The 229,919-nt window shown below is 67.9% G+C and carries 207 protein-coding genes and 1 tRNA gene (2 of these 208 only partly in view); 73 read left to right on the top strand and 135 right to left on the bottom strand.

The window, feature by feature from the left end; genetic code table 11:
- The 4 genes from K254_RS0114255 to K254_RS23350 all read right to left on the bottom strand — a co-directional run.
- Positions 1–5: the start of an MBL fold metallo-hydrolase gene (locus K254_RS0114255; protein ID WP_026555937.1), read on the bottom strand. It extends 814 nt beyond the left edge of the window; the window shows 5 of its 819 coding nt (coding positions 1–5); the start codon lies at positions 3–5; the stop codon falls past the left edge of the window.
- A gap of 90 nt (positions 6–95) precedes the next feature.
- Positions 96–1,745, bottom strand: a complete 1,650-nt coding sequence (locus K254_RS0114260) for a dihydrolipoamide acetyltransferase family protein (RefSeq protein WP_331271237.1) — start codon at positions 1,743–1,745, stop codon at positions 96–98.
- 5 nt (positions 1,746–1,750) lie between these two features.
- Complete coding sequence (locus K254_RS0114265; RefSeq protein ID WP_051389237.1) at positions 1,751–2,923, bottom strand: alpha-ketoacid dehydrogenase subunit beta; 1,173 nt, start codon at positions 2,921–2,923, stop codon at positions 1,751–1,753.
- Positions 2,920–4,068: a thiamine pyrophosphate-dependent dehydrogenase E1 component subunit alpha gene (locus tag K254_RS23350; RefSeq protein WP_051389238.1), complete on the bottom strand. Its 1,149-nt coding sequence runs from the start codon at positions 4,066–4,068 to the stop codon at positions 2,920–2,922. Before K254_RS23350 ends, K254_RS0114265 begins: the two co-directional genes overlap by 4 nt.
- Positions 4,069–4,244: 176 nt before the next feature.
- Here K254_RS23350 and K254_RS0114275 point away from each other — a divergent pair, with 176 nt between their 5' ends.
- Positions 4,245–4,697, top strand: coding sequence for an Lrp/AsnC family transcriptional regulator (locus K254_RS0114275; protein ID WP_026555940.1), 453 nt, complete (start codon positions 4,245–4,247; stop codon positions 4,695–4,697).
- Between the two features lie 24 nt (positions 4,698–4,721).
- Here the strand turns inward: K254_RS0114275 and K254_RS0114280 are convergent, their stop codons facing one another.
- From K254_RS0114280 to K254_RS0114320, 9 genes are all read right to left on the bottom strand, one after another.
- Positions 4,722–5,504 carry an enoyl-CoA hydratase/isomerase family protein gene (locus K254_RS0114280; protein ID WP_026555941.1) on the bottom strand — a complete coding sequence of 261 codons (783 nt, stop codon included), beginning with the start codon at positions 5,502–5,504 and terminating at the stop codon, positions 4,722–4,724.
- 41 nt (positions 5,505–5,545) lie between these two features.
- Entirely contained in the window at positions 5,546–6,751 is a 1,206-nt protein-coding gene (gene paaE / locus K254_RS0114285) for a 1,2-phenylacetyl-CoA epoxidase subunit PaaE (protein ID WP_026555942.1), read from the bottom strand.
- Positions 6,751–7,290, bottom strand: a complete 540-nt coding sequence (paaD, locus tag K254_RS0114290; protein WP_051389477.1) for a 1,2-phenylacetyl-CoA epoxidase subunit PaaD — start codon at positions 7,288–7,290, stop codon at positions 6,751–6,753. Before paaD ends, paaE begins: the two co-directional genes overlap by 1 nt.
- 5 nt (positions 7,291–7,295) lie before the next feature.
- Positions 7,296–8,159 carry a 1,2-phenylacetyl-CoA epoxidase subunit PaaC gene (paaC, locus tag K254_RS0114295; RefSeq protein ID WP_026555944.1) on the bottom strand — a complete coding sequence of 288 codons (864 nt, stop codon included), beginning with the start codon at positions 8,157–8,159 and terminating at the stop codon, positions 7,296–7,298.
- 206 nt (positions 8,160–8,365) lie between these two features.
- A complete protein-coding gene (gene paaB, locus K254_RS0114300; RefSeq protein WP_231391874.1) occupies positions 8,366–8,779 on the bottom strand; it encodes a 1,2-phenylacetyl-CoA epoxidase subunit PaaB in 414 nt (137 codons plus the stop codon).
- A gap of 2 nt (positions 8,780–8,781) precedes the next feature.
- Positions 8,782–9,780, bottom strand: coding sequence for a 1,2-phenylacetyl-CoA epoxidase subunit PaaA (gene paaA, locus K254_RS0114305; RefSeq protein ID WP_035750225.1), 999 nt, complete (start codon positions 9,778–9,780; stop codon positions 8,782–8,784).
- Positions 9,781–9,933: 153 nt separating this feature from the next.
- Positions 9,934–10,572, bottom strand: a complete 639-nt coding sequence (locus tag K254_RS0114310; protein ID WP_081710148.1) for a response regulator transcription factor — start codon at positions 10,570–10,572, stop codon at positions 9,934–9,936.
- A complete protein-coding gene (locus K254_RS0114315; RefSeq protein WP_026555948.1) occupies positions 10,565–11,740 on the bottom strand; it encodes a hypothetical protein in 1,176 nt (391 codons plus the stop codon). Before K254_RS0114315 ends, K254_RS0114310 begins: the two co-directional genes overlap by 8 nt.
- Positions 11,728–12,873: a sensor histidine kinase gene (locus K254_RS0114320; RefSeq protein ID WP_026555949.1), complete on the bottom strand. Its 1,146-nt coding sequence runs from the start codon at positions 12,871–12,873 to the stop codon at positions 11,728–11,730. The genes K254_RS0114315 and K254_RS0114320 overlap by 13 nt, the downstream gene beginning before the upstream one ends.
- Positions 12,874–13,049: 176 nt before the next feature.
- Between K254_RS0114320 and K254_RS0114325 the strand changes: the two genes are divergently transcribed.
- From K254_RS0114325 to K254_RS0114350, 6 genes are all read left to right on the top strand, one after another.
- Positions 13,050–13,760 carry a response regulator gene (locus K254_RS0114325; protein ID WP_026555950.1) on the top strand — a complete coding sequence of 237 codons (711 nt, stop codon included), beginning with the start codon at positions 13,050–13,052 and terminating at the stop codon, positions 13,758–13,760.
- A 47-nt stretch (positions 13,761–13,807) separates the two neighbouring features.
- Entirely contained in the window at positions 13,808–16,009 is a 2,202-nt protein-coding gene (locus K254_RS0114330) for a S9 family peptidase (protein ID WP_026555951.1), read from the top strand.
- Positions 16,010–16,189: 180 nt separating this feature from the next.
- Complete coding sequence (locus K254_RS0114335) at positions 16,190–16,684, top strand: hotdog fold thioesterase (RefSeq protein ID WP_026555952.1); 495 nt, start codon at positions 16,190–16,192, stop codon at positions 16,682–16,684.
- 28 nt (positions 16,685–16,712) lie between these two features.
- Positions 16,713–18,041 carry a phenylacetate--CoA ligase PaaK gene (gene paaK / locus K254_RS0114340; protein WP_026555953.1) on the top strand — a complete coding sequence of 443 codons (1,329 nt, stop codon included), beginning with the start codon at positions 16,713–16,715 and terminating at the stop codon, positions 18,039–18,041.
- 74 nt (positions 18,042–18,115) lie between these two features.
- A complete protein-coding gene (locus tag K254_RS0114345; protein WP_026555954.1) occupies positions 18,116–18,724 on the top strand; it encodes a TetR/AcrR family transcriptional regulator in 609 nt (202 codons plus the stop codon).
- A 105-nt stretch (positions 18,725–18,829) separates the two neighbouring features.
- Entirely contained in the window at positions 18,830–19,513 is a 684-nt protein-coding gene (locus K254_RS0114350) for a hypothetical protein (RefSeq protein WP_155848586.1), read from the top strand.
- Positions 19,514–19,606: 93 nt separating this feature from the next.
- Here the strand turns inward: K254_RS0114350 and paaZ are convergent, their stop codons facing one another.
- Positions 19,607–21,754: a phenylacetic acid degradation bifunctional protein PaaZ gene (paaZ, locus tag K254_RS0114355; RefSeq protein WP_026555956.1), complete on the bottom strand. Its 2,148-nt coding sequence runs from the start codon at positions 21,752–21,754 to the stop codon at positions 19,607–19,609.
- A gap of 273 nt (positions 21,755–22,027) precedes the next feature.
- On the opposite strand from paaZ, the gene K254_RS23355 reads away from it, so the two are divergent.
- Positions 22,028–22,432, top strand: a complete 405-nt coding sequence (locus K254_RS23355; protein WP_081710316.1) for a PaaI family thioesterase — start codon at positions 22,028–22,030, stop codon at positions 22,430–22,432.
- 15 nt (positions 22,433–22,447) lie between these two features.
- Here the strand turns inward: K254_RS23355 and K254_RS0114365 are convergent, their stop codons facing one another.
- The 8 genes from K254_RS0114365 to K254_RS0114400 all read right to left on the bottom strand — a co-directional run bounded on the left by K254_RS0114365 (position 22,448) and on the right by K254_RS0114400 (position 32,701).
- Positions 22,448–23,227: a tyrosine-protein phosphatase gene (locus tag K254_RS0114365; protein WP_081710150.1), complete on the bottom strand. Its 780-nt coding sequence runs from the start codon at positions 23,225–23,227 to the stop codon at positions 22,448–22,450.
- The gene (locus tag K254_RS0114370) at positions 23,224–23,850 is read right to left on the bottom strand and encodes a GNAT family N-acetyltransferase (RefSeq protein ID WP_026555958.1); all 627 of its coding nucleotides are present in this window, start codon (positions 23,848–23,850) and stop codon (positions 23,224–23,226) included. Before K254_RS0114370 ends, K254_RS0114365 begins: the two co-directional genes overlap by 4 nt.
- A gap of 362 nt (positions 23,851–24,212) precedes the next feature.
- Positions 24,213–25,964 carry an HNH endonuclease signature motif containing protein gene (locus K254_RS25965; RefSeq protein ID WP_081710151.1) on the bottom strand — a complete coding sequence of 584 codons (1,752 nt, stop codon included), beginning with the start codon at positions 25,962–25,964 and terminating at the stop codon, positions 24,213–24,215.
- A 328-nt stretch (positions 25,965–26,292) separates the two neighbouring features.
- The gene (locus tag K254_RS0114380) at positions 26,293–27,159 is read right to left on the bottom strand and encodes a 3-hydroxyacyl-CoA dehydrogenase family protein (protein ID WP_026555960.1); all 867 of its coding nucleotides are present in this window, start codon (positions 27,157–27,159) and stop codon (positions 26,293–26,295) included.
- Positions 27,156–27,953, bottom strand: a complete 798-nt coding sequence (locus K254_RS0114385) for an enoyl-CoA hydratase/isomerase family protein (RefSeq protein ID WP_035750230.1) — start codon at positions 27,951–27,953, stop codon at positions 27,156–27,158. The genes K254_RS0114380 and K254_RS0114385 overlap by 4 nt, the downstream gene beginning before the upstream one ends.
- Positions 27,953–29,209, bottom strand: a complete 1,257-nt coding sequence (locus K254_RS0114390; RefSeq protein WP_026555962.1) for a thiolase family protein — start codon at positions 29,207–29,209, stop codon at positions 27,953–27,955. Before K254_RS0114390 ends, K254_RS0114385 begins: the two co-directional genes overlap by 1 nt.
- 212 nt (positions 29,210–29,421) lie before the next feature.
- Positions 29,422–30,894 carry an amino acid permease gene (locus K254_RS0114395; RefSeq protein ID WP_081710152.1) on the bottom strand — a complete coding sequence of 491 codons (1,473 nt, stop codon included), beginning with the start codon at positions 30,892–30,894 and terminating at the stop codon, positions 29,422–29,424.
- Between the two features lie 115 nt (positions 30,895–31,009).
- Positions 31,010–32,701, bottom strand: a complete 1,692-nt coding sequence (locus K254_RS0114400) for an ABC-F family ATP-binding cassette domain-containing protein (RefSeq protein ID WP_026555964.1) — start codon at positions 32,699–32,701, stop codon at positions 31,010–31,012.
- A 172-nt stretch (positions 32,702–32,873) separates the two neighbouring features.
- Here K254_RS0114400 and K254_RS0114405 point away from each other — a divergent pair, with 172 nt between their 5' ends.
- From K254_RS0114405 to K254_RS0114420, 4 genes are all read left to right on the top strand, one after another.
- The gene (locus tag K254_RS0114405) at positions 32,874–33,311 is read left to right on the top strand and encodes a VOC family protein (protein ID WP_026555965.1); all 438 of its coding nucleotides are present in this window, start codon (positions 32,874–32,876) and stop codon (positions 33,309–33,311) included.
- Positions 33,312–33,601: 290 nt separating this feature from the next.
- Positions 33,602–34,570, top strand: coding sequence for a 1,4-dihydroxy-2-naphthoyl-CoA synthase (locus K254_RS0114410; RefSeq protein WP_026555966.1), 969 nt, complete (start codon positions 33,602–33,604; stop codon positions 34,568–34,570).
- A gap of 38 nt (positions 34,571–34,608) precedes the next feature.
- The gene (menE, locus tag K254_RS23360) at positions 34,609–35,847 is read left to right on the top strand and encodes an o-succinylbenzoate--CoA ligase (protein ID WP_051389240.1); all 1,239 of its coding nucleotides are present in this window, start codon (positions 34,609–34,611) and stop codon (positions 35,845–35,847) included.
- Positions 35,848–35,849: 2 nt separating this feature from the next.
- Positions 35,850–36,734 carry a 1,4-dihydroxy-2-naphthoate polyprenyltransferase gene (locus K254_RS0114420; RefSeq protein ID WP_026555967.1) on the top strand — a complete coding sequence of 295 codons (885 nt, stop codon included), beginning with the start codon at positions 35,850–35,852 and terminating at the stop codon, positions 36,732–36,734.
- 8 nt (positions 36,735–36,742) lie between these two features.
- Here K254_RS0114420 and K254_RS23365 read toward each other — a convergent pair whose 3' ends face one another.
- Both K254_RS23365 and K254_RS26485 read right to left on the bottom strand, forming a co-directional pair.
- Positions 36,743–37,396 carry a TIGR03085 family metal-binding protein gene (locus tag K254_RS23365; RefSeq protein ID WP_081710153.1) on the bottom strand — a complete coding sequence of 218 codons (654 nt, stop codon included), beginning with the start codon at positions 37,394–37,396 and terminating at the stop codon, positions 36,743–36,745.
- Positions 37,397–37,492: 96 nt separating this feature from the next.
- Positions 37,493–37,900, bottom strand: coding sequence for a DUF4229 domain-containing protein (locus tag K254_RS26485; protein WP_081710154.1), 408 nt, complete (start codon positions 37,898–37,900; stop codon positions 37,493–37,495).
- A gap of 73 nt (positions 37,901–37,973) precedes the next feature.
- On the opposite strand from K254_RS26485, the gene K254_RS0114435 reads away from it, so the two are divergent.
- Positions 37,974–38,381: a PLD nuclease N-terminal domain-containing protein gene (locus K254_RS0114435; protein WP_026555968.1), complete on the top strand. Its 408-nt coding sequence runs from the start codon at positions 37,974–37,976 to the stop codon at positions 38,379–38,381.
- Between the two features lie 76 nt (positions 38,382–38,457).
- Here the strand turns inward: K254_RS0114435 and ccsB are convergent, their stop codons facing one another.
- The 5 genes from ccsB to K254_RS0114460 all read right to left on the bottom strand — a co-directional run bounded on the left by ccsB (position 38,458) and on the right by K254_RS0114460 (position 43,400).
- Positions 38,458–39,570, bottom strand: coding sequence for a c-type cytochrome biogenesis protein CcsB (gene ccsB / locus K254_RS0114440; protein WP_026555969.1), 1,113 nt, complete (start codon positions 39,568–39,570; stop codon positions 38,458–38,460).
- Complete coding sequence (gene resB / locus K254_RS23375; protein WP_081710155.1) at positions 39,570–41,285, bottom strand: cytochrome c biogenesis protein ResB; 1,716 nt, start codon at positions 41,283–41,285, stop codon at positions 39,570–39,572. Before resB ends, ccsB begins: the two co-directional genes overlap by 1 nt.
- Positions 41,285–42,040: a cytochrome c biogenesis CcdA family protein gene (locus K254_RS0114450; protein WP_026555970.1), complete on the bottom strand. Its 756-nt coding sequence runs from the start codon at positions 42,038–42,040 to the stop codon at positions 41,285–41,287. Before K254_RS0114450 ends, resB begins: the two co-directional genes overlap by 1 nt.
- A 16-nt stretch (positions 42,041–42,056) precedes the next feature.
- Positions 42,057–42,656 (bottom strand): TlpA family protein disulfide reductase, encoded by a 600-nt coding sequence (locus K254_RS0114455; RefSeq protein WP_231391875.1) that lies wholly within the window; start codon positions 42,654–42,656, stop codon positions 42,057–42,059.
- Between the two features lie 81 nt (positions 42,657–42,737).
- Complete coding sequence (locus K254_RS0114460) at positions 42,738–43,400, bottom strand: histidine phosphatase family protein (RefSeq protein WP_026555972.1); 663 nt, start codon at positions 43,398–43,400, stop codon at positions 42,738–42,740.
- A 184-nt stretch (positions 43,401–43,584) separates the two neighbouring features.
- On the opposite strand from K254_RS0114460, the gene K254_RS0114465 reads away from it, so the two are divergent.
- The 3 genes from K254_RS0114465 to K254_RS0114475 all read left to right on the top strand — a co-directional run bounded on the left by K254_RS0114465 (position 43,585) and on the right by K254_RS0114475 (position 45,853).
- Positions 43,585–44,142 carry a YceI family protein gene (locus K254_RS0114465; RefSeq protein WP_035750232.1) on the top strand — a complete coding sequence of 186 codons (558 nt, stop codon included), beginning with the start codon at positions 43,585–43,587 and terminating at the stop codon, positions 44,140–44,142.
- Between the two features lie 222 nt (positions 44,143–44,364).
- Positions 44,365–45,021, top strand: coding sequence for a hypothetical protein (locus tag K254_RS24875; RefSeq protein ID WP_051389242.1), 657 nt, complete (start codon positions 44,365–44,367; stop codon positions 45,019–45,021).
- A gap of 133 nt (positions 45,022–45,154) precedes the next feature.
- Entirely contained in the window at positions 45,155–45,853 is a 699-nt protein-coding gene (locus K254_RS0114475) for a DUF6264 family protein (protein WP_026555975.1), read from the top strand.
- A gap of 2 nt (positions 45,854–45,855) precedes the next feature.
- Here K254_RS0114475 and K254_RS0114480 read toward each other — a convergent pair whose 3' ends face one another.
- Positions 45,856–46,563: a redox-sensing transcriptional repressor Rex gene (locus K254_RS0114480; RefSeq protein WP_026555976.1), complete on the bottom strand. Its 708-nt coding sequence runs from the start codon at positions 46,561–46,563 to the stop codon at positions 45,856–45,858.
- A gap of 232 nt (positions 46,564–46,795) precedes the next feature.
- Entirely contained in the window at positions 46,796–47,089 is a 294-nt protein-coding gene (locus tag K254_RS0114485; RefSeq protein WP_051389243.1) for a glutaredoxin family protein, read from the bottom strand.
- A gap of 108 nt (positions 47,090–47,197) precedes the next feature.
- On the opposite strand from K254_RS0114485, the gene K254_RS0114490 reads away from it, so the two are divergent.
- Entirely contained in the window at positions 47,198–48,019 is an 822-nt protein-coding gene (locus K254_RS0114490; RefSeq protein ID WP_026555978.1) for an HAD family hydrolase, read from the top strand.
- Positions 48,020–48,153: 134 nt separating this feature from the next.
- Here K254_RS0114490 and K254_RS25420 read toward each other — a convergent pair whose 3' ends face one another.
- Together K254_RS25420 and K254_RS23380 are read right to left on the bottom strand one after the other, a co-directional pair.
- Positions 48,154–48,252, bottom strand: coding sequence for a 30S ribosomal protein bS22 (locus tag K254_RS25420; RefSeq protein WP_003792170.1), 99 nt, complete (start codon positions 48,250–48,252; stop codon positions 48,154–48,156).
- Between the two features lie 116 nt (positions 48,253–48,368).
- Positions 48,369–48,653 (bottom strand): helix-turn-helix domain-containing protein, encoded by a 285-nt coding sequence (locus K254_RS23380; protein ID WP_081710157.1) that lies wholly within the window; start codon positions 48,651–48,653, stop codon positions 48,369–48,371.
- A gap of 206 nt (positions 48,654–48,859) precedes the next feature.
- Here K254_RS23380 and K254_RS0114505 point away from each other — a divergent pair, with 206 nt between their 5' ends.
- A complete protein-coding gene (locus tag K254_RS0114505) occupies positions 48,860–50,599 on the top strand; it encodes a hypothetical protein (protein WP_155848588.1) in 1,740 nt (579 codons plus the stop codon).
- Positions 50,600–50,693: 94 nt separating this feature from the next.
- On the opposite strand, the gene K254_RS23385 is transcribed toward K254_RS0114505, so the two are convergent.
- From K254_RS23385 to K254_RS0114540, 7 genes are all read right to left on the bottom strand, one after another.
- A complete protein-coding gene (locus tag K254_RS23385) occupies positions 50,694–51,821 on the bottom strand; it encodes a 3-deoxy-7-phosphoheptulonate synthase (RefSeq protein ID WP_269209034.1) in 1,128 nt (375 codons plus the stop codon).
- Positions 51,822–52,041: 220 nt separating this feature from the next.
- A complete protein-coding gene (locus tag K254_RS0114515; protein ID WP_026555980.1) occupies positions 52,042–53,691 on the bottom strand; it encodes an amidohydrolase in 1,650 nt (549 codons plus the stop codon).
- Between the two features lie 87 nt (positions 53,692–53,778).
- Complete coding sequence (locus K254_RS0114520; protein ID WP_026555981.1) at positions 53,779–54,501, bottom strand: FadR/GntR family transcriptional regulator; 723 nt, start codon at positions 54,499–54,501, stop codon at positions 53,779–53,781.
- Between the two features lie 104 nt (positions 54,502–54,605).
- Positions 54,606–55,946: an NADP-specific glutamate dehydrogenase gene (gdhA, locus tag K254_RS0114525; RefSeq protein ID WP_026555982.1), complete on the bottom strand. Its 1,341-nt coding sequence runs from the start codon at positions 55,944–55,946 to the stop codon at positions 54,606–54,608.
- A gap of 169 nt (positions 55,947–56,115) precedes the next feature.
- Positions 56,116–56,739, bottom strand: a complete 624-nt coding sequence (locus K254_RS0114530) for a hypothetical protein (RefSeq protein WP_155848589.1) — start codon at positions 56,737–56,739, stop codon at positions 56,116–56,118.
- A 173-nt stretch (positions 56,740–56,912) separates the two neighbouring features.
- Positions 56,913–57,647 (bottom strand): ArsR/SmtB family transcription factor, encoded by a 735-nt coding sequence (locus K254_RS0114535; protein ID WP_026555984.1) that lies wholly within the window; start codon positions 57,645–57,647, stop codon positions 56,913–56,915.
- Between the two features lie 112 nt (positions 57,648–57,759).
- Positions 57,760–58,971 carry an acetoin utilization protein AcuC gene (locus K254_RS0114540; protein ID WP_026555985.1) on the bottom strand — a complete coding sequence of 404 codons (1,212 nt, stop codon included), beginning with the start codon at positions 58,969–58,971 and terminating at the stop codon, positions 57,760–57,762.
- Positions 58,972–59,113: 142 nt separating this feature from the next.
- On the opposite strand from K254_RS0114540, the gene K254_RS0114545 reads away from it, so the two are divergent.
- The 5 genes from K254_RS0114545 (at position 59,114) to K254_RS0114565 (ending at position 62,941) form a co-directional block, all read left to right on the top strand.
- Complete coding sequence (locus K254_RS0114545) at positions 59,114–60,526, top strand: TrkH family potassium uptake protein (protein WP_051389245.1); 1,413 nt, start codon at positions 59,114–59,116, stop codon at positions 60,524–60,526.
- Between the two features lie 40 nt (positions 60,527–60,566).
- On the top strand, positions 60,567–61,205 hold the full coding sequence (locus K254_RS0114550) for an NAD-binding protein (RefSeq protein ID WP_026555987.1): 639 nt from the start codon (positions 60,567–60,569) through the stop codon (positions 61,203–61,205).
- A 94-nt stretch (positions 61,206–61,299) separates the two neighbouring features.
- On the top strand, positions 61,300–61,809 hold the full coding sequence (locus K254_RS0114555; protein ID WP_026555988.1) for a methylated-DNA--[protein]-cysteine S-methyltransferase: 510 nt from the start codon (positions 61,300–61,302) through the stop codon (positions 61,807–61,809).
- Positions 61,809–62,306 (top strand): RNA polymerase sigma factor, encoded by a 498-nt coding sequence (locus K254_RS0114560; protein ID WP_035750235.1) that lies wholly within the window; start codon positions 61,809–61,811, stop codon positions 62,304–62,306. Before K254_RS0114555 ends, K254_RS0114560 begins: the two co-directional genes overlap by 1 nt.
- Positions 62,303–62,941: a methylated-DNA--[protein]-cysteine S-methyltransferase gene (locus tag K254_RS0114565; protein ID WP_081710158.1), complete on the top strand. Its 639-nt coding sequence runs from the start codon at positions 62,303–62,305 to the stop codon at positions 62,939–62,941. The genes K254_RS0114560 and K254_RS0114565 overlap by 4 nt, the downstream gene beginning before the upstream one ends.
- Positions 62,942–63,043: 102 nt before the next feature.
- Here K254_RS0114565 and proC read toward each other — a convergent pair whose 3' ends face one another.
- The 16 genes from proC to K254_RS0114645 form a co-directional block, all read right to left on the bottom strand.
- Positions 63,044–63,880, bottom strand: coding sequence for a pyrroline-5-carboxylate reductase (gene proC, locus K254_RS0114570; protein ID WP_026555991.1), 837 nt, complete (start codon positions 63,878–63,880; stop codon positions 63,044–63,046).
- 574 nt (positions 63,881–64,454) lie between these two features.
- Positions 64,455–65,273, bottom strand: a complete 819-nt coding sequence (locus tag K254_RS0114575) for a sugar phosphate isomerase/epimerase family protein (RefSeq protein ID WP_026555992.1) — start codon at positions 65,271–65,273, stop codon at positions 64,455–64,457.
- 5 nt (positions 65,274–65,278) lie between these two features.
- Positions 65,279–66,268, bottom strand: coding sequence for a Ppx/GppA phosphatase family protein (locus tag K254_RS0114580; protein WP_026555993.1), 990 nt, complete (start codon positions 66,266–66,268; stop codon positions 65,279–65,281).
- Between the two features lie 130 nt (positions 66,269–66,398).
- A complete protein-coding gene (locus K254_RS24880) occupies positions 66,399–69,812 on the bottom strand; it encodes a family 20 glycosylhydrolase (protein WP_196810971.1) in 3,414 nt (1,137 codons plus the stop codon).
- Positions 69,813–70,110: 298 nt separating this feature from the next.
- Complete coding sequence (topA, locus tag K254_RS0114590) at positions 70,111–72,873, bottom strand: type I DNA topoisomerase (protein WP_026555994.1); 2,763 nt, start codon at positions 72,871–72,873, stop codon at positions 70,111–70,113.
- A gap of 123 nt (positions 72,874–72,996) precedes the next feature.
- Positions 72,997–73,590: an ArsR/SmtB family transcription factor gene (locus K254_RS23395; RefSeq protein ID WP_051389247.1), complete on the bottom strand. Its 594-nt coding sequence runs from the start codon at positions 73,588–73,590 to the stop codon at positions 72,997–72,999.
- Between the two features lie 55 nt (positions 73,591–73,645).
- Positions 73,646–75,316 carry a DUF7059 domain-containing protein gene (locus K254_RS0114600; RefSeq protein WP_026555995.1) on the bottom strand — a complete coding sequence of 557 codons (1,671 nt, stop codon included), beginning with the start codon at positions 75,314–75,316 and terminating at the stop codon, positions 73,646–73,648.
- 99 nt (positions 75,317–75,415) lie between these two features.
- On the bottom strand, positions 75,416–75,997 hold the full coding sequence (locus K254_RS0114605; protein WP_026555996.1) for a cysteine hydrolase family protein: 582 nt from the start codon (positions 75,995–75,997) through the stop codon (positions 75,416–75,418).
- On the bottom strand, positions 75,994–77,460 hold the full coding sequence (locus tag K254_RS0114610; protein WP_026555997.1) for a purine-cytosine permease family protein: 1,467 nt from the start codon (positions 77,458–77,460) through the stop codon (positions 75,994–75,996). The genes K254_RS0114605 and K254_RS0114610 overlap by 4 nt, the downstream gene beginning before the upstream one ends.
- A gap of 202 nt (positions 77,461–77,662) precedes the next feature.
- The gene (locus tag K254_RS0114615; RefSeq protein ID WP_026555998.1) at positions 77,663–78,337 is read right to left on the bottom strand and encodes a GntR family transcriptional regulator; all 675 of its coding nucleotides are present in this window, start codon (positions 78,335–78,337) and stop codon (positions 77,663–77,665) included.
- A 161-nt stretch (positions 78,338–78,498) separates the two neighbouring features.
- Positions 78,499–78,699 carry a tautomerase family protein gene (locus tag K254_RS0114620; RefSeq protein ID WP_026555999.1) on the bottom strand — a complete coding sequence of 67 codons (201 nt, stop codon included), beginning with the start codon at positions 78,697–78,699 and terminating at the stop codon, positions 78,499–78,501.
- Between the two features lie 2 nt (positions 78,700–78,701).
- Positions 78,702–80,189, bottom strand: a complete 1,488-nt coding sequence (locus K254_RS0114625) for an aldehyde dehydrogenase (protein WP_026556000.1) — start codon at positions 80,187–80,189, stop codon at positions 78,702–78,704.
- Positions 80,179–80,931, bottom strand: a complete 753-nt coding sequence (locus K254_RS0114630; protein WP_026556001.1) for an alpha/beta fold hydrolase — start codon at positions 80,929–80,931, stop codon at positions 80,179–80,181. Before K254_RS0114630 ends, K254_RS0114625 begins: the two co-directional genes overlap by 11 nt.
- Before the next feature lie 8 nt (positions 80,932–80,939).
- A complete protein-coding gene (locus K254_RS0114635; protein WP_026556002.1) occupies positions 80,940–81,491 on the bottom strand; it encodes an amino acid synthesis family protein in 552 nt (183 codons plus the stop codon).
- Positions 81,488–82,105, bottom strand: a complete 618-nt coding sequence (locus tag K254_RS0114640; protein WP_026556003.1) for an amino acid synthesis family protein — start codon at positions 82,103–82,105, stop codon at positions 81,488–81,490. The genes K254_RS0114635 and K254_RS0114640 overlap by 4 nt, the downstream gene beginning before the upstream one ends.
- Positions 82,089–83,216 carry an LLM class flavin-dependent oxidoreductase gene (locus tag K254_RS0114645; RefSeq protein ID WP_026556004.1) on the bottom strand — a complete coding sequence of 376 codons (1,128 nt, stop codon included), beginning with the start codon at positions 83,214–83,216 and terminating at the stop codon, positions 82,089–82,091. The genes K254_RS0114640 and K254_RS0114645 overlap by 17 nt, the downstream gene beginning before the upstream one ends.
- A gap of 401 nt (positions 83,217–83,617) precedes the next feature.
- On the opposite strand from K254_RS0114645, the gene K254_RS26205 reads away from it, so the two are divergent.
- Both K254_RS26205 and K254_RS26210 read left to right on the top strand, forming a co-directional pair.
- A complete protein-coding gene (locus K254_RS26205) occupies positions 83,618–84,046 on the top strand; it encodes an ester cyclase (RefSeq protein ID WP_026556005.1) in 429 nt (142 codons plus the stop codon).
- The gene (locus tag K254_RS26210; RefSeq protein WP_026556006.1) at positions 84,046–84,576 is read left to right on the top strand and encodes a flavin reductase family protein; all 531 of its coding nucleotides are present in this window, start codon (positions 84,046–84,048) and stop codon (positions 84,574–84,576) included. The genes K254_RS26205 and K254_RS26210 overlap by 1 nt, the downstream gene beginning before the upstream one ends.
- A 97-nt stretch (positions 84,577–84,673) precedes the next feature.
- Here K254_RS26210 and K254_RS0114660 read toward each other — a convergent pair whose 3' ends face one another.
- Genes K254_RS0114660 through K254_RS0114675 form a run of 4 tightly spaced genes read right to left on the bottom strand, consistent with a single transcriptional unit; the run spans position 84,674 to position 88,627 of the window.
- Positions 84,674–85,795, bottom strand: coding sequence for an ABC transporter ATP-binding protein (locus K254_RS0114660; RefSeq protein WP_026556007.1), 1,122 nt, complete (start codon positions 85,793–85,795; stop codon positions 84,674–84,676).
- 22 nt (positions 85,796–85,817) lie between these two features.
- On the bottom strand, positions 85,818–86,660 hold the full coding sequence (locus K254_RS0114665; RefSeq protein ID WP_051389248.1) for an ABC transporter permease: 843 nt from the start codon (positions 86,658–86,660) through the stop codon (positions 85,818–85,820).
- Positions 86,647–87,531, bottom strand: a complete 885-nt coding sequence (locus K254_RS0114670; protein ID WP_026556009.1) for an ABC transporter permease — start codon at positions 87,529–87,531, stop codon at positions 86,647–86,649. Before K254_RS0114670 ends, K254_RS0114665 begins: the two co-directional genes overlap by 14 nt.
- Before the next feature lies 1 nt (position 87,532).
- Entirely contained in the window at positions 87,533–88,627 is a 1,095-nt protein-coding gene (locus K254_RS0114675) for an extracellular solute-binding protein (protein ID WP_081710162.1), read from the bottom strand.
- 502 nt (positions 88,628–89,129) lie between these two features.
- Between K254_RS0114675 and K254_RS0114680 the strand changes: the two genes are divergently transcribed.
- Entirely contained in the window at positions 89,130–90,059 is a 930-nt protein-coding gene (locus tag K254_RS0114680) for a cyclase family protein (RefSeq protein ID WP_026556011.1), read from the top strand.
- A gap of 161 nt (positions 90,060–90,220) precedes the next feature.
- Here K254_RS0114680 and K254_RS0114685 read toward each other — a convergent pair whose 3' ends face one another.
- Both K254_RS0114685 and trhO read right to left on the bottom strand, forming a co-directional pair.
- Entirely contained in the window at positions 90,221–92,854 is a 2,634-nt protein-coding gene (locus K254_RS0114685) for a trehalase-like domain-containing protein (RefSeq protein ID WP_026556012.1), read from the bottom strand.
- Between the two features lie 152 nt (positions 92,855–93,006).
- The gene (trhO, locus tag K254_RS0114690; RefSeq protein ID WP_026556013.1) at positions 93,007–93,900 is read right to left on the bottom strand and encodes an oxygen-dependent tRNA uridine(34) hydroxylase TrhO; all 894 of its coding nucleotides are present in this window, start codon (positions 93,898–93,900) and stop codon (positions 93,007–93,009) included.
- A 125-nt stretch (positions 93,901–94,025) separates the two neighbouring features.
- Between trhO and K254_RS0114695 the strand changes: the two genes are divergently transcribed.
- The 4 genes from K254_RS0114695 to K254_RS0114710 all read left to right on the top strand — a co-directional run bounded on the left by K254_RS0114695 (position 94,026) and on the right by K254_RS0114710 (position 99,756).
- Positions 94,026–95,252 carry an amidohydrolase gene (locus K254_RS0114695; protein ID WP_026556014.1) on the top strand — a complete coding sequence of 409 codons (1,227 nt, stop codon included), beginning with the start codon at positions 94,026–94,028 and terminating at the stop codon, positions 95,250–95,252.
- Positions 95,249–96,637: a DUF3100 domain-containing protein gene (locus K254_RS0114700; protein WP_026556015.1), complete on the top strand. Its 1,389-nt coding sequence runs from the start codon at positions 95,249–95,251 to the stop codon at positions 96,635–96,637. The genes K254_RS0114695 and K254_RS0114700 overlap by 4 nt, the downstream gene beginning before the upstream one ends.
- A gap of 75 nt (positions 96,638–96,712) precedes the next feature.
- Positions 96,713–97,411, top strand: coding sequence for a GNAT family N-acetyltransferase (locus K254_RS0114705; RefSeq protein ID WP_026556016.1), 699 nt, complete (start codon positions 96,713–96,715; stop codon positions 97,409–97,411).
- Between the two features lie 11 nt (positions 97,412–97,422).
- Positions 97,423–99,756: a DEAD/DEAH box helicase gene (locus tag K254_RS0114710; protein WP_026556017.1), complete on the top strand. Its 2,334-nt coding sequence runs from the start codon at positions 97,423–97,425 to the stop codon at positions 99,754–99,756.
- Positions 99,757–99,798: 42 nt separating this feature from the next.
- Here the strand turns inward: K254_RS0114710 and K254_RS26490 are convergent, their stop codons facing one another.
- The 7 genes from K254_RS26490 to ssd all read right to left on the bottom strand — a co-directional run bounded on the left by K254_RS26490 (position 99,799) and on the right by ssd (position 105,136).
- Positions 99,799–100,380, bottom strand: a complete 582-nt coding sequence (locus K254_RS26490) for an Rv3654c family TadE-like protein (RefSeq protein ID WP_081710163.1) — start codon at positions 100,378–100,380, stop codon at positions 99,799–99,801.
- Positions 100,377–100,805, bottom strand: coding sequence for a TadE family type IV pilus minor pilin (locus tag K254_RS0114720; RefSeq protein ID WP_035750237.1), 429 nt, complete (start codon positions 100,803–100,805; stop codon positions 100,377–100,379). The genes K254_RS26490 and K254_RS0114720 overlap by 4 nt, the downstream gene beginning before the upstream one ends.
- A complete protein-coding gene (locus tag K254_RS0114725; RefSeq protein WP_051389480.1) occupies positions 100,802–101,161 on the bottom strand; it encodes a DUF4244 domain-containing protein in 360 nt (119 codons plus the stop codon). The genes K254_RS0114720 and K254_RS0114725 overlap by 4 nt, the downstream gene beginning before the upstream one ends.
- Before the next feature lie 264 nt (positions 101,162–101,425).
- The gene (locus K254_RS0114730; RefSeq protein WP_026556021.1) at positions 101,426–102,007 is read right to left on the bottom strand and encodes a type II secretion system F family protein; all 582 of its coding nucleotides are present in this window, start codon (positions 102,005–102,007) and stop codon (positions 101,426–101,428) included.
- On the bottom strand, positions 102,004–102,642 hold the full coding sequence (locus tag K254_RS23400) for a type II secretion system F family protein (RefSeq protein ID WP_051389250.1): 639 nt from the start codon (positions 102,640–102,642) through the stop codon (positions 102,004–102,006). Before K254_RS23400 ends, K254_RS0114730 begins: the two co-directional genes overlap by 4 nt.
- A 155-nt stretch (positions 102,643–102,797) precedes the next feature.
- A complete protein-coding gene (locus K254_RS25975) occupies positions 102,798–104,024 on the bottom strand; it encodes a TadA family conjugal transfer-associated ATPase (protein ID WP_051389251.1) in 1,227 nt (408 codons plus the stop codon).
- Entirely contained in the window at positions 104,021–105,136 is a 1,116-nt protein-coding gene (ssd, locus tag K254_RS25980) for a septum site-determining protein Ssd (RefSeq protein ID WP_196810973.1), read from the bottom strand. Before ssd ends, K254_RS25975 begins: the two co-directional genes overlap by 4 nt.
- A 142-nt stretch (positions 105,137–105,278) precedes the next feature.
- On the opposite strand from ssd, the gene K254_RS0114750 reads away from it, so the two are divergent.
- Positions 105,279–107,018 carry a bifunctional 3'-5' exonuclease/DNA polymerase gene (locus K254_RS0114750; protein ID WP_026556022.1) on the top strand — a complete coding sequence of 580 codons (1,740 nt, stop codon included), beginning with the start codon at positions 105,279–105,281 and terminating at the stop codon, positions 107,016–107,018.
- A 39-nt stretch (positions 107,019–107,057) separates the two neighbouring features.
- Here the strand turns inward: K254_RS0114750 and K254_RS0114755 are convergent, their stop codons facing one another.
- Genes K254_RS0114755 through K254_RS23420 form a run of 3 tightly spaced genes read right to left on the bottom strand, consistent with a single transcriptional unit; the run spans position 107,058 to position 110,041 of the window.
- The gene (locus tag K254_RS0114755) at positions 107,058–107,738 is read right to left on the bottom strand and encodes an NUDIX hydrolase (RefSeq protein ID WP_026556023.1); all 681 of its coding nucleotides are present in this window, start codon (positions 107,736–107,738) and stop codon (positions 107,058–107,060) included.
- Complete coding sequence (nth, locus tag K254_RS23415) at positions 107,735–108,571, bottom strand: endonuclease III (protein WP_051389482.1); 837 nt, start codon at positions 108,569–108,571, stop codon at positions 107,735–107,737. Before nth ends, K254_RS0114755 begins: the two co-directional genes overlap by 4 nt.
- Positions 108,572–108,595: 24 nt before the next feature.
- Positions 108,596–110,041 carry a hypothetical protein gene (locus K254_RS23420; protein ID WP_051389253.1) on the bottom strand — a complete coding sequence of 482 codons (1,446 nt, stop codon included), beginning with the start codon at positions 110,039–110,041 and terminating at the stop codon, positions 108,596–108,598.
- A gap of 446 nt (positions 110,042–110,487) precedes the next feature.
- Between K254_RS23420 and acs the strand changes: the two genes are divergently transcribed.
- The 5 genes from acs (at position 110,488) to K254_RS0114790 (ending at position 117,082) form a co-directional block, all read left to right on the top strand.
- Complete coding sequence (acs, locus tag K254_RS0114770) at positions 110,488–112,500, top strand: acetate--CoA ligase (protein WP_026556024.1); 2,013 nt, start codon at positions 110,488–110,490, stop codon at positions 112,498–112,500.
- Positions 112,501–112,869: 369 nt separating this feature from the next.
- The gene (locus K254_RS0114775; RefSeq protein WP_026556025.1) at positions 112,870–114,177 is read left to right on the top strand and encodes an ABC transporter substrate-binding protein; all 1,308 of its coding nucleotides are present in this window, start codon (positions 112,870–112,872) and stop codon (positions 114,175–114,177) included.
- A gap of 127 nt (positions 114,178–114,304) precedes the next feature.
- Positions 114,305–115,282, top strand: coding sequence for a carbohydrate ABC transporter permease (locus K254_RS0114780; RefSeq protein WP_026556026.1), 978 nt, complete (start codon positions 114,305–114,307; stop codon positions 115,280–115,282).
- Entirely contained in the window at positions 115,279–116,187 is a 909-nt protein-coding gene (locus tag K254_RS0114785; RefSeq protein ID WP_026556027.1) for a carbohydrate ABC transporter permease, read from the top strand. Before K254_RS0114780 ends, K254_RS0114785 begins: the two co-directional genes overlap by 4 nt.
- 118 nt (positions 116,188–116,305) lie before the next feature.
- A complete protein-coding gene (locus K254_RS0114790; RefSeq protein WP_026556028.1) occupies positions 116,306–117,082 on the top strand; it encodes a DeoR/GlpR family DNA-binding transcription regulator in 777 nt (258 codons plus the stop codon).
- Here the strand turns inward: K254_RS0114790 and K254_RS0114795 are convergent.
- Positions 117,079–118,095 (bottom strand): LacI family DNA-binding transcriptional regulator, encoded by a 1,017-nt coding sequence (locus tag K254_RS0114795; RefSeq protein ID WP_442853058.1) that lies wholly within the window; start codon positions 118,093–118,095, stop codon positions 117,079–117,081. The two genes, K254_RS0114790 and K254_RS0114795, sit on opposite strands and share 4 nt — an antisense overlap.
- A gap of 63 nt (positions 118,096–118,158) precedes the next feature.
- Positions 118,159–119,361 (bottom strand): Gfo/Idh/MocA family protein, encoded by a 1,203-nt coding sequence (locus K254_RS0114800; RefSeq protein ID WP_026556030.1) that lies wholly within the window; start codon positions 119,359–119,361, stop codon positions 118,159–118,161.
- A gap of 91 nt (positions 119,362–119,452) precedes the next feature.
- Between K254_RS0114800 and aroQ the strand changes: the two genes are divergently transcribed.
- Positions 119,453–119,908: a type II 3-dehydroquinate dehydratase gene (gene aroQ, locus K254_RS0114805; RefSeq protein WP_026556031.1), complete on the top strand. Its 456-nt coding sequence runs from the start codon at positions 119,453–119,455 to the stop codon at positions 119,906–119,908.
- Positions 119,909–119,979: 71 nt separating this feature from the next.
- Here the strand turns inward: aroQ and K254_RS0114810 are convergent, their stop codons facing one another.
- On the bottom strand, positions 119,980–121,164 hold the full coding sequence (locus K254_RS0114810) for a MarP family serine protease (RefSeq protein ID WP_026556032.1): 1,185 nt from the start codon (positions 121,162–121,164) through the stop codon (positions 119,980–119,982).
- 274 nt (positions 121,165–121,438) lie between these two features.
- Between K254_RS0114810 and K254_RS0114815 the strand changes: the two genes are divergently transcribed.
- Entirely contained in the window at positions 121,439–122,116 is a 678-nt protein-coding gene (locus K254_RS0114815; protein ID WP_026556033.1) for a Crp/Fnr family transcriptional regulator, read from the top strand.
- An 87-nt stretch (positions 122,117–122,203) separates the two neighbouring features.
- Here K254_RS0114815 and K254_RS0114820 read toward each other — a convergent pair whose 3' ends face one another.
- The 6 genes from K254_RS0114820 to K254_RS0114845 are packed head-to-tail and all read right to left on the bottom strand — an operon-like array spanning position 122,204 to position 127,451.
- On the bottom strand, positions 122,204–123,088 hold the full coding sequence (locus K254_RS0114820) for a prenyltransferase (protein WP_026556034.1): 885 nt from the start codon (positions 123,086–123,088) through the stop codon (positions 122,204–122,206).
- Positions 123,085–123,423, bottom strand: a complete 339-nt coding sequence (locus tag K254_RS0114825; protein ID WP_026556035.1) for a lycopene cyclase domain-containing protein — start codon at positions 123,421–123,423, stop codon at positions 123,085–123,087. Before K254_RS0114825 ends, K254_RS0114820 begins: the two co-directional genes overlap by 4 nt.
- Positions 123,420–123,827: a lycopene cyclase domain-containing protein gene (locus tag K254_RS25435; RefSeq protein ID WP_081710166.1), complete on the bottom strand. Its 408-nt coding sequence runs from the start codon at positions 123,825–123,827 to the stop codon at positions 123,420–123,422. Before K254_RS25435 ends, K254_RS0114825 begins: the two co-directional genes overlap by 4 nt.
- Complete coding sequence (gene crtI, locus K254_RS0114835) at positions 123,824–125,452, bottom strand: phytoene desaturase family protein (RefSeq protein WP_051389254.1); 1,629 nt, start codon at positions 125,450–125,452, stop codon at positions 123,824–123,826. Before crtI ends, K254_RS25435 begins: the two co-directional genes overlap by 4 nt.
- On the bottom strand, positions 125,449–126,357 hold the full coding sequence (locus K254_RS23430) for a phytoene/squalene synthase family protein (RefSeq protein ID WP_051389255.1): 909 nt from the start codon (positions 126,355–126,357) through the stop codon (positions 125,449–125,451). The genes crtI and K254_RS23430 overlap by 4 nt, the downstream gene beginning before the upstream one ends.
- Complete coding sequence (locus K254_RS0114845; RefSeq protein ID WP_051389256.1) at positions 126,357–127,451, bottom strand: polyprenyl synthetase family protein; 1,095 nt, start codon at positions 127,449–127,451, stop codon at positions 126,357–126,359. The genes K254_RS23430 and K254_RS0114845 overlap by 1 nt, the downstream gene beginning before the upstream one ends.
- A 56-nt stretch (positions 127,452–127,507) precedes the next feature.
- On the opposite strand from K254_RS0114845, the gene idi reads away from it, so the two are divergent.
- Complete coding sequence (gene idi, locus K254_RS0114850; RefSeq protein WP_231391876.1) at positions 127,508–128,059, top strand: isopentenyl-diphosphate Delta-isomerase; 552 nt, start codon at positions 127,508–127,510, stop codon at positions 128,057–128,059.
- Here idi and K254_RS24885 read toward each other — a convergent pair.
- Entirely contained in the window at positions 128,032–128,655 is a 624-nt protein-coding gene (locus K254_RS24885) for a MarR family winged helix-turn-helix transcriptional regulator (protein WP_081710167.1), read from the bottom strand. The two genes, idi and K254_RS24885, sit on opposite strands and share 28 nt — an antisense overlap.
- 89 nt (positions 128,656–128,744) lie before the next feature.
- Between K254_RS24885 and K254_RS23440 the strand changes: the two genes are divergently transcribed.
- On the top strand, positions 128,745–130,283 hold the full coding sequence (locus tag K254_RS23440; protein ID WP_051389258.1) for an SDR family oxidoreductase: 1,539 nt from the start codon (positions 128,745–128,747) through the stop codon (positions 130,281–130,283).
- Here K254_RS23440 and K254_RS0114865 read toward each other — a convergent pair.
- Genes K254_RS0114865 through K254_RS25775 form a run of 3 tightly spaced genes read right to left on the bottom strand, consistent with a single transcriptional unit; the run spans position 130,280 to position 131,851 of the window.
- Positions 130,280–131,221: an NUDIX hydrolase gene (locus K254_RS0114865; RefSeq protein WP_026556039.1), complete on the bottom strand. Its 942-nt coding sequence runs from the start codon at positions 131,219–131,221 to the stop codon at positions 130,280–130,282. The genes K254_RS23440 and K254_RS0114865 overlap by 4 nt on opposite strands.
- On the bottom strand, positions 131,205–131,693 hold the full coding sequence (locus K254_RS0114870; RefSeq protein WP_026556040.1) for a RidA family protein: 489 nt from the start codon (positions 131,691–131,693) through the stop codon (positions 131,205–131,207). Before K254_RS0114870 ends, K254_RS0114865 begins: the two co-directional genes overlap by 17 nt.
- A 2-nt stretch (positions 131,694–131,695) precedes the next feature.
- Positions 131,696–131,851, bottom strand: a complete 156-nt coding sequence (locus tag K254_RS25775) for a DUF4177 domain-containing protein (protein ID WP_155848590.1) — start codon at positions 131,849–131,851, stop codon at positions 131,696–131,698.
- Positions 131,852–131,887: 36 nt separating this feature from the next.
- Between K254_RS25775 and K254_RS0114880 the strand changes: the two genes are divergently transcribed.
- The 4 genes from K254_RS0114880 to iolB all read left to right on the top strand — a co-directional run bounded on the left by K254_RS0114880 (position 131,888) and on the right by iolB (position 136,895).
- Complete coding sequence (locus K254_RS0114880) at positions 131,888–134,137, top strand: transglycosylase domain-containing protein (protein WP_026556041.1); 2,250 nt, start codon at positions 131,888–131,890, stop codon at positions 134,135–134,137.
- 5 nt (positions 134,138–134,142) lie between these two features.
- A complete protein-coding gene (locus K254_RS0114885; protein WP_026556042.1) occupies positions 134,143–135,081 on the top strand; it encodes a metallophosphoesterase in 939 nt (312 codons plus the stop codon).
- 161 nt (positions 135,082–135,242) lie between these two features.
- The gene (locus tag K254_RS0114890; protein WP_026556043.1) at positions 135,243–135,983 is read left to right on the top strand and encodes a GntR family transcriptional regulator; all 741 of its coding nucleotides are present in this window, start codon (positions 135,243–135,245) and stop codon (positions 135,981–135,983) included.
- Between the two features lie 18 nt (positions 135,984–136,001).
- Entirely contained in the window at positions 136,002–136,895 is an 894-nt protein-coding gene (gene iolB / locus K254_RS0114895) for a 5-deoxy-glucuronate isomerase (protein WP_026556044.1), read from the top strand.
- A gap of 79 nt (positions 136,896–136,974) precedes the next feature.
- On the opposite strand, the gene K254_RS0114900 is transcribed toward iolB, so the two are convergent.
- Positions 136,975–137,997: a Gfo/Idh/MocA family oxidoreductase gene (locus K254_RS0114900; protein ID WP_026556045.1), complete on the bottom strand. Its 1,023-nt coding sequence runs from the start codon at positions 137,995–137,997 to the stop codon at positions 136,975–136,977.
- 159 nt (positions 137,998–138,156) lie between these two features.
- Here K254_RS0114900 and K254_RS23445 point away from each other — a divergent pair, with 159 nt between their 5' ends.
- Complete coding sequence (locus K254_RS23445; RefSeq protein WP_035750238.1) at positions 138,157–139,197, top strand: LacI family DNA-binding transcriptional regulator; 1,041 nt, start codon at positions 138,157–138,159, stop codon at positions 139,195–139,197.
- Here the strand turns inward: K254_RS23445 and K254_RS0114910 are convergent.
- The gene (locus tag K254_RS0114910) at positions 139,178–139,954 is read right to left on the bottom strand and encodes a TIM barrel protein (RefSeq protein ID WP_026556046.1); all 777 of its coding nucleotides are present in this window, start codon (positions 139,952–139,954) and stop codon (positions 139,178–139,180) included. The two genes, K254_RS23445 and K254_RS0114910, sit on opposite strands and share 20 nt — an antisense overlap.
- Positions 139,954–141,045 carry a Gfo/Idh/MocA family oxidoreductase gene (locus K254_RS0114915; protein WP_026556047.1) on the bottom strand — a complete coding sequence of 364 codons (1,092 nt, stop codon included), beginning with the start codon at positions 141,043–141,045 and terminating at the stop codon, positions 139,954–139,956. Before K254_RS0114915 ends, K254_RS0114910 begins: the two co-directional genes overlap by 1 nt.
- A gap of 163 nt (positions 141,046–141,208) precedes the next feature.
- Between K254_RS0114915 and K254_RS0114920 the strand changes: the two genes are divergently transcribed.
- On the top strand, positions 141,209–142,243 hold the full coding sequence (locus K254_RS0114920; RefSeq protein ID WP_026556048.1) for a LacI family DNA-binding transcriptional regulator: 1,035 nt from the start codon (positions 141,209–141,211) through the stop codon (positions 142,241–142,243).
- A gap of 62 nt (positions 142,244–142,305) precedes the next feature.
- Here the strand turns inward: K254_RS0114920 and K254_RS0114925 are convergent, their stop codons facing one another.
- The 4 genes from K254_RS0114925 to K254_RS0114940 form a co-directional block, all read right to left on the bottom strand.
- The gene (locus K254_RS0114925; protein ID WP_026556049.1) at positions 142,306–143,232 is read right to left on the bottom strand and encodes an ATP-binding cassette domain-containing protein; all 927 of its coding nucleotides are present in this window, start codon (positions 143,230–143,232) and stop codon (positions 142,306–142,308) included.
- A 12-nt stretch (positions 143,233–143,244) separates the two neighbouring features.
- Positions 143,245–144,312, bottom strand: coding sequence for an ABC transporter permease (locus K254_RS0114930; RefSeq protein WP_026556050.1), 1,068 nt, complete (start codon positions 144,310–144,312; stop codon positions 143,245–143,247).
- A gap of 66 nt (positions 144,313–144,378) precedes the next feature.
- Entirely contained in the window at positions 144,379–145,374 is a 996-nt protein-coding gene (locus tag K254_RS0114935) for a substrate-binding domain-containing protein (RefSeq protein WP_026556051.1), read from the bottom strand.
- Between the two features lie 224 nt (positions 145,375–145,598).
- Positions 145,599–146,624: a LacI family DNA-binding transcriptional regulator gene (locus K254_RS0114940; RefSeq protein ID WP_026556052.1), complete on the bottom strand. Its 1,026-nt coding sequence runs from the start codon at positions 146,622–146,624 to the stop codon at positions 145,599–145,601.
- A 156-nt stretch (positions 146,625–146,780) separates the two neighbouring features.
- On the opposite strand from K254_RS0114940, the gene K254_RS0114945 reads away from it, so the two are divergent.
- The 3 genes from K254_RS0114945 (at position 146,781) to K254_RS0114955 (ending at position 150,100) form a co-directional block, all read left to right on the top strand.
- Positions 146,781–147,959, top strand: coding sequence for a Gfo/Idh/MocA family protein (locus tag K254_RS0114945; protein ID WP_026556053.1), 1,179 nt, complete (start codon positions 146,781–146,783; stop codon positions 147,957–147,959).
- The gene (locus K254_RS0114950; RefSeq protein WP_026556054.1) at positions 147,956–148,975 is read left to right on the top strand and encodes a sugar phosphate isomerase/epimerase family protein; all 1,020 of its coding nucleotides are present in this window, start codon (positions 147,956–147,958) and stop codon (positions 148,973–148,975) included. Before K254_RS0114945 ends, K254_RS0114950 begins: the two co-directional genes overlap by 4 nt.
- 102 nt (positions 148,976–149,077) lie before the next feature.
- Complete coding sequence (locus tag K254_RS0114955; RefSeq protein WP_026556055.1) at positions 149,078–150,100, top strand: Gfo/Idh/MocA family protein; 1,023 nt, start codon at positions 149,078–149,080, stop codon at positions 150,098–150,100.
- Positions 150,101–150,180: 80 nt separating this feature from the next.
- Here the strand turns inward: K254_RS0114955 and K254_RS23450 are convergent, their stop codons facing one another.
- From K254_RS23450 to K254_RS0115000, 9 genes are all read right to left on the bottom strand, one after another.
- Complete coding sequence (locus K254_RS23450; protein WP_035750636.1) at positions 150,181–151,611, bottom strand: sugar porter family MFS transporter; 1,431 nt, start codon at positions 151,609–151,611, stop codon at positions 150,181–150,183.
- Between the two features lie 23 nt (positions 151,612–151,634).
- A complete protein-coding gene (locus tag K254_RS0114965) occupies positions 151,635–152,507 on the bottom strand; it encodes a sugar phosphate isomerase/epimerase family protein (protein ID WP_026556056.1) in 873 nt (290 codons plus the stop codon).
- 105 nt (positions 152,508–152,612) lie between these two features.
- Positions 152,613–153,626 (bottom strand): Gfo/Idh/MocA family protein, encoded by a 1,014-nt coding sequence (locus tag K254_RS0114970; protein WP_026556057.1) that lies wholly within the window; start codon positions 153,624–153,626, stop codon positions 152,613–152,615.
- A 39-nt stretch (positions 153,627–153,665) separates the two neighbouring features.
- Entirely contained in the window at positions 153,666–154,577 is a 912-nt protein-coding gene (locus K254_RS0114975; protein WP_026556058.1) for a sugar phosphate isomerase/epimerase family protein, read from the bottom strand.
- A gap of 98 nt (positions 154,578–154,675) precedes the next feature.
- The gene (locus K254_RS0114980; RefSeq protein WP_026556059.1) at positions 154,676–156,193 is read right to left on the bottom strand and encodes a CoA-acylating methylmalonate-semialdehyde dehydrogenase; all 1,518 of its coding nucleotides are present in this window, start codon (positions 156,191–156,193) and stop codon (positions 154,676–154,678) included.
- Between the two features lie 19 nt (positions 156,194–156,212).
- Positions 156,213–158,141 (bottom strand): 3D-(3,5/4)-trihydroxycyclohexane-1,2-dione acylhydrolase (decyclizing), encoded by a 1,929-nt coding sequence (gene iolD, locus K254_RS0114985; RefSeq protein ID WP_026556060.1) that lies wholly within the window; start codon positions 158,139–158,141, stop codon positions 156,213–156,215.
- A gap of 18 nt (positions 158,142–158,159) precedes the next feature.
- Positions 158,160–159,098: a Cgl0159 family (beta/alpha)8-fold protein gene (locus K254_RS0114990; RefSeq protein WP_051389260.1), complete on the bottom strand. Its 939-nt coding sequence runs from the start codon at positions 159,096–159,098 to the stop codon at positions 158,160–158,162.
- Positions 159,095–160,081, bottom strand: coding sequence for a 5-dehydro-2-deoxygluconokinase (gene iolC, locus K254_RS0114995; protein ID WP_026556062.1), 987 nt, complete (start codon positions 160,079–160,081; stop codon positions 159,095–159,097). Before iolC ends, K254_RS0114990 begins: the two co-directional genes overlap by 4 nt.
- Before the next feature lie 225 nt (positions 160,082–160,306).
- Complete coding sequence (locus tag K254_RS0115000; RefSeq protein WP_026556063.1) at positions 160,307–160,720, bottom strand: tautomerase family protein; 414 nt, start codon at positions 160,718–160,720, stop codon at positions 160,307–160,309.
- A gap of 213 nt (positions 160,721–160,933) precedes the next feature.
- On the opposite strand from K254_RS0115000, the gene K254_RS0115005 reads away from it, so the two are divergent.
- From K254_RS0115005 to K254_RS0115015, 3 genes are all read left to right on the top strand, one after another.
- Complete coding sequence (locus tag K254_RS0115005) at positions 160,934–162,784, top strand: ABC transporter ATP-binding protein (protein WP_026556064.1); 1,851 nt, start codon at positions 160,934–160,936, stop codon at positions 162,782–162,784.
- Positions 162,781–164,649, top strand: coding sequence for an ABC transporter ATP-binding protein (locus K254_RS0115010; RefSeq protein ID WP_051389261.1), 1,869 nt, complete (start codon positions 162,781–162,783; stop codon positions 164,647–164,649). The genes K254_RS0115005 and K254_RS0115010 overlap by 4 nt, the downstream gene beginning before the upstream one ends.
- A gap of 114 nt (positions 164,650–164,763) precedes the next feature.
- Positions 164,764–164,840: transfer RNA gene (locus tag K254_RS0115015), tRNA-Pro, on the top strand.
- Positions 164,841–165,023: 183 nt separating this feature from the next.
- On the opposite strand, the gene K254_RS23455 is transcribed toward K254_RS0115015, so the two are convergent.
- Positions 165,024–166,199 carry an ROK family transcriptional regulator gene (locus K254_RS23455; protein WP_051389262.1) on the bottom strand — a complete coding sequence of 392 codons (1,176 nt, stop codon included), beginning with the start codon at positions 166,197–166,199 and terminating at the stop codon, positions 165,024–165,026.
- Positions 166,200–166,759: 560 nt separating this feature from the next.
- Between K254_RS23455 and K254_RS0115025 the strand changes: the two genes are divergently transcribed.
- Positions 166,760–168,004: a helix-turn-helix domain-containing protein gene (locus tag K254_RS0115025; protein ID WP_026556066.1), complete on the top strand. Its 1,245-nt coding sequence runs from the start codon at positions 166,760–166,762 to the stop codon at positions 168,002–168,004.
- A gap of 89 nt (positions 168,005–168,093) precedes the next feature.
- On the opposite strand, the gene K254_RS0115030 is transcribed toward K254_RS0115025, so the two are convergent.
- Both K254_RS0115030 and purD read right to left on the bottom strand, forming a co-directional pair.
- Positions 168,094–168,999 carry a phosphoribosylaminoimidazolesuccinocarboxamide synthase gene (locus K254_RS0115030; RefSeq protein WP_026556067.1) on the bottom strand — a complete coding sequence of 302 codons (906 nt, stop codon included), beginning with the start codon at positions 168,997–168,999 and terminating at the stop codon, positions 168,094–168,096.
- Positions 168,996–170,294, bottom strand: coding sequence for a phosphoribosylamine--glycine ligase (purD, locus tag K254_RS0115035; RefSeq protein ID WP_026556068.1), 1,299 nt, complete (start codon positions 170,292–170,294; stop codon positions 168,996–168,998). The genes K254_RS0115030 and purD overlap by 4 nt, the downstream gene beginning before the upstream one ends.
- A 117-nt stretch (positions 170,295–170,411) precedes the next feature.
- Between purD and K254_RS0115040 the strand changes: the two genes are divergently transcribed.
- The 5 genes from K254_RS0115040 (at position 170,412) to purM (ending at position 174,986) form a co-directional block, all read left to right on the top strand.
- Entirely contained in the window at positions 170,412–171,416 is a 1,005-nt protein-coding gene (locus K254_RS0115040; protein ID WP_026556069.1) for an asparaginase, read from the top strand.
- 7 nt (positions 171,417–171,423) lie between these two features.
- Positions 171,424–171,783, top strand: a complete 360-nt coding sequence (locus tag K254_RS0115045; RefSeq protein WP_026556070.1) for a sterol carrier family protein — start codon at positions 171,424–171,426, stop codon at positions 171,781–171,783.
- Positions 171,784–171,848: 65 nt separating this feature from the next.
- Positions 171,849–172,205, top strand: coding sequence for a hypothetical protein (locus K254_RS23460; RefSeq protein WP_331271238.1), 357 nt, complete (start codon positions 171,849–171,851; stop codon positions 172,203–172,205).
- Positions 172,206–172,257: 52 nt separating this feature from the next.
- Positions 172,258–173,841: an amidophosphoribosyltransferase gene (purF, locus tag K254_RS0115055; RefSeq protein ID WP_026556071.1), complete on the top strand. Its 1,584-nt coding sequence runs from the start codon at positions 172,258–172,260 to the stop codon at positions 173,839–173,841.
- A complete protein-coding gene (gene purM, locus K254_RS0115060) occupies positions 173,838–174,986 on the top strand; it encodes a phosphoribosylformylglycinamidine cyclo-ligase (RefSeq protein WP_026556072.1) in 1,149 nt (382 codons plus the stop codon). Before purF ends, purM begins: the two co-directional genes overlap by 4 nt.
- Before the next feature lie 94 nt (positions 174,987–175,080).
- Here purM and K254_RS0115065 read toward each other — a convergent pair whose 3' ends face one another.
- The 19 genes from K254_RS0115065 to K254_RS0115155 form a co-directional block, all read right to left on the bottom strand.
- Positions 175,081–176,547 carry an aldehyde dehydrogenase family protein gene (locus tag K254_RS0115065; RefSeq protein ID WP_026556073.1) on the bottom strand — a complete coding sequence of 489 codons (1,467 nt, stop codon included), beginning with the start codon at positions 176,545–176,547 and terminating at the stop codon, positions 175,081–175,083.
- On the bottom strand, positions 176,544–178,079 hold the full coding sequence (locus K254_RS23465) for an FAD-dependent oxidoreductase (RefSeq protein ID WP_035750239.1): 1,536 nt from the start codon (positions 178,077–178,079) through the stop codon (positions 176,544–176,546). Before K254_RS23465 ends, K254_RS0115065 begins: the two co-directional genes overlap by 4 nt.
- Positions 178,072–178,338 (bottom strand): (2Fe-2S)-binding protein, encoded by a 267-nt coding sequence (locus K254_RS0115075; RefSeq protein ID WP_026556074.1) that lies wholly within the window; start codon positions 178,336–178,338, stop codon positions 178,072–178,074. Before K254_RS0115075 ends, K254_RS23465 begins: the two co-directional genes overlap by 8 nt.
- Positions 178,331–179,506 (bottom strand): NAD(P)/FAD-dependent oxidoreductase, encoded by a 1,176-nt coding sequence (locus K254_RS23470; RefSeq protein WP_035750241.1) that lies wholly within the window; start codon positions 179,504–179,506, stop codon positions 178,331–178,333. The genes K254_RS0115075 and K254_RS23470 overlap by 8 nt, the downstream gene beginning before the upstream one ends.
- 63 nt (positions 179,507–179,569) lie before the next feature.
- Positions 179,570–180,241: a GntR family transcriptional regulator gene (locus tag K254_RS0115085; protein WP_231391877.1), complete on the bottom strand. Its 672-nt coding sequence runs from the start codon at positions 180,239–180,241 to the stop codon at positions 179,570–179,572.
- Between the two features lie 63 nt (positions 180,242–180,304).
- Positions 180,305–181,258 (bottom strand): ornithine cyclodeaminase family protein, encoded by a 954-nt coding sequence (locus K254_RS0115090; RefSeq protein ID WP_026556076.1) that lies wholly within the window; start codon positions 181,256–181,258, stop codon positions 180,305–180,307.
- Positions 181,255–182,256, bottom strand: coding sequence for a proline racemase family protein (locus K254_RS0115095; protein WP_026556077.1), 1,002 nt, complete (start codon positions 182,254–182,256; stop codon positions 181,255–181,257). Before K254_RS0115095 ends, K254_RS0115090 begins: the two co-directional genes overlap by 4 nt.
- Positions 182,257–182,282: 26 nt before the next feature.
- Positions 182,283–183,188, bottom strand: a complete 906-nt coding sequence (locus K254_RS0115100; protein WP_026556078.1) for a dihydrodipicolinate synthase family protein — start codon at positions 183,186–183,188, stop codon at positions 182,283–182,285.
- A gap of 139 nt (positions 183,189–183,327) precedes the next feature.
- Positions 183,328–184,791: an aminopeptidase P family protein gene (locus tag K254_RS0115105; protein WP_231391878.1), complete on the bottom strand. Its 1,464-nt coding sequence runs from the start codon at positions 184,789–184,791 to the stop codon at positions 183,328–183,330.
- 120 nt (positions 184,792–184,911) lie between these two features.
- Positions 184,912–185,922 (bottom strand): proline racemase family protein, encoded by a 1,011-nt coding sequence (locus tag K254_RS0115110; protein ID WP_026556080.1) that lies wholly within the window; start codon positions 185,920–185,922, stop codon positions 184,912–184,914.
- Positions 185,923–186,124: 202 nt separating this feature from the next.
- Positions 186,125–187,111, bottom strand: coding sequence for an ornithine cyclodeaminase family protein (locus K254_RS0115115; RefSeq protein WP_026556081.1), 987 nt, complete (start codon positions 187,109–187,111; stop codon positions 186,125–186,127).
- Positions 187,112–187,207: 96 nt separating this feature from the next.
- Complete coding sequence (locus tag K254_RS0115120) at positions 187,208–188,200, bottom strand: ABC transporter ATP-binding protein (RefSeq protein ID WP_026556082.1); 993 nt, start codon at positions 188,198–188,200, stop codon at positions 187,208–187,210.
- Entirely contained in the window at positions 188,197–189,222 is a 1,026-nt protein-coding gene (locus tag K254_RS23475) for an ABC transporter ATP-binding protein (RefSeq protein ID WP_035750243.1), read from the bottom strand. Before K254_RS23475 ends, K254_RS0115120 begins: the two co-directional genes overlap by 4 nt.
- The gene (locus K254_RS23480) at positions 189,215–190,114 is read right to left on the bottom strand and encodes an ABC transporter permease (protein ID WP_081710168.1); all 900 of its coding nucleotides are present in this window, start codon (positions 190,112–190,114) and stop codon (positions 189,215–189,217) included. The genes K254_RS23475 and K254_RS23480 overlap by 8 nt, the downstream gene beginning before the upstream one ends.
- Entirely contained in the window at positions 190,111–191,031 is a 921-nt protein-coding gene (locus K254_RS0115135; protein ID WP_026556083.1) for an ABC transporter permease, read from the bottom strand. The genes K254_RS23480 and K254_RS0115135 overlap by 4 nt, the downstream gene beginning before the upstream one ends.
- Before the next feature lie 74 nt (positions 191,032–191,105).
- A complete protein-coding gene (locus K254_RS0115140) occupies positions 191,106–192,614 on the bottom strand; it encodes an ABC transporter substrate-binding protein (protein ID WP_196810974.1) in 1,509 nt (502 codons plus the stop codon).
- A 253-nt stretch (positions 192,615–192,867) separates the two neighbouring features.
- Positions 192,868–193,911: a YncE family protein gene (locus K254_RS23485; protein ID WP_155848591.1), complete on the bottom strand. Its 1,044-nt coding sequence runs from the start codon at positions 193,909–193,911 to the stop codon at positions 192,868–192,870.
- Positions 193,912–194,110: 199 nt separating this feature from the next.
- The gene (locus K254_RS0115150) at positions 194,111–194,884 is read right to left on the bottom strand and encodes a VOC family protein (protein ID WP_026556085.1); all 774 of its coding nucleotides are present in this window, start codon (positions 194,882–194,884) and stop codon (positions 194,111–194,113) included.
- Between the two features lie 202 nt (positions 194,885–195,086).
- Positions 195,087–195,317, bottom strand: coding sequence for a DUF3073 domain-containing protein (locus K254_RS0115155; RefSeq protein ID WP_026556086.1), 231 nt, complete (start codon positions 195,315–195,317; stop codon positions 195,087–195,089).
- 324 nt (positions 195,318–195,641) lie between these two features.
- On the opposite strand from K254_RS0115155, the gene K254_RS25780 reads away from it, so the two are divergent.
- A complete protein-coding gene (locus K254_RS25780) occupies positions 195,642–196,781 on the top strand; it encodes a septum formation family protein (RefSeq protein WP_051389265.1) in 1,140 nt (379 codons plus the stop codon).
- Positions 196,782–196,899: 118 nt separating this feature from the next.
- On the opposite strand, the gene clpB is transcribed toward K254_RS25780, so the two are convergent.
- Complete coding sequence (clpB, locus tag K254_RS0115165) at positions 196,900–199,524, bottom strand: ATP-dependent chaperone ClpB (protein ID WP_026556087.1); 2,625 nt, start codon at positions 199,522–199,524, stop codon at positions 196,900–196,902.
- 170 nt (positions 199,525–199,694) lie between these two features.
- Positions 199,695–200,351, bottom strand: coding sequence for a hypothetical protein (locus K254_RS24895; protein ID WP_155848592.1), 657 nt, complete (start codon positions 200,349–200,351; stop codon positions 199,695–199,697).
- A 143-nt stretch (positions 200,352–200,494) separates the two neighbouring features.
- On the opposite strand from K254_RS24895, the gene K254_RS24900 reads away from it, so the two are divergent.
- From K254_RS24900 to K254_RS23510, 5 genes are all read left to right on the top strand, one after another.
- Entirely contained in the window at positions 200,495–201,790 is a 1,296-nt protein-coding gene (locus K254_RS24900) for a HupE/UreJ family protein (RefSeq protein WP_051389267.1), read from the top strand.
- A gap of 156 nt (positions 201,791–201,946) precedes the next feature.
- Positions 201,947–205,630, top strand: coding sequence for an outer membrane protein assembly factor BamB family protein (locus K254_RS23500; RefSeq protein WP_196810975.1), 3,684 nt, complete (start codon positions 201,947–201,949; stop codon positions 205,628–205,630).
- Between the two features lie 156 nt (positions 205,631–205,786).
- Positions 205,787–206,725: a DUF4031 domain-containing protein gene (locus tag K254_RS23505; protein ID WP_051389269.1), complete on the top strand. Its 939-nt coding sequence runs from the start codon at positions 205,787–205,789 to the stop codon at positions 206,723–206,725.
- Positions 206,706–207,362 carry a pentapeptide repeat-containing protein gene (locus K254_RS0115195; RefSeq protein WP_026556089.1) on the top strand — a complete coding sequence of 219 codons (657 nt, stop codon included), beginning with the start codon at positions 206,706–206,708 and terminating at the stop codon, positions 207,360–207,362. The genes K254_RS23505 and K254_RS0115195 overlap by 20 nt, the downstream gene beginning before the upstream one ends.
- Positions 207,363–207,409: 47 nt before the next feature.
- Positions 207,410–209,038: a sialidase family protein gene (locus K254_RS23510; RefSeq protein WP_051389270.1), complete on the top strand. Its 1,629-nt coding sequence runs from the start codon at positions 207,410–207,412 to the stop codon at positions 209,036–209,038.
- A gap of 34 nt (positions 209,039–209,072) precedes the next feature.
- Here K254_RS23510 and K254_RS23515 read toward each other — a convergent pair whose 3' ends face one another.
- A complete protein-coding gene (locus K254_RS23515; RefSeq protein ID WP_081710173.1) occupies positions 209,073–209,783 on the bottom strand; it encodes a PspA/IM30 family protein in 711 nt (236 codons plus the stop codon).
- Between the two features lie 44 nt (positions 209,784–209,827).
- Positions 209,828–210,403 (bottom strand): hypothetical protein, encoded by a 576-nt coding sequence (locus K254_RS0115210; RefSeq protein WP_026556090.1) that lies wholly within the window; start codon positions 210,401–210,403, stop codon positions 209,828–209,830.
- A 203-nt stretch (positions 210,404–210,606) separates the two neighbouring features.
- On the opposite strand from K254_RS0115210, the gene K254_RS0115215 reads away from it, so the two are divergent.
- The 4 genes from K254_RS0115215 to K254_RS0115230 are packed head-to-tail and all read left to right on the top strand — an operon-like array spanning position 210,607 to position 213,393.
- Positions 210,607–211,008 (top strand): YccF domain-containing protein, encoded by a 402-nt coding sequence (locus tag K254_RS0115215; RefSeq protein WP_026556091.1) that lies wholly within the window; start codon positions 210,607–210,609, stop codon positions 211,006–211,008.
- A gap of 59 nt (positions 211,009–211,067) precedes the next feature.
- A complete protein-coding gene (locus K254_RS0115220; RefSeq protein WP_026556092.1) occupies positions 211,068–212,531 on the top strand; it encodes an amino acid permease in 1,464 nt (487 codons plus the stop codon).
- Between the two features lie 34 nt (positions 212,532–212,565).
- On the top strand, positions 212,566–212,796 hold the full coding sequence (locus tag K254_RS0115225) for a hypothetical protein (protein WP_026556093.1): 231 nt from the start codon (positions 212,566–212,568) through the stop codon (positions 212,794–212,796).
- A gap of 3 nt (positions 212,797–212,799) precedes the next feature.
- A complete protein-coding gene (locus tag K254_RS0115230) occupies positions 212,800–213,393 on the top strand; it encodes a HutD/Ves family protein (protein ID WP_026556094.1) in 594 nt (197 codons plus the stop codon).
- A 218-nt stretch (positions 213,394–213,611) separates the two neighbouring features.
- On the opposite strand, the gene K254_RS0115235 is transcribed toward K254_RS0115230, so the two are convergent.
- A complete protein-coding gene (locus K254_RS0115235) occupies positions 213,612–215,384 on the bottom strand; it encodes a DEAD/DEAH box helicase (protein WP_026556095.1) in 1,773 nt (590 codons plus the stop codon).
- A gap of 299 nt (positions 215,385–215,683) precedes the next feature.
- Between K254_RS0115235 and trmB the strand changes: the two genes are divergently transcribed.
- A complete protein-coding gene (gene trmB / locus K254_RS0115240; protein ID WP_026556096.1) occupies positions 215,684–216,580 on the top strand; it encodes a tRNA (guanosine(46)-N7)-methyltransferase TrmB in 897 nt (298 codons plus the stop codon).
- A gap of 26 nt (positions 216,581–216,606) precedes the next feature.
- Here the strand turns inward: trmB and K254_RS0115245 are convergent, their stop codons facing one another.
- Complete coding sequence (locus K254_RS0115245) at positions 216,607–218,094, bottom strand: SulP family inorganic anion transporter (protein ID WP_026556097.1); 1,488 nt, start codon at positions 218,092–218,094, stop codon at positions 216,607–216,609.
- A gap of 174 nt (positions 218,095–218,268) precedes the next feature.
- Between K254_RS0115245 and K254_RS23520 the strand changes: the two genes are divergently transcribed.
- Both K254_RS23520 and K254_RS0115255 read left to right on the top strand, forming a co-directional pair.
- Positions 218,269–218,658, top strand: coding sequence for a UPF0758 domain-containing protein (locus K254_RS23520; protein WP_051389272.1), 390 nt, complete (start codon positions 218,269–218,271; stop codon positions 218,656–218,658).
- 72 nt (positions 218,659–218,730) lie between these two features.
- A complete protein-coding gene (locus K254_RS0115255) occupies positions 218,731–222,126 on the top strand; it encodes a DEAD/DEAH box helicase (protein ID WP_051389273.1) in 3,396 nt (1,131 codons plus the stop codon).
- A gap of 66 nt (positions 222,127–222,192) precedes the next feature.
- On the opposite strand, the gene K254_RS0115260 is transcribed toward K254_RS0115255, so the two are convergent.
- The 6 genes from K254_RS0115260 to K254_RS24905 form a co-directional block, all read right to left on the bottom strand.
- Complete coding sequence (locus tag K254_RS0115260; protein ID WP_026556099.1) at positions 222,193–223,044, bottom strand: DMP19 family protein; 852 nt, start codon at positions 223,042–223,044, stop codon at positions 222,193–222,195.
- Between the two features lie 189 nt (positions 223,045–223,233).
- Positions 223,234–223,665, bottom strand: coding sequence for a heat shock protein transcriptional repressor HspR (locus tag K254_RS0115265; protein ID WP_026556100.1), 432 nt, complete (start codon positions 223,663–223,665; stop codon positions 223,234–223,236).
- Positions 223,666–223,695: 30 nt separating this feature from the next.
- The gene (locus tag K254_RS0115270; RefSeq protein WP_026556101.1) at positions 223,696–224,679 is read right to left on the bottom strand and encodes a DnaJ C-terminal domain-containing protein; all 984 of its coding nucleotides are present in this window, start codon (positions 224,677–224,679) and stop codon (positions 223,696–223,698) included.
- A gap of 118 nt (positions 224,680–224,797) precedes the next feature.
- Positions 224,798–225,358, bottom strand: coding sequence for a nucleotide exchange factor GrpE (locus tag K254_RS0115275; protein WP_026556102.1), 561 nt, complete (start codon positions 225,356–225,358; stop codon positions 224,798–224,800).
- 2 nt (positions 225,359–225,360) lie between these two features.
- The gene (dnaK, locus tag K254_RS0115280; protein ID WP_026556103.1) at positions 225,361–227,232 is read right to left on the bottom strand and encodes a molecular chaperone DnaK; all 1,872 of its coding nucleotides are present in this window, start codon (positions 227,230–227,232) and stop codon (positions 225,361–225,363) included.
- A gap of 228 nt (positions 227,233–227,460) precedes the next feature.
- The gene (locus tag K254_RS24905) at positions 227,461–228,429 is read right to left on the bottom strand and encodes a nuclease-related domain-containing protein (protein ID WP_196810976.1); all 969 of its coding nucleotides are present in this window, start codon (positions 228,427–228,429) and stop codon (positions 227,461–227,463) included.
- A gap of 164 nt (positions 228,430–228,593) precedes the next feature.
- Here K254_RS24905 and K254_RS0115290 point away from each other — a divergent pair, with 164 nt between their 5' ends.
- Both K254_RS0115290 and K254_RS0115295 read left to right on the top strand, forming a co-directional pair.
- Positions 228,594–229,415, top strand: coding sequence for a MerR family transcriptional regulator (locus K254_RS0115290; RefSeq protein ID WP_026556104.1), 822 nt, complete (start codon positions 228,594–228,596; stop codon positions 229,413–229,415).
- Positions 229,416–229,437: 22 nt separating this feature from the next.
- Positions 229,438–229,919, top strand: the 5' portion of a protein-coding gene (locus K254_RS0115295) for a methyltransferase domain-containing protein (protein ID WP_026556105.1). The gene runs 328 nt beyond the window's last position; 482 of the gene's 810 nt are visible here — the first part of the coding sequence; the start codon lies at positions 229,438–229,440; its stop codon lies off the right edge, out of view.

The following is a 229,919-nucleotide window of genomic DNA, read 5'->3' on the forward strand; positions in this document are numbered from 1 at the left end:
AGCATGGTCTTCTCCGCTTTCGTCGCCACTGACAGGTCCTGCCCCCATTGTGCCCACTTCGAGGGTGGGCCGTGCGGCGCAACACCCATGTTGCGCTACAGATCGGCCAGGACGCGGCCCGGATCCTCGACGGCGTCGGCCACGAAACGCAGGAATCCCGCCGCCGTGGCGCCGTCGCAGACGCGGTGGTCGAAGGCCAGGGTCAGTTCCACCACCGTGCGCACGGCCAGGGCGCCGTCGAGCACCCACGGCCGCTCAAGGAAACGCCCGATCCCCAGCATGGCCACCTCGGGGTGGTTGATGATCGCGGCCGAGCCGTCCACGCCGAACACCCCGTAGTTGTTGACGGTGAACGTGCCGCCGCCCAGCTCCCGGGGGCCCGCCTTCCCGCTGCGCGCCGTATCGGCCAGCGTGCGGATGGCGCCGTCCAGCCCGCGGGCGCTGAGCTTGTCCGCGCCACGCACCACGGGCACCACCAGCCCCCGGTCCGTCTGCGCGGCGAAGCCCAGATTGACGCCGTCAAAGGCGACCAGCGTGTCCACGCCATCCACGGTGTCCAGCCGCGTGTTCAGCGCCGGGAAGCGGGCCAGCCCGGCCACGGCGAAGCGGGAGATGAAGGCCATCAGCGACGGCGCCTCTCCGTTTTGCGCCTTCAACCGCTGCCGCAGCTCCACCAGGGCCGTGGCGTCCACATCCACCCACACCGTGGCTTCGGGGATCTCGCGCCGGCTCCGGGAAAGGTTTGCTGCCGCGCTGCGGCGAAGCCCGGTCAGGGGTGCGCTGGAGCGCACGCCGAGCCCGGTGCGGGCATCGACGACGGCGGCGGCGGTTGCGGCTGCTGCGCCAGTTGCGGCGGGCGCAGGGGCGCCCGTTGCGGCGGCTGGCAGGCCGGCTCCCGTTGCGGTGCTGGCCACTCCGGCTCCGCCGGAGAGAGCGGCCGCAGCTGCAGGGATGGTTGCAGCCGGGCCGGTCTGCGCGCCGGCCATGGCCTCCGATGGCGCAAGGACGGCGCCCGGCGCGGCATTGGCGCCACCAGGCCCACCTGCAAGGGCCGCTATCGCTGATTCGACGTCGCGGCGCAGGATCAAGCCCTGTCCGCCCGACCCGGCAATCGAGGACAGGGCAATCCCATGGCTTGCGGCCAGCCGGCGCACCAGCGGCGAAACCACCAGGGGCGCCTGCCGCGGCGGGGCCGAGGCTCCGACCCCCTCCGGGGTGGCGGCCAGTGCTTCGGAGCCGGCGGTGGCCGGGGCGGCCCGGGCTGCCGTAGTTTGTGGAGCTGCTGCCGGTGCAGCGGCGGGCTGCCCGGGTCCACGCTTGGCGGGGCGCGTACGCCCCGGTCCGCCGTGGCCCGAGGTGCCGTAACCGATCAGGACATTGCCGGACCCCGCTGCGGCGGGTTCAACTGCGGCGGATTCAGCCGCGGCGGATTCGACCGGACTCGCCTCGACGTCACCGGATTCCACCGCGCTGGGCCCCCCACCGGCACCGGACCCGGCAGAATCCGCAGCCCCCGCCGCGATCGAGATCAGTGGCTTCCCCACCTCCAGCACCTGCCCGGCGCTGCCATGGAGTTCGGACACCACGCCGGCGTACGGCGACGGCACTTCCACTACTGACTTTGCCGTCTCCAGCTCGGCGATCGGCTGGTCCACGCGGATGGAATCGCCCACCTTGACCAACCACACCACCAGCTCGGCCTCGGTCAGCCCCTCGCCAAGATCCGGAAGCATAAACACCTGCATGCCCATCAGTCCTCCCACTGCAGATCGTCCACGGCATCCAGAATCCTGTCCACGCTGGGCAGGAAAAACTGCTCCAGCTTGGGTGCGGGGTACGGCACGTCGAAGCCGGTGACCCGCAGCACGGGGGCGGCCAGGGAATGGAAGCAGCGTTCCGACACCCTCGCGGCGATCTCTGCCGCCATCGAGGCGAAGCCGGGCGCCTCGGCGATGACCACGGCCCGGCCGGTGGAGCGGACGGCGGCGCACACCGTTTCGTCGTCGAACGGCACCAGCGAGCGCACATCCACCACCTGCAGGGATCGTCCCTCGGCGGCGGCGGTCTCGGCGGCGGCGATCGCCGTGGCCACCGAGGGGCCGTAGGCGATCAGTGTGGCGTCGGTGCCCTCACGCGCCACCACGGCCGTGCCAATGGTCGACGACGGCGCTGCCTGCCCGCCGTCGTCGTGGCCGCCCGAGGATTCGCCAGCCGGAGCGCCCTCCGCGGTGTACCTGGCGCGCAGGGCATCCAGATCCACCTCGGCCTTGGAAAAGTAGACCTTCTTGGGCTCCAGGAACACCACCGGGTCCGGGGAGGCGATGGCGTCGCGGAGCATCACGTAGGCATCGGCCACGGTGGAGGGGGTCAGCACGGTCAGGCCCGGGGTGTGGACGTAGTAGGCCTCGGAGGAATCGCAGTGGTGCTCCACACCGCCGATGCCGCCCGCGTACGGAATCCGGACCACCAGCGGCAGGCGGACCTGGCCCCTGGTGCGGTTGCCCATCTTGGCCACGTGGCTGACCATCTGCTCAAAGGCGGGGTAGGCGAAGGCGTCGAACTGCATCTCCACCACCGGACGCATGCCGCCCATCGCCATCCCCGTGGCCATGCCCAGGATGCCCGATTCGGCCAGCGGCGTGTCGAAGCAGCGGGACGTGCCAAAGCGCGCCGTGAGCCCATCCGTTACGCGGAACACCCCGCCCAGTGTGCCCACATCCTCACCGAAGACCAGCACGCGGCTGTCCGCCTCCATGGCATCGGCCATGGCCAGGTTGAGCGCCTTGGCGAAGGTCAGCGTCTGGACGCCGGTGAGGCGTTCGACGGCGGCCGCCGCCGGCGCTGCCGCCGCCCGCGCCTCGGATGGAACCCCTGCGGGCGCGGCAGGATCGGTCCGGAATTCCGGTTCGGACACGGTGGTCATCGCAGTCCTCCTTCGGCGTTTTCAATAGTTGCTCCGGCACTGCGGGCCAGCTCGTCTGCCAGAAATGCACTCTGCTCGCGCAGCTGCGGCGTGGGTTCGGTGTAGACAAACGCAAACAGGTCCTGTGGATCCACTTCCACCTCGGCATTCAGGCCATCGCGCAGCCGGGCGGCCACGGACTCCGCTGCCGCCGCGATCCGCGCCTCGACGTCCTCGTCCAGCAGTCCCGCGGCGGCCAGATGCCTCCCCAGCCGGGTGAGCGGGTCCCTCGGAACCCACTGGGCCACCTCGGCGTCGGAGCGGTACCGGGTGGCGTCGTCGGCGTTGGTGTGCGACTGCATCCGGTACGTGTGGGCCTCCACCATGGACGGCCCGCCTCCGCCCCGGGCGCGGTCGACGGCGCTGCCGAGCACCGCGAGCAGGGCGGCAAGATCGTTGCCGTCCACCCGTTCCCCGGGCATCCCGTAGCCAATCCCCTTGTGTGCCAGCGAAGGCGCAGCCGTCTGCTGCGACAGCGGAACGGAGATGGCGAACTCGTTGTTCTGGATGAGGAACACCACCGGCAGCCGGTAGACGGCGGCAAAATTCAGCGCCTCGTGGAAGTCCCCCTCGCTGGTGGCGCCGTCGCCGCACAGGGCCAGCACCACTGAGTCCTCGCCCTTGAGCTTGGCGGCGTGGGCCATCCCGACGGCGTGCAGCAGTTGCGTGGCCAGCGGCGTGGCCTGGGTGGCCACCTTGTGCTCCATGGGGTTGTAGCCGGCATGCCAGCTCCCCCGCAGCATCTGGAAGGCCGCCACCGGATCCACCCCGCGGGCCAACACTGCAACGGTGTCCCGGTAGGTGGGGAAGAGCCAATCCTCGCTGCCGAGCACCATGGCCGCCGCCACCTGGCAGGCCTCCTGGCCGTGCGAAGAAGGATAGACGGCCAGCCGGCCCTGCCGCACGAGCGCGCCGGCCTGGTCGTTGATGCGCCGGCCCAGCACCAGGTGCTCGTAGCCGGACAGCAGCCGGGCATCGTCCGGGCGGACGTAGGGTTCCTTCCACCCGCCCTGCTCCACGGCACCGCCGTCGGCGTCGATCATCTGGATGGGTTCGCCGGAGGGCAGCAGCAAAGCCTCCCCATCCGGGATGGTGTTCTGGGGCATGGATCCTCCGCCTCCCGTAAAGATGGACCGTGGCTCCAGTATGGGATTGGGGGCCGATTCGTATCCAGTACTTGGCCAAACTCTGGAAAAATGCGCCCGAATGGACTTGGATGGAAGACAAATGGACTCTGTGAGCTGGATTACACTGCAAAGTGGAACCAGCGGAAAGGCCTGCCATGGAGGACCCCACCCCCGTCCCGCTCGACGACGTCGACAGGCGGATCATTGCCGAGCTCACCCGTGACGGGAGGATGTCGGTGACAGCTGTCGCGGAGAATGTCCACATCTCCCGGGCGCACGCCTATTCGCGCATCACCCGGCTCACGCAGGAGGGCGTGCTGACCAAGTTCACGGCACTCGTGGACCCGGTGAAGGCGGGGCTGCGCTCCTCCGCCTACGTCACGCTCAAGGTCAGCCAGCACTCCTGGCGCGAGCTCAAGGAACGCCTGAAGGCCATCCCCGAGGTGGCGCACATTGCCCTGGTGGGCGGCGATTTCGATGTGATCCTGCTGGTGCGGGCCGAGGACAACCAAGGCCTGCGCAAGGTGGTGTTCGACCAATTGCAGTCAATGCCGGGCGTGCTGGACACCCAGACGTTCCTGATCTTTGAGGATCTGGACAACCGGTAGCGCTTCAGCACCGGCGGCAGCCGGCTACCGGCCGGTGAACGTGGGCTTCCGCTTCGCCTGGAACGCGGCAAAGCCCTCGGCATAGTCGGCGGTGCCGCAGAGAGCCGCCTGCGCCCGGTTTTCGGCCGCGACGGCGGACCACAGCCCCAGCCGCTCATCGCGGATGGCCGCCACCAGGGACTTGCTCGCAGTGAACGCGCCCGTGGCCCCCTGCGCCACCCTGGCCACCGTCGCCCGGGTGTCGTGCAGCAGAGAATTCGCGGGCAGGGCCCGGCTGAACAGACCTGACTCCACCGCCTCCGTGCCGCTCATCAGCTCGGCTGTGTAGATCAAATCCAGCGTCCTGTGCATGCCCAGCCGCTCGGTGAAGTACCAATGCCCACCCGAATCCAGCGTGGCCCCGAGGTTGGCGAACGGCGAGCCGATCTTGGCGGTGTCGGCCACATAGACCACGTCGGTGGCAATGAGCAGGCCAAGCCCCACCCCCAGGCAGGCACCCTGTGCGGCAGCGAAGGTGGGGGCTGGGAAGGCGCTCATTTTCGCCAGCAGCGGGGTGAGGAGACCGTCCAGATAGCCCAGGACGTCGTCGGTTGAAGGGTCGACGGCGGATATGTCCCGTCCGGCGCAGAAGGCCCTGCCCTCACCGCGGAGCAGCAGCGCGCGCACCTCGCCGCGCTCGACGGCGGCAGCGGCGTCGTCGTATGCCCGGCCCAGCTCCGCGAGCGCTTCCTCATTGAGGGCGTTCAGCTTGTCGGGCGCGTTGAGGACCACCTCGGCCACCTCGTTGGCGATGGACAGCTCAATCATGGAGTCTCCTGGGGTCTCGACAGGCTCGACCACCGACGCGGCTAGACATCGTAGTCAACGCTCACGGCGTCGCTGGTGGGGTGCGATTGGCAGGTGAGGACATAGCCCTTCTCCACCTCGTCCGGCTCCAGCGCATAGTTTTCCTCCATCTCCACGGATCCTGCCACCACCTTGGCCCGGCAGGTGCCGCACACGCCGCCGGCGCAGGCGAAAGGCACATCGGGGCGCACCCGCAGGGCCGCGTTCAGGATGGATTCGCGGGCGTGCGTGGGGCTGGCGACCTCGGTCTTGAGCCCATCGAGGGTGAAGGTGATCGTGTAGTTCTCCTCCGATTCGTCCGCCAGCACCCTCCGGCCAGCTTGGCCCTCGGGACGGGTGGGTGCGCCGGTGCTGAACAGTTCAAAGCGCACCTTGTCCTTGGGCACACCGCGCGCCGCCAGCACATCTCGGCACAGCTGCACCAGCTCGAAGGGGCCGCAGAGGAACCATTCGTCAACGTCGTCGCTGTGGATCGCCGTGCCCAGCAGCGCCTCGAGCTTGTCTGCGTCCAGACGCCCGCTCATCAGCGGTGCAATGCGCTGTTCGCGGGACAGCACATGGTGCAGGGCCAGCCTGGCGGGGTACTTGTCCTTCAGGTCCGCCAATTCCTCCAGGAACATCACGTCCATGGAGGCCTTGTTCGCATAGACCAGGTCGAAGCGCGTGTCCGCGTTGGCGGCGAGCAGCGTGCGGGCAATGGCAATGACGGGCGTGATGCCGGATCCGGCAGCGATGGCTACAAAGGTGCCCGGCGCCCCGGCCAGCTCCTCGGGCCGGTTCAGCCCGGTGAGGACATTGTGGACCTCACCGGCCGCGGCCGTTCCATGCTTGGAGATGAACGCGCCCATGGGGCTCATGACATCCATCCGCGCACCGGCGGCCAGTTCGGCATTGGCCCAGGTGGAGAACGCCCCGCCCAGATCCCGCTTGATGGCCACCCGGATCTCCGAGCTGCCATCGAAAAACGCCACGGGGGCGGCGCAGATGGAGTAGCTGCGCCGCACCTCATGAAGTTCACCGCGCTCATCCGGCAGCTGCGTCCGCAGGGCCACGTACTGCCCAGGCAGGTAGTCGTACCAACCGGCCAGGTCCGCGGGGACGGCGAAGGCGACCTCCACGGCGTCGGCCGTCAGCCGCCGGACCTCGCTGACGGTGAGCTTGTGGAACGAGGCGCGACGGCGGGCGGCGGCATCAACGGGAACGCTCATCACAGCACCTTGAAGTAGTCGAAGGGCTCCCGGCAGTCCTGGCAGACGTAGAGGGCCTTGCATGAGGTGGAGCCGAAGCGGGTGATCTCACGGGTGTTCAGCGAGGAGCATTGCGGGCATTTGACCGACAGTGCCAGCCGCACCGCGCCGCTGTGCCCGCCCGCCTGCGAGCGCCCCGACGGCGGGGCAATGCCGTAGGCCGCCAGCTTGGCCCGCCCCTCCTCGGTCATCCAGTCGGTGGTCCACGCCGGGGCCAGCGCCAGCTCCACGTGGACGCTGGGGTAGCCCGCGCGGGCGAAGGCCGAGTACAGATCGTCCCGGATGGTGTCCACCGCGGGGCAGCCCGAATAGGTGGGTGTCATGACCACCCGCACCGCCGGCCAGGCGCCGCCGTCGTCGAACAGCTCCACGGAGCGCAGGATGCCCAGATCGGCGATGCTGAGCACCGGGATCTCCGGATCGCAGACGGTTGCCGCGATGGCCCAGGCCTTCTCCTGCGCGGAGGGTCCGGGTGCAGCGCGCTCGGTGAGCAGAAGCATGCCCATCACCAGCCCGCCCCCGGATGCTCGCGGGCCAGCACCTGCATCTCGGCCAGCAGGTAGCCCAGATGCTCCGAATGGCGCCCGGCCCGCCCGCCGCCGGGTGCCCTGGGCACGTCCGGCACGGCAAGCTCCGCCTCGGCGAGCACGGCTCCGGTGAGGTCGTCGAAGTCCGCACGCAGGCTGGAGGGCGCGACGGCGGTGCCGTCCAGGCGGGCGGTGAGCGCGTCGTCGTCGAACAACTCCCCCACATACGGCCAGACGAGGTCCAGTGCCGCCGACATCCGGCGGCGGGACTCCTCCGTTCCCCCGGCCAGGCGCAGCACCCACTGGCTGGAATGATCGCGGTGGTAGTCCACCTCCTTCACGGCCTTGGCAGCGATGGCAGCCAGGGTGGCATCGGCGGATTGGGCCAGACGGCGGTAGAGCTCATATTGGTAGTGGCTGGCAATGAACTGCCGCGCGATGGTGGCGGCGAAGTCCCCATTGGGCTGCTCGAAGAGGTGCGCGGAGCGGAACTCCGGTTCACGGCGGAAGTAGGCCAGATCGTCCTCGGTTTTGCCCCAGGCGCTGCCAGCGTAGGTCAGGAAGGAGCGCGCGTGGCCCAGCTGGTCCAGCGCGATGTTGCCCAGCGCCACGTCCTCCTCCAGCTCCGGCCCGCGGGAGATCCAATGGCCCAGCCGCTGGGCCAGAACCAGCGCGTCATCCCCCAGCCGCAGCGCGTATTCGGCGACGTCGTTGCCGGGTTTGGCCGCACCCGTCCGGGCCGCGAGGGCGATGTCCTCCGGGCGCAGTGCATTGCCGGGGGTGATGCGCGTAGCGCTGGCCGAGCCGTCGCCGGTCGCGCCAAACGGGAGGGCCGCGCTGATCGAGCTTGTCGAGACCTTGGAGTCGCTGCTTGGGCCCACGGCGGCTGGGCCCACAGCAGCGCGGGCCCCGGGCCGAGCCTGCGAGGCCAGGGAGCTGCTGGGGAGGGCCGCGCTGGTCGAGCTTGTCGAGACCTTGGAGTCGCTGGCTGGGGCCCCGGCGACGAGGGCCCCAGGCCGAGCTTGCGAGGTCTGGGAGTCGCTGGGGATCACAGGTGTTTCACGCCCTCGCTCTTGGTGTAGTACGTGGCATGGCGGTAGTCCTTGCCCTGCGGGGACTCGAAGAACGAGCCCTTTGAATCCGGGTCCGAGGCGGCGATCGCCTCGGCGGGCACCACCCAGATCGACACGCCCTCGTTGCGGCGGGTGTAGAGGTCGCGGGCGTTGCGCAGGGCCATCTCCGCGTCCGGGGCATGCAGCGATCCGGCATGCACATGGCTCAGGCCCCGGCTGGAGCGGACAAACACCTCCCACAGCGGCCAGCCATGCCGCTGGGGAGGAAGTCCGGAGGTGTGCTCCGGCGCGGACTCCGGCACAGGTGCGGCAGGCGCCGTCGTGCCACCGGCCGCCGCGGTGTCCCGGCCCGGCGTCATGCTCTTCTCCACCATGCCCTTCTCCACCATGGTCAGGCCACCTTCCGTACGTCCAGATCGTCCGCGGCAGTCGAAGCACGCTTGGCGGCCTGCTTCGCGGCATAGGCGGCGGCGGCCTCGCGCACCCAGGCACCGTTCTCGTGGGCCTCGCGGCGGCGTTCCAGGCGCTGCGCGTTGCAGGGTCCCCGGCCGGCCAGCACCTCCTTGAACTCCTCCCAATCCAACGGTCCGTGCTCCCACTTGCCGGTGTCCTCGTTGAAGCGGACCTCGGGATCCGGCAGCGACAGGCCCAGCACCTTGACCTGCTCGGCCATCATGCCGACAAACCGGCTGCGCAGCTCGTCATTGGAAAAGCGCTTGATGTTCCAGGCCATGGACTGCTTGGAATTGGGCGAATCATCATCCGGCGGCCCGAACATCATCAGCGCCGGGGCGTACCAGCGGTTGACGGCGTCCTGCGCCATCTCCTTCTGCGCCTCGGTGCCATGGGCCAGTTCCAGCAGAATCTCAAAGCCCTGGCGCTGGTGGAAGGATTCCTCCTTGCAGACCCGCACCATGGCCCGGCCGTAGGGCCCATAGGAGGCGCGGCAGAGCGGCACCTGGTTGCAGATGGCCGCGCCGTCCACCAGCCAGCCGATGGCGCCCATGTCCGCCCACGTCACGGCGGGGTAGTTGAAGATGGACGAGTAGCGGGCCTTCCCGGCGATGAGGGCGTCCATCATCTCGTCCCGGCTGGTGCCCAGCGTCTCGGCCGCCGAGTAGAGGTAGAGCCCGTGGCCGGCCTCGTCCTGGACCTTGGCCATCAGGATCGCCTTGCGCTTCAGGCTCGGGGCGCGCGTGATCCAGTTCGCCTCCGGCTGCATGCCAATGATCTCCGAATGCGCGTGCTGGGAAATCTGGCGCACCAGCGTGCGCCGATAGGCCTCCGGCATCCAGTCCCGCGGCTCGATCCGTGAATCCTCCGCCATGATCCTGTCAAAGTAGGCCTGCCCTGCCTCATCGGGCCCGGCCGACTGCAGATCCTGCGCCATGGTTAGCTCCTCAATAATTACCGACCGTTCGTTCAGAATATCGGGAGGCTGCTCGGAGCGTCAAGCAATCGGGCACGGCGGCGCTGCACGTCCACGGCGCCGGCATCCACAGGCACCGCGGCAGCGGTCGAAGGAGGGGGAGGACGGAAGGCTCTAGTGAATCCAGCCGTCGGCGCGCAGCTGCTCGCGCAGTGCTATGACATTGCGCGCGGGACGGCCCGCCTCGGTGTAGCCGCGCCGGATCTGGTACAGGTGCGATTTCACCGTCTGCTCGCCAATGCCCATGGCCGCGGCAACCTGCTTGGAGGTCATGCCCACGCCGCCCATGTACAACTGGGCAACCTCCTGCTGGCGGGTGCTGAGCAGGACCTTGGCCGAGGCATCGTCCCTGAGCAGCGCCGCGATCTCCGGCAGCAGCAGCCGCTCCCCGCGGTGCGCCGCCTTGACGGTCCGCACGACGGTTTCGGTGTCAACGGATTTGGGCAGGTAGCCGGCAGCTCCCGCGGCCAGCACAGACCGCACGGCAGCGGCGCCCATGTGGTTGCTGATCACCACCACCTGGCAGCCCATGGCGAGCAGCGTGCCGACCCGGGACTCGGCGGCGATGCCGTCCTCCATCATGAGGTCCAGCAGCACCACGTCGGCCTCAGAACCGTCCAGAAGGAACCGTGCCCATGTGGTGTGCGTGGACGCCAGCTCAATGCCGTCCGCATGCTTGCGCAGCCAATGCGCCAGGCCGTCAAGCATCATCTGGTGGTCGTCAAGGATCGCCAGCCGCGTCATCTCAGTCATCGATGCCTCCCGGACTACTGTGCTGGCAACGAAGGTGGACGGTCAAACCCGCCGGGTCCGCGTCGACGGCGAAGCGCCCAACCTTCCCCAGCTCAGTCCATACTAGGGACGGAAGCTCGGACTTCCGCATTGTTGCAACCCGCCACGTTAATCGCACTTCCGCGGCCTTGCCGACAAGATCCCGGCGTTCGATCCACAGCCTCAGCCGCTGCTGTGGATCGTGGATGTTGTGGCTGGACAGCAGCAGCGACACCGCGGCGATGGCGGCACGATGCCCCAGGTCGATCCTGTCCGCCACACGGTCCGGATCGATGATGCTGACACGGTCAAACCCCGGCTGCTCCGCCAGCACACGGCCCACCCAGGTTGATGACGAGCGCAGCAGCAGCGCCCGCCGCAGCTCGGCGGCACAGGCGGCGGCTTCGGCGGCCATCTCCTCGGACAGCGGCAGGCTGTCCACCTGGGCAGTGCGCCGAAGCAGACACTCCAGCTGCTGGTACCGGTTTTCGATGGCCAACCGTTCGGCGATGGTCTGGCGTTCCAACCGGGCCGCAACGGCCGAAATCCGCTTGTCGATTTCCACAGCATGCATGGTCATGGCGCTGGAGAGTGTCTGCAGGGCCGCCATGGTTCCGGCAACCGCCGGGACCGCTCCCGCGAAGACCAGCACAATCGTGCCCTGGACCGTGGCGTCGGGGACCCGGGCGTAGGCCAGGATGCTTGCTGCCAGATTGGCCAGGGACAGGATGACGTAGTGCGCGAGCAGACCGCGCTGGACCACCAGGTACGCCCCCGTCTGTGTCATGACGACGTCGATCACCATGCCTGCCAGCAGGAGTCCACCGCTCAGATGGGCGGCCAGCAGCAGCGCAGACAGCAGGCTCAGAGCCAGCCACAGGGCCTGCAGCGCAATGGTGGCGGCCGCCGTCGCCGTTCCCTTGCCCGCCCGGTTGGCCACCAGGAAGGCAGCAATGGTGGTTCCCAGATAGGCGATGCCCATCTGCAGCCCGGGCTCGCCGGCTTCCCCCGTGCTCCAGGAACAGACGCCGACGACGGCGGCCAGCCAGAGCGCCAGGTAGGTGGTCTGAAGGGACAGTGCGTCGATGAATAGCTGCCCATGGCGCGCGCGGACCACGGACAGCCTCAACAATTCCTTCAGTCCGCGCACGGCACCTCCAGGGCAATGGTGGTGCCCACGCCCGGCAGGGAGAAGATCCGTGCCCGGCCGCCGACGCTTTCCAACCGGCCCACCACGCTCGTGCGCAGGCCAAGCCTGTCGGCGGGAACCGTGGCCGGCTCGAAGCCTGCGCCGGAATCCGTGACCACCACGGACAGGAATCCGCGGCCCGCTGACAACAGCACATCCACGGCTCCGGTGCCGGCGTACTTGTAGGCGTTGACCACGCATTCACCCAGCGCCCCGCACAGCGCATCGCTGCTCGCCCCACCCGCTCCGGCCTGCCCGAGGCTGCCCTGCACTGTCACCGTAAATCCAGGGTTGCTGAAGGCGCCGGCCACCGACAAGATGCGGTCTTCAACCGTGGAACGCACGGCGGCCGCCGAAGCGCCATGGCCAGGGACGGCCGCCGCGGCACCGGCCCTGGCGGCGGCGGCCCTTTCATAGTCGTGGACAGGCGCCGGTCCGAACTGCCGGCTGGCCAGGAGGACCAGGTCCTGTTCCGCCATGGCGCGCAGCACGGCTGCGTCCACTGCGGCACCGCGGCGGGCAATGACCGTCAGGGTGCGCAGCACCGTATCGTGCATGATCCGCACATCGGCGTCGGCCTCGATCTGGCGCCGCTGGGCCTCAAGGAGTGCAATGTCAGCACCCACACTCGCTGTGACATCGCGTTCCAGCTGTGCCAGGGACTCCGGGCTCCGGCGCCGGAACAACAGCGCGGACAGCCAGCCAACGGCCACCATGGCCCACAGCGGCGTCGGGTGCCCCACCACGACGGCCGGCAGGGCGCACAGGACGGCAAAGACCAGGGCCGCCAGCGACAGGGTTGCGCCGGTCCTTCCCCCGGGCGTGGACAGGAGGACAAAACTTGCGGCTGCAGCCAGTGCCAGAACGGCCTCCTGCGATCCGTGGCCCAGCAGGCCCACCAAGGCCAACGCCGTCGTGCCCAGCAGAACGAGGACCCTGGCATAGGCGGCAACCGTACCGGAGCGGATGAGCATCCACTGCCCTACGATGGTGGCCGCGAACAGGGCGTGGAAGAGAAACGTGCGCCAATCGGTGGGCCGCGGGTCCACGGCAATCAGCAGCCAGGCGCAGAGCATGAGGAGGAGCCCGTACACTGGGCCGGTCAACTGGCCTGAACCGCCCGCTCCGCCCAGAGGTGAGGCACGCGAGGGTGCGCCACCCTTCGTCGATGCGCCCAACGTGCCCCCTGTCGATGGAGGGCATACCAAGCGTCCCCCCACGCATAGTTTATGCTCAAAGGGATGGCCAGAATCTCCAGAATCACCCTGCAATGACGCTTCGACAAAGCCTCAAACGCTACCCCGTCCGCCGCGCGCGCATCGACGTTTCGATCATTGAGGACCACCGGTTCCTCTTGGAAGGACTTGCCGCCTGGCTCGGTGACGCCACCCGATCGATCAATGTGGTCGGCGGCCACGATTCCTGGGCATCTGCCATGGGGTCGATCGGCAATCTGGGCGACGTCGTCCTCCTGGATGTGGTGCTCGGTGATTCCCTCCCGCTGGGGGCCAAGATCCGCATCCTGCGCACCGCCGGCGCCCAGGTTGTCGTCTTCAGTTCCCTGGCGGACCCGCAGGTGGCCAGGCAGGCCATGTCGGCCGGCGCCCTCGCCTACGTCTCCAAGGCCGCCGACGCCGCCACGGTGGCCGGCGCATTGGAGCACGCGGCCCGCGGCGAGGTCTTTCTGACGGATGAGGTGTCCATGGTCCAGGAGCTGGCCCAGACCGCCGTCCAGCTGTCCTCACGCGAGCACCAGGTGGCCTCGCTGTACCTCAGCGACGAGGGGCAGAGCATGGCGGGCGTGGCGCGTTCGCTGGGGATCACCGTCGACGGTGTGAAAAAACATCTCAACAGCGTTCGGCGCAAGTACGCCTCCACTGGGTCGGAGATTGCCGGACGGCTGGCCCTGCGGCAGCTGCTGATCCGCGACGGCTGGCTGATCGAGGCGCGGGCGCCGGAGAAGGGCCCGGACAAGCACTGAACCGGGCGTGGATTCGGTGCCGCTGGGGTTCTTTGTAGAGTGGCACTATGACTGCCACCGTTCCCACTCCTCCCGCCGCCGCCAAGATCCCCACCCTGCGGACCCACCACGGCGACACCTTCACGGACAACTACGAATGGCTCCGCAACAAGGAGAGCCAAGAGGTGAAGGACCACCTCGAGGCGGAGCAGGCCTACACGGACGCCGTCACGGCGGACCAGGAGCAGCTGCGCACGGACATCTTCAACGAGATCAAGAACCGCACCCAGGAGACGGACCTCTCCGTGCCCAGCCGCAAGGACGGCTGGTGGTACTACTCGCGGATGGTTGAGGGGCAGGCCTACGCCATCCAATGCCGCGTCAAGGCCGACGGCGACGGGGCCGCCGTCGAGCATTGGACTCCCCCGGTGGTCGAGCCCGGCGTCGACGTCCCCGGGGAACAGATCATCCTGGACGGCAACGCCGAGGCCGAGGGCCAGCCGTTCTTCTCCATCGGCGGCGCCGCCGTGACCCGGGACGGCCATCTCTACGCCTACGCCGTGGACAACGCGGGAGATGAGCTGTTCACCGTCCGCATCAAGGACCTGCGCACCGGCGAACTGCTGGCCGACGTCATCGAGAACGTGTTCTACGGCCTCACGTTCTCCCCCGACGGATCCACGCTGTACTACATGCTGGCGGATGAGTCCTGGCGCCCGTACCAGGTCAAGACCCACGTGCTGGGCACCCCGGTGGAGTCGGACGAGGTGCTCTACCAGGAGGACGACGTCGCCATGTGGACGGGCTTCGAGCTCTCCGCCGACCGCCGCCACCTGGTGGTTGGCATCGGCTGCTCCGAGTACTCCGAGACGCGTCTGCTGGACTTCGCCAACCCCGGCACCGGGCTGCGCACGGTGATCGACCGCAGCGAACACATCCTCTACGAGGCCGAGCCCTTCCTGCTGGATGGTGCCGAGCGGATCCTGCTCACGCACAACCTGGACGCCGTGAACTCCATGGTGTCGCTGCTGGACCCGGCGCTGCTGGTTCACGGGACGGCGAGCCGACCGGTGGCCGAGCAGGAATGGGCCACCATCATTGCCCACGACGACGGCGTCCGCATCAACGGCGCGACAGTCACGGCCACGCATCTGGTGGTCTCCCTGCGCGAGAACACCATCGAGCGCATCCAGGTCCTCCCGCTGGCCGGTCTGGGCACGGCCAACCAGAGCGCCGCCGTCGAGCCCGCCTTCGACGAGGAGCTGTACACTGCCGGCATGGGCGGCACCGACTACGCCTCCCCGGTGATCCGGCTCAGCTACACCTCCTTCCTCACCCCGCCGCGCGTCTACGACTACGTTCTGCCCACCGGTTCTGGCGCGGACGCCGGCACGCTGCTGCTGCGCAAGGAAACGCCCGTGCTGGGCGGCTATGCGCCGTCGGACTATGTGGCCGAGCGCGCCTGGGCCACCGCCCCCGATGGCGTGAAGGTGCCGCTGTCCGTGGTCCGCCGGGCGGATCTGCCGCACGACGGCGCCAACGCCGGGGTGGTCTACGGCTACGGCTCCTACGAGGTCAGCATGGATCCCGCCTTCAGCGTCGCGCGGCTGTCCCTGTTGGACCGCGGGATCGTGTTTGTCATTGCCCATGTGCGCGGCGGCGGCGAAATGGGCCGCAACTGGTACGAGCACGGCAAGAAGCTGGCCAAGAAAAACACTTTCACCGACTTCATTGCAGCAACCGACTGGCTGGCAGGCTCCGGCTGGGTGGACCCCGCCCGCATCGGCGCCAGCGGCGGCTCCGCCGGCGGGCTACTGATGGGTGCCGTGGCCAACCTGGCGCCGGAGAAGTACGCCGCCGTGCATGCCCAGGTGCCGTTCGTTGACGCCCTGACCACCATCCTCGACCCTGACCTGCCGCTCTCCGCACTGGAATGGGAGGAATGGGGCAACCCCATCGAGGACGCCGAGGTCTACCGGTATATGAAGGAGTACACGCCGTACGAAAACGTGCGCCCCGTGGCCTACCCCCGCATCGCCGCCGTCACCAGCTTCAACGACACCCGGGTGCTCTACGTGGAGCCCGCCAAATGGGTGCAGATGCTGCGCGAGCTCAGCACCGGCAGCGAGCCGATCGTGCTGAAGATCGAGATGGACGGCGGCCACGGCGGCGCCTCGGGACGGTACGAGGGCTGGAAGACCCGCGCCTGGGACTACGCCTTCCTGGCCCACTCGCTCGGAGCCACCACACCGATGGCCAAGCACAGCTAGGAGTTCTTCCGGCTGCACGTCGACGGCATCACGTGCCGTGCGGGGCGTATGGACAATTGCCGGGGGCTAAGGCCCCTGCAGATGTCCGTGCGCCCCGCACGGCGTTGGACGATGATTGACACGGACCCCGCATTGGGTATTACCTAATGAACATTCGGTCGGAAAAGTGAGGAGCGCCACATGGCCTTGAGCGGCGCGGACACCAGCCACCCCCTGCTCGCGAACGACCGCGCCTCGGCCTGGCTGGGCATTTCAGTCCTCTCCCTCGGGGACGGCGCGGCCACCATCGCCATGACCCTCCGCCCCGAGATGACCAACGGCTTCGGCATCGCCCACGGCGGCATGCTCTTCGCCTTTGCCGATTCCGCCTTCGCGCTTGCCTGCAACCCCGCCGGCGCGGATGCGGGCACCGTGACTGTGGCATCCGGCGTCGACGTCAATTTCCTGGCCCCCGTCCGGGCCGGCCAGCAGCTCACCGCCGTCGCCACCCGCCGCAGCCAAAACGGGCGCAGCGGACTCTACGACGTCCAGATCTTCGCCGACGACGGTCCCGCTCCTGAGGCCGGCCGGACGGTTGTCGCGGAATTCCGCGGACGGAGCCGCACCGTCCCCATGGCAACCGCAGATTCCGCCTTGTCTTCCCAGTCCGTCCCGTCCACCCCGGCCGCCGGCTGAACCCCACCACCAGAGAGGTCCGTCAACGATGGCAGACACGGCAGCGCACGACCCCTCGCAGCTGGACCCCGCGGAAACGATGGGCCGGGACGAGCTGGAGGCCATTCAGCTCACTCGTCTGAAGCAGACGCTGGCCTATGCCTACGAGCGGGTGCCGCTGTACCAGCGCAAGTTCGACGACGCCGGCGTCCACCCCACGGATCTGGTGGAACTGGATGATCTGGCGAAGTTTCCCTTCACCACCAAGGAGGACCTCCGCCAGGAGTACCCCTTCGGCATGTTCGCCGTCCCGCAGAGCGAGGTGGTGCGCATCCACGCCAGCTCCGGCACCACCGGCCGGCCCACGGTGGTCGGCTATACGCAGAACGACATCAACGTCTGGGCCGCCCTGGTGGCGCGCTGCATGCGGGCGTCCGGCATCCGTCCGGGCATGAAGGTCCACAACGCCTACGGCTACGGCCTGTTCACCGGCGGGCTGGGCGCGCACTACGGCGCCGAGGCCCTGGGCACCACCGTCATCCCGATGTCGGGCGGCCAGACGGAGAAGCAGATCCAGCTGATCCAGGACTTCGAGCCCGATGCCATCATGTGCACCCCCACCTATCTGCTGACCATCATGGACGCGATGGAACACCGTGGCATCGATCCGCGCTCCACCTCGCTCAAGTTCGCCGTCTGCGGGGCCGAGCCCTGGACCGAGGAAATGCGCCACGAACTGGAGACCGGGCTGGATCTGCAGGCCTGCGACATCTATGGACTGTCCGAGGTCATGGGACCCGGCGTCGCGGGTGAATCCGTGGAGACGAAGGACGGCAACCACATCTGGGAGGACCACTTCCGCCCGGAGATCATCGATCCCTTCAACCCCGCCGCCGGGCCGGATTCCGTGCTGGCGGACGGAACGCCAGGCGAGCTCGTGTTCACGTCCTTGACCAAGGAAGCGCTGCCCATCATCCGGTACCGCACCAAGGACCTGACCACCCTGCTGCCCGGCACCGCCCGCCCCGGCATGCGCCGGATGGCCCGCATCACTGGCCGCAGCGATGACATGATCATCCTCCGCGGCGTCAACCTCTTCCCCTCGCAGGTCGAAGAGATCGCCTTGCGCATCCCCGCGCTCAGCCCGCACTTCCAGCTGGAGCTCACCCGCACCGGCCGCCTGGACGCCATGACCATCCGCATCGAACCCCGTGAAAATACGACGCCGGCCGACCGCACCGCCGCCGCGGCGGAACTGAAATCCCAGATCAAGATCCACATCGGTTCCTCCTGCGCCGTGGACGTGGTGGAACCGGGGTCCCTGGAGCGCTCCAATGGCAAGCTCCGCCGCATCTACGACCTCCGGCCCAAGCCATGAATCCGCGCGGAATGTTACCCCCCGCCACGGACCCGACGGTGGATGTAGGACCACCGCGTGGAAGACTAGTCACCATGTCCACCACCACCGAATCCAAGCCCACCACCAAACGCGGCCGCCCCGGCTACGACCAGCAGTCGGTGCTCCTTGTGGCGGTGGACGTCTTCAACAGGCACGGCTACGAAGCCACCTCGATGGGCATCCTGGCGGAGAACCTGGGCATCTCCAAGTCGGCGATCTACCACCACGTCCCGTCCAAGGAGGATCTGCTCCGGCTGGCGTTGGAAGAGGCGCTCGGATCACTGGAAAACGTGCTCCTGCGCCCGGGCGCCACCTCCGGCGCCCCGGATGCGCGGCTCGAGTTTGTCCTGCGCGGCACCATCGCCGTGCTGGCCGACAAGCTGCCCTTTGTCACCTTGCTGCTGCGCCTTCGCGGCAACACGGACATGGAACGCGAGGCGCTGGCCCGGCGCCGCGATTTCGACAGCACCATTGCGGAGCTCGTGGCCGCCGCCCAGCAGGACGGCTCGCTGCGCACCGACATCGCCCCGAAGACCATCACGCGGCTGCTGTTCGGCACCATCAACTCGATTGTGGAGTGGTACAAACCCGGCGGACCCATCACCGCCGGCCGACTGGCCGACGATGTCATCGCCATGTCCTTCCAGGGCCTTCACAAATAGGCCTTCACAAATAGGCTGTTAGTCCGCCCGCCGATAGGATCGGTTCGGCCGTCCCGGAAGGGGCCGGCGCAACCGAAAATTGGGGGAACAATGGACGAAATGTGGGTGCCGGTCAAGGGCAATCCCCAAGCACCGCAGCGACGGAAACGGCGCATTCCCGTGGCCGTGCGAATGCTTGCCGGAGGCCTTGTCGCCGCAGGCGCGTGGTGGGGCACCAATGCCCTGTTTCATGCGAACGACCACCGGAACGGGTCCTCCGCACAGGTGGCCGCACCGTTCGATCCCGCCGTCGAGCCCTTCGCTTCGCAGAATCCCGACTTCACCATCAAATTTCCGACAGCTGTGACCACGACATCTGGAGCGGATTTGCCGGAGGTCGACGACGCTGAAGTCATGGTCTTCGAATCCGGAAGTGTAAAAGCCGGTTACATGGTGACGACTTATCCCCTCTATTGCTCCTCGACAGCCCCGGACATCGACAACTGGCTGATGAGCAGTGCCGATGATCTGGTGGCCGCGTCGCACGTTGTCGGCACATCCACTTCCACCATGACGGAACGGGCCTGGGTGTCCATTGGCGGCCAGCGCGGCCTCCAGACGGCGTACATTGTTGCCGGGAAGGGCTTTGAGTTCCGCGTCGATGTCGCGTTCGTCTTTGCCGGGCCCCACTCCTACACCATCAGGGCCGTGAATGCACCAGCGGGCAGCTGGGACCCTTTCCTGGGTTCATTCAAATCAACAGCGGAGCCGGTGGAACTGCCGCCCTGCGAGTCCCCCACCAACGCCTAGGTCCACGGCCGGCCCCCGCCCCGGGATTCATCGCCCGGCCCGAGGCCACAGCACTTCCCGGCACCGCCGTCGTCCGTTCTTCGAGGGCCCTGCCTACGACGAGTAGGTGGTGTTCTCCTTTTCCACCAAGGTCAGCACATCGTAGGTGGCCACGACCTCGCCGTCATGGTTGTGGATCACCGCGTCCCAGCACACCTCGCCGTATTCATCGGTGGTGCGCGGGGTAATCTTCTTGGCCGTCAGCGTGACCCGGATGGAATCCCCCGCCGCCACAGGGGTGATGAACCGCAGGTTCTCCAACCCGTAGTTCGCCAGCACCGGTCCCGGCGCCGGCTCCACGAACAGCCCCGCAGCCCAGGACACCAGCAGGTAGCCGTGCGCCACAATGCCGGGGAAGAACGGGTTCCGCTCCGCCGCTGCCTCATTGGTGTGGGCGTAGAACGTGTCCCCCGTGCTGTTGGCAAAGGCGGTGATGTCCGCCAGCGCGACCTGCCGCAGCCCCGAGGCAAACCCATCGCCAATCGCCAGCTCGGCCAGGGACTTGCGGAAGGGATGGACGACGCCGGCCATCCCGCCAAACTCCGGATCCCCCGCCAGCCGCTGGTCCGCGCCGGAGTGCCACACCCCCGTCACCGCCGTGAGCATGTTGGGCGATCCCTGCACCGCTGTGCGCTGCATGTGGTGGAACACCGAGCGGATGCCGCCCAGCTCCTCGCCGCCGCCGGCCCGTCCTGGCCCGCCGTGGACCAGATGAGGCACCGGAGAGCCGTGTCCCGTGGAACTGCGGGCATCCTCGCGGTTGAGGACCAGCACGCGGCCGTGGTGGGCCGCGATGCCCGTGACCAGCTGGCGGGCAATCTCCGGGTCATTCGTGCACACCGAAGCCACCAGAGATCCGGCCCCCAGCGCGGCCAGCCTGACCGCCTCGCTGACATCGCCGTCGTGCGTCTCGTAGCCGATCACGCTGGACACCGGGCCAAACGCCTCCAAGGAGTGGACCTCCGCCGCCTGTGCATCCGCCCAGTCCAGCAGCACCGGCGCCATGAAGGCGCCCTCGGCAGCCTGGCCCACCGAACCGTCCGCCCGGGTGACCCGCGGCGCATCGAGCGATCCAAAGACCAGCTCCCCACCGGCGTCGAGCATGCTCTGCACCGCGGCGCGGACATCCGCCAACTGCTCCAACGACGCCAGCGCACCCATGGTCACGCCCTCGGCGCGGGGATCCCCCAGCACTACCCGCTCGTCGATCCGGGCGCCAATGGCGTCAATGACAGCCCGGCGCAGCTCATTCGGGACGATCGTGCGGCGGATGGAGGTGCACTTCTGGCCAGCCTTGACCGTCATCTCGGTGACGACGGACTTGATGAACGCATCAAATTCCGGCGTCCCGGGGACGGCGTCCGGGCCCAGGATCGCCGCATTCAGCGAGTCCGTCTCGGAGCTGAACCGCACACCACCCGTGGCGACGTTCGGGTGCTTCTTGAGCTTGTTCGCCGTTGCCGCCGAGCCGGTGAAGGAAACCATGTCGCGGTAGTCCAGCTCGTCCAGCAGCGTGCGGGCCGGGCCGGAAACCAATTGCAGGGAACCCGTGGGCAGGATGTTGGATTCGACGATCTCCTTCACCATCGCCGCCGCCAGATACCCGCTCGGCGTGGCCGGCTTGACGATGGTGGGCACCCCCGCGATGAACGCCGGCGCCAGCTTTTCCAGCATGCCCCAGATGGGGAAGTTGAACGCATTGATCTGCACGGCCACGCCGGGAATCCGCGTGTAGATATGCCGGCCGAGGAAGGAGCCGTCCTTGGACAGCACCTCCGGAGCACCATCCACCACCACATTCGAATTGGGCAGTTCCCGGCGCCCCTTGGAACTGAAGGTGAAGAGCACCCCGATGCCGCCGTCGATGTCCACCATGGAATCGATCCGCGTGGCACCCGTCCGGGCGGACAAATCGTAGAGCTCCTGCCGGCGGCCGTTGAGGTACTGCGCCAGCTCCTTGAGCTTCAGGGCGCGCTCGTGGAGCGTCAGCCGCCCCAGCTCGCGCTGGCCCACCGTCCGCGCATAGTCAACGGCAATGGCCAGATCGAGCCCCGAGGTGCTGACCGTGGCGAGCACCTCACCCGTGCTCGCATCGCGCACCGGAACGCCGTCGTCGGCGGACTCCGGAGTCCACCAGGAATCCTGGATGAAACTCGGCACCGTTTCCACATCGGCCTCAATTTTTGGAGCAGTCGACGTCATTGTCGGTTCATCCTTTCAGCCACACAGTACTCCCCGCCCATCAGGGCGGAGCGGACCCGCTCGATATACTGACCGTGCGTTCAGTAATATGACCAGAGTACAGTACCTTCCACGCCAACACAGTGGGATTTTCCACCCACACCAACCCGCCAGTGCGCCACCCTTATTCAACCCCTATTGACCTTACTTGACCCATACTTGACACCGGAGGAACCCTTGAGCGACCACCTGCACCAGCCATGGAAGATTGTCCTCGGCGAATTGGACATCAAGATGGGTGTGCACATCGTTGAAGAGTCCGCCGAACGAGTCGTGGCCACCATGCCTGTGGAGGGGAACCGCCAATCCTTCGGCCTGCTGCACGGCGGCGCATCACTGGCCGTGGGCGAGGCCGTGGGTTCCTGGGCCGCCGTCATCCACGCCAGCACCATGGGAAAAACCGCCGTTGGCGTCGACGTCTCGGCCACGCACCACAAATCCGCCCGCGCCGGGCTCATCACCATCACCGCCACCGCCATACAGCTGGGCCGAACCATGGCCTCGCACGAAGTCCTACTGACCAATGACGCCGGCGAACGGGTGTGCACCATGCGCATCACCAACCTGATTCTGGACAAGCCCAACCCCAAGGCCCACCTCGCCCCCGTGGTTGATCCCGTCGAAGCCCTCGATGATTGAGCGGCCTCCGTCCGCCTACGGCGCCATCCCGACAGCCGGAGACCCCGCCGCGAGTCGTTCCCTCAACCGGGCCAACTCGAGGGGAGTCACCCCATTCGCCGCCAGGAACTCTTCCACGTCCAAGCCATCGGCGAATCGCCCAAGTGCCTCCAGCCGGCTCTCCAGCGCCGGCGCCAGCTCGGATTCCTCTAAATAGCGCTCATGCGGGTGTTTCACCGGGCTGATCAAATGCCAGTCATTGATGCCTCGGGCCGACAGTTCATAGTGCCGGGCGATCTGCTCGTCGTCCGCCCCAGCAAGGCGCAGCAGCATCGTCGCGATCAGCCCCGTCCTGTCGCGACCGGCGGAGCAGTGGATGACCACCCTGCCCTCGGCTGCCGCCAGTTGCTTGAAAACACCCGCCACCAGATCCGGGAAGATCCGGACATTGTCGGCGTAGGAGCGCGGGTGGTTGAGGTACGGTTTGCAGATCTCTTTGAAGTCCGCATTCTCCGGATCCTCGGTGGGGCAGTGCACGACGGCGAAACGGGCCATGGTTTCCGGCGCCACCTCCGGATCCGTGGGCCGGCGGACCCGCTCGCCCTCGTTGCGGAGGTCGATCACGGTCCGGACACCGTCGTCGTACGCCCGTTGCCAGCCCTTTTCGGTCAGCCACTCGCTGCGGCCCATCCGGTAGATGTCGCCCAGCAGCAATCGGGCGTTGACGGCACCCTCCCACTCCGGCTCGGCCCCGAGGACCGGGGCGGCCAGCTGGTTGACGCCCCGACCCACGAGCGGGTCCGTGAACTGGTTCATGGCCGGACCTTCGCCAGCCTGAGGTCCAGCCCATTGCGGACCATCGGCCATTCCGACGCGATGATGGAGAAGACCACCGTGTCCCGCAGCGAGCCGTCCGGCATGCGCAGATGCGAGCGGATGACACCGTCCTGCTTGGCACCCAGACGGGCAATCGCGGCCCGGGACTGTTGGTTCATCCAGTGCGTGCGGAACTCCACCGCCTCGCAGCCGATCGTTTCAAACGCATGGGTGAGGAGCAGACGCTTGCTGTCCGGATTGGTGCCGGTCCCCTGGACGCTCGCAGCGTTCCAGGTGTAGCCGATTTCAAGTCGAGGAAGGACGGGGTCGATATTGGCGTAGGCGGTCATGCCGATGACCCGGCCCGGAGCACCCGTTTCGGAATCGTTCAGCCTGGTGGCAAAGGGGACGAACCTGCCCGACTCCTGCTCAGCCAGCCGGTTCTGGATTTCCGTCATCATCTCTTCCGGGCGCGGAACGCGGGTGTACCAAAGGTTCCACAAATCGCCGTCACTGGCTGCTTCAATCAGTTCATCGCAGTGGTCCTCGGAGAGCGGTTCCAGCGTGACGTATTTGCCGTGGAGAGTGACGGGTCCAATCGGCGACTTGTTGGTGCGTTCCATGAATCCACCCTAGTAGTGCGCAGGCCCACTCGACCACGGCCCGGTGGTTGAGCGAAGCCGAAACCCCATAACCTCCCAACCCCGCCCGCTGTCCGGGCCCGCTGTCCGGGCCCGCTGAGACCCCACCTGCCCTCCCGCGCGGCTGACCGGGCCCGTCGAGGCCCCGCTGCCCGATCGCGCCGGTGGTTGGGCCCATCGAAACCCCACGACCTCCCTACCCGGCCCGCGGGTCGGCCTATCGAGACCCCGCTCGCCCCGCTGGCCGAGACCGTCGAGGCCTCCTGCCGCCCGTGTTCCGCCGCCGGGACCCGCGGCGGTCGGGACCCGCGGCGGCCGCGGAGCGGCAGCGCCGGCTCACCGGCTCACCCGGCCCCTGCGTGGTGGAAGGTGTTGCGCAGCCGCCGCCGGAGCGGATCGATCGACAACGGTGGCAGAAACCACGGTATGCCATGGATGCTCTCGACCTCCCAGCCGGTGTGGTGGATGAGGTGGTGGTGGTAGTTGCACAGGAGCACACAGTTTTGAACCGATGTCTCCCCGCCCTCGGACCAGGCGATGATGTGGTGCGCGTCCGTCCACTGCACGGGCCTGTCGCAGCCCGGAAACGCGCACCCTTTGTCCCTGATGACCAGGGCCCGCCGGATCGCGGGGGTGACCAGGCGCTGGGACCGGCCCACGTCCAGGACCTCCCCGTCGGCGCCCAGGACGGCGGGGATGACCCCGGCGTCGCAGGCCGCCCGCCGGACCGCAGTGATGGGGATCGGCCCGGTGTGGGCCACGGCGGCGGACCCGGACCCGGCCGTCAGGTCGGCCAGGGTCATGGTGACGAACAGCTGCGGGCGCAGGCCCCCGTTGTCCGGGAGCGTGTCCGTGCGCGAGGCCAGGCGCACGCAGTCCAGCAGGGCGTGCAGGAGCAGCTGCGGGCGGGGGCGTTGGGCGGCCAGCAGCCGCCTCGCCACGTCCGGGTCCAGCCCGGAGTGGTCCATGGCATCGGTGCACCCGGGGCAGTCCCCGGCCGCGGTCCCTGCGCCCCGGCCGCCCGGTCCGGATTCGTCCGGACAACCCTCCGCCGTGGAGTCCGGGCCTGGCCCACCCATGCCGGGCGCACCGCCTCCAGCAACTCCAGCACCGCCACCCCCGGTGGCGTTCGGGGCGCCGGCATCCGCACCTCCGCCGTCTGGGGTTCCGACGGCCCAGGCCGGGGGTGCGCCCTGCCCCGGCACCGCCACCACGCCACCGGCACCACCGGCCTCGGCCACGATGCCGGCCAGGGTGCGCGGGTTCGTGCCCGTGCCGATCGCGGCCATCAACTCCTCATACGAGAGCTGGGTCAAATGCCCCTCGAACCGGACCAGGCCCCGGCGGGGATGTCCGAAGTGGATGCCCTCCTTGGCCAGCAGCTCCGCCTCGGTGGGCTCGGACCCGTCCGGGTCCAGATGGGCCAGGATCCGCCGGGCACACCGGGCCAAAAAGTCCGGGGACTCCACCACTGCCACCGCGGCCAGGCGGGCCTCGACCTCCTCCAGCTCCGAAGCCGTGATCCGCCCGCCGGCGGCCAGATGCGAGGCGTCGGTGACGGCCCGCGAGGCGGCCAGGGCGGCCTCGGCCGAACAGGCCCCGGACAGGAACGCGGCGCCCAGCACGGGCTGGCGGGCCGGGGCCTGGGCCAGCGTGATCGGATCCGTGGCGGGCAGGAACGCCGTGGCGAGGACGAGGCGTTTGGCCGCCTCGGCCGCGGAGAGCTGCAGGACCTGGCGGAGCATCGCCACCGGGGTCGCGGCCCCGGCCTCCCGGTACCGTCCGGCCAGGGTCCGGGCGGAGATCTCCCCGGCGCACTGGACCTTGAACGCGTCCAGGCGGCGGGAGAGGGTTTCGAGCTGGGCGGCGAGCACCACCAGGCCGTGGTCGCCCAGCAACCCCAGGCCAAGGACGTCCGGGCCGCAGGAGGAATCCCCCACGCCGTTGTTACCATCGCCATCATCGTCCGCGACCCCGGAGGCAGGACCCCCGGCCGCGGACTGAGTCGCTGCGAGGTAGGCCAGAGCGATGATCCGGAGGGCATGCCCACCGGCCCTGCGCCCCGAAGCGTCGGGGGAATACGCCGTCGTACTCATACATATATTCTAATGACTCGAATGTGTATAGAAAAGCGATTTGGAAAAGAATTCAAATCTGTGGATAAAGACGCGATTGGATATGCCTGTGGAGGACTCGATAAACCCGGGAAGGGCCACGCAGAATGGAACGTGGGTGGATTTGTGTTCGAATCATGTAAGCATCTGGCTGGTAAGACTCGGCCACTGATATCGGGCGGGCGGGTCACCGGGTCTCGACAAGCTCGACCACCCAACGGGTCGCGGGGTCCCGCAAGCTCGCCTCGGGCCCCTCGCGGCCGCGGGCCCGGCCCGACCACCAGAAATGCCGGCCACCCGCAGGCGTCCCCTAATCCCAGTCGAAGAACCCTTTTCCACTCTTCCGGCCCAATTCGCCGCGGGCTACTTTGTCGCGCAGGATTTGCGGTGCGGCAAACCGTTCACCGAGCGTGGACTCCAAATACTCCGCGATGCCCAACCGAACATCCAAACCAACAATGTCCGTGGTCCGCAGGGGTCCGGTCGGGTGTTTATAGCCAAGCACCATTGCGTTGTCGATATCCTCCGCGGAAGCCACGCCCTCCTCCACCATGCGCATGGCCTCCAACGCGATGGCCACCCCCAACCGTGAGGAGGCAAAGCCGGGTGCGTCGTTGACGACGACGGCGGTCTTGCCTAGCGCTGCCACCCATCCACGGGCTGCATCCACCAACCACGGGAGGGTCTGCTTCGCAATAACAACTTCAATCAGCGTCGAGGCGGGGACGGGGTTGAAGAAGTGCAGGCCCAGGAAGTTCTCCGGGCGCTGCAGCTCCGCGGCCAGCCCCGAGATCGTCAGCGAGGAGGTGTTGGACGCCAGAATGGCCGAAGCCTCCAACCTTTCCTCCACAGCACGCAGTGAGGAGACTTTTAGGTCCCAGATTTCCGGAACGGCTTCCACCACCAGTCCGCGGTCGGCAAAATCGGCATAGTCCGTGGACACCCGCAGCCGGGCCAGAAGAGGTTCCGCACCGGCCGCGAGCCCCCGTTCCACGGACTTGGCCACGGCGGAGGCCACGCGGTCCAGCGCCCCGGCAGCGGCGTCGTCGTCACGCTCCACCACCACCACATCGGAACCCGACATCAGGAAGGCATGCGCAATGCCAGCACCCATCCGGCCACCACCCAAGACCCCCACACGGTGAGGCAGGGAAGGATCGACACCATCCATGGTCATTTCCTCTTCCTGTCCAAAAAGTCCTGCATGCGGTCAAACTTGGCCGGGGATTCAAAAAGGATCGACTGCGCCACCGTGTCCAGCAGCGGATGCGCGTCCCGCGGGGCATGGAACACTGACTTGGTCAGGCGGACTGCAAGAGGATCCTGGGCGGAAATCCTGTCCGCCAGGGCATTTGCGGCGGCCAGCAGGTCCGACGGCGGCACCAACCCAGTGATGAGGCCGGTGCGCAGGCAGGCTTCGCCGTCAAGGATCCGGCCGGCCAACAGAATCTCCTTCGCCACTGCCTCGCCCACCAGCTCCTTGAGCCGCCATGTGGCACCGGCTGCGGCCATGATGCCGAGCCCGGTTTCCGGGTTGCCCATCCGCAGATCCGGGGTGCCCAGCCGGAAATCGGCGGCATAGGCCAGCTCGGCGCCGCCACCCAGTGCGTATCCATCCAGCGCCGCAATGACGGGCATGGGCAGCCTGGCGATGCGGTCGAAGAGGCCGGAGTTGATCCCGGCCAGGGCGTCATCGCGGCGGCGTTCGCGCAGTTGGGCGATGTCGGCGCCGGAAGCGAAGACCCCCTTGGCGCCGGTGGCGTCGTCGCCGGGCGTGCCGGACAGAACGAGGATCTTCGGCGAGGATTCAAGATAGGCACAGACAAGATGCAGTTCGTCCACCATGGACTGGTCGATGGCGTTGCGCACGGCAGGCCGGTTGAGCTGCACGTGCAGCCGGTCCGGCTTCTCGGTGGCCAGCAGCGTTGTGAAACCGTCCACGGACAGCCCGGGGCCGTCGTCGGCCTCCATCAGAGGCCTTCCAGCAGCAGGGCGGCACCCTGGCCCACGCCGACGCACATCGTGGCCAGGCCAAGCCGGCGCCCGGACGTGGAGAAGGAACTAGAGGAGGAGAGCGCATCCAGCCGGGACATCAGGGTGATCGCGATCCGTGCGCCGGAGGAGCCCAGCGGGTGTCCCAGCGCGATGGCGCCGCCCCAGGCGTTCACGATTTCCGGGTCGAGGCCGAGTTCACGCAGGCAGGCCAGCGATTGGGAGGCGAAGGCCTCGTTAAGTTCGACGGCGGCGAGCTCGCCCACGCCGACACCGGCGCGTTCGAGCACCTTGCGGCTGGCGGGCACCGGCCCCATACCCATGATTTCCGGCGCCAGGCCGACGGCGGCGCCGTCCAGCACGCGGGCCCGAGGGGTGAGTCCGTAGCGCGCGATGGCCCGTTCCGAGGCGACGACGACGGCGGAGGCGCCGTCGTTGAGCGAGGAGGCGTTGCCGGCCGTCACCACGGAGCCGCCCTTGACCACGGGCCGCAGGCTGGCCAGCACGTCAAGAGTGGTGCCGGCCCGCGGCCCCTCATCGGCGGCCACGAGCGTCGGCCCGCCACGGCCTGACACCTCAACCCCAACGATTTCCCCGTCAAAGCGTCCTGCCGCCATGGCTGCCAGGGCCAGCTCGTGCGAGCGGACCGCGAAGGCGTCACAGTCCTCCCGCGTAGTGCCATAGACGCGGGCGACCTCCTCCGCCGTTTCGGGCATGGAGTACGTCATTTTGCCGCCGCGGGAGTATTCACCGGAGAGGAAGGCGGGGTTGGGGAAGCGCCAGCCGATGGAGGTGTCGTAGGAATCCCCCGGCTTGGCAAACGCCTTTTCCGGTTTGGCCATCACCCACGGCGCCCGGGACATGGACTCCACCCCGCCGGCCACCACCAGATCGGCGGCGCCGGCCTTGACCATGTGGCTGGCCATGGTGATGGCACTCATCCCCGAAGCGCAGAGTCGGTTGACGGTGATGCCCGGAACTGTGTCGGGGAAGCCCGCCAACAGCCATGCCATGCGGGCCACGTTGCGGTTCTCCTCGCCGGCGCCGTTGGCGTTGCCCAGGATGACCTCGTCGACGTCGGCCGGGTCGATTCCGGCGCGGACGACGGCGTCGCGGACCACCAGGGCGGCCAGATCATCCGGCCTAACGCTGGACAGCGCACCGCCGTAGCGGCCCACCGGTGTGCGGACTCCGCCCACCAGGTAGGCCTGCGGGAGGGAGGAACCTTCGGCCATGCGAACACCCTTCAAACGATCAAGGGGCGGATGCCGTGCATCCGCCGCGCCCCGGCCACCAATTTACCGACCGCTCGTTCTGTAAATATTCCATGGCGTCCCGTCCCGGTCAACCACCAGCCCCGCCACCGGCCCAACTGAGTGACAGTTATCGCACGCTCCGAGCCTCGGAACGTGCGATAACTGTCACTCAGTTGGGCTAGACGGGGGTGTTAGCTGAAGAGCTCGTTCTTGGGCTCGTTGTGCTTGACCTTCTGCCAGCCCAGCCAAAGCACGACGGCGAAGAACGGGATGGTGGCCAGCGTCCAGAGGCCGAGCATGAAGACCTCTCCGGTGGCCTTGTCCGTCATGGTGTCGAAGCCGATCAGCACGGTAATGGCCAGCAGGGCAATCAGGCCCACCCAGCTGGTCCACGGGGAGCCGGGCATGGGCAGCGAGGACACATTTCCCTTCTTCTTGCGCAGCATGATCTGGCTGGCGAAGATGGAGCCCCAGGTGAAGATCACGCCGATGGAGGCCGTGTTCAGCGCCAGGTCGAAGGCGTGCGAGCCACCAAGCCAGATGTTCAGCAGGATGCCCACCAGGTAGACGGCGCCGATGGCCAGGATCGCCGCGTAGGGGACGTAGCGGGTGGACATCTTGGTCAGCCACTGCGGGGCGTGGCCGTTGTTGGCCATGGTGCGGAAGATGCGGCCAATGGAGTACAGGCCGGAGTTGCAGGAGGACAGCGCGGCGGTGATGACCACGAAGTTCATTACCGAACCCACCCAGCCCAGGCCCATCTGGCCAAAGACGGTGACGAACGGGCTTTCGCCGCCCTTGTAGTTCTCCGACGGCATCAGCATGGCCAGCAGCGTCACGGAGCCGACGTAGAAGACCACGATGCGGATGACGACGGCGCGGATGGCCTTGGGCACCTCGCGGGCCGGGTTCTGCATTTCGCCGGCCGTGATGCCCACCAGTTCGATGGCGTTGTAGGCGAAGATCACGGCGTTGAGCACCAGGATCATCACCAGGGCGCCGTGCGGGAACATGCCACCCTCGCCGGCAAAGAGGTTGTTGACGGAGGCGTGCTGGTCGCCCACCTTGGCATTGGTGACCACCATGTAGGTGCCGACAATGAGGAAGGCAACGATGGCGCCAACCTTCAGGCAGGAGGCCCAGAATTCGAATTCACCGAAGGCCTTGACGCTGAGCAGGTTCACGGCCACCAGCAGCACCAGGGCGCAGATGGCGCTGGCTTCCACCGGAACGCCGGGGAAAAAGAACTGGAAGTACAGGCCGATGGCAATGAGCTCGGCGATGCCCGTCATGGCCCAGTTGATGAAGTACATCCAGCCGGAGAGGAAGGCGCCCTTTTTGCCGAACAATTCGCCGGCGTAGGACACGAAGGAGCCGGAGGTCTGGCGGTACATGATCAGCTCGCCGAGTGCGCGCATCAGCAGGTAGGCGATGACGCCGGCAATGGCGTAGGAGAACACCAGGGCCGGGCCGGTGGAGGCCAGACGGCCGCCCGCACCCATGAACAGGCCGACGCCGATGGCGCCACCCATGGCGATCATGGTGACGTGGCGGCGCGAGAGCGTGCGCTTGTAGCCCTCCGCTGTGATGGAGCCCGAATCAAGATCGGCGGCGTTGCCGAGATCGGCGCCCTTGGACAGTTGGTCAGTCGACGGTTGGCTCATGCAAAATCCTTAGATCGTGGGGCGGCCCGCCGCGTCCATCCGCCTTCGTAGGGCAGACAGACCGTTCGGTGGGCCGCGTCCACTTTACCCCGTTAATTCGGCGTCGTGCTCCACATCACACCATACTGGTCGGTACGGTGTCCGGGATCAGGGACCCTGATTCGAGTTCCACCAGCCGCGCGCCGTCCTGTCCGTCGAACCAGCGGCGGAGCGCCCTATCGTGGCTGACCAGCACCAATGCACCTTCAAAGCCCGCGAGCGCCTCCTCCAGCTCCCCCACCAAAAGGGGTGCGAGGTGGTTGGTGGGCTCGTCCATCAAAATAGTGTCATGTTCGACGGCGAGCAGCCTGGCCAGCGCAAGACGACGACGCTGTCCGGCGGACATTGAGCCGACAGGCAGGTGGAAATCGCTCGTCTTGAACAGGCCCAGGCGGAGCAGCCTGTCGGCAAGTTCATCGATCTCCCCGACCATGCCGGACAGGAAGGCCGGCAGCAGGCGTTGGTGCGGATGCGCGGGGGTGTGCAGCTCCTGCGGGAGGTAGCCGACCGCACCGATCCGCTGCACGGACCCCGCATCCGGCCTCGCGGCTCCGGCCAGCACATCGAGCAGCGTCGATTTGCCGGCGCCGTTGGGTCCCGCCACCATCACCTTTTCCCCGGGGCGGACCTCGAAGAACGGTACATGCAGACGCTGCCCCACGGAGATGTCGCGGGCCTGGATGGAGAATCTGCGGGCAGCATGCTGCCGGGCCGCGGCCAGATCTGCCTCCGTTGCATCGCCAGCGGCGGTAATGGGTTCCGACGACGGGATGGACAGATGCAGGGGCTCCGGCGGGCGCGGTACAGGGTTCTCTTCGAGCCGCTTCACGCGCTCGTGGGCGTTGCGGACGCGGGACGCTGCAGCCTTCTCCCAGGTCTCCGCCTTGACGCCGTACGACATTTTGTCCCCGTCGCGGCGGCGGCCGTAGCCCAGCTTGGACTTGATGGTCGAGGCCTGAAGACGGTTGGCAGCCAGCTCGTCCTGCCACTGCTGGTACTCCTGTTCCCATCGGGCCCGCGCCGCGGCCTTCTCCCCCAGATAGCCCAGGTAGCCGTTGCCGAAGCGCTCCACGGAACAGGTGTCGCCGTCGACCTCCACCACGGCCGTGGCCACGCGGAGCAGGAAGGTGCGGTCGTGGCTGACGGCGACCACCGTGCCGCGGTGCGCGGCCAGCCGGGCCTCCAGCCAGTCGGCGGAGTCGGCGTCCAGATGGTTGGTGGGCTCGTCCAGCAGCATGATGGGCGGCGGGTCCGCAAGCAGGGCGGCCAGGGCCAGGCGCTGGCGTTCGCCACCCGAGAGGGAATCCAGCTGCCGCGCCCTGTCCAGACCCTCCAGGCCCAGATGGCCCAGGGCTGAATCAAGGCGGGAGTCCACGGAGTAGCCCTCGCGCAGGGCAAACTCGTCCTGCAGGGAGCCGTAGAGTTCGCCGACGTCGTCGCCGGCGGCAAGCGCATCCGCGGCCTCGCGCAGGCGGGCCTCCAGATCGCGGAAGCTGGCCAGGGCGTTGTCGATGAAGTCGGCGATGGTCGATCCGGGCGGGGCCTCGGGGACCTGGGCCAGGTATGCGACGGCGCCCTCAACGGTGACGGAGCCGCCGTCGGGCTCCTCGATGCCGGCCATCAGGCGCAGCAGGGTGGACTTGCCGGCCCCGTTTTCGCCGATGATGGCGATGTGCTCGCCCGGGACGATTTCCAGATCGACGCGGTCCAGCAGCAGGCGGTCGGCATAGCCGTGGCTCAGGGAAGAAAGGGAGAGTTGTGCAGTCATGGCAATTCCTTGCGGCCGCGGCAGATGAGGGCGGCTAGATGGGGCAATGGGCGGAATGCGCGTTAGGACTTCACCTCTCCAGACTGCGGCACGGCCGTCGGGGGCGTCAAGTCGGCCCAACGGAGCAGCGGCCTCCCTTCCCCGCCCGCGCACTCTTCGGCAGACTGGGGTCATGGCCTACAGAATCCAGATAGTCGTCGATTCCGCCGATCCCCACCAGCAGGCTGATTGGTGGGCCGAATCGCTGGGCTGGGCCGTGGAGCCCTCCGACGAGCCGTTCATCCGCTCGATGGTGGCCCAGGGCTTCGCCACCGAGGCACAGACACGGGTCTACAACGGCACGCTGGTGTGGCGCGATGGGCAGGCCATCTGCCCGCCGGAGCAGCTGGGCGACAAGGACCGCCAGAGGATCCTCTTCCAGACGGCACCGGAGTCCAAGACCGTCAAGAACCGCGTCCACTGGGACATGCGCATGGACGACGGCGACAAGGACGCCGTGCGCGCGGCCCTGGAGGCCCGCGGGGCCACGTTCCTGTGGACCGCCAGCCAGGGCCCGCACAGCTGGCACACCATGGCCGACCCCGAAGGCAACGAGTTCTGCGTCTCCTAGGCCTGTCCGCTGGTTGAGCTTGGCGAAACCCCGAGAGACAGGCGCATCCCCGGCCACCGCCGTCGAGGACGCGGAAGCCCTCTGGGGACGCCGTTGCAGACGCGTCCTGAAAGGGATTCGGCGTCCTGGATGCATGGGCACACCCCCGTGGGAGGGTCTGGGTGGGGCCCCAGCCGCGAGGGCCCCGCGGGGAGCCTGCGACCCGTGGGAGGGTCTGGGTGGGGCCCCAGCCGCGAGGGCCCCGCGGGGAGCCTGCGACCCGTGGGAGCGGCTGGGGATAAACTCGACGGGTGAGCACAACAGATCCCGCAGCGGGCACCCCGGCCAAGGTTTCAGACATTTTCGACCCGCAGCGGTGGCGCCTCGTGCGCGGCTTCGAGGGCCTCGAAGACATCACCTACCACCGCGCCGTAGAGCGCGGCGGCGACGGCGCGGTCGTCCGCGACCTGCCGACCGTGCGCATCGCCTTCAACCGGCCCGAGGTCCGCAACGCCTTCCGCCCCGGCACCGTGGATGAGTTGTACCGCACCATGGACCACGCCCGGATGACCCCCGACGTTGCCACGGTGCTGCTCACCGGCAACGGCCCCTCCCCCAAAGACGGCGGCCACTCCTTCTGCTCCGGCGGCGACCAGCGCATCCGCGGCCGCGACGGTTACAAATATGCCGAGGGTGAGACCACCGAGACGATCGATCCGGCCCGCGCCGGACGGCTGCACATCCTGGAGGTCCAGCGGCTGATGCGGACCATGCCCAAGGTGGTTGTCGCTGTCGTCAATGGCTGGGCGGCCGGCGGTGGACACTCCCTGCATGTCGTGGCGGATCTGACCATCGCCTCGCGCGAGCACGGCAAGTTCAAGCAGACCGATGCCACGGTGGGCAGCTTCGACGCCGGGTACGGCTCGGCGCTGCTGGCCCGGCAGATCGGCCAGAAGGCCGCCCGGGAGATTTTCTTTCTCGCGCGCGAATATTCCGCTGACGACATGTATCGGATGGGCGCCGTCAACGAGGTGGTGGACCACTCGGAGCTGGAGAACACCGCGCTGGAATATGCAGCGGACATCGCACGCCAATCGCCGCAGGCGATCCGCATGCTCAAGTTCGCCTTCAACCTGGCCGACGACGGCCTGGCCGGGCAGCAGGTGTTTGCCGGCGAGGCCACGCGCCTGGCCTATATGACCGATGAGGCGGTGGAGGGCAAGGAAGCCTTCCTGCAGAAGCGCGATCCAGACTGGTCAGCCTTCCCGTACTACTTCTAGCCCCAGCTGCGCCCAGCCTCTACGAATTCCAGGTAGCCATGAATCTTGAACCCGTCCTCAAGGCCCTCGCCGATGCCCTCCACGGCGACGGCCCTGCCGTGCAGCTGCAGCCCGGCGCCACCCCCGGCGCCGATCCGGTGCTGACCCTGATCCCGCAGGAGGAGCTCGCCCTGGGCTTCGGCGGTGCGCTGGACGGCGAGATCGCCGCCGTCGTCGCCACCTCCGGTTCCACGGGCACGCCCAAGCGCACCATGCTCAGCGTTGATGCGCTGGCCGCATCATCCGTCGGCACGGCCATGGCGCTGGGCGGCGAGGGCCAGTGGCTGCTGGCCCTGCCCGTGCACTACGTCGCCGGCCTGCAGGTGCTGGTCCGCTCGCTCTTCGCCGGTACCCGCCCCTGGGCCATGGATTTGTCCAACGGCTTCACTCCGGAGGCCTTCACCGAGGCCGCCGGGGAACTCACCGACAAGCTGCGCTACACCTCCCTGGTGCCCACACAGCTGGCCCGCCTGCTCGAGGATCCCTCTGTGGAGACCCTGTCCGCGCTGCGCCGCTTCAACGCGGTGCTGCTGGGCGGTGCCCCGGCCAGCCGTGCGCTGCTGGATGCCGCCCGCGACGCCGGGGTGCGCGTGGTCACCACCTATGGCATGAGCGAGACCAGCGGCGGCTGTGTGTACGACGGCGTCCCGCTGGAGGGCGTGCAGGTTTCCGTCCGCGATGGCCGGGTCTGGCTGGGCGGGGATGTGGTGGCCGCCGGCTACCTCAGCGCCCCGACGCTGACGGCCGCGTCGTTCACCGATGAAGACTCCCAGGACGGTCCGGTGCGCTGGTACCAGACGGGTGATCTCGGCCAGTTCGACGCCGATGGCCGTCTGGACGTGCTGGGCCGCGCGGACGATGTGATCATCACCGGTGGGTTGAAGGTGGCGGCGCATGCCGTGGCCGAGGCCCTCACCGCCCTGCCCGGCGTACGCGAGGCCTTCGTCGCCGGCGTCGAGGACACACAGTGGGGCCAGCGCGTTGCCGCGGCAGTGGTTCCGGACGGATCCACCGGCCCGCTCTCCGCAGCCGAAGTGAAGGCCGCTTTCAAGGAAGCCGTCAAGGCCGCCGCAACGGCCGCGATGGAGCCGCACACCGTCCCCAAGACCCTGCTGGTGCTGGACGAGCTGCCGCTGCTGGCCAGCGGCAAGCCGGACCGCAAGGCGCTGGCCGCCCTGCTGGCCGCAGGCGCCGCCGACAACGCAGAAACCACCTCCAACCCCTCCGAAGGAGCATAGGCGTGGCCACTGCCGGTCAATGGATCCAGGGGGCGCGCCTGCGCACCCTGCCGATCGCCATGGCACCCGTGGTCATCGGCTCCGCCGCCGCCTACGAGCTCGGTGGCTTCCACTGGGTGAACGCCCTGCTGGCCGCCGTCGTCGCCTTCTTCATGCAGGTGGGCGTGAACTACGCCAATGACTATTCGGACGGCATCCGCGGCACCGATGAGGTGCGCGTGGGCCCGCTGCGGCTGGTGGGTTCGGGCGTCGCCACGCCGCGCTCGGTGAAGCTGGCCGCCTTCGGCTCCTTTGGCGTCGCGATGCTGGCTGGGCTGGCCCTGGTGGTGCTGACGCAGACCTGGTGGCTGCTGCTGGTGGGCGCCGGCTGCGTGCTGGCCGCCTGGGGCTACACCGGCGGCAAGAACCCCTACGGCTACATGGGGCTGGGGGACGTCTTCGTGTTCGTCTTCTTCGGCCCCGTGGCCACCCTGGGGACCACGTACACCCAGGCCGGGCAGATCAGCGCCGCCGCCGTCGTCGGCTCCATCGGCACCGGGCTGATCGCCTGCGCGCTGCTGATGGCCAACAATGTCCGCGACATCCCCACCGACACCGAGGTGGGCAAGCGCACCCTGGCCGTGCGGCTGGGCGACACCTGGGCGAGGCGCAGCTACGTGCTGATGCTGGCCCTGGCCATCGCCCTGGTGCTGGTGCTGGCACCCAGCATTCCCTGGATGCTGCTGGTGCTGCTGCTGATCCCGGCGTGCCTGATGCCCAGCTGGCTGGTCCTGAAGGGCAAGAAGCGCAAGAGCCTGATCCCGGTGCTCAAGCAGACGGGTCTGATCAATCTGGGCTATGCGGCATTGTTCGCCGCCGGCCTGGTGCTGAGCGTGGCCACGCGCTGACCCGGCGTCTACAGCCGGCCCGGCGAGCCGCCCAGCCAGCCTTCAAAACGGGCGACGGCGGCTTCCGTGCCGTCGACGTCCACCAGGGCGGCCCTGCGCCGACCCGATGAGGCGAGCACCAGCTCCACCACGGGGCCGGTGACCACCACTGTGTCTTCGCCCCGGTGGGCCGCGAGGCGTCCGCCGCCGGGAACCACCAGCACGACGCCCACGGGGCTCTTGCGGAAGGCTCTGCGGGCCAGGAACGGCACAGCGGACCACAATGCCTTCAGCTGCCCCTCGGGAAGGTCGCGTGGCTCGGCGGCGCCGGTTCCGCCGCGGCGCAGGTCCTCGTGGTGGATGGTGTATTCCACCACCTGGGCGGCATCGCCCAGCCAGGTGAAGGGATTGGCCCAGGACGTTCCGCCGGCAAAGCGCTGAAGGAGCGCCTCATAGCCCGCGGGGCTTTCGGCCCGCCCGCAGATCACACTCAGGTGGCGTTCGGTGCCCGGCTGGGGCCTGCGCAGGGCATCCGCCGCCCGCAGCAAGGGCGTATGCTCCCGCTGGACCAGGTGGGCCAGCAGCCGCCGGGTGTTCCAGCCGGTGCACAGCGTTGGCCCCTCGGGATCCGCCCGGCGGAAGGACTCCACCAATGCCGCGCGTTCCATTCCGCCCCATGCCATGACGTGCCCCTGCCTCGTGCCACGATGCCGACAGGGTTCAATCTACCCGTGTGGGAGGGCTCCGAGGCGCAGGGCGCGGGCGGGAGGGGTGCTGCCCTATTTGTCCAGGAACTCGCGCGGGACCTGCGCGGCCTCGGGCGCCGCCGTCGTCGAGCCTGCGGCAGTGGCGGCTGGAGCGGCCGGGGCGGCAGCATCGTCAGTGCGGGCGGCGTTGGAGGCCGCGATGGTGCCGGGGGCCTCGTCATCGGCGGTCAGGGCGTCCTCGGCCTCGGCGTCGGACAGCTCGGTGGCGGAGCGGATCGGCTTGGCATTGCCGGAGAACCGGTGGCGCAGCTGGTCCGAGGCGGCGTCGCGCTGCTTGCGGAAGAACAGGTAGCTGACGCAGAACGCGATGAGGGCCGCGAAGACCACGGACATGATGGAGCCGGCACCCAGGAGCAGAAAAAGGACGAACAGCGGCACGAAGATTGCCGCGCGGATCAGGAAGTACTTGAAAAAGGCCACGGCCCCAGTTTACCGGGCCAAGCTGGGCGCCAGCCGATGGGGGCGCTGGAGGGCTCCGGCGATAGAATTAGGCATGGTCCGCTACCTTCCGGTCATTGTGATTTTGGCCCTGTACATCTATTCGATCATCGACTGTCTCCGCAGTGAGCCGGCCGATGTCCGCAGCATCTCCAAACCGCTGTGGATGGTGGTGATAGTCCTGCTGCCTGTGATCGGCTGGGTGCTCTGGTACTTCCTGGGCCGCCCCCAGTACGAAGAGGCCGCTTCGGCCCCGTCGTCGCGGATGGGACCGCTGAACGGCGGCCGTGGTCCGGGGCCCGTGGCGCCCGACGACGATCCCGAGTTCCTGCGCAATCTGGCCATCCGCCGGCACCAGCAGGAGGAGGCCGAGAAGCTGCGCAAGCTCAAGGAGGAGCTGGACGCCCGCGAGGCCCGCTTGAAGGACCAGCACCCGGACAACGGCGCCGCCCCCAAGAACTAAAAACTGTGCAACAGAAAACGCTTCAAACCCACCGGGTTTGAAGCGTTTTCTGTTGCACAGTTGCGTGGGGCGGTGTTTAGCCGCCGACGCCGGCGTAGGAGTGCAGGCCGGAGAAGTACATGTTCACGATGGTGAAGTTGAAGATCACGCAGAGGTAGCCAACGATCGACAGCCAGGCGGCGCGGGTGCCGGTCCAGCCGCGGGTGGCGCGGGCGTGCAGGTATCCGGCGTAGACCACCCAGATGACAAACGTCCACACTTCCTTGGTGTCCCAGCCCCAGAACCGGCCCCAGGCCTTTTCGGCCCAGATGGCGCCGAACATCAGGGTCAGCGTCCAGCCCACGAAGGCGATGGCGTTGATGCGGTAGGACATGTTTTCCAGGCTCAGCGCGGTGGGGACCAGACGCATGAACGGCAGCTTGTCAGCCTTGCCGCTCGCCAGGGATTCCTCGCGGCGCGACTGGAACAGCTGCAGCGCGGACATCGCAAAGGTCAGCGTGAACAGTGCGGAGGACATCACGGCGATGGAGACGTGGATGACCAGCCAGTAGCTCTGCAGGGCCGGGACCAGGTGTCCGGCCGGGGTCCAGAAGGCCACGGAGGCGGCCACCAGCATCACCAGCACCAGCCCGATGACAAACGTGCCCAGGAAGCGCAGGTCGCGGCGGGTGAGGACGATCAGGAACACGACCGCCACGGCCAGGCCGCCGGTGGTGCAGAACTCGTACATATTGCCCCAAGGCACACGGCTCACTGCCACACCGCGGGCGACGACGCCGGCGGCCAGGACCAGCGTGGCCAGCACCGTCAGCGCAACCGCCACGCGGGCTGCCACACGGCGTTCGGTGCCGTAGCGCATGGAATCGCCAGCCGTCTGGGCCTCGACGGCGTCGACCCCCGAACCGCCCACACCGGAGTGCAGCTTGCTGCTGGGGCGCTGTCCACGGCCCTCGGGGCCCTCCTGCGCGGACTCATCCAGTCCGGCGTCGTCCACCCCGGCACCGGCGCCCACGCGGGCCGGAACGCGGGCCGCGGAGGCCTGGGTGCTGGCCGCATAGACGGCCTTGGTGGTCTTGGAGTAGCTCACCAGATCCCAGGCAAAGGCAATGAAGGCCACTGCATAGGCCAGGGCGGCGAGGAACACGAATCTCTCGCTGTACTGGGCCATGAGCTCATTGATTTCAGGCATTACTGGTCCTTACTTGCAGTGGTGCTGCTCTGCGCAGCCGTGGAGGTAGTTGAGATGGTCCCCGTGCCATTGTCCGCTCCGGGCGTGCCCGGCACCAGCCACTTGGTCCGCAGTGCCTTGTCCAGCGCCTTGGACTCGGCGGCCAGGCGGTGGTCCTCGCCGCGGGCCAGCAGCCCGTATTCGACCATGGTCCGCCCGTCGGGGTGGTTGCCGGTGCGCACCCAGACGCGGCGCCGGTTGAAGAACAGCGAGGCCATCAGGCCCAGCAGCGCCAGAACGCTGAAGACCAGCACCATGCCCTGGCCCGGGTCGTGGCGGATGTCCAGGGCAACGTAGCGCTTGAGGCCGTCGAAGCTGATGCTGCCCTTGCCCTCGGGAAGGTCGTAGCTGCCGCCGGGCGCCAGGACGATGCCCTTGGTGGGCAAATCGCGGCCGTTGAGCTGGGAGAGCCCCTTGGTGTCGAGGGTGAAGACGTTCCGGGGCACGCCGTTGTCCAGGCCGAGGTCACCGTAGAACGAGTTCAGGTTCAGCTGGGGGTTGAACGGGTCCGGGTCGGAGCCAAAGGCAACGCCCTTGTCGTCGATCAATGCGGTGGGCAGGAAGAAACCGACGAAGCCGAGCTGGCTGGGCTGTGCGTCGGGTGCCTTGATGACGATCAGGGAGGTGTAGGCGCCGTCGGTGGGAACGGAGACCACCGGACCCTGGAAGGCGATGTTGCCGGCGCCGTCCTTGACCGTCACCACCGGGGCGTAGCCATTGCCCACCAGGTAGAGGTTGGTGCCGCCCAAGGAGACGGGATCGTTCACCTTCAGCGTCTGGGTCTGGGCCGGGGCCGACGGCGAATCCTTGGTGGTCAGCGTCGCGTTGAAGTCCAGCGGCTGGCCGTAGTGGGCCGTGGATTCGCGGTCGAAGGTGACGGCGAACTTGTCCAGCTGCACCGAGAATGGGGACAGCTGGGTGGAATCGAAGTTGGCCCCGGGGGTGAAGGTGTCATAGCCCACCAGGGTGTTGACGAACGTCTCGCCCTCCACCAGCACCCGCTGGCCGCTGTAGCCGAACAGGCCGCTCACGGCCACTGCCACCAGCACGCCGATCAGGGAGGTGTGGAACACCAGGTTGCCGACCTCCTTGAGGAAGCCGCGCTCGGCACCCACCGAGGGGCGGGCGCCGTCGGCGTCGCGGACCTCCACGCGGTAGCCGCGGGATTTCAGCACGGCAGCGGCGTCGCGCACGGCGGTTTGGGCGTCGATTCCGGAGTCGGACGGGATCTCCACGGTGCCGTACTCCGGCAGCCGCGAGAGCCGCTTGGGCGTGCGCGGCGGCGCGGACTTGATGGCCTTGAAGTGGATCTTGGCGCGCGGAACCACGCAGCCGATCAGCGAGGTAAACAGCAGCAGGTAGATGGCCGCGAACCACGGGGACGAGTAGACGTCAAAGAGCTTGAACCAGTCCAGAATGGGACCGGTGGTGGGGTTGTCCGCCAGGTAGGTGGTGACATTGGAGGGGTTGGACGAGCGCTGCGGGAACAGCGAGCCGGGCACCGCTGCCACGGCGAGCAGGAGCAGCAGGAACAGCGCCGAGCGCATGCTCGTCAGCTGCCGCCAGGCCCAGCGCAGGCTGCCGAGAAAGCCCAGCTTGGGCAGCACGACGTCGTCGGTGTCTGCGGCGGGGGTGTCGCTGTTTTTCTCCACTGGGGAGGACCCGTTCTTTCTCATCAGATTGGAAGTCTCACTTCATTGGCGAACCAGTTCTGCAGTTCATTGATCCAGGTGCCCCACAGCCCGCTGACCATCAGCAGGCCCAGCACGATCAGCATGCCGCCGCCAAACCACTGCAGCGCCCGGCGGTGGCTGCGGAAGAAGGCCAGGGCGCCCAGACCGCGCCGCACGCCCAGGGCGATCAGCAGGAAGGGCAGGCCCAGGCCGAGGCAGTAGACAAAGGTCAGCACGGCGCCCTTGGCCGCGCTGGAGCCGTCGGAGAACGCAAGCGCCTGCACGGCACCGAGCGTCGGGCCGGTGCACGGCGCCCAGCCCAGGCCGAAGGTGATGCCCAGCACCGGGGCGCCCCAGAGCCCGGCCGGCGGCTTCGCATGGACCTTGGCCTCGCTTTGGAACCAGCTCATGCCGCCGAGGAAGATGATGCCCAGGATGATGACGACGACGCCGAGCAGCTGGGTGACCCAGGCGGCGTCGGGCCCCTTGAGCCAGGCACCCAGCTGGCCGAACACGGCACCGATCAGCATGAACACCAGGGAGAAGCCCAGGACAAACAGCCCAATGCCCGCCAGCATCCGCCCGCGGCGCTGCTTCTGCAGGTCCACGCCTGTCAGCCCGCTGACGTAGCCCAGATAGCCCGGAACCAAAGGCAGCACGCACGGCGACAGGAAGGACACCAGCCCGGCCAGCAGGGCCACGGGCATGGCCAGCAGCATGGAGCCGCTGAGCACTGTTTCGGCGAAGGGATTGTTCACTGGGTGGGTGCGTCCGCTAGTTTTCGGCCAGGGCGCTGGTGATGAGCGCCTTGAGGGTGCCCTTGTCCGCCAGGCCCAGGATGCGGGCGCTGACGCGGCCCTTCTTGTCCAGCACCAGCGTGGTGGGCACGGCGGCCGGCGGAACGTACTTGGTCAGGGCCAGCAGCACGCCGCCGTCCTTGTCGGCCATCGACGGGTACGTCAGGCCAAAGTTGCGCTCGAAGGCCTCCGCGGTGGCGGCCTCGTCGCGGATGTTGACGCCGTAGAACTTCGCGCCCTGCGGGGTGAATTCCTCGTGGAGGGCCTGCAGGTCCGGCGCCTCGACCCGGCACGGGGCGCAGGCCGCGTACCAAAAGTTCAGCACTGTGACCCCGCCCGGCAGGTCCGCGGACGCCACGGTGGTGCCGTCAAAGAGCGTGCCGGAGAACTGCACCGGCTCCTTGCGGTCGGCCGCGCCGTATTCCGTGACGGAGCCGTCACCGGCGATGTAGTTCTTGTTGTCGCCCGCATTGGCCTGCTGCGCCAGCGGATCCTTCGCGGTGCATGCGGAAAGGGCCAGTGCCGCCAGGGCGCCGGAGGCGGCCAGCAGGGACCGACGGGTGATTTGGTTTCTCACTTAAAGCATCCACATCTGAAACGGGGGCATTCTTCTACAAGGTGTCGAAAACTAAAGTGTCTCGCATCCGGGTGCACTTTCTCAAGCCCCGGGCGTGGTGGCGGCGCCGGGCAGCAGCACGGCGGCCGGCTCGCTGTAGCTGACCTCGACGACGTCGTCGCCCTCAAAGACCAGCGTGGTCAGCGAGGCGAGGGTGCATTCACGGTGGCGGGGATCATGCCAGAGCCGCTTGCCTTCCGCGCGACGGCGGGTGGCCCAGATGGGCAGCTGGTGGCTGACCAGCACGGCCTCGGCGCCGTCACCGCCCAGTTCAAGGGCCCGGCGGCCGGCGTCGCGCGCGGCCTCCATCATGCGGTCCGCCTGGCGGGCGTAGGGCTCGCCCCACGAGGGGCGAAGCGGGTTGAGGAAGTACTTCCAGTGCCGCGGCTTGCGCAGCTCGGCCTTGGAGACCTTCAGCCCCTCGAAGTGGTTCTCCGCCTCGATGATCCGCGGATCGGTGCTGATCTCCAGGCCCAGGGCCGCCGCGGTGGGCTGCGCCGTTTCCTGCGCACGGGTCAGCGGCGAGGCCACCAGGTGGACCAGCTTGGCGCCACCGGCGGCACGCTCGGCCAGGTGGTCCGCCACCAGATCAGCCATGGCGCGGCCACGGTCTGAGAGGTGGAATTCAGGGAGCCGGCCGTACAGGACGCCGTCGGGGTTGAATACCTCACCATGGCGCAGCAAATGAACTAGGACTCGGGGCATGGAACCAAGTTTCTCAAAGTTACGCAGCAAGCGGTTAATCAGGGAACTCCCAGCCTGGGTGGATACTTTCAAAAAAGTTTTCCGGGAGCGGGAATATTAGATGCAAACGCATGCTTATACCCCGTGAAGGTCGACGAACAGCCGTCCTGAAACCATTGATGAACCCTATTCAACAGGAGCAAACATGAGCACCTCGATCGCCACCGAAACCACCGGACTGACCACCGGCACCTGGAACCTGGATGCCAGCCACTCCGAAATCGGCTTCTCCGTCCGCCACGCCGGCATCTCCAAGGTCCGTGGACGCTTCAACGCCGCCACCGCCGTACTGACCATTGGCGAGACCCTTGAGGCCTCCTCCGTCACCGCCACCATCGAGGCCAACAGCTTCGATTCCGGCGACGCCAACCGCGACGGCCACGTCCGCGGCACCGACTTCTTCGACGCCGAGCAGTTCCCCACCCTGGACTTCGCCTCCACCTCCATCAGCGGCGACGCCGAGGAGTTCAAGCTGGCCGGCGAGCTGACCATCCGCGGCATCTCCAAGCCGGTTGTCTTCGACTCCGAGTTCAACGGCGTTGCCGTTGACCCGTACAACCTGACCCGCGCAGGCTTCACCGCCACCACCGTGATCAGCCGCAAGGAGTTCGGCCTGACCTACAACGCACCGCTCGCAGCCGGTGGCGTGCTCATCGGCGACAAGGTGACCCTGACGCTGGACGTCGCCTTCGTCAAGGCCTAGCCTTCCCGCCGCCGGCCTCCGCCGGCAGCGCCCAACGGCCGCTCCCATCCACCAACCCTTCGGGGCGTGGACCGGGGCGGCCGTTGCGCATGTAGCAGGCATTGTCCCGCCCGCTGGAGGAAAAGCAGGCCCGGCGGACGTCCCAAATGTTGCCCGAATCGTTGCCTGCTGGGCACCTGTCTGAGCCTATGCAAAGGCATGGGCCGCGACTATCGTGTGAGCATGAGCACCCCATATGAGAACCCAGGTCCCGAGCAGCCCGGCTCGCAGCCACCTCCCGGTGGCTACGGTTCCCAGCCCGGCACAAACGCTCCTCCCCCCGGATACCAGACGCCACCGGGCTACCAGCAACCGCCCGGCTACCAGACGCCGCCGGCCTACCAGCCGCCGCCCGCCTACCAGCCTCCCCCCGGCGCTCCGCAGCCCGGTTCAAACGACTTCAAGTTCGAGATGCCCACGGACATGCCGCACAACATGAACGATGTGATGCCCAAGGGCGGATTCGCCGGCATTTTCAACACCAGGGGCCTTCCCACGCTGCTGAAGGTTTCCTACATCGTCTGGCTCGTGACCGCCGGACTGTGGCTGCTGGGCACCATCGTCGGCTTCCTGTTCTCGCTGGTGACCCTCAGCGGGAGCGGCATCGTCCTGTCGATCATCTCCCTGGCCGTCATTGCCGCCATCGTGGTGTGCGCGATGAAGCTCAAGGAAGGGCTGGAATGGCCGCGGATGGCGTTGAGCGCGCTGGCCGTCCTGTCGTTCATTCTGATGTTCTTCGGTGCCGGCGGCGTCGGCCTGATTGGCATTGCCGCGGCGGTGCTGATGTGGCTGCCGGAGTCCACGGCGTGGATCAACGCCCACAAGGGCGCCGCCCACTAGGACGGCCCGCGTCCCGCGCCAAGGGCGGGGCAGCAGGGCAGACAACATTCGGAGCAGGGGCCGCGGTAGGGTTGAAAGACCCCGCCGCGGCCCCTCTGCGTGAGGTTGAGAAGAAGACGAGGAACAGCTGGCCATGAGCACACCGCAGGAGCAGCCGCAGAACAATCCGCAGAACAATCCGCAGGACAATCCACGGCCCCAGGAGCCGGCCAAGCCGGCGGGCTCTGCGCCGGAACGCGGCCACTACGGTGAGGTTTCCCCGGGCGTTCCGCGCTACGGCCAGTACGCGCCCGAGGGCTGGCAGCCGCCGTCGGCCGCTCCCCCGGCGGCCCATCCCGCACCCTCTGCACCTGCCGGCTGGACCGCGCCGGATGTCCATCCTCCGGCTGCGGCTGGCGCCGGAGCGGTTCCGGGCGCCGTGGCTGCGCCGCCGCGGCAGGTCATGATGTCCTTCCGGCTGATCATTGCCGCCGGCGCCATCCAAACGGCCATCCTGGTGCTCAGCATGTTTACGATCTTCACCCCTGCGGGGCAGTCCGCTGCACGCCAGGTGATGGTGGACATGGGCCTCACCGACACCTCGATGCTGCAGTCGGTGCTGGTCGCGTCGCTGGTGCTCAACGGCATCGGTGCCGTGCTGTATTTCCTGCTGGCCTTCGCCATCCGCAAGGGCCGCAATTGGGCCAGGATCACGGGCACTGTGCTGGCGTGCCTCTCCCTGTTGTCCCTGTTGGTGCCCAATCCGATCACTCTGACACAGGTCCTGCTGGGCATCGTGGCCGTGTTCGTGCTGTGGCGGGCTCCCGCCAAGGACTACTTCACGCGCAAGTAGCGTCAGGCGCCGGGGAGGCCCTCGGCAATGTCCCGTTCCTGGTCGCGCTGGGCGTGGTAGGCCAGAATCTGCAGTTCGGTCGCCATGTCCACCTTGCGCAGGGTGACGTTGTCCGGAACCTGCAGCACCACCGGGGCGAAGCTGAGGATGCTGCGCACACCGGCTGCCACCACTCGGTCGCACATGGCCTGCACTACGGCCGACGGCAGCGCCAGGACCACCATATTGGCCCGGGTCCGCGCGAGCACGGCCTCAAGATCGGCCACATCGGAGATCCGCAGCCAGCCAACCTCGCTGCCAATGAGCATCTGGTCAGCATCCAGCAGGGCCACCACGTCAAAACCACGGGATTCGAAGCCCGCATAGCCGGCCAGCGCGCGGCCCAGGTTTCCGGCGCCGACAATCGCCACGCGCCATTCGTGGGTGAGCCCCAGGGCCTGGGCAATGTTCCGGCTCAGGTGGGCCACCTCGTAGCCAACGCCGCGGGTTCCGTAGGACCCCAGGTAGGACAGGTCCTTGCGGACATTGGAGGAGCCTACTCCCGCGGCCTCGGCCAGAGCCTCGGAGGAGACGCGCTCGACGCCGTCGGCCAGCATCCCTGTCAGGGCGCGCAGATAGATGGTCAGCCGGGACACCGTGGCAGCTGGAAGCTGCCGTCCCGCCGATCCTGCCGGCCCGGGCTCACCCGGGGCGGTCTGCGCTGCACCCACTTGCTGCCTCCCAGGTATTTCTCGCATCTTAGGATTGCAACCCACTGTAGAACCACCCCTTGGTGCGGCCAGTGGCGGGGGTTCCGCCACGGCGCGGGGGTAACCTCCACTGTAGGTTGCCGGTGCCCGGCCCACCAACTGGCGTCCGCCAACAGCGTCACGACCCCAAGGGAGGGGGAAGACAGGAGCGGGAGGCAGGCGCGGGCCCGCCCAGCACCGCGGAACCCGTGGGCTACGCGGCGCCCATGGCCTGCTGCAGGACGGCGCGCAGGCGCACCGGGTCGATCCGCCAGAAGTCGCGCTGGACGCCGTCCACCAGGACCACCGGAATCTCCTCGGCAAAACGCTCGGCCAGCCCGGCGTCGTCGTCGATCGATGCCTCGGTGAAGGGGATGCCCAGCTCCCCCGCGACGGCGGAGACCACCTCGCGCGCATCGTGGCAGAGGTGGCAGGAGGACTTGGTGACAAGGGTCAGCTCCGGCACCCGCGGGGAGGCCGCGGCGTCTTCTGGGGAAATCTTTTCCATCCCTCCACCGTAACGGCTGGGACGGAGTGCCCTCTCCGGCTCCGTCATGGGCCGGCCCCACCCGCTCAATGTGTCCCACAGCCTGCATGGATTGACTAGACTCGAGGCATGCCCGACGTGAACATGGAAAGTGCCGAGGACCGCTCGGTTACTCCGGAGCACCTCGGCGAAGCCGCCTTTTTTGATGTGGACAACACCCTGATGAAGGGTGCCAGCCTGTTCCATGTGGCGCGCAAGATGTACCAAAAGAAGGCCTTCACCCTTCACGATGCCGCCGGGTTTGCCTGGAAGCAGGCCAAGTTCATCTTCCGCGGCGAGAACATGAAGGACGTACATTCCGTCCGCGACGCCGCCCAGGCCTTCGCGACCGGGATCAGCTCGGACTTCATCAAGCAGCTGGGCGAAGAAGTCTATGACGAGATGATCGTCTCCAAGATCTGGCCCGGCACCCGCGCCCTGACCGAGCAGCACATCCGTTCCGGGCGCCAGGTCTGGCTGGTGACGGCCACGCCCGTCGAGGTTGCCAGTGTGATTGCCTCCCGGCTGCACCTGACCGGCGCCCTGGGAACGGTGGGCGAGGTGGAGGACGGTCTCTACACCGGCCGCCTGGTGGGCGAGATCCTGCATGGCCCGGCCAAGGCCGTGGCTGTGCACGAGGTGGCCGAGCGCGAGGGCCTGGACCTGTCCCGCTGCTGGGGCTACAGCGATTCCTACAACGACATCCCGCTGCTGACCGCCGTCGGGCATCCCGTGGCCATCAATCCGGACGCCAAGCTGCGCCGCCATGCCCGCGACAACAACTGGCCCGTCTACGACTTCCGCTCCGGCCGGCGCGCGGCGACCCTGGGCCTGCGCGCTGCCACCGGCGCGGGCGTCATCTACGGCCTGTGGAAGGGCCTGAGCCGGATGCGCGGCAAGCAGCCCAACTAGGTGACAGTTATCGCACATTCTGGTGCGAAAAACGTGTCACAGCTGTCACCTACTTGGGCGGGCGGAGGGGCCGGGATGCAGAAATGCCCGCCACCTTTCGGCAACGGGCACTCCTTGTGCAATAAGAAGTATCTCTACTTCTTGTTGCGGCGCTGGTGGCGGGTCTTGCGAAGCAGCTTGCGGTGCTTCTTCTTCGCCATACGCTTGCGGCGCTTCTTGATAACTGAGCCCATGTAGACCTCAAACTTTCATGACAACGTCACTACCGCGAGGTAGCCGTCTTCGAATTGGCTGACCGATCACAGGTATCGGTCAAAACCGAAAATGGATCTTTACTAGCGTACCGTCTCTAGGCAGTATGCGCCGAACCGGCCGAATGGGCCCCTCCTGGGGCATGGCCCCCAGTACTGCCCAGGGCATGGCCGGGGTGGCTCCCGGGAACGTCGACGACGGCCTGCTCCAGATACGCTGCGACGGCGGATTCGGGCACCCGGTAGGACTTGCCGAAACGGACCGCGGGCAGGTCGCCGGCATGGACCAGGCGGTAGACGGTCATCTTGGACACGCGCATCACCTCGGCGACCTCCGCCACCGTCAAGAACTTGACCTCGGAGAAATTCTGCTCCTGTGCCATGGCCCTGCCACCCTTCGCTCTGGGTCCGGATCCGTTTGGCCGAGGCGTCCTCCAGAGCACCTGCCCAATCTGCTGTTTGACTGCAACTGTAGAGGCTGATGGGGCTCTTGTGAACAATGCACCGGCAAAGAGTGCTGCGGACCTGCAAGACTGGGGTGGACAGGCGGCGTGGCAAGGATCCGCGCCACGGAACCAGGGGGACAGTCGTGTCAGGAATGCAGGGAGCCGATCCGGAGGATCTGCGGGGATTGGCCACCATGATGGATGAGGGCGCCGCGTCATTGGAGCGCGCGTGTTCGGCGCTGCGGGGCGGCTTTTCCCGCATCCGCTGGCAGGGCCAGGATGCCACCGCCATTGTCGGCCGGTTCTCCAGCCAGCAGGCACCCAAACTGCTCAGTGCGGCGGCCATGCTCCGCGAGAACGCGGAGATGCTGCGCAAGAATGCCGACGACCAGGTGCAGACCAGCTCCGGCAACGGCGGCACATCGGGCGGATCCGGCTTCAACGGTTCGGGCTCCAGTTCGGATTTCGGCTCGGCATCAACCGCCGGCGCCGCTCTGCCGCCGTCGTTCCTTCCCCGCCCGCCGGTGCTTCCGGGCGGCACCAACGAGCTGGGGGTCTCCGTCACACGCGGGCCGGATTCGGACAGTGCCACGGTGACCGGTTCCAGCGGCCTGTCCACGGACAAGATTCCGCTGAACAACCTGCCCGGGCTGGGCGGGATCGATTCCGACAAGTTCGGCATGGACGGCGGCATCAAGCAGATCAGCACCGTCGCTGCCGAGGTGGGCCACGACGACAGCAGCGACACCTACAAGATCACCTCCACCATCAGCACCGAAGGCAGCGTGTCGATGGACCTGGGCCGGTTTGGTATCGAAGGCACCCTGGCAGACGGTCAGAAGATCGAATACAAGATCACGGTTCCCAAGGGCGTGGACCCCTTGAGCATCAACCCCAACGACCCCTCCTCATGGCCGCCGGGCACCAGCATCCAGGTGGACAGCTCGGCCACTGCAGCGCAGGGTCTTGGTCTGAAATACGGCGCACTGGGCCTGGACGGCAGCGTTGACACCCAGAAGGGCACCACCCAGACCATCAGCAAGGGGGGAGACTCCTCCGTCACGGTGATGTCCGGCCCGCAGGATGCCGTCACCAACAAGGCCTCACTGTCGGTGAGCTTCGACGAGGCCAAAGCGGCGGTGGGTGCCAGCCACTCCCTGGCCGGCTCCACCGTGGCCTCGGCCACCTTCGACACCTCCACCGCGGAGGGCCGTGCAGCGCTGGCCAACACCCTCGCGAACGGCACCATTCCCGGCCAGAACGGCGCCGGTGTCTCCGATGCCGCCACCGTCCAACGTTTGGACTACTCCAACTCCCAGGAGGCCAGCCTGAAGGTCTTCGATTTCGAGGCCAGCTTCGAATCCGCGGCCTACGAATCCTCGCTGGTGGAGACGAAGTACGGCAACGGGACCTCGGAGCAGACCTTGACCATCCAGGATCCGGGCCGTGCGGACATGAGCGCCAGCGTGCAGTTCAACGCTGCCGGAAACCCCATCCCCGATTCCAAGGTCTACACCTACACGGTCGCCAACATCAGCGACATCGAGGCACAGATGCTGAATACGTCCAAGTATTCGGGCTTCTCCGGGAGCGGCTACGAGGCCGGGCAGAGCGTGGCCATCTCCCTGACAGCCGATCAGCTCAACGAATTCCAGGCCAATGCCGCGGCGGCGCACAAGGAAATCCTCAACACCACTGGGGACATGTCGCTGCTCAGCAATTCGGCCAACGAGGATGCCGCCTACTACGCGCTGCTGATCCAAAAGGCCGGCGGGGATCCCAACGGGCTGATCGGGGGCATTTCCACCGTCAACCAGCAGGCCAACGGAGGCGGCGGCACCAACGCCCGGCCCTTCCCCGGGACCGTGACCCGCCTGGGGTAGCGGTTGGACACGACGACGGCGGCGGCAGGCCGGGCACCAGCCCTGCCAACCGCCGCCGTTGTTCCCGCCGGAGTTGCCGCAGCAGTGGAGCAGGTCAGTCCTGCCCGAGCTCCCGGCGGACCCGGACGCTGCGGGAGAGGTGGTCCAGCACCGAAGAGGTGACGTCCCATTCCATGCAGGCGTCCGTCACGCTCTGCCCGTAGGTGAGCTCAGCGGTGCCGGCGGCAACCTCTTCGACGTCGAGGTTCTGGGCCCCGCCCACCAGGAAGCTCTCCAGCATGACACCCGCGACGGCGTGGGCAGCGGCGCCGCCGGCCTCCAGCTGGGCGCCGATTTCCAGGGCCACCTCGGCCTGGCGGTGGTGGCTCTTGCCGGAGTTGGCGTGGCTGGCGTCCACGATCAGGCGCGGGTTCAGCCCGGCAGCGGCCAGCTGCGCGGAGGCCGCGGCGACGTCGTCGGCTCCGTAGTTGGGGCCCTTGCGTCCGCCGCGCAGGATCAGGTGCGTGTCCGGGTTGCCCGCGGTGGAGACCAGCGACGCGCGGCCGTCGCCGTCGATGCCCAGGAAAGACTGCGCGGCGCTGGAGGCGGAGCAGGCGTCAAGGGCCACCTGGAGGCCGCCGTCGGTGCCGTTCTTGAAGCCAATCGGCATGGACAGGCCGGAGGAGAGCTGGCGGTGGATCTGGCTTTCGGTGGTGCGGGCACCGATGGCACCCCACGTCACCAGATCGGCTGTGTACTGCGGGCTGATGGGTTCGAGGAACTCGGTGCCGGCGGGCATGCCCAGGGCTGCCACCTCGAGCAGGAATTCGCGGGCCATGCGCAGGCCGGTGGCGACGTCGTGGCTGCCGTCCAGGTGCGGATCGTTGATCAGGCCCTTCCAGCCGACGGTGGTGCGCGGCTTCTCGAAGTAGGCGCGCATCACGATGAGCAGGTCTTCCTTGTGGCGCTCGGCGGCGCTGACCAGCCGGCGGGCGTATTCCAGCCCGGCCTTGGGATCGTGGATGGAGCACGGGCCCACCACCACCAGCAGGCGGTCGTCCACGCCGTCCATGATGGCGCGGACCTGGTCGCGGCCGCGCTCGACGACGGAGCTGGCCGCCGCGTCAAGCGGGAGTTCGGTGGCGAGCTCGGACGGCGTCGGCAGAGCGGTGAACTCACTGACCCGCAGATTCGAGGTGGACTGGATCTGGTGTGCGGGGCCGGTGGCTACGGTGCTGTTCACGGGGTGCTTCCTCATTTTGGGCTGGGAGCGGGCCCTGGACAGAACCCGCCGGATACGGCGAAGGACAGAGAATAATCTCTGTCCTGTTGGCTCTGAAGGTGGGTTGGATGCGTGTCAGTTAGACGCGGGCCCCTCCAGAGCCAACGAAAAATACGCATACCAACGGTTTGTCATGGCAACACCATATGCCCGTGCCGAGCGCAGCGGCAAATCGTGTCCGTCACACGGCGGCGACGCAGTGCCGTCCGCCCACCATGGTCCCGGCCACGGCGATGGAGCCCACCTCGGCAGCCGGCCGCTGGAATGGATCCTCCGCGAGCACCGCCAAATCGGCAAATTTGCCCGGTTCCAGCGACCCCACCTCGTGGTCCATCTTCAGCAGATAGGCCGCGCCCAGCGTCACGGCATGCAGCCCCTGCGCCACGGAGATCCGCTCGCCGCCGCCCATCACCCGCCCCGACGCCGTCAGCCGGGTGGCAGCATGCTGGACGCTCTTCAGCGGGGCCATCTCCGTGACGGGGGTGTCGCTGTGCAGGGCGATGGGCACCCCGGCGCGCAGCGCCGTGGCCGTGGCATTCATCCGGGCCGCGCGGTCCGGGCCCACGGTGATGTCCATATGCTGGTCGCCCCAGGCGCGGATGTGGTTGGCAAAAAGGTTGGCACCCACCCCCAGCGCGGCCATCCGTCGGTACTGTGCGGGCGTGCTCAGCTGCGAGTGGGTCACGGTGTGCCGGTGGTCGGGGCGGGGATGCCGGGCGAGGATGTCCTCAACCACGTCCAGGAACACCTCCGTGGCTTCATCGCCGTTGCAGTGCACATGCACCAGCAGCCCGGCCCGGTGGAAGTCCTCAAAGGCTGCGGCAAACGCCTGAAGCGGCATGCTCCACAGGCCGTTGGGCTGCCCATTGAGGTAGCCGGGCTCCTGCAGCCGGGCGGTGAAGCCCTGGATGGACCCGTCTAGGAAGAGCTTCACATGGCCCATCCGCAGCCGGTCCGTTCCGCTCCCCCGCAGCCGCTGCAGCCGGTCCGCCGCCTGCGCAGGCAGCACGGTCCCGCCGCCGTAGTGGAAGACGGACAGACGCGCCGGGTAGTCCTCCCCGACGGCGGCACGGTACGCCGCCACGCCGCCGTCGTCCATCAACAGTTCCGTGCCCAGATCCGTGGCCGTGGTGACGCCATTGTTCACGGCGTCCCGGCCAAAGCGGGCCAGTGCCCGGGCAAAGGCGGCCGGATCCGGGGCCGGGGCCAGCGGGGCGGCCAATGCCATGGCCGCGAACTCGCGCAGCTCGCCGGTGGGGGCGCCGTGCGCATCAACCTCCACGCCCTCGATGCCGAAGGAGACGGCGATCCCGCAGCGCTGCAGGGCAGCGGAGTTCAGCACCACGATGTGGCCGCTGGCATGGTCAACCTTGATGGGCCGGGTGGTCGAGACGGTGTCCAGCTCGCGGGCCAGCACCTGTTCGCCGGGATAGTAGATGGGATCCAGCCCCCAGGCAGTGAGCACCACCGAGGGGTCCGGCGGCAGCAGACGCTCCGCCTCACGTAGCCGTTCCAGCACCTGGGCCGTTGTGGCACAACCGGGCCACAACCGGCCGTCCGGGTCTCGTCGGTCGAATCTGCCCACATAGACGTTGTCCCAGAGTCCGCCGGAATGCGTGTGGCTGTGCGCCTCGACGAAGCCGGGCAGCAGCACCGTGTCCGCATACCGATCGTCGACGGCGGTGCCCGGGTAGCGGCGCAGCTCGGCCAGCGAGCCCACGGCCAGAATCCTGTCCCCACGGACGGCTACGGCCTGCGCCACCGGCCGGGCCGGGTCCAGAGTGCGGATGATCCGCGCCGGGTAGATGATGCTGCGCTGCGTGCCGGTCACCCGGGTCCCCCTCCATGGCGCCCACATGGCTTGTCCGGGTGTGGGCTCCCCTTCCTCGATCCTGCCCCAAGGGCGGCGCAGGGAGGCCTAGGCGCCCGGAGTGTCCCCGGAACCCGACGCGGGGGAAGGCATGCCGGCCTCGCGGTAGTACCCCTCGATGTGCGCGCCCACCAGGGTGCCGGCGCGGGCGCCGTCGCCGGCCCGGATGGCTTCCAGGATGCCCCGGTGCTCCCCCTGCAGCCTGGCGGAGGTGGCGTCCCAGTCGGGAAGGTTGGCGGTCAGCGAGCTGGCGTAGCCCTGGATGGCGGCGCGCAGGGAGCCCATCATCGCGCCGACGACGGCGTTGCCGGCCGCCTTGGCCAGCTCCACATGGAAGGCCGCGTCCAGCGCGAGGAATTCATCGGCGTCGGCGCAGGCATCCATCCGCTCCAGCAGGGCGGCTGCAGCATCCAATTCCGGTGCCTGGCCGCGCGCGGCGGCATGCGCCACGGACCAGGATTCAAGCAGCACACGGGTCTGGACGATGTCAGCCACCGGAAAGTGCGAGGTGGCCACGTGCAGGCGCAGTGCCGAACCGAGCGCGGCCGTGGGGTCGGCCGTGATCACAGTCCCGGCGTCGGGCCCTGAACCCACGCCCGAACGGACCACGCCCATGGCCTCCAGAATCCTGATGGCCTCGCGGACGGAGGCGCGGGAGACGGCGAGCTGGGTGGCCAGCGCCCGCTCCGGTGGGAGCCGGCCGCCCACCGTGAGGGCGCCGCCGGCCAGCTGTTCTTCAATCCAGGCCAGGACGAGTTGGTGGGTGCGCATTCCACCATCCTAGGGTTCCCTGGAGGCGCTGGGTGTACGAAAGACGCCGGTGTTCGCGATGAACACCGGCGTCTTCCATACACCCAGCGGGTTGAAGCGTGGGGCTAGATCAGGCCCTGGGCCAGCATGGCGTCGGCAACCTTGACGAAACCGGCGATGTTGGCGCCCATGACGTAGTTGCCCGGTGCACCGTACTCCTCCGCCGTGGTGGCGCAGTTGTTGTGGATGTTGACCATGATCTCGGTCAGGCGGGCCTCGGTGTGCTCGAACGTCCAGGAGTCGCGGCTGGCGTTCTGCTGCATTTCCAGGGCGGAGGTTGCCACGCCGCCGGCGTTGGCTGCCTTGCCCGGGGCGAACAGAATGCCTGCCTCCTGGAAGACGGAGACGGCGTCGGAGGTCGAGGGCATGTTGGCACCCTCGGCGACGGCGACGACGCCGTTCTTGACCAGGCGCACGGCGGCGTCGGCGTCGAGCTCGTTCTGGGTGGCACAGGGCAGGGCCACAGTCGCGTTGACGTCCCAGACGGAACCGCCCTCGACATAGCTGACGGCGGAGCCGCGGCGGGCCGCGTACTCGCTCAGGCGGCCGCGCTCCACCTCCTTGATCTGCTTCAGCAGGGCCAGGTCGATGCCGGCCTCGTCCACGATGTAGCCTGCCGAATCCGAGGCCGTCACCACGTGGGCGCCCAGCTGCTGGGCCTTGGCGATGGCGTAGGTTGCCACGTTGCCGGAACCGGAGACGGACACGCGCTGGCCATCGAAGGAGCTGCCGCGGGTCTTGAGCATTTCGTTGGCGAAGAGCACCGTGCCGTAGCCGGTGGCCTCGGGACGGACCAGCGATCCACCCCAGGAGACACCCTTGCCGGTCAGAACGCCGGACTCGTAGCGGTTGGTGATGCGCTTGTACTGGCCAAAGAGGTAGCCGATTTCGCGCCCACCCACGCCGATGTCGCCGGCGGGAACGTCGGTGTACTCGCCGATGTGGCGGTACAGCTCCGTCATGAAGGACTGGCAGAAGCGCATGACCTCGGCGTCGGACTTGCCGCGCGGGTCGAAGTCCGAGCCACCCTTGCCGCCGCCGATGGGCATGCCAGTGAGGGCGTTCTTGAAGATCTGCTCGAAGCCAAGGAACTTCACAATGCCCAGGTAGACGGACGGGTGGAAGCGCAGGCCACCCTTGTACGGGCCCAGGGCGGAGTTGAACTCCACGCGGAAGCCGCGGTTGATCTGGACGCGGCCGGCGTCGTCCATCCACGGCACGCGGAAGATGATCTGGCGCTCGGGCTCGCAGAGGCGCTGCAGCACTGCAGCATCAACGAATTCGGGGTGCTTGTCCAGCACGGGGCCGAGGCTCTCAAAGACCTCGGCGACGGCCTGGTGGAACTCGCGCTCCCCGGGGTTGCGGGCCAGGACCTGGTCCCGGACGGCTTCCAGCCTTGTATCCATGGTTCTCCTCAGGGTTGTGCGCCGGGCATAGGCGCCAAAGATTCTCCCAAGAAGTGTGACAGTCGTCCTACGTTCACCGCCAATGGCAACCACACTATGAGACAACATGTCCACCAGGTGGCCCCTGCTGCGGGCTCTTGTGCCGCGGAAGAACGCGGCTGCAGAGGGATCAGTCCGGCTGGGGAATCTCCACGTAACAAATGCGCCCTCCCGTGGCGGGCAGCAGCCGGTGCCGCCAGTGGATGCCGCCCGCCGCAACGGGGCGGTACAGATGCCCGAAGGGATCCCGGACCAGCGTTCCGCCACGAAGACGGCGGGCCGCCAGCAGGGCGCCGACGTCGTTGATCGTCGCGGGCTGTTCCGTCCGGCCGTCGGCCTCCACGGTCCACGGGGCCGGCAGCGGTTTCGTGGCATCTTCGAGCCACAGGGTCTCGAAGATTGCCTCCAGCAGGGCCCCGCTGGTGGAAGGGAGGAGGCGCTTGAGGGGGTGCACACGCACGCTGCGGTGCTGGGCAGCAGACCACGCCCGGCGCAGCCACTGGCCGTCCAGCGGCGCCACCGCCGGCCCCAGCACCAATCGACGATCCGCGTCGAGCCGCAGCGCGAAGGTGCGGCCGGCCCGGTCGAGAATGCAGGCAGCCTCGGCGGGGTATTCAAACTCCACCAGCAGGACTTGGGCGCTGGGGTGGAGGGAAAAGCCTCCGGCGTCGTCCACCGCCACCAATCCCCCAGTGGCCGCTGCGCGGTCCACAGGGTCCTGCGCGGTGCCGGCGCTGCGAATCGTGCCGTCCATGGTGCCGTGCGCTCCTGCCCGGATTCGGCCGCAGTCCGGATGGCTGCGGCGTCCCCTGCTTCCATGGGACCACCGCAGGCGGCCCGTGGCGCCGGTCTTGACGGGAATCATGCGCGCCGGGGTGGATCCTTGACGGAATCCGTACGCGCCGGCCCCATCCCCGCCGGGGGGTGCTACTCCTTGCGGCGGCCGAACTTGGGCTTGGGCAGATTGGCGAGCAGATCTGCGGCCTTGTTCGCGGCCCGGCCCACGCTGCGCCCGATCTGCGCCGGCATGGAAGCCTCCCCCTCGGTGCTGCGGGCGGCGGCAGGCGCCATGCTGCGCTCGACGGGACGGCCCACGGCGGTTCCGGTTCCTGTGCCAGCACCAGCACCTGGCCGCGTGCCGTTGGGACCGCCGGCCGCTGCCGGGTGGACGCCGGCCTCAAGCATGGCCGCTGCGGCGGAGACACCGGCGCGTGCCGGCTCCTGCGGCTGTGCCGGTGCAGGTGCCTGCGCCGAGGCAGCCGCGGTGGCTGCCTGGGGGCGCTCGACGGCGGGGCGCTGGGCGGTGCGGGCGTCGCGGCGCTCGGGCACCACGGTGGTCTGGATGTGGGCTGCGTCGAGCCCCTGCGGATCGGACTGCTGCGCCGGTGCGGCATCCATGCCCGGCGCGCCAATCTCGGCCAGCCAGCCGACGACGGCGGCCAGCGGCGCCGGGTTCAGGCTGTAGAAACGCTTCTGGCCCTCGGCCCGCATGGTGACCAGCGTGGCCTCGCGGAGTACGCGCAGATGCTTGGAGACGGTGGGTTGGCTGGCCTCCAGCTCCTCCACCAGCTGTCCTACGGACTTGTCTCCGCCGCGAAGGGCTGCAAGGATCTCTCGCCGGGTTGATTCCGCCACCACGGAGAATACATCGTCAGTCACCATGCCCTAACCCTAGCGACATATGCGCTTGGCGGCATCCATTGCCGCCGGTGCGTCCGCCAACTTCCGCCGGGCTGTGCCCAGGCGGGGTGTGGAACGGAAAGTGCCGGCCCAGTCAGTCGAACCAGGGGTCCAGCCCGTGCAGCGGGAAGATCTCCCTGCGCGTGGCCATCACTGTCCTGTCCACCGGGTCGTTCGGGTTGTAGCCCACCTCCCAGGAGCGCCACCACGTGTCGGCGTCCTCGCCCATCAGCAGCGGGGCCACCGCGCCGTAGTGCTCAAGGACGTAGCTGCGCCACGACGGCGGCACCTCGGTGCGCAGCGGCACGGGTGTTCCGGTGGCAATGGCCATCAGATGGCTCCAGACCCGCGGCACCACGGAGGTGGTGTTGTAGCCGCCGCCTCCGGTGGCAATCCAGCGGCCCCCGCAGTGCCGGGCGGCCAGCGAGGCGATGGTCAGTGCTGCCTCGCGCTGGGCGTCCACGCTGGTGTTCAGGTGGGCCAGCTCATCGTCGCGGTGGGAGTCGCAGCCGTGCTGGCTGAGAATCACCTCCGGTTCGAAGGCGGCCACCAATTGGGGCACGACGGCGTGGAAGGCCCGCAGCCAGCCCGCGTCTCCCGTGCGGGCCGGCAGGGCGACGTTCACGGCACTGCCGACGGCGTCGGGCCCGCCCGTCTCGTTGGCAAAGCCGGTCCCGGGAAACAGGCTCAGCCCGCTCTCATGCAGCGAGATGGTCAGCACGCGTGGATCGTTCCAGAAGATGGACTGGGTGCCGTCGCCGTGGTGGGCGTCGATGTCGATGTAGGCCACGCGCCGCACGCCACCCTCCAGCAACCGCGCAACGGCCAGGGCGGCGTCGTTGTAGATGCAAAAGCCGCTGGCCTTCTCCCGGTGGGCATGGTGCATGCCGCCGGAAAAGTTCACCGACCGCACCGCCGAGCCGTCCAGCACGGCCTCCACCGCCATCAGGGAGCCGCCGGCGATCCTGGCGCTGGCCTCGTGCATGCCGGCAAAGGCTGGGTCGTCCTCGGTGCCCAGCCCGTGGGCCGGGTCCGTGAGCGTGGGGTTCTGGCCAACGCGGCGCACGGCAGCGATGTATTCCAGGCTGTGCACCCGTGCCAGCTGCTCATCGGCGGCGACCTCCGGGGCAAGCATCCGCACCTGGGGGCGGTCGAAGATGCCCAGATCGTTGGCCAGCCGGGCCGTCAGCTCCAGCCGGGCCGGGGTCATCGGGTGCCCCGGGCCAAAGTTGTAGGCGGTCAGCGCCGGATCCCACACCAGGGCGGTGGGAACGGCGGCCGGGCCGGAACTGGCGAAGGATGACATCCACCACAGGCTATCTAATCCAAGCTCTCCATGCCGCACCGCAGCGCATCGGCGAGGAAAAGTGGTTAACTACTCAGCAGGGCCAAAATCGGCCCAACATAGTCCCCGCCGTTCCCGGTGGGCGAGGAGGTGCCGGCGCGCAATGGCGACCAAACAGGAGCAGCTCCTGCACATCTCCGACAAATCCCCCGTTCTGCGCTTCGTCACCACCGTCCGCGACTTCGTGGACCGGGTGGCCAACAGCTCCCCCGCACGGCTGGCCTTGATTGTTTTTGCCCTGGTCATCCTGCTGTTCACTTCCCTGCTGTCGCTGCCCATCGCGGCCGCCAACGGGCAGGTGACGCCGTTCCACGACGCCCTTTTTACGGCCGTCTCGGCGGTGTGTGTCACGGGTCTGACCACCGTGTCCACGGCCCTGCACTGGACGTTCTTTGGCCAGCTGGTGATCCTCATTGGCATCTTTGTCGGCGGTTTGGGCATCCTGACGCTGGCCTCGCTGATGTCCCTGATGGTCAGCAAGCGCCTGGGTGTGCGCGGAAAGCTGATTGCCCAGGAGGCCATGAACGCCGGTCGGCTGGGCGAGGTGGGTACGCTGCTGCGGATCGTGATCAGCACCTCCGTGGCCGCCGAAGTGGTGCTGGCGCTGGTTCTGGCTCCGCGCTTCATCATCCTGGGCGAGCCGGTTCCACTGGCCATCTGGCATGCGGTCTTCTACTCAATCTCTTCCTTCAACAACGCCGGTTTCACCCCGCATTCGGATGGCGTAGTGCCGTACGAGACCGATCTGTGGATCCTCGTGCCGCTGATGGTGGGCGGCTTCGTCGGCAGCCTGGGCTTCCCGGTGATGATGGTGCTGCTGGCCACCGGCTTCAATGTGAAACGGTGGACGTTGCACGCCAAACTGACGGTGCAGGTCTCCCTGATGCTGCTGGGCGCCGGGGCCGTGCTGTGGGCGGCGATGGAGTGGACCAACCCCCAAACCATTGGCTATATGAGCGTGGGCGACAAGATCACCCACTCCATTTTTGCCTCGGTCATGACCCGGTCCCTGGGCTTCAATCTGGTGGACATGAACGCCATGAACTCCCCCACCATGCTGCTCACCGATGCCCTGATGTTTGCCGGCGGCGGCTCGGCCTCCACGGCCGGCGGCATCAAGGTGACAACGCTGGCAGTGATGTTCCTGGCCATTGTGGCCGAGGCCCGCGGCGACAGCGATGTGAAGATCTACGGCCGCACCATCCCGCAGGGCACCATGCGCGTGGCCATCTCGGTGATCATGATGGGCGCCACCTTCGTTCTGGTGGCGACGGGGCTGTTGCTGGGCATCAGCGGGGCCAGCCTGGACCGCGTGCTCTTTGAAACCATCTCCGCCTTCGCCACGGTGGGCCTGAGCACCGGCCTCAGCGCCGAGCTGCCGCCGTCGGGCGTCTACGTCTTGTCAGTCCTCATGTTCGCCGGCCGCGTCGGCAGCATCACCCTGGCCGCGGCCCTTGCCCTGCGCCAACGCCGCCAGCTGTACCACTACCCCGAAGAGAGGCCGATCATTGGCTGAGAAGTCCAGCTCCAACAACCGCCCGCCGCACAATGCCCCCGTGCTGGTCATCGGTCTGGGCCGTTTCGGCTCGGCCACCGCGGACCAGCTGGTCAAGCAGGGCCGCGAGGTCCTGGCCATCGAGCGCGACCCCGCCCTGGTGCAGAAGTGGGCCGGAACCCTGACCCATGTGGTGGAGGCAGACGCCACGAACATCGATGCACTGCGCCAGCTGGGCGCACAGGACTTCAGTTCCGCCGTCGTCGGCGTGGGCACCTCCATCGAATCCAGCGTGCTCATCACCGTGAACCTGGTGGATCTGGGCATCGAGCACCTCTGGGTCAAGGCCATCACCCAGTCGCACGGCAAGATCCTCACCCGCATCGGCGCCAACCACGTGATCTATCCGGAGGCCGACGCCGGTGTCCGTGCGGCCCACCTGGTGGGCGGGCGGATGCTGGACTTCATCGAGTTCGACGACGATTTTGCGATCGTGAAGATGCACCCGCCCAAGGAAACCCAGGGCTTCACGCTGGCCGAGTCCAAGGTCCGCAGCAAGTACGGCATCACCGTGGTGGGCGTGAAGTCTCCGGGCGAGGACTTCACCTACGCCCAGCCGGACACCAAGGTTTCCAGCCGCGACATGCTGATCGTCTCCGGACATGTGGATCTGCTGGAGCGCTTCGCCGCCCGGCCGTAGCTGGACGCAGGATCTCACGAAACACCGCTGCGGATCGTCTACCCAGTGTTGAAGCCTTCGGAAACCCCCAAGGCCGGCATGGAAGGAGCGGACCATGAGGACGCACGCCCTGATTGACTCGCCGTTGGGTGTCTTGACCGCCGTGGCCGACGACGGCGCCCTGTGCGGGGTGTACATGGAGAGCCACAAGCGGCTCCCGGGCCCGGAAACCATGGGTGCGCTGGTCCAGGCAGCCACCGACCCGCTGTTCGCCGCTACGGCCCAGCAGCTGGGCGAGTACTTTGCCCACGACCGGCGCGCCTTTGACCTGCCGCTGGCCCCGGTGGGCAACGCCTTCCAGCACAAGGTCTGGGAGCAGCTGCGGCTGATCCCCTACGGCGAATTGCGCAGCTACGGGGACATCGCCCGGATTTTGGGCGACAGGTCCCTGGCCCAGGCGGTGGGCTCGGCCAACGGCCGCAACCCGATCAGCATCATCGTCCCCTGCCACCGGGTGGTGGGTGCCGATGGCTCGCTGGTGGGCTACGCCGGCGGGCTGGCGCGCAAGGAGTTTCTGCTGGAGCTGGAAAACCCCGCGCGCGGGCACGCCGAGGCCCTGTTCTGATGGTGCCCTCGCCGGGTCGGGTTCCGTTCGAGGTGCTGGTGGAGCACCACGGCGCGGCCATGCTGCGGCTCTGCCGAGCCCTGGTGGGCTTCCAGGAGGCCGAGGACGTGTGGCAGGAGACCTTTCTGGCCGCCCTGCGCGCCTATCCGGAGCTTGACGACGGCGCCAACACCGAGGCGTGGCTGGCCACGATTGCGAAGCACAAGGCCACCGACCACCACCGCCGCGGCGCCCGGCTGCCGGCCCCCATGCCCGAGCTGCCGGAGGCCGCGGACCCGGGTTCCGCCGTCGGGCTTCCCCTTGAGGCGGCGGAGCTGTGGACGCTGGTGGCCACGCTGCCGCCCAAACAGCGCGCAGCCATTGGCTACCACTACCTCGCCGGGCTGCCCTTCGCCAGGATCGGCGAGCTGTTGGGCAATACAGAGGCCGCCGCGCGCCGGGCCGCCGCCGACGGCATGAAGACACTGCGCGCCCGCACGAATGGAGACTTGCCATGACCACCACCCACACACCGGAATTTCCGACGCTGGCGGCCCTCGGCTCGCCGGAGGCGCTGGCCTTCGACGACGACGCGGTGGGGCGCCTGTCGCGGTCCCTGTCCGCCGCCGCCGAGGCCGAGGGGTTGGTGGATGTTGCCTACCGCAGCGTGGACACCCCCGTGGGGCCGCTGCTGCTGGCCGCCACGGCGGCCGGGCTGGTCCGGGTGGCGTACGCCGTGGAGGACCACGGCGCCGTGCTGGAGCTGCTGGCGAAGACCATCAGCCCGCGGGTGCTCAAGGCGCCGAAGCGGCTGGACACGGTGGCCCGCGAGCTGGAGGAGTACTTTGCCGGCACGCGCCGGGTCTTCGACGTGCCCTTGGACTTCCGGCTCGCCACCGGGTTCCGGCTCAATGTGCTGGCCGCGCTGCCACGCATTGGCTACGGCCACACGGCCAGCTATGCGGCAGTGGCGGAGCTGGCCGGCAACCCCCGGGCCATGCGGGCCGTGGGGACTGCCTGCGCCAAAAACCCGCTGCCTGTGGTGGTGCCGTGCCACCGCGTGGTGCGCAGCGACGGCAGCCAGGGCGGCTACCTGGGCGGCGCGGTGGCAAAGAGCCTGCTGCTGGCCCTGGAGGCCGGCACACGGGGCTGACCGGACCGTTCTGCGGAAAGTTGCGGAGCAACCTCTGCGCAGGACCGCTTATGCGCAGAGGTTGGGTCCGAACTTTGCGCAGAACGTCGCGGTCTTGCCGTGCTACTGAGCGGACAGCTCCGCGGTGATGGCGGCGGCCCGGGCGGCGGCGGCCTGCGCGCCGGCGCTGACGATGCCGGGCAGACCCTGCGCGTCAAAGGTGGCGATGGCCTGCTCGGTGGTGCCGTTGGGGCTGGTGACGCCCCGGCGCAGGGCCGTTGGATCGGCGCCCGGCTCGGCCAGCATCAGGCCGGCACCGGCGACGGTTTCCCTCGCCAGCACGGCGGCAATGGCGTCGGAAAGTCCAAAGTCGCGGGCCGCAGCGGCCATGGCCTCCGCAAGGTAGAACGCGTAGGCCGGGCCCGAACCGCTGATGGCCGAGACGGCGTCCTGCTGCTCCTCGGGGATGTCCAGCACCACGCCGGAGCCGTCGAACACCTGGTGTGCGGCGGCCAGGTGCTCAACTGTGGCGGACGTGCCGGCGGAGAGGGCCACCACGCCGCGGCCCACCTTCAACGGCGTGTTCGGCATGGAGCGGACCACCGGCTGGCCTGCGGGCAGCACTGCCTCCATCTGGGCGATCGACACCGCGGCGGCCACGGAGACCACCACCGTGCCCGGACGCAGCGAGGGGGCGATCTCCCGGCACAATGCTGCAATGCCCACTGGCTTCACTCCCAGCACGACAACGTCGGCAGCAACCACCGCCTCGGCGTTGGCCGTGGGCTCCTCATTGGAGGAGATCACCGTAATGCCGTGCCGTGCTGCCAGCTCTTCGGCCCGTTCAATGCGGCGCACGGTGGCGACGACGGTGGAGGGGTGCGTGCCGGCGGCCAAGAGGCCGGAGAGGATGGCCTCGCCCATGGAGCCGCAGCCAAGGAATGCAATTCTGTTCGTCATGCCTCCATCCTTCCACCAACGCGGTGGTTGTGACGGTGCACGACGAATGAAGAAGTGCGGTGATTGCCAGAGTTTTCCCAGCCTTGGCCAAGCCTTTGCCCAGAGAGGGGTCCTAGAGTCATAGGTACCTCATAAAGGTGCGAGTGATGAAGTCCAAGAGCCGGTCCGCCGGGTTTTGGACTCCGCGTCGAAGGCGGCCTCCAGCAATTCCCCCCAGTTGCTGGAGGCGGCCTTCGACGCATTCTCTTTTTAACGTGACAATCACACCGTTTCGGGGCTGGTTTCGGACCATTTTCGATTAACGGTAAACATCCAGCCAACGCCCGGCTTGTTCCCAAGGTGGCTCTCTAGAGTCTTAACTACCTCATAAGGGTGCGAGTGATGATCGGGTTGGGCCCGTCCTGGGGACCAACCAAATCGCCGGACAGCTGCCAGGGTTTCCCCCCATCCCCTGGCTGGCTATCCGGCGATTTCGCATTTAATGCCGATTTTCCCCTGCCTGCCCAACTGAGTGACAGTTATCGCACGATTTCCGGCGAGAATCGTGCGATAACTGTCACTCAGTTGGGTGGGCTCAGTCGACGGGGTGCTCGTCCTGGCCAAGATGCTTGCGGGCAAAGGCCAGGGTCTCCGCGAGCCACTCCTCGCGCTCTCCGGCGCCCTTGGCCTTACGCGTGGAAATCTCGGCCACCACGACGCCGTCGAACGCGTTCTCGCGCAGCAGGGCCAGAACCTCGGCGCATTCCTGGTCGCCATGGCCGGGAATCAGATGGTCGTCGCGGCCGGAGCCGGTGCCGTCGGTCAGGTGCACGTGCCGCAGCCGGCTGCCCAGGGCCTTGGCGGCCTCCAGCGAGCTGACGTCGGCCGTCGCGGCGTGGGAGAAGTCCCACGTGACGTGTTCGTAGTCCTGGCGCACGGGGTCCCAGTGCGGCAGGTAGGCCAGCGCCTCACGTCCCCGGACCCGCCAGGGGTACATGTTCTCCACGGCAATCTGGATGCCGAAGGCGTCGGCGATGTCGCGCACCCCGTGGGCAAAGGTCTCCGCGTAGCCGTTCTGCCAGCGGAACGGCGGGTGGACGACGACGACCTCGGCCCCGACGTCGACGGCCATCTGGGCCGAGCGTTGGATCTTGTTCCAGGCACTGCCCCAGACCTGCTGGGTCAGCAGCAGCGTGGGGGCATGGATGGCCATGATGGGCTTGTGGTAGCGCTCGCTCAACTGCATCAGCGCCTTGGAATCCTGGCTGGTGGCGTTGTGGGTGACCAGGATTTCCATCCCGTCATAGCCCAGATCGCTGGCCACGGCGAAGCCGTCGTGCACCGTCAGCGGATAGACGGAGGCGGTGGACAGCGCAACAGGGATGTGATTCCCCTGCCCCTGGGAGCCAGCCATGTCCGCTACGCCATCCGTGCAGCGGCGGGGCCGGCCGTCACGTGGGCCGGCGGATCCAGCGGGCCATCGAAGACCAGCTGGTCCAGCCGGCGCAGGATCAGACCCTCGCGGAGGGCCCAGGGGCTGATCTGCAGGCTGGGCACCTTGAAAATCTGCAGGGCGGCCTCGGCCACCAGGGCCGCGGCCAGCATTTGGCGCGCGCGGGCCTCGGAGACGCCCGGCAGGTACAACCTGTCCGCTGCCGACATGGCCGTGAGCCGCTGGCTCCACAGGCCCAGATCCGAAAGGTGCAGCTCGCGCTTGACGTAGGAGCCCATGGAGCTCGGGGCGGCACCGGTGATGCGGGCCAGGGCGCGGAAGGATTTGGAGGAACCCGTGACCAGATTCGGCGCGCCCAGCTTGGCAATCTCCGCGGCGGGGCCCTTCATGGTGGCCTTGATGTGCTTGCGCAGTTCCTTGACGCTCTTCGCGGTGGGCGGGTCCTCCGGCAGCCACTCGCGCGTCAACCGGCCGGCGCCCAGTGGCACGGAGTGGGCGACCTGCGGAAGTTCGTCATGGCCCTGGGCCATTTCGAAGGAACCGCCGCCGATGTCCAGGTTGAGGATGGAGCCGGCGCCCCAGCCGTGCCAGCGGCGCACGGCGAAGAAGGTCATGGCCGCTTCCTCCTCGCCGGTGAGCTCGGTCAAGGTGATGGTGGTTTCGCGCTGCACCCGCTCCAGAACCGCTGCACCGTTGGTGGATTCACGGATGGCCGAGGTGCAGAAGGCCAGCAGGTCCTTGGCCTTGTGTTTGGCGGCGAACTCCCACGCCTGCAGGATGAAATCAATGAGCTCCTGCTGGCCGGCGTCATCGATGTTGCCCTCGGCGTCCAGATGCTGCACCAGGCTCAGCGGCCGTTTGAAACTGGCGTAGGCCACGGGCTGGGCGCCGGGGTGGGCATCCACCAGCAGCAGGTGGACGGTGTTGGAGCCGATGTCGAGCACGCCAAGTCGCATGTGCCCATTATTGCGCGTCCCGGCACCCGGACACACCGAAGGCCACCCAATCCGGGGCAACATTTGAAATGTTGCGCCGGGCGGGTGGCCTCCAGTGCATCGCATCCGGCGGTTGGGACCGCCGGTGCCGCTAGTGGCGCTGGCCCATGCGCCGGCGGCTGGCGGCAACCACCAGGGAGCCGGCCATCACCAGCAGCAGGGCGCCGCCCCAGAGCCAGGTATTGGCGGATCCGGTGGAGGCCAGATCGTTCCCTTCGGCGGCGGGGGCCGCGGCCACGGTGAACGAGGCCTCCAGCACGCGCCCGGAGGTTTCGCCGGCGAGCCGGACCACGTGGGCGCCCAGCTCAAAGCCGGCCGGGACGGTCCAGGTGAAGGACACATTGCCGTTGGCATCGGCCACAACCGTGCCCAGCTCCACCACCGTGCTGTGGACGCTTCCGCTGACGTTCTCGCCCGGCAGGAAGCCGGTGCCGGTGAACGTGATGGTTTGTCCCTGGGCAGCATCGGCCGCGACCACTGTGCCGGCACCGGCCGTGGTGGTGTTGGACGTGCCGGTGTTGGACGTCTCCGTGGGGAGCGGATCCACAAACACCGGAGCCGACGTCGTTGCGGCGGACGTCTCGGCGGGCGCCGAGGTGGTGGCCGGGGCACTCGTTGTAGCCGGAGCGCTTGTGGTGGCCGGTGCCGACGTCGTGGCGGGCGCCGAGGTGGTGGCCGGAGCCGACGTCGTCGCGGTCTGGACATCTGTGGAATCCACCGAAAGTTCGGCGATGGTGGTCCACGGGTTGCCGCCTTGCTCGGAGAGCGCCTTGATCGTCACATAGCGGCCCTTGGCCGGGGTGGCCAGGGCAATCGACTGCAGCGTGGCGACGTTGGCGAAGGTGCCCTCGGCCGCCTTGGTGCCAACCACCGTGGGGCTGTTGCCGACGTAGATCTCATACCCCTTGATGCGGCCATTGGCAGCGCCGGAACCGGTGCCGGTGCGGGGCAGCTGGTTGACGGCGCAGATGCTCTGCTCCTTGCCGAGGTCCACGGTGATGCTGTGGGGCATGGGCGCATTGGACGGGGACCAGGCGGTCCCCCAGAACGTTGCCGGGTTGCCGTCAATGGCGTTGATGGCAGGCGTGCGCTCGTCGGCGTTGTTCTGTTCACTGTCGAAGGCCGTCACAGCCGTGGGGCGCAGCGCCGCCAGGGAGCAGCTCAGCTGCGCGGTGGAGGCCAGGCTGGTGCTGACCAGGCTGGTGCCACCTGCCGTGTACGCCGCCGAGGCGGTCAGTGCCACCGGCCCCGCCGTCGCATTGGCCGGCGGTGTCAGCGTGAAGCTGGCGCTCTTGGTGGAACCGGCGGGCACGGTGCCCAGCGGCGCCGAGGCCGGAGCCAGCGTCCAGCCGGCCGGGACCTGCGGTGTCACGACGACGTTGGTGATGTCCGCTGCCGTGCGGTTGTCCACGGCGACGCTGACGGCGGTGGCCGCCCCGGCCAGGACCTTGGCCGGAGCCGTGACGGCCGTGGAAACCTCGCCCGTCAGGGAGAAGACGCCCGCGGCGCGGACATCCGCTGTCTCCTGGGTGAGGGCACCGGTGCCATTGACGCTCAAGGGCAGCTGGGTGATGGCGTTGCGCAGCACATAGCCGCCGTCGACCTTGAGGACCTCCCACTTCTGCAGGTTGCTGGCACTGCCGTTGCCGGCCACGCAGTCCACCAGTGTTGGCGCCAGATCCTGCTGCATCGGGGCCTGCAGCCACAGCTTGCCGCCGGTCATGACGAGGCACTTGTTGCCGGTGCCGGTGATCTTGTAGTAGTTGTCGCCCGTCGCCGCCAGCGTCCAGATGTCCTTGGCGCCGGAGGCCAGTACGACGGCGGTGCCGCTGGCGTTCAGGGATTTGCCGTTGATGCCGATCGACCAGCCGCCATCGCCCACGGGGGTGCGGTCATAGCTGCTGTAGCCGGGCGCACGGCCCAGTTTCGTGGCCAGGGCGGCGAAGGCCGGGTAGTCGGCCGTGGGCCGCTGGCCGCCCCAGGTGGTCTGGGCCAGGAAGCGCATGGTGGTGAAGATCTGCTCCTCCACCATGGCCTCGGTGGCGGCAGGCGTGTTGTCCGGCCAGGCCGAGAGTTTGGCGCCGAGGATCCTGCCCTTGCCGGGGACATCGTTCACCGGCACACTGCTGCCGTCAAAGAGGCTCGGCGTCCAGTTGTTGTTCCACAGGCTTTGGAGGTTCACGTTGTAGTTGCCGGGGCGGTTGAAGTACAGCTGCTGGGCGGAATTCTGCACATCGTGGCCGGCATTGAGCAGAGCCTGGGGCGTGGGGCCGGAGTTCACCCAGTGCTCCACCACGATGTCCTTGTCCAGCGGGATGGTGCTGGCGGTGGGTACGCCGTCGTTCCAGATGCGCAGCGTCTTGCCCTGCGCCTTCACGTGCGCGTTGACCCTGTTCATGAACCAGATGAAGACGTCGCCCGGGCCGGAGCCGGCGGGGAAGATCTCCGGGTGGGCTGCCACAAAGGCGGCAAACTGCGGGTAGTTCGCGTAGCTGTCGCCCATCATGTATTCGTCGCCGCCCATGTGCCAGTACGGGGTGTCGAAGACTGAGGCGTACTCGTCGGCCAGGCCTGTGACCATGTCAAAGGCGGCGGGCTGGGTGATGTCCAGCTGCTCCACCTTCTTCACGCCGTTCTTGTTGACCAGCTGGAGCTCAGGGTAGTCCTCCAGCCACGGGCGCATGTGCCCGGGAGAGTTGACCTCCACGATGAGCTCGATGTGGTACTTCTTGGCCCAGCCGGAGATCTGCCGGGCCTCGTCCTTGGTGTAGTAGGCCCAGAAGTTGGCGCGGGTGTACTCGTCGCTGACGACCTTGGTCTCCAGCCAGAGCTGGTTGAGCTTGTTGTACGCCATATCCTTCATGGTGCGTTCCAGCGACTCCATGGAGATGGTCACCTGGCAGGCGCACAGGCCCACGCCGCGCTCGACGTAGCGCGGGACGTCGATGGAGGTCCCCGCCTTGATGGCGTTGCCCTGGCCCAGCAGCTGGACGAGGGTCTGCGTGCCGTAGAACGCGCCGGTGTCCGTGGCGCCGGTGACCTTGAGGGTGGACCCGACGGAGAGCTCGTAGCCCTCGGCGCCCAGTGCCGTCGAACGTGTGGGGTCGACTGCCACTTCAATGTCGCCCGCCGTGGCTCCGGCGGTGCCCGTGGCGACGGTGCGGCCCAGCACCTCCCCGAGCTGCGCGGCGAGGTCGGTGGCCAGGGTGGTCTTGGCGCTGGAGATCTTCGCGGAGGCGCCCAGCGTGAACTCACCGGCCGCCGGGGTCCAGTTGGACAGGCCGGGGATGGTCTGCGGTGCACCGGCAGGGGTGGACGGCACGACGCCGGCCGGGGCCGTGACGGCGAGCGTCGCCGGGGCGGCCAGCACCGGGGAGGGGGCCGCACTGGCCCCGGGAAGCGATATTGCTGTGGAGGCCAGGGCGATGGCTGATGCGGACAGGGCCGCAACAATCATGCGGTGGCCGCGGCGGTGGTGTTGAGAGGAATTGCCAGGACTCTTCATATCTCCCCGATGGACAGGTGCGGGCGGATGCGGACGGCATGGCGGCAGCAGGGCCGCCAGACGGTGCACCTGTGATCTGGACCACGAAATTGTGCACTGTCCGGCCCAGCATAGGGGTTCCATTGAGCGAATGACAATATGTTACCGATAGCAAAGAACAAACTCTCACATAATCAACCAAATAATAGAGATGGGTGTTCGAAATTGCCGAGAGGGCCGACCGGGGGCGGCACCACGGTAGGCCTTAAACGCCACGAGCCCCGCCACCCGTGTGGGCGGCGGGGCTCGTGGATCGCAGCTACTTCTTGGCGGGAACCTTGCGCTTGGCAGGGGCCTTCGCGGGTGCCTTGGCGGTCCGCTTGACCGGTCCGCGCTCGCGCTTGTCGGCCAGCAGTTCCACGGCCTTCTCGCGCGTCAGTTCCTCCAGGGAGGTGTCGCGCGGCACGGTGATGTTGGTGACGCCGTCGGTGATGTACGGGCCGAAGCGGCCCTCCTTCACCACGATGTTCTTCCCCGACACCGGGTCCTCGCCGAACTCGGCCAGCGGGGCCACAGCGGCGCGGGCGCCGCGCTGCTTGGGCTGGGAGTAGATCGCCAGGGCATCCTCGAGGGTGATCGTGAAGATCTCCTCCTCCGAGCCGATGGAGCGGGAGTCGGTGCCCTTCTTCAGGTACGGCCCAAAGCGGCCGTTCTGCACGGTGATCTCGTTGCCCTCTGCATCGGCGCCCAGAACTCGCGGCAGGCTCATCAGAGCCAGCGCCTCATCCAAGGAAACCGTTTCCACGGTCATGGACTTGAACAGCGATCCGGTGCGCGGCTTGGCCTTGACGGGCTTCTTCGGCGGCTTCGGCTTGCCGTTCTTGTAGTACTCCACGGGCGCGTTGGCGAGGTCCTCCGCCGTCGGCTCCGGAATGACCTCTGTGACGTAGGCACCGTAGCGGCCGTTCTTGGCCACCACGGAATGGCCGGTGGCCGGGTCGACGCCCAGCACGCGCTCTTCGGGCGCGGCCGTCTCCATGAGCTCACGCGCCTTGGCGGGGGTCAGTTCATCCGGTGCCAGGTCCTCGGGGACGTTGGCGCGGGCGGACTCGATGATCTCCCCGGTCTTGGGGTCAAGGGTGGGGACTGTGCTTTCCAGGTACGGGCCGAACTTGCCCACCCGCAGCACCAGGGTGTCGGTGATCGGCACGGAGTTGATCTCCCGCGCGTCGATCTCGCCGAGGTTGTTCACAATGCTCAGCAGGCCGGCGTCGTGGTCGGAACCGAAGTAGAACTTCTTGAGCCAGTTGGCGCCCACCTCCTCGCCCTTGGCAATGCGGTCCAGGCCCGTCTCCATGCCGGCGGTGAACTTGTAGTCCACGTAGTCGGTGAAGTGCTGCTCCAGCAACCGGATGACGGAGAACGCCACCCAGCTGGGCACCAGGGCCGAGCCCTGCTTGCGGACGTAGCCGCGGTCCATGATGGTGGACAGCGTGGAGGCGTAGGTGGACGGGCGGCCGATCTCCCGCTCCTCCATCTCCTTGGTCAGCGAGGCTTCGGTGAAGCGCGGCGGCGGGGAGGTCTCGTGCCCGTTGGCCGTGACATCGGCGGCGCGCAGCGCGTCCTTTTCCTTGACGTTGGGCAGGCGGCGGTCGCCGTCGGAATCGCCATTGTCGCGGGCCTCGTCCTTGCCCTCCTCATAGGCGGCGAGGAAGCCGCGGAAGGTGATGACGGTGCCGGAGGCCGAGAACTCGGCATCTGTGCCGCCGTCGGCCCCGCCGACAGTCTGCGCGCCGAGGCGGATGGTCGCCGTCGAGCCCTTGGCATCGGACATCTGGGAGGCGACGGTGCGCTTCCAGATCAGCTCGTAGAGCTTGAACTCGTCGCCCTTGAGCGCGGAGGCCACCTGGGCCGGCGTGCGGAAGGAGTCACCGGCGGGGCGGATGGCCTCGTGGGCCTCCTGCGCATTGGAGCTCTTGTTGGCGTAGACGCGCTTGGCGGCCGGGATGTACTCGGCGCCGTACAGCTCCGAGGCCTGGCGGCGGGCGGCGTTGACTGCCTCATCGCTCAGCGCCGAGGAGTCGGTACGCATATAGGTGATGTAACCGTTTTCGTACAGCCGCTGGGCCACCTGCATGGTGGACTTGGAGGAGAAGCGCAGCTTGCGCCCGGCCTCCTGCTGGAGGGTCGACGTCGTAAACGGCGCGGCGGGGCGGCGGGTGTACGGCTTGTGCTCCATGGAGCGGACGGCGAAATCGGCGTTTTGCAGGCCGGCGGCCAGTGACGTGGCGGTGGCCTCGTCCAGGTGGGCCACGTTCTTGCCCACCAGCTCGCCGGCGTCGTTGAAGTCGCGGCCGGAGGCCACGCGGCGGCCGTCGACGGCGGCCAGCTTGGCGGTGAAGGCCTCGGTGGAATCCACCGGGGTGAAGGAGCCCAGCAGGTCCCAGTAGGAAGCGGACTTGAACGCCATGCGCTCACGCTCGCGCTCAACCACCATGCGGGTCACCACGGACTGCACACGGCCGGCGGACAAGCCGCGGGAGACCTTGCGCCACAGCACCGGGGAGATCTCGTAGCCGTAGAGGCGGTCCAGCACGCGGCGGGTTTCCTGCGCGTCAACCAGATCCGTGTCCAGTTCGCGCAGATTGCCCAGGGCGCGCTGGAGGGATTCCTTGGTGATTTCGGCAAAGGTCATGCGGTGCACGGGCACCTTGGGCTTGAGCACTTCCAGCAGGTGCCACGCGATGGCCTCGCCCTCGCGGTCCCCATCGGTTGCGAGGTAGAGTTCGTCGGCGTCCTTGAGCTGCGCCTTGAGCTCGGCCACCTTCTTCTTCTTGTCCGGAGACACCACGTAGTACGGCTTGAAGTCGTTTTCCAGGTCCACGGCAAACTTGCCGATGGGGCTCTTCTTCAGTTCCGCCGGCAGGTCCGAGGGCTGGGGCAGGTCACGGATGTGGCCGATGGAGGCCTCCACAACAAAGCCTTCCCCCAGATACTTGCCAATGGTCTTGCTCTTGGCGGGGGACTCGACGATGACAAGCTTTTTGCCTGTTTTTGGCTTGTTGGCTGCCTTGCTGGGCACAGTACTCCTACAGGGAAATGAAGATGGGCGAACGGCGCCCCCAAGTGCCTAGTTCACCATATTTTTACCCCGAACGCGCATTGAATAGGTAAATGGGGTGGCTGGCCGAAGTGTTTGACGCCGCTAAGGCGCCCCGGCCGCCGGGTCCGCATCGGGGGTCAATACGGTGGTCAGGTGCATCCGCTGCAGTCCCTGCGGTGGTGCCGCGCGGTGCAGGGCACCGTAGCGCTTCACGAGGGCTTCTAGCTCGGCGGCCAGCTCCTTGCCCTCCGCTTCGGTGAGCAGCAGCTGGGAGGTGGACACCACCAGGGTGGGCTTGCCGCCGTCGGCTGAGGCATCCACCTGGCGCAGGGCGGCCACCACCTTCTCCCGGGCGGCGTTGAGCGTGACGTCGATCAGCGCCGAGCTGACCAGATCGGACGCCGCGGCCAGTCCGCCCACGTTCAGGGTGTCCCCCGCCGCCTTCCAATGGCGCTCCCGGCCGTCCGGCCCGGTCTCGGCACGGACCACGTAGCCCCATTTTTCCAGGGCCCGCAGGTGGTAGCTCATGGCGCTGGGGGTCAGGCCGAAGCGGTGCGCAAGGGCCGTGGCCGTATGGCTGGCATCGGCAGCGAAAAGCTCCTCGATCACATCCAGACGCACCTTGTGGGCCAGTGCCCGGATGGCCAGCGGATCGGTGATGGTCACCGCCGTGTGTTGGTGCTCCCGGGCATTCATGGTCCCAGCATAGCCAGATCTGAAACAAGTGCTGAAGATTACCGGACAGGATCCCTCAGGCAGGCAGCAGGAAACCCTCCAGGACCAGGTTGCGCACATCCTCCAGCAGGTCATGGGCGAATCCGGCGTCATCGCGCTCCAGCAGCATGGCCAGGGCTCCGACAATCTGCCCGGCCGTGAGCTCGCCGTCGCTGGCGGACACAAAGCCGGCCAGCTCCGTGCTCAGCAGATTGGTCCGGCGCAGGCCCGCGCCCTGGCGCAGCAGGATGACGCCCGGGTGTTCGGCGCCGGGCTTCTGGTGCCGCTCCTCCGTGACGTCCTCGGCCACCACCAGGTACTCGCCGGCCAGCCCCTCGGAATCCGGGTCCAGGGCGCCAACCCAATCGGCGCGCTCCACGGCCGCGGCCAGATGCGGGCCCACGGGCTGCTCGATCGGGTAGAGGATCTCCTCGAAGCGGCGGATCGCCGCGCCGGCCTTCAGCGCCGACTCGGGGCGGCGCAGCCAGATGTAGCCGAAGCCGATCCCCGCCACATTGCGGGAGGCGAAATCGTCGAGGTAGTCGGCATAGGACTCCTCATAGTGGGCCGCATCCCGGGCCTCGGAGGCATCCTGCAGCCAGGTCTCGGCGTACTGGCCCGGCCCCACCATCTCGCGCTGGAGGAACCAGGCCTCGGTGCCATCGGCGAGCCACGACGCCGGGCGGGAGTGCCAAGCACTCGGTGCACCGTCCTGCGCAGCCGTTCCTTCGGCGGCAGCTGTCCCTTCGCCTGCGGCGTAGATTTCCCAGTTGCCGAGCATCTGGGCGGTGCCGCCGGGCGCCAGCACCGTGGGCAGCGTGCGCACCAGCGTGGCCACGATGTCATCGCCGGGCAGGCCGCCGTCGCGGTAGGTGAACTGGTCCGCGGCACCTTCGCCGCGGCGGCGCGGGGTGATGACGAACGGCGGGTTGGAGACGACGAGGTCGAATTCCTCCCCCGCCACGGGCTCCAGCAGGCTGCCCAGGCGCAGCGAAATCCGCGCATCGGGATTGGCCGGATCGAAATCCTCGGCCTTCAGGCCCAGCTCGGCGGCGTTGAGCAGCAGGTTGAAGCGGGTGAAGGCCAGGGCGCGCTCGGAAATGTCGGTGGCCACCACGATGCGGGCATGGTGGAGCAGGTGGAAGGTCTGGATGCCGCAGCCGGTGCCAAGATCCAGGGCCCGGTCCACGTGGCGGCGGATGGTGCCCTGGGCCAGCGTCAGCGAGGCCTGGCCGATGCCCAGCACGTGGTCCTTGCGCAGCACGCCGGGGCGCTGGTGCGCGGCGAGGTCGCTCGCCACCCAGAGGTCCGCACCGGCGGCGCCGTCGGCATCCGCCGGCCAGCCGTAGGGGCGCAGATCCACCGAGGCGCTCAGGGTGGCGCCCTGGTGGGCGTATTCCGCCAACCCCAGCTCCAGCAATCCGTCCACGCCGAGCGTGGGCAGGGCCGCCTCGATGGCGGCGTGGTCCACCGGCTGGGCCAGCAGCCACAGCTTGACGACGGTGGCCAGCGGTCCGCCGTCGTGCTTGAGCTTCAGCGACGCCGGCACCGTCTGGTCCCGGCCGAACGCGGCATAGGCCTCGGCCCCCAGGAGCGTCTCAACGCCGTCCACGGTGTAGTCCAGAGCGGACAGGTCGGCGGCGAGCGCACGCAGCAGCTCGGGATGGTCGCTGCGCGGGGCGTCGGGGATATGCGAGAAATCAGTCACCCATCAAGTCTAGGGCGGCCCCTCCCCCTCAACTGTGCGACAGCAGACGCTGTTCTGGGGCTCCAGAGCAGCGTCTACTGTCGCACAGTTGGTGAGGGGTCAGGCGGTGGCGGGCGCCTTGGCGGGGAGGGCTGCGAGCAGCTCCGCGCTGGTGGCGATCCGGACCATCGGGGAGAGCAGGTCCAGCAGGGCCAGGGTCTGCGCCTGGGCCTCGTCGCCCACTGCGGCGCAGCCATCGCTGACGACGGTGACGAAGCGCCCGGCGTCGACGGCGCCCAGCGCCGTGGAGAGGATGCAGCAGTCCGTGGCCACCCCGGTGAGCACCATCTCCCCACCGAGCGGGACCAGAGCCTCAAGCTCCGGGCCCCACTTGGAGAACGTGGGCTTGGTGACGATGGGGCTGCCGGCCGGCACGGCCATGGTGATCCCCCAGGCCGGGGCGTCGGCCGCCTGGCACATCTGGTGCCAGCGCCGGTAGTAGGCCTGCCACGCGCCGGGCTCCTCGGGGTCCGGGACGAAGCGGGTGAAGACGGCGGATCCCCCGATGCGCTCCTGCAGGGCCTCGATGGCCGGCACAATCTCGTCGTAGCGCGGCACGCACCACTGGCTGGCCGGATCGCGGAATCCGCGCTGCATGTCGATGACCACCAGGGTCTGCGGCCGGGCCGCCGGCGTGCTCACTGGGCGTCCCGGGCGGAGACGCTCAGGGCCTCAGCGGCGGCCTCGGTTGAACCCGTGCCGGTGGCGCCGGTTTCAAGGTGCACCAGCTTGGAGAGCGGGCGAAGCTTGTAGGTGGCCAGGTAGACGACGACGGCGATGGCGGCTGCCACGAACATGCTCAGGTCGCCCCACTCGGGGAACGCCGCGGCCACGGGTCCGGTGTACAGGGAGGAGACCCAGAACGGCACCGAGCCGACGACGCCGGCGGCCCAGGCCACGAAGCCCCACTCGAACTTGCGCGTCTTGTCAAAGAGCTGGGCCATGCCCTGGGCGCTCTGGCGCCCGCCGAGGTAGTAGTCGCAGATCAGGACCATCGCGAACGGTGCGATGAAGTAGGCCGTCAGGTTCAGGAAGACGGAGAAGCCCTCGTAGATGCCGTTCTGGCCCCACAGCGCCACCAGGTAGGAGGCCACGCAGATGAAGACGACGCCGGTGGTGCGCTTGACCGGCACGCCCATGGTCTGGATTGAAATGGCGCCGCCATAGACGTTCAGGAAGTTCTGCGAGAAAGAAGAGACGGCGATGGCCAGCAGTCCGGGGACGGCCCAGGGACCCATCAGCTCGTTCAGGGCCGCGATCGGGTCGGACGTGGTGGCGGTGCCGGCCAGCACGACGCCGACAATGCCCATCCAGGAGACGGTGGTGAAGTTGCCCAGCATGGTGAAGATGCCGGTGCGGCGGCGGATGGTGGGGGTGTCCGGGAGGTAGCGGGAGTAGTCGGAGGCGAACGGCAGCCAGGCGACCAGGAAGGCCAGGAAGTAGCCGAAGAAGGTGATCCAGCTGCCGGCGCCCATGAAGCCCTCGGCCTCGGGGTTGGCGGGCAGGCCAGTGCCGCCGCGGGTGACGGTGACGATGGTGATCATCACAAAGGCGAAGAAGAGCACGATGGCCAGGATGCGCTGCAGGAAGTGGATGAGGTTGTACCCGATGACGGCGACCAGCAGTTGCAGGAGCATCAGCACCAGGGCCGTGATCCAGAACGGAACGCCTGTGAGCTCGGCCAGGGCCTTGCCGCCAAGGATCACCGTCACGGCCGCCCAGCCGATGCCGGCGAAGACGTTGACATAGGCCACTGGGAAGAGGTTGCCGATGAAGCCCAGCGGTCCGCGGGCCTGCATCTGCTGCGGCACACCGAGGCGGACCCCCATCCGGGACATGATGCCCATGACGACGGAGCCGATGAGCGCGCCGGCCAGGATGGCAATCACGGCCTGGCCCATGGACAGTCCAAAGTAGGCGGCGCTGAAACCCAGCACGATGATGGGGAAGTTCATGCCTGCGGCAAACCAGATGAAGAACTGGGAGCTGGGCTTGCCGTGGCGCTCCACCTCGGGGATGTGCTCGACGCCGTACGGCTCCACCTTGGTGAGGCTGTCCCGGTAGCCCCGGTCCTCTGCGGTGCTTGACTCGTTGACACGGGCCATGGTCTTTGTCCTTTTCTGAAGAATTCCGGCAGCAGGGTGCCGCCCAGCGCCACGGCCACCGTCATTGGTGCCGCGTGGTGCCTATGGAATTGTGTCTGGGGGTGGTGCACCTGCGGCCGCGGGGCGGGGGCCCGTGGGATTGGCGGGGCCGCGGTGTGGAAGAAAAGCAGTGCGGTGGGGAGAAGGCCCCTAAAGGCGGGGCCTACGGGGCGGCGGGGACTGAGTCCGTCATGACCTCGCGGGCCGAAGAGACCACATGGTCCTTCATGGCCAGCTCGGCTCCGACGCCGTCCTTTTGGATGATCAGTTCCAGCACCCGCCGGTGTTCGGCGGTGGAGGTGGCAAGCCGGCCTGGGTGCCGGACGGAGCGGAGTACAAAGCGGTGGTAGGCCAGCTGGTTCATCAGCATCCGGTAGTGCTCGGCCAGCTTGCGGTTGTCGGAGCCTGCGACGATCGTCTCGTGGAAATCGTGCACCAGGCGGGCGTATGCATCGCTGTCATTGCGCTGCACCGCCAGTTCGGAGGCCTCTACATTTGCCCTCAGTGCCGCCAGCTCGGGGATGTCCCCGCGCCGCGCCATCAACCGGGCGGCCATGCCCTCCAGTGTTTCCTTGACCTCGAACATCTCGAGGATCTCCCGCCGTGTGATTTCGCGGACGAAGGTGCCTACCTTCGGACGGATCTCGACCAGGCCCTCGATCTGCAACTGCTTCAGGGCCTCACGGACGGGGGTGCGGCTGACATCGAAGTGTTCTGCCAGCCGGACTTCGGAGAGCGCCGCGCCAGGAGTGTATTCGCCGCCGAGGACCAGTTCGCGGATCCGGTCCAGCAGGGCAATCTCATTCAATGTGGTCTGCATCACGATGCTCTCTTGCATGGTAGTTATCGTATGGAGGGTTCTGCGGTGAAGTCAAGGAAAAATGCCATTTCGACCCCACCTTCTGCATTGCTACGCCAAGTTGCCGCAAATCCGGGGATCCAACGGTGCGGCCGGAGCCCAGGAACGCCACTCGAGGCCGCCCGACGTACCATGCAAGATCACTGGACCCGGGCATCCATCTCGGCCAGCGTGGCGTCCCCCTTGGCCCAGTGGGCCCGTGGGATCTCGCGCACGATCACCGTGATGTGCTCGGGTTTGGCATTGATGGTCCGCTCCACGGCGGCGTGGAGTTCAGAGACCAGGGCGCGGATCTGCTCCGGCGTCCGGCCTGCGGACACGGAGGCTTCAATCAGCGGCATGGTCAGCTTCTCATGATGAAGGGGTCCGCCACGGGCTCTTCATTGGTGTTGATCCACACACTCTTGAGCCGCGTGTATTCGCGCATGGTTTCTGTCCCATGCTCCACACCCACACCGCTGTTCTTGAAGCCCTGCCGCGGGGACATCGGCGACATCGCACGGTAGGTGTTGACCCAAATGGTGCCGGCCTCAAGCTTCGAGGCCATCCGGTGCGCCCGGGACAGGTTCTGCGTCCACAGGCCCGCCGCCAGGCCGTAGTCGGTGTCGTTGGCCAGCCGCAGCACCTCCTCCTCCGTCTCGAACGGCATGATCGCCGCCACCGGGCCAAAGATCTCCTCGCGGACCACGCGCATGCTGTTGTCCACATCGGTCAGCACGGTGGGCTCGTAGAAGAAGCCGCCCAGGCCGCCGTCGGACCTCCGTCCACCGGTGAGGACCCTGGCACCCTCGCTGACGCCGAGGTCCACATAGCCGGCCACCTTGTCGCGCTGGTCGGCAAAGGCCAGCGGCCCCAGCTCGGTGAGGTCATCGAGCGGATCGCCGATGACGATGCTCCGGGCCCGCTCGGTGACGCGTTCCAGCAGTTCGTCGTAGATGGATTTGTGCGCGAACACGCGGCTGCCGGCGATGCAGGTCTGGCCCGCGGCGGCAAAGATGCCCGCCACCACGCCCATGGAGGCGTTGGCGACGTCGGCGTCCCCGAACACAATGTTCGGCGACTTGCCGCCCAGCTCCAGCGTGGTGCCGATGAACCGCGAGGCGGCGCTGGCGGCGATCCGGGAGCCGGTGAGCGTGCTGCCGGTGAAGGAGATCTTGGCCAGCTTCGGGTGCTCCACCAGGGCCGCCCCGGCCTCGGCGCCAAAGCCCGTGACCACATTGACCACGCCCGGCGGGAAACCGGCCTCGGTGGCCAGCTCGGCCAGCCGCAGCACCGTGGCGGAGGTGTATTCGGAAGGCTTGATAACCATCGTGTTGCCGGCGGCCAGCGCGGGGGCCAGCTTGCTGGTGGTCAGCGTCAGCGGCGAATTCCACGGCGTAATCGCGCCCACCACGCCCAGCGGCTCGCGCATCGTGTAGTTGAGCACGCGCTTGTCCGAGGCCGGAATCACGTCGCCCTGGATCTTGTCCGCCAGGCCGGCGTAGTAATAGTAGTACTCCGGCAGCGTGGACAGCTGGGCCCGCATTTCGCGCAGCAGCTTGCCGTTGTCCAGCGTTTCCATCCGGGCCAGTTCCTCGGCATGTTCACCGATGAGGTCACCGAGGCGGCGCAGCAGGTGGCCGCGCTTGGTCTGGCTCAGATCCCGCCAGCGCGGATCCTCGAACGCCGCCTGGGAGGACTCCACGGCCTTGGCCACATCCTCGGCATTGCCGCGCGCCGCCGAGTACAGCACGGCCAAGGTGGCGGGGTTGGTGCTCTGGAAGTACTCCCCGGAGGACGGGGCAACCCACTGGGCACCGATGTAGTGCTGGTATGTCTGGTTATTCGCCATTGAATTCCTTGTCGATGAAGGTGGCCAGGGCCGCTGCGAATTCGCGCGGCCTCTCCACCGGAAGCATGTGCCGGGCGCCGGGGACGACGACGGCGGTGCAGCGCGGCAATGCGCGCGCCAGCCGGTGGGTCATCTCCGGGGTGGAACCTGGATCAAGTTCGCCCGTGATGGCCAGGGACGGCACTGTGACGGCACCCAGTTCCGGCTCGATCTGGGCATCCGCCGTGGCGAATACCCGGTAGCAGGCCAGATAGGAGCCCACATCGTTGGCCAGCAGGGTGGCCCCGGTGGCCGCGACCAGCGCCGGATCCACTGCCGGCACACCCGTGAGGGGATCCGCCGGGAACCAGCGCTGCAGCGACGCGGCAACGCTGGCGGGGAAATCGGCCTCCGCCGCCGCCAGCCGCCCCAGCACGGCGGTGCGTTCGGCCTCGGTGCGCTGGCAGACGGAGCTTACCGAGACCAGGCTGGCCACCAGTTCCGGCCGGTGCCGGGCCAGGTGCTGGGCCACGAGCGCGCCCAGGGAGAACCCGACAAGGTGCGATCCCGGCGCAATGGCGGCAGCGACGTCGTCGGCCATCTCAGCCAGCGTGATCCCATCCCGGGCCGCGGCGTTCGCCCCATGCCCGGGCAGGTCCAGCGCACGCACCTCGAAGGTGCCCGCCAGCAGCGCGGCCACGGGCCCCCACATGGTGCGGTCCAGACCCACACCGTGGAGCAGGACCAGCTTGGGTGCGCTCATGGCTGCCGCTACAGTTCCGTGGACAGATCGGCCAGCCGCTGCTGCGGACGGCCCTGTGCCGCGGCGGCGAGGGCGATGATCAGCTCGTCCGGGTGCGGGGCGTCGGAGATGCGCACCTCGATGCTCTGGTGGTGCGAGCGGATGGTGGCATCGGTGATGTGCTTGAGTGGGATGTCGAAGACGACGCCGGCCGGCCCGCGCTTCTCGACGGCCGGGAGCAGGGTGGTGGCGTTGGCGGCCACCCGGAAGTGGTCGCCGAACTTGAGCGTGTGGATCAGCGCCGAGCCGTGCTCAATCTCGCCGTTGAGGCCCACGATCGCGGCCTTGCCATAGGCCTCGGCCGTGGCGCCGAGGGCCGCCAGCACGGCCGGGGCCAGCAGGGCGCCAACATCGGAGGCGGTGGCCTCGATGCCCTCGCTCAGGTCTTCGACAAAGCCCTGGCCCTTCCACGGGTTTTCGATCACGGCCGCGACAATGGCGACGCGGGCGGGCGGGTTGACCTCGCGGCCGCCCTCGCTGGTGATTTCTTCAATAATGGTGACGATCTTGCGTACCTTCATGCCAATGCACTCTCCAGGTCTTTTGCTCTGATGATGGGGTCGGTCTTGCGGTCGCCGATGCGGGCGTGCGGGCGGGGGCCGGTGGAGGCCGCGGCGATGATGACAATCTCATCGGCCCGGGGGCCATCGGAAATGCGCGCCGCAATGGTCTGGTAGTGGCTGCGGGTGGCGGCGGCGCTCTTGTGCCACATGGGCACCACCAGCGTCTCCCCCGCCTCCGCCCGGGCGTCTGCAAAGCAGATGATGGATTCACCCTGCAGGAAGTCCCGCATGAGATTCCCGAAGTACGGCGTGTGGATCAATGCCCCACCGTGCTCGATCTCTCCCGCGGTGCCCACGATGGCTGCCTTGCCGAAGGCCTCGATGGCCTCGGCGCCGCCCAGATCGGCAATCAGCCGGTCCGTCAGCATCTTGGCCAGCTGCGGAGCAATCGCCTCGGCGGCGGCCGAGAGGTCCGCCGCCGGGCCGGTGCCCAGCCACGGATTGTGGATCACGGCGGCCACTGTGGCGCGCAGAGCCGGGCGTTCCGGGCGGCTGCCGTTCTCGTTGAGGACTTCCTCGCGGTAGAGAACCAGCTTGCGGACGCCGGCGTCGGAGCTAGAAGGCCGTGTCAAAACGGGGCTTCACTTTCTCGGAGAACAGCTCCAGGGAGCGCATGGCCTTCTTGTGGTCCAGGCCCGGGTGCGTGGTCCACAGCATCATGTGTTCCAGGCCCACCTCGCGCTGGAGTTCCTCGATCTTCTCGGCCACGAAGTCCGGCGTACCCACCAGCATGTTGCGGTCCATCAGGAAATCGAAGTCCAGCTTGTGCGCGTCGGTGAGTTCCTCGCCCTCCTCCATCATGTTGCCCAGGCCGCGCCAGTGCGTGATCCACTTGTAGGAGTTCATCACGGCCTCCTCGAATTCCTCGCGGGCCTGTTCCATGGTGTCTGCGACGTAGACGTCGCGGACCAGGGCGATGCCCTCGCCGAGGGTGACGTCGCGGCCCTGTGCCGCCGCGGCGGCGTCGCGGTAGAGCTCGAAGCGGGGCTTGAGTGCGGAGACCGGCGGCAGCCAGAAGATGCCCTGGATGCCATCGCGCCCGGCGTTCTGGATGGAGCGTGGGGTGTCGATGACCTGCCACAGCGGCAGTTCCTTCTGGAACGGCTTGGGGATGACCGACATCTTGGTGATGACGCCGTCCTCGGTGAAGTCGCTGGTGGCCGGGGACATCGGGTGGCTCCACTTCACGCCCGGCTTGGGGAACTCGAAGAAGCGCCCCTTGTGGCTGAAGAAGTCCTCCGTCCAGGCCTTGCGCATGACCTCCACCGTTTCCTCGAAGAGGGCCCGGTTCTGCTCCTGGTCTCGGGGATCGGCCAATTCATTCAGGTTCAACGCCTCGCGGCCGTAGAGCCCGCGGCCCACGCCCACCTCGACACGGCCGTCGGAGAGCTGGTCCAGCAGGGCCAGATCCTCGGCCAGGCGCAGCGGGTGCCAGAAGGTGGCGATGGCGGCGGCCTGGCCGATCCGGATGGTGGAGGTCCGGGCGGCGATGTCCGTACCCATCAGCACCGGGTTGGGCGTCAGCTCCTGGCCCTCATGGCCAAAGTGGTGCTCCGTGTACCAGGTGGACCAGAAGCCGTAGCGCTCAGCGGACTGGGCGTACTCGCGGGCATCCTTCATGTGCTGGTTGTAGTTCTTGAGGTCTCCGGGGGCCCCGAGGGCGTGGAAGATGGAAAAGCGCATCGCTGAAAACCTTTCGGTCCGTACCGCCGTGGAGCAGCGGGTACAGGTATGTGGCTCGGTGGTATCGAGGCCGGCCGCAGCCGGCGGTCCCTGCACGTCCCCGCGGATCCTGGTGGTGGATCCGCAAGGCCGGCCGGGGTGCCCGCTTCGCCGACCTCACTGTCGGCGCCGCTTGCATGGTAGAGACTATAGGCTCCAAAAATCCCCCGCGTCAACGGCAAGCTCTGCACCATGGATTCAACTTGAGAGGATTCCCAGTAAACAAGGGAAACTTTCGGAACGCCGTCGAATACGTCCTACATCCGAAGTCCTCGTGTTACGCTCCTGCCTTGACGATCAAATGTGAGCTGGATTACCGTAGCTACCATGCAACAGCACTCAATGAGGAGGTCAGAGCATTCATGGCACAGGAATCAGAGCTGAAAACACGGGTCCGCGAGATCTGGCACGCGGTCTGGGACGACGGCGATGTCGATGCCCTGGATGCGCTGCTGGCCGACGGGTACACCCGCACCAGCAATGCATCCCCCGCGGCATTGGGCGCCGGCGAGTTCAAGGACATGGTCCGCACCACCCGCGAGGCCTTCCCGGATTTTTCCACAACCATCACGGCGCTGGCCCAGGATGGGGACCAGCTGGCCATCTTCTGGAGCAGCACGGGAACCCACAGCAGCGAGCTGTTCGGCGTCCCGGCCACGCATCGTCGGATCACCACGTATGGCTCAAATTTCTGCACCTTTGACAACGGCCGCCTGGTGAATGAGCACGTCACCTGGGACCCGCGCCAACTCCTTACCGCCCTGGGCATCATTTCGCTGGGAGAAGACTAATGACTGAGACAGCACCCACATCCACAGGTCTGGCCGACGAGCCCGATCCGGACCTGGTGCGGGGATTCAACCGCCAGTTCGTCACCGGCGTCACGGTGGTCACCACGAAGGACGGCGGCAAGGCCCGCGGTCTGGCGGTGAATGCCTATGCGTCCATCTCGTTCGACCCGCCGCTGATCATGGTCTGCATCCAGCGGACCTCCTCCACCTACCCGGCGCTGCATGCCGCCACGCACCTGGGGGTGAACATCATCGCCAACGACCAGAGCGGCGTCCTGGGCGTGTTCGCCTCCAAGGCGGAGGACAAGTTCGCCACCATCGACTGGCATGAGGGCCCGCACGGCTCGCCGCTGATCGATGGCTCCGCGGCAATGCTCGAGGCGGAGATCCGCGAGCGCTTCCAGGCCAAGACCCACACGGTGTTCATCTGCCGCGTCCGCCATGCGGAAGTCAACGACAAGTACCCCATTGTCTACAAGGCCGGCAAGTTCTTCGACGGCGCCGCGCTCGCTCCCCTGCCCACGGACTAGCTCCGCTCCGGGGGTCGAGCTTGGGCCCCGGACAGGTACGCGAATGGCCCCGGAGCCGAGGCTCCGGGGCCATTCTGGACGGGACCGTCGCGCCTGCCTACCCCTCGAGGACGAGCAGTTGGGCGTTGGCTGCATCCCAGCCCACGTGCACCTCCCCTGCCGCACCGCTGCGGCCAGTGCTTTCGGAACTCAGTTCACGCAGCTGCAGCTCATGGCCGCCAGCGGTGATCCGGTGCCGGATCGTGGCGCCGAGGTTGGTCGAGGACACCATCGTGCCGGTGCCGCCGTTTTCCTCCGGTGCCCCCGGGCGGAACTTGAGGTGCTCGGGACGGATGGATACGGCGTACCTCTCCCCCACCACGCCGCGATCCTGGACCCTGCCGATGCCCAGCCCACCCAAATCCACCACGGCCTCGGAGCCATGGCGCTCCAACACCGTGCACGGAACCAGGTTGGTGTCGCCCAGGAAGCTGGCCACCCAGTCCGTCAACGGGTGGGCGTACACCTCCTCCGGCGGTCCGGACTGCACGATGCGCCCGTCCTTCATCACCACGATCCGATCCGACATCGCCATGGCCTCGTCCTGGTCGTGGGTGACAAAGAGAACCGAAATCCCCAGGCTCTTCTGCAAGGTCTTGATCTCCTCCTGCATGTGCTCGCGCAGCCGCTTGTCCAGTGCGGCCATGGGCTCGTCCAGCAGCAGTGCTGCGGGATTGAACACCAGGGACCGGGCCAGCGCCACTCGCTGCTGCTGCCCTCCCGAGAGCTGGCGCGGACGGCGCCCGCCCAGACCACCCAGGCCCACCCGTTCCAGTGCAGCCTCGGCGCGCTCGCGCCGCTCGGCCCGCGGAATCTTGCGCATCCGCAGGGCGAATTCCACGTTTTCACGGGCATTCATGTGCGGAAACAGCGCGTAGTTCTGGAACACCACGCCGAGATTGCGTTCGCGCGGCGGCAGCGCATCCACCGGCTTTCCATCGATCAGCACCGAACCGGAGGTGTGTTCCTCAAATCCGGCAACCATCATCATGGTGGTGGTCTTGCCCGAACCGCTGGGTCCGAGCAGCGTCACGAACTCCCCGGGTTGGACCACCAGGTCAAGCTCGTCCACGGCCACGACGTCGCCGTAGGTTTTGCGCACCTGGCGCAGTTCGATGGAGCCCCGGGCCGCCGTCGCCGCACCGGGTGTTGTGTCTGCGGAAATCACTGAAGTCGTCATTGAAATACCTTCGCTAAGTGGGCTAAACGGCCAGCGGCAGCATCCGCGCGGTGGACCGCCGGCGGAGCACGTAGATGACCTGGAGAAGCAGGCCAACGGTGGCCACGGTGACCAGCACGGCGGAGGACACCGCGATCTTGGGGGTCAGGTTGAACTGGATGTCGGTGAACATTTTCACCGGCAGCGTTGTGGCGCTGGGCGATTGCATGAACAGGCTCATGACGGTTTCGTCGATCGAGACCGAGAAGGCGAACAGCGCCCCGGAGACCAGCCCGGGCAAGATCACCGGCAGGTAGACGTGGCGCAGGATGGACAGTGCGCCGGCCCCCAGGCTCTGCGCCGACCGCACCAGCGCCGGATTGAGCCCGGCAAGGCTGGCCCGGGTGGTCAGATACACATACGGAGTGGCAATCACCGCGTGCGCCAGGCCGATGGGGATGATGCTGCCGACCATGCCGACCGAGATGAAGAACTGGTAGAACGCCAGGGCCAGCACCACTGTGGGGACGATCATTGGGGCCAGGATCAGCCCCACCACGGCCGGCTGGCCGGGAAACTTCCGTCCATGCAGGCCGATGGCTGCCGTTGCCCCCAGCAGCACACCGAGGACGACGGCGATGGCCGCGGCCTGCAGGCTGGCGGACAGCGCTGTGGTCCAGGCATGGTCCTCGAAGAAGCCCTGCACGGCGGCCAGGGAAACCCCTTCCGGCGGGAACGTGATGTAGCGGCTGTCATTGAGCGCCACGGGCACCACGATCGCCGTCGGAATCACCAGGAAGGCGAACACCGGCAGGGAGAGCAGCGCCAGTGCGCGGCCCTGCGCCCGGCCCTGGGGGCGCGGACTTGTGGTCTTAGAGCGCTTCATGCTGGCCTCCTGCCTTGAGCACACGTTGGTAGACGGCCACCAGGATGCTCACCAGCACCGTCAGGACCACGGCCAGGGCCGCGGCTCCGGAGAAGTCGGTGAGCTGGCGGGCGTAGTAGTCGATCTGGTTGGCGATCATCATGTCCCCGGGCCCGCCCATCACCACCGGGGTGATGAAGAATCCCGTGCTGATGATGAACACCAGCAGCCCTGCCGCGGACACTCCCGGCGCACTCAGCGGCAGGATGATCCGGCGGAAGATCGAGATTTCGCGGGCACCCAGCGAGCGGGCGGCCAGGGCCAGCCTGTCGTCGATGGAGGCCAGCGAGGAGAAGATGGGAAACACCGCATAGGGCAGCAGACAGTGCACCATGCCGACGATCACCGCAAAGCGGTTGTGCAGCAGCTCGATCGGATGGTCGGTCAGGCCGATGGCCTGGAGGATCGAGTTGACCACGCCGTTGTCCTGCAGCAGGACCGCCCAGGCGAAGTTCTTCACCAGGATGCCGGTCCAGAAGGGCAGCAGCACGACGGCGAACAGCACCACGCGCATCACCGTCCCGCTGCGCCAGAGCACCAGGGCAATCACATAGCCCAGCAGCACCGTCACCACCGTCGAGGCCAGGCTGATGGTCAGCGTATTGGCCAGCGAGCGGAGCACCAGCGGATCCGAGAGCACACGCTGGTAGGCGTTGTCCGAAAAGCTGGAGCCCACCAATTTGCCCAGGGGTGTCAGGAAAAGCAGGGCGTCGAAGGCCAGGATCGGCGCCAGCAGCAGCCACCAGCCGCTGCGCCGCCGCGGCCTGCCACCACTTGTCCCCGGCGTTGGCCGGCCCGCGGGCCGCACTCGTTCAAGGGTTGTCTGGCTCATCTCAGCCGGCCTGCCAGAGCTTGAACTGCTGTTCGGTCTGCTTCAGATTCGTCGCCCACCACTTGTCATCGCGGACCAGGATCTTGTCGGCCAGCTTGGGGCTGGTGGGCAGCGTATCGGCGATCTCCTGCGGCAACTTCGTCAGCGCAGGAGTGTTGGCGAGGGTCAGGTTGGTGACCTTGTCGAATGCGGCACCGGCCTCGGCGTCGTTCGACATGAAGTTCATCAGCTTGAAGGCGGCCTCCTTGTTCTTCGCCCCCTTGGGAACCACAAAGTAGTCGCCGGCAAGGACGGCATTCTGCGGCGAGAAGTTCAGCTTCGCGCCGTCGGCCCGGGCGGCATTGATCCGGTTGTTGAAACTCGTGGAGAGCGACACCTCGCCGGAGGTCAGCTGCTGGATCGGCTCCTGGTTGGCCGAGTGGTAGAGCAGCCGGTCCCGGCCCGGATGCTGTCCCAGCACCCGCAGCGCGCGGTCCACATCGAGGGGGTAGATCTTGTCGAACGGAACGCCGTCGGCCAGCAGGGCTGCCTCGAGAATGGAGCTGTCGGAGAGCTGGTTGTAGACGGACCGCTTGGTGCTGTACCTGTTCTGGTCGAAGAACTGGGCCCAGTCGGCCGGCGCCTGGCCGTTGGGAATGGTCGTCTCGTCCCAGGCCATGACGAAGAGGAAGCTCAGGTACTTGATCCCGTATTCGGCCTTGGCATAGCCGGGGAGGCCCTTGTCGCTGATGATGTCGTAGTCGAACTTCTCCAGCAGACCTTCGGCCACGGCCGTCTCGTACTCGGGGGCCGTGATCTCGACCAGATCCCACTGCACATCCCCCGACTGCACCTGCGCCTTGAGCGCGGCGAGGCTCGTATTGGCCAGCAGGGTGGGCTGGATCCCGGTTTGTTTGGCGAAGGGATTCAGGATGGTATCCGTCAACTGGTCGTTGTAGGAACCCCCATAGGAGGTGACTGTGACGGTTTTGTTGGCTGCCGCGGTGGTGGAGGATTTCGTACTGCAGCCCGACAGGGCCAGGCCTGCAAGGGGCGTGAGTGCTGCGGCCTTGAGCATTTGCCTGCGATTGAACATGGGGGAGCTGGGAATGGTCATTGCGGAATGTGCCTCTCATAGGCGCCTGCCAGCACTGGACTGGCGCTGGCGGGCGGGGAGCATGGGTGTGGCGGTGCGGCTCCGTCGGCGGTTCTCGCCCACTTGACCGCTCATCGTTGAGCGGAGCTAAGTCCGTGGCCGGGATTGGCCTCTTCGGTGTGGCAACTCTAAAGTGATAGTTGTCTCAGAGTCAACGGTTGTGTTTCATTAAGAAACAAGTTAGTTTTGCTCCACCACCCCGCGGAACCGGAAACCACCCCGTGCTGCGCAATCCAAACCTGCCCTCACGGGCCGAGGAGAAGGAGTTTGACGCCCCGCCGGGGGCTCCCGCGCCCCGATGCGCATCCGGGACGCACTTCCCCGCTGAGGACGCGTCCGCTACTGCATCTTCGGAGGGGACGTGCGTCGCCAGCCGGGACACGACCCATCTAGAGGGGGAAGGCTCCACGGACACTTCCCAATTCTTGTTGCGCATTGACCCCAGGCTCCGCATCATTTCAAGATGACCACCCAGTACAGGGCAAGCTTCGATGCCAAGATCACCTTCTCGAACGGCGGCGGCCTCCAAGCACAGGGATTCCGGATCGACATCCCCGATCGGGACACGCCGTCAGATCACATCGGAGCCCTCTTCGTGGCTTCTCTTGGCCTGCTCATGACTGAGTCGGTCACACTTGAGAATGTTGAGGTTTTCGCCGAGCCGCACAAGGGCACTCGCGGGGGTCCCCGTGGCCCTGGGGTGGCTGGCCCCGTCCCTACTGCGCAGAAACGTTTTGTGGAGCTGAGCCATGTCATCCGCGCAGGCGAGACAACCTATCCTGGTCTTCCTGCGCCGGAAGTGGCTCCGCACCTCACCCGGGAGGCATCCAGGGATGTCTATGCGGACGGTACAGAATTTTCCATTGACCGCATTCCGATGGTGGGGAACACCGGGACCTACCTCGACGCCCCGTTTCATCGTTATGCCGCCGGCCTGGACCTTGCCGGCTTGCCGTTGGCCCAGCTCGTGGATCTTCCTGTTGTTGTCGTCCGAACCGCCGGCGGCGGCGTTCGGGCCGTTGACATCGGCCAACTCGCGGCACTGGAGGTCGGCGGATGCGCGGTGCTTCTCCACACCGGCGGTGACCGTGATTGGGGGAAACCGTCCTATGCCCTCGATGCTCCCTACCTCACGGAGGCGGGCGCGCAGTGGCTCGTCGACCATCGTGCAGCACTCGTGGGCATCGATGCCGTCAATATCGACGACACCAGCAGCGGAAGGTCACGACCGGCCCACAGCCTGCTTCTTGCCGCCGGCATTCCGATCGTCGAACACCTCACCGGACTGGGGGCGGTTCCACCAAACGGCGCAACGTTCACGGCCGCGGCGCCGCTCATCGAAGCATTCGGCACCTTCCCCGTCCGCGCCTACGCCACCGTCCCCGTCGAGTAGGGGCCCAAGCTCTGTGGCGGAACACGGGGAAACGTTTGGCGCGCCGGATTTCGACAAGCTCAATCAGCGGACCGGCGGTCGAGCTTGGGGCCCCGGCCGCGAGGGACCCGCAGCGAGCTTGCGAGCTGTGGGAGCGGCTGGGGAGCGAGACCCGTTGACCGTCAGGGCGTTGGCGGCGTATACGCGTCCAGCAGTTGGGCGCAGCGGATGAAGCCGAGGTGCGAGTAGGCCTGCGGGTGGTTGCCCAGGTGCATCTCGGTCGCTGGATCGTACTCTTCGGGCAGCAGTCCGGTGGGTCCGATCAGGTTCACCAGCTGGTTGAACAGCTCCAAGGCGTCGTCGTAGCGGTGCACTGCCAGGTAGGCCTCGATCAGCCAGGTGGTGCAGATGTGGAAGCCGCCCTCCAGGCCCGGCAGTCCGTCGTCGTACCTGTACCTGAACACCGTTGGCCCCACCCTCAGTTCGCGTTCGACGGCGGCAACGGTGTCCAGGAAGCGCTGGTCGCGGACATCCAGCAGCCCCGACAGGCCGATGTGCAGCACGGCAGCGTCGAGGTCCGGGCTGTCGTACGCCACGGTGTAGGAGGCGGCGGCGTCGTCCCAGCCCTCCCGCAGCACCTCCGCGCGGATGGTGTCCGCCGTCGGCGCCCACTCGGCATGCGCATCCCGGCCAAACTGCTCCGCCGTCCGCAGCGCCCTATCCAGCGTCACCCAGCACATCACCTTGGAATAGACGTGGTGGCGCGGCGGGCGGCGGGCCTCCCAAATTCCGTGGTCCGGCTCATGCCAGCGTGCCAGCACCGCCGCCGCCATTTGCTCCAGCAGCAGCCAGTGGGCGTCGCTGAGGACTCCGGTCCGGATGGCCAGCGAATGGATCAGCTCGGCGATCGGGCCAAAGACGTCCAATTGCACCTGGTGGTCGGCGGCATTGCCGATGCGCACGGGCCTGGAGCCGGCATAGCCGGGCAGGCTTTCGATGGTGGCCTCCGTGGAGAGCGGCGCACCGGAGACCGAGTAGAGCGGGTGCAGCCACTCCGGGCCGGGGGCATTGGCCAGAATCCGGCCCAGCCAGTCCAGGAACCCCTCCGCCTCCGCCGTCGAGCCCAGGTCCACCAGGGCCTTGACCGTCATCGAGCCATCGCGCAGCCAGCAGTACCTGTAGTCCCAATTGCGGGTTCCACCGATCCCCTCCGGCAGCGAGGTGGTGGGCGCGGCCAGCACGGCGCCCGTCGGTTCGTGGACCAGCGCGCGCAGCACCAGGGCTGAGCGGCGCACCAGCGCCGCCTTCACGGTGGGGATCTTCAGCCCACCGACCCACTGCCGCGAGGCAAGGGCGACGGCGGAGCGCCGCTCCGTCTCACCGCCGGGGTCGGCGGTGTAGGGCTCCGTGTCTCCACAGCGCAGCGTGAGGACCACCGGACCGTTGCGCAGATCCACCTCGGCCGACGCCGTTGCATGCCGTCCGTCGCTGGTGATGCTGAAGTCCAGCCCGGGCGCGGAGAGCAGAATGGGGTCCGACGTGCCCACGACGTGCACCTCATCCCCACGTGCCTCCATACTGAAGGGCGCATTGGCGTAGTCGGGCCGCGGGGCAAAGGTGATCCGCGCGCCACCCGTGCCCGACAAGACCCGGACCAGGCTCGTGATGCCCTCGGGCGCCGGCTCAAGGTAGTCCGTCACCGTCACATCCGCCCAGCGGGTTTCCACAATCATGGTGCTGTCCACATAGCGCTGGGCCAGCACGGGCGAGGGCTTGAGCGGCTCCACACTGAAGTGCCCCGCGGCATCGCCCCCAAGGATGTGGGCAAAGATGGAGCCGGAATCCGGCAGCGGATGGCTCATCCAACAGATCCTGGCGTCTGGGGTGATGAGCGCGGTGGAGGAGCCGTTGCCGATCATCGAATGACGCTCCAATCCCACGGCGTCCTCGCCAAACAGCCAGGCCCGGCGCAGTTCAAACAGCATGGCCAGCACCCGGGCAAACGATTCCGGATCCCGCAGCCTGTGCCCCGGCGCAGGCACGGCGTCCCCCACCCTGATGCCCAGATCGGGGCCGCGCAGGGTGGCGAGGGCGAGTTCGTCGCTGGGCGCATCGCCGGCATACAGTGCCGCGCCGACACCCAGCCGGGCGCGCAGCCGTTCCAGAGCCTCTCCCTTGGAGGGCTCGACGACGGACAGGTCCAGCACCGATCCATCCACGATGAAGTGCAGATTGTGCTCCCGGGCCACGTCCTGGGCCCGCTGGGTCACTGCCGCCACCACCTTGCGGGCCGCCGGCCGAGTGTGCACGGCCACGGCCACGGGTTTGCGCTCGATGCTGATGCCCTTTTCAAATCCCACGGCCTCCATCAGCGCCAGACTGGCGTTCTGCAGCACCGACTCGGTGGCCAGGGCCAGGCCGTGGGCGTAGCCCATGTCGAACTCCGCACCGTGCGAGCCGACGAGGTGGACCTCCGCGGGCAGCCGGGACACGGCGGCCAAATCCCGCAGCGACCGGCCGGAGATCACGGCGGTGTGGGTGTTCGGCAGGGCGGCCAGCGCACGCAGCGCGACGGATGCGCTGCCCAGTGGCAGAGTTTCGGTCGAGATCCCCTCGGCGGTGCACAAGGTGCCGCCATAGTTGCAGGCGACCAGCAGGCTGGGCGTACGGGCCAGCAGCTTGAGTTCAGCCATCAGGCTCGGCGTCAGGCCGTCGTCGGCGGCATCGGATTGAACGAAGGCCCTCAGCAGTTCAAGGGGCAGGGATTTTGTCAGCAGGGCCGAATCGGCAACTGTCTGGTTGAGTCGAGTTGGCATGAGCTGTGTCCTTTGCTTGAACCCGCCCCCAACCGGTCACCATGGCCACCTCCCAGTATCCTCGGACCGGCGTTTCACCGGAATATCCACGGCGTTGCAGTCTTGTTGCCGGTTTTCCGCTCCCGTTCGGCAGCCACTCGACCACCGGGCCCTCAGTCGGTGCAGCCCTGGGGGCACATGAGGGTCTCCGGGCTGGCGGCGCAGTCTTCGCAGTACAGGCTCAGGTTGCGGCAGCTGGGGTTGGAGCAGTTCTCAAACTTCGAGGTGGGCGCGGTGCAGCGGACGCATTCGCCAATGGTCTTGGCCTCGTCGCTGAATTCCAGGTGCATGCGCTTGTCGAACACGTAGAGCGAGCCCTCCCACAGGCCCTTGTCCTTGAACGTCTCCCCGTAGCGGACGATGCCGCCGTCCATCTGGTAGACCTCCTTGAAGCCGCGGTTCACCATCAGCGAGCTGAGCACCTCGCAGCGGATGCCGCCGGTGCAGTAGGTGACCACCGGCTTGTCCTTGAGGTTGTCGTACTTGCCGGAATCCAGCTCCTTGATGAAGTCGTGCGTGGTGGCGACATCGGGGACGACGGCGTTCTTGAACTTGCCGATCTGGGCCTCGAAGGCGTTGCGGCCGTCGAAGAAGACCACCTCTTCGCCGGCCGACTCCTTGGCGGCCACCAGCTCGTGCAGCTCCTCGGGTTTGAGGTGCGTGCCGCCGCCGACGACGCCGTTCCCATCCACAACGAGCTCGCCGGGGGCGCCGAAGGAGACGATCTCGTCCCGCACCTTCACGCTCAGCCGCGGGAAGTCCTCGGCACCGCCGTCGGACCATTTGAAGTCAAGGTCGTGGAAGCCGCGGTACTCGCGCGTGGTCTTCACATACTGCTTGACCGCGTCGATCTCTCCACCCACTGTGGAGTTGATGCCGTCCTTGGAGATGAGGATGCGCCCGCGCAGGCCCAGCTTCTCGCACAGCGCGCGCTGCCACAGGCGCACAGCGTCAGGGTCCGCGACGGGGGTAAAGCCATAAAAAAGCACAATTCGGTTCAAAGCCACGCATTTAAGCGTACGGCGTGCTGCCAAATAGCTCTGGCGGGGCCGGGCATCCCGGGCGGACACTGGGGTATGACGACGGCGCCGGCCGTCCGGCAGGCACGTGACCGGCTTGAGGAAAGGCACCCATGGAACCCAACGACATCGCCCTCGCCTCTCAGGGCGTCAAGGCGGCCCTGGCCAACGGCGTCGGCCACTGGCGCGAGCGCGTCCATACCCTGGCCCGCGGCATCCATGCGAACCCGGAGCTGTCCTTTGAGGAGGTCCGCTCCGCCGGGGAGATCGCCGCCCTGCTCGCCGACGGCGGTTTCGCCGTCGAACGCGGAACCAGCGGCCTGCCCACCGCCTTCACCGCCACCGCCGGCAGCGGGCCCCTGGTGGTTGCCCTCTGCGTGGAGTACGACGCACTGCCCGGCGTGGGCCACGCCTGCGGGCACAATCTGATTGCCGGCGCCTCGGTGGCAGCGGCCCTGGCCCTGGCACCGCACGCCGACGAGCTGGGCATCACGCTCAAGGCCATCGGCACGCCCGCCGAGGAACACGGCGGCGGCAAGGCGCTGATGCTGGCGGGCGGAGCGTTCGACGCCGTCGGGCTGGCCCTGATGGTCCACCCGGTCCAAGACGGCGTCACCTACAACCCGGCCGGCACCAGCGCCCAGGCCGTGGGGCGCTACCGTGCGATCTTTACGGGCAAGGCCGCCCACGCCGCAGCCGCCCCGCACCAGGGGGTCAACGCCGCCGATGCTGCGGTGCTGAGCCAGGTGGCCATCGGGCTGCTGCGCCAGCAGATCCCCGGCGACCACCGGGTGGCACTCTACGTGGCCGAGGCAGGCCATGTCACCAACATCATCCCGGAACGGGCGGTGGTGGAATTCGAATGCCGGGCCTTCACCCTGCCCGAATACGAGGCCCTGCTGGTGCGGGTGCGGCGCTGCTTCGAGGGCGCGGCGCTGGCCACCGGAACCACGCTGGAGATCGAGCCTACCGAGCCGCTGTATGAGCCGCTGCGCCAGGACGACGACCTGGCCGCCCATTGGACGGCGGCGATGGACGTGTTCGGCAAGGACACCAGCCCCGCCGCGGGCCTGGGCGGCGGATCCACCGACATGGGCAACATCTCCCAGGTCATCCCCAGCCTGCACCCCTGGCTGAGCATCCCCGGGGCCAATGTGCCGATCCATTCCCACGGCTTCGCGGCGCTGGCTGACACCCCGGAGGCCTACACCGTGATGTTTGAGGCCGCCGTCGCGCTGGCCTGGACAGTGGCCGACGCCGCCACCACCCCCGCCCAGCGGGACCGCTTTCTCCGGGCCGCCTACCAGCGCCCCGCCACTGAAGAGGAAGGTGCACCATGAACAGCAACAAAACCGTTCCTGCCATGGCGGAAACCCGGCATGCGCTGCCGATAGCCGCCCTGGCCCTGGTCATCGCCGTCGTCGTCCAGCTCATCGGCCAGCTGAACATCAACGTGGGCATCGGTTCGATCGTCATCTTCCCGATGGTGTGGGGCCTGATCATCGGCCTCATCGTGTCCATCCAGAAGTTCAAGCCGCTGGGCATCGATCTGCAGAAGGTCGCCGCGGCGCTGGTGGGGGTGGCGGTGCTGCTGCTGGTGGCGCGGCTGGCCTTCAACATCGGGCCAAGCCTGCCCTCCCTGGTGACGGCGGGGCCGGCGCTTCTGCTGCAGGAGGTGGGACACCTGCTGGGCACCATCGCCCTGGCCCTGCCGCTGGCCGTGCTGCTGCGGATGGGCAAGGCGACGGTGGGCGCCACGTTCTCTCTGGACCGCGAGCCCTCCTTTGCCATGGTCTCGGAAAAGTACGGTCCGGATTCGGACCAGTACCGCGGCGTGCTGGCCATGTACGTCTTCGGCACGCTGTTCGGGGCCGTCTTCATCACCCTGCTGACCTCGCTGGTGGCCAACTGGGGGATCTTCGATCCGCTGGCCCTCGCCATGGGCGCCGGGGTGGGGTCCGGGTCCATGATGGCCGCCTCCGCCGCGAGCACCATTGCGGCATACCCGGACCAGCAGGAGGCCATTTTGGGCATGGCCGCCGTGTCCAATCTGATCACCACGATCCTGGGCGTCTACGTCGGCATCTACGTCGCTCTGCCAGTGGCCGACAAGTTCTACAGCTTCCTGACGCGCGGACAGCGGGCCCGCGAGGCTGCCGCCGTCGGCGCCGGAGCAACCGGTGGTTCGGGCGTGTCCGACGCCGAGATGGCGGCCGCAGCCGAACGGGAGGAGGCCCAGGCCGAGGCCAACCGGAGGTTCCGTGAACAGGTGGCCGAGTCCTCCGCGCCGGTGAGTCTGACCCTGTGGCTGTCCCTGGGCACCCTGACGGTGCTGGGTGTCGCGACAGCCTCGGTGGCTGCCAAGGGCTTCAACTGGACCATTGTGGGCGGGTACGTGGTGATGCTGGCCCTGATGCTGCTGAGCCTGTTCCTGGCGAAGGTGACACGGAAGATCTCCGCCATCATCTGGATCACCACCATCGGCGCCTATGTGTCCAGCCCGTGGTTCTTCGCCGCGGGTGCGCTCACGACCATGGTGAAATCCGTCGACTTCCTCTCCATTGCCACGGTGATGCTGACCTTGGCCGGCCTGTCGCTGGGCAAGGACATCCCGCTGCTGCGGACCATCGGCTGGAAGATCATCCCTGTGGGTCTGGTTGCCATCGCGGCCTCGTTCCTGCTGGCCACCGCCATCGCCGAGTTCACCCTGGGCTTCTGGGACTAGATCCTTCGGTTGTTTCCCTCCCGGGCGGCCGAGGCAGCATTGGTGCCGGAGCCGCCCGGGACATAGGCTCGAACTATGCAGCATTCATTAGAGGAAACACCCCAATTGCTGCATGACTGGTTCACCGGCTGGGCTGCCCTGCGCACCTATCCGACGTCGTTCGACACCGGCTACCCGGCAGCCCTGCGGCGGGACCGCGGCGGCACCTGGGAGCATTTCATCGGGGACCCCTCCCCCTTGTCCCTGGCCACCCTCGCGGCCCAGGTCCGCACGGTCCCCGGCAGCACGCTGTCCGTCTGGGGCCACGACGTCCAACGCTATGTCGACCAGGCGCATCTTGCCGGGCTGAAACTGGTGTCCACGGGCGAGATGCTGATGTCCTTGGATCTGGACCTGATGGACGCCGAGGATCCCTATCTGGCGGATCCGGACTTCACCCTGTCCACGGCCCGGCTGGGCGGCCGCCACGATTCTTCGGCAGTGGTGGCGCGCTATGCCACCGCCATCCGGAGCGGACAGGCAATGGTGGCCTGGGGCATGGTGGCCGTCCACTCCGACGTGGCCGTGTTCGACCAGACCCAGACCGTCCCGGCCTTCCGGCGCCGCGGATTCGGCCGGCTGGTGATGGATGCCCTGGCCGCCCGCGCCCTGGACCACCCGGTGCGGCAGGGGCTGCTGCTGGCCTCCCCCTCCGGGCAGCAGCTGTACGAGAAGCTGGGCTGGCGGCGCGTCTGCCCCATTACAGTGCTGGCCGTTCCGGCGCCACGCCAATGACAGAATGAACCGTGTCCTCCTCCGAATCGCTGATCTCCCTGCTGGGCCGCGGCGACGCCCCCGAGCAGCTGCAGCATGTGCGCAGGATTCCGGCGCGGACGGCGGTCACCGCACCGTGGCCCGAGTGGGTCCACCCGGATGTGGTGTCGGCCTACGGCGCCCTGGGCATCCAGGAGCCGTGGCAGCACCAGATCGAGGGCGCACAGCTGGCCCATGACGGCCGGCACGTGGTGGTCGCCACCGGCACGGCATCCGGCAAGTCGCTGGCCTACCAACTGCCCGCCATCGATGCGATCCACCGGTCCGAGCGCTGGATCCTGGACAACCCGGGCAAGCTGGATCCCGACGGCTCGGTGGCCCTGTACCTCTCCCCCACCAAGGCCCTGGCGGCCGACCAGTATGCGGCGGTCAAGGCGCTCAAGCTGCCCACCGTCCGCGCCGCCACGTACGACGGCGACACCGACCCCGCCGAGCGCCGCTGGATCCGCGACCACGCCAACTTTGTCCTGGCCAACCCGGACATGCTGCACTTCGGCGTGTTGCCCAACCACACCTGGTGGGCCCGGTTCTTCCGCCGGCTCAAGTACGTCATCATCGACGAGGCGCACAGCTACCGGGGCGTCTTCGGCTCGCATGTGGCAGCCCTGATGCGCCGGCTGCGGCGGATCTGCGCCCACTACGGTTCCGAGCCGGTGTTCATTGCCGCCTCCGCCACGTCCTCGGACCCCGAGGTCTCGTTCGGACGCCTGATCGGCGCCCCTGTCACGGCCGTCACCGACGATTGCTCACCCCATGGAGCGACCACCGTGGCGTTTTGGGAGCCGCTGCTGACCGACCTCAAGGGTGAAAACGGGGCGAAAACCCGCCGCACGGCCATTGCCGAAACGGCGGATCTGATGGCCAACCTCGTCTCCGCCCGGGTGCGGACCATCGCGTTCATCAAGTCCCGCCGCGGGGCCGAGACCATCTCCACCATCACCAAGCGGCTCCTCGATGAGGTGGACCCCAGCCTCCCCCGGCGAGTGGCCGCCTACCGCTCCGGGTATCTGCCCGAGGAGCGCCGGGCCCTGGAAAAGGCGCTGCGCTCCGGTGAATTGCTGGGCGTCTCCAGCACCTCGGCGTTGGAGCTCGGCATCGACATTTCCGGGCTCGACGCCGTGCTGGTGGCCGGCTGGCCCGGAACCAGGGCCTCGCTCTTCCAGCAGATCGGCCGGGCCGGGCGGGCGGGGCAGGATGCCGTGGCCGCCTTTGTGGCCAGCGACGATCCCCTGGATACGTACCTGGTGCACCACCCCGAGGCCATCTTCGATGTGCCGGTGGAGGCGACGGTCTTCGACCCGTCCAACCCCTACGTGCTGGGTCCGCACCTGTGCGCGGCTGCGGCCGAGCTGCCCGTGACGGTGGCCGATCTGCCGCTCTTTGGACCCACGACGGCGGCGCTGCTGGAACGGCTGGTGGCCGACGGCTACCTGCGCAAACGCCCCGCCGGCTGGTTCTGGACGCACCCGCAAAGCGCCGCCGGGATGGTGAACCTGCGCGCCGACGGCGGCGGTCCCATCAGCATCGTGGAGGCCGACACGGGCTCCCTGCTCGGCACCATGGACTCCCCGCAGTCCCACTACCAGGCGCACCGCGGGGCCATCTACGTCCACCAGGGCGAGAGCTATCTGGTGGAGGAGTTGAACGAGGGCGACCACTGCGCCATCGTGCGGCGGAGCAACCCCGACTACTACACCAGCGCCCGCGACGTCACCCAGATCGCCGTGCTGGAATCGCAGCGGCACGAGCTCTGGGGCCCGGTGGAGGCCCATTTCGGGGACGTGCAGGTCACCACCCAGGTGGTCTCCTTCCAGCGCAAGGCGTACACCTCCAATGAGGTGCTGGGGGAGGAGCCCCTGGAACTGGGCGCCCGGGACCTCTTCACCAAGGCCGTCTGGTTCACCATGGACAACGCCACGCTGTTGGCCGGCGGACTGGTTGAACCCCAATTCCCCGGAGCCCTGCACGCGGCCGAGCACGCGGCCATCGGGCTGCTGCCGCTGGTGGCCTCCAGCGACCGCTGGGACGTTGGCGGCGTCTCCACCGCCATCCACGCCGACACCGGACAGCCCACCATCTTCGTCTACGACGGGCATCCCGGCGGGGCCGGCTTTGCGGAGCGGGGATTCGACATGGCCCGGGTCTGGCTCAAGGCCACCCGCGACGCCATCGAGGCCTGCGAGTGCGACACCGGCTGCCCCTCGTGCGTCCAGTCGCCCAAATGCGGGAACAAGAACAATCCCCTGGACAAGCGCGGCGCGGTCCTGCTCATCGACGTCCTGCTGGCCAACGCACCGCTCCGGTAGCCACAGCCGCGGCGGCAGCGGCAGCGGCAGCCGAAGCGGCGTCTACGGCGGCGGGCCAGCCCGCGCCCGCCCGGTGGCCACCGCCCACGGCACCCCGGCCTCCACCATGACCTCCAGTTCCACCGTGTCCAAGCCGGAGCCCTGGACAGCGCAGGCCGCCAGGACGGCCCCCTGCGCTGCGGCAATCTGGGCCGCGACACCGCAGGGGTCCCCGGGTGCCAGACCACGGGCGGCATCGGCCGCGGCCAGCGCTGCCAGATCGGCGGCGGTGGCGGCCCGCGAAGCACCCACGGCGGCCCGGGTGAGCAGCATGGTGCCGCCGAGCAAGGCAATCAGCACCAGCGCCAGTCCCGCCGCCAGCATCGTGCCCGAGCCGGAGTCATTTTGACGCTTTCCCTCTCCGCCGCAGTGGGTCCAACGGCAGGCAACGGCGGGGCCGCCTCTGCCGTCCCGTTCACTGCATGCCCGGCAGATTCGGCCGGGTCCACAGGGCTGGTCCGGCCCGCGGCCCCGGCTGGGCCGGCAGATTCGGCCGGGTCCACAGAGGTGGCTGGGCCTCTCGAGGCGGCAGTACGCTGCAAAGCTTCCCGGGAGGCCACCGCGCTTCCAGCCATGGCCGTTCATGGCGACAGACCGGCCCAGTGGCCGACGCCGTCCGGGGCGGCTCCGGCGGCGGGCGCTGCCTCTATCCGTGCCACCGCCGTGGCAGCCAACGGTGCCGGGAGCATCCCGGACAGTGCACCCGCCAGCCTGGCCCGCACCGTGACAGTGGCTGTGCCGCCGTCAACGGAAATCGACACCGACGCCTGGGCCCCGGCCAGGGCGGTGGCAATGCCGACGGCCGTGGCGGCGTTCTCCCCGCGTGCCATGGCCCGCGCCCCTGCCCGGGCCGATTCCTCCAAGCGAAGCTGCAGCACCCCGGCGCCGGCGCCCAGCAGCACCAGCGCCAACAGCAACGCCACCGCGGGGAACGTGACGGCCAGCTCCGCCGTCACACTCCCCCGCTCGGCCGCACCCTGCCGTCGGGCAGCGGCCCGGAGCCCCCTCATTGGAGGCTCAACGCGGTGCGGATGATGCTCAGCAGGAATCCCCGGACTTCCTCGCTCTTGAGGATCACCACCAGCAGTCCGGCAAAGCCCACGGCAGCCAGCGTGGCGATGGCGTACTCGGCGGTGGCCATGCCCAGCTCCGAGCCGAGGCTGAGACGGCGGCGGTCGATGCCCTTTGGCCTGCCGCCGCCGGTCCGGCGGGCGGAGGGTCTTGGGCTGACCGGTGCCGGCTCGGCCGTTCGGACGCCGTTGACCACAGGCGGCTGGCTGGCCGCTCCGGGATAGATCTCCGCCACAGGCGCCGTCCATCCCTCCTCCTCCCACACCTCGGACCCCACCATGTCCGGCTCGAGCATGGCCGGGCACACCATGCCCACGCTGTGCAGTGCCTCCACCGGAGCGGACGGGTTGCTCGTGCTCTGGCCGGGCTCGTCCACCCCGGCCACTGCGTCCACGACGGCCGGCGGTGTTTCACTCGATGGTTCCATCACGTCTCCCTGTTCGGATCGGACCGCCGCATGGGCGGATACCTCCACTGTTGGGCGGAGATTCCTGGGGCATAAGAGTCCACCGCGCCAAAGTGCACAGCCGCCCAATGCCGGTGCCCTGTGCAGGGGCCGCTATGGCATGGCCGGGATCATGGCGACCACCACGGGCACCACGCCCAGGGCGATGAAGGCCGGTAGGGAACACAGCCCCAGGGGCACCACCAGCCGCACCCCCAGGGCGGCCGCCCGCACCTCTGCCGCCCGCCGGGCCTCGCGCCGCAGCTGGTGCGCCTGGGCGTAGAGCAGGGCGGCCGACGGCGCACCGGTGGCCGCGGCGAAGGCCAGGGCCCGGAACAGGGCGCCCAGATCGCCATCCCGCTCCACCTGCTGCCAGGAATGCTCCCAGGAAGCGCCCATGGCCAGACCAGCAACCACCGAGGCGAGGCCATCACGCAGCCGGGGCGAGCAGCTGGCAGCCACGAGTTCCAAGGCCCGTGGCACGGACAGTCCCGCCTCCATGGCCGCGCCGAGGAGCTCAAGGATCAGGGAAAGGTCATCGATCCCCTCGCCGGTCTCCGCCGTGGCATGGTCAGCCGGCTGCGGGCGCGCCGGCTGCGGGCGCGCCGGCAAAGATCTGAACCGGGCAGCCCGTCCCGGGTGGAGCAGCAGAGCTGCCGCCAGGGCAAGCGCTGCGAAGATCAACAGGGCATTCATGTGGGTGCCCGGTTCTGCGCTGCGGCGGCGATCAGCCGCTGCGACCACCACCACCCCACCAGCGTCAGGACAAGGCCTGCCCCCAGCGCAGCCCACCCCACCGGCCCGCCGAGCAGGACTCCCAGCGGGTCCACGCCCATGGCCACCCCCAGCACCAATCCGATGAGCGGCAGCCAGCCCAGCAGCCTGACGGTGGCCCGCGGCCCCGCGAGCGCCGTCTCACGCAGGGCGGCGGCGTCCATTTCCGTCTCGAGCCGCGCAGCAAACCGGATGAGCACGGCCGCCAAGGGGGCTCCGCTGGCTGCCGATACATCAAAGCAGGCGGCAAGCTCACGCCAGGCCACCAGGTCCGCCGGGCCCAGGATGGCTGCACCGGAGCGCCGCTGCGAGGACAGTCTGGCGGCCATCCTGATGGCATCACCGGACGGCAGGCCCAACGCTGCGGCCTGGCGGGCGGCGCGGATCACCTGCAGATGCGGAGCAACTGCAGGTGATCCGCGGTCCGAGGCTGCCGCCCCGGGCACCGTGGACCCCGCAGATTCGGCCGCCAGGGCCGCGGCGGCGTCCTGCCACAGGGCCGGACCCGAGCGTCCGGCAGCCAACAGGGCGGCCAGTTGGCGCACCACACGGATCATCACCACCTCTGCGCTCTGCCCGGATGGGGGCCGGCCCGGCCACCTCGGTCCCCGGGCCGTTCTTCTGGGCCGCCGTGGATTCCGCGGCCACCGGGCGGCGGTGCCAGAGGCCAGCAGCGCAGCGGCCGCCAACAGCACGAAGAGGAGCGCCGCCGTCACACCGGACCGCCCTCGGCCCCGCCGCCACCAAGGATGGCGGCCGCACCAAGCCCGCGCTGCAGGGCCTCCCACCCCGGCCCGCGGACAATCCGTCCGGCATCTGGAACCGCTTCCTCCAAGGACAGCGCCGGCACCACTTCCAGAGCGGTTCCGGACAGTGCCACCACCGCCAGCTGAGCCAGCCGCCGCCCTGCGGGCCCGCGCTCCACATGCAGCACCACGTCGACGGCGCTGGCCGCCTGCAGGGCGATGGCTGCACTGTCCAGCCCGGCCAGCACACCAAGGGCCGCCAACCGGGCGGGGACATCGGCGGCGCTGTTGGCATGCATCGTGGACCCGGCACCGCTGTGGCCGGTGTTCAAGGCCGCCAACAGCTCCCGCACCTCCGCGCCGCGGCATTCGCCCACCACCAGCCGGCTCGGATTCATCCGCAGGGCCTGGCGCACGAGCTCGGCCAGGTCGATCCGCCCCGTCCCCTCTGCATTGGCATGCCGGGTCTCCAGCGTCAGGACGTGGGGGTGGTCCGGCTCCAACTCGGCGGCGTCCTCGATGAGCACCAGCCGCTCCGACGGTCCACACAGCCCCAACAGGGTGGCCAGCAGCGTGGTCTTGCCCGATCCGGTGGCTCCACTGATGAGGAAGCTGAGCCGGGCCGCCACCAGCGCCTCCAACACCGGCGCCAGCTGCGGATGGACGAAGCCGCTGGACACCAGTCCGGCCAGGGTGAAGGGCCGCTGGTTGCGAACGCGGATGGACAGCAAGGTGCCCGCGGCGGAAACCGGTGGGAGCACCGCGTGGACGCGGAAGCCGCCGTCGAGCTTGACGTCTGCACAGGGTGAGCTGTCATCCAACCGCCGGCCGCCGGCGGCAATCAGCCTCACGGCGAGCGCCCTCAGGGCCGGCTCCCCGGCGAAGGCAACACCGGCCGGTTCCGGCCCGCCGCCCCGGTCCAGCCAGACGGAGTCCGGCGCATTGACGAAGATGTCCGTGACGTGCGGATCCTTCAACAGCGGCTGCAAGGGGCCCAAGCCGTTGAGCTCGGCGCTGATGCGTTCGACGGCGGCCAGGGAACCGGCGGCGCCCAGCAGCCGCCCACTGTCGCGCACCGCAGTGGCCACGCGAAGGGCCGTTACGGGCCCGTTCTGCGCCAGCACGGACTGCCGCACAGTGTCCAACAGATCCTCGTCCACCGCCTCGGCAGGGACTGGCAGGCGCCTCGTCACCGCCACCCCTGGGCACTGGACAGTCCGCGGAACAGCGTCGCCGTCAGCCTGCGCACCGCGCGGCCGGAGGCGGCCTGCGCCAGACGCCCGTTCTCCGCAGACTGGGCCAGGCCCCGCAGTTCGGGCAGAACGCCGGCAACCGGCGCCCCGATCGATGCCGCCACCAGCTCGGCATCCAGTCCATCCCGCAGCCGGCCCCGGACCACCAGCCTCACAGGCACCGGCGGCAGCTCGGCCAGCAGCCGGGCACTGGCCACGGCCGGGCGCAGCTGGGCGGGCGTGACCAGCAGGAACTGGTCGCACTGGCGTCCCAGCATCGCCAGGGACCCGGGCGAGCGCCCGACGTCCACCACTGTGAGCAGGTAGCCGCGGCGGGCCGCCCGGATGACCTCCGCCCCGGTGTCGCCGATCCGGGCCGACAGCGCCGGATCCGCCGCATGCGGCCCCCAGGACAGCAGCGAGACACCCGCCACGGTGGGCAGCGCCGCCGCCAGCTGGCCGGGGTTGATGGTGCCGGTGGCATTGAGCAGATCCGGCCACCGCAGCCCGGGCGCCTCCTCCGCGGCCAGGGCAATATCGAGCCCGCCGCCCCACTCGTCGGCATCCACCAGCAGCGTGCTGACCCCCGCGGCGGCGGCTCCCAGTGCCAGCAGGGCGGCCAGGGTCGATGCCCCGGCGCCCCCGCAGCCGCCCACCACACCGAGAACGGAGCCGGCGGCCGAGGCGTCGCGCAGGGAGCCCAGGAATTCGGCCAGCCATTCGGCTCCCTGCGGCAGCACGGCCACCCTGTCGACGCCCGCCGCGGAGGCATGCTCCCACAGCGACCCATCGCCGGAGAGCCCCACCATGACCGTCGGAAGTGTTCCGGCCCGCACCGCGCCCGCGGAGTCGGAGCCCAGCAGGACCGCCGCCGCCTGCTCCAGGTCCGCGCCCGCGTCCTCCAGCGACTCCGCAATGACAAGCTCGACGGCGGCTGCCGCGCCCACGCGCGCCACCTCGCCGGCCAGCTCGGCCGAGCCGGTGATGAGCACTACGGTGGCGGTTCCGGCGGGGGTCCACGGCGGCGGTGCCGCCCTGGCCCGGGGCCTGCGGGTGGTCGATGGCGTTGGCATCCACCCAGCGTGCCCGCGGCAGGCCGGCGCGGCCACCCCCGCAGACCGATGCGGGGCCAGCGGGGCTGGCGGTGGGGCCTGTGCAGGGCTGGGGGCGGCCTGCGCGCACATTCGTGTCGGTGCCCCGGGGGACAATGTAGCCATGTACATGCTGCTGGCCACCGCTCCGCCCCCCGGCTCCGATGGCACAGCCCCCCACGGCACAGTCTCCAACGGCACAACCGGCACGGGTCTCGAGGGCCCCGCCGTCGTGCTCCAGCCCCTGGATGCCGCGGGCGCCGAATCCGGCCCGGCCCGGACGGTGCCGCTGGCCCACCTGCCCGCCGCCGTCCGCGAGGCGGAGCAAGACTCCCCCCGCTGGGTGTGGGGCCAGGCCCAGCGCTGGTACCCCCAGCTGCTGCGCGCCGGCACGTCGGTGGAACGCTGCCACGATCTGGCCCTGTGCCAGAACATCCTGGTCTTTTCGCCCTTCACCCAGGCCGGCGGCTACCCGCGGAGCCACAGCTACGTCCCCATGGACCTCGGCCCGGAACCCGAGGCCCGCGACACCGGCCAGGACAGCCTCTTCGATGCCCCGGTGGTGCACAGCGGCCCCACCCCGGCCGAGCTGGCCCGGGAGCTGCGCGAGCAGCTGGAGAGCGTGAAAACATCCACCGAGCCGCGCCGGCTGGCCCTGCTGCTGGCCGCCGAATCCGCCGGCGCCCTGGTGGCCGCGGAGATGACCCGGGCCGGCGTGCCCTGGCGCGAGGACCTGCACCGGCGCATCCTGTCCGACCGTCTGGGGGCGCAGCCGGCGGAGTTTGCCCGGCCGGAGCGGATGGAAGCCATCGTCGAGGAACTGCGCACGCTGTTGGGCGCCCCCACTTTGAACCCCGATTCGCCCCAGGAGCTCATGCGGGCTCTGCACCGGGCCGGCATTGACGCGAAGTCCACCCGCTCCTGGGAACTGATGGAAATCAACCACCCCGCGATCGGGCCGCTGCTTGCCTACAAGAAGCTCAGCCGGCTGTTCACCGCCAATGGCTGGGCATGGCTGGAGCAGTGGATCCACGACGGGCGTTTCCGCCCCGAATACGTGGTGGGCGGCGTGGTGACGGGCCGCTGGTCCTCGCACGGCGGCGGAGCGCTGCAGATCCCCAAGCAGATCCGCGGCGCCGCCCATGCCGACCCGGGCTTCAAATTGATCGTGGCCGACGCGGCCCAATTGGAGCCGCGGGTGCTCATCGCCCTGTCGCAGGACGCCAAGATGGCCGAGGCGGCCCGGGGCAAAGACCTCTACGCCGGCATCGCCGCGCAGGGCTTCGGCGGCGAGCGCGACAAGGCCAAGATCGCCCTCCTTGGGGCCATGTACGGCGCCACCACCGGCGAGTCCGGGCGGCTGATGCCGCAGCTGACGCGCACCTACCCGAAGGCCGTCGGCCTGGTGGAGGCAGGGGCGCGGGCCGGCGAGCGCGGCGAACGGGTGGGGACGTATCTGGGCAGGGGCACGCCGCCGCCGTCGAAGGAGTGGCTGGCCCTGCAGCAGACCACCAGCGCCGAGGAGCAGCGGCGCGCGGATTCGGCGGCCCGCTCGCGGGGGCGGTTTACGCGGAACTTCGTGGTCCAGGGGTCGGCGGCCGAATGGGCGCTGTGCTGGCTGGCCGACCTCCGGCGCCGGCTGCGCACCTTGGCCGCCGCAGCGCCGGCGGGTGCCCCGGTGCCGCAGATGGTGTTCTTCCTGCACGATGAAGTGATGGTCCACTGCCCCGAGGAACAGGTGGCGGCGGTGACGGACATGATGCATCAATCCGCCGCTGCCGCCGCCAGGCTGATCTACGGGGACATCCCCATCCAGTTCCCCGTCACGGCTGTCGCTGCCGACACCTACGCGGAGGCCAAATAGCCCGACGGCGTGGACACCCGTCCGCGCGGGCCAAGGAGCCTACAGCGGTGCGGGGATCTCCCGGCGGCTGTCCCACGGAACGGACCAGCCCAGGTGGTCGAACACCCGGTTCAGGATGCCTGCCGTAAAGCCCCAGACCAGCACGCCGTTGACCAGGAAGGCAGGGCTGGCGTAGGTCTGCCCGCCCCGGGTCAACGTGGCCGTATAGCGGTTGTCGGGGTCAAGGAGGTCGCGCACTGGAACCCTGAACACCTGGGCGGATTCGCCATAGTCCACCACATCGACGGGCGACGGCGATGCCCACCAAGCGAGCACGGGCGTCACCTCGAAGTTGCTCACCGGCAGCGATACCTCGGGCATCCGGCCCAGAATCTGGACCCCGGCGGGGTCAAGCCCCGTCTCTTCCCGGGCCTCCCGCAGAGCCGTGGCGTCCACCGATGCATCCTCCGGGTCGACGCCGCCGCCGGGAAAGGCCACTTGGCCCGGGTGGTCTGTCAGAGTGGCGGCACGTTCAACCAGCAGCACGTCCAGATCAGCCGGGGCCAGCGGCTTGTCCGAGCGCGCGGGCACCGAATCCAGCACGCCAAAGAGCAACAGCACGGCGGCCTTGCGTGCCACGGCCGGGTCGATGGCGACATTCCACCTGTCGTCGCGGGCCAGGGAGACTTCTCCCGCCGTGGCGCGGCGGGCCAGCTCCACCAGATCCGCGTAGGCGGTCATGCCGGCCCCCGCTGCGGCTGGGCCGGCTGGGCCTGCGCCGTTGAGGCCAAGGCCGCACGCTGGGAGTCCTGGCGGTATTCGGCCGCCCGGGACGTATCGGCCAGCATGCGGGCCAGCAGTTCCTCGTTGCCGGGTGCCAGCTCGTATTTGAGCAGCTTGGCGGCCTTGGCCGGGTCCGTTTCGCCGTCACCGAAGGCCGGGCACAGGTGGGCGATCGGGCAGGCTCCGCAGGCGGGCTTGCGGGCATGGCAGATCCGCCGCCCATGGAACACCACCCTGTGCGAGAGCATCGTCCAGTCCCGCGGCTCGAACAGCTCCGCCACGTCCGACTCAACCCGGACCGGGTCCTCCGAGGCCGTCCAGCCGAAGCGGCGGGCCAGGCGCAGAAAGTGCGTGTCAACGGTGATCCCGGGAACGCCAAAGGCATTGCCCAGCACCACATTCGCCGTCTTGCGCCCCACACCCGGGAGCGTCACCAGCTCCTTCAGTGTGCCCGGGACCTCGCCGTCGTACTCATCGACGAGCCGAGTGGACAGCGCCAGCAGATTGGCCGCCTTGGCGCGGAAGAAGCCGGTGGGCTTGATGATGGTCTCCAGCTCCGCGGAGTTGGCCTCGGCCATGGCACGCGGATCCGGGTAGCGCGCAAAGAGCTCCGGCGTGGTGGCGTTGACGCGTACATCGGTGGTCTGGGCGGACAGCACCGTGGCCACCAGGAGCTCAAAGGGATTGAGGAAATCCAACTCCGCGTGCGCGTACGGATACAGCTCAGCGAGCTCGCGGTTGATCCTGCGGGCACGGCGTTTGAGCGCCAGCATCGATTCGCTGGCGCCCATGCCGCCCCGGGTGGTGGCCAAGGACTACTCGCCCTCGGGTGCCCGCTCGATCCCGGACAGATCCCGCAGCACGCCCACGCGGCCGTCGGTGTTCTGGACCAGGAAATCGTGGCCGCGGTCGGCCAGGGCGAGGACCCAGTTGCCCGGCTCCACGTTGTACAGGAAGGCTCCCGTGGACTCCTCGACGACGGGGCGGGGACGGTCCACGGCGAACCAGAAGGCATCGTAGACCGGCTGGCCCGAGGCCTGCGGGTCCACCGTGGCGCCAATGCTTTCGTGGACGGGGGCGGGGGCCTCCACGCTCTCGGCCGCTTGGACGGGCTCGACGGCGGCCGGCTCCTCAGCGGCCGGCTCCTCAGCGGCCGGCTCCTCGGCGGGCGCGGCGTCGTCCACGGCTGGGAGGTTTCCGGCCTCGCCAGCGGCTGCGCCCGCGGCAGAGGTCCCAGCGGACACCGGCTCCGCGTCGGACGGCTCAACATCGGCATCGACGACGTCGACAATTGCGGCCGGGCCGGAGGCGGCGGGGTCGGCGTCTGCCGCTGCGGACTGGGCGGCCTCGGCGTCGTCCACGGCATCAGCGGCAGGTTCCCCAGCCGGGGAACCGGTTTCGCCGGCCAGCGGCTCGGCGGCCTCAGGCTCGGCCGCAACGGGGGCATCCGTGGATCCGGCGTCCATGCCCGCGGCCCCGGTGATGGGGAACGCCATGGTGCCCGGAGCGGAGGAGGTTGCCGGAGCCGCCCAGCGGCTCTCGGCGGCGCCATCCACCCAAGCGGCGGCAGGTGCAGAGGCACCGAAGGCATCCCGGGCTGCGGCACCAACGGCCGTGGGTGCCTGGGCACCCTGGTCAGCGGCAGCGGCGCCAAAGGATGCGCCAGCGGCAGCCTGGCCCTGGGTGCTCTGGGCGGCGGCACCCTTTACGGAGGCTCCGGCAGCCACAGCGGTCTTGGGGGCTGCAGCGGCGGGAACGGCGTCGCGGGCCATGGGGTGGGCCGGCACCTCGGGGCGTCCGGTGAAGTCCGCGGCGAACGCGGGGACGATGCTGGCCCCTACGGTGGCGGCGAGAAGACCCAGCGAGCCCACCAGCCCGATCAGGAAACCGGGGCCGAAGGTGGTGACTGTAGCCAGGAAGAAGTAGGCAGTGGCGAAACCGGCCACCACGGAGGCGAACTGGTCAACGGACAGCGAGCCGACGCGCGGCTGGGCCGCCGGAGAGTAGCGGCGGTAGAGGAACAGGGAGCCCACCAGCAGCGGCAGGAGCACGCCAATGCCCAGGAAGAACAACGGCGTGGCATTCCAGAGGTTCAGCAGGTACCTGTCCACGATGATGGGCAGCAGGGAGCCGAGGAAGACCACCAGGACGGACCCGAGGACAGTGATGTCGCGTGCGGTCAGCGGGCCCAGCAGGGCGTGCCCAGCGGTGGCCGAGGGAGTGCTTCCCTCCTGGACGGTGGAGGTGTGCGGCTGCGTCATGTAAGTACTCCTTGGCGGGCGGCCCATGGTGCCGCCACCCGCTCGGTTTGAGGTTGTCCGCCGCCACTGCGCCTGTCACGGCCGCACTGCCAACGGACTCCGGGTCAAAGTCACGAATCTGTTACAGCCTAGTAAAGGCGGAGGGCCAACACTACTTCAAAACCCCGTCCGGGCTGGGAATTACCCCACAGTTCCGGGCCCACCGGACCCCGCACCCCGCACTTTCCCCGCACCCACGCCCTGCATTTGGGCGCAGATCGGCATCCATTCGCCGGTCCTTCATGTGACCGTGGACACGTAGGACCTTTTCAGGCGATAAAGTGAAATCTGGAACGCAGGCCCCCACCACCGCGCCCGCCCCGCTTGCCGGGACAGGGCTCCCCTGCAAGGGAGGACGCGCGGCGGCCCAGGCGGGCACGGCAGGAACTTTATTGAAGGGGTTAGAGATGTCGCAGGACAGCACGGCTGTTGCCGCCGATCACCAGAACGGCGATGCATTGGAGAATCTTCTCCACGAGAACCGCAGGTTTGCGCCGAGTGCCGAATTTGCCGCCAACGCCATCATCAAGGCCTCGGAATATGACGACGCCGAGGCGGACCGCCCCGCGTTCTGGGGCCGGAAGGCCAAGGAACTGCTGAGCTGGGACAAGGACTTCACCCAGACCCTGGACTGGTCCAACCCGCCCTTCGCCACCTGGTTTGCCGACGGCAGGGTCAACGCCGCCTACAACGCCCTGGACCGCCACGTGGAGAACGGCCTGGGCGATCGGGTTGCCATCTACTTCGAGGGCGAGCCCGGGGATTCGCGCACCTACACCTACGCGCAGCTGACCAACGAGGTCAAGAAGGCCGCCAACGCCTTCGAATCCCTCGGCGTAGCCAAGGGCGACCGCGTGGCCGTCTACCTGCCGATGATCCCCGAGGCCGTCATCACCCTGCTGGCCTGCGCCCGCATCGGGGCGATCCACTCCGTCGTCTTCGGCGGCTTCTCCGCGGACGCGCTGCGCAGCCGCATCGAGGACGCCGAGGCCAAGCTGGTGGTCACCGCCGACGGCACCTTCCGCCGCGGCAAGCCCAGCGCGCTCAAGCCCGCCGTTGACGAGGCCCTGTCCGCCCCCGGCCACACCGTGGAGAACGTCGTCGTGGTCAAGCGCAACGGCGCCGACGTCGCCTGGGTCGAGGGCCGCGACAAGTGGTGGGAGGACACCGTGGGCACGGCGTCCACCGAGCACACCGCCGTCGGACACGAGGCCGAGCACCCGCTGTTCATCCTCTACACCTCCGGCACCACGGGCAAGCCCAAGGGCATCCTGCACACCACCGGCGGCTACCTGACCCAGACCGCGTACACGCACAAGGCCGTGTTCGATCTGCACCCCGAGACGGACGTCTACTGGTGCACCGCCGACGTCGGCTGGGTCACCGGCCACTCCTACGTCACCTACGCACCGCTGATCAACGGCGCCACGCAGGTCATGTACGAGGGCACGCCGGACTCCCCGCACCAGGGCCGCTGGTGGGAGATCGTCGAAAAGTACAAGGTCACCATCCTGTACACGGCACCGACGGCTATCCGCACCTTCATGAAGTGGGGCCGGGAGATCCCCGAGAAGTACGATCTCTCCTCCATCCGCCTGCTGGGTTCGGTGGGCGAATCCATCAACCCCGAGGCCTGGATGTGGTACCGCGAGGTCATCGGTGGCAACGCCGGCAAGAACGGAGAGAAGAAGGCAGAACCCGCCCCCATCGTGGACACCTGGTGGCAGACCGAGACGGGTGCGCAGATGATCGCCCCGCTGCCCGGCGTCACCGCCACCAAGCCCGGCTCCGCCCAGACCCCGCTGCCCGGCATCGCCGTGGACGTGGTGGACGAGCTCGGCGAGTCCGTGCCCAACGGCCACGGCGGCTACCTGGTGGTCCGCGAGCCCTGGCCGGCCATGCTGCGCGGCATCTGGGGCGACCCGGAGCGCTACAAGGACACCTACTGGTCGCGCTTTGACACCATGTACTTCGCGGGCGACGGCGCCAAGAAGGACGAGGACGGCGACGTCTGGCTGCTGGGCCGCGTCGATGACGTCATGAACGTCTCCGGCCACCGCCTCTCCACCACGGAGATCGAATCGGCCCTGGTGTCCCACCCCTCGGTGGCCGAGGCCGCCGTCGTCGGTGCCGCCGACGAGACCACCGGACAGGCCGTGGTGGCGTTCGTGATCCTGCGCGGTTCCGCCGTGCACGATGACGACATCGTCACCACCCTGCGCAACCACGTGGGCAAGGAGATCGGCCCGATCGCCAAGCCGAAGAACATCCTCGTGGTGCCGGAGCTGCCCAAGACCCGCTCGGGCAAGATCATGCGCCGGCTGCTCAAGGACGTTGCCGAGGGCCGCGAGGTGGGCGATGCGTCCACCCTGGCCGACAACTCGGTGATGAACCAGATCGCAGAGTCGCTCAAGAAGTAACCCCCAACTGAGGCGCAGCAACTGCTCGAAATCGCTGGATTTCCTGCAGTTGCTGCGCCTCAGTTGTAGTTAAGCGCCGGACACGGCATCGGAATGCCCGCACCGTAGAACTCTTTCGCGGAGTCGCTCACGAAGTAGCACTTCTTATCTTTGCAAAACTTCTTTACAAATTTACATAAAGGAAAGCGCCGGACTTCGGGTTTCGCACATTGTGAAACACCGGAGTCCAGCGCTTTTCCATTTTCGACCACCAAATCGTTACAAAGTGATTGAAAAGTTTTTCTTTTGAGTCTTGACGTTCGCTTTTGATCCGATCATGCTGTTTGTATGTGATCTGATTCACAAAACATGTCTTTCAAGGGAGAAATCATGACATCCAATGGTTCGATGCCTGCCTTCGGAATGGACCGCCGGTCAGTGCTCAAGACCCTCGGCATCGGTGCCGTTGGGCTGGCTGGCATTCCGCTGCTGACCGCCTGCACCGGTGGCAGCGGCCCCGGCACCGGCTCGGGTTCCGCAACGTCGCTGACTTTTGGGTCCGGGTCCTCCGACGACGTCCCCAAGGCCGCCTACAAGGCCGTCACCGACGCGTTCACCAAAAAGTCCGGCATCACCGTGGCCACCAACGTGGTCCCGCACAACGACTTCCAGAACAAGATCGCCACCTACCTCCAGGGCAGCCCCGACGACGCGTTCACCTGGTTCTCCGGCTACCGCATGCAGTACTACGCCGCCCAGGGCCAGCTCGCCCCGATCGATGACGTCTGGGAAAAGATCGGCGGGAACTTCTCCCCCGCGATGAAGAAGGCCTCCACCGGCCCCGACGGGAAGATGTACTTCGTCCCCAACTACAACTACCCCTGGGGCTTCTTCTACCGCAAGAGCCTGTGGGCCGAAAAGGGCTACCAGGTCCCCACCACCTTCGACGCGCTCACCACCCTGGCCGCGAAGATGAAGTCCGACGGCCTGGTCCCGATCGAGTTCGCCGACAAGGACGGCTGGCCGGCGATGGGCACCTTCGACTACATCAACATGCGCCTGAACGGCTACCAGTTCCACATGGACCTCACCGCCCACAAGGAATCCTGGGACCAGCCCAAGGTCGCCGCGATCTTTGACACCTGGAAGGCGCTGCTGCCCTTCCAGAACCCCGCCGCCCTGGGCATGACCTGGCAGGACGCGGCCATCTCCCTGGGCGCGAAGAAATCCGGCATGTACCTGCTGGGCTCCTTCGTCACCCAGCAGTTCACCGACCCCGCCGTGCTGGCCGACATCGACTTCTTCCCGTTCCCCGAGATCGCCGTCGAGGGCCAGGACGCCGTCGAGGCCCCGATCGACGGGCTGCTGCTGTCCAAAAAGGGCGGCACCAACCAGGGCGCCCGCGACTTCCTGGCCTTCATGGGCTCCGCCGAGGGCCAGGACGCCTACGCCGCCGTGGACCCCTCCAACATTGCCACCGTCAAGGGTGCGGACACCTCCAAGTTCTCCCCGCTGAACAAGAAGTGCGCGGACGTGATCGCCAACGCCAAGAGCATCAGCCAGTTCTTCGACCGCGACGCCCTGCCCGCGATGGCCACGAACGTGATGATCCCGGCCCTGCAGGGCTTCGTCAAGGACGGCACCATCGACATCAAGAACCTCGAAGCACAGGCCAAGGCGCTCTACGCCGCCCAGTAGCACCCGTACGGTGTGGGGCCCGGCCACCATCCGGGCCCCACACCATTTCGATCAAGCACCTTCCTGGCCCTGCACCGTCGCGGCCTTCCACGTTTTGATACGGAACTATCCCGAGGGAGAACTCCCCATGAGCTCCACCACCGAGGTGCCCCCGGCCGGCCCGGCCGCGGCACCCCCGACCCCCACACCCCGGCGCGGACTGCGCAAGAACCGCGGAGTGCGGCGCCTGTCCCGAATGGACAAGATCGTCCTGGGCATCATGGTCGGGATCCCCACCCTGATCCAGCTGGTCCTGGTCTGGATCCCCACCCTGCTCTCCATCCTGCTCTCCTTCACCCGCTGGAACGGCCTGTCGCTGGAGAACATCCGCGCCGCCGGCCTGGCGAACTACCAATACGTCTTCAACGACAGCCCCGCGTTCTGGCCCGCCGTGCAGCACAACATCCTCTGGCTGCTCTTTCTGGCCGTCGTCGCCACCCCGCTGGGCCTTTTGCTGGCCGTGCTGCTGGACCAGAACATCCGCGGCTCGAAGATCTACCAAAGCATCTTCTTCGTCCCCGTCATGCTCTCCCTGGCCCTGGTCGGCATCATCTGGCAGCTGTTCTACCAAAAGGACAACGGCCTGCTGAACTTCGTCCTGGGCACCGCCGGCACACCCCAAGCCGTGGACTGGTTCGGAGACCCCAGCGTGAACATCTGGGCCGCCATGATCGCCGCGACCTGGCGCCACGCCGGCTACGTCATGATCCTGTACCTGGCCGGGCTGAAGGGTGTCGACGGGTCCCTGCGCGAGGCCGCCTCCCTGGACGGCGCCAACGCCGTGCAAACATTCTTCCGCGTCGTGTTCCCGGCCATGCGGCCGGTGAACATCGTGATCGTGGTCATCACCATCATCGAGTCCCTGCGCGCCTTCGACGTCGTCTGGGTCATCAACAAGGGCACCAACGGGCTCGAACTCATCAGCGCCCTGGTCATCACCTACCTCGTCGGAGAGGGCCAGTCCATCGGCATCGGCTCCGCCTTCGCCGTGATCCTGCTGGTGGTCTCCCTGGTGCCGATCATCATCTACCTGTCCCGCACCTTTGGGAAGGAAAGCAAATCATGACCAGCACACCCTCGATCCTGCGCCCCCGCACCGCCCTGCCCGGCACCAGGGGCGCCGGCAAACGCCACTACGGCACCCACATCTTCCTCACCGTCATGGCCGTGATGTGGATGGTGCCCCTGGGCTGGGCCCTGTTCACCGCGCTGCGCCCCAAGGCCGACACCGACAAATACGGGTACTTCAGCCTCGGCGGGGCCTTCAACTTCGACAACTTCGCCACCGCCTGGACCCAGGGCGGGTTCCTGCGCTACTTCGGCAACTCCCTGATCATCACCATCCCCACGATCATCCTGGTCCTGCTGTTCTCCTCCATGATGGCCTTCGCCGTCAGCCGGGTGTCCTGGAAGTTCAACATCACCCTGCTGATCATGTTCACCGCCGGCAACCTGCTGCCCCCGCAGGTCCTGGCGACCCCGTTGTTTGAAATGTTCAAACTCCTCCAGGTCCCCTACTGGTTCTCCGACTCCGGCAACCTGCTCAACACCTACCTCTCGGTCATCCTGGCCAACACCGCCTTCCAGATCGGGTTCTGCACCTTCGTGCTCTCCAACTACATGAAGGCCCTCTCCCCGGACCTGACCGAGGCGGCCCTGGTCGACGGGGCCGGGCTCTGGCGCCAGTACTGGTCGATCATCCTGCCCCTGTGCCGGCCCGCCCTGGCCGCGATGGCCACCCTGCAGGTCATCTTCATCTACAACGACTACTTCTGGCCGCTGCTGTTCATCCAATCCGGCGACAGGCTCCCGGTCACCACCGCCATCAACAACCTCCAGGGCACCTTCCTCTCCAACTACAACCTCCTCGCCGCCGGCGCCACCATCACCGTCATCCCGACCCTGATCGTGTACATCGCCCTCCAACGCCACTTCGTGGCCGGACTGACCCTGGGCTCCAGCAAAGGCTAAGCCCGCACGGACAGGGAGCATGATGCCCCGCGGCTGGGCACCACATAGCCTATTGGTGCGTGTTTTGGCCGTCCCGGCCAAAACACGCACCCCACCGCCACAACGAAGTGAGGTAGAAATGCTTGCCGACACCAGACGTTCGGCCATTGTTGACGCTGTTCAGCGTGAGCGTGTGGTCAGCGTCGCCGCCCTGGCCAAGATGTTCGACGTCTCGCTCATGACGGTCAGGCGGGACATAGATGCCTTGGAGGATGCCGGCCTGCTCGAAAAGATCCACGGCGGGGCCAAGATCCACACAGGCGTCAGCACCCACGAGCCAGGGTTCGACCTCAAATCCACCCAGGGCCAGGGCGAAAAGCACGCCATCGCCCGCGATGCCGCCAAGATGGTCAAGCCCGGCATGGCCATTGGCCTCAGCGCCGGGACCACCACGTGGGTGTTGGCCAAATACCTCACCACCGTGCCGGACCTGACGGTCGTCACCAACTCGGTGCCCATTTCGGAGGTCTTCCGTGCGGCCAAGGCTGCCACCACCGTCATCCTCACCGGCGGCGAGCGTACGCCGTCGGATGCCTTGGTGGGGACCATCGCCGTCGCCTCCATCCGGCAGCTGCACATGGACCTGTTGTTTCTGGGCGTCCACGGCGTGGATGCGGTGGCGGGGTTCACCACGCCCAACCTGCAGGAGGCCGACACGGACCGGGCCTTGATCGAGGCCTCGCGGCGGGTGGTGGTGCTGGCCGACGAGAGCAAATGGGGCGTCATGGGCATCAGCACCATTGCCCGGCTGGATGATGTGGACGAGGTCATCTCCGATTCCGGGCTGGCCATCGAGGCCCAGCGCGTGCTGCGCCAGCATGTGCGGCTGCGGCTGGTGGACGTCCCGGGTTCCTAAGCGCAGCCGCAGGAGCGCCGGATCACCAGCTGCGCATCGAAGGCATGGTGGCGCGGCTCCGCGGAAGGTCCACCCAGCAGGGCATCCACCGCCGCCTCGGCCATTGCGGCCACGGGCTGGGCCAGCGTGGTCAGCGGCGGCCAGCAGAATTCAGCCTCCGGAGAGCCGTCAAAGGAGACAACGGCGATGTCATCCGGAACGCGCACCCCCGCCTCGTGGAAGGCGTGCAGCATGCCCACCGCCTGCATGTCGGAGCTGGCAAACACCGCCGTCGGCCGTCCACCGGCCAGCAGCTGCCGCCCGGCCCGGTAGCCGCCGTCGCGCGTGAACGCGGCCCGCACCACCGGCCCCGGCGGCAGAGAAGCCGCGGCCAGCGCATCCCGGAAGCCGCGCTCCCGACCGTCCAGCCGGCCGTCGGAGGCGACGCCGATGGCCAGCCCAATGTTCTGGTGTCCATGCCCCAGCAAGTGCTCCACCCCCGCCACGGCGCCGGCGTACAGATCGGTGCCCACGGAGCCAAACCCCTCGGTCCCGGACCCGCGGTCCAGCAGCACCACGGGGACCTCCAGCGAGGCCAGTGCCGCCGGATCCACCGTTGCGCCAACGGAAATCAGCAGCAGCCCGTCCACCTGCCGCGCGGCAAGGTTGCGCAGCTGCGCCTCCTCGATGGCCGCCGAGCCGTCCGAGTTGGCCAGAACCATCACGTGGCCCCGGGCGGCGGCCGCGACCTCCACGGCATGGGCCAGCTCGTTGATGAAGGGATTCCGGTTGTCGGGGATGACCAGGCCGATCATCTCCGCGGACCCCAGCCGCAGCGCCCGCGCTGCGGCATTGGGCCGGTAGCCCAGCGCCGCGATGGCCGCCAGGACACGCTCCCGTGTGGCCGGTGCCACCGGGCGGGGCCCGTTGTTCACCACGTAGCTGACGACGGCGGAGCTCACCCCGGCGTGCCGGGCCACATCCGCGCGGGTTGCCGTGGGGCGCGTGGCGGGGGTTTTGGTCATGGGCTCCATGCTAGCGAAGGGCTGGGCCCCAGCCGTGGCCGGTGTCCGGACACGGCTGGGCCCAGGCTCCTCTTAGAGGCTGGCCGGCGCGTCACCGTGGTCCGGGATGTCCAACCGCTCGCCGCGCTGCAGTGCCGACTGGTGTGCAATGATGCCCGGCAGCGTGAAGCGGGCGGCGGTCCAGGCATTCACCGGCGGCATGGAGCCGGTGGCCACGGCCGTCACGAAGTCATCCACCAGGAAGTGGTGGCTGCCCTCGTGGCCGTTGCCGGCGCCCAGGAACTCCCGGGGCAGGCGGGCGCCGTCGTGGACCGGGGCCATGCCGGAGACGAAGGCATCGCGCAGCGACGGGTCGACATCGGCCAGCGACGGGTCGTCCAGGGCCAGCGTCGGCTTCGTGTCGATCAGCTCGGAGACGTCCGTAACTGTCTCCTTGTCCTGCCAGACGGCGGTCTGGGCGAGCTGCTCAAAGCTGGCCTCGGTGCCGAAGAAGCGGAAGCGGGATTCGCGGATGTGGGACGGGTAGCCCACCCGGCGCATCTCGTTGATCCGCATGGCGCCGCCGTCGTTCATTTCAAACAGCGCCGTGGCGTTGGAGAAATCGTTGTCGAACATGCTGACGTCCTTGTCGAAGACGCCGTCGCCGCGCTGGTCCTTCACGCCGATGCAGCTGACGCTCACGGCGTGCGCATCGATGGCGCCCAGCACGCCGCCCACGGAGTGGGTCGGGTAGAGCATGGGAGGGTAGCTGGCAGTGCTCTTCCACGCCTCGCCGCCGCTGTACTCGTAGGCGGAGTAGAACCCCAGATCCATGTCGTGGACGTAGTCGCCCTCGGTGTAGAAGACGCGGCCGAAGCGGCCCTCGGCCTGCTGCTTGCGGGCGTAGACGGTGGCCGGGTTGTAGTAGCTGGTCTCCCCCATCATGTAGGTCAGCTTCGTCTCGCGGACGGCCTCGATGATGGCGGCGATCTCCTCCTCGGAGATGGCCATGGGCACGGCCGAGTACACGTGCTTGCCGGCGCGCAGGGCGGCGAGCACCAGCGGGCCGTGGGTCCAGCGCTGGGTGAAGATGGCGACGGCGTCCACGTCGGAGGCCAGCATGGCCTCGAAGCTTTCCATGGTGCCGGTGAGGTCGTACCGCTCAGTAGTGGCCTGCGCGCGCTCGGGCAGCAGGTCGGTGATGAACACGTTCTCCACCTCGGGGTGCAGCTTGAAGAGTTTGGCGAAGTGGCCGGCGAACTGGCCGGCGCCGACGATGCCCAGGGAGATGCCCATGGATGGTCCTTTCGGGGAGGGTGGCGTAGTGCAACACTGTCTACACGTGTAGATTAGCAGGCCCGTCAACCCCGTGCGGCATAGTTAAGCCATGACTTCCACTTCTGCCCCTCGCGGCACCATTCTGGTGATCAACGGCCCCAACCTGAACCTGCTGGGCACCCGCGAGCCGGGCATCTACGGCACCGCAACCCTGGACGACGTCGAGCAGCTCGCCATTGGCGCGGCCGCCGGGCACGGCTTCGAGGCCGATTGCATCCAGTCCAACCATGAGGGCGACCTGCTGGACGCCATCCACGCGGCCCGGGAGACGGCGTCGGGCATTGTCATCAACGCCGGCGCGTACACGCACACCTCAGTGGCGCTGCGCGATGCCCTGGCCTCGGTGGCGCTGCCCGCCGTCGAGGTCCACATCTCCAACGTCCACAAGCGCGAGGAATTCCGCCACCACTCCTACCTCTCCCCCGTGGTGGATTCGGTGATCGTCGGCGCCGGCGTCCACGGCTATGTCCTGGCCATCGACTACCTGGCCCACACCCTCCCCTGACCCAACTGGGTGACAGCTATCGCACGAAAACTGCGAAAAAATGTGTCACAAGTGTCACCTAGTTGGGCGGGCTACTTGGCGGTGCAGTGGCCGGAGGAGACCTGGTTGGACAGGGCGGGGGCGGCTGCGGCCACCGGGCCCAGCTCGTCCATGGTGAAGGCGAAGCCAACGTTGTCGGCGGAGGTGGCCTTGGCGAAGATGACGCCCACCACGTTGCCGGCGGTGTCGAACATCGGCCCGCCGGAGTTGCCGGGCTGCACATTGCCGGCCAACTGGTAGACCTGCGCCGGAGCGGGGTTGGCCCCGTAGATGTCCGGCACCATCAGCGGCCCCACACTCGCGACGGCGGCCGGGCGCATCTGGAACGGCCCACCCAGGGGGTAGCCGGCAAAGGCCGCGCCGGCTCCGGGGACAAGCTCCGGGCCAAGCGGCAGCGGTGCCACGCCCAGGGAGTCAACGGCGACGACGGCGAGATCCTTCTGCGGGTCGAAGAACACCACACGCCCGGGAACCGACCGTCCGCCGCGCAATTCGACCACCGGGGCGTCCACGCCGGCCACCACATGGGCGTTCGTGACTACGCGGTCAGCTGAAACGACGAATCCGGATCCGGTCTGGTTCTGCCCGCACTGGAAGGCCGCGCCGGTGATCTTGACCACGGCGCCCGAGGCGGAATTGAGCGCCTCGGTGTTGACGCTGGAGTCAGGCGGCGCCGCCAGCACGGGTGCGTTCTGCTGGCCCAGAATCTGAGGGATGCCCTCATCGAGCACCAGCGACCGCAGCTGGGCCGCGGCTGCCTTGACCGGGTCAGGGGTGAACTTATCGATGTTGCGGATCACCTGGGAGTCGGCCAGGGCCGTGGACAGGAACGGGACACCGAGGTTTCCCACACCAAAGGCGAGCAGCGAGAGGACCAGCGCCCCGACCAGCACGTTGAGCACGCCGCCCAGCAGGCGGTTGACCGCGCGGACGGGTTGGAACCGTACGCCGCGCCCCAACAGGGATCCAAGCCTGATTCCTACGCCATGGCCCACCACAATGAACAGTACAGTCGAGCCGATCACCAGAGCCGTGCGCCAGCCGCTGTCACCGGCCAGCGGGCTGATGAACGGCACGGCAAGGAAGGCTGCCGCGGCGCCGGCGGCGAAACCGGCCAGGCCGCCGAGGCTGGCCACCAGGCCAACCCGCAGCCCATAGACCAGCTGGCCGAAAAGCCACAGCAGCAGCACCACATCGAGCACAGTAAATCCGAACATAGCTCCCTCAAGATTGCCCGGGCGCGGCTGCCAATCCTGCCGGGCCGGCACTTTCCACAGTGGCGGCCACCGCCGGAATTCCAGCCCAGCCGTCCACCGGCCCGGAGTGAGGATCATACAGCGCAAGGCTGGGCAAACCCTCAACGAGGGCATCCGAGGGGCCGCTGAAGGGTCCGACACCGCCCCCGGATGCCAAATTGGTCACAAAAAACCCTAAAATCTGAAACAATCAGTAGCAAGGACACGCACATTGGCTACACATTCAGGAGATTTCATGGACATCGAGGTACTGCGCCGCGCACCGCTTTTTGCCACACTCGACGATGAGGCATTCGCCTTGCTGACGGACGAGCTGGCCGAGGTGGATCTGTCCCGCGGAGCCTCCGTATTCCGCGAGGGCGACCAGGGCGACCAGCTGTACTTCATCGTCTCCGGCAAGGTGAAGCTTGGCCGCACCTCCCCCGACGGCCGCGAGTCGCTGGTGGCCATCCTCGGCCCGGGCGAGCTCTTCGGCGAGATGGCCCTGTTTGACCCGGCCCCCCGCAGCACCACCGCCACGGCCGTCTCGGAGACGCGCCTGGCCGGGTTGAAGAACGAGAGCCTGAACGCCCTGCTGCGCCAGCGCCCGGAGGTCTCCATGCAGCTGCTGCAGGCCCTGGCCCGCCGTCTGCGCCGCACCAACGACAACCTCTCCGACCTGGTCTTCTCCGATGTCCCCGGCCGCGTGGCCAAGGCCATTCTGGATCTGGCAGACCGCTTCGGCCGCCCCGCCACGGACGGCATCCTGGTGGCACACGAGCTCACGCAGGAGGAGCTGGCCCAGCTGGTGGGTGCCTCGCGTGAAACCGTCAACAAGGCCCTGGCCGAGTTCGTCCAGCGCGGCTGGCTGCGCCTGGAGGCCCGCGCCGTCGTCATCCTGGACGTCAACCGTCTGCGCCAGCGCTCCCGCTAGGCCCAACGCACAACTGTCCCGCAGATATCGTCCGATTGGAGCCCCTAAACAGGCTCCAAGCAAGCGATAGGTGCGGGACAGTTGTGCTTAACGGGCGACGGCGGCAAACCAGATCATCAGCATGGTCACCAGGAACCCTGTGGCGTAGTTCAGCCACAGGAACCTTTTCCAGGCGCTGTTGCTGCCTTCGCAGTCGGCATCGTGCAAAGAGCGGTACGGCAGGATGTTGGCGATGTAGGGCAGCACCAGCAGGCCGGCCAGGGCGCCTGGCCAGCCGGCGGCGAGCATCAAGAGCCCGGCCAATGCGTAGAAGAGGACCGCGAGGCGGACGGTGGCTGCCGCGCCAATGACCGTGGCAATTGAGCCCACACCGCCCTCGCGGTCGGCGGCAATGTCCTGCACGGCACCGAAGGCGTGGCTGGCCATGCCCCAGAGGAAGAATCCGCCCAGCACGGCCAACAGCCCGGCCGTGGGCTGGGTTGCGGACAAGGCGGCGCCGAACAGCGCCGGGCTGGCAAAATGGAAGCTGGAGATGGCGGAGTCCAGGAAGGGCCGCTCCTTGAACCGCAGCCGCGGTGCACTGTAGGCCGCCACCGCGAAGACGCTCAGGGCCAGCACCGTGCCGGAAGCCCACGAGCCCACGGCCCACAAATAGGCAAGAAACGGAACGTTGGCAGCGATGGCGGCAACGAGCGTCCCGCGGTGAAGGCTGCGTTCCAGCACCGCCCCCTCGACCCCGCCCTTGCGTGGATTGCGGATGTCGGATTCATAGTCGAAGACATCGTTGATCCCGTACATGGCCAGGTTGTAGGGCACCAGGAAGTACAACGTGCCCAGCACAAGTGTCAGGTCAACACGGCCCGTTCCGAGCAGGTAGGCAGCCGCAAAGGGGAAGGCAGTGTTCACCCAGGACACGGGGCGTGAGGCCACCAGCAGTTTCAGCGGCAGGGTTGCTGCCCGCGGAGCGCTCACCGGGCCTCCTGGGCAGTACCGGGTGACAGCAGCGTCCACAGCGAGGGCAGGAGCAGGGCCGCGCCCACAATGTAGGCAAAATCCTCCACCGGGGCCAGCCCGATGGTCCATCCGGAGATGAGCTCCGGGGCGTAGCTGAACAGCCCCGCTGAAATCATCACGTTGTCGAAGACAACCGTCAACACGAACAGCACCAGAGCCGTGGCGCCGGTGGCCTTCGCCACGGGCCGAAGCGCGCGCGGTGCTGCCCCTGGCCGGCGGCCCTGCAGCCAGAGCACGACGGCGGGGACGGCGGACACGGCCAGGAAGACGGCGTTCAGGGTCCAGTAGGTCATGGCCGGCTCCGCCGCCCTGCCCGGCCGGATGCGCCGGGGGTCGAGGCGTGCGTGCGGTGGTCCGCCGGGGCGGCCCCCGGCGGCGCAAACCGCCCCGTGGCGAGCCGGCGCGAGGCCAACAGGAAGATGTTCATCGCCAGGTAGCCGAGGAAGACCAGGAAGAACACTTCTTCCAGGGGCAGCTGCGGCGCCACCAGCACTCCGGATTGCGCCCCGGGATGGCCACGTTGGAAGATCCCCAGCCCGATGCCTGCCAGGTCCCAGCTGAGGAAGAACGCCAGGGACGCTGCCATCACCACCGCCGCCCGCACCGGCGCGGCCCAAAAGAACAGGGCATGGCGCCAGTCCAGCAGGACCATGCCGGCCAGGGACGCCAGCAGCACCCCCAAATAGAGCAGGTTCACGATGCGGCACCCTTTCTGCTGTCCGCCCGCCGGCGGGCCGGTGGTTCGGGCAACGGCCCCGTGCTGGTGTCCCCACGCAGCCGCTTGAGGAGGATCTCGGCACTGATCAGGCACATGGGCAGTCCAATGCCTGGCCTCGTTGACGAACCGCAATAGTAGAGGCCGTCCACCTTGGCACTCTTGTTGCTGCTGCGCAGGAAGGCGCTCTGCCGCAGCACATGGGCCGGGCCCAGCGCCGTACCCCGCCAGGCATTGAGCTCTGTGGCGAAGTCCCCGGGCCCCACCGTGCGCCGAACGGTGATCCGCTCTGCGAGGTCCGGCGTTCGGGACCACACGGCAATCTGCGCAATCACGCGGTCCGCCAGCGCCTCCAGCACGGCATTCCCCGCCCCCGACATGCCGCCGCGTCCCAGGCCCGGATCCGCGGGAATCGGAACCAGCACAAACAGATTCTCAGATCCCTCTGGCGCCGTGGATGGATCGGTGGCGCTGGGCCTGCAGACGTAGATGGATGCCGGTTCGGGAATCTTCGGAGCTGGACCGAAAATATCGCCAAAATTCGACTTCCAGTCCTCGGCGAAGAACAGGGTGTGGTGGCCCAGCCGGGGAAGCGGACCACTGACACCCAGAAACACCAGCAGCGCACCGGGGCCGGCCACCTTGTGCCCCCAATACCGTTCGGGATAGGTCTGCAGATTCCGCGGCAGCAGCGCCGTTTCGGTGTGGTGCAGGTCCGCCGCGGAGACGACGGCGTCCACCGCCAGAACGTGTTCGCCGTTGCCGTCGGTGAAGCGGAGGCCTGTCACGGCGGCCCTCCCCCGGCGGTTTTCCGTGACCAGGGAGCGCACCCGCGCCCCTGTCCGGATCCTGGCCCCGCCGTCCCGGGCCAGGGCCTCGATGGCGTCAATGATGGTCCCGAACCCTCCGGCGGGGTACTGGACGCCGTCGGCCAGGTCCAGGTGGCTCATCAGGTGGTAGAGGCTGGGCGCGTCCGACGGCGAAGTGCCCAGAAACACCGCCGGATACCCCAGGATCTGGCGCAGCCGGTTGTCTCGGAAGCACCGTGCCGCAAAGCCGTCCAGCGGAAGCAGGAGTTGGGACAGCAGGGCTGGAACGTTGGCCAGCACCTCACGGTTGAGCAGCGGCAGGAATGAGGCGAACGAGGTGTAAAGGAAGTGCCTTCTGGCCAGGTCATAGCTCTTGCGGGCCGAGTCCAAATAGGCCGCGAGCCTCCGCCCGGAGCCCGGTTCAATGCCCTCGAAGAGGGCAATGTTCCGCTGCCGGCCCTGGCGTACGTCCACCGGCTCATCGTGGTGTTCGAAGTAGACGCGGTATCCGGGGTCCAGGGTGGTGAGGTCCAACTGCTCCTGTGTCGAGGTCCCGAGCAACCGGAAGAAGTGGTCAAAGACCTCGGGCATCAGATACCAGGAGGGACCCGTGTCGAACCGGAATCCGTCCTGCTCCCAGCGGCCGGCCCGTCCGCCCACCTGGTCCTGTTGTTCCAGCACGGTGACCTTGAACCCTTCCCGCACCAGCAGGGCCGCCACCGCCAGGCCGCTGATGCCGGCACCCACGACGGCGATGTGCCTGCCTGGTTCGATGGCGGCAACGCGGGGCGCCCTCATGCTGCGGCCCTCCGGGCGTCGGCGCCGCCCCAGCGGACGGTCCGGTGCCGGAGCAGGGCCAGCGCCACCAGCTTCAGTTTGACGTGGTTCGGCACACTCACACGGTTGCCGAGCAGCGTCCCCGCCGGGGTGCGCTCCAGCCTGTCGGCCAGTTCGCTGAACAACAGCAGCGAGGCCTCGACCGCGCTGCGGCAGCCATGGGGCAGTTGCCAGATGGCTGCCGCCGCCACCCCAAGATCACTGCGGATGTCTGCCAGCAGGAGGTCCTTTTCCCCTTCGCTCACCCTCCCCGGGTCAAGGTCGGGAAAGTAGCTGCGCCCCCGGCCACGGTAGTCCTGTTCCAGATCGCGCAGAAAGTTGACCTTTTGGAACGCGGCGCCAAGCCTGCACGCACCATGGTCCAGGACGGCGAACCGATCCGGGGCAATCGCCTCGCCGAGCAGAAACCCACGCAGGCACATCTGCCCCACCACTTCGGCCGAACCGTGGACGTACTGGGCAAAGCTCTCGGCCGAATGCAACCCAGCCGCCAGGTCACGGCGCATGGAGGCGAAGAAGGGCGTGGTGAGGGATGCGTCTATGCCCACCTCCCGGGCCGTCAACGCAAAGGCGTGGACCACCAGGTTTCCCGAATATCCACTCTCCACAGCCACCATCAGCTCCTGTTCAAGCTGGTCCAGGCATTCCCGGATGCGTTCCGGGCTGGCACCGGCCTGCTCCCCCGCGCCGTCGACGATTTCATCGGCAATGCGCACCAGCGCATAGATGTTTTCCACGTGCCGGCGCATGGGGGCGGCCAGCAGCCGGCTCGCCAGGGCGAAGGATGTGGAGTATCTGCGGATCACCACGGCAGCGGCCTCGTGTGCGACCTCGCTGTAGAGCTGGTGCGCAGCCTTGGCATTCATCAGTGGTTCCTCGCGGTGGCCTCGGCCAACAGCCCCTCGATGGCTGCCTGCAGGGGAGCCCCCAGCCCGGACGAGGTGAGCAGCTCCCGGCCCCGCTGGGCGTACGCGGCGGCAACGGCCTGGACGTGGTCCCGGGCTCCGCACTGCTCCAGCAGCCTGCGGATGTCCGCAAAGTCCTGGCTGGATGGTTCACTCTTGCGCTGGATCCTGGCAATCTCGGACCATTCACGCGTCCCCGCGGCATGGGCCATCAGCAAGGTGAACTTGCCTTCCGCGAGGTCGCTGGTGGTGCTCTTGCCGGTGGTCGAACTCTTTCCGAAGACGCCCAGCAGATCGTCCACCAGTTGGTAGGCCACACCGGTGTTCTCGCCGATTGCTGCCAGGGTGTCCTCCACATGGGCGCCGGCGCCGGCCAGAATGGCACCGGCGCGCAGCGGCGCCTCGAAGGAGTAGACGGCCGTCTTGAGCCGGGTCATGCCCAGCACCGCGTGGGCATCCGGCCCCTTTCCGAAGGCGGAGCCCGGCCCCAGGGCGGAATAGGCCAGATCCAGCATCTCTCCGGCGGCCGAGGAGAAAACGGCTTCATCCAGGAGGTCCAAAAGTTTCGCACGCACCGGCGCTGCCACATCGGTGCGGCCCAGCAGGGTGAAGGCACCGGCCAGCGCAAGGTCTCCGGCAATGATTGCCGCCGACTGGCCCCGGTGGTCGGCGGCGCGGCTGTCCAGCCCAGCCACGGCCAGGGAGGACCTGTAGTGCCCCGCAATGTTGGGGCGTCCCCTGCGCCGGAAATCATTGTCGATGACGTCGTCGTGGATCACCAGCGCGGTGTGCAGCAGCTCAAACGCGGCACCCACCTGCGCCGCGGCGCCTAGGTCGCGGCCGCCCAGACCCGCGTAGCTTGCCATCACCAGCTTCGGCCGCAGCCGCTTTCCACCTCCCGCGCTTTTGCGCAGCAGCTGCCACATGGTGGTGTAGACGCCGTCCAGCCCGCCCGCCCTCGCCATGCCGTGCTCGAAGAACTCGTCAAGCACACGGTCCACCTCGGCGGTGTCGTCGGACACTGCCTCTAGTTCATCGGGGAATCCGAGAGTCATAGCTTCAGTAAACAGGAAAGTATTTCGAAAATCGAGATAGTTGTATGGTGGATTCTATGAGCACGTCCACGCGGCAGATGGCCGCTCCCGAGCAGGTGGTCCTCCTTGACCGCTTCGGGGCTGCCGTCGGCGCGGCGGACAAGGACACCGTCCATTCGACAGCCACACCGCTGCATCTGGCCTTTTCGGCCTACGTCTTCAACCCTGCCGGCGAACTGCTGGTGACGCGGCGCGCCCTGGGCAAGAAGACCTGGCCCGGCGTCTGGACCAACTCATTTTGCGGGCACCCGGCCCCGGGCGAAGACAGCGGGGACGCAGTGCGGCGGCGTGGGCGCCAGGAACTGGGGATCACCGTGGTGGACCTGCGGCTGCTGCTGCCCGATTTCAGCTACCGCGCCACCGATGCCTCGGGGATTGTGGAGAACGAATTCTGCCCGGTCTACTCGGCCCGGTGCGCCACGGATCCGGTGCCAAACCCCGGCGAGGTGGCGGAGTGCAGATGGGTGGATGCCGCCGGACTGCGCGCTGCAGTGGCCGCCGCACCGTGGGCCTTCAGCCCGTGGATGGCGCTGCAGCTGCCTCAACTGGAGGGGCTGGTGCTCCCATGAGGGTCCGCCGCCCGGCCTGGCGATGCCGGGGAGCCCGGGAACTCCGGCGAGCCGGACACCGTGGAACGGGCGCGGCCAATGGCCTGGGTCAGTTCGGGGACGAGCTCCCGCAGGACGGCCAATTCGGCTTCGCTGCGCCGGCCGATCACCGCCATCATCTCCCGCGCCATCGGGACGAACGCCGCGGCTCCGGTTTCACGCGCGCTGGGCGTGGAGCCAATGTCCACCGAGCGCCGGTCCCGGGCGCTTCTGCTGCGCACCAAATGGCCGGAGGCGCCAAGCCTGTCGATCACAGCGGTGGTGGCCGCGGAACTAAGCATCAGCTCCTCGGCAAGCGCCCCGGGCGTAATGGCGGCACCGTTCCGCTCCGCCCCCATGACAGCGTTGAGGGCGTGCATCTCGCGGCGGGAGAGGCCGGCGGCCCTGCCCGCCGCCTCGACGTAGCGTTCGGCTTCGACGGTGAAGGCCCGCAGCATCATCAGCACATCCAGCCCAGCGTAGTCCTGGCGCTGGGGAGGGCCGCCGGACGGATGCGTCGGCGGATCCGCGGCGGCGGCTCTCTTGGGGGGGTGGGCACTGCTGGGCATAGCATCCATCGTATTCCTCCTTCAGCCCACCAGCGCCGGGCTTCCGCCCACCAGCAACGTGGCGGAACACCCACCACCATTGAAGGGGGTGCACGGCGGTGACGAATCCCTCATTGGTGCTGGCCACCGGTGCAACCGGGTATGTGGGCGGCCGCCTGGTCCCGCTCCTGCTGGCCGCCGGGTACACGGTCAGGCTGCTGGTCCGCTCCCCCGGGAAGCTGGCAGGGGTGCCCTGGCGCGACGACGTCGAGATCGTCCAGGGTGATCTGAGCATCCCGGAATCCCTGCCCGCCGCCCTCGGCGGCGTCCACACAGTCTTCTATCTGGTCCATTCAATGGGCTCCGGCCGGGATTTTGAGGCCATGGAACTCCGGCAGGCCGCGGCGATGGCCGCTGCCGCCGAAACCGCCCACGTCAAGCGCATCGTCTATCTGGGCGGCCTGCACCGCAAGGGCGACCACCTCTCAACCCACATGCGCTCGCGCGCCGCCGTCGGTGAAACGTTCCTCGCCGGCGCCGTTCCCGCCGTCGTCTTCCAGGCCGGGATCATCACCGGCTCCGGATCGGCGTCGTTCGAAATGGTTCGGCATCTGACCGAGAACCTGCCGTTGATGCCGGCCCCCAGCTGGGTTGCCAACCTGGTGGAACCCATCGCCATCCGCGATGTCCTGCACTATCTGGTGGCTGCACCGTCGCTGCCGGCGGCGCTGAACCGCACCTTTGACATCGGTTCGGGGGAAACCTTCACCTATGCGGCGATGATGTACGGCTACGCGCATGAGGCCGGCCTGTCCCAGCGCTACGTCTTTGCCCTGCCCATCCCCGCGCCCAAACTGGCCGGCTGGTGGGTGGCGTTGGCGACGCCCATCCCCCATTCCATGGCCGTTCCCCTGGTGGAGTCGCTGCAGAACGACGCCGTGGCGGGCGAGCACGACATCGATGGGGTCATTCCCAGGCCCGACGGCGGATTGACCGGCTACCGGGAGTCGCTGCGGCTCGCACTGGGCAAGATCGACGCGGGCACCGTGGAGACCACGTGGGCCTCGGCCTCGGGCAATGCCCCCTCCCAGCCGCTGCCCAGCGACCCGGAATGGGCGGGCCAGAGCGTCTACACCGACAGGCGGGAACGCCGCAGCACGGTGGCCCCGCGCCACGTCTGGGCGGTCATTGAGGGCATTGGGGGCCTCAATGGCTGGTACTCCTGGCCGGCCGCCTGGGTGGTCCGCGGCCTCGCCGACAAGCTGGTGGGCGGTGCGGGGCACAACCGCGGGCGGCGGCACGCCTCCCGGCTTCAGCCCGGCGACGCCGTGGACTGGTGGCGGGTGGAAACCCTGGAGCCAGGGCATCTGCTGCGCCTGCGGGCCGAAATGAAGGTACCCGGCGATGCTTGGCTGGAGTTCGCCGCCGAGCCCGACGGCGGCGGCACCGTCTACATCCAGCGCGCCATCTACTTCCCCCGCGGTGTGCTGGGAAAGCTCTACTGGTGGGCCATCCTACCCTTCCACGGGCTCATCTTCCCCTCGATGGCAAGGAACATTCTGGCCAAGGCCGCGCACCTGGAATCTGCTGCCGAGCAAGGACCGGCCGCCGGGCTGGAGCCCGGCGGCCGAACCCCGCCACCCGGCGGCGGGGGCTAGCGTTCGCGGGCCGCGGCGCCTTCCGAGGCCGGGGCCACGTCCACCTCGAGGAGGAACTGGTCCTCCGCGTGCACCAGCCGGGGCTGGTAGGCCACGGTGGGGCGCTTGTGGTTCAGGTAGGCGATGCAGCCGCGGGCCGCCGCCACCTTCTCCAGGATGATCTCCGCCCCCGGAACCGTCAGCTCCTCCAGGGTCAGGCCAACGGTGTTGGGTGCGCCGATCTCATCGCCCAGGGCCGTGCCCGCGCGGCCGGCCACCAGATCCCCGGCGCACACCCAGCGGCCCCAGACACCCTTGCTCTGAAGCAACGCCGGCTCCTGGTTCACGGGAGCGGCAGCGGCAAAGTAGCGGGTGTTGAAGCGCCGGTGCATGAAGTCAGGGCTGACCCAGTTGACCAGCGGCTTGAGCAGATCGGTGCGCAGGGCCAGCCCACGCCGCCCCAGCATCTCCGCAAAGGTCTTGTCCTGGGCGGCGATGGCCTCGCGGGCCTTCATCCACTCGGCGCTCTGCACACCCTCCACCAGGGAGGATGCATCGGGGCCGGCCAGCAGGATGCCGGTTTCCTCGAAGGTTTCCCGGATCGCCGCCACCACGTGCCGGCGGGCCAGCACCTCGTCGTCCATGCCCATCGACTTGGCCCACTGGGCGGGCGAGGGGCCCACCCAGTCCATGGCGTCGTCGTCGGCGGTTTCGATGCTGCCGCCGGGGAAGGCAACGATCCCCAGCGGCGAGGCGCCGCTGCGATAGCCAAGATAGGTCTGCAGGCCGGACGGACCGTCCTTGAGCAGCACCACCGAGGAGGCGAAACGTGGCTTGCTGGGGGTTCGTCCACCGAAGTCCACCCAGGCCTGGGCGGCCTCCCGCTGGTCGGGGTGGAGCGGGAAGAACCGCTTTGCTGGGGGCTTGGCGCCCGCAGCGTTGTTACTCGAATTCAGCAATCAGCTCTACCTCTACCGGGGAATCCAGCGGCAGCACCGCGACACCCACCGCGGAGCGCGAGTGCACGCCCTTCTCGCCAAAAACCTCGCCCAGCAGCTCGGAGGCGCCGTTGATGACGCCGGGCTGGCCGGTGAAGGAAAGATCGGAGGACACGAAGCCCACGACCTTCACGATGCGGGTGACGCGGTCCAGGTTGCCGATGACGCTCTTGACGGCGGCCAGCGCGTTGATGGCGCAGGTGGCGGCCAGGGCCTTGGCCTCCTCGGGGGAAACGCCCTCGGCGCCGACCTTGCCCGTAGCTGTGAGTTTGCCGTCAATAAACGGCAGCTGCCCGGAGGTGTAGACGTGGTTGCCGGAGACGACGGCGGGCACGTAGGCGGCCACGGGTGCGGCGACGGCGGGCAGGGCCAGGCCCAGCTCGGCCAGACGTGCCTCGATGGCCGAAGTTGCTTGGTTCTGTGCGGAATCCATGGCTATGCCTTCTCCCTCTTCAGGTAGGCAACCAGGCCGTTTCCATCGGGCCCGGGGACAACCTGGACCAGCTCCCAGCCGTCAGCCCCCCACTGGTCGAGGATGGCCTTCGTGGCGTGGATGATGAGCGGAATCGTGGCGTACTCCCATTTGGTCATGAAAGAAAGATTAGCCCGTGCCGGTAAACTGGAAAAATGGCAGCACAGAAGAACCCCCTTTTCGATACCGCCACCACCCTGGGAAAGCTAGTACTTTTCCTTGGTGTGAGCGCCATTTGTGGTGTCCTGGTAGCGGGGCTGATGGTTCCCGCCGTCGCCCTCACAGGAAACACCGCAAGCAGTTCTATCAGCTTTTTTGATGATCTGCCGGGGGAACTGGAGATCGGCGCGCCGGCCCAGTCCACGAAGATTCTGGCGAACGATGGCTCCGAGCTGGCCACCTTCTACGACCAGAACCGTGTGGAGGTGGGCCTGGACGCGATGTCCCCGTTCATCAAGGACGGCATCATCGCCATTGAGGACTCCCGCTTCTACGAGCACGGCGGCATCGACTCCACAGGCATCCTGCGCGCCGCAGCCTCCATGGTGCAGGGCGGAAGCCGCCAGGGCGCCTCAACGATCACCCAGCAGTACGTGAACAACGTGATCATCCAGACCAAGGCCGCTGCCGGCCAAACGGATGAGGTCAAGCTGGGCTCGGACAAGGGCCTTGGCGACAAGGTCCGCGAGATCAAGCTGGCCATTGCGCTGGAGAAGAAGTACTCCAAGGACGACGTGCTGAAGGGCTACCTGAACATCGTCTACTTCGCCAACAACAACTACGGCATCGAAGCCGCCAGCGACTACTACTTTGGCGTGCATGCCAAGGATCTGACCCTGGCCCAGGCCGCCGTGCTGGCCGGCGTGGTCAACAGCCCCAGCTTCTACGATCCGGTGGTGAACCCGGAGAACGCACAGTCCCGCCGCGACATGGTGCTGGGCAAGATGCTCGAGCAGAACAAGATCGACAAGGCGCAGTACGACGAGGCCATCGCCACGCCCCTGGTGCTGAACATCCACCAGAACAAGAACGGCTGCGTCTCCGCCGTCCGGGCCGAGTACTTCTGCAACTACATCACGCACCTGATCACCAACGATCCCGCGTACGGCGCCACCGTGGACGACAGGAACAAGCTGCTCAACCAGGGCGGCCTGACGATCAAGACCACGCTCAACCCTGTCATGCAGGACACCATGCAGGCCCAGATCAACACCATCCTGCCGATGGACAACAACCCGGACAAGGTGGGCCACTCGATGGTCTCCGTACAGCCGGGGACCGGCCAGATCCTGGCCATGGCGCAGAACACCATGTACAACGCCCCCGAGGGCCAGTGGAGCAGCGACTACAACTTCAACGTTGATTCCTACGACGGCAATGGCGGCTCGCTTGGCGGTGCCCCCGGCTTCGCCGCGGGTTCCACCTTGAAGCCCTTCATCTTCGCCGAGTGGCTGAACTCCGGCCACACCCTCAATGAGATCGTCAACGGCCAGACGCGCCGCTATCCGGCGTCCTTCCAATGGAAGAACAGCTGTGGCACCACCACCGGCGTCTACGACTCCTCCAACCCGGCCGCTGACAAGGACCTCCAGAATGCCTCCCCGGACTTCTACCGCCAGATGACGGCGCTGGAGGGTCTGTACAACTCCTTCAACACGGCAACCTTTGCCGAGGCAGCCAAGCTGGACTTCTGCAATATCCAGAAGATGATGACCGCCGCGGGAATCCATGACAGCCGCGACGGCAAGAGCCCCTACGACATGTCCAAGACAGCCAACCTGATCGGTGCCGAGCCGGTGTCCCCGATGACCATGGCCGCCTCCTTCGCGACCTTCGCTTCCGGCGGCATCCACTGCGACCCGATCGCCATGCTGGAGATCACCGACAACCTGGGCAACAAGTACCCTGTGCCGAACGCCAACTGCCAGCAGACCATCAAGCCCGAGGTCGCCGCCGGTGTCACAGTGGCCCTGCAGGATGTACTCAAGAAGGGCTCCGGCTACCAGATCCCGCTGAAGTACCCGGCCGGCGCCAAGACCGGTACCACCAACGTTTCCGAGCAGACCTGGACCGTGGGCTTCACCAAGGGCCTGTCCACCGCCTCGTGGGTGGGCAACCTGGATCTGGGATCACGCTCCTCCAACGGCCTGCTCATCGCCGGCAAGCGCATCGACTACGTTGACGGCGCCACCTATGCGGGCAAGTCCTGGCAGCAGTACATGAACGCCGTCGCTGGCAACTTCGACACCAGCGGCTTCCCGAGCCCGCCGGCCAGCATGGTCAACGCTCCGTCCAAGGCCACCACAACGCCGGTGCAGCCCTCCGCCCCGGCGCAGACGCAGACGGACACCAAGGACAATTCCTCAAGCAACTCGTCCAGCAACTCCTCGGACAAGAAGGACTAGCAGCCGTGGCTGCCCGCAGCAGGGCCGCGGTGCTGGGCCGCACGGCCGGGGTGGTGCTGGCCGCCGGCGCAGGCTGTGTGGCCTACGGGACCTTCATCGAGCGCAACTGGTTCACGCTGCGCCATGAAACGGTGCCCGTGCTGCCCGCCGGATCGGCTCCGCTGCGCGTGCTGCACCTCTCCGACATCCACCTGAGCCTGGGCCAGGACAAGAAGACGGACTGGCTGAAGTCCCTCGCCGAGCTGGAGCCGGACCTGGTGGTCAACACCGGCGACAACCTCAGCCACCCCCGGGCCATCCCGCCGCTGCTGGAGGCGCTGCGCCCGTTGATGGAATTCCCGGGCGTCTTCGTGCCCGGCTCCAATGACTACTTCGCGCCGATGCTGAAGAACCCGTTCCGCTACTTTGCCGGGCCTTCCAAGCTGCCCGGCGCCGCCCAGCGCGGCCCCGTGCCTCTGGACACGCAGGCGCTGCATGCAGGGTTCGGCATGGGCGGCTGGGTGGACCTCACCAACCGCGCCCAGTCGCTGCCGCTGCACGGCATCCGCTTCGACTTCTCGGGCGTCGATGATCCCCACCTCAAGCGCGAGGTCTACGCGGGGTGGCCCCGCGGGGCGGCCGGACAGGACTCGGCGCCGCATGTGAGGATCGCCGTCGCCCACGCCCCCTACCAGCGCGTGCTTGACCACTTCACCGAGGACGGCGCGGATCTGATCCTGGCCGGACACACCCACGGCGGCCAGGTCTGCGTCCCCGGCTACGGGGCGCTGGTCAGCAATTGCGACCTTCCTACGTGGCGGGCCAAGGGCCTCACCGAGTGGGAAAGCAAGGGGCGCACGACGCCGGTCAACGTCTCGGGCGGGATCGGCACCTCGCGCTTCGCGCCGTTCCGCTTCGCCTGCCGCCCCGAGGCCGTCGTCCTGACGCTCACGGCCCGCCCCTAGACATCCCCGGGGTCCGCTAATTTGGACCATGTGTGCTGATGTATTGACAACCTCTTGCAATAACTTTGTACTGACAATAGGATATGGGCTACGGCAACAGAGGGCGGCCCGTCTCGGCTGAGCCGCGCTTTTCTGCGGCGCCGATGCACTAGGAGATCCCCATGGCCAACTCGCTCAACCTCAACATTGACCGTTCCTCCCCCGTTCCGCTGTACCACCAGGTGGTCAAGGGCATCGAGGCGGCCATCCATACCGGCGTCCTGATTCCCGGCAGCAAGCTGGACAATGAGATCGATCTTGCCTCCCAGCTGAACCTTTCCCGCCCCACCATGCGCAAGGCCATGGACGAATTGGTCCGGTCAGGGCTGCTGGTGCGCAAACGCGGGGTGGGCACCCAGGTGGTGGCCAGCCAGGTCCGCCGTCCGCTGGAACTCTCCAGCCTCTTCGACGACCTCAGCGCCCGCGGCAGCAAACCCAGCACCTCTGTCCTGACGTTTTCCCACACGGAGGCGGACCAGGCCACGCTTGAATCCCTGGGCTTGGAGCCCGGCTCCAAGGTGTACCACTTCACCCGGCTGCGCAAGGTGGATGGCAAGCCGCTGGCCCTGATGGAGAACTGGGTCCGCGACGACATCACGGCCATTGACGAGGCCATGCTGGCCAGCCAAGGCCTATACGGGATCCTGCGGAACGCGGGCGTCAACTTCCGCCTGGCCAGCCAGCGCATTGGCGCCATGGTGGCCAACGACTACCAGGCTCCGCTGCTGGAGGCGGGGGTTGGGTCCGCCCTGGTCACCATGGACCGCACGGCCGTGGACGACAAGGGACGCATGGTGGAAACCGGCCACCACGTCTACCGGGCGGACAACTACAGCTTTGAAATGACACTCGTTCAGCGCTAGCAGGAAGACCAACAACTTATGGCGAACTGGGTTTACCAACTAGGTGATGCACGCGACGGGCTCTGGGATGTTTCCCTGGGCACCAGCGATTCGGCGCTAACGGTGGATGGCTGGGCCCACACGGGCCTGAAGGTGGCAACACTTGAGGCAGGTGCCGCCGTCGAGCTTCCATCCGCCGCCGAAGAACGAATAGTCATCCCCCTCAGCGGCGCCTTCACCGTTGCCGTCGACGGCACGGAGCACCAGTTGGCGGGCCGCGCCTCGGTCTTCACCGGCCCTTCGGATGTCCTCTATTCGGGCATCAACAAGGCACTGGCCATCAGCTCTGCCGACGGCGGCAGGGTGGCCATTGCCACCGCGCCTGCGCGCAACCACTACCCCACCCGGCTGGTCGCGGCGGCCGACATCCCGGTCGAATTGCGCGGCGCGGGCAACTGTTCCCGCCAGGTGCACAATTTCGGCACCCCCGCGGCCCTGGAGGCAGACAGATTCATTGTCTGCGAGGTGATCACGCCCGCGGGCAACTGGTCCTCTTATCCGCCGCACAAGCACGATGAGGAAAAAGAAGGCGAAACCGCCCTCGAAGAGATCTACTACTTCGAAACCCGGACAGCCGCCGGTTCACCAGCGCCCGCCGACGCCGATGCCATCGGCTACCAGCGCGTGTACGCCTCAGACGAGCGCCCGATCGATGTCAATGCCGAGGTCCGCACAGGCGACACCGTACTGGTCCCGTACGGCTGGCACGGCCCGGCCATGGCGGCGCCGGGCTACGACCTCTACTACCTCAACATCATGGCTGGCCCCGGCCCAGTCCGCGAGTGGCTGATCAGCGATGACCCGCACCACGGTTGGGTCCGGCAGACCTGGGACAGCACGGCCATCGATCCCCGCCTCCCGTTCAGCAGCTAGCCGGACCTCCACAGCACCGCCGGCAGTGGGCCCGAAGCACCAGGCTTCGGGCCCACTGCGAGAGGTAGACTGCCCGCCACTAAGGCGCGACCCGCACCGGAACGCCTGTCTCCAGGGATTCCTGGGCTGCGTCAGCCACCTTCGAGGCGGCGACGGCGTCCTCGGGGGTGCAGGGATTGGTGCGCCGGCCAAGGATCAGCTCGACAAACGCGGCGAGCTCGGCACGGTAGGCCGTTTCGAAGCGTTCGGCAAAGGTTTGGTGCGGCATGCCGGACGGGAAGCCCACACCCTGCTCCGCGGACCGCAAGGCCGTCTTCTCGTCCAGTCCGACCATCAATGAGCCTTGCGAGCCCTGGATTTCCAGCCGGACATCATGCCCGGCGCCGTTGTAGCGTGTGGCCGAGACCGTGCCCACCGTGCCGTCGTCGAAGGTAACAATGGCGAGGGCGGTGTCTACATCGCCCACGCCGCCAATGGCCGGGTCGCCATTGTTGGAGCCCCGTGCATAGACCTCCACAATGTCGCGGCCCGTCAGCCAGCGCAGGATGTCGAAATCGTGGACGGAGCAGTCGCGGAACAGCCCGCCGGAGGTGGCCAGGAACTCCACCGGCGGCGGCGCCATGTCTCCGGTGACGGCGCGCAGCGAGTGGATCCAGCCCAGTTCGCCGGCGTCGAAGGCCCGCTTTGCTTCCAGATAGCCGGCATCGAAGCGGCGCTGGTGGCCGATCTGCACTGTGCCACTCTTGGCCTTGATGTACGCCAGCACGGGGATGGACTCGGCCACATTGACGCCCACGGGCTTTTCACAGAAGACCGGAATCCCGGCGTCGACTCCTGCCCTGATCAGCTCCGGGTGGGTGGCCGTGCCCGTGGCGATGACCAGCCCGTCCACACCGGAGGCGACAAGGTCGGCGACGGAGGGCAGGAACGTTGCGCCGAGCCCCGCCGCAACGGCGCGCGCATGATCGGTGGCAACATCCGTCACGGCCAGCTTGACCGTGATTCCCTGCGGTTTCATCAGCTCATTGAGGGCCAGAATGTTGTGGGCATGGAGAACGCCAATGCGTCCAACGCCAACAAGGCCAAGGGTGAGGTCTGTCATGGGGGTCCTTTGCTACAGGAGCGCCAGCTGGCGGCTATGAAATGATGGAACGTTCCACTATCTGCAAGCTAGACTAGATGCACACCCGCAGGTGCGTCAACACTTTGTCAGTACAAACTTTGGGGTTCACAGACTTGGACCTGTCCACTGGAGGAACCATTGTCCACTCCCCCGTCCCGCCGCGCCGCCACCATCCTGGACGTCGCCGCGCGCGCAGGCGTTTCAAAATCCGTGGTCTCCCTGGTCCTACGCGGCACCGGCTACGTCAGCGCCGCCAAACGGACGGCTGTGGAAACAGCCATGGCGGAGCTGGACTACCGGCCCAATGCCGCAGCCCGGGCCATGGGCGAATCACGCAGCCGCACCGTCGGTGTGGTGCTCAACGACATGCGCAACCCCTGGTTCGTCAGCGCCGTCGAGGGGCTCAACGCCACGCTCAACGAGCACGGCATGCAAATGCTGATGGGTGACTTTCGGTTGGACAGCCGCAGCGGCGAGTCCCTGCTCCGCAAGCTGCTGGAAATGAACATCGAGGGCCTGGTGCTGGTGGGAACCATGCCGCCCAGTGGCTCGCTGGCCGCCGCCGCAGCCCAGGTGCCCACCGTGGTGCTGGGGGCACCCTCCCCGCCGGGGCCCAACGTCACAGTCGTCACCAACGACGACGGCGCAGGCGCCCGTCTGGCCGTGGAGCACCTCATCGGGATCGGGCACCGCAGCATTGCCCACGTGGCGGCCCCCGGCACCGCCGTCGGTGCTGCACGCCAACGCGGCTATGAACAGTCCATGGCCACGGCCGGGCTGGAGTCCTTTGTCCAGGTTGCCGCCGGTGGATTGACGGAAGAGGAGGGCTACCGGGCCGGCATCGGCCTGCTCTCCGGCCGGAACCGCCCCAGTGCCGTCTTTGCCGTCAACGACATGGCCGCCCTCGGCGTGCTCTCCGCCGCGGAGGAACTCGGCCTCGCCGTGCCGGCGGACCTATCCGTGGCCGGCTACGACAACACCCCACTGGCCCAGCTGCGCCGCATCAGCCTCACCTCGGTGGACAATGCCAGCCGCGAGGCCGGGCAGCGGGCCGCCGAGATCCTGCTGGCCAGGCTGGTCCCGGGTTCCGCGGTCCCGCAGGACCAGATGCTGCCGCCCACCCTGGAGGTGCGCGGCAGCACGGCAGCCCCGCGGCCGGCTATGCGGCCGACGGACTGAAGGCTCCCCGGAAGGCTGCCAGGGCAGCCTCGCTGTCGGCGCTTGCCCATGCCTCCATCCCGACAGTGCCGGTGTAGCCGGCGTCGGCCAGCGCGCGGTGCACCGCGGCATAGTTGATTTCCCCGGTGCCGGGTTCACAACGGCCCGGCACATCCGCCACCTGGACCTCGCCGACAAACGGCAGGGATGAGCGGAGCAGTTCGATCAGGTTCCCCTCCCCCAGCTGGGCGTGGTAGAGGTCGAGCATCATCCGGGCGCTGGGGTGGCCGGCCGCCTCGACCAGCGCCCGGGTGTCCTTGGCCCGGGCCAGCGGGATCCCTGGATGGTCCAGCACTGTGTTGAGGTTTTCCAGACAGAACGTCACACCGTGCGCAGCCCCCAGCTCCCCCAACCGCTGCAGCGTCCGTGCCCCGGTGGCCCACATGGTCCCCGTGGACCGAAAGACCGGCCGGGCGGCCTGCCCGTCCACCAGCTCGGCGGAGTGGACCACCATGCGGCTGATCCCCAGTTCCAATGCCGTGGGAATGAGCTCCGCAGCGGTGCGGACCACCTCGTCCGCCGTGTCCGGGTCCACAAGGGAGCCGGCGCTGTACCCGGTCATCGAGGAAAAGACGGCGCCGGTGGCCTTGAGCGCGGGGATGTCCTTCGGGCGCGAGTCCCACAATTCGACGTCGAAGCCCAGGTCATCGATGCGCCGCACCCGCTCCACAAAGGGCAGCTCCGTAAAGAGCATTTCCGCGCAGGCGGCCAAGCGCATCAGGCACCCTTTCCGGCAGGCAACCGGTCGAGCCGGACGGGGGTGCCCTGCTGGACGGATTCGATGCAGGCCAGCGCCATGCGCAGTGCCCGGCGCGCATCCTCCGGTCCCGGAGCCGCCGTTCCAGCGGGGGCTGCCGCACCCTCGCGGCGGCTGCGGATGGTGGCTGCGAAGTCCGCCAGCTCGCCGATGTACGCCTCGCGGAAGAGCCCAATGTTCAGCCGCGGGGTTGCCGCGGACAGGCCCTCCACCGTGTAGCGGCGGGCCGCGGTTTCCGTCGCCCGGCCGGCCTGGACCATCCCTCGGGACCCAAACACCTCACCCCGGATGTCGTAGCCATAGAGTGCACTGAAACTGGCCTCCGCCACGGCCAGGGCGCCGTTGCCGTAGCGGATGGTCACCACAGCAGTGTCCAGGAATCCGGCCGCTTTGAATGCCGGTTCCACCAGCGCATCGGCCAGGGCATGGATCTCCACCGGCTCGGCGCCCTCGTTGAACCAGTTGAGCGTGTCGAAATCGTGGATCAGGGTTTCCAGGAAGATGGTCCACGCCGGGGTGCGCCCCGCCTGGGGAATGCTGCCGGTGCCGGGATCGCGGGTGAGCGAGCGCAGCAGCTGCGGCCGGCCCACCACACCGGCGGCAATGTCGGCTTTGGCGGCTGCGAAGTCCTCGGCATAGCGCCGGTTGAAGCCAATCTGGAAAACCACTCCGGCGGACTCCACCTCGGCCAGCGCTGCATCCAGCTCCGGCAGTGCCAGGCCCGCCGGCTTTTCACAGAAGACGTGCTTTCCGGCCCGGGCCGCCTGGGCAATCAACTCCGCATGAAAGCGGGCCGGGCTGGCGATGACGACGCCGTCGATCGCCGGATCCGCGAGCAGGTCCGCGGCGTCCGCCGTCACCTTGGCGACGCCCAGCCGGGCGGCCAGCGCACTGGCCGCCTCCAGCGCCGGGTCCGCGATGGCCGCCAGGGTGGCGCCCGGGATGTGCCGGGCAATGCTCTCGGCATGGAAGGCGCCCATCCAGCCGGAGCCCACCAGCCCCAGCCGTACTGGCGGCTCTCCTGCCGTTGGCTCTGTTTCGATGTAGGCCATGGGCCCGTCCTTTCCTCGGTTGGTCCTCGTTTGGGTTGCTGCACGCGCACAACTAGATCGATCTAGCAAGCGGGGTTAATGCCAGTCTCGCACAGCCTCCGGGAAATATCTAGATCGATCTAGTAGCATGGTTGAACGAGCATCCAGCGCACCAGGAGATCACGTGGCAGCCACACCCCGCCCCACCATGACCGACGTCGCAGCGGCAGCCGGCGTTTCCCGGGCCCTCGTGTCGATCGTCATCCGTGGTGCCACCGGAGCCAGCGAGGCAACGCGGGCACGGGTCCTGGCGGCCGCCGCGGACCTCGGCTACCGCCGCGACACCCGTGCCCGGTTGCTCCGCAGCAGCCGCACCGCCATGCTGGGCGTCGCATTCAACGTCACCGAGCCCTACCAGGCCGAACTCGTGGAGCTGCTCTACGAGGCCGCCGAGTTGGCCGGGTATGGGATTACGCTCAGCGCCACCGGCCCCCGGCGCAGCGAGCAGCAAGCCATCGAATCACTGCTGGATCTGGGGGCCGAGGCATTGATCCTGCTCTCCCCTGAAACGCCGGAAGAGGTCCTTGCCGCACTGGGACTGCCGGTGGTCTCCCTGCTCCACCCCCTGCGTGCCGGCGCCGTCGGGAGCGTCTCCACCGACGAGGCGGCTGGAATCTCCCTGGCGATGGAGCACCTGCGGTCCCTGGGGCACCACCGGATTGCCCACATCGACGGCGGTTCGGCCGTCGGCTCCGCCGCCCGCCGCCAGGCCTATCTGGAGTTCATGCACCTCCAGGGCTGGGGTCCGTCCGCCGCCGTCGTTTCCGGGGGGCCCAGCGAGGCCGATGGCTCCCGGGCCGCCCGGGAGCTCCTGGACGGCGCCCGGCGCCCCGGAGCGGAACCGCACACCGCCGTCGTCGTCTTCAACGACCGCTGCGCCCTGGGGGTGCTGGATGTTTTCGGCAAGACCGGCCTCAGCGTCCCCGGGGACATCTCCGTGGTGGGCTACGACAACTCGCGGCTGGCCCGGCTTGGGCACATCAACCTGACCTCGATCGGCCAGGACGGGGCGCAGTTGGCTGCCCGGGCCGTCCAGGCCGCCGTCTCAAGGATCGACGGCGGACCCGTGGTCCACGAGGTGGTGGCGCCCTATCTGGAACCCGGCGGGACCACGGCGGCACCCCAGTGCGAGCCGCCCGGAGGGCCGGCGATCCCGTAGCCGCACGGCAAAACCCCCGACTGCCGGCACCAGTGCCGCCAACCGGGGGTTCACGCCGTGGCTCAGCCCTGCCGCTGGCTGGACACTCCGGCCACCTCGGCAACTTCGGCCACTTCGGCCTGGACCTCCTGGACGACGTCGCTGTGGCCACCCAGCTCTGCGAGTTCGTGGGCCAGCTCGGCCAGTTCCGCACCGCCGGCCATCTGGGCCGTCAGCTCCTCGAGGGTGACGTCCTTCTTGTCGTAGTAGCCGATCGACTTGCCCCGCTTGAGCAGCAGGAACCTGTCGCCCACGGGGAAGGCATGGTGCGGGTTGTGGGTGATGAAAATGACCCCCAGCCCGCGGTCGCGGGCCTGCAGGATGTAGCGCAGCACCACACCGGACTGCTTCACGCCCAGGGCCGCCGTCGGCTCGTCAAGGATCAGCACCTTGGCCCCGAAATACACGGCGCGGGCAATTGCGACACATTGGCGCTCGCCACCGGAGAGCTGGCCGATGGGCTGTTCGACGTCGCGCAGGTCGATGCCCATCGCCGCCAGTTCCGCCAGCGTGATGTCCTTCATCTTCTGGACGTCCATGCTCTTGAACGGGCCCCAGCCGGTGGTCAGCTCGGATCCGAGGAAGAAGTTGCGCCAGATCGGCATGAGCGGGACGACGGCGAGGTCCTGGTAGACCGTGGCGATGCCCGCGTCCAATGCATCCCTGGGGGAACTGAACTTTCGTTCGGTGCCCATGATGTGCAGCACGCCCTCATCATGCTGGTGGAGGCCGGCAATGATCTTGATCAGCGTGGACTTGCCGGCGCCGTTGTCGCCCAGCACGCAGGTCACGCGGCCGTTGTCCACGGCCATGGTGACATCGCGGAGGGCGATGATGTTGCCGTAGTGCTTTCCCACGCCGTCGAGCGAGAGCAGGTGGACGGGCGTATGGGTCAGTGGATCTTTTTCATCTTTGAGCAGCGTCTGCTGGTCGATCTGTTTGGCATTCATTGGCCTGGCCCCTTACTTGAGTTCTGCTCGGCGCTTGACGATGAGGTTGACGATGGTGGCCAGCAGCAGCATGAGCCCGAGGAAGAACTTGAACCAGTCGGGGTTCCACTGGGCATAGACGATGCCCTTGTTGGCCATGCCGAAGATGAAGGCACCGATCGCCCCGCCCACGGCCGAGCCGTAGCCTCCGGTGAGCAGGCAGCCGCCAATCACCGCGGCGATGATGTAGAGGAATTCGTTGCCGACACCCTCACCGGACTGCACTGCATCAAAGGCGAAGAGATTGTGCATGCCCAGGATCCAACCACAGAAGCCCACGGCCATGAAGAGGCCGATCTTGGTCTTGGTGACGGGCACTCCGACGGCGCGGGCCGCGTTCGCGTCGCCGCCCACGGCGAAGATCCAGTTGCCGACCTTGGTGCGCAGCAGGATCCATGAGGCCACCGCGACCAGGATGATCCAGATGAAGATCGTGTTCTTGAATTCGATGCCTGCGATGTTGATGCTTGAGGCGAAGATGGCCCGGGCGGATGCGAAACCGTCCATGGTGGCGATCGACGGCGAGGACACACTCCCGCCGACTGCCCGCGTGAGGGCGAGGTTGAGGCCCGTCAGCATCAGAAAGGTTGCGAGCGTGACGATGAAGCTCGGCAGTTTGGTCTTGATCAGGATGTAGCCATTGATGAATCCAATTCCGAGGGAGACCCCGAGCGCCAGCACGACACCCACCCAGATGTTCGTCGAGAAGTACCAGCTGAACAGTGAGGCCGTGAGCGCGGACGAGATCACTGCAACACCTGCGGAGAGATCGAATTCGCCGCCAATCATCAACAGCGCCACCCCCACCGCCATGATCCCGATTGTCGAGGACCCGTACAGCACCGTCGAAAAGGCGCTCGGCGTCAGGAAGGTGCTGGAGACGAGCGAGAAGAAGATGAAGAGGACCACAGCACCGACGAGTGCACCTACCTCGGGGCGCCCCAGAAGCTTCTGGAACGGACTGCGCCGCCCCATCCGCTCGTCGCTGCGTGACCCGGACTTCGAAGCCGGCGCCGGCGGCAGGGTTGTTGTGCTTGCCATGGAAAAACTCCTTGTTGGTCAGGCCGCGCGGCGGCGGTTGTCCGCCGCGCGGCCAGAGGCCTGGATCTAGCGGATGCCCTGCTGGGCGAATGCGAGGACGCTTGCGGCGTTGGACTTGTCCACGATGGTGGGTCCGGTGAGCACCGGCTGGCCGCCACCGATGGTGAATCCGCCGCGCTTCTTCTGCCACAGCGCGTCAACGGACATGTAGCCCTGGAGCCACGGCTGCTGGTCAACGGTGAACAGAACCTTGCCGTCCACGATGTCCTGGGCCAGTTCGGCATTGAGGTCGAAGCTTGCCACCTTGGCCGCGCTGCCGGCGTCCGCGGCGGACTTGATCAGCGTGACGGTGATCGGGGCGCCGAGGCCGATGACGACGTCGACGTCCTTCGAGGCCTGGAGCTTGGCGGTTGCGGTGGACTGGACGGCCGTCATGTCCTGGCCGTTCACATACAGGATCTCCGTGCCGGGCACCTCTTCCTTGACGCCGGCGCACCGGGCCTCCAGACCCACGTGGCCCTGTGCCTGGATGACGCAGACCGGATGCGTGAAGCCTTCCGCGGCCAGCTTGGTGCCAACAGCCTCACCGGCGAGCTTCTCGTTCGATCCGAAGTGGGTAAAGGCGCCAAGGGCGACGGAAACGTTCTCGCCCGCATTGAGGCTGACGATCGGAATTCCGGCGTCCGATGCCTTCTTCAGGACATCCTTGAGTGCATCAGGCGTCGCCAGTGTAACGGCGATGCCATCCACCTTCTGGTCAATGGCCTGCTGCACCAGCTGCGCCTGCCGGCCGGCTTCGGGATCATTGAGGTACTGGAGGTCAACGTTGTCCTTCGCAGCCGCTTCCTCGGCGCCCTTGCGGACAATGTCCCAGAAGGTGTCGCCGGAGGGTGCATGGGTGATGAGGGCTACCTTGATCCGCGGGGTGCTGGCGGCCTGGCCGCCGCCACCGGCGTTGCCGGTTTCAGCAGGCTTGCCGCCAGTGCTGGAACAGGCACTGAGGGCCAACATCGGAACAACAGCCGCCACGAGGGCGGCCTGTCGCCAGGAAAACTTCTTCACTATTTATCTCCTTCGATAAGGTGCAGCCTTGCCACTCCGCGGGAGTTGAAAGCCGTCTACTCAGATCATGGTGACTCATCTCACAAATGTCAATACTTTGTCCTGACATTAGGATGTTTTGACGTATGAGATGACGTGAAGCGGCCAGATTCCGGGCCAAAAAATTGTTGCGCTCCAATTCCCCGGCGCCCGACATTCGCGTGGCGGCCGGGGCCCATGCCGGGTTACTGCCCGGGTTGCTGCGCGGGGCGGGCCGTGGTGCTGCGGACCGCGAGGACCGGCTCGATCAGCGTGCGCTGGGGCCTGATGGCAGGATCCTGGATCCGGGCGAGGAGCATGCGGGCGACGTCGGCACCGACCAGGTCGCTGCGGTTGTCGATCGAGGTCAGGTCCAGATACCGCGACTTCGCCAGCGGTGAATTGTCGTAGCCAATGACCGAAACGTCGTCAGGGACACCCAGCCCGCGGGCCTTGAGCGCGGCGAAGGCGCCCATGGCCATCGTGTCATTGGCCGCGAAAATCGCCGTAATGCCGGGATGCTGGTCAAGCAGCCAACAGGCGGCAGCATAGCCATCCTCCTCGGAGGTCCCGCCCGATTCGCCCGCGATCAGGACCTCCATTCCGGCCTCTCGCATGCGGCTGTGGAACCCGTCCCGGCGGTGGGCCGCCGCACCGCCAGTGCCCGAGAGGTGGCCAATGCGCGTATGCCCAAGCCCCAGCAGGTGGTCGACGGCCATCCGGCCGCCGCCGTCGTCGTCGCTGGTGACCAGGTCCGCGCCGTCCGGCACGCCGTTGCGCCAGCCGGCCACCACCGTGGGCACCCAAAAGCGGTCCAGCATGGAATCGCTCGGTTCCGCAGCGATCACCAGCCCATCCACATGCATGGACAACAGCCCATCGGTGGCCTCCTGGATGCGGTTTTCCCCGGGCTGGGAATCGGCCAACGTGACCTGGTATCCATGCACCGACAGTGCGGACTGCATGCTTCGCAGCAGATCCACAAACCACAGGTTCCGATAGTCGTCGATCACCAGGCCAATGCTCTTGGTCCGGTTGCTGGCAAGGGTGGTCGCCGCCCGGCTCGGGCGGTAGCCTAGGTCCGCGATGGCCGCCTGCACCGCCTCGCGGCGCTTGTCGCTGACCCTCGACGGCGACTGGAGGACCAGGGACACCAGCGATGGCGAGACTCCTGCATGCTTGGCGACGTCATAGATCGTCGGGCGGCGGGTTCTGGGGCTTGGCGCATTCATGGGACGGGAACCTTTCTTCTCTGTCTTGAGGATATCCACTGGATCATTGACAGGACATACTCACATGATTAGGCTTTGAATCCAGCGCAAATTGTAGCGCTCCAAAATGCCGTATCGGGTGCCCGTCACCCCGGCTGAATTTCGAAGGAGAAATCAATGGCTGAAAGCCTAGGGGTTGCCGTCATCGGTGCCGGGATGGCCGGCAAGGCCCATGCGGCGGCCTACCGGACCGCGTCCACCCTGTACAGCCCGGTGCTTCCCCCGGTGCGCCTCGTCTCGATCGGCGACGTCAACGCAGAGTTCGGCTCGCTGGCAGCCCGCCGTTTCGGCTACGAGCGCCACGACACCTCGTGGCAGGCCATCGCGGAAGCCGACGACATCGACGTCGTCAGCGTGGTCATCGCGAACTCCCTCCACCGCGAGGTGGTTGAAGGCCTGCTGGCCGCCGGCAAGCACGTTCTGTGCGAGAAGCCGCTCAGCGACTCCCTTGAGGACGCCCGGGCCATGGCCGATGCAGCACGCAATGCGTCCAGCATTGCCCGGATCGGCTTCACCTTCCGCCGCACGCCGGGCATTGCCTACATCCGCGACCTCATCCGCAACGGCGTCCTGGGCAACGTCCTGCACTTCAGCGGCCGCTACTGGACCGACTACGGATTCAGCCCCGATGCCCCCATGAGCTGGCGCTACAAGGGCGGCCCCGGTTCCGGGGCGCTGGCCGACGTCGGAAGCCACCTGGCCTACGTCTCCGAGTTCCTCTGCGGAGACATCAAGTCCATCAGCGGAGGCCGCCTGAGCACCGTGATCAACAAGCGTCCGCTGCCGCTCGGTGCCGTCATGGGACACGACCACGCTGCCGTCAGCGACACCTTTGAAGCCGTGGAGAATGACGACTACGCAGCCTTCTCCGCCGAGTTTGCAACTGGTGCCGGCAGCTTTGAAGTCTCCCGCGTTGCCGCTGGACACGCCAACAGCCTGAACTTTGAGGTGTTCTGTGAGAACGGAGCCGCCAAGTTCGACCAGCGCCGCCCCGCCGAAATCCAGCTGTTCCTCAATGATGGCTCGGGAAACCAGAACGGCTACCGCCAGGTCATCCTCGGCCCGGGCCACCCCTACATCGCCGGCGGCCTCGCCATGGACGCTCCCGAGGTCGGCTTCGGCCAGAACGACGCCTTCGGCTACCAGGCCCGGGCCTTCCTCGAGGAAGTGGCAGGCCTCAGCGAGGCAGAATCGCTGCCCCGCTGCGCCACGTTCGACGAGGGCGTGCGCAACATGGAACTGCTCGGCGCCGTCACCGAGTCCGCGCTCAACCACGGAAAGGAAGTCACGCTGTGAAACTCGGCGTCTACAATGCAATCCTGCACGACCGCCCCCTTCCCGAAGCCTTGAAGGTCATTGCCGGCCTCGGTCTGACGGGCATTGAGATCAACACCGGCGGGTTCCTGCCGGCGGTGCACGTGCCCACGATGGACCAGATCCTTCTCAGCGATGCCGCCCGTGACGACTACATGGCGATTTTCGAGGGCACCGGCGTTTCGATCGCGGGCCTGAATTGCAACGGCAATCCGCTCCACCCCAACCGCACGATCGGTGGCAAACATGCCGAGGACATCCGCCGCTCGATCCGGCTTGCCCATCGGCTGGGGCAGGACCGCGTAGTGACCATGTCCGGCCTGCCCGGCGGCGAGCCGGGAGCCACAGTCACCAACTGGATCGTCAACGCCTGGAACTCCGCCGCACTGGACGTGCTGGACTACCAGTGGGGAATCGCCGCCGAATTCTGGAAGGAAACCGACCGCTTGGCCGCCGACCATGGCGTCAGGGTGGCCCTGGAACTGCACCCGCAGAACCTCGTGTTCAATACGGCCGATGTCCACAAACTCATCGAGCTCACCGGCGCGACGCATGTCGGCGTCGAGCTGGACGCCTCCCACCTGTTCTGGCAGCAGATGGACCCCGTTGCAGTGGTCCGTGAGCTCGGCCCACTCGTGTTCCAGGCCGCAGCGAAGGACGTCCGCGTCAACACCGCGAACGCCGCACTCTACGGCGTGCTCGACAACAGCTTCCGACGGCTCTCGCCGGATGAGGAGCGCACCAACCTCGGCGGCGATGAATGGGCCAATGAGTGGCCGAAGAACTCCGCCTGGGATTTTGTCGCTCTGGGACGCGGACACGACACGGCGTTCTGGACCGAGTTCCTGCGCGCCCTGCACGACGTGGACCCCGGGATGCTCGTCAACATCGAGCACGAGGACGTATCGCTGGGCCGGATCGAAGGGCTCGAGGTGGCGGCCAAGGTCCTGCGGGATGCCGATGCGGCCCTCGCCGGCTCGCTGCATCCGGCGGTCTAGCACCTGCAGACAGACACCTTGGGGCGGCGCACATGCGCCGCCCCAAGGTGTCTGAGGAATGTTCCATCCGGCCACACCACCAGCAGAAACGGAAGAGGAATCATGCGCATTGGCATTGTTGGCTACGGAGCAGGCGGTCGGTACTTCCACGCCCCCTTCATTAAAGCGGCGGAGGGCATCGAACTGGTGGGTGTGGTGGCCCGTTCCCAGGACAAAAGGGCGCAGGTAGGAGCGGATTTCCCGGGCCTGCCGGTCTATGGAAGCCTGTCCGAGATGCTCGACGCCGGGGTGGACGCTGTGGCCATCACGACGCCGCCGCACACCCGCCACGGCCTTGTCCTGGAAGCCATCGCGGCCGGCGTGCATGTTGTGGCCGACAAGCCCTTCGGCCCCAACGCGGAGGGCGGGCGGAAGCTCGCCGAGGCCGCCGAAGCGGCCGGTGTGGTGCTCAACGTCTTCCACAACCGGCGGCGCGACGCGGACTTCCTCACCTTGGCCAAGGTCCTGGCCTCGGGAGAGCTGGGGACAACGTGGCGGGTCCATTCGATCATGGACCAGAACCATGCACAGACCCTTGAACTTGGTGCCACCGGCGGCCTCCTCCGGGACCTCGGCAGCCACCTTGTGGACCAGATGCTGTGGCTGCTGGGGCCGGCAACCCACGTGTACGCGACCCTGGACTGGACCGACCGCTTCGGCGAGCTGACGGACTGCGGCTTTGCCGTCACCATGACCCACGCCTCAGGGGCTGTCTCGACGGTGTCCGCCAGCAAATTGAACCATTCGACCACCCGGGAGCTGCGCGCCTACGGCAGCGAGGGCAGTTACATCGCCTCGGGTGCCGACGTCCAAGCCGATGCGCTGGCCGCCGGACGCAGGCCCGCCGCGGAACCGGAAACCTGGGGCATTGACGTGGCGGAAAATTGGGGAATCCTGGCCACTAGTGCCGGCCGCAGACCCATTCCGTCCGCCCAGGGGAACTACGCAACCTTCTACACAGAATTTGCCCGGGCCGTTCGCGGCGGGGGCCCGGCGCCGGTGCCGGCCCAGGAGGGGATCCGAACGCTCGAGGTGCTCGACGCCGCCCGCCGAAGCGCACAGGAGCGCTGCGTGGTCGCGCTCTAGCCGCCCCTGCACACAAAGGCCAGGTGCCGGCCCCCAGGGGGCGGCACCTGGCCTTTGCCTGTGGCAATGCAGACTGGGGTCTACTTGGCCGCGGCCGTTTGCTTGAAAAAGTGCTCCAGCTCTTCCAGGGTCTTGCCCCGGGTCTCCGGAACCACGCGCTTGACCCAGACGATGGCCACCAGCTGCAGCGCGACGAAGATGATGAATGTGGTGGAGACACCGATCCACGAGACCAGCTGTGGAAAGGAGAAGCCGATCAGGAAGTTGATCATCCACAACACAAAAACGCAGATGCCCATCCCCAGCCCACGTACGTGCAGCGGGAAGATCTCGGACATGGTCAGCCAGGTGACGGTGCCGATGCACGACTGCATGGAGGCCAGGAAGGTCACCATGAACAGCAGCACCAGATAGCCGCGGAGAGTGCCCTCCGGCAGCAGCATGGAGATCACGGCGATGGCCAGCAGCGACGCGGCCGTGCCGCCCAGGCCTGCGATCAGCATCGGTTTGCGCGCCACGCGCGTCATGAAATACATGCCGACGATGACGGCCACCACGGAGGTGACGCCGTTGAGGATGTTGGCGATCAGGGCACCCCTGTCGCCGAATCCCGACGTCGAGAGGATGGACGTCCCGTAGTACATGATGGCGTTGACGCCGCTGATCTGATTGATGATGGCCATGCCCAGGCCCACCACGAAGATCCTGCGGATCCAGGGAACCGTGAGGTCCTTGAAGGTGCCGAGCCTGGATTGGTAGTCCTCCCGGGCTGCCTGGCGCACCTCATCGAACTCGGCCGAGACGTCACCGGCCGCGCGGGTGCTCCGCAGGACCTCCAGGACGGCCTCGAAGCGTCCGGCCGATGCCAGCCAGCGTGGGCTCTCGGGCAGCACCAGCATCCCGAACCAGAGGACGACGGCCGGCAGCGTCGCGATCACCAGCATCCAGCGCCATACATGCATGGATTCGGGGAAGATATTGCCCAGCACGGCATTGAAGGTGAAGGCCAGGAACTGGCCGGTGACGATCATGAGCTCGTTCTGCGTGACGATCCGTCCGCGCTGGGCCGCCGGCGACATTTCCGCCAGATACACAGGTACAATCACCGAGGCACCACCGACCGCCAGTCCCAGCAGGGTCCGGGCGGCGATCAGCAGTTCCGTGCTTGGCGCGAAGGTGCAGGCGAGGGTGGCCACGGCGAAGACCAGGGCCAGGCCCATAATGGTCCTGCGCCGGCCGAAGCGGTCCGAGAGCCGGCCGGCGCTGATGGCGCCCAATGCCGCACCAAACAGCAGGGTGGATGTCACCAGCCCCTCGGTGAGCGGCGTCAGGCCGAGATCCTTTTGCATGAACGGCAGGGCGCCGTTGATGACGCCTGTGTCATAGCCGAACAGCAGGCCGCCGAAGGTGGAGAACAGCGCAACCTTCCGCATGAACTTCTTCGGGTTGGCCCCCGCGGCCGGTTTAGTGGGGCCGGCGCCCGGGGACTGGACGGCGGCGGGATTCGTCATGGTTTGCTTCAAGCCGGCCGCCACTATTTCACCTTGTCGATGTACTGGCCCATGGTTTCGCGCTGGTAGCGGGACACGTCCTCCGCGTTGTCATCCTCGGCAAAGACGCTGGAGACCATCACGGTGTTGTCCTTGTCCAGGAAGCCGATTTCCTTCAGGCCGCCGAAGAACTCGTCCCAGTTGACGTCGCCGCCGCCGATCTTCAGGTGCTGGTGCACCCGCACGGCGTTTCCGGGCGGGTTGGTGATGTAGCGCAGTCCGTGGGAGGCGTGGTGGTCCATGGTGTCCGAGACGTGGACGAGGCGCAGCCTGTCCCCTGCGGCCCGCATGATCTCCAGCGGCTTGTTGCCCATGTGGAAGGAGTGCGAGGCGACGTAGACCATGCCGATGTTGGGCGAGTTGACGCCGCGGATGACGCGGATGGCGGCGAGGCCGTCCTCGACGAAGTCGTCGGGGTGCGGGTCGATCAGGACATCCAGACCCTCGCGCTCGATGATCGGCAGCAGTTCCTCCATGGAGCGGTAGAAGGCGCGTTCGGACTCCTCGGCCTTCTCGGGTCGGCCGCTGAACTCGGTGTTCATGGTGCTGACGCCCAGGTCCACGGCGATCTGGATGGCACGCTTCCAGTAGCGGACTGCCGCTTCGCGGGCATCCTCATCCGGGCCGGACCAGCGCAGCACGGGAAGCACAGAGGCGATTTCCACGCCGGCGTCCTTGCAGGCCTTGTTCATCTGGGCGACGAGTTCATCGTCGGCCTTGGGGTGGTTGAAGAACGGAATCATGTCCGCATGCGGCGTCAGCTGCAGGTACTTGTAGCCGAGGTCGGCGGCAACGCGCGGAAATTCCAGCAGGCTGTGGCTGTGGTGGAACGGGGTGGGGTCCAGGGCAATTTTCATCGTCACTCCTTTGTATCGTCAAACGGTTCTGCCCAAGGGCGCATCGGCGGAAACGCGGATGGCCGACCGCAACTGCCGGCCGGCCACCCGGTGCACCCCAGAGGTTTAGTTGTACAGGTCCGGCCTGGTGTTGAGCAGGACCTTGACCTTCTCGCCCGATTTCTGGGCTTCGACGCCGGCCTCGCAGCAGGCGGCGGTGGCGTAGCCGTCCCAGGCTGTCGGACCGCCGACCTCGCCGCGCAGCGCTGCGTCGACCCAGGCCTGGATTTCGACGTCGTACGCGGCACCGAAGCGCTCCTCGAAGCCAGGGGTGACGGAGCCGCCCCAGCGGCCGGCGGTGCGGATGTAGGGGCCGGCGTCGTTGCCGATGCTGACTATGCCGTCCTCGAAGGTGGCCTGGGTGGCCACCTCGTAGCCGAACTTGGCGTTGACATAGATCTCCACGTCGGCCAGAACACCTGACTCGGTCTCAAGCAGCACGTGCTGGGGATCGTGCTGCCCCGCCGGGGCATTGCGCGTGGCCTTGCCCAGGCGCACCTGCACCGAGGTGATTTCCTCCCCGGTGAAGAAGCGGATGGCGTCGAACTCGTGCACCACCGAGTCGTTGATGAGCATCTCGTTGGTAAAGCCCTCGGGGGTGTTCGGGTTGCGGTGCTGGTGGTGGAGCATGAGCAGCCCGCCGAGGCCGCCGTCGCGGATCACGGAGCCAAGGGCGGCGTATTCGGCGTCGAAACGGCGCATGAAGCCGACCTGGATGCGCTTGCGGCCCAGCTTCTCCTCGGCCTGGACGATCTTCCAGGCGGACTCCGCATCAGGGGTGAGCGGCTTTTCGCACAGGATGGGGATGTCATGGTCCAGCGCCGTGTAAAGGATGTCCTCGTGCAGGAAACCCGGGGTGGCGATGAGAACGGCGTTGACGTCGCCGTTGGCCAGGGCCTCCTCGGCACTGGCCAACGCCACGGCACCGGGGATGCCTTCGATGGCGGCCTGGGCCCGGGCCAGGTCGACGTCGACGACGGCGGCCACCTCGGCACCGTGGATGCGGGTGTTGAGGCGCTTGATGTGGTCTGCGCCCATGCGTCCGGCCCCGATGACGGCTACGCGGAGAATCTCGGTCATTGTCGTGTCCTTAAGTGTCGGAAGTGCTAAAGGGGCGGGTCAGTGGACTCGGGTGCGGGAGCCGCAGGAGAGCAGGTAGTTCCGGGTGCGCTTGGCGATCGGCATGGGAACGTCGAAGGCCACCGGGTACATGTCCTGCTCCACGATGCCGAAGATCGGACGGTTGAGGGCCTCGACCGCCTCGATGACGGCGCGCAGGTCCGGAAGGCCGCTGGGCGGTTCGGTCATGACGCCGGCCAGATTGGCCGCGGCCCAGGTCAGGCCCTCAGCATTGACCTTGGCCAGAATGTCCGGGTTGATCTGCTTCAGGTGCAGGTAGCCGATCCGCTCCGGGTGGTTGGTGATCAGCTCCAGGCTGGATGCTCCGCAGTACTCGGCGTGGCCGGTGTCCAGGCACAGGTTCAGCAGCTCCGGATCCGTTTCGGCCAACAGGCGCTCGATGTCCGCCTGCGCACCCACGTGGGAATCTGCATGCGAGTGGAACTGCTGCTTCAGGCCGAAGTCCTTCAGCAGCACCGCGCCGAGCTTGTTGTGCCCGGCAAAGAGGTCCGCCCAGGCCCGCTCGGTCAGCTGGCCGCTTTCCACGGCCTCCCCCGTCACGTCGTCGCGCCACATGGCCGGGATCACCACGATGTTCTCCCCGCCCATGGCGGCAGTGAGTTCGGCGACGTCGCGCGCCGGCTTCCAGGCCTCGTCCCACTGCTGGGCGCCGCGGTGGAAGGCCGTGAACACGGTTCCGGCCGATACCTGCAGATCGCGGGCTTTGAGCTCTTCGGCGAGCCGGGCCGGATCGGTTGGCAGGTAGCCATACGGGCCCAGCTCGATCCACTTGTAACCGGACTCGGCCACCTCATCGAGGAAGCGCTCCCACGGCGTCTGCTTCGGATCATCGGCGAACCAGACACCCCAGGAATCCGGAGCCGTACCAATGGTCAATGTGTTCTCGGTCATCGCAGCCTGTTCTTTCTCGGTCACGCCCAGCTGTGTAGCAGTAGATGCTCCTATGGGGCTCCATAGGAGCATCTACTGCTATACAGCTGGGCAGGGGGCTAGTTGGAGGGGAAGTTGTAGGAGGCTCCCGAGGCGTGGGCCGGCTCCGGCCAGCGGGAGGTGATGACCTTGCCACGGGTGTAGAAGGACACGCCCTCCGGACCGTAGATGTGCTTGTCGCCGAAGAGCGAATTCTTCCAGCCGCCGAAGGAGTGGTAGGCGACGGGGACAGGCAGCGGCACGTTGATGCCGATCATGCCGACATCCACCGAACGCTGGAACTTGCGGGCATTGGCGCCGGAGGACGTGAAGATCGCGGTGCCGTTGCCGTAGGGGTTGGCGTTGATGAGCTTGATGCCGGCATCGAGGTCTTCAACGCGGACGACGACGAGGACCGGTCCGAAGATCTCCTCCGTGTACGCCGTCATCTCAGCGTTGACGTAGTCGATCACGGTGGGGCCGACCCAGAACCCGTCTTCATGGCCGGGAACCACCAGGTCGCGGCCGTCCACCACCATGGCGGCGCCGGCGGCTTCCGCCTCGGTGACAATCCGGACGATGCGCTCCTTGGAGGCGGGGGTGATGACCGGGCCCATCTCGGCACCGGGCGCGGTGCCGTTGTCGACCTTCACGGCCAGGGCACGCTCTTCGACCTTCTTCACCAGCAGGTCCGCGGCATCTCCCACGGCCACGGCCACGGAGATGGCCATGCAGCGCTCACCGGCGGAGCCGAAGGCGGCGGCGGCGAGGTGGTCTGCCGCATTGTCCAGGTCGGCGTCGGGCATCACGATGGCATGGTTCTTCGCACCGCCCAGGGCCTGAACGCGCTTGCCGTGCGCGGTGGCAGTCTCGTGGACATACTGGGCGATGGGCGTGGAACCGACAAAGGAGATGGCGTCCACATCGGGGTGGGTCAACAGGCCGTCGACGGTTTCCTTGCCACCGTGCAGCACCTGGAAGACGCCGTCAGGCAGGCCGGCCTCGGTCCACAGCTTGGCCAGCAGCATCGCCGGGGAGGGATCGCGCTCGGAGGGCTTGAGGATGAAGGCGTTGCCGGTGGCGATGGCAATGGGGCACATCCACAGCGGCACCATGACGGGGAAGTTGAAGGGCGTGATGCCCGCAACCACACCCACGGGCTCACGGAAGGAAAAGACGTCGATGCCGGTGGAGGCCTGGTCCGAGTACTCGCCCTTGAGCAGCTGCGGAATGCCGCAGGCGAACTCGATGACCTCCAGGCCGCGGCCGATCTCGCCCTTGGCATCGGAGAGGACCTTGCCGTGCTCGGCGGTGATCAGGACGGCCAGCTCGTCCACATGGGCTGCGACCAGTTCGCGGAACTTGAAGAGCACGGTGGTGCGCTTGGCCAGGGACGTCTCGCCCCAGGAGTCGGCGGCATTGCGGGCGGCGGCCACTGTGGCGTCCAGGTCCACCTGGTTGGCCAGGCGCAGCTGCGCGGTGACGGCACCGGTGGCCGGGTTGTAGACGGGCTGGGTGCGCGCCGACGTGCCGGCGCTCGGGGCACCGTTGATGAAGTGCTCGATGGTGGCCAATGTTTGTGTTGCAACATCATTCATGACTGTGGACTTCCTTGGTTCAGCCGAGCAGCGTGCGCTGGCGGGTCTTGTGGTCGGTGTAGGTGGCGAAGGCCCGCTGGGTGGATTCGAGCTCGGACGTCTGGGAGACGGGAACGTCCCACCATGATTCGGAGCTGGGTGCGTCAAGCAGTGGATCCGATTCGATGTAGATGACGATCGGCCCGGAATGCTCCGGCGCGTCCTTGGCCTGGCCAACGGCGGCTTCCAGATCCTTGATGGTGTCCTCGCCGGAGGCCACCCGGATCACGCGGGCGCCCAGGCTTTCGGCGTTCAGGGCCAGATCGATCGGCAGTGTCTCGCCGTCGTCGAAGGAATGCGCCGCCGGATCGAGGTGGCGGTACTTGGTGCCGAACCGCTGCGAGCCCAGCGACTCCGAGAGTGCGCCGATGGAGGCATAGCCGTGGTTTTGGATCAGCACCAGGATCAGTTTGATCTTCTCGGCCACAGCCGTGACCAGCTCGGTGTGCATCATCAGGTAGGAGCCGTCACCCACCATGACGACGACGTCGCGCTGGGCGCCGCCGGCGGCCGCCTCGGCGAGCGCCGCGCGCTTGACGCCCAGACCGCCGGGGATTTCGTAGCCCATGCAGGAGTAGGCATATTCGACGTGGTAGCCAAACGGATCCGCCACGCGCCACATCTTGTGCAGGTCGCCGGGGAGGGACCCTGCCGCGCAGATGACAACATCCTGGGGGTCCATGGCGCGGTTGGTGGCGCCGATGATCTCGTTTTGCGACGGCAGCGGGGTGTAGCGGGTGTCGAAGGCGTCATCGACGACGGCGTCCCAACGCTTCTTCTGCGCCGCCACGTCCCGCTCCAGGTCGCCGCCGACGCGGTAGCCGCCCATGGCCTGGTTCAGCTTGACCAGTGCCTTGCGGGCATCGGCCACGATGGGCAGCGACGTGCCGTGCTTGTAGGCGTCCAAGGGTGCGACGTTGATGTTGATGAACCGTACGTCCGGGTTCTGGAAGGCCGTCCGCGAGGCGGTGGTGAAGTCCTCGTAGCGGGTGCCGATGCCGATGATCAGGTCCGCTTCGGCGGCGATGGCGTTGGCCGCCGTCGTGCCGGTGGAGCCGATGGCTCCGAGGGAGAGCGGGTGGTTCCACGGCAGGACGCCAACGCCGGCCTGGGTGTTGCCCACCGGGATCCCCGTGGCTTCGGCAAACCTGGCCAACTCGCCGTCGGCATAGGCGTAGAGCACCCCGCCGCCGGCGATGACCAGCGGCCGTTTGGCGGCGCGGATCGCCTCAACTGCACGGCGGATATCATCGTCCTCCGGCTCCGGGCGGCGGACGCGCCATTCGCGCTCGGCCAGGAACTCATCCGGCACCTCGAAGGCCTCGGCCTGGACATCCTGCGGCAGCGAAATGGTCACGGCCCCTGTTTCGGCCGGGTCCGTCAGGACGCGCAGGCCGCTGAACATCGCGGAGAACAGCTGCTCCGGCCGGGACACCCGGTCGAAGAACTTCGAGAGCGGGCGGAACGCATCGTTGACCGTGATGTCGTAGGCGTAGGGCTGTTCGAGCTGCTGCAGCACCGGATCCGACGCGCGGGTGGCAAAGGTGTCCGAGGGCAGCAGCAGCACGGGCAGCCTGTTGGTGGTGGCCAGCGCGGCACCGGTGAGCAGGTTGGTGGAACCCGGGCCGATGGAGGTGCTGATGGCAAAGGTCTGGCGGCGGCGGGTGTGCCGGGCATAACCCACGGCCTGGTGCGCCTGTGCCTGCTCATTGCGGCCCTGGTAGTAGGGCATCAGGGTTGGATCGTTGAGCTGGTACTGCTTGAGCGCCTGTCCGACACCTGCCACATTGCCGTGCCCGAAAATGCCAAACATGCCCGGAATCAGGCGGCCGCGGTATTCCTGGCCATCGATCGTGTCGACGGTGTACTGATTGCCGAGGAACTCCACTACGGCCTGGGCAACCGTCATTGTGCGTGTAGCCATTGTTTACTCCTGGACCAGGGCGGGCGAGTGGTTGAGCAGCGAGGCGGCGGTGGCGACGGCCGCGGCCACGTCACCGTCCTGCGGATAGAGCAGCGTCCGTCCCACGGTGAGGCCGCGCACGCCCGGCAGCGCCAGGGCGGCCTGCCAGCTGGCGAAGACCTCATCCGGGTGCCCCGAAGGATCCCCGCCGAGCAGCACGGTGGGCAGTGTGGTGGCCGCCATGACACGCTCCATCTCCGCCACCACGGGAAGCTTCATCCAGGTGTAGGCACTGGTGGATCCCAGACCCTGGGCGATGGCCACGGACTTGATCACGGCATCGGCGGAAAGGTCGTTGCGGACCTTGCCGTTCTCCCACACCGAGAGGAACGGCTCCACCATGGCGATCAACCGGCGCTCGGCCAGCGAATCAATGACCCTCGCCGTGGCTTCAAGCGTTCCCACGGTGTCCGGATCGCCCAGGCAGATGCGGGTGAGCATCTTGCCGCCGTCGGCGCCCATCGATTGCAGGGCGGTGGCGGTGTGGCCGGTGAAGCGGTCGTCAAACTCGTTGACCAGGCCGGCCAGTCCCCCACGGTTCATGGACCCAAAGATCAGCTTGCCTTCGAGGGCACCCATCAGCATGAGGTCGTCCATGATGTCCGGGGAGGCCAGCACACCGTCGACGGCCGGGTTTGCCAGGGCAATCTGCAAACGGTCCAGCAGGGTGCGCCGGTCCGCCATCGCCACCGCGTCCGTGCGGACGGACAGGGCTCCGCGTGCCGGGTGGTCTGCGGCGACGATGAAGTTCTGCTGCCCGTACTTCAGCCCGGGGTGGCGGCGGCGCGCTGCCGCCGCCCGCGCAATGGCCGCCGGATCCTCAAGCCGGATTCTGCTCAGATGCTCGTACCGGCGCGGGTCGTCATTGGCGCCGTCGACGATGCTCAACGTTGGTGTGCTCACTGTGCGGCACCTTCCGGGGTCAGCCGGCCGCGTTCGGCCAGCAGTGAATTGACTTCCTCCGGTGTGGGCATGGCATCCGCGCAGGAAAGACGGGAGGCCACAATGGCACCGGCGGCGTTCGCATAGTCCAGAACCCGCTCCAACGGCCAGCCGGAGAGCAGTCCGTGGACGAAGGCTCCACCGAAGGAGTCGCCGGCGCCCAGACCATTGAGCGTCTCCACGGGAACGGGGGCGGAGACGACTCGCTCGGTGCGGGTCTTGGCCATCACGCCCTCGGGCCCCAGCTTGACGACGGCGATCTCCACACCGGCTGCGAGCAGCCTGTCGGCCTGCTCGTCCGGGGTGCCTTCGCCGACGGCCACCGCACATTCCTTGTCATTGCCGATGGCAACGGTGACATGCGGCAGAATCCTGGCGATCTGGGTCCGTGCGGCCTCTTCGGATTCCCAGAACATGGGGCGGTAGTCGAGGTCAAGGATGGTGTACTGGCCGATGCGCAGCTGGTCCCGGTCCCGCGCCTCATGGGCCCTGAGGTGTGCCCCTCGGCTGGGTTCCTGGCTCAGTCCCGTGACAGTGGACCAGAAGACCCGGGCATCCCTGATGGCGTCGGTGTCCAATTCCGCGGCCCTGATCTGCAGGTCCGGGGCGGTGGGGAAACGTCCGTAGAAGTACAGCGGAAAGTCATCAGGGGGCATGATGGCGCAAAATGTGACGGGCGTCTGCAGCTTCGCGACGGGGGTGACGAACTGGTCGTCAACGTTGAACTTTCGCAGTTCGCGGTGCAGGTAGGCGCCGAAGGAGTCGTCCCCGGTGCGGGTGATGACAGCCGTCCGGCGTCCGTGCCGGGCCGCAGCCACGGCGACGTTGGAGGGGGAACCGCCAAGGTACTTCCCGAAGGAATTGACGTCTTCCAGACCCACGCCAATGTCGTTGGGGTAGATGTCGACGCTGATGCGCCCGATGGTAAGCAATTCATGTGACACGGTGATCAAAAGACCTTTCTGCGACGAACGTTCCCCAGGACTGGTAGATCATTGATCCGGCGGAGCCTTGATGCTGGCGGCCGCCGTGTGAGCGGGGCCACAAGAACCACTGTGCATCAAAATTCATGTCCTGTCAAAGGTTTGTTCTGACATATTTACAACTTTATGAATCTGGCTTCGCGCGCCCCGAGGGACAGGTGCGGACCACCCTGCGAGTGGCGCCCCCTAGCTCTTGTGTCGGCGGGGAACGGCCAGCTCTCCGGTCACGTATTGGGCCCGCCCGTAGCCGAAGGACCAGTCGCCGGCGGTGTTTTCCACATAGCCCACAAACACGTCCTCGCCGGCAATGCCAACGGCGGCCAAATTCGCCGATATGGCGGCAAAAAGCGATTGCTTGGCCTCCTGCGAACGCCCCTCCTGGGTGAAGATCTGGATCATGACAACGCCGGCGGTGCGCTCGAACCCCAGCCCGGCATCCTGGGCAACAATCTGCCCCGCACGGTGCTCGGTCAGGATGTGGAAGTAGTCCCTTTCCGGGATGCCATATTCGGCCAGAATGGCATCGTGGATGCTGCGACTGAGGCCCTCCACTTCCCGCGCGGTCCGGCCTTCATTGATGTCAATGCGAACGAGTGGCATGGCACTTCCTTTGTTGGTTTGTCCTGTCATACTAACAAACATTAAAGACCAAGGCCAGAGGGAGTACTGGGAAGGCCGGCGGCAGGTTAACAAATTAACCAACCTGGCTTCCGCAAAACCCTGCCGCGACGTCGGATCCGTCCCGTAGGGTAGTTGTTCCGGGCAATTGTTTTCCCCAGCAGCCAATGGATTCGAACGTAACCAAGAAGTGGCATGGCCGACACATACTCATCGCAGTCCACCCTTTTCTCCTCCATCGCCAGGCTGGTGCCGCATCTGCGGCCCATCCTGCCGCGGCTTTTCCTGGGCCTCGTCTCGGCCCTCGCCGCCAGCCTCGTGGCCCTTGCCATTCCGCAGGTCTACCGGGTTCTGATCAACTCCGCACTGCACCCGGGAGGCGCCGCATCCAGCGTCTGGATTGCCGCCGTCGTCGTTCTGGTGCTCGGACTGCTGGAGGCCACCTTCGTGGTGCTGCGCCGGCAGTTTGTGATCGTGCCGGCCACCACCGTGGAAACGGGGATGCGCACCTCCTTCTACCGCCACCTCCAGCAGTTGTCCGTGGCCTTCCACGACCGGTGGGGCTCCGGCCAGCTGCTCAGCCGCGCCATGAGCGATCTGAACTTCATGCGCCGGTGGATGGCCTTTGGCGCCATCATGATGGTGGTGACGACGCTGACCGTCACCATCGGCGTCATCCTGATGTTCTCCATGAGCTGGCAGCTGGGGCTGATCTTCCTGGGCGCCGCCGTGCCGATCGTCATCTTCGGCTTCCGCTTCCGCCGCACCTACGGCCAGGTCAGCCGCAAGAGCCAGGACCAGGCCGGGGATCTGGCCACCGCCGTGGAGGAATCCGTCCACGGCATCCGTGTCCTGAAGGCCTTTGGCCGCGGCCGCGAGGCGCTTGACGCCTTTGCCGAGCAGGCCGCCGAGCTGCAGGAGACGGAGATCCACAAGGCCAAATCGCTGGCCGTGTTCTCCCTGGTGGTCACGCTGCTGCCCGAGCTGGCGCTGGGCTCCGGTCTGGTGGTCGGCATTCTGCTGGCCACCCAGGGCGAACTGTCGGTGGGCTCCCTGGTCGCCTTCTTCGCCACGGCCGCCGTCGTGGCCGGTCCGGTGGAGGCCATGGGCCCGCTGATGGCCATGACGCTCGCCGCCAAAACGGCCATCGACCGCCACTACGAGGTCATGGACGCCCAGAACACCATCACCGACCCCGAGGAGCCCGTGCACCTGGACAAGGTCCGCGGCGACCTCGTCTTCAAGGACGTCCACTTCCGCTACCCTGACACCGAGGAACGCGCTGCCGACATGCTCGACGGCGTGGACCTGGCCCTGCGGGCCGGGGAGACGATGGCCCTGGTGGGCGTCACGGGCTGCGGCAAGAGCACGCTGCTGCAGCTGGTCCCCCGCCTTTACGACGTCACCGGCGGCTCCATCACCCTCGACGGCGTGGATCTGCGCGATTTCACCGTCCACGAGCTGCGGACCCATGTGGCCGTGGCCTTCGAGGACACCACCCTGTTCTCCAACTCCGTGCGGGAGAATGTGCTGCTGGGCGCGGCCGAGCACCCCGGCCTCACCCCGGACGAGGTGCTGGACCAGGCGTTGGAGGTGGCCCAGGCCGGCTTCGCCCACACACTGCCCGATGGCGTTGACACGCTGATCGGCGAGGAGGGGCTCAGCCTCTCGGGTGGGCAGCGCCAGCGGATTGCGCTGGCCCGCGCCATCGCCGCCCGGCCCGCCGTGCTGGTGCTGGACGATCCCCTCTCGGCGCTGGACGTCAACACCGAGGAGCGGGTGGAGGCACGCCTGCGCTCGGTGCTCTCGGAGACCACCACGCTGATTGTGGCCCACCGGCCCTCCACCGTGGCCATGGCGGACCGCGTGGCGCTGCTGCAGGACGGCCGGATCACCGCCGTCGGCACCCACGCCGAGCTGCTGGCCGGCAACCACCACTACCGCTACGTCCTGGCCAGCCTCAGCGAGGAGCCCAAGGACCTGGACACCGATCTGGATGATGAGCTCGACGAGCTCGACGACGACGCCCGGGAGGTGCGCGCATGAGCCAGCCAACGACACCGGCCGACAAGCCCCAGGGCACCGCCAACGAGGACAGCGTCCATCTGAGCCAGTCCGACAGCAGGGCCGTGCGGCGCCGCTCCGTGCGGCTGCTCGGCTCGCTGATCCGCCCGGTCCGGCGCCGCTTCATCATCACTGTGGTGCTGGTGGTCCTCTCCCAGGCCGCCCGCGTGGCCGGGCCGCTGCTGATCGCCTTTGGCATCGACCACGCCCTGCCCGCCCTGGCCGGGGGCAGCAAGGATGCCTGGCCGCTGGTGCTCACCGGCGGCGGCTATGTGCTCGCGGCGCTGGCCAGCTCCACGCTGACCGCCGCCTACCTGACCGCCACGGCGCGGCTCAGCCAGGCCATGCTGCTGGATCTGCGCATCCGCGTCTTTAGGCACACGCAGCGGCTCAGCCTGGAGTTCCACGAAAACTACACCTCCGGGCGCATCATCTCCCGGCAGACCTCGGACCTGGAGGCGCTGCGCGAGCTGCTCGATTCCGGCGTTTCCTCGCTTGCCTCCGGCATCGTCTTCATGTTCTTCACCGCCATCAGCATCTTCACGCTGGACTGGATCACCGGCGTCATCGTGATGCTGGCCGGCATCCCGATGTTCTTCCTGGCCCGCTGGTACCAGACCCGCTCGCAGACCGCCTACCGCTCCTCGCGCGTGGTCTCGGCGAAGCTGATCGTGCACTTCATCGAAACCATGACGGGCATCCGCGCCGTCAAGGCCTTCCGGCGCGAGGAGGACAACGCCGCCCGCTATGACGAGCTGGCCGAGGACTACCGCAAGGTCACGGTGCGCTCGATCAACCTCAACGGCATCTTCCAGCCGGGCCTGGTGCTGATCGGCAATGTGACGGTGGCGGTGGTGCTGCTGACCGGCGGGTTCCGCGTGCTCGACGGGGGCATCGCCGTCGGCGCGCTGCTGGCCCTGCTGCTGGCCACCAAGCGCTTCTTCCAGCCGGTGGACCAGATGGCCATGTTCTACAACTCCTTCCAGTCCGCCCAGGCGGCGCTCGAGAAGGTCTCCGGCCTGCTGGAGGAGGTGCCCACGGTGCGCCCGCCGAAGAATCCGGTGGCTCTGCCGAACCCGCGCGGCGAGATCGACTTCAAGGACGTCGAGTTCGGCTACGGCGACGGCCCCGTCATCCTGCCCCGGATGTCCCTGCACATCCCCGCCGGGCAGACCATCGCCGTCGTCGGCCAGACAGGCGCGGGCAAATCCACCCTGGCCAAGCTCATTGCGCGCTTCTATGACGTGAGCTCCGGCTCGCTGACGCTGGACGGCGTGGAACTGCGGGATCTCTCCCCCACGGACCTGCGCCGGGCCATCGTGATGGTCACCCAGGAGGCCTTCCTATTCTCCGGCACCGTGGCGGACAACATCGCCCTGGGCAACCCCGCCGCCAGCCGTGCGGAGATCGAGGCCGCGGCCAAGTCCGTGGGTGCGCATACCTTCATCAGCACGCTGCCCGAGGGCTACGACACGGATGTGAACAAGCGCGGCGGGCGCGTCTCGGCCGGCCAGCGGCAGCTGATCTCCTTTGCCCGGGCGTTCCTGGCGAATCCGGCGGTGTTGATCCTGGACGAGGCGACATCGTCCCTGGACATTCCCTCCGAGCGCATGGTCCAGCAGGGCCTGCGCAGGCTGCTGGGCGCCGATCCCGACGCCGCCGGTGGACCGTCCGCGGGCCGCACCGCGTTGATCATCGCGCACCGGCTCTCCACCGTGGAGATCGCCGACAGGGTGCTGGTGGTGCACGACGGCGCCGTCGTGGAGGATGGCACGCCGGCCGAGCTCATTGCCGGCGGCGGCCGTTTTGCCGACCTCCACGGTGCCTGGGAGGACTCGCTGGTGTAGCCGGAACCCGCGGTGCACCACGCTCCACAGCCGATTTCGCGTTAGCGCCCCATGTCCGCTATTCTTTAGAGGTTGCTTTTGCGGAACTGGAAACGGTTCGAAAGGTCAACGGATCGGGGTGTGGCGCAGCTTGGTAGCGCGCGTCGTTCGGGACGACGAGGCCGCAGGTTCAAATCCTGTCACCCCGACCAAGAAAAAGAGAGGGTCTTCCGCAAGGAAGACCCTCTCTTTTTGCATGCGCGGTTCCGGTGGCTTCGCCCCCGCCCGGTCGACGACCCGGTCGAGGACGGCACCCGGGACACGTTTTCCCGCCTAGGACGCGTCCACAATTGCGTCCCAACCGGGGAATGGCATCCGCCCCGGACCAAAAGTGGCTACACGCTGTCCAGGGCCCAGTGGCGCAGGGCCATGAGTGCGGCGCCGTCGCTGCCGGACGAGGGCGCGGAGGCGCCCATGCCGACCACTGTGGAGCGGTTGCCAATGTTCAGCTGGCGGGCGGCCAGTGCGGCGCGCACGGGCTCCAGGAGCCTGTCTCCGCATTGGGAGAGCTCGCCGGCCACCACCACGCGGCTGGGGTCCACAATCATGGCCGCGGTCGCCATGGCCCGGCCCAGCAGGGTGCCGGCCCAGGCGATCACACCAAGGGCCACCTCGTCGCCGTCGTCGGCTGCCGCGGCCAGGGCGGCAATCGAGGCGAAGCTGCCGCCACGCGCGGCGGCCTCGGCCAGCACATTCGCCACCCCAAGGTAGCTTTCCAGACAGCCCACACCCCCGCACCAGCAGGGCTTGCCCTCGAAATCAACGCTGGTGTGCCCCAGCTCGCCGGCCAATCCATTGCCGCCGCGCAGCGGGGAACCCTTCACCACCACGGAGCAGCTAATGCCGGTGGAGAGCACCACGTACAGCAGATCCTCGGAGGCCAGGGCGTAGCGCGCGGATTCGGCCATGGCGGCCAGGCGGATGTTGTTGTCCCACAGCAGGGGTGCATCCAGCAGCAGGCGCAGCTCCTCGAAGGAGGCGCCCTGCGGATCGCTTTGGCGGGTGTCGTCGTCGGCCAAGGACGCGGGATCCGCATGCCGGCTGGCCACGCCCACGCCGATGCCCAGAATGGAATCACCTCGGACCACACCGCTGTCCACCAGGGAGCGCACGATGCCCACGGCCCGGGAAACCTTTGCGGCCAGCTCCATGGCGGGATCGATGTCGAGAAGTTCGTGGGCCACGGAGCTTCCATCAAAGCCGGCCACGGTGACGCTGATGCGTGCGCGGCCGAGCTCAATGCCGACGGCGGCGCCTGCCGTTGGATCCAGGGTGAGCACCTTGGTGGGGCGGCCGTTGCGGCCCTCCCCATAGTGTTCCTTCACGCTTTCGGCCAGCACCCCGCGCTGGCGCAGATCGCCCACAATGGCCGAGAGCGTGGTGCGGGACAGCTTGGTGTCCTCTTCCAGTTCGCGGCGGGTGCGCGGCCCGTTCTCCACCAGCGCTTCCAGAACGCGCAGCTCGTGGCGCCGGCGCACCGCCTGCAAGGCACCATCTTCCCTGGTGAGCATGACATCCCTCCGCACAGCCGCTGGGCAGCGGCGCCGGAACAGCGCCGCTGATTTATGTAAAGTCTATTGCCTTAACTGGCGTTCCCGTGCATTGCGACGTGTCGGCATGGCCGGAAAGACAGCTGTGCCCGGACACCGACCGGTGTCCGGGCACAGCTTTAAGTCTCTAACCGCAGTCCCTGCTAGTACAGCTTGGGAGCGACGGAGTCCGGCCAAATGCCGGGGGCTGCGCTGACCTTGTCCGGCCAAATGCCGGGAGAGTCCGGCCAAATGCCGGGCGAGTGAGTCCAGCTACCCGCGGAAGAAAAAAGACCCAGGGCCATTACCCCCGCAAGCATGAGTGACGCTGCAAGCTTCTTCATGACACCACCTTTGTGAATTGGGACGTACTTCGTTCGCACAATCGGCGCCCACGGCGCGCCACAAGCACAGAGGCACTTGTTGACAACAATTGTAAAATCTATCCTAGGCAAGGTGTCAAGATAGTTACAGTATCTGTAAGTGAATGTCTTTGGCCGCTTTGTTGATGGTTGGCGACCCTGGGCGCAGGAGAGGACCTTGTGGGCAATAGTTTTGGAGACCGGCTCCGCAACGAGCGGCTGGCCCGCAGCCTGACGCAGGCCGAGCTGGGCGGGGATTTGTACTCGGCCAGCTACGTTTCGCTGCTGGAAAACGGGCGCCGCGAACCCACCATGGAGGTCATCAAGCAGCTGGCCAAACAGCTCCAACTGGCTCCGCACGCCGTCCAGGAATGGACCATGCCCGTCTCTCCCGCCGAAACTGCCTACCTGCTGGCCGCCCTGTACGCCCGCCAGTCGTGGGACATGCGCGACTACGCCGCTGCCGCCCGCCAGGCCGGCGTTGCCGCGGACAAGGCCCTGGAGAACAAGGATCCCGTCTCCTGGTGGAACATGGCCTACCTGCAGGCCAATTCCCTGCTGAAGGACGCCGATTTTGCCGGCTGCCGCGCCGTGGTGGCGGAACTGCTCAAGCACCCCTTGTCCGAGGAATCGGTGGGGCTGTCCGTGCGCGCCCGGCAGTTGATGGCCTCGGCCTCGCTGGGACTGGGCCAGTTGAGCGAGGCCATCGACCAGGCCACCGCCGCCGTCGAGCGGGGCACCGGAATCCCCGAGGAGTTCGACGCCTACATTGCGGCCCTGCGCACCCTGATCGGTGCACTGGCCGAAACCGGCCGCCTGGATGACGCCTGGAGCCACTGTGTGACGCTCTCGGCGATGCTGGATGACTCAGTGCCCTCGCAGCTGGCCGGGGAGATCTACTGGGTGATCGGCAACGTCGCGTTCATGCGCCACGACGTCGACCAGGGCCTGGCCAACCACGCCAAGGCGGGCCGGATGCTCTCCCCCGCCAGCGATCTGGCCCTGTGGGCCCAGTTCAACAAGGCCACCGCCTGGGTCCGCCTCGCCGCCGGCGTGGTGGAACCGGCCACCATGGAGGCCATCGAACGGGCCGAGCTGGCCCAGTCGGTGGTCGGTGCCAACCTGAGCGACAGGCTTGAAGTTTCGCTGCTGCGTGCGCGCTGGCTCTACCTCAACGGCTCCATGGACGATGCCCTGGCCCTGCTCCAGGCCATCAACTCCCAGCAGGATGCGCTGGCCAAGCACACCGCCGGGGACACCGCGCTGCTGCTGGGCAAGGCGCTGAAGGCCCTCGGCCGCACGGCGGAGGCACTGGTGGCCCTGAACGAGGCCAAGGAGCACTTCGCGGAGGCCGGCGCGGCGGACCGTGTGGCCCTCACAGTGGACAACATCCTGGAGATCCGCGCCGCCGACAGGCAGAAATAGCAACGCCGCCCAACTGGGTGACAGTTATCGCACATTCCGGACCGAATTTTGTGCGATAACTGTCACCCAGTTGGGCGGCGGGGGACGGTCTAGGCGAACGTGCGGCCGGTGAGCTTTTCGTAGGCCTCTACGTAGCGGGCGCGGGTGCGCTCGACGACGTCGGCCGGCAGGGCGGGCGGCGCGGTGTCCGAGGCCTTGTCCCAGCCGGAGGCGGCGCTGGTGAGCCAGTCGCGCACATACTGCTTGTCGAAGCTGGGCTGGGCCTTGCCCGGCTCCCAGAGTCCGGCGTCCCAGAAGCGCGAGGAATCCGGCGTCAGAACCTCATCGCCCAGGGTGATGGTGCCCGTGGCGGGGTCCACGCCGAACTCCACCTTGGTGTCGGCGAGGATGATGCCGCGGCCGCGGGCCACTTCCTCCGCGCGGGAGTAGATGTCCAGGGTCAGGCTGCGCAGCGACCCGGCCGCCTCGGCACCGACGGTCGCGACGACGGCGTCGAACGTGATGTTCTCGTCGTGCTCGCCCACCTCGGCCTTGGCCGACGGCGTGAAGAGGGCCGGTTCCAGGCGCGATCCGTCCACCAGGCCGGCGGGCAGCGGCAGGCTGCAGACCGTCTGCTGGGCACGGTACTCGATCAGGCCGGTGCCCGTGAGGTAGCCGCGGGCGATGCACTCGATCGGGAACATCTCCAGCTTCCGGCACACCATGGCCCGGCCGGCGACGGCGGCGGGGACGCCGTCCTCCACCGTGCTGGCCACCACGTGGTTGGGCACCTCGAGCTGGTCGAACCACCACAGGCTCAGCTGCGTGAGGATGCGGCCCTTGTCCGGAATTTCGCTGGCCAAGATGTGGTCGAACGCGCTGATGCGGTCGCTTGCCACCACCAGCACGACGTCGGAATTGAACCGTTCATTGCCCGAAGCCGGTGCGTACAAATCGCGGACCTTGCCGGAGTAGATGTGCTCCCAGCCGGCCAGTTCAAGGGGTGCATGGCTCATGCTGTGGCCCCCTTGCCCTTGGACTCGACAATGATTTCGCCGCGTGCCGCCTTGGCGGCGATGTCGGTGCGGTACTGGCCGCCCTCCAGTTCGATGGCCTCGATGCCCTCGTAGGCCTTCTCGCGGGCCTCCACCAGATCGGTGCCCAGGGCGACGACGGCGAGCACACGGCCGCCGGCGCTGACCACATTGCCATCCTCGTCCGCTGCCGTGCCGGCGTGCAGCACGTGCACACCCTCGAGGCGGTTGGCCTTCTTCAGGCCGCGGATGCGGTCCCCCGTGCGCGGAGCCTCGGGGTAGTTGTGGCTGGCGAGCACCACGGCGACGGCCGTTTCCGGTGCCCAGCGGAGCTCCTCGACGTCCGCCAGGTGGCCCTTGGCCGCGGCCAGCAGCAATCCACCGAGCGGTGTCTTGAGGCGGGCCAGCACGGCCTGGGTCTCCGGGTCGCCGAAGCGGGCGTTGAATTCGATGACGCGGGTGCCGCGGCTGGTCAGGGCCAGTCCGCAGTACAGCACGCCGACAAAGGGGGTGCCGCGGCGGGCCATCTCATCGATGGTCGGCTGGGCCACACGGTCGATGACCTCCTGGACCAGGCCCTCGGGGGCCCACTCCAGCGGGGAGTAGGCGCCCATGCCGCCGGTGTTGGGGCCCTCGTCGCCGTCGTAGATGCGCTTGAAATCCTGGGCCGGGGCCAGCGGGACCACATTGCGGCCGTCCGCCAGGACGAAGAGGGAGACCTCGGGGCCGTCCAGGAATTCCTCGATGACCACCTGGCCGCCGACGTCGAAGCAGCTCTGCGCGTGCGCCAGGGCCTCGTCGCGGTCGTTGGTGACCACCACGCCCTTGCCGGCGGCCAGCCCGTCGTCCTTGACGACATAGGGGGCGCCGAAGGTGTCCAGGGCGTCGGCCGCCTCGGCGGCGTTGACAGCCACCTTGGCCATCGCCGTCGGCACCTGGGCCTCGGCCATGATGGCCTTGGCGAAGGCCTTGGAGGCCTCCAGCTGGGCGGCCTCCTTGCTGGGGCCGAACACCGGGATGCCGGCGGCGCGGACGGCGTCCGAGACGCCGGCGGCCAGCGGGGCCTCGGGGCCGACGACGACGAGGTCGACGTCGAGCTTCAAAGCCAGGGCTGCCACAGCAGCGGGGTCATTGCCGTTGATCGCATGCGTGGGCACCAGCTCGCTGATTCCGGCATTGCCGGGCGCGGCGTGGACCTCGGAAACGTTCGGATCGCGGAGCAGGGAGCGGACAATGGCGTGTTCGCGGCCGCCGGGGCCAATCACTAGTACCTTCACGGTTTCAAGGGTACTTTGCCGCGGCGCCTGAACCGCCACCGCCTGCGCAATTGCTAAGCTGCACGCGCGGCCCCGCGCCTACGGTGATGTCCGGGCCCCAGTGCATAGACTTGGCGCATGCTTGCCACTTTCAGTGCGGACGACGCCGCCGAACTTGCCGTCATCGAACGCAGCGGCTTCGTGGAATCCCGCCATCTGGGCTCGGCGGTGCTGCTGGCCGCCGATGGAACGGTTGTGACGTCGCTGGGCACCCCGGATGGGCCCGTCTACCCGCGCTCCAGCCTGAAGCCCCTGCAGGCGCTGGCCGTCATGCAGGCCGGCGTTCCGCTCCGCGGCGCCCAGGTGGCGCTGGCGGCCGCCAGCCACACCGGCTCGCTGAACCACATGGACGTGGTCTCGGGCATGCTCCGGGCCGCCGGCTGCACCGAAGAGGATCTGGGCTGCCCCGCCGTCTGGCCCCGCGACGAGGAGGCCCACGCCTGGTTGGTGCGCACGGACAAGGGCAGAAGCAGGATGGCGATGAACTGCTCCGGCAAGCACGCCGCGTTCCTGTGGGCGTGCGCGGAAAACGGCTGGAACAAGCACAGCTACCTGGAGCCCAACCACCCCCTGCAGCAGCGGGTGCGCCAGACCGTGGAGGAGTACGCCCAGGAGAAGATCCTGCACACCGGGATCGACGGCTGCGGCGCCCCCGTCTTCGCCATCACGCTCACCGGCCTCGCCCGCGCCTTCTCCACCCTGGCCAAGGCCCCCTCGGACAGGCATGCCAACGCCCGCGCCGCCACGGTGGCCACCTCCATGCTGGACTACCCCTGGGCGGTGCAGGGCCGCGGCACGGCCAACACCATCGTGATGGAAAGCCTCGGTGTGATCGCCAAGTCCGGCGCCGAGGGCGTGCTGGTGATGGCCACGCCGGCCGGGGCCTCCGTGGCCGTGAAGATGCTGGACGGCAACGGCCGTGCCGCCACGCTGGTGGGCTTGACCATGCTGGCGGCGGCCGGCGCGCTGGACATCCCCGAGGTTGCCTCCGTTCTGGAGGCCGTGGTGGGTCCGGTGACAGGCGGCGGCCGTCCGGTGGGCAGCCTGCGTCTGGGCGCCGACGTCGGCGCCCTGCTGGACTAGGCGCTCCGTGGCCAACCGCCGCATCGACACCGCGCAGGGCTCCGCAGCCCTCACCGCCTGGACCGCGGCGGCCGGCAGCGTGCCCCGCCCCGTGCTGGCCCTGGCGGTGCGCTACACGCTCGAGGAGGTGGCCGCACGCGCCCCGGGCAACTCCGTGGAGGTGCGCGTCCCACCGTTTGGGGTCGCCCAGTGCATCCCCGGACCCCGGCACACCCGCGGCACCCCGCCGAATGTGGTGGAGTGCGACGCCGCCACCTGGCTGGCGATGGCCACCGGCACCCTGGCCTGGGCCGACGCCGTCGCCGCCGGATCCGTGGCCGCCTCCGGTCTGCGCGCGGACCTGTCCGAGCTGCTGCCGCTGCTCTGATTCGTTCCCATGGCGCCGCCCGCTTGGGCGGCTGCCGGCGACGGCGGCGCGGGTAGGGTTAAGGGATGATGTCCCAGCCCTCCCCCGAGTCCAACGGCACCGAATCCACCAGCCCCGAGCCCGCCGGCACCGAACCAGCACCGGCGCAGCGCCGCGAGATCACCATCCGCCGCGCCCCAAAGCTGGTCCCCTTCCTCGTGCTCGGCGGCCTGCTGGGCATTGCCGCGGCAGGCATCGTGGCCGTCGCGGCACCGGGCAGCAACGAATTCGACAGGTCCGCCGTCTTCGGCTTCTTCGCCGTGCTGCTGGCCATCCCCGGCGTCGGACTGGGCGCCGTCGCCGCGCTGACGCTCGATCTGATCGGCCGCCGCCGGAGCACCACCGCCGTCGTCGAGGAAGTCCCCGATTCCGAGGCGGAGTAACCTTCCGGAGGGCGGTGACAGAGAGCACGCCTCGGCATGAGATAATTTTCCTGTGGCACGCGGAGACGGAAAACTATCCCACGATCTTTTACCCGATGAAAAAGGACCCCAGGATGCCTGTGGCGTCTTTGGTGTTTGGGCACCCGGTGAAGAGGTCGCAAAACTTACCTATTACGGGCTGTATGCACTACAGCACCGTGGACAGGAATCGGCCGGCATCGCGACAAGCGATGGCGAGCGGATCAATGTCTACAAGGACATGGGGCTCGTGTCCCAGGTCTTTGACGAACCCACCCTGAATACCCTGACCGGGCACATCGCCGTCGGTCATTGCCGGTATTCGACCACGGGTTCGTCCAACTGGGCCAACGCCCAGCCCACCCTCGGCGCCACCGGCACCGGCACCGTGGCGCTGGCGCACAACGGCAACCTGACCAATACGGCTGAGCTGTATGACATGGTCATTGCCCGCGACGGCGTTCCCACCTCGGGCGAGATGGCCCAGGGAAACACGTCCGACACAGCCTTGGTCACCACCCTGCTCAAGGGCGAGGAGGGCAGCTCCCTGGAGGAGACGGCCCTGGCGCTGCTGCCGAAGATCCACGGCGCCTTCTCCTTCGTCTTCATGACCGAGGGCACCCTGTACGCCGCCCGCGACCCGCACGGCGTCCGCCCGCTGGTCCTGGGCCGGCTCAACCGCGGCTGGGTGGTGGCCTCCGAGGGCGCCGCCCTGGCCACCGTGGGTGCCTCCTTCATCCGCGAAATCGAGCCCGGCGAGTTCATCGCCATCGACGAGGACGGCGTGCGCTCCCAGCGCTTTGCCGCCGCGACGCCGGCCGGCTGCGTGTTCGAGTACGTCTACCTGGCACGCCCGGATGCGACCATCGCCGGCCGCTCCGTGTACGAGTCCCGCGTGGAGATGGGCCGCCAGCTGGCCCGCGAGAACAAGTTCGACGCCGACATCGTGATCCCCGTGCCCGAGTCCGGCACCCCCGCCGCCGTCGGCTACGCCGAGGAATCCGGCATTCCGTTCGCGCACGGCTTCGTGAAGAACGCCTATGTGGGCCGCACCTTCATCCAGCCCTCCGAGACGCTGCGCCAGCTGGGCATCCGGCTCAAGCTCAATGCCCTGGAATCCGTGATCCGCGGCAAGCGCATCGTGGTGGTGGATGATTCCATCGTCCGCGGCAACACCCAGCGGGCCGTGGTGCGCATGCTCCGCGAGGCCGGCGCCGCCGAGGTCCACGTCAAGATCTCCTCCCCGCCGGTGCGCTGGCCCTGCTTCTACGGGATCGACTTCGCTTCCCGCGCGGAGCTGATCGCCAATGGTGCGGCCATCGATGAGATCAGCACCTCCATCGGCGCCGACTCCCTGGCCTACATCTCCGAAGACGGCATGATCGGGGCCACGCACCAGCCGCGCGAGCGACTGTGCACCGCCTGCTTCACCGGCACCTACCCGATCGAGCTCCCCTCCAGCGACCGGCTGGGCAAGAACCTGCTGGAGCGCACGGTGGCCGGAAACGACGCGACCTCCACGGGCTGCGACCCGGGTCCGGACGCCGAGTTTGAGAACCTGCTGACCGACGCAGACAAGTCCGCCGCCGCTGCGGCACAGACGAAAGAGACGCCATGACCTCCGCCTCCCAGGAATCTGCACCCGCTGCTGGAATCACCTACGCCTCCGCCGGCGTGGACACCGAAGCCGGCGACAGGGCCGTTGAGCTGATGAAGGAGGCCGTCAAGGCCACCCACAACTCCTCGGTCATCGGCGGGTTCGGCGGCTTCGCCGGGCTCTACGACGTCTCCAAGCTGCTGACCTACAAGAAGCCGCTGCTGGCCACCTCCACCGACGGCGTCGGCACCAAGGTCGCCATCGCCCAGGCCATGGACATCCACGACACCATCGGGTTCGACCTGGTGGGCATGGTGGTCGATGACATTGTGGTGGTTGGCGCCGAGCCGCTCTTCATGACGGACTACATCGCCACCGGCAAGGTGGTTCCGGAGCGGGTAGCGGACATCGTCCGCGGCATCGCCGCCGCCTGCAAGGTGGCCGGCACGGCTCTCGTCGGCGGCGAGACCGCCGAGCACCCGGGCCTGCTGGCCGAGAACGAGTACGACGTCGCCGGTGCCTGCACCGGTGTGGTCGAGGCCGATCTGCTGCTGGGCCCGGAGCGCGTGCGCGCCGGCGACGTCATCATCGGCATGGCCTCCTCCGGACTGCACTCCAACGGCTACTCCCTGGTCCGCCGCGTGGTCAACCACGCCGGCTGGGCCCTGGACCGCCAGGTTTCCGAGCTGGGCCGCACGCTGGGCGAGGAGCTCCTGGAGCCGACCCGCGTCTACGCCGCGGACTGCCTGGATCTGGCGCGCTTCCTGCCCGTCACCTCCGAGAACGCCGTCCACGGTTTCAGCCACGTCACAGGTGGCGGCCTGGCCGCCAATCTGGCGCGCGTGCTGCCCCAGGGCCTGGTGGCCACGGTGGACCGCTCCACCTGGAGCCTGCCGGCCATCTTCTCCCTGGTCTCGCAGCTGGGCAATGTCCCGCTGGCCGATCTGGAGCGCACGCTGAACCTCGGTGTGGGCATGGTGGCCGTCGTCTCGGCCTCCGCAGCCGATGCCGCCGTCGCGCGTTTGAACGAGCGCGGGCTGCCGTCCTGGATCATGGGCACCGTGTCCGTGGAGGACGCCACCTCGGACAAGACCGGCCCGGACTACGTCCAGGGTGCCAAGGGTGTCGACGGCGGCGCCGTCCGCCTGGTCAACGCCTACGCCTAGACCGCCGTCCTTCGCTGTTTAACCCAACTGAGTGACAGTTGTCGCACGTTTTCCAGCGATTTATGTGCGATAACTGTCACTCAGTTGGGCGGGGTCAGAGGGCGAGGGTGCCGTCCACGCGCTGCGGGATGCCCAGCGGATTGTCGTCCCGCAGGGCCGCGGGCAGCAGATGGGCGGGCAGCCCCTGGTAGGCGACGGGGCGCAGGAAGCGGGCAATCCCCGCAGTGCCGACGGAGGTCGACGCCGGTGCCGTGGTGGCCGGGTAGGGGCCGCCGTGCTGCTGCGCGTAGGTCACCGAAACGCCCGTGGGCCACTGGTTCCACAGCACCCGGCCGGCCTTGCCCGCCAGGATGCGCACCAGCTCCGGGGCGAGGGCATCGCCGTCCTCGCCCTGGATGGTGGCCGTCAGCTGGCCGTCCAGGGCCTCCGCGACGGCCAGCAGTTCGCCGTCGTTTTCATAGGCCACCACGAGCGCCGCGGGGCCGAAGCACTCCGTGATGAGCGCCTCCGGGTCTGCCAGCAGGGCCGCGGCAGTGGTGGCGGCCAGCGACGGCGCGGGCGGGGCGGCCAAGGCATCCTCCGTGCCGCCCAGCGGACGGACGTCCGGGTGCTCCAGCAGTTCCTGGAGCGCGTCCACATAGCCGGATTGGATCCGCTCGTTGAGCAGCAGCGCCGGGGCCGGGCGGGCCGCCGCGGCCAGGTCCTGGACCATGCCGGAACCGGCCGGGACCAGCAGAATGCCGGGTTTGGTGCAGAACTGGCCGGCCCCCAGGGTGTAGGAGGCCATGAACCCGTCCACGATCTCCGCGCCCCGGGCCGCGGCCGCCTCCGCCATGACGAACACGGGGTTGACGCTGCCCAGCTCGCCGAAGAATGGGATGGGGTCCGGGCGGGAATTCGCCAGGTCGAACAGGGCCCTGCCGCCGGGGATGGACCCCGTGAACGCGCCGGCCTTGATGCGCGGATCCAGCAGGGCATCCCTGCCGGACTGGGTGCCGTAGATGAGCGCCAGAAGCCCTGCCGGTGCACCGGCAGCCGCCAGGGCCGCTGTGGCCACGCGTCCGACGGCGGCCGACAGGCGCGGGTGCCCGGAGTGGACCTTGACCACCACCGGACATCCGGCGGCCAGGGCGGAGCAGCTGTCGCCGCCCAACACGCTGAAGGCAAAGGGGAAATTGCTCGCGGCAAACACCAGCACGGGTCCCAGGGGTTCCAGTACGCGGCGGATGTCGGGCCGCGCGCCCATCGGCCAGGCCTCGTCGGCGTGGTCGATGCGCGCATCCAAGTAGCCACCGTCCACCAGCAGCTCCGCGAACAGCCGCAGTTGGAAGGTGGTGCGTTTGAGCTCGCCGCCAAGCCGCGCGGGGGCCAGGTTGGTCTCCTCCTGCGCCAGCGGGATGAGCTCCTCCGCGGCGGCGTCGAGGGCATCGGCGATGGCCAGCAGGGCCTGGGCCCGCACTCTCGCCGGGGTCTGGGCCCATGCGGCTGCGGCGCCGTGGGCGGCGGACAGGACGTCCTCGAGGGCCGCCGCGGACGTGGGTGCAATCTCGGTAACAGTCATTCTTGGGATCCCTTGTCTGCAGAAATGTCGTCAAAATCGTCAAATTCCAGGGCGGCCAGCTGCCCCAGGGACACCGGTGCGGCCAGGGTTCGCTTGGACATGGCGCGCAGGTCCGCCTCCGACACCGGCCGGGAGGCAAAGTCCGCGGCAATGCTTGCCGTGGCGTATCCGCACACCCGGCCTTGGCACCACCCCATGCCGGGGCGGGCAAAGGACTTCAGGCTGCGCGCGTCGTCGGCGCCCAGCTCCTCGTGGGCCCGGCACAGGGTGCCGTAGTCCACCTCCTCGCAGCGGCAGACGAGTGTTTCGGGGGCCAGCCAGCCGTGCCAGCGCGCCGGAACCGGATTGGCCCGGTGCATCGCCAGGGCGAACTCCCGCAGCCGCGCGCGCTCCCTTTGCAGCCGTGCAATGCGGCGGTCCAACTCGGGCTGCGCGGCCGTGGGCCGTGCGGTTTCGGCCGCGCCGGCCCCGGCCGCCACGCACAACGCCGCAAGCTCTCCCTCCACCACGGCCATGGCCGCACCGCCCACGCCCGTCGCCTCACCTGCCACGCTGATGCCGGGAACGGAGGAGGCCATTCTGTTGTCGACTACGGCGATGAGCGAGCCGTCCGCGTCGACGGCCGTCTGGGCACCGGCGGCCAGGACCAGTTCAAGCTGGGCCGTAAACCCCCAGCCGAGGGCGACGAGGTCGCAGGCAATCCGCCGCCCGGTCCCCGCCAGCACCGAGCCGTCCGGGCTCAGGCGCGAGATGGTCACGGCCTCCACCCTGTCGGTGCCGTGGATCTCCGTGACGGCCGTGCGCACCTTGTAGGGAATCCTGTGCCTGGCCAAGGCGGCCGCGTAGGCCAGCCCCTCGCCGGCCTTCTCGGGAGCCCGCACGGCGCCGGCCAGGTTCCCCAGCCAGCCGGTGGGGCTGTTGGCCTCGCAGATGGCGGCCACCTTCACACCAGCTCCGGCCAGGCCCGTGGCCACCGGCAGCAGGAAGGGCCCGGTTCCGCCGATGACGGCGACGGTTCCCGCCGTCGTCCGATTGCCCTTCAGCAGGGCCTGGGCGCCGCCGGCGGCCATCACGCCGGGCAGGTCCCAGCCGGGGACGGGAAGCTGCCGGTCGTACCCACCGGGGCACAGGATGACGTGCGCGGCACGCACCTGCCCGGGTTCGGCGGCGTCGGACCCCGGCACGTCAACCGCCGGAGCCAGCCGGAGCGTGGCCGCGCCGCCGTGTCCGCCGGGCTCGATGAGCCACACCTGCCGACCGGGCAGGTACACCAGCCTTCCGGCACCCCGGTGGCGGTTCAGGCGGGTGCGCAGGTCAGTGAAACGCTTCCAGTCGTGCTGGCCGGCGCCTTCCCGGAACTGGTCCGGGTTGGCGGCCGCGGCGGCTTCATCCGGATGGCGCCAGAACTGCCCGCCCGGCTGGCTGCCCGCATCCACCAGCGCCACGCCCAGGCCGGCGTCGGCAGCGTGCACGGCGGCGGCCAGCCCGGCCGGCCCCGCCCCCACCACTGCTACATCGAAGACCTCAAGCATCGGGACGTTCCCCCATGCCGGTTTCCAAGACCATGCCATCGCGCATGGGCATGGCACAGGCGCGCTGGTTCGGGACGCCGTCGGCGGTGACCAGGCAGTCGAAGCAGACGCCGATCCCGCAAAACAGTCCGCGCGGGCGCGACGTCTTCGCCGTGCTGCGCCAGCTCGTGATGCCGGCCGCCACCAGGGCCGCGCCGACCGTCTGGCCCGCGCGGGCGGTGATGGGCATCCCGTTGAGGGTGCCGTTGATCTCAGACATGGGCGCTCTCCGTGGCTAGGTGGGCATCGAATCGTTCCGGGGCGAAGGCCGTGGCGTCCATGCCGAGCGCGGTTCCGGCCAAGGATGCGGCAATCAGGGCCCCCGTGCCCGCGCTGAGCCCGATGCCCGCACCTTCGTGCCCGCAGGCATGCCACAGCCCGGGGGCGCGGGGGTCCGGCCCAATGACGGGCAGGTGGTCAGGACAGTAGGGGCGGAAGCCGAAATAGCCGCGGAGGGCCTTGACCTGCGCCAGGAACGGGAACAGGCCGATGGCCTTGCCGGCCATCGCCGAGAGCACCCGGGGATCGAAGGACCTGTCGAAGCCCACCCGCTCGCGGCTGGAACCGATCAGGATGGTGCCCCCGCCGGTCCCTTCCACAACCGGCGAGGTCTGCAGCCCGGCGTCGGAGCTGGCCACATTGTCCACATATTCGGCCGCGTACACCTTGTGCCGGACCATCACCGGCAGGGGCTCGGTGACCATCACGTACCCCTTGCGCGGCAGCACCGGAACGCTCACCCGGGCCAGGTCCGCGATGGCACCGCCCCAAGTGCCGGCAGCGTTCACCACGGCGGGTGCGTCGATGCTGCCCCGGCTGGTGGCCACACCCGTGACGGCATCTCCGCGGCGCAGAAATCCCGTGACGGTGGTGTGGGGTTCGACGACGGCGCCCATCCCCCGGGCCAGGCGGAGCAGATGTGCCACCACCAGCATGGGCTGCACCTGGGCGTCCTGGGGGTAGTACGCTCCGCCGGCCATCCGCGGGTTGAGGTGCGGCTCCAGGCCCAGGAGCTCCCCACCGGGGACCAGCTCGACGTCGATGCCGGCGGCGCGCTGGCGCTGGGCCAGCTTCGCCAGATTGTCCTGGGTTCCGGGCCGGGCGGAGACGACCAGCCCGCCCTTGGACTCGAATTCCCACAGGTGGCCGAACTCGGCCAGCTCGCCGCGCCACAGCTGCTGTGAATACTGGGCCAGCGAGAGTTCGGGGCCCGCCTCCTTGTCGGAGACCAGGATGTTGCCCTCGCAGGCGCTGGAGGTGCCAGAGGCGATGGCCCCCTGCTCCAGCACCACCACGGAGAGGCCGGCGCGCGCGGCATAGAACGCACAGGCGGCGCCGACGGCACCACCTCCGATGACCACAACGTCAGCAACCCGGGGGAAACTCATGACAGTAGTATGTCACACAGCACAGCTCGTTTGAAGGGTTTCCGAAGGGCAAATCCGGGCCGGTTAGCCCCCCTGGGCCCAGTCCGTCCGCACGTGGCCGATATGGTCCCGCATGAGCCGCTCGGCGTCCTCCGCCTTGCCGGCCGCCATCAGGTCCACCAGCTCCACATGCTCCATCGCCGTTTCGCGCAGCGTGCCGTTCGCGGCCAGCGGCGCCAGGCCCAGCAGGCGGGTTTGCCCGCGCAGTTCGGACACGAGGGTGACCAGGCGCTTGTTGCCGGTGTAGCCCAGGATCTCGATGTGGAACTTCCTGTCGGCCTCGGTGTAGGCGATCAGATCTCCGGTTCCCGCGAACGCCACGATGTCCCCCGCCATCCCGCGCAGGCGGTCCAGGCCGGCGTCGTCGATCAGAGGCGTGACGGCGCGGACGGTGGGCGGCTCGATCAACAGGCGCAGGGCGGTGATTTCATCCAGGTCCTCGTCGGAGACCTCCGTGACACGGAACCCCTTGTTGGGCATGGAGGTCACCAGACCCTCCTTGGCCAGATCCAGCATGGCCTCGCGGACGGGCGTGGGGGAAACCCCGAAGCGCTTGCCCAGAGTGGGTGCGGAGTAGACCTCCCCCGGCTTCATTTCGCCGGAAATGACCGCCGCCCGGAGGGCCTGGGTCACGGTTTCGCGCAGGCTGACACTCTTGGTGACCATGGTCAGATGGGATGCCCCTTCAATGCTCACAGCCACTCCTTTCCCGAGGCAAAACACTCAGATGGACCAAGCGGTCCACTGCAATATGAAATTTTAGTCCACAGGTGCCGCGGCGCCGCGAAAAACGTCATACGCGCTTCCGGCCACCACCAGATCCTCCCAGGCCATGCCCACGCCCGTGTACAGCAGCGGCCTGCCGGCGGCCGGGGCAAAGCGCCCCGCCACCAGATCGGCCAGGGTTGCCAGCCCCCGCTGCTCCCACTCGGCCGCGGACCGGGCCGGGATCAGATCGCCCGCCTCCCGGAAGGCCGAGGCACGCCCCTCCACCACCACCTCGGAGCGGAGAGCCAGTGCAGGGTCGATTTCCCGGGCGTCCAGGCCGTGCGAACCAATCGCCGCCACTATTGCAGCGTCCCCCACAAGGCCCCCGTCAAACACGGGCAGCGCCGAGGACGTCGCACAGACAATGACGTCGGCGCTGGCCAGGTCTGCCACCGTGCCGGCGCGGGCCGCCATCCCCCGGCCGTCCCACGTCCCGGCCAGGGCTTCGGCTGCTTCGCGCCGGCGCCCCACCACCACCAGGTCATCAATGCCGCACACCTGGGCCAGCGCTTCAATGTGCCTGTCGGCCTGCAGCGAGGTCCCCACCACCGCCACGGTCCCGGCCGAGGATGCCCCGCGCAGCGCCAGCAGGTGTTTGATGGCCAGGGTGGTGGCGGCGGGGGTGCGGATCAGCGTGAGTTCGGCCCCGTCCATGGCGGCCAGCGGCGCCAGCGTTGACTTGTCCAGCAGCAGGTAGGTGCCCTGGATCTTGGGATGCCCCTTCGCCGGATTCCCGGGCGCCACCGTCGCCACCTTGATCCCCGCGTAGCTGGCGGTCTGCGCGGGCATGAGCAGGAATTCACCCGCCTCGAGCGGCGAGGTCAGCCGGGGCTGGTCCAGCTCCGGGTCCAACCCGCCCAGCAGGGCCGCCTCGAGGGCTGCCACCGTCCGGGCGGGGGTGGCAAGTGAGCGCAGCAGCGCCGCGTCCAGGTAGGGCAGCGTCACAGCAGGAATCCGGCCTGGAATGGGTCGTCGGGGTCCAGCATGTACTGGGCCGTCCCCGTCACCCAGGCCCGGCCCGTGATGGTCGGAATGACGGCCGGCAGCCCACCTACCGTGGTTTCCTCCACCAGCCGGCCAACGAACTGGGTGCCGATGAAGGACTCGTTGACAAAGTCGGTGTCCAGCGCCAGCTCGCCGCGCGCATGCAGCTGCGCCATGCGTGCGCTGGTGCCCGTCCCGCACGGGGACCTGTCGAACCAGCCCGGGTGGATGGCCATGGCGTGGCGCGAGTGGGCGGCCGTGGATCCGGGCGCCTTCAGGTAGACGTGGTGGCAGCCGTTGATGTCGGCCCGCTCCGGGTGCACCGGCGGGTTGGTGGAGTTGATGGCGTCCATGATGGCCAGCCCGGCGGCCAGCAGCTGGTCCTTGGCCGCCCGCTCGAACGGCAGCCCCAGTTCCGCCAGCTCGACAACGGCGTAGAAGTTCCCGCCGAAGGCCAAGTCGTAGTGCACCTCGCCGAAGCCGGGCACATCCACCGTCTGGTCCAGGGCCAGGGAGAACGAGGGGACGTTGCGGATGGTGACCGACTTCGCCGCCCCGTTCTCCACCGCCACCTCGGCCACCACCAATCCGGCCGGGGTGTCCAGCCGGATGGTGGTGACGGGCTCCACCACGGGGACCATGCCGGTTTCCACCAGCACCGTTGCCACGCCAATGGTGCCGTGGCCGCACATCGGCAGCAGGCCGGAGACCTCGATGAACAGCACCCCGTAGTCGGCGTCGTCCCGGGTGGGCGGCTGCAGGATGGCGCCGCTCATGGAGGCATGCCCCCGCGGTTCATACATCAGCAGCGTGCGGACATCATCGCTGTTGTCCATGAACCACTGCCGGCGCTCGGCCATGGTGCGCCCCGGTATGGTCCCCACGCCGCCGGTGATGACGCGTGTCGGCATCCCCTCGGTGTGTGAATCCACGGCATGAAATACCCGCTTTGAGCGCATCGCGCAGTCCCTCCCTGGGTGGATGGTTACTTGTAGCCCTTGGCCAGCACGGCCTCGGTGTCCGCGGCGATGCGTGCGGCCAGTTCGGCGGACAGGGGTCCACGCGGCTGGCGGCAGACGCCGCCCTTGCGTCCAGCGATGTCCATGGAGAGCTTAATGGACTGCACAAACTCGGTCTTTGAATCCCAGCGCAGCAGCGGGTGCAGGTCGCGGTAGATGGGCAGCGCCGTGGCGATGTCGTCCATGCTGCCGCTGGTGACCAGATTGTAGAGTTCCACGGTGCTCTGCGGGATGGCGTTGGGGTAGCCGGCAATCCAGCCGACGGCGCCGGCCAGGCCCAGCTCCAGCAGCACGTCGTCTGAGCCCACCAGCAGGTCCAGTTCCGGTGCCAGCTCGGCAATTTCGTAGGCGCGGCGCACGTCGCCGGTGAATTCCTTCACCGCCACGATGAGCCCCTCGCCGTGGAGGCGGGCGAGCAGCGGCGGCGTCAGGTCGACCTTCGTGTCGATGGGATTGTTGTAGGCCACCACGGGGATGCCGGCCTTGGCCAGCTCGCGGTAGTGGGCCATCACCGTTTCCTCGTCGGCCCGGAAGGTGTTGGGCGGCAGTGCCAGTACGGAGGCCGCGCCGGCATCCCTGGCCTGCTCGGCCCAGCGGCGGGACTCGGCGGCACCGTAGGCGGCAACGCCGGGCATTACGGTGAATCCCTCGGGGGACGCGGCGACGGCGGTTTCGACAACCTTGGCCCGCTCCGCATCGGTGAGGGTCTGGTACTCGCCCAGGGAGCCGTTGGGGCAGACGCCGTCGCACCCATTGTCGGCCAGCCAGGCAACGTGCTCGCCAAAGGCCGCATAGTCAACACTGAGATCGTCGTTGAACGGCAAGGCCGTAGCAACGTGGATGCCACGCCAGGGCTGGTTCCGGGTTGTCATAAGAGTCTCCTTGCAATGGTTCGCGTGCCATGTCCGGTTGGCGGCGCCGCCCGCACAGGAGCGTTGGCAGCGCCGCCAACCATGGATTACATACTTAGCCTACTAGTACAATGTCACATAACACTAGAGTTTTTGGCGCCTATTTCTGCACCAGTGCCATCCACTGTTCGATGCCCAGCGCATCAAGCGGCAGCGCGTCGGAAAGAACCTCTGAGCCCGACGCCGTCACCACGATGCCGTCCTCCAACCGGACGCCGATGCCGCGCAGTTCCGGCGGCACCGTCAGGTCGTGCTCGTGGAAGTACAGTCCGGGCTCCACCGTCAGGACCATGCCGGGGGCCATCGGGGACCCTTGGTAGGTTTCATAGCTCGACTGGGCGCAGTCGTGCACGTCCAGGCCCAGGTGGTGCCCCACACCGCACACCAGGTAGCGGCGGTGGTGCTGGCCGTGCGGGGACAGCGCCTCATCGACGGAGACCGGCAGCAGCCCCCAGTCGTTGAGGCCATTGGCGATGACCTCCATGCAGGCCTGGTGGAAGTCGGCAAAGTACTTGCCCGGCCCCACCTGTGCCAGCCCGGCCCGGTGCGATTTCTCGACCAGATCGTGCACCTGGCGCTGGATGGGGCTGAAGGTGCCCGAGCCGGGGAAGGTGCGCGTGACATCGGCGGTGTAGAAGCTGTTGGTTTCCACACCCATGTCCAGCAGCAGCACCTTGTCCTCAAGCACCGGCCCGTCGCAGCGGACCCAGTGCAGGGTGGGCGCATGCTTGCCGCTGCCCACGATGGTCGCGTAGCCGGCGCCGTTGCCGTGGGTGCGGGCGTGGCGGTCGAAGGTTCCCTGCAGCCAGCGCTCCCCGCCGCGCGCGATGGCAGTGGGGACCTCGCGGAGCACGGCGGCAAAGCCATCCACCGTGTGGTCGACGGCCTGGCGCAGCTGCTCGATCTCCCACTCGTCCTTGATCATGCGCAGTCCGCCCAACGCCTGTCCCAGCTCATCCGGGCCGGCAATCGAGTGGCGGCTGCGGACATCGGCCGGGACCAGGCCGGCCGAGAGGGCGCCGGAGCCGGCGCGCGTGGCCGCGGCGATGCCGGCGTCGAGCTCCGTCAACGGCTTGACAGCCAGGGACAGCGCCTGCGCCCAGTCGGAGAAGTCCGGGGCCGAGCCCACCCACATCTCACCGTGGGCGGCATTGGCGAAGAACTGCGGGTCCCCGGCAAAGAACGGCGTCGGGATGTACACGGTGGCGTCGTGCGAGGAGCCCGACGGCGTCATCACCAGGATGGCGCCGTCGATGGCCGCGCCGGCCAGCCAGTAGAAGTCGGAGTCGGGGCGGAAGTCATAGAACGTGTCGTTGCTGCGCACCGGGGCCGTCCCGGCACCCACCACCAGCGCCCGGCCGTGAAACAGCTCGGAGACGCGCGCCCGGTGGCGCCCCGCGGCTTCCGCCGCACCGGCCACCACGGGCGGCGTCCTGTCCGGCGTCCCCCACCCCGTGGCCATGTAGTCGGTGAACGCCGGCACAGCGGCCAGGCGCGGCAGGCGCGGATCCGGGGTCTCCGGAATTGGCATCGAACGGGTGGCTAATGCTTCTGTTGCAGTCATCGTGGGGTCCCTCCGCCCATCATGGGCACTGGTTGAGCTGTCAATGGGTCTAGAAATCTTATGGGCCGGGGCGCCGGGGTCCACACGCCGCCGGGGGCGTGGTTCAGGACATCGGACAGTTCATCGAAGCACAAACCCCAGGCCCAGCTCGTCGCGGGGGTCAAGGGCGAAGGAGCATTCGCCCACCTTGTGAGCTGTTCCGCGCACGCCCACCTCGACGCCGTCGTCGCCGCGCCCGATCACCGACGCCGAAAAGTGCGAGTCGACAATGGAGTAGTGCTCCAGCACGGCCCCGTCGGCCAGCTCCCCCGACGCGTCCAGGGAGGCGACGCGCGCCGCCGTCCCGGAGCCGCAGGGGGACCTGTCCACCTGCCCGTCGGCGAAGATCGTGACATTGCGCTGGGCGAGCCGCCCGTTGCCTGCATCGGCGTCCTCGTGGAAGATCGTGCCGTAGATGCCGTCCAGCCGTGGGTCGCTGGGGTGCCGGGCGGCGGGGTGGTCCGCGAGCGCGGCCTTGATCTGCCGGCCGGCGTCGATGAGCTGGTTCAGGCACGACGGCGTGACGTCCAGTCCCGCGGCCCGCGCCGGCAGCGAGGCGTACAGTGCCCCGCCCCAGAGGACGTCGACCTCCAGGGGGCCAAAGCCGGCCGTCTCCACGGGAATGGTCCGCACCATCACCGCGGAGGGGACGTTGCAGAAGGTGATGGAGTCGATGTTCCCGGCCACGGTGGCCACCTTGGCCGTGACGCGCCCGGAGGGGACGTCGATGACCACGTCCGTTTCGCCGTCGTCCGGCGCGGGCACCAGACCGCTCTCCACGGCCCAGGCCCCCAGTGCGATGGTGCCGTGGCCGCAGGCGGTGGAGAAGCCGTCCTTGTGCCAAAACAACACGCCAAAGTGCGCGCCTGAATCATTGGGCGGGACGATGAAGCCGCCGTACATGTCGGCATGTCCGCGGGGCTCGTTCACCAGCAGCTGGCGCAGCGTGTCCGCACGGCTGGTCGTGGCGTTTTGGCGACGCTCCAGCACCGTGGCCCCCGGGATCTCGCAGGGCGGCTCCGGCACGATGCGGAACGGCTCCCCCGCCGTGTGGTAATCGATGGTGTTGACCGTCCAGCCGGTGGCGTCCATGCCCACCCTTTCCATTGGTTCGCAGTGATGAGTGCCACGCGGCCAGGGTCTCCGGTGGACTTCAGTAAAATATGACATGCCACACACCGAGGGTCAAGCACACCCCTGCGGCCCCAACTGGGTGACAGTTATGACACGTTCCGGGGCCCGGAACGTGTCATAACTGTCACCCAGTTGGGGGGGGTGGGCGGGGGCAAGGTGGTCAGCGGCTGAGGTCCACGGTCGTCCCAATGTCCTGGGCCACGGCCTTGTCGTAAAGCAGCCGCCCAATGGCCAGATCCTGCAGCCCGATGCCTACGGAATTGAACAACGTGATGTCGTCATCGGCAGTCCGGCCCGGATGGAAGCCGGCCGCTACGTCGCCGATTTCCGCCACGATGTCGTCGAAGGACAGGGCGCCTTCCTTGACCGGGATGATGATCCCGCCGGATTTTTCCGCGGCGGTTGGGCGGCTGTCCACGAAGATCCGTGAGCGGACCATGCCTTCCGTGTCGATTTCGCGGTGGTCCGGGCGGGGCCGGGAACCGACAGCATTGACGTGCAGCCCGGGCCTGAACCAGCTTCCCCGGACGAACGCTTCCGTGGCGGGCGTCAGGGTGCACAGCACATCCGCGGACCGGACGACCTCCTCGGCGGAGGCCGCCTGGACAACGCTCACGCCATGGTGCTCAATCGCCTGGCGGAATTTCAGGCCGGTGCCGGGGGTCCTCGACCAGAACACGATCTTCGTAAACGGCAGGACCGCCAGCATGGCCTCCACATGGGCCACCGCGAGGGCGCCGGCGCCCACCAGGCCCAGCGTGGTGCTGTCCTCACGGGCCAGCAGCCTCGTCGCCACGGCGCTGGCGGCTGCCGTCCGGACCCTCGTCGGGACCATGCCGTCGAGAATGGCCAGGGTCTCGCCGGTGGCTTGGGAGACCAGCATGATGGTGGACCTCTGGGTGGGCAGCCCCGCGTCCTTGTTCCCCGGAATGTCGGAGAGCAGCTTGACCGCGGCGAGCTGCTCGACGTCCGACAGGGCGCTCATCGGCAGAAAACGTGCATCGGATGAGGCCAGGTGAAGCGAGCTTGGCGCCGGCTGGCAGGCGGTGCCGCGCGCAATGTCGCCGAATGCGCGCTCGACGGCGGCGATGGTGGCGGGCATGTCGGCCAGCGAACCGATCTGGGAGGCGCTGAGGATGAGTGTCATGGGCAGTCCTTCGGGGTGTGGCAGCGGATAAGGTCCTGGGCTGCGCGTCGTCGTCGGTGGTCTGGGTGCCGTGGTCCGTGCAAGGACCACGGCGTCCTAGGATGCAGCGGCGCGGATGGGAATCTCTGGGAAGAAGCAGGCACGGCTGTGCCCGGGATCGGACTCCCGCAGCTGGGGCAGCTGTTCGGCACAACGGTCCTGCGCCTGCGGGCAGCGTGAGCGGAAGGCGCAGCCGCTGGGCGGATTCGCGGCGTCCGGCGGCTCGCCCGCAAGCGTTCGGGGTGGGCGCTGGCGGGACCGCGTTGGATCGGCGATCGGCGCCGAGGCCAGCAGGGAGCGGGTGTAGGGATGCTCGGGGCCGCGGAACACGGCATCCGCCGCTCCCCGTTCGACGATCCGCCCGAGGTACATGACGGCGATCTCGTCGGCGATGTGGCGGACCACTGACAGGTCATGGGAGACGAACAGGTAGGCGAGGCCGAATTCCTGCTGCAGGTCGCCCAGCAGATTGAGCACCTGGGCCTGGATCGAAACATCCAGGGCGGACACCGGTTCGTCAAGGATCAGCACCCGCGGGCGCAGGGCCAGCGCCCGGGCGATGCCGACCCGCTGGCGTTGGCCGCCGGAGAATTCCGAGGGCCGGCGCGTGGACATCTCGGCACTGACACCGACGCGGTCGAGCAGCTCCTCAACCTCGCGGCTGTTGTACCTTCCGGCGACCCGCAGCGGCTCGGCGACGATCTCATGCACAGTCATCCGTGGATCCAGCGCAGAATACGGATCTTGGAAGACCATCTGCATATGGTTGCTGAGCATCCGGCGCTCGCGGCGGCCGGCGTGGGTCACATCCTTGCCGGCCACCGTGATCTTGCCTCCCGCCACGGGGGAAAGGCCAAACAGGGCACGCAGCAGCGTGGATTTTCCACAGCCGGATTCGCCCACAAGGCCGAGGGTCTGCCCGCTGTGCAGGGACAGGCTCACGCCGTCGACGGCTTTGACCACCTTTTTCGCCCCGAACCCCGAGCCCACCTGGAACTGGACCCTGAGGTCGTCAATGTCCAGCAGCGGTTCACCGCGTACATCCATCATGAGCTCAGCTCCAGCATCGATTCGTTCGCGAGCAATTCCTCGGCGAAATGGCAGGCCGCGAGCGTTCCGTTGGCAAGCGGCCGCAGCACGGGCACCTCTTCCTGGCACCGGGTCCGGCCCTGGGCCAGCGGGCAGCGCGGCGCAAAGGCACAGCCCCCGGGACGATCCCGTGGGGACGGCGGGCTGCCGGGGATGGCATAGGCCCGCTCCCGGGACCCGGTGAGCACGCTGGCCAGCAGGCCCTTGGTGTAGGCGTGCCCCGGCTGGCGGAAGACGTCGGCCACATCGCCGGTTTCAACGAGCCGCCCGCTGTACATGATGGCGATCCGTGAGGCGTTTTCGGCGGCGAGCCCGAGGTCGTGGGTGATCAGCACCATGGCCGAGCCGATCTTCTCGCGCGTGGAGGCCAGGGAATCCATCACCTGGGATTGGATGGTCACGTCCAGCGCCGTCGTCGGCTCATCCGCGATCAGCAGCACCGGGTCGTTCGCTGTTGCCATGGCGATCATGGCGCGCTGCCGCATGCCCCCGGACCACTGGTGCGGGAAGGCCTTGGCCCTCGTCTCAGGCTGCGGTACGCCGACGCTGCGGAGCAGTTCATACACGCGGGCCAGTGCGTCCCTGCGGGAGAGCCCGCGCTGATGCAGCCGCACCGCCTCCGCCAGCTGCGAGCCGACCCGGCGCAGCGGATTCATCGAGGTCATGGGGTCTTGGAAGATCATGCCGATCTCCCGGCCCCGCACCGCACGGAGTTCGTTCTCGGAGAGCTTCAGCAGATCGCGCCCCCGCAGCTCGATCGACCCGCTGTCGACGCGCAGGCCCGCAGGCAGCAGTCCCATGACGGCCAGCATGGTCAGGCTCTTGCCGGACCCGGACTCCCCGACAATGCACAGCACTTCGCCGAGCCGCACCTCGAACGAGACGTCGTCGACAATGACGACGTCGCCGTCCGGCCCTTCGGAGACGATCACCAGGTTCTTCACCCGCAGCAGGACGCCGTCGTCGGCACTTTTGTCAAACATTTGCTCGCCTGGCCTTTCTCAGTGGTGTGGATGATTCGGCCGTCAGCAACTGGCTGACAAACTGCGTGCCGACCACCAACATAAAGATCGCGGTGCCGGGAATGATGGCCTGCCACGGCGAGAGCCGCAGCATCTTTTGGCCTTCGAGGATCATGCCGCCCCAGGTGGGCGACGGCGGTTGGACGCCGAGGCCCAGGAAGTCCAGACCCGCCTGCACCAGCATCACGACGCCGATGTCCGTGACCGCGAGGATGAGCATCTGCGGCAGAACATGCGGCAGGATGTGTTTCCGTATGGTCCAGGCGGCCCCGGCGCCAAGGATCTGCGGTGCCACAACGAAGTCCCGGCCGCGCAGGGAGATCGCGATGGCCCGGGCCACCCGGGCGTACCCCATCCAGAACGTGCACCCGAGGACGACGATCATGAGGGTTGCGCTGGGGCCGGTGACAGAGGAAATGGCGATGAGCAGGAGCACCACGGGCATGGCCAGATTGGCGTCGCTGACCAGGCCAATCACGTTGTCGATCCAGCCGCCGAAGAATCCGGCGCAGAGGCCCAGGATGATGCCCAGAACCACGTTGATTGCCACCACTGCCAGCGTAATGGACATCGTGATCCGCCCACCCTCCGCCAGCCGGCTGAGCAGGTCGCGACCGATGGAGTCGGTTCCAAGCGGATGGGCCGCGTCGGTGAAGGGTGCGAGCCGGGCCATCGACAGGTTCTGGGTCAGTGGATCGAAACCCGGGAGCATCGGCACCACGACAATGAAGACGGCCATCACAGCCAGCAGGACGGCCCCAATGAACGGGAGCAGGGGCAGCCTCCCGATGCGGCGGCGGGTGCGGGCCGTCCGCCGGACGGCCGGTCGCCTCGAACTCGCCAACTGGCTCATGAAAGCCTCACTCTCGGGTCAAGTACTGAGTACAAAACATCGACGACGATGTTCACGACGACGAACATGAGGGCAACCACCAGCAGACCTGCCTGGACGATGGCGAAATCGCGCTGGCTGACCGCGTTGATGAGCACTTCGCCGACGCCCGGCCAAGCGAAGACCTGCTCCACGATCACGGCCCCGCCCAGCAGCCCTGCGAGGTTCAGACCCGCCATTGTCATGACCGGCAGCAACGCGTTCGGGAGCATCTCGGTGGCGACCACCGCCCCGTGGCTCTTTCCGCGCGCATAGGCCGTGCGGACGTAGTCCTGGCTCGATTGCTCGGTGAGGGCCGAGTCCAGCAGCCTGACGTAGAGGACGAATTGGCCGGTGGCAATTGTCATCACCGGCAGCACATAGGAGGCCGGCCCAGTGAAGCCCAGGGACGGCAGTGCCCCAAGGACCACGGAAAAGACGAGGACCGCCAGGACGCCGAAGAAGAAATCGGGCACCGATTGGCGCAGCGACCCGCCCCAGATGAAGAGGGCACGCAGCTTCCGGCTCCGGAAAACATGGATCGACAGGGCAGCGGCAAGGGCCAGCACGACGCCGATCACGAAGGACGTGAGCGCCAGCGACACTGTCGCCGGGAGCCGTTCGGCCACCAGCTCGATGGCGGGAATGCTCGGGTTCCGATAGGACGAACCGAAGTCTCCCCGGAACACGCCCAGGGCGAAGTCGACGTATTGGGCCAGAAGGGGCCGGTTGAACCCAAGCGTCTCATTGAGCTGGTCGATCTGCTCCGCAGTCGCGCCATCGGTGAGCAGCAGCGCCCCCGGCTTCCCGCTGGCCCGGCCCAGGAAGAACGCGATGGTGAGCACGCACAACACCGTCGCTGCCGCCTGGACCAGGCGTCGTATCAGGAATTTCAACATGTGGATCCCACGTCATTGGGTTGGTCGTCGTTCACTGGCGTCTTGCCTTCCGGCTCCGTGGCAGTCATCGGGATCTACTTGAAGGCCACGCCGGTGGCCCGGTAGATGCCATCGACCGACGGCGTCCAGGCCAGGTTCGGGCTTGCCGCGTAGGAGTTGCTCGGCGTGAAGAGCGGCACGGTGTAGGCCTGGTCCCGGTTGAGCTCCCAGATCTTCTTGAAAACGTCGCTCCGCTGGTTCTCCGGGGCCGCCTGCTGCTCGAGGTAGAGCTTGGCCATGGCCGGATCCTTGGCATAGTCCTCGGGCCCGCCGGCCAGGATCTGGTTGACGACGACGTCGCCGTCCATGCTGGAAGGCGTCCACATGTTCAGGTACAGGCCCGTGATCTTGTGGTTGGCCATCTTCAGGCTCAGGCTCGCCTGCTCGGTGCCGACAAGCTTGATGGTGATGCCGGCCTTGGAAAGGTATCCCTCCACAGCCTGGGCAATTTCGGCGCTCATGGGGAAGCCGCCGACCGTCGCGTACTCCAAGGTGATCGGCTCACCCGTGTATCCGGCCTCGGACAGCAGCTTCTTGGCCCGTTCGATGTCCGTCGTCGGCACCGGGAAGTTCTCCACGAAGCCGGTGACGCCCTTGGCGACCAGTTGGCCGTTGGGGGTCGCCAGGCCGCCCATCAGGCCCTTAATGATCTCGTCCCGGTCAATGGCCAGGGAGATGGCCTGCCGGACGCGGACATCCTCAAGACCTGCGGCCTTGGAATTCATGCCCAGGAAGACCGAGCCGTTGGACGGGCTCGAGATCACCGTGGCCTGCGTCGAGTTCTTCAGCACGGGCACCTGGTTGGGCGGAATGGCTCCGGCATTCAGCGTGCCGGATTCGACGCCCGAGACACGGGCATCCTCCGCACCGACGAACGAGAAGGTGACCTTGTCCAGAGCGGGCTTGTCACCCCAGTAGTCGCCATTGCGCTCCAGCGAGTAGCTCACCCCGCGCTGCCAGGCGCTGAATTTGAACGGGCCCGTCCCCACGGGGGCGTTGACGAAGTTGTCGCCCTCCTTGGTGTAGACATCCTGCGGCACGATGCCGATGGTGGCGACCTGGTTCAGCCATGCACTGAACGGATTCTTCAGCGTGAACTTCACGACGTTGTCCGCTTCCGCCGTGACCGACTTGACCATCGCGACGGCGGGCCGGTTGGTGGACTTCTCCGAGCCCAGGATCGTGCTGTACGTGTACACGATGTCGGAGGGCTTCAGTTCTTCACCGTTGTGGAATTTGACCCCGGGACGGATCGTGAACTCCCACTCGCTCAGGTCGGCGTTGTGCTTCCAGTCCGTGGCCAGGCCGGGCACCACCTTGCCGTCGGCCGTGATCCGGGTCAGCCCGTCGTACATGGCGTAGTACATGTTCCATGCGGCTATCGAGCGGGTCATGATCGGGTCGGTGTTGCTCGGCTCGGCCGGCAGCGCGATGGTCGCCTGGGAGTCCTTTGCCGAGCCGGACGTTGTTGCGGGCATGCATCCTGTCAGCAGGCCGCCGACCAGCGCCAGCAGTGCGAGGGTACCCGTGTATCTGAGCTTCATGTCTTCCTCCATTGGAATCATTTCGCGGCATCAAGGTGTCGGCCGTGCCCGCATGCATCTTGGGCCAGTCAACTCTTTTTGGTATACCAAAACTAGCTGCCACTCATTGTGCAGAACTGCGGAGTGTGATGTCAAGCACAGTCGGCGGATGAACCGTTGATGAAGCGCCAATGGCTTCGGGGGCCATGAAAAAGGGCATGGAAAGGCCGCCGCCGCCGGTCGGTGGACCGGCGGCGGCGGCCTGGGGAAGCTGCTACACGTGCAGCACTACGCCCGCCTGCGGCCGCCCCGCAACGGGAACCTCGTAACGCTCAAAGGTGTCCAGGTCGATGACCGTCAGCCCGTCCCAGGGGCCGCGGCTGGTCGAGCCACCCATGAGCACTGCCTTGCTGCGGCCACCCGGCGCCTCGACCCACTCCAGAACACCCTCGTGCCCCTTGTCCAGCGGCACCAGGGTCTCCTCGCCCGTGGCTAGTTCGCGCACCGTCAGGCTCGGGCCCTGGGTCGCACCGCCGATGGCGCCGACACCCACCACCAGCAGTCTCCCGTCCGAGGTCAGGGCAACGCCATGCTGGTGCGTATCCCCCGTCATCTCCGCCGTCGTGTACTTCTGGGTGCGCGGGTCGAAGGCCACCAGCCCCCGGCCCTGGTACGGCATGTAGAGCAGTCCGTCGAGGGAAACGGCAGCATAGTGCGGCTTCTGGTGCGACATGAGGCCGCCCTCGGTGCCGAACGGGGCAACCTCGGCGCGCACGACACTCTGGTCGGCGAGCGTAATGGTGTGCACGGTGAATGAATCGTGGTCGATGGTGTAGATCTCGCTGCCGTCCCGGGAGATCTGCACGTCGAACGGCCGCGCACCAACCTCGACGGATCCGACAAACTTCCCCTCCGCGACGTCGAACTGCTCCACCGTGGAGACCCTGCCAACCCGCGTCACAGCAACATAGACCGATCCGCCGTCGGGCGTGACGACGACGCCGGTTCCGCCCGGGCGCTCCTCGCCAAACTCGAATACATCGGGCTGGTCAAGATAGGGAACGAGGGCCAGAGACGAGCGGGAGGCCAGGTCGACGACGGCAAGCCCCTGCGCGGTTGCCACATAGGCCCGTTCCGACGGCGCATGGACAGCAATCCCCCAGGGCGCCTTCCCAACTTCAGTGCGGGCTATGACTGCGCCGTCACCCCGGACCGCGGGATCCACCCAGGCAATTCCATCCGACCAGCCTTCCGTCACCAGCACCACCGGGCGCCCCTTGGCGTCTCCACTGGCTGCACCACTCAATTCATCGTTCACGTTCACCGTCTCCTCGTTGCGCTGGCATGGCACCGGCGCCGTCCGAATCGACGCGCCGCTGAGACGAAGGTAGCAGTTTGGTATACAAATTCCTAGAGTGCCGGTCGGGTCCAACCCCTCCCGCGCCCCCAACTAGGTGACAGTTATGACACGTTCCGGGCCTCGGAACGTGCGATAACTGTCACTCAGTTGGGCGGGGCTAGTGGGACATGAGGCAGAAGACGGCGCCCTGGGGATCCGCCATGACGGCGAGGCGGCCGATGCTGGGAACGTCGAAGGCGGGCGCGAGGACCGAGCCGCCGAGTTTGACGGCGCTGGCCACCGCAGCGTCCGCATCGGTGACGTTGAAGTACAGCACCCAGGAGTTGGGCATCTCGGGCATCGGCTTCACGAGGGCGCCGGCAACGCTTTTCCCGGCGGCAAAGAACTCCGTGTACTCCCCCAGGTCGCCCGCCGGCCCGGTGTTGGCCTCCAGCGACGCAACGGCCTTGTAGAAGGGCTTGACGGCCTCGACGTCGTCCACTTGTAGTTCGTACCAGCTCACGGCCCCTGGTTGGTCGACGACGGCGGAGCCCACCAGACCCTTGCCCTCCCAAAAGCCGATGGCCGTTCCCTGGTTGTCGGCGGCCAGCACAAAGCGGCCCACGCCGGGGATTTCATCCACAGGAAATTTCAACGTTCCACCCGCGCGGGTGACGGCGACGGCGGCCGCATCGGCGCTGTCGACGGCGATGTAGGCGTTCCAGCCGGTCGGCAGCCCGGCGTCGGCCATCGTGGCGTCCTGTTGCATCACCCCGGCGATCACCGCGCCGTCGAGCGACACCGTGTAGTAGGTCATGCCGGGCGCCATCTCGTTGGCCTCGTACTCCCAGCCGAACAGGCCGCCGTAGAAGGTCCGTGCTGCCGCTTCATCGGCGCTGAGCAGCTCCGCCCAGCATGGAGTTCCCTGTACATAACCAGCCACTGTTGCCATGGAAGAACCTCCTGCCGCCGGGGGCGGCTGCGGTAGTTGGAACGGTTGGACTCCAAAGCGGGGCCACTGGATCGCCGGTCCCAGACACATCCAACCACCCCCGGGCCGCACACGCCATAGCCGGTTGAAAAGTACCCGGACACAACAAAATCCCCGCCCGCAGGGCAGGGTTTGTTGCGTATTATATTGCGGCAGTGTGGAGCTAGCCGATGCGGCGGGTGTCTACCTCGTCGTCATCGTCAAACTGATCCGCATATTTGTCCTCATAGGCTGAGTAATCCGGCTCTGCCGGGACCTCGCTGTGATGGCTCGGGGCTCGCCTAGTAGGGGCACCCAGCTCACGCTGCAGTGCCGAGTAGTCAGTGTTCGGGGAGTAGTACTTGATGTCCCGAGCCTGCTTGGTTGCCTTCGCCTTTTGACGGCCGCGCCCCATGGCGTGACCCCCTTTTGCACTTGGACCGGAGGTGGTCGCTTGGGCTGCAAGCGAGGCTCCGGAATATTCGGTCAATTTGTCGTAGCTCTAGATTACATGGTTTCCTCCGCCACCGCTTGCCGACCCGCTGGACCGGCTCTTCCAAGGGAGGCCCCAGCCCCTGACCGTCAGGCTTTCATTGGGTAGAGTCGCCTGTGGGGAGAAAAGATGACTCCTTCGGGGAGGGGCTCCGAAGGCCGGAAACCGGCCACGCAGCGTCCCACCCCGTTCCGAGCAACCGGCCGCATGGGGCGCACGCAGCGGCAACCGAAGGTGGATCCATCGATGAGCGACGAGGACAAGACCACGGCACCCGGTGGCGAGCCGGCACAGCCAGGCGCACAGGACGACGCCGCACTGGCCGCCGATGCAGCACTGGACCTGCCCGAGCCGGAGCTGGGATCGGCCGAGATCAGCCCGGAGGTAGCCGCCAGCCTGTCCCTGGACCAGGTGGAGGAGGAAGCCGCCACGCTGGCGCGCGAAGCCGAGTCCACGGGCACCCTCGTTGCCGGTTCGCCGTTTGCCCACGACGGCGCCCCCGCCACGGAGCCGACGACCCAGGTTCCGCCCAGCCAGCCCTGGGCGCCGCCCACGCCCCAGACTCCCGCCCAGGCGCCGGCCCCCGCGTCGGGCATGGATTCCGGCGTGCCGCCCGTGCCTCCGCTCCCGGGCGGACCGCTCCCGGGCGGGCCCTTCCCGGGCGCTCCGGGCACCAACGGCGCTCCAGTGGCGGGTGGGCCCACCCCGTCCTACCCGGGTGGACCCGGACAGCCGCCCGCAGGCTGGGCCGGTGGACCCGGCATGCCCGCCGGACCGGGTGGACCCGGCATGCCCGGCGCACCCGGTGGAAAGCCGAAGAACACCAAACTTCCCTTCATCATTGGCGCTGCCGTCCTCGTGGCCCTGGTGCTGGCCGGCCTCGTCATCTGGCTTGCCATCTCGGCCATCGGCGGTCTGGTGCGCAACAGCACCCCGGCCTCGGACGGCACGTCCTCGCATGCCGCCACGTCCCGGTCGACCAGTTCCACCACGGACGGCTCCACGGGCGGCGGAGCCTCGGACGATGGCCTGGTCCTCGCCGATGTCACACCGCTGGATTGGATCCAGGGCGACTGCCTGCGCGGTTTCAAGGACGCCGCGACCAGTGCCGACGTGGTGCTCTGCGAAACCCCGCACAGCGCCCAGCTGGTGGCCACGTCCTTCTACAGTGACTCGGACAGCTACCCCGGCGTCGACGCGCTCAAGGCCAAGGCCACCGCAACCTGCGACAGCGTGGAACTGGTCAGCGCCGCCGACAACTACAACCTCAAGACCGCCACCGCCTACCCCTCGGAGAACAGCTGGGGCCAGGGCGACCGCCGCGTGGACTGCCTGGTCTTCGACCCCACCGGTGACAACATCACCGAGACCCTGGTGAAGCAGTAGCGGCCCCGCCGGCCCGCAAAACCGGCCACCAAGCCGGCACAGCGGAGCGGCCCGGTGCGGCGGACCACATGGTCCGCAGCCCCGGGCCGCTTCGCTGCTTCAAACGACGTGCCGCAGACTACTTGCGCGTCACCACCAGGCCGGCCGACTGGCCGCCAGCGAGGGCGTCAACGGTCAACTCGTCCACATCGGCGGCGGTGTCCACCAGGACCGTGTCACCGTCGGCGATGGTGCCGGCCAGGATCTCCCGGGCCAGCCTGTCGCCGATCTCGCGCTGCACCAGTCGGCGCAGCGGCCGGGCACCGTAGGCGGGGTCGTAGCCCGTCATCGCCAGCCAGGCGCGGGCGCCGTCCGTGACCTCCAGCGTCAGCCGGCGGCTGTGCAGGCGCGAGGCCAGCGACTGGACCTGCAGGTCCACGATGTGGGTCAGCTGGTCCACCGTCAGCGCATCGAACATCACAATGTCGTCGAGGCGGTTCAGAAACTCCGGCTTGAAGGAGGAGTTCACCACATTCATGACCGCGGCGTGCTTGGTCTTCTCATCCAGCGACGGATCCACCAGGAACTGCGAGCCCAGGTTGGACGTCAGCACCAGGATCACATTGCGGAAGTCCACCGTGCGGCCCTGGCCGTCGGTGAGCCGTCCGTCGTCGAACACCTGCAGCAGGATGTCGAAGACCTCCGGGTGCGCCTTCTCCACCTCGTCCAGCAGCACCACCGAGTACGGGCGGCGGCGGACGGCCTCGGTCAGCTGGCCGCCCTCCTCGTAGCCCACGTATCCGGGCGGGGCGCCGACCAGGCGGGCCACCGAGTGCTTCTCCGAGTACTCGCTCATGTCGATGCGCACCATGGCACGCTCGTCATCGAACAGGAAGTCCGCCAGAGCCTTGGCCAGCTCCGTCTTGCCCACACCCGTGGGGCCCAGGAACAGGAAGGATCCGGTGGGCCGGTCCGGGTCGCTGATGCCGGCCCGGGCGCGCCGGACGGCGTCGGAGACGGCCGCGACGGCGGTGGACTGGCCAATCAGGCGCGAGCCCAGCACCTGCTCCATCTGGAGCAGCTTCTGGCTTTCGCCCTGCAGCATGCGCCCGGCCGGAATGCCGGTCCAGGCCGAAATCACCTCGGCGATGTCGTCCGCGGTGACCTCCTCGGCCACCATCAGATCGGCCTTGTCCACGGATTCCTCTTCGGCAGCCGCGGCGTCGAGCTCGCGCTGCAGGGCCGGAATCTCGCCGTAAAGGACCCGTGAGGCCTGCTCCAGATCGCCGTCGCGCTGGGCCTTGTCGGCCACCGAGCGCAGCTCATCCAGCTTGGCCTTGAGCTCGCCCACCCGGTTCAGGCCGGCCTTCTCCGCCTCCCAGCGCGCGTTCAACGCACCCAGCTGCTCCTTTTTGTCGGCCATGTCCGCGCGCAGCGCCTCGAGGCGCTCCACGGAGGCCGGGTCGGTTTCGCCGGCGAGCGCCAGCTCCTCCATGGTCAGGCGGTCGACGGCGCGGCGCAGCTGGTCGATCTCCTCCGGGGCGGAGTCGATCTCCATGCGCAGCCGGGACGCCGCCTCATCCATCAGGTCGATGGCCTTGTCCGGCAGCCGCCGGCCGGGAATGTAGCGGTTGGAGAGCGTCGCGGCGGCCACCAGCGCGGAGTCCGCGATGGCCACCTTGTGGTGCGCCTCGTAGCGCTCCTTGAGGCCGCGCAGGATGCCGATGGTGTCATCCACGCTCGGCTCCCCCACGAAGACCTGCTGGAAGCGGCGCTCCAGCGCGGGGTCCTTTTCAATGCGTTCGCGGTACTCGTCCAGCGTGGTGGCGCCAATCAGGCGCAGCTCGCCGCGGGCCAGCATGGGCTTGAGCATATTGCCCGCATCCATGGCCCCCTCGGAGGCGCCGGCACCCACCACCGTGTGGATCTCGTCGATGAACGTGACGATCTGGCCGTTGGAATTCTTGATCTCCTCCAGCACCGCCTTGAGCCGCTCCTCGAACTCGCCGCGGTACTTGGCGCCGGCCACCATGGCGGCCAGGTCCAGGCTGATCAAGGTCTTGCCGCGCAGGGACTCGGGGACGTCGCCGGCCACCATCCGCTGGGCCAGACCCTCGACGACGGCGGTCTTGCCGACGCCGGGCTCGCCAATGAGCACGGGGTTGTTCTTGGTGCGGCGGCTGAGCACCTGCACCACGCGGCGGATCTCCGCGTCGCGGCCGATCACAGGGTCCAGCTTTCCGCTGCGGGCGACGGCCGTCATGTCCACGCCGTACTTTTCCAGCGCCTGGAAGGTGTTCTCGGGGTCCGGGGTGTTGACCTTGCCGTCGCCGCGGACGGCCGGCAGCGAGGATTCCAGGGCCTGGCGGGTGGCACCGGCCTTGCGCAGGGCATCGCCGGCGGCACCGGCGTCGTCGGCCAGGCCCAGCAGCAGGTGTTCGGTGGAGACGTAGCTGTCCCCCATGCGCTCGGCGGCCTGCTGGGCGTTCTGGACCACCATCAGGGTGCTGCGGCCCAGCTGGGCCTGCGCCACAGAGGTGCCGGAGGAGGCCGGCAGGGCGCGGATGGCGGTGCTGGCCGCGACGCTGACGGCGTCGGGGTCGACGCCGGAGGCCTTCAGCAGGGCCACGGCCACGCCGTCGCGCTGGTCCATCAGCGCCTTGAGCAGGTGGGCCGGCTCCACAGTGGGATTGCCAGCCGTGGAGGCATTCATGGCGGCCGATGAGAGGGCTTCCTGGCTCTTGGTGGTGAATTTGGCGTCCAAGAGGGCTCCTTTCCGAGCAGTCGAGGTAACGGATGCTTTCAAAGTTGAGTCTACTACGCTCAAGTTTGTAAATGAAGGTCTTTTTCCATTGTTTGCCGTGGGCTGAACCCTGTCTACGGCACCATGCCTGCGTCTAGGGCGTCTGCGGCTGGGTGTTCACGGCTGGATGTCTACGGCTGGAGCCGGTCTTTGTGTTCGATGAAGTTGATGATGAACTGGTCCCGGTTGGGCACCAGCTCCACGTACCACTGCTGCAGCACGTCAAAGCCGGACCAATCCGTGCCGGCGGCGGCATGCGCCGGGGGCGAATAGCGGGCCTCGAACTTGATGAAGGTGCCGTTGGCGGTGGAGCTGCCCTCGCGGAAGGAGGCCATTTCCAGGGTTCCGGCGGTGGCTGCCGGATTTTCCCTGGCGAGGCCAAGGTTGGCGGCATCTACGGCCTGCACGGCATCAAAGTACCCGTTCCACGACGGGTGCGCCGTCGCCGTCGTGAACAGCAGCGAGGCGAAGGCTGTGCGGTTGGCTGTTGCCAGCTGGTCCAGACAGGCCTGCGGGAGCTGCGCGTCCTGCCAGGGTGCCGTGCGCACCACGTCCATGCCGGCCCGCCACCAGGCGTTGTAGGCGGCCACCACCGAATCGGCCACGTCCTCCGGCGTCGCGCCTTCAAGGGCCGGCACCTCCACCGGCTTCTGCGCGTCCGCCGGGCACTGCGGGCCGCTGGGAGCCGGCGACGGCGCCGGTTCCGGCCCCTGATCGGGCGTACAGCCCGAGAGTGCCAACGCCAATGCCATCACTGCGGCCGCAGCCGCGGCCCGAATCGTCCCCATCCGGCCAGCCTAACGGCGCCGAAGCCGGCAACCCAGCCATTCACCCTCCGGCTGCCGGCCCCTCACCCAATGTCCCCACAACATTCACGGCATTCTGGCTGAATGTGTGGTTGACCAAACCGGGCCAATCACTTGGAGTTTGCATGCGCCGCCTTCTGATGTTTCTCGTTGCCCTTGTGGTGGCGTTCGGCCCTGCCGCGGCGGCGCAGGCCCATCCGGTGGGCACGACCGGCGTGCTCATCGACTTCGAGGGCGGCCACCTGGGACTGACCCTCCAGCTTCAACTGGACCAGTTGAACAAGGCCACCGGCCTGGGATTGGTGCCCGGCGGGCTCCTTCCGACGGCGGACATCGAACGGCTCGTGGCTGAAAAGGTGTCCCTCACCTCCGACGGGGCCGCCTACGCCACCGAGACCACCGGCATCCGCTACGACTCCATCAACGGCACCGATGCCCTCGTTGTGGACCTGGCCGCGGCACCTGGGGCCGGGCACGGCCCCTTCACCCTGGCCTATTCGCTGCTGACGGACACGCTCAGTGGCCACAAGGTCTATGTCTCACGCGTCGTCGACGGCAGTGAGGCCGAACTGCTGGGCGTCATCACCGCCACCCAGCCGACGCTGGCCATCGACCCGCGCTCCCAGAAGGCCAGCGTCGGGTCGATGATCGAGCACGGCATGGCCCACATCGCCGACGGCTACGACCACCTGTTGTTCCTGGCGGTGCTGCTGCTGTCGGCCCCGCTGGTGGCGAAGCGGACCTCCGCCGGGTGGCGTTGGAGCCCGCGGGCAGACAGCCTGGGCTCGTCGGTGAAGCGCATCCTCACCATCGTCACCGCTTTCACGGCCGGACATTCCATCACGCTGCTGGTCGTCAGCCTGGGCTGGTTCACACCTCCGGTCCGCTACATCGAAACCATCGTCGCCGTCTCGATTGCCGTCGCGGCCTGGAACCTCGTCCGCCCGATGTTCGCACACGGCGAGGTGGTGCTGGCGGGTGTCTTCGGGCTGGTGCACGGCATGGCCTTCGCGACGACGATCCTGGAAATGAAGCTGGACACGGCCGACACGCTGCTGGCGGTGCTCGGCTTCAACATCGGCATCGAGCTGGCCCAGCTGATCGGCGTCGTGCTGACCGTCCCGTTGATCCACGTCGCGGCCACCGGGAACCACTACCGGCGTTTCTGCATGGTCTTCGCAGTGTTTGGGATTGTGGCTTCGGCGGCCTGGACAGTGGGCATCTGGACAGGTTCGGATTCGGTGCTGACTCCGCTGTTCGACGCCGTCGCCGGGCAACCGCTTTTGTCCTACGCCGTGTTCGCGGCGGCCATGCTCACGCTGGGATTCATCCGACCAAAGACAACCGGCAAGGTGGCGTTGGAAAGGCCAACCGGCGGGACCAAGGCCAGATCCAGCGTCGCGCCTCCTGCCAGGAGATAGTTCCGTGTGATCCGTAACATCAGACGTTGGTCATCCCTCGTTGTTCTTCGGTCCACCAAGGCGTCACATCGGCTCGCTACGTTTCTCAGCGTGAATCATCAATCGCACCGAAGAACACTGACCTATCGTTCCGTTGTCGCCGTCGTGCTGGCGACAATGGCAGTCCTCCTATCCTCCGTGGGTGCCGCCTCGGCCCACGAAAGCCGTGAACACGGCGAACTTGTCCTCTCCACAACCAACGGTTCAACCAGCGGCCGCCTGATGGTGTCCAAAGAGGCCGTGTCCGTCGATGCGGCCGGCGCCTGGACCCAGGGCGTCCTGTCCGCAGGGTGCCCCCTCACCGCACGGGGCATGGACGGCGAGGACGGCGGCGCACCCGGCCTCGCCGTCGTCGAACTGGCCTTCAGCTGCGAGCTCAGCCAGGTGAACGTCGCCCCCCTGCTGAAGGCAGCCGGCATGACGACGCTGGTGGTCGAATTCGATGGCAACACCGTTGTCGCCCGGGACTCGACTCCCATCGTTGACGCGTCCGGGGCACACGCCCCGGAGTCCGCCGGCCTGGGCGGCATGCTGCCGATGGCACTGGCTTCCGCTGCAGCACTGCTCACGGCGGCCGTGGTTCTGTCCCGCAGGAAGAAGACGCCGGCAGCCGCCGCCGCGCAGACCACGCGGGCACTGCAGCCCAAGCGGTCTGGATGGGCGCGTACGGCAGTGGGCGCAGGCCTGGCCATCGTGGCCCTGGCACCGGCACTTGTCGTTCTGGCGCCCGCCCCCGCCATGGCCGCAGCACCGGGCCTGAGCCTGGCCACCGTCAACCCCAAGGTCGGGCAGCAGCTCACCTTCCACTACTCCACCGATGCCCCGGCATCCAACAACTGGGTCGGCATCTACGGCCCCAACGACACTCCCGGCCCCATCTCGGCACGGACCTGGGGCTACGCCCCCAAGGACGACGGAACGATCAACCTGGGCAGCGGCGGATTGAGCGCCGGCACCTGGAAGGCGCACTTCCTGGCCAAGGACGGCTACGCGCCGCTGACCGCACCGATCACCTTCACCCTCGCCTCCTCCACCACCACTGAACTCGTGGTCGTCAAGGGCTCGGTGTACACGGACCTCAACTCCAACGGCGTCCGCGACGCCGGCGAGCCGGGCATGGCCGACGTGTCCGTCACCGACGGCGCCAGCTGGTCCAAGAGCGGCGCCGACGGCACGTACAGCATGGAAATGGACAGGTCGCGCCGCGAGACGGACCTGGTCTCGATCGTGTCGCCGAACGGCTTCACGCCCACCCTGCGCGCCGACTCCATCCCGCAGTACTTCCGCACGGTCCCCGCCGGCCCCTCCCCCCTCACCGGGCTGGACTTCCCCCTGGTGCCGGACAAGAACGCTGCCAACCCGACCGAGAAATGGTCGATGGTCTCCGACGTCGAGGTCAGCAACACGACAGACCAGGCTGCAGCCTCTGGCCTGCCGCAGTGGACCGGGCATGTGAAGGCCATGGCTGAAAACGCCGAGACCACCATGACGATGACCACCGGCGACCTGACCGTCACCGACTACGCCGCAGAGCCCCGCCGCCAGGCCGGCTACGAGATCCTGACCAACGGCCTGAAGGACGGCCAGCTGGGCCACCCCTTCTACCCGGTGGTGGGCAACCACGACGTCGGCGGCACCGCCACGTCGGTGGGCTACGGCGGCAGCATGGAGTACTGGCGCCGGAACCTGGGACCGGAGTGGTACAGCTTCGACCGCAACGGCCGCCACGTCGTCGTCCTGGAGGACAACTACGACTCCGCCGGCCTCGCACCCCAGCTGCAGTGGCTCAAGGAAGACCTGGCCCGCCACGCCGTCGGCAAGCAGGTGCTCGTCTTCGCCCACCGCTCGCTGTTCACCAAGTGGGGTCCGGGAGCCGGCATGCAGCCGACAGTGGACGAGCTGGCCAAGTACGATGTACGACTGCTCGCCGCCGGCCACAACCAGCAGGCCGAGTTCCGCCGCGGCGCCTTTGCCCGCTCGGTTGAGATCAACAACATGGGCACCTACGGCCTCGACTCGGCCCGGCCTGACTACAAGATCCTCGACTTCTCCACCATCTATGACGACCCGGCCACGGCCGTCAACGAGGACATCGGCTACGTCGGCGGAACGCACCGCCAGTTCGGCGTGTACGACGACGTCGCCATGGTCAGCCCCGCCGCGGGCAGCACCCACGGCTTCAAGGCCGGTGTTCCGGTGCAGCTGTTCGTTGAGGATGACGGACGCACCCCGGCCACGGCGTCGGTGGTTGTCACCAAGAAGGAGAACGGCAAGGTCGTCTGGAAGAACGACACCCTCGCCTTCGGCAAGAACACGGCGCCGACCGGCATCGTCAATTGCTACACGCCCCCGGGCGGCACGCCCGAGCCCTGCCCTGCGGTCAAGACCTCCTGGACGCAGGCCGGCACCATCATCGACTCGATGACGCCGGGCAACTACATCGCGACCATGACGGCCGTCGACACCGCCGGCAAGGAGTTCCAGAAGGTCGTCAACGAGTTCGAAGTTCTCGCCGACGCCCGCGTTTCCAAGGCCATGCCCGGCCAGGACTGGCTGCGCCAAGGTGGCGGCGAGACCGGAGCATCCGCCAGCACGGACAACCCCGGCGCAAAGCTTGATCTGCGCTGGTCGGCCAACACCGGCGAGCAGTTCCACCTCAACGGGGCAGCAGTTGTCGACGGCAAGGTCATTGTCGCCTCCCGCGCACTGGATTCCGTGTACAGCATGATGCTGGCCTACGATGCCCGCACGGGCGCCGAAATCTGGCGCACCTACCTCGACGGCGACGCCGAGTCCGCTCCGACGGTCAACGGCGGCAAGGTCTACCTGACCACCGGTGTGGGACGCGTGTACGCGCTGGACACCACCACCGGCGCCGTGTCCTGGGAGGCCATCGCCAGCGAGGAGATCCACGGCAGCACCGTCCGCCGCTACGGCCGCGCGGGAGGACCGGTGAGCGTGTTCAACCTGCCCAACCGTCCCGCCGTCGCGGTCTACCAGGAATGGGACCAGGTCAAGTGCCGCAACGCCGACACCGGCGAAGTGCTGCCCGGCGGCTTCTCGGCTCCGGCCGGATGGGGCCAGTTCCACAGCGCCGCCATCCGCCAGCCCGGATCCACCACCGCCTACCTGCACTCCGGCTCCAGCCAGAGCCTGATCGGCATGGATCTGGCCACCTGTGGACGCCTGTCCTCGGTGGACACCGCGGGTGACCTGTTCAGCGATTCCACGCCGGCCTTCACGAAGCCCTCCAGCGGTGAGCCGCAGCTGGTGACGGCAACGTCCTCCGGCGTCCGGGGCCACAACCCGGCCGCCGGCGGTGCCACGACCTGGTTCGCGAAGCTGGGCACCTCCAGCGCCTGCGAGGCCGGCCCGCCGCCGGTGACCAGCCCCGCCACCTGGGGAAACATTGCCTACGTGGCAAGCATGGACGGCGCCGTGCGTGCCTACGACACGACGTCGGCCACCCCGGCAACCCCCCTCTGGGAGACCCCGCTGGGGTACCTGCCGGGCGCCAGCCCGATGGATGACCCGTGGAATGTTGCCAGCGGCTGCAAGGGCGCCGGACCGGGCTCCCCTGCCGGGCACGCACTGGCCACCGAAACCGTCGTCTACGCGGGAACGCGTGACGGTCGAGTGGTGGCCCTGGACCGCGCCACGGGCAAGCTCCTCGCCGAGTACAACCTCGGCGCGGCTGTCACCTCCGCGATGTCGGTCAGCGGCAACACGCTGTTCGCCCTCACGGACAATGGCACCCTGAACGCCCTTGTCGCCACCAAGCCCACCGGCGGCAAGAGCTAGCACCTAGGCAGCACCGCACCCTTTCGAGGGTGCGCGAGGACGGCCTCCACCAGCAGTGGTGGGGGCCGTTCCGTGCATCTGGGGCCGACACTGGTAGGAGGGCGCCGGAGCCGGTAATGTTCGACGACGGCGTCCGCTCCGTCCAGAAAGGTGCCCATGATCTACATCGACCCACCCTTCTGGCCGGCCCACGGCACGGTGTTCTCGCATCTGGTCTCGGACACATCCCTGGCCGAATTGCACGCCTTTGCCGCCGCGGCGGGCATCCCGGACCGGGCCTTCGACCGCGACCACTATGACGTTCCGGAGCGCCGCTACGCGGATCTGGTGGCTGCCGGGGCCATCGAGGTGTCAGGCAGGGATCTGGTGCGCGTACTGGTGGCCTCCGGGCTGCGCGTACGCGCCCGGCACCGCAATGCCAAGGTCCGCGCGGCACTGGTGCACCGCTGGGATTCCCTGCTGGCGGGGGCCGGCCTGCCCGGCGCTGCATCGCTGCCCGGAGCCGCGGCGCTGCGCGACAGACTGCTGGAGCGCTGGTGCGAACCCCACCGGCACTACCACGGGGCCACCCACCTGCTCGCGGTGCTGGAGGCCCTGGATCTGCTGGACCCTGCCACTCCGCCTGAGGTGGTGCTGGCGGCCTGGTTCCACGATGCCGTCTACGACGGCGTTCCCGGTGCCGATGAGGAGGCCTCGGCCGCCCTGGCCGAAGCCGCCCTGGATACAGCACTGGGGCCCTGGGGCCGGCGGCACGCCGCCGAGGTGGCCCGCCTGGTCCGGCTCACCACCACCCACTCCCCCGCCCCGGGCGACGACGGCGGCGCACTGCTCTGCGATGCCGATCTGTCGGTGCTGGGCGGCACTGACGCAGACTATGCCCGCTACCGCTCCGCAGTCCGGGCAGACTACTCCCACGTCCCCGACGACCAGTTCGCCACCGGGCGCGCCGCCGTCGTGCGCCATCTTCTGGCCCTGGACCCGCTGTTCCACACGACCCGCGGGCGGGAGCTGTGGGCCGCGGCCGCCGGGCGCAATCTGCGCGGCGAACTCCAGGAGCCGGAACTAGACTGGCCGGATGCGCCAGCCACGGATTGAAGCCCCACGCCTGCCCACCATCAACCTCGCCGAACTGGTCGAGAACACGGATGAAGAGTTCGAGTCCGGCAGCCATTTCGACGGCGTACGGTTCACCTCCACGGCCTTCGATGGCGCAGATCTGACCTCCACCGACTTCGCCGAGTGCGAGCTCATCAACGCCACCTTCCACGAGGCCGTGCTCCGTGGCGTGCGCTTCCGGGACTCGGTCCTCACCAACAGCTTCGCCCCTGTGTTCACGGCTCCGCGCAGCAGCTGGCGGGACGTGGAAATCACCGCTCCGCGCTGGGGGTCGGCGGAGGTCTACGACAGCGTCTGGCAGTCCGCCCGGATCGACGGCGGCAAGATCGATTTCCTGAATCTGCGTGGTTCCAAGATCACCGACCTGCAGATCAGCGATTGCATCATCGATGAGCTGGACCTCGGCGGCGCCACGGCAACCCGGGTGTCTCTGGTGAACTGCCGCATCGGCACACTGGACATCAACTCTGCCACGCTGAAGAACGTAGATCTGCGCAGCAGCGAGTTCCGCACCATCAACGGCCTGCAGTCCCTGGCCGGCGTCATCATCGACGACTACCAGCTGTCCCTGCTTGCCCCGCTGCTGGCCGCCCACCTGGGGCTGACCGTCATCTAGGCGTACCGAGGCCCGGGTGCACAGAGGCCACGGCCTAAGCTGGTGGCATGACTGAGGGCATTTTTGAACAGGTTTTGGCACGACGCGGCACGGCGGGCTACCGGCAGTACCGGATCCCTGCATTGGCCGTCAGCACCCACGGGACCATTCTGGCCGCCTACGACGGCCGGCCGAATCTGGACGATCTGCCCAATCCGATCGATCTACTGCTTCGCCGAAGCACCGACGGCGGCCGCACCTGGGGTGCCCAGCAGGTGGTCCGCACCGGGACCGGGCTGGACGGTTATGGGGATCCCAGTCTGCTGGTGGACGCCCAGACCGGGCGCATCTTCCTCTTCCACGCCGCCGGCACCCAGGCCGGATTCTTCGAGGCCGTGGAGGGCCTCTACCCGGACGACGCCGTCCAGCACACCGATGTCAGCTTCTCCGACGACGACGGCGGGACGTGGACGCACCGCCGTCTGACCGCCGGCTTCAAGCGCGAGGGCATCACCGGCCTGTTCGCCGCCGCCGGGCAGGGCATCCAGATCCACACCGGCCCATTCACCGGCCGGCTGGTGCAGCAGATGGTGGTCCTGTTCCACGGCGAGATCCACTGTGCCTCCGCCTACAGCGACGACCACGGCGAGACCTGGACGCTGGGCGAACTGGTGCCCGGCGGCAATGAGAACAAGGTGGCCTGCCGCGACGACGGCACGCTGCTGCTGCACACCCGCGCCACCCCCTTCCGGATGGCCACCGTCTCCTACGACGGCGGGCACAGCTACGGAACCCTCGCGCCGGTGCCCGAACTGCCGGACCCCAGCGACAACGGATCGCTGTCCCGTTGGGACGGGCTCCCCACCGTGCGTGCCTTCGCCGCCCCGGAGACGGCCGGCTGGCTGCTCGCGGCCAACAACCAGGACGCCGATCTGCGCCGCAACACCGTGCTGAGCCTGTCCACCGACCACGGCGCCAGCTGGGGGCGGAAGCTGGTGCTGTGCGAGGGCAGCTCCGCCTACTCCTCCGCGGCCCGGCTGCCCAATGGGAACATCGGCGTACTGTACGAGCGCCAGGGCTACCAGGAGATCGTCTTCGCCAGCGTGGACCCGGCCCTGCTGGCCGGCATCCCGGTGGCTGCCGACGCGGTGGCGTCCGAGACGCAGGCATCCGGCGAAGAGCCAGAGGGGGCGTTGGCCCTGGATGTGGTGCTGCGCTCGATCACCCCTGGCCGCCCGGCCACGTGGGCCACCGTGGGCGAAAGCGTTGCCCTGGTGCCGGCCGACGGCGAGTGGGACGCCTCGGTGTTCAAGGAAATGGGCCAGGCATACTCCGCCGCCCAGCCGCAGATCCTCTCCAACCGCGAGTCCCAGGATCTGAACTACGGCCCCGTGGTGCCCGGCTTCAAGGCCGGCGACATCCTCGCCTTCAGCGGGCGCGTGGCCAACACCAACAGCCAGCCGGTGGAGGCAGTGGTGGCCCTGATGGGCGCGGAGGGGCCGCTGGCCGCACCCCAGGATCTGGCGTCCGGCGCCAAGTGGCTGTTCACCGCCAACTACACCGTGACCGAGGACGACGCCGCCGCCGCCGAGTTCGCGGTGCCGTTCAGCGTGGGTGCCCAGCACGACGGCGCCACCATCGGCAGCCGCCGCACCTTCACCTTCGCCACGGACAGCGGGGACGTGCGGGAAAGCTGAGGAGGGCCGGGCGGGCGCCGACGCGGCGCCCGGATCAGCCCTCGGTGATCTGGCGCTCCTGTTTCATGCGGGCCAGCTCAAGCTCCACCTGCTGCTCGGCCATGAGCTGGTTCAGGTGCCGCTCGGTGGGATCCTGCATCGGCCGGCTGGGGTCCTCCAGGACACCTGAGGAGTAGAGCTCATCCAGCGCCGTGGACCGCGCCTGCATGCGCGCCGCATGGTCCTCGGCCCGCCGCATGGCATCCCCCACGGCGGCCATCTCGCTGCCCAGCCCGCCCAGGGATTCGCTGATCCGGCTCTGCGCCTCGGCGGCGGAGTAGCTGGCCTTGATGGTCTCGGCCTTGGTCCTGAACCCCTCCACGCGGGTCTGCAGCTGCCCCAGCCCCACCGTCAGGCGGGTCTCCTGGGCCAGCAGCGCGTCCCGCTGGGCCACGATGTCCTCCAGCTGGCCGCCGATGCCTGCCCGCCGGGCCAGGGCCGCGCGGGCCAGATCCTCGCGGTTGAGCGAGAGCGCCTGCTTGGCCTGGCCCTGCAGCCGTGCCATCGAGGCGTGCAGGTCATTGGCCTGCAGCTCCAGCCGCGCCCGGCTGGTGGCCACATCGGCTATGCCGCGGCGGACGTCCTGCAGGGCCTGCAGCTGCTTTTGGTAGGAGTAGTCCATGATCTGGGCCGGATCTTCGAACTTGTCCGCGGCGGCGTTGGCCTTGGACCGGAAGATCATGGTGAAGCGTTTGGTGATTTTCATGCCAACTCCATCTATTGAAACAGCCCAGCTGCCCGGCCCGGCCGCTAGTCCCGGCCCAGCTGCGTGTACGTTGCGGACCAGTTGTCCAGCATCTTGGCCTCGATGTCCAGACGCCGGGCCAGATCGCCCAGATCCGCATCCCCGGCGGGCTGGGCGGCGCGGGCCAGGGCCGTCCGGACACCGGTGGCCGTCGCGGCGATCTGCTCCACCTGCACACCCAGTGTCTGCGCGTAGACCTTCTGGATTGCCGGGTCCGGGTCCTTGGCCGCCACGGCCAGCTGGCGTTCGACGACGGCGCCGGCACTGCGCAGGGTTCCAACGATGGCGGGCAGGTTGCCGGTGTGCTGGCGGGCGCCGGCGGCAGCGGCCAGGCTGCGGTCGGTCGACTCCAGCGCCTCGAGCAGCTTCACGCGCATCGCGGCCAGCTCGCGGGCGGGGCCGGCACCGGTCGTGGCGCGCACCTTCAGGGCCTGGCGGCGCAGCTTGTCGACACCTGGCTTGGAGGCCCGGGCGACCGAGTACAGCCCGCGGGACACCAGCACCGCAAGCGTGATGGCCACTCCGCCGGCCATGGCGACTATGGCCAGGAGCACAATCAAGAGCACCGTTCCCGGATCCATGCGGCCGCCTCCCGTGCGCCGTCCGGCCGCTGCGGTCCGCAGGGCCGTTCTGCTGAAATCGTAGCACCGGGCACCGTCCCTGAAGAGTGCCTCGTCTGGGCACAGACGGGTGCAGTCCGGTGCAGTCCTGGCCCCGCAGACCAGGGGCGAATCAGGGGCATCCCGGATGGCCACAACCCCCAGTCCGGGGGCAGGATGGAAGCATGAAGACCATTCTGAATGTCATCTGGCTCGTGTTCGGCGGCATCTGGCTGGCCTTGGGCTACATGCTGGCCGGCATCATCTGCTGCCTGCTCATCGTCACGATCCCCTGGGGCATCGCCTCCTTCCGCATCGCCGGCTACGCCCTCTGGCCCTTCGGCCGCACCGTCGTGGACAAGCCCGGCGGACCCTCCGTCGGAGCCACACTGGGCAACGTCATCTGGCTGCTGGTGGCCGGGATCTGGATCGTCATCGGCCACGTGACCACCGCCGTCGCGATGGCCATCACCATCATTGGAATTCCGCTGGCCATCGCCAACCTGAAGATGATCCCCGTCTCGCTGATGCCCCTGGGCAAGGAGATCGTGCCCACCAACGCCCCGTTCGTTGCCATGTACCGCTGATAGGCGGCGGGTCTAAACTCACTTGCAACAGAAGAAGCCGCAGTGTTTCGGAGGTTGCCATGAGCCAGACGTCCAGATCGGCCAATCCCTATTCCGTTTTGCGGCGAAAGCCGATCGAGGGCGACGACGAGGAGGGCCCCAGCGGCCTCTTCAAAAGCCTGGGCCTGTGGCAGCTGACGGCCATCGGCGTCGGCGGCATCATCGGCGTCGGCATCTTCACGCTGGCCGGCGTGGTGGCCCACGGTGACGCCAACAATCCCGGCGTCGGGCCCGCCGTCATCATTTCCTTCCTGATTGCCGGCCTGGCCAGCGGCGCCGCGGCGCTGTCCTATGCCGAGTTTGCCGGCATGATTCCGCGCGCCGGCTCCGCCTACACCTATGGCTACGTGGCCCTGGGTGAACTGGTGGGGTGGTTCATCGGCTGGGACCTGCTGCTGGAATACATCGCCATTGTCTCGGTGGTGGCCATCGGCATTTCCGGCTACTTCGGCGCCTTCATGTCCGGCATCGGCATCACCGTGCCGGACTGGATGAACAGCGCCTGGACGCCTGAAACACCGCACGGCATCATCAACATCCCCGCCATCGCCATCTGCCTGCTGGTGACCTGGATCCTGAGCCGCGGCTCCAAGAGCTTTGGCCGCTTTGAATTGGTGGCGGTGGGGCTGAAGGTGCTGCTGATCCTGGGCATCATCGGCATCGGCATCTTCCACATCCAGGGCGAGAACTTCGTCCCCTTCATGCCCACCAGCCTGGGACCGGTGATGGCCGGCGCGGCCACGGTCTTCTTTGCGGTGTTCGGCTACGACGCCATGAGCACCGCGGCGGAGGAGGCCACGGACGGCAAGAAGCACATGCCCAAGGCGATCATCCTCTCCCTGGTCATCGCCATGGCGCTGTATGTGTTGGCAACACTGGTGCTCACCGGCATGCAGAACTACACCAAGATCGACCCCACCAGCGCCTTCGCCTCGGCCTTTGATTCCGTCGGCATGCCCACCATCGCCACCATCATCTCCGCCTTCGCCGTCATCTCCATCCTCACCGTGATGCTGACCTTCCTGCTGGGCGTCACCCGCGTCTGGTTCTCGATGAGCCGCGACGGGCTGCTGCCCAAGTGGTTCGCCAAGACAGATGCCAAGCGCGGCGTCCCCCAGCGCGTCACCTGGATCGCCGGCATCGCCTCGGCCCTCCTCGCCGGGGTGCTGCCCATCCGGCTGGTGGCGGACCTGACCAACATCGGCATCCTGGCGGCCTTCGTCGTCGTCTGCGCCGCGGTGATTGTCCTGCGCCGCACGCGTCCGGAGGTGCCGCGGACCTTTCGGCTTCCGTTCATGCCCATCGTGCCCGCGTTCGGCGTGCTGGCCTCGTTCTTCCTGATGACCCAGCTGCACTGGGAGACCTGGCTGCGCTTCGGCATCTGGCTGGCCATCGGGCTCGTCATCTACTTCAGCTACAGCCGGCGGCATTCCCTGATGAATCCGGACAGCCCCCGTCATCTGGCCGCCCACCAGGAGAACTAACGGCCGCGGACCCGGCGGCCGGTACGCTGGGGGCATGCGCAAAAAGGCCGATTGGCTCGACATCACCTTCCAGTTCACCAGTTTCGCGCTGGTGTGCCTGCTCCTCTCCGTGGCCCGGTGGCCGTTTCTGGTGAACATCGTGCTGGCCTTCGGCGTCTCGATGGGCCTGTCCTGGGCCTACGGACGCTTCCGCCAGGTCCGTGCCGCGCGCAAGGCCGAGCCGAAGCGCATGCGCGTCATCAGCGTGCAGAACGTGGAGGACTAGCCCGTGGAGATCATCCGCTACGCACCGCTGAAGCCGGCGCGCTGGGCCAACGGCGGCGGCACCACGCGCCAGGTGGCCGCGGGGACAGCCCCGGGCAGCACCGAGCCGTGGGACTGGCGGATCAGCATCGCCGAGGTGGCCTCGGCCGGCCCGTTCTCCCCCCTGCCGGGCATCGATCGGATTCTCACCGTCATCGACGGCGAGCTGATCGCCCTGACGGTGGACGGCGTCGAGCACGCACTGGAAAAGCACCGCCCGTACCGGTTCTCCGGGGATGCGGACACCAGCGCCACACTGCCCACGGGCAATCTGATGGACCTGAACCTGATGACCCGCCGCGGAGTGTTCAAGGGCTACATGGCCATCGTGGAGCTGTCCAAGAAGCGGCCGCACCCGGTGTTTGAGGGCCAGTACGCCGTGCTGCTGCAGGGCTCGGCGACCGTCAGCGACGCCGCGTCCGACGCCGCTGGCCCCGCTGCCGAAGCCGTGGAGCTGGGCCGCTACGACACCGTGGCCGGGGCCGAACGGGCACCGGAGATCTCCGGGCGCGGCTTCCTGGCCGTGCTGAGCATCGACCCCGTCGAGGCGGACCACTAGTCCCCACTTGCCGGCCCGGACATTCGCTGGCGCGATTTTCCGGGAACCTGGCAAGCGTGGGCCCACCCACTTGCCGGCCCGGACATTCGCTGGCGCGATTTTCCGGGAACCTGGCAAGCGTGGGCCCACCCACTTGCCGGCCCGGCGTTAGGTCTTAAACGACGACGGCGCCCGTCCCCTGTGTGGGGACGGGCGCCGTCGTCTATAGCGTGCCTGGCTTAGCGGCCGCGGCGCTGGTTGGAGGCCGGGGCCGACGCGCGGCGGGGGCCGCCCGAACCCTGTCCGCCGGAGCGCGGTGCACCGGAGCGGGATCCGCCGCCGTTGCCCGAGCCGGAGCCGAAGCTGCCGCCGGAGGTGCCGCCCGTGTTGGAGGACCACACGGCAGCGGAGCCACCCTTGGAGGCCGGAGCCGCGCTCGAGTTGCCGCCGCGGCCACCGCTGCGCGGGACGTCGTTGCGGTGCGAGGCACCCTCGGGGGCGCGCTTGGGGCCGCGTGCCACATCGGAGCGGCCCTCGCCGCGGGGGGCTTCGCTGCGGCCCTCGCCGCGTGCGGGGCGGCGGGACTCGGCGCCGAAGCGCGGGGCCTGCGGCTGCTCCTTGCGGCGCTCGGTGCGGTTGGCACCGACCGAGGCAACAATCTCGGAGGCCGGGTTGGAGGAGACGCGTCCACGTCCACCGCGGCCGCCACGGCCACCTGCCACCGGTGCTGCACCGGTGCGGCGGGCGCGCTTGCGCTCGGCGTTGGCGCCGGTGGACTGGCCACCACCCTGCTGCGAAGCCTTGGCGGCCAGCAGTGCGGCGCGGGTGCGGGGATCGATCTTCTCGGCAACCTCGCCCACCAGCTTGCCCACCAGCGGGGAGTTGGCGCTGACGCGCTCGAAGGAGACGTCCACGCCGGCAGCCTTCATCAGCTTCTTCACGTCGCTCTGCTGCTCGGGCAGGGTGATCGTGACAACCGTCCCATCGGAACCGGCGCGGGCCGTACGGCCGGAGCGGTGCAGGTAGGCCTTGTGCTCCGTGGGCGGGTCGACGTGGATGACCAGCTCGACGTCGTCGACGTGGACACCGCGGGCGGCGACGTCGGTGGCCACCAGGACGCGGACGTCACCGGTGGAGAACTCGGCCAGGTTGCGGTCGCGGGCGTTCTGCGACAGGTTTCCGTGCAGATCCACGGCGGGGATGCCGGCGTCGGTCAGCGTCTTGGCCAGCTTGCGGGCGTGGTGCTTGGTGCGCATGAACAGCACGCGGCGGCCGGCTCCGGAGGCCAGCTCAACGATCAGCTGCTTCTTGACGGTCTGGTCGTTGACCACCAGCACGTGGTGCTCCATGGTGGTCACAGCGGCCTGCGGATCGTCCACGGAGTGGGTCAGCGGGTTGGAGAGGTAGCGCTGGACCAGCTTGTCCACGCCGTTGTCCAAGGTGGCGGAGAAGAGCAGTCGCTGGCCCTGGGTGGGGGTGGTGTCCAGCAGCTTCTTCACGACGGGCAGGAAGCCCAGGTCGGCCATGTGGTCGGCCTCGTCCAGAACCGTGATCTCCACGGATTCCAGGGTGATGATCTTCTGCTTCATCAGGTCTTCGAGGCGGCCCGGGCAGGCGATGACGATGTCGACGCCGGCGCGCAGCGCCTTCTCCTGGCGGGCCTGGGGCACGCCGCCATAGATCACGGTGGTGTTCAGGCCCATTTCCTTGGCCAGCGGCTCAACCGTGTTGTTGATCTGGGTGGCGAGCTCGCGCGTCGGGGCCAGGATCAGACCCAGCGGGCGGCCGGGCTTGCGGAAGTAGGCTGCCTCGCGCTCGGCCAGACGGGCCACCAGCGGAAGGGCGAAGGCGATGGTCTTGCCGGAGCCGGTGCGGCCGCGGCCCAGGACGTCGCGGCCGGCCAGGGTGTCCGGCAGGGTCTTGACCTGGATGGGGAAGGCTTCTTCGATGCCGTTGGAGGCGAGGGAATCAGCAAGTGCCTTGGGCACACCAAGGGAGGAAAACGTAGTCATGTAGAGAAGACTTTCTTACGGCGTATGGCTCGTCCCGCCACCAGTTTTGGCCACGGGTTCGCCGATTCAATGCCAGACATTGTCAACCGCTGGTGCGCCTGCCCGGCTTACCGGACTGCCCTGTGCGGGCGAGGCTGCACCCCAAAATGCGGGACAGATTGAATGCGTTCATCGACGCAGGATGCGCAACTTTACGCATCAAGTACCTTCATTCTACCAGCAGCACGCACCCGGCCGCCGTCGAACGTGCGCGGGATCACCGCCGCTGCGCCTCCACGGGGGCCGGTATTCTGGAAGGGATGAGCGAATCCCCAGCCTCCACCACCCCCGAATCCAGCGACACCGGCACGGACGGCAGCACCGAGTTCCCCCGCCCCGTGACGCCCGGCAGCCAGGCAGCGCACGGCACCTACCGCGTCCAGCCGGTGTCCTTCGTCCGCCGCGGCACGCGCCTGCAAGGCCGCCGCCAGAAGGCCTGGGAGGACCACTCCGAGGACTACGTGATCGACGTGCCCCGGCAGGTGTCCGACACCTCGGTGCACCCCGACTACCTCTTCGACGCCGAGGCCGTCTACGGACGCACGGCACCCCTGGTGGTGGAGATCGGCTCCGGACTGGGCGAGGCCATCGTCAACGCCGCCGAGGCGAACCCGGAGAAGAACTTCCTCGCGGTGGAGGTCTACAAGCCGGGCCTGGCACAGACGCTGCTGAAGGTGGCGTCCCGCGAACTCACCAACGTCCGCGTGGTGCAGGCCAACGCCCCCGAGGTCCTGAGCACCATGCTGCCGGCCGGCTCCGTCAGCGAGGTCTGGGTGTTCTTCCCGGATCCGTGGCACAAGACCAAGCACAACAAGCGCCGCATGGTGAAGGACGCCTTCGCCCCTCTGGTGTCCCGGGTGCTGGCCGAGGGCGGTCTGTGGCGCCTGGCCACGGACTGGTCCGGCTACGCGGAGCAGATGCGCGCCGTCGGCACGGACTCGGACGTGTTCGCCAATGTGCACGACGGCGAGCGCACGGGTTCCGAAAGCCCGCTCACCGAGGCACGGACCTCCGGTGCCGACTGCGAGGTCTCCGATGAGCCGGACGCCATCGGCGGCTGGGCGCCGCGCTTTGACGGGCGCATCCTGACCAGCTTTGAGAACAAGGCCCACAAGGCCGGCCGCACCATCTTCGACCTGACCTTCCGCCGGCTGTAGGCCGCCCGGCGCTAGGCTGGGGCCGCTCAGCCGCCGAAGCCGCCCGCCAGCCGGGCGCGCATCTTTTCCGAGGCCTCGTTGAGTCCGGTGATCTCCACCGTTTTCCCGTGCCGGGCATACTTGTCCGTGATGGCATCCAGCGTGGCAATGGTGGAGGCATCCCACAGATGGGACGCGGACATGTCCACCACCACCTTCTGGGGATCCGCGGCGTAGTGGAACTGCGTGTAGAGGTCGTTGGAGGAGGCGAAGAAGAGCTCGCCGTCCACCACATAGGTGGCCGCGGCGCCGTCGTCGGCCAGGCTCCGGGTGACAGTCACAAAGTGCGCCACCCGGCGCGCGAACAGGACCATCGCCACCAGCACGCCCACTGCGACGCCGATGGCCAGGTTGTGCGTGGCGACCACCAGGGCCACGGTGGAGACCATCACCGCCGTCTCGCTCTTGGGCATCCGGCGCAGGGTGGACGGCGCAATGCTGTGCCAGTCAAAGGTGGCGGCACAGACAAAGATCATCACGGCCACCAGGGCGGCCATCGGAATCATCGCCACCAGATCGCCCAGCAGCAGCACCAGGGCCAGCAGGAAGGCACCGGCCAGGAACGTGGAGATGCGGGTGCGGGCCCCGGCCACCTTGACGTTCATCATGGTCTGGCCGATCATCGCGCAGCCACCCATGCCGCCGAAGAAACCGGTGATGATGTTGGCCCCGCCCTGCCCGATGGCCTCGCGGGTTTTGGAGGAGCGCGTGTCGGTGACGTCGTCCACCAGCTTGGCCGTCATCAGCGATTCCAGCAGGCCCACGCAGGCCATGGCCAGGGCGAACGGGGCAATGATCGACAGTGTGTCCCAGGTCAGCGGGACGTCGGGGAACAGCAGACCGGGCAGCGAATCCGGCAGAGCGCCCTTGTCCCCCACCGTCGGGACGCGGATGGCCGCAAGGGCCGTGACGGCCGTCAGCACCACGATCGCCACCAGCGGCGCAGGGATGGCGGTGGTCAGCTTTGGCAGCCCAAAGACAATCACCAGCGCCAGCGCCAGCAGCGGATAGACCAGCCACGGGACGTTGATGAGCTCGGGCAGCTGGGCCAGGAACACCAGGATGGAGAGCCCGTTGACGAAGCCCACCATCACGGAGCGTGGGATGAAACGAAGCAATTTGGCCACACCCAGCACACCGAAGAGGATCTGGATGATCCCGGCGAGGATCACCGCCGCGATGAAGTAGTGGCCGCCATGCTCCTTGACCAGCGGGGCGATCACCAGCGCCACGGCACCCGTGGCGGCGGAGATCATCGCCGGGCGCCCGCCCAGGAACGCGATGGAGACGGCCATGGTGAAGGCGCTGAACAGCCCCACCCGGGGGTCGACGCCGGCAATCACGGAGAATGCGAGGGCCTCCGGGATCAGGGCCAGGGCCACCACCAGGCCGCCGAGCACCTCGGTCTTGAGCCGGCGCGGCGAGGCAAGGGTGGCCAGCACCGTGGGGGCCTGGGGGAAATCGGTGGCGTTCATGTACATCCAATTCGCGGGGTGTGGCCTGCCGCTGTGTTGTCGGCGGCCCCGGGGCCGCCGCGGGGGCGCTCTCAGGATAGTCCAGACCCTGCACAGGGCCGTCTCCGGAACCACTGCTGCACAGCCAGCCCCGGGCGCGTGGCGGGCGCCCCCGCCCGCTCCTAGCGTGGATCCATGGACAACAACATGCCCGGCCGGACGCCGGAAACCACCGAAACCGCCGGGCCGCAGGTGGACACCGCCCACACGGCCATTGCCGACATGGAGCCCTCCGACCGCCCCCGCGAGCGGCTGGTGGCACTGGGCGCGGAGCGGATGCGCGACGCCGAGCTTCTCGCCGTCGTCATCGGCTCCGGCACCCCGGCGCTCAGCAGCGTGGAGCTGGCCCGGCTGGTGTTGAAAACCACCGGCGGCCTGCCCGGACTGGCGCGCTGCACCCCTGCCCAATTGCAGGCGCTCCCGGGCGTGGGACAGGCCGTGGCGCTGCGGATCGTGGCCTCACTGGCGCTGGGCAGCCGCGCCGCGGCACGGGGCCGTGCGGCCCCAAAGGTGCCCGAGGGGTAGGCGCCGCCTAAGATTGATCAGATGTGGTTCCATCCGAGGTGCCACGCCCAAGAACCTCAGGAAGTTGCAACTGTGACGCAGTCCCCCACCAGTCCGTCCGGCCTGGACATCCGCATCGCCGGATTCACGGACAACGCGGTGGCCGCCGGGCGTGAATATGCCGCCGAGGGGCGCGTTTCCGCCCTGGCGTTCGAGCCGTCCACCGGGCTGCTGACCGGCAAGGTGGAGGGCACCACGCGCTACGGCGCCACCGCCAAGCTGATCCGCGAGCACGACGACATCTGGGCCTGCCGGGTGGGTGTGTGCAGCTGCCCGGTGCGGCAGAACTGCAAGCACGTCATCGCCCTGCTCTTCGCCGCCCAGGAGGACCCCGTCACCGGCCCGGCGATCGCCGCCCGCCCGGCCACTGTGCTGGAGACCATGTTGGCGAAGGCTGCCGGCGCCAAGGCCGCCCGTGCCACCAGCGATTGGGAGTCCGAGCTGGCGGATCTGCTGCCTGCAGCCCCGGGCAGCCAGTCAAAGGATGTCCCGCCGCTGGGGCTGCAGTTTGAGATCGAGATGCCGGTGCAGCGGTTCAGCTACAGCGGCCGCAAGTCCCCCGCCCCCAGCATCCCCACCCTCCATGTGCGCCCGGTGCTGATGGGCGCCAAGGGCAAGTGGGTGCGCACGGGCATCGCCTGGAACACGCTGAACTACCTGAACTTCGGGCGCAAATACAACGAGGAACACCTCGATTGGCTGATTGACTTCCTCGCCTCGCATTCGGCCTCAAATTTCCGCGCCCAGGCCGCCTCCCCATGGCTGGCGCTGAACGACTATGCCGGGCGCAATCTGTGGCTGCTGCTGCAGGAAGCCCCGAAGATCGGGCTGTCCCTGGTGCACAGCGGCACCTCGGACCCCATCCGGGTCCTGCCGGCGGCGGCCGATGTGCACCTGAATGTGGTCCGCGCCGAGGCCGGCGGGCTGGATGTGGACGCCCGGCTCGGTGTCGACGGCACCGAGCTGGCCGCACGTGTCATGGCCTCCATTGGGTCTCCGGCGCACGGGCTCTTCTACGCCGAGCCCACCCCACTCCCCGGCGCACCCACACTCCCGGGGCTGGGCGCCGCCGTCGAGCCCGGAACCATCACCCTGGTGCCGCTGGAGGCCGCAGCCTCGCCCCAGCTGGTGGGCTTCGCGCTGGCCCAGCACACCGTCCACGTGCCACCGAGCGGTGAGGACAAGTTCCTGACGCAGTTCTACCCCCGGCTCAAGCGCGCCGCCCCTGTGGTGTCTCCGGATGCCTCCGTGGAGCTGCCCACCTACTCCGCCCCCGTGCTGTCGCTGCTGGCCAGCTACGGCGAGGACCATGTGGTGCGCCTGCACTGGGAGTGGCACTACTTGGCGGGCGAGAAGGTCAGTGCCCAACCGCTCTGGGCCGACCCTTCCGAGACGGCCCTGCGGGATTCGGCGGCTGAGGCCGCCGTGCTGCGCTCCATCGGCACACCGTGGAAGGTGGTTGCAGCACTGGGCGAATCCCCCCATGAGGCGTGGGGCGAGCCCCATCTGGCCGCCGCCGCCACGTTGAAGGGCCTGGACACCATGGCCTTCACCGAGGAGGTGCTGCCCGCCCTGCGGCAGATCTCCGGCGTCGAGGTGGAAACCGTGGGCGACATCGCCAGCTACCGCGAAGCCAGCGAGGCCCCCGTCGTCACGATCTCCACCCAGGCCACCTCGGACCGGGACTGGTTCGATCTGGGCATCATCATCACCCTCGAGGGCGAGCCGGTGTCCTTCGCCGCCGTCTTCTCCGCACTGGCCGCCGGGCATTCGCGCATGCTGCTGCCCTCCGGCGCGCACTTCTCGCTGGACCTGCCCGAGCTGCACCAGCTGCGGGAGCTCATCGACGAGGCCCGCGAGCTGCAGGACAACAAGGACGGCGGGCTGCGGATCAGCCGCTTCCAGGCCGGTCTGTGGGACGAGCTGGCCCAGCTGGGCATCGTGGATGCGCAGGCCGCCGAATGGCGCGCTGCCGTCACGGGGCTGCTGCAGGCCGCGGACCACAAGCCGCTGGCGGCTCCCGAGGGGCTCGATGCCACCCTGCGCCCCTACCAGCTGCAGGGGTTCAACTGGCTGCACTTCCTGTACAGCAACCACATGGGCGGCGTGCTGGCGGACGACATGGGCCTGGGAAAGACGGTGCAGACGCTGGCGCTGATGTGCCAGGCCAAGGCTGACACGCCCGACGGCGCCCCCTTCCTGGTGGTCGCCCCCACCTCCGTGGTGGGCAACTGGGCGGCGGAGACGGCCCGTTTCGCACCGGGCCTGCGCGTGGCCACGGTGTCGGAGACCTTCGCCAAAAGCGGTCTGGCCGCCGAGGACGTCTTCGCCGGGGCCGACGTCGTCATCACCTCCTACGCCCTGTTCCGCATCGATTTCGCCGAGTACGGGCTGCACCAATGGTCCGGGCTGATCCTCGATGAGGCGCAGTTCGTGAAGAACCACCAGTCCAAGGCGTACCAGTGTGCCCGCAAGCTGGAGACGTCCTTCAAACTGGCCATCACCGGCACCCCGCTGGAGAACAACCTGATGGAGCTGTGGACCCTGACGTCCATCGTGGCGCCGGGGCTGTTCCCCAGCCCGAAGCGCTTCGCGGAGTTCTACCAGAAGCCGATCGAGAAGCAGGGCGATTCCAAGCTCTTGGCGAAGCTGCGCGGCCGGGTGAAGCCGCTGATGCTGCGCCGCACCAAGGAACAGGTCATCAAGGATCTGCCGCCCAAGCAGGAGCAGATCCTTGAGGTGGTGCTGAATCCGCGCCACCAGAAGGTCTACCAGACGCATCTGCAGCGCGAACGCCAGAAGATCCTGGGCCTGCTGGCGGATGTGAACAAGAACCGCTTCACGATCTTCCAGTCGCTCACCCTGCTGCGCCAGCTCAGCCTGGACGCCTCGCTGGTGGATGAGAAGCTGCACGCCATTCGCTCCTCCAAGCTGGACGTGCTCTTCGAGCAGCTGGACGACGTCATCGAGGAGGGCCACCGCGCCCTGATCTTCAGCCAGTTCACCGGTTTCCTGGGCAAGGTGAAGGGGCGCCTGGACGAGGCCGGCATCGAGTACTGCTACCTCGACGGCGCCACCCGCAACCGCGCCGCCGTCGTCGACGAATTCAAGACGGGCAAGGCCCCGGTGTTCCTGATCAGCCTCAAGGCCGGCGGCTTTGGCCTGAACCTGACCGAGGCGGACTACGTGTTCATCCTGGACCCGTGGTGGAACCCGGCATCGGAGGCGCAGGCAGTGGACCGCACGCACCGCATCGGCCAGAAGAAGAATGTGATGGTCTACCGGCTGGTCGCCAAGGACACCATCGAGGAGAAGGTCATGGCCCTGAAGGCCAAGAAGTCGGCCCTGTTCTCCGACGTCATGAGCGGGGACGCCCTGTCCTCCGGCGCGCTCACCGCCGCGGACCTCGCCGGCCTCTTCACCGAATAGCAACTGTGCGACAGTTGACGCTCCCATGAGGCTTCATGGGAGCGTCAACTGTCGCACAGATGGGGGTTAGGCGGTGGCGAACTCTTCGTCGTCGTCGAACTCGACGGCGGCGATGATCTCCGTGGTCTCCGGGTTGATCATGAAGGCCTCGTCGTCCTCCTCAACCATCAGGTAGTCGCCGTGGTCCGTGGTGAAGTGCCAGGCCAGCGTCTTCTCGCCGTCGTGGATGTAGTTGGGGTCGCCCATGGTGATCTTCTCCAGCGTGTAGCCGGCCACGTCGCACAGCTCGCGGATGATGAGCTCAAACGTCGGGGCGTTGGCCAGCGCCTCCTCCTCGGCGTCGGCCTGGCGCTGGGCCAGGTCCGGGACCAGTGCCACGCGCCCGGCAATGTGGGCGGCCAGGGCCTCCTCGCCGTCCAGCAGCAGCACGTTGTCCAGGCTGCGGAGCCAGGCGGCGTTGAGGGCGATGAGATCCTCGGTTTCCAGCAGCGACTCGAAGTCGATGTCCAGCTGGTCCAGCGCTGCCACAGCGGACGGGCGCTCCTCGGACTCGTCCAGGGCGCCGTCGAGGTAGGCCTCGGTGTCGTCGTCGTTCAGCCCGGCAAACGCGGCCGCCGTGCGGTCGAACAGGTCCAGGTGCCCGGTGGCGCCCATGGCCTGCAGGCCCCCGCGGACAAAGGCGTCAACCTCTTCGCGGTCGGTCACGGCGAAGGCGTACTGGGCAAACCCGCCGGCCAGCGCCTGGGTGAGGTAGAAGTCCACAAAGTAGCTGCGCAGCGCGTCGGCCGCGATCTCCTCGGCGGAGAGCAGCGCGCTGTACATCTCGTTCACCACATTCACATTGGCATCCACCACATCTTCGGTGCTTCCCTGAAGGCTGTCCTGCATCAGAACGACGGCGTACTCATTGGTGGTCATGGGGAATCCTCACTGCTGAAAGGTGACTGCTGTCGGACACTTTCAACGTACGCCGCGCCGCCCGCCCAGCGGCCGCGCTCCGGGTGAACACCAGACGAAGTTTGGGTGCACTCCACCCCAGCCCAAGTAGGTGACAGTTATGACACGTTCCAGAGCCTGGAACGTGTCATAACTGTCACTCAGTTGGGGTCAGGGCTGGGGGCGCCAGACGACGACGGCCTGGCTGCGGGCGCGCGGACGCTGGCCGCGGGCCAGGGACACCACATCCCCACCGGCGAGGCCTGCGGCAAAGATGCGGGCCGTTTCGCGCGGGCGTCCGGCGGTGGTGGCCGCCTCCAGCGCGGTGGTCAGCTCGCGGACGCGGGAGCGCAGCGCCTCAACCTGGTTCTGCAGCTCCATGATCCGCTTGATGCCCTCCAGCGAGACGCCCTCCTGGGAGAGCCGCTGGACCTCCCGGAGCATGTCGACGTCGTGCTGTGAGTAGCGGCGCGAGCGCCCCGGCAGCCGGCTGGGCTTGACGATGCCGAGCCTGTCGTACTGCCGCAGCGTCTGCGGGTGCATCTCCGCAAGCTCCGCCGCAGCGGAGATCACGAAGATGGGGAGATTGGCATCGATGCTCATCGTGTCCTCCTTCAACGGCGGGTTTGCGGGTTAGAGGTGGGCCTTGGCGGCGAGGGTGCCGCGGGGATCGCCGTCGGCCGTGGCCTCGGCAAACGCACGCACGGCGGCTTCGGCTTCCTTGGTCAGCTTCTGGGGCACGACGACGTCGATGGTCACCAGCAGGTCGCCGGTTTCCTTGGGCGTCTTCACGCCTGCCCCCTTGACGCGCAGGGTGCGCCCGGACGGGGTGCCGGCCGGTACGCGCAGCCGCACGGATTCGCCGGAGAGCGTGGGCACCGAGATGTCGGCGCCGAGGGCTGCCTCCGGGAACGTGACGGGCACGTGGATGCGGATGTTGTTGCCGTCGCGGACGAAGAAGTCGTGCGGCTTGACGTTGACGGTGACCATCAGGTCCCCGGGGCCCGCGGTGCCGGGCTGGCCCTTGCCCTTGACCCGGACCTTCTGGCCGTCCTTGATGCCGGCCGGGATGCGGACGTCGATGACATCGCCGTCGGGCTCGCGCAGGCCGATGGTGGTGCCGCGGATGGAGCCGGCGAAGGAGATGCTGGTGGTCGCCGTGCGGTCCGCACCTTTGGTGGGCTGGGGCTGGTAGCCGCCAAAGCCGCCACCGCCGCCGCCAAAGAGATCGGCGAACTCCGGCGGCAGGCCCGAGCCGTTGAAGCTCTGGCCGCCGCGGCTGCGCCCGCGTCCGCCGCCGCTATTGAACAGGCCGCCGAAGACGTCTTCGAAGCCGCCTGCTCCGGGAGCCCCGGCGCCGCCGGCGCTGAAGCGCGCCCCGCCGCCCATGGCGCGGATCGCGTCGTACTGCTGGCGGTCCTCGGCACTGGAGAGCACCGAATAGGCCTCGGAGACGTCTTTGAAGGTCTTTTCAGCCGCAGCGTCGCCGGAGTTGGTGTCCGGGTGGTACTTGCGTGCGAGCTTGCGGTACGCCTTCTTGATGTCGGCGTCCGTAGCATCCTTGGCGACACCAAGGATCTTGTAGAAATCCTTGTCCGCCCAGTCCTGGCTGGCCAAGACGTCTCCTTCCGGTCGTGGTTCCCTGTGGGGATGAAAGTTAAAGGCGTTGGTCGAACCCGCTGGGACCAGCATCGCCGCAAGGCCATGGTCCCAGCAAGTTCGACCAACGAGGGTGTTACTCGGGTACTGCCACAATCACCTGGGCGGCGCGCAGCACGCGCTCCCCGGAGGTGTAGCCGGCACGCAGCACCTGGCTGACGGTGTCAACCTCGATGTCGGTGCCGGGCTGCTGGATGAGCGCCTCGTGGATGGTCGGGTCAAAGGCCACGCCCGTCTCATCGATGCGGGTCAGTCCATAGGTGGCCAGTGCCGTCTCCAGCTTGGTGGCGATGGCCGCGAACGGCCCGTCCACCAGGTCGCCGTGCTGGCGCGCGGCGTCGACGTCGTCCAACACCGGCAGCAGCGAGTTCAGCACGCCGATGACGGCCATCTGGCCGGCCACTGCACGGTCGCGTTCCACACGCTTGCGGTAGTTGACGTACTCCGCCTGGAGGCGCAGCAGGTCGTTCTTCAGCTCGGCCGCCTCCGCGGAGCCGTCCCCGGCCGGGACGCCCTGGGCGACGGATTCCGCAGCGGGAACCTCGACGCCGTTCAGGATGTCCTCGGCCTGGGAGAGCGCGTCACCGTCGGGGGTTTCGTTGGTCGGAACCTCTTCGGGGTTCGAAGACTCGCTCATGGCTACTTCTTCTCGTCGGCGGTGTCTTCGTCCACGATTTCGGCGTCGACGATGTCCTCTTCCGGAGCGGAACCGGCGGAGGGGGCACCCTCGGAGGCAGCGCCGTCGGCGGCACCCTCGGCCTGGGAGGAGGCGTAGATGGCCTCGCCCAGCTTGGACTGGGAAGCGTTCAGCTTCTCGGACGCAGCCTTGACGGCGTCGTCGTCGGTGCCGGCCAGAGCGGCCTTGAGAGCGTCGACGTCGGCCTTGACCTCGGTCTTGACAGCCTCGGGCAGCTTGTCGTCGTTGTCGGCCAGAACCTTGTCCACCGTGTAGGCGAGCTGCTCGGCGGAGTTGCGGACGTCGGCAGCCTCGCGGCGGGCCTTGTCCTCGGCTGCGTGCTCCTCGGCTTCGCGGACCATGCGCTCGATGTCGTCCTTGGAGAGGGCGGTGCCACCGGTGATGGTCATCGACTGCTCCTTGCCGGTGCCCTTGTCCTTGGCGGACACGTGCACGATGCCGTTGGCGTCGATGTCGAAGGTGACCTCAACCTGCGGGACGCCGCGCGGAGCCGGCGCGATGCCGGTCAGCTCGAACGTGCCCAGCGGCTTGTTGTCGCGGGTGAACTCGCGCTCGCCCTGGAAGACCTGGATGGCCACGGACGGCTGGTTGTCGTCGGCCGTGGTGAAGGTCTCGGACCGCTTGGTGGGGATGGCCGTGTTGCGCTCGATCAGCTTGGTCATCACACCGCCCTTGGTCTCGATGCCCAGGGACAGCGGGGTGACGTCGATCAGCAGAACGTCCTTGCGCTCGCCCTTCAGCACACCGGCCTGCAGTGCGGCGCCAACGGCCACAACCTCATCCGGGTTGACGCCCTTGTTGGGCTCCTTGCCGCCGGCCAGTTCCTTGACCAGCTCGGAGACGGCGGGCATGCGGGTGGAGCCACCGACGAGGACGATGTGGTCGATGTCGGAGACCTTGATGCCGGCCTCGGCAATGACGTCCTTGAACGGCTTCTTGGTGCGCTCGAGCAGGTCCGAGGTCAGTTCCTGGAACTTGGCACGGGTCAGCTGCTCATCCAGGTGCACCGGTCCGTCGGGGGTGACGGAGAGGTACTGCAGGGAGATGTTGGTGCTGGTGGCCGAGGAGAGTTCCTTCTTGGCCTGCTCGGCGGCTTCGCGCAGACGCTGGAGGGCGATCTTGTCCTTGGACAGGTCGATGCCCTTGACCTTGAGCTGGTTCAGCAGGTAGTCGACAACGCGCTGGTCCCAGTCGTCGCCGCCGAGGCGGTTGTCACCGGAGGTGGCGCGCACCTGGATGGTGGAGAAGTTGTCCTCGTCCTTGCCAACTTCCAGCAGGGAGACGTCAAAGGTTCCGCCACCGAGGTCGAAGACCAGAATGAGCTCGTCTTCCTTGCCTTTGTCCAGACCGTAGGCCAGAGCAGCGGCGGTGGGCTCGTTGACGATGCGCAGCACGTTCAGGCCCGCGATCTCGCCGGCCTCCTTGGTGGCCTGGCGCTCGGCGTCGTTGAAGTAGGCCGGAACCGTGATCACAGCGTCGGTGACCTTCTCGCCCAGGTATGCCTCGGCGTCGTTCTTCAGCTTCATCAGCGTACGGGCGGAGATTTCCTGCGCCGTGTACTTCTTGTCGTCGATCGCAACGTTCCAGTCGGTGCCCATGTGGCGCTTGACGGAGGCGATGGTGCGGTCGATGTTGTTGACGGCCTGGCGCTTGGCGATCTCGCCCACCAGGACCTCGCCGGTCTTGGAGAAGGCAACGACGGACGGCGTGGTGCGGCCACCCTCGGCGTTGGCGATGACGGTGGGCTCGCCACCTTCCAGGACGGAAACAACGGAGTTGGTGGTTCCGAGGTCAATTCCTACTGCACGTGACATAGGGGCATTTCCTTTCACTGTTCCGCTGACGGGAGTCCATCCGGGCTTCATTCGGGCCCGGCGTCGCCCAACCAGCGGTCTATTGAGCGTTCTGCACTCAACTCTACTCAGCCGCGGATTTAAGTCAAGCAAAGTTGAGTGCAGGAGGCTCAACTTTCGCTCGGGGCGGAAAATGGACGCGAAAATGGGGGTGGAACGTTCGACGGCGGCGGGGCGGGTTGCCGCGGGTCAGCCGGCGCCGACGAGGCGCAGGACCGAGGCCACTGCTGCGGGCACTGCCGGCGCGGCGACGACGGCGAGGACGCCAAGGACCCAGGCCGCCCGCCGCATCCCCGCATGCCGCACCTGGCGCTGCAGCGCACCGAAATCCCGGCCCACCGCCGTCGGATCCACCGCCGGGGCCATGCCGGCGCCAGTTGCTGCAGTGGGAACCGGGCCGGTGGCTCGCGACGCGGCATGGGCTCCATGCCAGACCTCCGGGCGCACCGCCACCGTCCGGAGCATGGCCAGCTGCTGTGCGTCCAGCACCGGCGGCTGCCTGCCGATCCAGGCTGCCAGCTCGGCGGCGTCCAGCACGACGACGCCGTCGGGCTGGCCCTTGATGACCAGCGGCCGGGCACCCACCACCGCCACCACCGCCGTCACGGGGACCGCACCGCGCACGGCCGCGGAGAGGAGCCTCGCCGCCCGGCGGCCTTCGAAGCGGGAGTTGCGCAGATGGTCCTGCCGCTTCCCGGCAACCAGAAAGGTCCGCGCGGCCACCCAGACCTTTTGTCCGGCATGGCGCTTGGTGTTGATGGTGAAGACGCCGCCGGGCCCCACCACCACGTGGTCGATGTCGGAGCTGCCGGCGCCCACGGGAACGGCATGCAGCACCAGCCATTCGGAGCCGAGCCGGGCCAGTGCCCGGCCCACTTCCATCTCCCCCAGTGCCCCCGAATACCAGCTCCGGCTGGCAGACGGCAGCGGGCTGGCGCCAAACAGCCGTGCCGCTGCGCTCAGGCGCGGCGCCATGGTGTGCTGGCGCAGCACCTCCTCGGCCACCGATTGGCCGGGAATCCGTGCGGCCAAGGAGGGCGCGGCCAGGGAGGGCGCCGGCGGAGAGCCCGGCAGGGCCGGGGACATCGACGGGGGCAGCTGCATGTCGTCCATGCCCGCAGCCTGCCAGCCCATCTGCCCCGCCACTAGAGTGTCCACCACTCCTTTTCCGCGCCCGGATTCCAAGTACCGGAAACGAACACGATTGCCGCCGGGGAACATGAATGCGCGTGTTCCCCGGCGGCATTCATGCTCCCCACCGGAAATGGCCGGGGAATACCCTTGACCCTGACACCGTGTGAGGCCCTAAACCGGAAGATGTCATGTTCTACATAGGAGATTTCGCCAGAGCCGGCCGCGTGTCCGTGCGGATACTGCGGCACTACGATGCCATCGGCCTGCTGGAGCCGGCGCACGTTGGGGACAACGGCTACCGGTTCTACGACGCCGGCCAGCTGGAACGCCTGAACCGGATTGTGGCGCTCAAGGACCTCGGGTTCACGCTCGAGGCCGTGGGCGTTCTGCTGGACAAACAGCTCGACGCCGCGGAACTGCGCGGCATGCTGCGCCTGCGCCGCGAAGAGCTGCGCCAGCAGATCAGCGCCGATTCCGTCCGGCTGGCCCAGGTGGAGGCGAGGCTCCGCATCATCGAAAGCGAGGGCGTCATGCCGCACACAACAGTCACCATCAAAGCCCTGCCGGCCCTGCATCTGGCCGAGCTCACGGGCACCGCCGCCGGCTTCGAGCCCGGGGCCATCAGCCCCGTCATCCAGCCGCTCTACGAGGAGCTGGTGCAGCGCCTCACCGATGCCGGCGCCACCATGACCGGCCCCGCCGTCGCCTGGTATGAACAGCACGACGACGGCACGGTGCTTGTCCACGCGGGCGCCCAGGTTGCCCCGGGGACCGCCTCCGACGGCGTGTTCGCCCTGGTGGACCTGCCCGCCGTCGAGCAGGCCGCCACGCTGATCCACCGCGGCTCCATGGACGAGGTGATGCCCAGCGTCCAGGCCCTGGCCGGCTGGATCGAGGCCAACGGCTACGTGGCCCGCGGCAACAGCCGCGAGTTCTATCTGGACTACGCCATGAACGAGGATCCGGCGAGCTGGGTGACCGAACTGCAAGAACCTGTGGCGCGCGCCTGAGCCACGGGCGTAGGGTCCTGTCATGAGCGCGCAAGAGGACATCTACACCCACGGCCACCACGAGAGCGTGCTGCGCTCCCACACCTCCCGGACGGCGGCCAATTCCGCCGCCTACCTCGTCCCGCATTTGACCCATGGGCTCTCGGTGCTGGACGTCGGCGCCGGCCCGGGGACCATCACGGCGGACTTTGCGCGTCTGGTGGCGCCCGGGCAGGTGCTGGGTCTGGACCGCGCACCGGAGGTGGTCGCGGCCGCCACGGCCCACGCCGCGGAGCTGCACCTGAACAACCTCAGCTTCGAGACCGGCAACATCTACGATCTGGACTTCCCGGACGGGGAGTTCGACGTCGTCCACGCCCACCAGGTGCTCCAACACCTGACCGACCCCATCGGGGCGCTGCGCGAGATGCGGCGCGTGGCCAAGCCGGGCGGCATTGTGGCCGTGCGCGACGCCGATTTCCACGGCATGAGCTGGTACCCCCAGCTGCCCGAGTTGGACGACTG

The sequence above is a fragment of the Arthrobacter sp. 35W genome, assembly GCF_000482545.1.
Lineage (GTDB): Bacteria > Actinomycetota > Actinomycetes > Actinomycetales > Micrococcaceae > Specibacter.

Coding starts and splice junctions, on each gene's coding strand:
- K254_RS0114260 (WP_331271237.1), bottom strand. CDS start 1,745: ATGCAGGTGTTTATGCTTCCGGATCTTGGCGAGGGGCTGACCGAGGCC.
- K254_RS0114265 (WP_051389237.1), bottom strand. CDS start 2,923: ATGACCACCGTGTCCGAACCGGAATTCCGGACCGATCCTGCCGCGCCC.
- K254_RS23350 (WP_051389238.1), bottom strand. CDS start 4,068: ATGCCCCAGAACACCATCCCGGATGGGGAGGCTTTGCTGCTGCCCTCC.
- K254_RS0114275 (WP_026555940.1), top strand. CDS start 4,245: ATGGAGGACCCCACCCCCGTCCCGCTCGACGACGTCGACAGGCGGATC.
- K254_RS0114280 (WP_026555941.1), bottom strand. CDS start 5,504: ATGATTGAGCTGTCCATCGCCAACGAGGTGGCCGAGGTGGTCCTCAAC.
- paaE (WP_026555942.1), bottom strand. CDS start 6,751: ATGAGCGTTCCCGTTGATGCCGCCGCCCGCCGTCGCGCCTCGTTCCAC.
- paaD (WP_051389477.1), bottom strand. CDS start 7,290: ATGCTTCTGCTCACCGAGCGCGCTGCACCCGGACCCTCCGCGCAGGAG.
- paaB (WP_231391874.1), bottom strand. CDS start 8,779: ATGGTGGAGAAGGGCATGGTGGAGAAGAGCATGACGCCGGGCCGGGAC.
- paaA (WP_035750225.1), bottom strand. CDS start 9,780: ATGGCGCAGGATCTGCAGTCGGCCGGGCCCGATGAGGCAGGGCAGGCC.
- K254_RS0114310 (WP_081710148.1), bottom strand. CDS start 10,572: ATGACTGAGATGACGCGGCTGGCGATCCTTGACGACCACCAGATGATG.
- K254_RS0114325 (WP_026555950.1), top strand. CDS start 13,050: ATGACGCTTCGACAAAGCCTCAAACGCTACCCCGTCCGCCGCGCGCGC.
- K254_RS0114330 (WP_026555951.1), top strand. CDS start 13,808: ATGACTGCCACCGTTCCCACTCCTCCCGCCGCCGCCAAGATCCCCACC.
- K254_RS0114335 (WP_026555952.1), top strand. CDS start 16,190: ATGGCCTTGAGCGGCGCGGACACCAGCCACCCCCTGCTCGCGAACGAC.
- paaK (WP_026555953.1), top strand. CDS start 16,713: ATGGCAGACACGGCAGCGCACGACCCCTCGCAGCTGGACCCCGCGGAA.
- K254_RS0114345 (WP_026555954.1), top strand. CDS start 18,116: ATGTCCACCACCACCGAATCCAAGCCCACCACCAAACGCGGCCGCCCC.
- paaZ (WP_026555956.1), bottom strand. CDS start 21,754: ATGACGTCGACTGCTCCAAAAATTGAGGCCGATGTGGAAACGGTGCCG.
- K254_RS23355 (WP_081710316.1), top strand. CDS start 22,028: ATGGGTGTGCACATCGTTGAAGAGTCCGCCGAACGAGTCGTGGCCACC.
- K254_RS0114365 (WP_081710150.1), bottom strand. CDS start 23,227: ATGAACCAGTTCACGGACCCGCTCGTGGGTCGGGGCGTCAACCAGCTG.
- K254_RS0114370 (WP_026555958.1), bottom strand. CDS start 23,850: ATGGAACGCACCAACAAGTCGCCGATTGGACCCGTCACTCTCCACGGC.
- K254_RS25965 (WP_081710151.1), bottom strand. CDS start 25,964: ATGAGTACGACGGCGTATTCCCCCGACGCTTCGGGGCGCAGGGCCGGT.
- K254_RS0114380 (WP_026555960.1), bottom strand. CDS start 27,159: ATGACCATGGATGGTGTCGATCCTTCCCTGCCTCACCGTGTGGGGGTC.
- K254_RS0114385 (WP_035750230.1), bottom strand. CDS start 27,953: ATGGAGGCCGACGACGGCCCCGGGCTGTCCGTGGACGGTTTCACAACG.
- K254_RS0114390 (WP_026555962.1), bottom strand. CDS start 29,209: ATGGCCGAAGGTTCCTCCCTCCCGCAGGCCTACCTGGTGGGCGGAGTC.
- K254_RS0114395 (WP_081710152.1), bottom strand. CDS start 30,894: ATGAGCCAACCGTCGACTGACCAACTGTCCAAGGGCGCCGATCTCGGC.
- K254_RS0114400 (WP_026555964.1), bottom strand. CDS start 32,701: ATGACTGCACAACTCTCCCTTTCTTCCCTGAGCCACGGCTATGCCGAC.
- K254_RS0114405 (WP_026555965.1), top strand. CDS start 32,874: ATGGCCTACAGAATCCAGATAGTCGTCGATTCCGCCGATCCCCACCAG.
- menE (WP_051389240.1), top strand. CDS start 34,609: ATGAATCTTGAACCCGTCCTCAAGGCCCTCGCCGATGCCCTCCACGGC.
- K254_RS23365 (WP_081710153.1), bottom strand. CDS start 37,396: ATGGCATGGGGCGGAATGGAACGCGCGGCATTGGTGGAGTCCTTCCGC.
- K254_RS0114435 (WP_026555968.1), top strand. CDS start 37,974: ATGGTCCGCTACCTTCCGGTCATTGTGATTTTGGCCCTGTACATCTAT.
- ccsB (WP_026555969.1), bottom strand. CDS start 39,570: ATGCCTGAAATCAATGAGCTCATGGCCCAGTACAGCGAGAGATTCGTG.
- resB (WP_081710155.1), bottom strand. CDS start 41,285: ATGAGAAAGAACGGGTCCTCCCCAGTGGAGAAAAACAGCGACACCCCC.
- K254_RS0114460 (WP_026555972.1), bottom strand. CDS start 43,400: ATGCCCCGAGTCCTAGTTCATTTGCTGCGCCATGGTGAGGTATTCAAC.
- K254_RS0114465 (WP_035750232.1), top strand. CDS start 43,585: ATGAGCACCTCGATCGCCACCGAAACCACCGGACTGACCACCGGCACC.
- K254_RS24875 (WP_051389242.1), top strand. CDS start 44,365: ATGAGCACCCCATATGAGAACCCAGGTCCCGAGCAGCCCGGCTCGCAG.
- K254_RS0114475 (WP_026555975.1), top strand. CDS start 45,155: ATGAGCACACCGCAGGAGCAGCCGCAGAACAATCCGCAGAACAATCCG.
- K254_RS0114485 (WP_051389243.1), bottom strand. CDS start 47,089: ATGGAAAAGATTTCCCCAGAAGACGCCGCGGCCTCCCCGCGGGTGCCG.
- K254_RS0114490 (WP_026555978.1), top strand. CDS start 47,198: ATGCCCGACGTGAACATGGAAAGTGCCGAGGACCGCTCGGTTACTCCG.
- K254_RS25420 (WP_003792170.1), bottom strand. CDS start 48,252: ATGGGCTCAGTTATCAAGAAGCGCCGCAAGCGTATGGCGAAGAAGAAG.
- K254_RS23380 (WP_081710157.1), bottom strand. CDS start 48,653: ATGGCACAGGAGCAGAATTTCTCCGAGGTCAAGTTCTTGACGGTGGCG.
- K254_RS0114520 (WP_026555981.1), bottom strand. CDS start 54,501: ATGCGCACCCACCAACTCGTCCTGGCCTGGATTGAAGAACAGCTGGCC.
- gdhA (WP_026555982.1), bottom strand. CDS start 55,946: ATGGATACAAGGCTGGAAGCCGTCCGGGACCAGGTCCTGGCCCGCAAC.
- K254_RS0114530 (WP_155848589.1), bottom strand. CDS start 56,739: ATGGACGGCACGATTCGCAGCGCCGGCACCGCGCAGGACCCTGTGGAC.
- K254_RS0114535 (WP_026555984.1), bottom strand. CDS start 57,647: ATGGTGACTGACGATGTATTCTCCGTGGTGGCGGAATCAACCCGGCGA.
- K254_RS0114540 (WP_026555985.1), bottom strand. CDS start 58,971: ATGTCATCCTTCGCCAGTTCCGGCCCGGCCGCCGTTCCCACCGCCCTG.
- K254_RS0114545 (WP_051389245.1), top strand. CDS start 59,114: ATGGCGACCAAACAGGAGCAGCTCCTGCACATCTCCGACAAATCCCCC.
- K254_RS0114555 (WP_026555988.1), top strand. CDS start 61,300: ATGAGGACGCACGCCCTGATTGACTCGCCGTTGGGTGTCTTGACCGCC.
- K254_RS0114560 (WP_035750235.1), top strand. CDS start 61,809: ATGGTGCCCTCGCCGGGTCGGGTTCCGTTCGAGGTGCTGGTGGAGCAC.
- K254_RS0114565 (WP_081710158.1), top strand. CDS start 62,303: ATGACCACCACCCACACACCGGAATTTCCGACGCTGGCGGCCCTCGGC.
- proC (WP_026555991.1), bottom strand. CDS start 63,880: ATGACGAACAGAATTGCATTCCTTGGCTGCGGCTCCATGGGCGAGGCC.
- K254_RS0114575 (WP_026555992.1), bottom strand. CDS start 65,273: ATGGCTGGCTCCCAGGGGCAGGGGAATCACATCCCTGTTGCGCTGTCC.
- K254_RS0114580 (WP_026555993.1), bottom strand. CDS start 66,268: ATGCGACTTGGCGTGCTCGACATCGGCTCCAACACCGTCCACCTGCTG.
- K254_RS24880 (WP_196810971.1), bottom strand. CDS start 69,812: ATGAAGAGTCCTGGCAATTCCTCTCAACACCACCGCCGCGGCCACCGC.
- K254_RS23395 (WP_051389247.1), bottom strand. CDS start 73,590: ATGAATGCCCGGGAGCACCAACACACGGCGGTGACCATCACCGATCCG.
- K254_RS0114610 (WP_026555997.1), bottom strand. CDS start 77,460: ATGGCCCGTGTCAACGAGTCAAGCACCGCAGAGGACCGGGGCTACCGG.
- K254_RS0114615 (WP_026555998.1), bottom strand. CDS start 78,337: ATGCAAGAGAGCATCGTGATGCAGACCACATTGAATGAGATTGCCCTG.
- K254_RS0114620 (WP_026555999.1), bottom strand. CDS start 78,699: ATGCCGCTGATTGAAGCCTCCGTGTCCGCAGGCCGGACGCCGGAGCAG.
- K254_RS0114625 (WP_026556000.1), bottom strand. CDS start 80,189: ATGGCGAATAACCAGACATACCAGCACTACATCGGTGCCCAGTGGGTT.
- K254_RS0114630 (WP_026556001.1), bottom strand. CDS start 80,931: ATGAGCGCACCCAAGCTGGTCCTGCTCCACGGTGTGGGTCTGGACCGC.
- K254_RS0114635 (WP_026556002.1), bottom strand. CDS start 81,491: ATGAAGGTACGCAAGATCGTCACCATTATTGAAGAAATCACCAGCGAG.
- K254_RS0114645 (WP_026556004.1), bottom strand. CDS start 83,216: ATGCGCTTTTCCATCTTCCACGCCCTCGGGGCCCCCGGAGACCTCAAG.
- K254_RS26205 (WP_026556005.1), top strand. CDS start 83,618: ATGGCACAGGAATCAGAGCTGAAAACACGGGTCCGCGAGATCTGGCAC.
- K254_RS26210 (WP_026556006.1), top strand. CDS start 84,046: ATGACTGAGACAGCACCCACATCCACAGGTCTGGCCGACGAGCCCGAT.
- K254_RS0114660 (WP_026556007.1), bottom strand. CDS start 85,795: ATGACGACTTCAGTGATTTCCGCAGACACAACACCCGGTGCGGCGACG.
- K254_RS0114665 (WP_051389248.1), bottom strand. CDS start 86,660: ATGAAGCGCTCTAAGACCACAAGTCCGCGCCCCCAGGGCCGGGCGCAG.
- K254_RS0114670 (WP_026556009.1), bottom strand. CDS start 87,531: ATGAGCCAGACAACCCTTGAACGAGTGCGGCCCGCGGGCCGGCCAACG.
- K254_RS0114675 (WP_081710162.1), bottom strand. CDS start 88,627: ATGACCATTCCCAGCTCCCCCATGTTCAATCGCAGGCAAATGCTCAAG.
- K254_RS0114680 (WP_026556011.1), top strand. CDS start 89,130: ATGACCACCCAGTACAGGGCAAGCTTCGATGCCAAGATCACCTTCTCG.
- K254_RS0114685 (WP_026556012.1), bottom strand. CDS start 92,854: ATGCCAACTCGACTCAACCAGACAGTTGCCGATTCGGCCCTGCTGACA.
- K254_RS0114695 (WP_026556014.1), top strand. CDS start 94,026: ATGGAACCCAACGACATCGCCCTCGCCTCTCAGGGCGTCAAGGCGGCC.
- K254_RS0114700 (WP_026556015.1), top strand. CDS start 95,249: ATGAACAGCAACAAAACCGTTCCTGCCATGGCGGAAACCCGGCATGCG.
- K254_RS0114705 (WP_026556016.1), top strand. CDS start 96,713: ATGCAGCATTCATTAGAGGAAACACCCCAATTGCTGCATGACTGGTTC.
- K254_RS26490 (WP_081710163.1), bottom strand. CDS start 100,380: ATGAACGGCCATGGCTGGAAGCGCGGTGGCCTCCCGGGAAGCTTTGCA.
- K254_RS0114720 (WP_035750237.1), bottom strand. CDS start 100,805: ATGAGGGGGCTCCGGGCCGCTGCCCGACGGCAGGGTGCGGCCGAGCGG.
- K254_RS0114725 (WP_051389480.1), bottom strand. CDS start 101,161: ATGCTCGAGCCGGACATGGTGGGGTCCGAGGTGTGGGAGGAGGAGGGA.
- K254_RS0114730 (WP_026556021.1), bottom strand. CDS start 102,007: ATGAATGCCCTGTTGATCTTCGCAGCGCTTGCCCTGGCGGCAGCTCTG.
- K254_RS23400 (WP_051389250.1), bottom strand. CDS start 102,642: ATGATCCGTGTGGTGCGCCAACTGGCCGCCCTGTTGGCTGCCGGACGC.
- ssd (WP_196810973.1), bottom strand. CDS start 105,136: ATGCCAACGCCATCGACCACCCGCAGGCCCCGGGCCAGGGCGGCACCG.
- K254_RS0114750 (WP_026556022.1), top strand. CDS start 105,279: ATGTACATGCTGCTGGCCACCGCTCCGCCCCCCGGCTCCGATGGCACA.
- K254_RS0114755 (WP_026556023.1), bottom strand. CDS start 107,738: ATGACCGCCTACGCGGATCTGGTGGAGCTGGCCCGCCGCGCCACGGCG.
- nth (WP_051389482.1), bottom strand. CDS start 108,571: ATGGGCGCCAGCGAATCGATGCTGGCGCTCAAACGCCGTGCCCGCAGG.
- K254_RS23420 (WP_051389253.1), bottom strand. CDS start 110,041: ATGACGCAGCCGCACACCTCCACCGTCCAGGAGGGAAGCACTCCCTCG.
- acs (WP_026556024.1), top strand. CDS start 110,488: ATGTCGCAGGACAGCACGGCTGTTGCCGCCGATCACCAGAACGGCGAT.
- K254_RS0114775 (WP_026556025.1), top strand. CDS start 112,870: ATGACATCCAATGGTTCGATGCCTGCCTTCGGAATGGACCGCCGGTCA.
- K254_RS0114780 (WP_026556026.1), top strand. CDS start 114,305: ATGAGCTCCACCACCGAGGTGCCCCCGGCCGGCCCGGCCGCGGCACCC.
- K254_RS0114785 (WP_026556027.1), top strand. CDS start 115,279: ATGACCAGCACACCCTCGATCCTGCGCCCCCGCACCGCCCTGCCCGGC.
- K254_RS0114790 (WP_026556028.1), top strand. CDS start 116,306: ATGCTTGCCGACACCAGACGTTCGGCCATTGTTGACGCTGTTCAGCGT.
- K254_RS0114795 (WP_442853058.1), bottom strand. CDS start 118,095: ATGGAGCCCATGACCAAAACCCCCGCCACGCGCCCCACGGCAACCCGC.
- K254_RS0114800 (WP_026556030.1), bottom strand. CDS start 119,361: ATGGGCATCTCCCTGGGCATCGTCGGCGCCGGCCAGTTCGCCGGCCAC.
- aroQ (WP_026556031.1), top strand. CDS start 119,453: ATGACTTCCACTTCTGCCCCTCGCGGCACCATTCTGGTGATCAACGGC.
- K254_RS0114810 (WP_026556032.1), bottom strand. CDS start 121,164: ATGTTCGGATTTACTGTGCTCGATGTGGTGCTGCTGCTGTGGCTTTTC.
- K254_RS0114815 (WP_026556033.1), top strand. CDS start 121,439: ATGGACATCGAGGTACTGCGCCGCGCACCGCTTTTTGCCACACTCGAC.
- K254_RS0114825 (WP_026556035.1), bottom strand. CDS start 123,423: ATGACCTACTGGACCCTGAACGCCGTCTTCCTGGCCGTGTCCGCCGTC.
- crtI (WP_051389254.1), bottom strand. CDS start 125,452: ATGAGGGCGCCCCGCGTTGCCGCCATCGAACCAGGCAGGCACATCGCC.
- K254_RS23430 (WP_051389255.1), bottom strand. CDS start 126,357: ATGAATGCCAAGGCTGCGCACCAGCTCTACAGCGAGGTCGCACACGAG.
- K254_RS0114845 (WP_051389256.1), bottom strand. CDS start 127,451: ATGACTCTCGGATTCCCCGATGAACTAGAGGCAGTGTCCGACGACACC.
- idi (WP_231391876.1), top strand. CDS start 127,508: ATGAGCACGTCCACGCGGCAGATGGCCGCTCCCGAGCAGGTGGTCCTC.
- K254_RS24885 (WP_081710167.1), bottom strand. CDS start 128,655: ATGGATGCTATGCCCAGCAGTGCCCACCCCCCCAAGAGAGCCGCCGCC.
- K254_RS0114870 (WP_026556040.1), bottom strand. CDS start 131,693: ATGGATTCCGCACAGAACCAAGCAACTTCGGCCATCGAGGCACGTCTG.
- K254_RS25775 (WP_155848590.1), bottom strand. CDS start 131,851: ATGACCAAATGGGAGTACGCCACGATTCCGCTCATCATCCACGCCACG.
- K254_RS0114880 (WP_026556041.1), top strand. CDS start 131,888: ATGGCAGCACAGAAGAACCCCCTTTTCGATACCGCCACCACCCTGGGA.
- K254_RS0114890 (WP_026556043.1), top strand. CDS start 135,243: ATGGCCAACTCGCTCAACCTCAACATTGACCGTTCCTCCCCCGTTCCG.
- iolB (WP_026556044.1), top strand. CDS start 136,002: ATGGCGAACTGGGTTTACCAACTAGGTGATGCACGCGACGGGCTCTGG.
- K254_RS0114900 (WP_026556045.1), bottom strand. CDS start 137,997: ATGACAGACCTCACCCTTGGCCTTGTTGGCGTTGGACGCATTGGCGTT.
- K254_RS0114910 (WP_026556046.1), bottom strand. CDS start 139,954: ATGCGCTTGGCCGCCTGCGCGGAAATGCTCTTTACGGAGCTGCCCTTT.
- K254_RS0114915 (WP_026556047.1), bottom strand. CDS start 141,045: ATGGCCTACATCGAAACAGAGCCAACGGCAGGAGAGCCGCCAGTACGG.
- K254_RS0114925 (WP_026556049.1), bottom strand. CDS start 143,232: ATGAATGCCAAACAGATCGACCAGCAGACGCTGCTCAAAGATGAAAAA.
- K254_RS0114930 (WP_026556050.1), bottom strand. CDS start 144,312: ATGGCAAGCACAACAACCCTGCCGCCGGCGCCGGCTTCGAAGTCCGGG.
- K254_RS0114940 (WP_026556052.1), bottom strand. CDS start 146,624: ATGAATGCGCCAAGCCCCAGAACCCGCCGCCCGACGATCTATGACGTC.
- K254_RS0114945 (WP_026556053.1), top strand. CDS start 146,781: ATGGCTGAAAGCCTAGGGGTTGCCGTCATCGGTGCCGGGATGGCCGGC.
- K254_RS0114955 (WP_026556055.1), top strand. CDS start 149,078: ATGCGCATTGGCATTGTTGGCTACGGAGCAGGCGGTCGGTACTTCCAC.
- K254_RS23450 (WP_035750636.1), bottom strand. CDS start 151,611: ATGACGAATCCCGCCGCCGTCCAGTCCCCGGGCGCCGGCCCCACTAAA.
- K254_RS0114965 (WP_026556056.1), bottom strand. CDS start 152,507: ATGAAAATTGCCCTGGACCCCACCCCGTTCCACCACAGCCACAGCCTG.
- K254_RS0114970 (WP_026556057.1), bottom strand. CDS start 153,626: ATGACCGAGATTCTCCGCGTAGCCGTCATCGGGGCCGGACGCATGGGC.
- K254_RS0114975 (WP_026556058.1), bottom strand. CDS start 154,577: ATGACCGAGAACACATTGACCATTGGTACGGCTCCGGATTCCTGGGGT.
- K254_RS0114980 (WP_026556059.1), bottom strand. CDS start 156,193: ATGAATGATGTTGCAACACAAACATTGGCCACCATCGAGCACTTCATC.
- iolD (WP_026556060.1), bottom strand. CDS start 158,141: ATGACGGTTGCCCAGGCCGTAGTGGAGTTCCTCGGCAATCAGTACACC.
- K254_RS0115000 (WP_026556063.1), bottom strand. CDS start 160,720: ATGCCACTCGTTCGCATTGACATCAATGAAGGCCGGACCGCGCGGGAA.
- K254_RS0115005 (WP_026556064.1), top strand. CDS start 160,934: ATGGCCGACACATACTCATCGCAGTCCACCCTTTTCTCCTCCATCGCC.
- K254_RS0115010 (WP_051389261.1), top strand. CDS start 162,781: ATGAGCCAGCCAACGACACCGGCCGACAAGCCCCAGGGCACCGCCAAC.
- K254_RS23455 (WP_051389262.1), bottom strand. CDS start 166,199: ATGCTCACCAGGGAAGATGGTGCCTTGCAGGCGGTGCGCCGGCGCCAC.
- K254_RS0115030 (WP_026556067.1), bottom strand. CDS start 168,999: ATGAGCCATGCACCCCTTGAACTGGCCGGCTGGGAGCACATCTACTCC.
- K254_RS0115040 (WP_026556069.1), top strand. CDS start 170,412: ATGCTTGCCACTTTCAGTGCGGACGACGCCGCCGAACTTGCCGTCATC.
- K254_RS23460 (WP_331271238.1), top strand. CDS start 171,849: ATGATGTCCCAGCCCTCCCCCGAGTCCAACGGCACCGAATCCACCAGC.
- purM (WP_026556072.1), top strand. CDS start 173,838: ATGACCTCCGCCTCCCAGGAATCTGCACCCGCTGCTGGAATCACCTAC.
- K254_RS0115065 (WP_026556073.1), bottom strand. CDS start 176,547: ATGACTGTTACCGAGATTGCACCCACGTCCGCGGCGGCCCTCGAGGAC.
- K254_RS23465 (WP_035750239.1), bottom strand. CDS start 178,079: ATGCTTGAGGTCTTCGATGTAGCAGTGGTGGGGGCGGGGCCGGCCGGG.
- K254_RS0115075 (WP_026556074.1), bottom strand. CDS start 178,338: ATGTCTGAGATCAACGGCACCCTCAACGGGATGCCCATCACCGCCCGC.
- K254_RS23470 (WP_035750241.1), bottom strand. CDS start 179,506: ATGAGTTTCCCCCGGGTTGCTGACGTTGTGGTCATCGGAGGTGGTGCC.
- K254_RS0115095 (WP_026556077.1), bottom strand. CDS start 182,256: ATGCGCTCAAAGCGGGTATTTCATGCCGTGGATTCACACACCGAGGGG.
- K254_RS0115100 (WP_026556078.1), bottom strand. CDS start 183,188: ATGACAACCCGGAACCAGCCCTGGCGTGGCATCCACGTTGCTACGGCC.
- K254_RS0115105 (WP_231391878.1), bottom strand. CDS start 184,791: ATGACTGCAACAGAAGCATTAGCCACCCGTTCGATGCCAATTCCGGAG.
- K254_RS0115110 (WP_026556080.1), bottom strand. CDS start 185,922: ATGGACGCCACCGGCTGGACGGTCAACACCATCGATTACCACACGGCG.
- K254_RS0115115 (WP_026556081.1), bottom strand. CDS start 187,111: ATGACACTCATCCTCAGCGCCTCCCAGATCGGTTCGCTGGCCGACATG.
- K254_RS0115120 (WP_026556082.1), bottom strand. CDS start 188,200: ATGATGGATGTACGCGGTGAACCGCTGCTGGACATTGACGACCTCAGG.
- K254_RS23475 (WP_035750243.1), bottom strand. CDS start 189,222: ATGTTTGACAAAAGTGCCGACGACGGCGTCCTGCTGCGGGTGAAGAAC.
- K254_RS23480 (WP_081710168.1), bottom strand. CDS start 190,114: ATGAGCCAGTTGGCGAGTTCGAGGCGACCGGCCGTCCGGCGGACGGCC.
- K254_RS0115135 (WP_026556083.1), bottom strand. CDS start 191,031: ATGTTGAAATTCCTGATACGACGCCTGGTCCAGGCGGCAGCGACGGTG.
- K254_RS0115140 (WP_196810974.1), bottom strand. CDS start 192,614: ATGAAGCTCAGATACACGGGTACCCTCGCACTGCTGGCGCTGGTCGGC.
- K254_RS0115150 (WP_026556085.1), bottom strand. CDS start 194,884: ATGGCAACAGTGGCTGGTTATGTACAGGGAACTCCATGCTGGGCGGAG.
- K254_RS0115155 (WP_026556086.1), bottom strand. CDS start 195,317: ATGGGGCGCGGCCGTCAAAAGGCGAAGGCAACCAAGCAGGCTCGGGAC.
- K254_RS25780 (WP_051389265.1), top strand. CDS start 195,642: ATGAGCGACGAGGACAAGACCACGGCACCCGGTGGCGAGCCGGCACAG.
- K254_RS24895 (WP_155848592.1), bottom strand. CDS start 200,351: ATGGGGACGATTCGGGCCGCGGCTGCGGCCGCAGTGATGGCATTGGCG.
- K254_RS24900 (WP_051389267.1), top strand. CDS start 200,495: ATGCGCCGCCTTCTGATGTTTCTCGTTGCCCTTGTGGTGGCGTTCGGC.
- K254_RS23500 (WP_196810975.1), top strand. CDS start 201,947: ATGGCAGTCCTCCTATCCTCCGTGGGTGCCGCCTCGGCCCACGAAAGC.
- K254_RS23505 (WP_051389269.1), top strand. CDS start 205,787: ATGATCTACATCGACCCACCCTTCTGGCCGGCCCACGGCACGGTGTTC.
- K254_RS0115195 (WP_026556089.1), top strand. CDS start 206,706: ATGCGCCAGCCACGGATTGAAGCCCCACGCCTGCCCACCATCAACCTC.
- K254_RS23510 (WP_051389270.1), top strand. CDS start 207,410: ATGACTGAGGGCATTTTTGAACAGGTTTTGGCACGACGCGGCACGGCG.
- K254_RS23515 (WP_081710173.1), bottom strand. CDS start 209,783: ATGAAAATCACCAAACGCTTCACCATGATCTTCCGGTCCAAGGCCAAC.
- K254_RS0115210 (WP_026556090.1), bottom strand. CDS start 210,403: ATGGATCCGGGAACGGTGCTCTTGATTGTGCTCCTGGCCATAGTCGCC.
- K254_RS0115215 (WP_026556091.1), top strand. CDS start 210,607: ATGAAGACCATTCTGAATGTCATCTGGCTCGTGTTCGGCGGCATCTGG.
- K254_RS0115220 (WP_026556092.1), top strand. CDS start 211,068: ATGAGCCAGACGTCCAGATCGGCCAATCCCTATTCCGTTTTGCGGCGA.
- K254_RS0115225 (WP_026556093.1), top strand. CDS start 212,566: ATGCGCAAAAAGGCCGATTGGCTCGACATCACCTTCCAGTTCACCAGT.
- K254_RS0115235 (WP_026556095.1), bottom strand. CDS start 215,384: ATGACTACGTTTTCCTCCCTTGGTGTGCCCAAGGCACTTGCTGATTCC.
- trmB (WP_026556096.1), top strand. CDS start 215,684: ATGAGCGAATCCCCAGCCTCCACCACCCCCGAATCCAGCGACACCGGC.
- K254_RS0115245 (WP_026556097.1), bottom strand. CDS start 218,094: ATGAACGCCACCGATTTCCCCCAGGCCCCCACGGTGCTGGCCACCCTT.
- K254_RS23520 (WP_051389272.1), top strand. CDS start 218,269: ATGGACAACAACATGCCCGGCCGGACGCCGGAAACCACCGAAACCGCC.
- K254_RS0115260 (WP_026556099.1), bottom strand. CDS start 223,044: ATGACCACCAATGAGTACGCCGTCGTTCTGATGCAGGACAGCCTTCAG.
- K254_RS0115265 (WP_026556100.1), bottom strand. CDS start 223,665: ATGAGCATCGATGCCAATCTCCCCATCTTCGTGATCTCCGCTGCGGCG.
- K254_RS0115275 (WP_026556102.1), bottom strand. CDS start 225,358: ATGAGCGAGTCTTCGAACCCCGAAGAGGTTCCGACCAACGAAACCCCC.
- dnaK (WP_026556103.1), bottom strand. CDS start 227,232: ATGTCACGTGCAGTAGGAATTGACCTCGGAACCACCAACTCCGTTGTT.
- K254_RS0115290 (WP_026556104.1), top strand. CDS start 228,594: ATGTTCTACATAGGAGATTTCGCCAGAGCCGGCCGCGTGTCCGTGCGG.